Here is a 228024-nt window from a genome sequence, read left to right on the forward strand (position 1 = left end):
GCCGGACCTGGCACCCTGGGTGCTGGGGGCGGCGGTGTTGTGGTGGGCGTTGGCGACCTATCTGGTGCTGACGTATCCGGGCACCAGCGGGCACTGGTCCAGTGTTGCCTGCAAGCTGGTGATCGGTCTGTTGATTTTGCTGCCCGCCTGGCAGGGGCTGGTCTACATCAAGCAGATGCAGTTGGGTAACTGGTTGATCATGGCGGTGATGGTACTGGTGTGGGGTGCTGATATTGGTGCCTACTTCTCTGGTCGTGCCTTCGGCAAGCGCAAGCTGGCGCCGGCTGTCAGCCCGGGTAAAAGCTGGGAAGGCGTGTATGGCGGCCTGGCGTTGACCCTGGTGATTACCCTGGTGGTCGGTGTGGTGCGTGGCTGGACCGTCAAGGAAATGCTGCTGTCCCTGGTGGGTGCGGCCGTGGTCGTATTTATCTCGGTGGTCGGTGACCTGACTGAAAGCATGTTCAAGCGTCAGGCCGGGATCAAGGACAGCAGTAACCTGCTGCCGGGTCACGGTGGCGTTCTGGACCGCATCGACAGTCTGACGGCCGCGATCCCGATTTTTGCCGTACTGCTGTGGATGGCTGCCTCGTGAGCCGCCTGCAGCAGGTAACCGTGCTGGGCGCCACCGGCTCGGTGGGGCTAAGCACCCTGGATGTGATTGCCCGCCATCCCGATCGATACCAAGTCTTTGCATTGACCGGCTTCAGTCGCCTAAGCGAACTGCTGGCGCTGTGTGTGCGCCACGCGCCGCAATACGCCGTCGTACCTGAAGCGGCAGCCGCACAGGGTTTGCAGGATGACCTGCGCGCTGCGGGCCTGGCGACTCAGGTATTGGTGGGGGAGGAGGGGTTGTGCCAGGTTTCGGCTGACCCTGATGTCGACACCGTCGTCGCGGCCATTGTCGGTGCTGCCGGCTTGCGTCCGACCCTGGCAGCCGTTGATGCAGGCAAGAAGATTCTGCTGGCCAATAAAGAAGCCCTGGTGATGTCCGGTGCGCTCTTTATGCAGGCGGTGCGCAAGAGCGGCGCCGTGCTGTTGCCGCTGGACAGCGAGCACAACGCGATTTTCCAGTGCATGCCCGGTGATTTTGCCCGTGGGTTGAGCCAGGTGGGTGTGCGCCGGATTCTGCTGACAGCTTCCGGCGGTCCGTTCCGACAGACGCCGCTGGCCGATCTGGAGCATGTTTCTCCTGATCAGGCGTGTGCGCATCCGAACTGGTCCATGGGGCGCAAGATCTCGGTGGATTCAGCGAGCATGATGAACAAAGGCCTGGAGCTGATCGAGGCCTGCTGGCTGTTCGATGCCCGGCCGGATCAGGTCGAGGTGGTGATCCACTCGCAAAGTGTGATTCATTCCCTGGTGGACTACGTGGATGGCTCGGTATTGGCTCAGTTGGGCAATCCGGACATGCGTACGCCGATCGCCAATGCGCTGGCGTGGCCGGAACGGATTGATTCGGGTGTTGCGCCGTTGGATCTGTTTGCCATTGCCCGTCTGGATTTCGAAGCGCCCGACGAGCAACGCTTCCCTTGCCTGCGTCTTGCGCGGCAAGCTGCCGAGGCGGGTAACAGCGCCCCGGCGATGTTGAATGCGGCCAATGAAGTGGCGGTGGCGGCGTTTCTGGACCGGCGCATCCGCTTTCCGCAGATCGCGAGTATGATCGAAGACGTTTTAAACCTTGAACCCGTCGTCCCTGTGAATGATCTGGGTGCGGTGTTCGAAGCGGATGTAAAGGCCCGGGCCTTGACCGAGCAGTGGTTGAACCGCAATGCGCGCTAGTCTTTAGGCGTGTTTGAGTCTTCAGGCACTGGATTGAAATGCGGAGAAATTAGATGAGTGCGCTCTACATGATTGTCGGCACCCTGGTTGCTCTGGGTGTGCTGGTCACCTTCCACGAATTTGGCCATTTTTGGGTCGCGCGTCGTTGCGGCGTCAAGGTGCTGCGCTTCTCCGTTGGCTTCGGCATGCCGTTGTTGCGCTGGCACGACCGTCGTGGCACCGAGTTTGTGATTGCGGCGATCCCGTTGGGCGGCTACGTCAAGATGCTGGATGAGCGCGAAGGTGAAGTACCGGCTGATCAGTTGGACCAATCCTTCAATCGCAAGACCGTTCGTCAGCGCATTGCCATCGTTGCAGCAGGGCCGATTGCCAACTTCCTGTTGGCGATGGTGTTTTTCTGGGTCCTGGCGATGCTGGGCAGCCAGCAGGTGCGGCCGGTCATTGGTGCGGTTGAAGCGGACAGCATGGCGGCCAAGGCGGGCCTGATCGCCGGGCAGGAAATTGTTTCAGTTGATGGCGAGCCAACCACCGGTTGGGGCGCGGTCAATCTGCAGTTGGTGCGTCGCCTGGGTGAAAGCGGCATCGTGAAGCTGGTGGTGCGCGATCAGGATTCCACTGCCGAAACCCCGCGCGAACTGGCCCTGGACCACTGGCTGAAGGGCTCCGATGAGCCTGATCCGATCAAGTCCCTGGGCATCCGTCCGTGGCGTCCGGCCCTGCCGCCGGTGCTGGCAGAGCTGGATCCGAAAGGGCCGGCCCAGGCCGCAGGTCTGAAAACCGGCGATCGCCTGTTGGCCCTTGATGGCCAGGTGCTGGGTGACTGGCAGCAAGTGGTGGATCTGGTGCGTGTTCGGCCTGATACCAAAATTGTGCTGAAAGTTGAGCGCGATGGTGCTCAAATCGACGTCCCTGTAACCCTGGCGGTTCGCGGGGAAGCCAAGGCGGCCGGGGGTTACCTGGGTGCCGGTGTGAAAGGTGTCGAGTGGCCACCGTCGATGGTGCGAGAGGTCAGTTTCGGGCCGTTGGCGGCAATTGGCGAGGGTGCGAGACGCACCTGGACCATGAGTGTGCTGACCCTCGATTCCCTCAAGAAAATGTTGTTCGGCGAGCTCTCGGTAAAAAACTTGAGTGGACCGATAACCATTGCTAAAGTGGCGGGCGCTTCTGCCCAGTCGGGCGTTGTAGATTTCCTGAATTTCCTGGCTTATCTGAGTATTAGCCTTGGGGTTCTGAATTTGTTGCCCATTCCAGTGTTGGATGGGGGGCATCTGTTGTTTTATCTGGTCGAGTGGGCGCGTGGTCGCCCCTTGTCGGATCGGGTGCAGGGTTGGGGGATACAGATCGGTATCAGTTTGGTGGTCGGGGTGATGTTGTTAGCTCTGGTCAACGATCTGGGACGACTGTAACGCTTCGCTGAATTGCGAATCTGCCGCATTTTGCGGCAGTTTGTTTATTGCCAGTTGGAATAAGAAAGGACTTCATGAAACGTCTGCTGCTAACTGCGGTTCTCACCGTATTGATGATCGCCGAAGTTCACGCCGAGTCCTTCACCATCTCCGATATTCGCGTCAACGGCCTCCAGCGGGTTTCCGCGGGTAGCGTCTTTGGTGCCTTGCCGTTGAACGTCGGGGAACAGGCTGATGATCGTCGCCTGGTGGAATCCACTCGTGCGCTGTTCAAAACCGGGTTCTTTCAAGATATCCAACTGGGTCGCGAAGGTAACGTCCTCGTCATCACCGTCGTCGAGCGGCCTTCTGTCGCCAGTATCGAGATCGAAGGCAACAAGGCGATCTCCACTGAAGACTTGATGAAAGGCCTCAAACAATCGGGCCTTGCCGAAGGCGAGATCTTCCAGCGTGCCACCCTCGAAGGTGTGCGTAACGAACTGCAACGCCAGTACGTTGCCCAGGGCCGTTACTCGGCAACCGTCGAGACCGAAGTGGTACCGCAGCCGCGTAACCGCGTCGGCCTGAAGGTCAACATCAACGAAGGCACCGTGGCGGCGATCCAGCACATCAACGTGGTGGGTAACACCAAGTTCTCCGATGACGACCTGGTCGACCTGTTCGAACTCAAGACCACCAACTGGCTGTCGTTCTTCAAGAACGATGACAAGTATGCTCGCGAAAAACTGTCCGGTGACCTGGAACGCCTGCGTTCCTACTACCTGGACCGTGGCTATATCAACATGGATATCGCTTCGACCCAGGTGTCCATCACCCCGGACAAGAAGCACGTCTATATCACTGTCAACGTCAACGAAGGCGAGAAGTACAAGGTTCGTGACGTCAAGCTCAGCGGTGACTTGAAAGTGCCTGAAGACCAGGTCAAGTCCCTGTTGCTGGTGCAGAAAGACCAGGTGTTCTCGCGCAAGCTGATGACCACCACGTCCGAACTGATCACCCGTCGTCTGGGTAACGAAGGCTATACCTTCGCCAACGTCAACGGCGTACCGACCCCGCACGACGAAGACCATACCGTAGACATCACCTTCGTCGTAGATCCGGGCAAGCGTGCCTACGTGAACCGCATCAACTTCCGTGGCAACACCAAGTCGGCCGACGAAGTGCTGCGTCGCGAAATGCGTCAGATGGAAGGTGGCTGGGCGTCGACTTACCTGATCGACCAGTCCAAGGTTCGCCTTGAGCGCCTGGGCTTCTTTAAGGAAGTCAACGTTGAAACCCCGGCTGTACCGGGTGTGGATGACCAGGTTGACGTGAACTACGCCGTAGAAGAACAAGCCTCCGGTTCGATTACCGCCAGCGTCGGTTTCGCCCAGAGTGCCGGTCTGATCCTGGGTGGTTCGATCACCCAGAACAACTTCCTCGGTACCGGTAACAAGGTTTCCATCGGCCTGACCCGCAGCGAATACCAGAGCCGCTATAACTTCGGTTATGTCGACCCCTACTGGACTGCTGACGGTGTGAGCCTGGGCTACAACGCCTTCTACCGCACAACCGACTACAAAGACCTCGACGTTGACGTTGCAAGCTATGCAATCGACAGCCTGGGTGTTGGCGCCAACATTGGTTACCCGATCAGTGAGACCTCGCGTCTGACCTTCGGCCTGACCGCGCAACAGGACAAGATCAAGACCGGTGTGTACACCGTGGACGAAATCTTCAACTTCGTGCGTAAAGAAGGCGACCAGTTCCTGAACTTCAAGGCTTCGGCCGGCTGGTCGGAATCGACCCTGAACAAAGGTGTACTGGCGACTCGTGGCCATTCCCAGAGCCTGACTCTGGAAGCAACCACGCCGGGCAGCGATCTGTCGTTCTTCAAACTCGACTACCGTGGCCAGTTGTTCCAGCCATTGAGCGAAAACTACACCATGCGCCTGCACACCGAATTGGGTTATGGCGATGGTTATGGTTCGACCAGCGGCTTGCCGTTCTATGAGAACTACTACGCGGGTGGTTTCAACTCGGTACGTGGTTTCAAGGACAGCACATTGGGGCCTCGTGGTACGCCAAGCCGTGGCCAGTTAGTGACCGGTAACCAGGGTACCCAGCCTGACTCGGACAACGACCCGCTGCCGTTCGGTGGTAACGTGCTGATCCAGGGTGGTGCGGAAATCCTGTTCCCGCTGCCATTCGTTAAAGATCAACGTTCCCTGCGTACTTCGGTCTTCTGGGATGTGGGTAACGTGTTCGACTCCAAGTGCGAACAGGTCACCAACCCGAATGGCTCGAAGTCCAACACGCAGTGCAACGACGTAAGTCTGAGCAACCTGGCAAGCTCTGTCGGTGTGGGCGTGACCTGGGTGACGGCGCTGGGCCCATTGAGCTTTGCTCTGGCCATGCCGATCAAGAAACCGGATAACGCTGAAACCCAGATTTTCCAATTCTCCCTCGGCCAGACGTTCTAAGCGTCTGACCCAAGATAACGACAACGGATTTGTAGGAGTGCATCGTGCGTAAGTTGACTCAATTGGTTCTCCTGGCGACTGTCCTGGTAGCGACCCCGGCCTTTGCCGAAATGAAGATTGCTGTTCTGAACTATCAGATGGCTCTGCTGGAATCCGATGCGGCCAAGAAGTACGCCGTGGATGCCGAGAAGAAATTCGGTCCTCAACTGACCAAGCTCAAGACGCTGGAAAGCAGCGCCAAGGGCATCCAGGATCGTCTGGTGGCCGGTGGCGACAAGATGCAGCAAGGCGAGCGCGAGCGTCTGGAGCTTGAATTCAAGCAAAAGGCCCGTGACTACCAGTTCCAGTCCAAGGAGCTGAACGAGGCCAAGGCTGTTGCCGACCGCGAAATGCTCAAGCAACTCAAGCCGAAACTCGACAGCGCTGTGGAAGAAGTCATCAAGAAAGGTGCCTTTGACCTGGTATTCGAACGCGGTGCAGTCATCGACGTTAAACCTCAGTACGACATCACCCGCCAGGTGATCGAGCGCATGAATCAGCTGAAGTAAGCCATGACTGCGACTATCAAGCTCGGGCAATTGGCCGAGTTCCTGGGGGCCACCTTACGTGGCTCTCCGGAGAAGGACATTACTGGGCTAGCCACCTTGCAGGAGGCTGGCCCAGCTCAGTTGAGCTTCCTGGCAAACCCCCAATACCGTAAATACCTGGGCGAAAGCCGAGCCGCAGCCGTGCTGCTGAAGGCCGCTGACGCCGAAGGGTTTACCGGGGATGCGCTGGTTGTTGCCGACCCGTACCTTGCGTATGCCCAGGCATCGCACCTGTTCGATCCGAAACCCAAGGCTGCCGCAGGTATCCATCCTTCTGCGGTTATCGCGGATGACGCGCAGGTTGACCCTGCTGCGAGCATCGGTGCTTTTGTGGTGATCGAAAGCGGCGCCCGTATCGGCGCGGGTGTAACGATAGGCGCCCAGTGCTTTATCGGCGCCCGCAGCGAGATTGGTGCCGGTGGCTGGCTGGCTCCGCGTGTGACCCTGTACCACGACGTGCGTATTGGTGAGCGTGTGGTGATTCAGTCAGGTGCCGTGATCGGTGGCGAGGGCTTCGGCTTCGCTAACTCGAAGGGTATTTGGCACAAGATTGCCCAAGTGGGCGGTGTGTTGATCGGCAATGACGTTGAAATTGGCGTCAACACCGCTGTTGACCGTGGGGCCTTGGCCGATACCGTCATTGGTAACGGCGTGAAGCTGGATAACCAGATTCAGATCGCCCATAACGTACAGATTGGCGATCACACCGCCATGGCGGCGTGCGTGGGGATTTCCGGCAGCACCAAGATTGGCAAGCATTGCATGCTCGCCGGCGGTGTTGGCCTGGTGGGCCATATTGAAGTGTGCGACAACGTATTCATCACCGGCATGACCATGGTGACCCATTCGATTACCGAACCTGGGTCCTATTCGTCCGGTACGGCCATGCAGCCTGCGGCCGAATGGCGCAAGAGCGCGGCACGTCTGAGGCAGCTCGACGATATCGCTCGGCGCCTGAAACATCTGGAAAAGCGTGTTGGGGACGTGACCCCTGGCGGTAATGCTTCATCAGATGGCTGATACCATTTCCATATCAAGTGTGCACAGCCGCTAGACTGCCTCCTTGATTTGCTAGAGGGGCGTGCCTTAGTCCGCACGCTCCCAATCTTTATTACAGGCTTCCCCCCGAAATGATGGACATCAACGAGATTCGCGAATACCTGCCTCACCGTTACCCGTTCCTGCTGGTGGACCGTGTAGTGGACCTCAATGTTGAGGAAAAGCGCATTCGTGCCTACAAGAATGTCAGCATCAACGAACCGTTCTTCAACGGTCACTTCCCTGCGCATCCCATCATGCCAGGCGTTTTGATCATCGAAGCGATGGCCCAGGCTGCCGGTATCCTTGGTTTCAAAATGCTCGACCTGAAGCCTGCCGATGGCACGCTCTACTATTTCGTGGGCTCCGACAAACTGCGCTTCCGCAACCCGGTGACCCCGGGTGACCAGTTGATCCTGGAAGCCAAGTTCATCAGTTGCAAGCGCCAGATCTGGAAGTTCGAATGCCAGGCGTCGGTCGACGGCAAGCCGGTGTGCTCGGCTGAAATCATCTGTGCGGAACGCAAACTATGAGTTTGATTGACCCTCGCGCAATCATCGATCCGACGGCCGTACTGGCCGCCGACGTTGAGGTCGGCCCTTGGTCGATCGTCGGCGCAGGTGTGGAAATCGGCGAGGGGACAGTCATCGGGCCGCATGTGATCCTCAAGGGCCCGACGCGGATTGGCAAACACAATCGCATCTATCAGTTTTCATCGATAGGCGAAGACACTCCGGACATGAAGTACAAGGGTGAAGAAACGCGTCTGGTAATCGGTGATCACAACATCATCCGTGAAGGCGTGACCATTCACCGCGGTACCGTTCAGGACCGCGCAGAGACCACCCTGGGTGATCACAACCTGGTGATGGCCTATGCGCACATCGGCCATGACAGCGTCATCGGCAACCACTGCATCCTAGTTAATAACACCGCGTTGGCTGGCCACGTGCACGTTGACGATTGGGCGATCCTGTCCGGCTTCACCCTGGTGCATCAGTACTGCCATATCGGCGCCCACAGTTTTTCCGGCATGGGTACCGCCATCGGCAAGGATGTTCCAGCATTCGTCACGGTGTTCGGCAACCCGGCCGAAGCTCGCAGCATGAACTTCGAAGGCATGCGCCGGCGGGGTTTCAGCGAAGACGCCATCCACGCCCTGCGCCGCGCCTACAAGGTGGTTTACCGCCAGGGGTTGACGGTTGACCAGGCGTTGATCGAACTGACGGAGCCAGCCGCATTGTTTCCGGAAGTCGCGATATTCCGTGACTCGATCCAGTCGTCGACTCGCGGCATCACCCGCTGATCATGGCCAAGCTGCGTATAGCGTTGGTGGCCGGAGAAGCTTCCGGCGATATTCTCGGTGCAGGCCTGATGCGGGCCCTCAAGCTCCAGCATCCTGCGGTTGAATTCATCGGTGTCGGCGGTCCGCTGATGCAGGCTGAAGGCCTCACGTCCTACTTTCCCATGGAGCGCTTGTCGGTCATGGGGCTGGTGGAAGTGTTGGGTCGGTTACGTGAGCTGCTGGCTCGCCGCAAAAAGCTGATCCAGACCCTGATCGAAGAAAAGCCCGACGTCTTTATCGGAATCGACGCTCCGGACTTCACCCTCAATATCGAACTCAAGTTGCGTCAGGCCGGGATCAAGACCGTGCATTACGTCAGCCCGTCCGTGTGGGCGTGGCGGCAAAAGCGCGTGCTGAAGATTCGCGAAGGCTGCGACCTGATGCTGACCCTGCTGCCCTTCGAGGCCCGGTTCTACGAAGAGAAGGGCGTGCCGGTGCGGTTTGTCGGGCACACCCTGGCCGACACCATTCCGCTTCAGGCCGACCGTGCTGCGGCGCGTGCCGAACTGGGCTTGCCCGACGGGCCGTTGGTCGCCTTGATGCCGGGTAGCCGTGGTGGCGAAGTCGGTCGTCTCGGCGCGCTGTTTTTTGATGCTGCCGAACGTCTGCAGGCGCTGAAGCCGGGTGTGCGCTTCGTATTGCCATGTGCCAGTCCTCAGCGCCGTGCACAAATTGAAGAATTGCTGGTCGGGCGCACCTTGCCGTTGACCCTGCTCGACGGGGGCTCGCACCTGGCACTGGCTGCGTGCGATGCGGTGCTGATCGCCTCCGGCACTGCGACCTTGGAAGCCTTGCTCTACAAACGGCCGATGGTCGTGGCCTATCGCTTGGCGCCGCTGACCTACTGGATTCTCAAGCGTATGGTCAAAAGCCCCTACATCTCCCTGCCCAATTTGCTGGCCCAGCGTCTGTTGGTGCCCGAGTTGTTGCAGGACGATGCGATGCCTGAGGCTTTGGCGCAAACCATGCTTCCGTTGATCGATGGCGGCGAAGAGCAGACCCGTGGTTTCGACGAAATCCACCGCACCTTGCGTCGTGATGCGTCGAACCAGGCGGCGGACGCTGTGCTGACCTTGATCGGCCATAAACAGGAAACCCTATGAAGACGCAAATGGGCCTGGATTTCAGCCTGGTCGCCGATGCCCTTGATCTGGTTGCCGGTGTTGACGAAGTCGGTCGCGGCCCGCTGTGCGGCGCAGTCGTCACCGCCGCAGTGATTCTCGATCCGAACCGCCCGATCCTCGGCCTGAACGATTCGAAGAAGCTCACCGAAGCCCGTCGAGAAAAACTCTACGACGAGATCTGTGAGAAAGCCCTGAGCTGGCACATCGCCCGGGCTGAGGTCGAAGAAATCGACGAACTGAACATCCTGCACGCCACCATGCTGGCCATGCAGCGCGCTATTGAAGGCCTGCACATCACGCCCAAAATGGCGATGATCGACGGCAACCGCTGCCCGAAGCTGACGATGCCGGCTGAAGCGGTGGTCAAGGGTGATAGCAAGGTGCCGGCGATTGCCGCTGCATCGATCCTGGCCAAGGTCAGCCGTGACCGTGAAATGGCGGCTTTCGAATTGATCTATCCCGGCTACGGGATTGGTGGCCATAAGGGTTACCCGACGCCCGTTCATCTGGAAGCTTTGGCTCGCCTGGGGCCGACCCCGATCCACCGCCGCTCGTTTGCCCCGGTTCGCCAGGCTTTCGAGGCTCGGGAAAGCCTGATCGAGGTTTAGCAGCAAGGCTGATGTTTTTGCCAAGGCCCGGTACAATCCGGGCCTTGTTGTCTCCACGTTTTGTACAGGATCACTATGCCGGCTTCATTCGTTCACCTGCGCCTGCACACTGAATACTCCCTGGTCGACGGCCTGGTACGGATCAAACCCCTGGTCAAAACCCTGGTGGGCATGAACATGCCTGCCGTGGCGGTGACCGACCAGAACAACATGTGCTCCCTGGTCAAGTTCTACAAGGCCGCCATGGGCGCCGGCATCAAGCCGATCTGCGGCGCCGACCTCTGGCTGTCGAACAAAGACCCGGATAACCCACTGAGCCGCATCAGCCTGTTGGCGATGAACGGCGTGGGTTATCGCAATCTCACCGAACTGATTTCCCGTGGTTTTATCGATGGCCAGCGCAACGGCTCGATCATCATCGAGCGCGAATGGGTGGCCGAGGCCAGCGAAGGGCTGATCATGCTCTCGGCGGCCAAAGAGGGTGAGATCGGCATCGCGCTGTTGGGCGGCAATCCCCACGAGGCAGAAGTGCTGGCCCGTGAGTGGATGGAGGTGTTCCCCAACCGTTTCTACCTGGAAATCCAGCGCACCAACCGCCCCAACGATGAAGAGCAGTTGCACGCCGCCGTGGCCCTGGCTGAAAAGCTTGGCGCGCCGCTGGTGGCGACCAACGATGTGCGCTTTATCAAGAAGGAAGACTTCGAGGCCCACGAAACCCGCGTATGCATCGGTGAAGGCCGGGCGCTGGACGATCCGCGCCGCTCGAAAAACTACAGCGAAGAGCAGTACCTCAAAAGCGCCGATGAAATGGCCGAGCTGTTCAGTGACCTGCCCGAGGCCCTGGAAAACTCCGTCGAAATTGCCAAGCGCTGCAATATTGAAGTGAAGCTGGGCAAGCACTTCCTGCCCAACTTCCCGATCCCCGATGGCATGACCATCGACGAGTATTTCCGCAAGGTGTCGTTCGACGGTTTGGAGGAACGCCTGAGCGTCCTGCTGCCCAAGGACACCACTGAAGATTATGAAGCCAAGCGCCAGGTCTACGTCGATCGGCTGAATTTCGAGCTGGATATCATTATCCAGATGGGGTTCCCCGGTTACTTCCTGATCGTAATGGACTTTATCCAGTGGGCCAAAAGCAACGGCGTGCCGGTGGGCCCAGGCCGTGGATCGGGTGCCGGGTCGCTGGTGGCCTATGTGCAGAAGATCACCGACCTCGACCCGCTGGAATATGACCTGCTGTTCGAACGTTTCCTTAACCCGGAACGGGTATCGATGCCCGACTTCGACGTCGACTTCTGCATGGATGGTCGCGACCGGGTTATCGAATACGTGGCCGAGAAATACGGCCGTAACGCTGTAAGCCAGATCATCACCTTCGGTTCCATGGCGGCGAAAGCGGTAATCCGCGACGTGGCCCGGGTGCAGGGCAAGTCCTACGGCCTGGCAGACCGTCTGTCGAAGATGATCCCGTTCGAAGTCGGCATGACCCTGGAAAAAGCCTACGAGCAGGAAGAAATCCTGCGGGACTTCATCAAGGTCGATGAAGAAGCGGCTGAAATCTGGGACATGGCGCGCAAGCTCGAAGGCGTGGTGCGTAACGTCGGTAAACACGCCGGTGGTGTGGTTATCGCGCCCACCAAACTGACTGACTTTTCGCCGATCTATTGCGATGAAGAAGGCGACGGCCTGGTAACCCAGTTCGACAAGGATGACGTGGAGGCGGCCGGCCTGGTGAAGTTCGACTTCCTCGGCCTGCGGACCCTGACGATCATCGACTGGGCGCTCAAGACCATCAATCGCGACCGCGCCAAGGTCAACGAGCCACCGCTGGATATCGCGTTTATCCCGCTGGACGACAAACCGACCTACAGCCTGCTGCAAAAGGCTGAAACCACAGCCGTGTTCCAGCTTGAATCCCGCGGCATGAAAGAGCTGATCAAAAAGCTCAAGCCCGACTGCCTGGAAGACTTGATCGCACTGGTGGCCCTGTTCCGTCCGGGCCCGCTGCAATCGGGCATGGTGGATGACTTCATCAACCGTAAGCACGGGCGTGCCGAACTGGCTTACCCGCACTCCGACTACCAGTACGAAGGCCTCAAGCCGGTACTGGCACCGACCTACGGCATCATTCTGTATCAAGAACAGGTGATGCAGATTGCCCAGGTCATGGCCGGCTATACCCTGGGCGGCGCGGACATGCTGCGTCGAGCCATGGGTAAGAAAAAGCCCGAGGAGATGGCCAAGCAGCGCGGTGGCTTCATTGAGGGTTGCGCCACCAACAATATCGACGCCGACCTGGCCGGTAACATCTTCGACCTGGTAGAGAAATTCGCCGGTTACGGCTTCAACAAATCCCACTCCGCCGCCTACGGCCTGGTGTCGTACCAGACGGCCTGGCTGAAGGCTCACTACCCGGCGCCGTTCATGGCCGCGGTACTGTCTGCGGATATGCACAACACCGACAAGGTCGTGACCTTGATCGAAGAAGTGCGGACCATGAAGCTGCGCCTCGACGCGCCGGACGTGAACACCTCCGAGTTCAAGTTCACGGTAAACGACGAAGGCCGCATCATTTATGGCCTCGGTGCGATCAAGGGCGTGGGCGAAGGTCCGGTGGAGGCGATTACCGAAGCGCGTCAGGACGGGCCGTTCAAGGACCTGTTCGACTTCTGCGCCCGGGTTGACCTCAAGCGCATCAACAAACGTACCCTGGATGGCTTGATCCGCAGCGGCGCCCTGGATCGTCTGGGCCCGTATTTCCATGATGAGCCGAAGGCGTACCAGGCCAATATCGACCGCAACCGCGCGGTATTGCTGACCGCCATGGAAGAAGCGATCAAGGCCGCCGAGCAGACCGCGCGCACCCACGACAGCGGCCACGCCGACCTGTTTGGCGGGCTGTTCGTCGAAGAAGACGCCGACGTCTACGCCAACCATCGCAAGGCCAAGGACCTGACCCTCAAGGAGCGCCTCAAGGGCGAGAAGGACACCCTGGGCCTGTACCTCACCGGTCACCCGATTGACGAATACGAAGGTGAAATCCGGCGTTTCGCCCGCCAGCGCATCATCGACCTGAAGCCGGCGCGGGACACCCAGACCGTCGCGGGCATGATCATCGCGCTGCGGGTGATGAAGAATAAAAAGGGCGACAAGATGGGCTTCATCACCCTCGACGACCGCTCGGGCCGGATCGAAGCGTCGCTGTTTGCCGATGCATTCCACTCCGCCCAGTCGCTGTTGCAGACCGACGCGATGGTGGTGGTGGAAGGGGAGGTCAGCAACGACGACTTCTCCGGCGGCCTGCGCCTGCGGATCAAGCGCGTGATGAGCATGGAAGATGCTCGCACCAACCTGGCCGAAAGCCTGCGCTTGAAGGTCAAGACCGATGCGCTCAAAGGTGATCAGCTACGCTGGTTGGGTGACTTGCTTAAACGCCACCGTGGCGCCTGCCCGGTGACCATGGAGTACACCCGCGACGATGCCAAGGCGATGTTGCAGTTTGGTGAGACGTGGCGAATTGACCCCGCGGATGGCTTGATTCAAGCATTGCGTGACCAGTTCGGGCGTGACAACGTCTTCCTCCAATACCGTTGACGGTCAGGCCGTACAAAGAACGCCTGATCTCGACCGAACATTTAATCTCGACCTAACCGCGCCTCTCCCTTAAGGTAGGGCGCGAATAGACAACCGGCTGGCCAGGCACCCCTTGGCCGTCGACCCAAGACGGACGCTTATGAACCCGAATTTTCTTGATTTCGAACAGCCGATCGCTGACCTGCAAGCCAAGATCGAAGAGCTGCGCCTGGTCGGCAATGACAATTCGCTGAATATCGGCGATGAAATCGCTCGCCTGCAAGACAAGAGCAGCACGCTTACCGAAGACATCTTCGGCAAGCTGACCAGCTGGCAGATCGCGCGCCTGGCCCGCCACCCGCGCCGTCCGTACACCCTGGACTACATCGAGCACATCTTCACCGAGTTCGATGAACTGCACGGCGACCGTCACTTCTCCGACGACGCTGCCATCGTGGGCGGTATCGCTCGCCTGGACGACCAGCCAGTGATGGTGATCGGTCACCAGAAAGGCCGTGAAGTGCGCGAGAAAGTCCGTCGCAACTTCGGCATGCCGCGCCCGGAAGGCTACCGTAAGGCTTGCCGCCTGATGGAAATGGCCGAGCGTTTCAAGATGCCGATCCTGACCTTCATCGACACCCCGGGCGCGTACCCGGGTATCGACGCTGAAGAGCGCAACCAGAGCGAAGCGATTGCCTGGAACCTGCGGGTGATGGCTCGCCTGAAGACTCCGATCATCGCTACCGTGATCGGCGAAGGCGGTTCCGGCGGTGCATTGGCCATTGGCGTCTGCGACCAACTGAACATGCTGCAATATTCGACCTACGCGGTGATCTCGCCGGAAGGTTGCGCCTCGATCCTGTGGAAAACCGCCGAGAAAGCGCCGGATGCCGCTGAAGCCATGGGCATCACTGCTGATCGCCTGAAAGGCCTGGGTATCGTGGACAAAGTGATCGCCGAGCCATTGGGCGGCGCCCACCGTGACCCGGCTGCCGCTGCCGCGACCATTCGTGCTGAACTCAGCTCGCAACTGGCGATGCTCAAGAAGTTCGACAACGAGGCGCTGCTGGCCCGTCGTTACGAGCGCCTGATGAGCTACGGTCTCTAAGCCGACGCGTTACCAAATGCGGGAGCGGGCTTGTGTGGGAGCGGGCTTGCTCGCGAAGGCGGTGATTCAGTCAATATAGTTGGCGACTGACACACTGCATTCGCGAGCAAGCCCGCTCCCACATTTGCTTTGTGTATGCTGGGTTATCGCATTCCAGATTGATGGCGTACTTTGCTATGAAGCCCACCTTAACCGCCAAGCTCCTGCAAGCCGTCGCCCCCTGGCGCAACGCCCCGGCCTGGCATATCGCCTTCTCCGGCGGCCTCGACTCCACCGTCCTGCTGCACCTCCTGGCCACGCTGGCCAAAACCGAAAAGCTTCCGCCACTCAGTGCGCTTCATGTTCATCATGGGCTGCAGGCTGCGGCTGACGCGTGGCCGGCCCATTGCCAGGCCGTGTGTGACGCCCTGGGCGTTCCCCTGCAAGTGATCCGCGTGCAGGTGCAACCTGGCGCAAGCCTGGAGCGCGCGGCACGTGAAGCGCGGTATCAGGCGTTTGCCGAGGTCATCGAGGCAGGGGAGTTGCTGATCACGGGCCAGCACCGCGACGACCAGGCCGAAACCTTGCTGTTTCGCTTGTTGCGTGGCGCTGGCGTGCGTGGGCTGGCGGCGATGCCTGCACAGCGCCCACTGGCGACCGGCTACGTGGTGCGGCCCTTGCTGGATGTATCCCGCGCCGACCTGGAAGCCTACGCCCGCGAGCATCAATTGGACTGGATCGAAGACCCGTCCAACGCCGATCCGCGTTTCTCCCGCAATTACCTGCGCCACCATGTTTTCCCGCGCCTGACCGAACGTTGGCCCCAAGCCGTCAGCACCATGGCTCGCAGCGCCGAACATTTGAGCGAAGCCCTGGGCTTGCTCGACGAACTGGCGCAGATGGACCTGCTGGCCGCCAGCCAGCACCCGGTGTTCCCCTGGCTGGCATTGCCTTCGCTGACCCTTGAACCGCTTGCCGCGCTCTCCGAGGCCCGCCAGCGCAACGCACTCAGGCACTGGCTGACACCGCTGACGCGCTTGCCCGACAGCGAGCACTGGGCCGGCTGGGCGACCTTGCGCGACGCCAGACACGATGCACAGCCGCTGTGGCGCCTGGCCGACGGTGAATTGCACCGTTGCGGTGGGCATATCTGGTGGTTACCCGCCAGTTGGTCGGAATTTTCTGACGCATCGGTGAGCTGGCCACAGCCGCAAAACCCACTACAGTTACCCGGTAACGGCCACCTTCGCTTCAGTGGCAGCGCACCGGAAGGCCCCCTGAGCATCCGTTATCGCCAAGGCGGTGAAATCATGGAATTGCCAGGCCGGGGCCGGCGTGACCTGAAGCGGTTGCTTAATGAAAGTGCGGTGCCAGGCTTCATCCGTGGCAGATTGCCGCTGCTGTATCAGGGCCAACAATTGCTGGCTGTGGCCAACCTGCCGGGGCTTGCGGCGGGTGGCGGTACCGGCTGGCAATTACATTGGGCGCCACCAACCTGCGATCAAGGTTTGAGCTGATAGAGCCTTTCCGGTAGACTACGCTCCCTTCTTGATACAACTTCTGTGGATTCGCCTGAATCGCAGCAGTTGCCGATTACCAAGCAGTCTTTGCTGGGCGATTCCAAAAAATGTGTAGCGATCAACGTACCGGTATTTCATTGCTGGTCTGTCACAACGCGGCGGTTTTTTTGAAAGGTGCACTGTGATTAATGCAGGTGATCGGGGGCTTCGGCCTTCCTTCGCTTTCCCCGGCGGCTCGGACCGCTTTAACGCAGACTTCTAGGGTTTTTCATGACGCGCTACATATTCGTCACGGGCGGTGTTGTTTCTTCATTGGGGAAAGGCATTGCCTCCGCTTCATTGGCGGCCATCCTGGAGGCGCGGGGACTTAAGGTCACCATGCTCAAGCTGGACCCGTACATCAACGTTGACCCGGGCACCATGAGCCCGTTCCAGCACGGTGAAGTGTTCGTCACTCACGACGGCGCCGAGACCGACCTGGACCTGGGCCACTACGAGCGGTTCATCCGCACGACCATGACCCAGAACAACAACTTCACCACCGGCCGTGTCTACGAGCACGTGCTGCGCAAGGAGCGCCGTGGTGACTACCTGGGTGCAACCATCCAGGTGATCCCGCACATCACCGACGAAATCAAGCGCCGCATCATCAAGGGTGCAGGCGATGCCGACGTGGCGATGGTCGAGATCGGTGGCACCGTAGGTGACATCGAGTCCCAACCGTTCCTCGAAGCCATCCGCCAGTTGCGTTTCGAAGTCGGCGCCAAGCGCGCGATGCTGATGCACCTGACACTGGTGCCCTACATCGCCACCGCCGGCGAAACCAAAACCAAGCCTACCCAGCACTCGGTCAAGGAACTGCGTTCCATCGGCCTGCAGCCGGACGTGCTGGTGTGCCGCTCCGACCACGCGATCGACATCGCGTCCCGTCGCAAGATCGCCCAGTTCACCAACGTTGAAGAACGTGCGGTGATCGCCCTGGAAGACGCCGACACCATCTACAAGATCCCGGGCATCCTGCATTCCCAGGGGCTGGATGATTTTGTCGTCGAGCGTTTCGGCCTGCAGTGTGGCGGCGCCGATCTGTCCGAGTGGGAAGCCGTGGTCGACGCCAAGCTCAACCCTGAGCATGAAGTCACCATCGCCATGGTCGGCAAGTACATGGAGCTGCTGGACGCCTACAAGTCGCTGATCGAAGCGATGAGCCACGCGGGCATCAGCAACCGTACCAAGGTCAACCTGCGCTACATCGACTCCGAAGACATCGAGAACCAGGGCACTGCGCTGCTGGAAGGCGTTGACGCCATCCTGGTTCCTGGCGGCTTCGGTCTGCGTGGCGTGGAAGGCAAGATCACTGCCGTCCAGTACGCTCGTGAGAACAAGGTGCCATACCTGGGTATCTGCCTGGGCATGCAAGTGGCGGTCATCGAGTTCGCCCGTAACGTCATGGGCTGGAAAGACGCCAACTCCACCGAGTTCGATCGCACCAGCGGCCACCCGGTCGTGGGCCTGATCACCGAGTGGGAAGATGCCACCGGCGCCGTCGAAACCCGTACCGAAGCGTCCGACCTGGGCGGCACCATGCGCCTCGGCGCGCAGGATTGCCTGCTGGAGCCGGGTTCGCTGGTTCACGATTGCTACGGCAAGGACGTGATCGTCGAGCGTCACCGTCACCGCTACGAAGTGAACAACAACCTGCTGCCGAAAATCATGGAAGCCGGCCTGAAGATCTCCGGTCGTTCCGGTGATGGCGCACTGGTTGAAGTGGTTGAAGCACCGGATCATCCTTGGTTCGTGGCTTGCCAGTTCCACCCGGAGTTCACATCGACCCCGCGCGATGGTCACCCGTTGTTCAGCGGCTTCGTTAAAGCAGCACTGACGCAACATCAGAAGAAGGCGTAAACCTGATGGCCCAGAAGATCATTCGCGTAGGCGACATCGAGATTGCCAACGACAAACCCATGGTGCTGTTCGGCGGCATGAACGTGCTGGAAAGCCGCGACATGGCGATGCAGGTCTGTGAAGAGTACGTGAAGGTGACCGAGAAACTCGGTATCCCTTACGTGTTCAAGGCCAGCTTCGACAAGGCCAACCGTTCGTCCGTGACCTCCTATCGCGGCCCGGGCCTTGAAGAAGGCATGCGGATCTTCCAGGACATCAAGCAAGCCTTCGGCGTGCCGATCATCACCGACGTCCACGAGCCTGAGCAGGCTGCCGTGGTCGCCGAGGTGTGCGACATCATCCAGTTGCCGGCCTTCCTGTCGCGCCAGACCGACCTCGTGGTCGCCATGGCCAAGACCGGCGCTGTGATCAATATCAAGAAAGCCCAGTTCCTCGCACCCCAGGAGATGAAACACATCCTGAACAAGTGCGTGGAAGCGGGTAACGACCAGTTGATCCTCTGCGAGCGCGGTTCGAGCTTCGGCTACAACAACCTTGTGGTGGACATGCTCGGTTTCGGCATCATGAAACAGTTCGAATACCCAGTGTTCTTCGACGTGACCCACGCGCTGCAAATGCCCGGTGGTCGCGCCGATTCCGCTGGCGGGCGCCGTGCCCAGGTACTGGACCTGGCCAAGGCCGGCATCAGCCAGTCCCTGGCAGGCCTGTTCCTGGAAGCCCACCCGGACCCGGACAACGCCAAGTGCGACGGCCCATGCGCCCTGCGCCTGGACAAGCTGGAGCCATTCCTGGCCCAGTTGAAGCAGTTGGACGACCTGGTCAAGAGTTTTCCGACGGTAGAGACCGCGTAAGCGCCAATTCTCCGGTAGACTTTCCCTCGCTTTACGCTCAGGCCCGCAGGCCTGAGCCTTGTCGCCTGCAAGCCTGCCCGTTGTTCCACCCTTGCGGTCGGTCAAAAGATTTCCTTCAGCTGCGTCGTTTTCGTCAACTTTGGAGTGTTTACAACAATGGCAAAAATCGTCGACATCAAAGGTCGTGAAGTTCTCGACTCCCGTGGCAACCCTACCGTCGAAGCCGACGTGCTTCTCGATAACGGCATCATCGGCAGCGCCTGCGCGCCGTCCGGTGCTTCCACAGGTTCCCGCGAAGCACTGGAACTGCGTGATGGCGACAAGAGCCGTTACCTGGGCAAGGGCGTACTCAAGGCAGTCGCCAACATCAATGGCCCGATCCGCGACCTGCTGCTGGGCAAGGATCCGCTGGACCAGAAAGCCCTCGATCACGCGATGATCAAGCTCGACGGTACTGAAAACAAAGGCAGCCTCGGCGCTAACGCCATCCTCGCCGTGTCCCTGGCTGCCGCCAAGGCTGCTGCGCAGGACCAGGACCTGCCGCTGTACGCCCACATCGCCAACCTGAACGGTACCCCGGGTGTTTACTCGATGCCGGTTCCGATGATGAACATCATCAACGGTGGCGAGCACGCTGATAACAACGTCGACATCCAGGAATTCATGGTGCAGCCGGTTGGCGCCAAGACCTTCTCCGAAGGCCTGCGCATGGGCACCGAGATTTTTCACCACCTCAAGGCTGTACTGAAGGCCCGTGGCCTGAGCACTGCCGTGGGTGATGAAGGTGGCTTCGCGCCGAACCTGGCGTCCAACGAAGATGCACTGAAAGTGATCTCCGAAGCTGTGGCCAACGCTGGCTACAAGCTGGGCACTGACGTGACCCTGGCCCTGGACTGCGCGGCCAGCGAATTCTACGAAGACGGCAAGTACAACCTGTCCGGTGAAGGCCACGTATTCACCTCGGAAGGTTTTGCTGATTACCTCAAGGGCCTGACCGAGCGCTACCCGATCATCTCGATCGAAGACGGCCTGGACGAGTCCGACTGGGCTGGCTGGAAAGTGCTGACCGACAAGATCGGCGAGAAGATCCAGCTGGTGGGCGACGACCTGTTCGTGACCAACACCAAGATCCTGAAAGAAGGCATCGACAAGAAGATCGCCAACTCGATCCTGATCAAGTTCAACCAGATCGGCACCCTGACCGAAACCCTGGAAGCCATCCAGATGGCCAAGGCTGCGGGCTACACTGCCGTGATCTCCCACCGCTCCGGCGAAACCGAAGATTCGACCATTGCCGACCTGGCCGTGGGCACTTCGGCTGGGCAGATCAAGACCGGTTCCCTGTGCCGTTCCGATCGCGTTTCCAAGTACAACCAATTGCTGCGTATCGAAGAGCAACTGGGCGGCAAAGCCAAGTACAACGGTCGCAGCGAGTTTCGCGGCTGATTGTTAAATGGTAAAAGGTCAGCGGATTACGTCGGAAAAATCACGACAGCGTGAATTTCGGCGCTAATCTCTTGGCTATCAAGCACAAGCCTGGTTATTCCAGGCTTCGTGCTATCAGTTGCTTCAAAAGTTTTGCATGGCTGTCTTTTTTCACTGGATACCCGATATTCGATGCGCAGTCCCAATTGGTTGTTCCTCGTCTTGCTCTTGCTGCTGGCTGGCCTGCAGTACCGCCTATGGGTGGGGAATGGCAGCTTGGCGCAGGTCACCGAACTGACCCAGCAAATTGCCGCACAGCACGCCGAAAACGAGGTGTTGCTGGAGCGCAATCGCGTGCTCGATGCCGAAGTGCTTGAACTGAAAAAAGGCATGGAGACCGTTGAAGAGCGGGCTCGCCATGAGTTGGGCATGGTCAAGGAGGGCGAGACCCTCTACCAGTTGGCCCAATGAGCCTTTCGTCACCGGCCTTCTGGGCCGTGATTCCTGCCGCGGGCGTGGGCGCCCGTATGGCCGCGGACCGTCCCAAGCAATACTTGCAACTGGGCGGGCGCACTATTCTCGAACACAGCCTTGGCTGTTTCCTCGATCATCCGGGCCTCAAGGGGCTGGTGGTCAGTCTTGCTGTCGACGACCCTTACTGGCCGAACCTGGCTTGCGCCACCGACCCACGCATTGCGCGGGTGGACGGCGGCGAAGAACGCTCGGGCTCGGTGCTCAATGCCTTGCTGTACCTGCACAGCCAGGGCGCCAGCGATGACGATTGGGTCCTGGTGCACGATGCCGCCCGGCCAAACCTCAGCCGCGATGACCTCGACAAGTTGCTCTTTGAACTGGCCGACGACATCGTGGGCGGGCTGCTGGCCGTGCCGGCACGGGACACCCTCAAGCGTGCCGACAAGCATGGGCGCGTACTGGAAACCGTCGATCGCACGCCGATCTGGCAGGCCTACACGCCGCAGATGTTCCGCCTTGGCGCGTTGCACCGGGCGTTGGCCGACAGCCTGGTCTCGGACGTGGTCATCACCGACGAAGCCTCGGCCATGGAATGGGCCGGGCACGCGCCACGCCTGATTGAAGGCCGCAGCGACAACCTCAAGGTCACCCGCCCGGAAGACCTTGAATGGCTGCGCCAGCGCCGGGCTTTCCAGTCTTCCTGACGGTCACCCCGTCACTTGTTCAAGCCCGGCCGGGGCCTTGAACTCATCCACCAGCGCCTGAATGCTGTCGAACGGTTTACCGTCCACGGCCCAACCGGGTGCGCTGATGGCATACCGGCTGCCCTGCTGATCGATCCTGAAATGGCGTACGTCGCCTCGGCGTGAACGGTAGTGAACGCGCGCGGGGGTCGTAGCGGTGGCTGAGGTCAACATGAATTGGCCGGGTTTGGTCAACTGCGTCTGTGGCGTTTTGGCCGGGGGCTGGGACGGGCCAGGCACCGGTTGCGCCAGGCGCTGCAAAGTGGCGTTGTCCACCCGCAGGACCAGATGGGCCTTGACCGTTCCCTCACCCTTGCCAATGCCAAGGCTGGCGGTGCGCCCGGTGTCCACTTCGATGCCCAGGTGTCCGCCAGCCGCTGCATCTTCGATCCGCAGGCCAATGCTACCGGTGAGTTCGGCGATTCCAGGAATGCCGTTGTAGGTATTGGTATGGCTGTCACCCACCAGTGCAACCCATTTGCCGGGGCGCGCCTTGGTGGTCTGTATCCATTGAATCACTTCGGTGGCGTAGTAGTTCATCATGCGTTGGCGCACGTTGTCGGCGGTGTCCGGCAGGTCGCGGAGCATATAGCTGACGGTGCAGTCGATGGGCTGGATTTTTATCCCGGCGTCACGAGCTTTGGTGACGATGTTGACGAACGAGTAGTGCCGGTCGCGCAAAGGCGGGTAGATGTTGTTGAGGAAGCCCTTGAGTTCCTCGGGCATCACCGCGCTTCGGGTACGGTAGAACGCCTTGAGCAAGGGCATGTGTACGTCCGTCAGCAGGTGCTCGAAATAGATGCGTTTGACGCCTTGGCTGGCCAGCAGCTGCATGTTGTCGATCAGAAACGCCTTGCTCGACAGCGCTCCGTGGCTTTCGCCGATCACCAGGCCGTCGCTGGCGTGCAGCAGTTTTTGGATGATGCTCGGCTGCGATTCATTCAGGCTGAACCGTGGAAGCACGGGCCGCATCGGTGAAAACGGCAGGTTGGCAAAGAACACCGTGGCGTCTTCAGACAGTTTGGTTCTTTTCTCGAAAAACAACTTGCGGGTATCTTTGATTGGCTGGGCGCCACTACCCGTAGGTTCAAGGTTTTCCGAAAACGAACTGGTATCGGTGAGCATCTCTGAAACGGTCTCGCGAGCAAGTGGTGGCATCTCGTAGGCACTGTAGAACGTCGCGTGTTCCGGGCCGCCGAACAGTGTGTAGACCCGTTGCCAGGCATTGCGAAATGCGCCTCCGCCAGCCAGCCCGGCCGTGCGCCATTTCAGATCGGCGCTCTGGATGGCATACAGGCCGGTGGATTGCAGGGTATTCGGCGCGTTTGGGGCCATCACGAACAGTTCGAAGAAGCCGGATTCATTGGGAGTCTTGAAAGTCAGGTACAGGTCGCCGTGAATCCGGAGGGTCTGCATCCCGTTGGGGCTTATCCGTGGGCTCAGGGTGCGGGTCTCAGTGCTGCCCGCAACGGAGGTTTCGTTGATGGCGGTGACGCTGATCCGGCCCGCATCCTGGCGGACTGCCGGGCCCAGGGTGGGGCGCAGGTTTTCGAGGCCCTTGAGGCCCTTGGCAACACCATGGGCGACCACCGGCAGCGCGTTAAGCGCGCCAAATACAATGCGCTCCTTCCCCTGGGGTTTGCCGCGCAGCAGGTCGTCGGTACCTACCACCATTTCGGTCGCGCCGGAGGTCAAGAAGCAAAATTCCGCCAGTAACGCATTGCCCATGGCCAGTGCCACGGGAATCGCCAGGATGCAGGCTTTTTCCAGGGCATCCAGGGTGTCGGCCTTCAGCGTATCCAGGGGTGAAATAAAGCTTCGTGCCGCCATTTTTGCGAGGCGAACCCTGATCTGCCGGGCGATGAACTCAAACGGATTACTGCCCAGTGCCGGGTACATCGGGTTATTAATGTATTGCTCAGGATCCCAGTAGTTATCGGCCCGCAGGCTGTTGAACAAGCCCGGGGAGGTTGCCGGCTTCGGAAACACTGCCATCCCCACCAGAGCCTCTTCCACGCCGCTGTAGATCAGGCCGGAATCGATGGCGTCCTCATCGAAGTGTTGGGTCAGTACCTTGCGTTGAGTGGCGTCTCTTGCCGTTTCCACCAGCCACTTGCGCATGTCTGCTGGGGTGTTGAAGCCATGGAAGGGCGAGGAGTTGCCCGGGATATAAAGCAGGGTCACCTGGCTTTGGTTATCGGTGATGGTCAGGATGTCGGTGGATTCGCTGTTGTGGACGCGCAATAGCCGTAGGGACAGGTTTGGATCAAGACGATAGGGCGCCTGGAAGTCCTCCAGGGTGAGGTTGTCGTGGTTCTTGTCGATGCCGATCCCCGCCGCCCGTGCCGCCAGGTGCCTCTCTGCCACGGTCAGGGTGAACTCATGGAACTGCTCCAGGTAGGCTTTGGTGAACGTGATGCGCATCAGGGTGTTGTAGTTTTTCCGGTGGTTGCTCCAGAACTTCCCGATCGCCTCGTCGTAGGCTTGTTCGAAATGGCTTGAGTGAACGATCTGCCTGAAGGCTTTCGGTGAAATCTCCAGCTGCGTGCTCGGGTCGTAAACCTGGGGCTGGCTTTGCAGATACAGCGCCTCATAACGCCTGGGCGGGATCCAGCCCGAGACGATGAACTCTTCGTTGAACATTGCCGGAATCCGGTTATCCATCAGGCGCGGCAGCTCGCTGACAATATTGAAATAAGGTGCAGTGGTGGAAAATCCGGTGGTATTGAGCATGCCGCCAGCGGGTTGGGGCGCATTGCAGACCATGGCCTCGGTCAGCGACATCGACTGGACCACCACGGCGGTGAAGGCCGCGTTGGGGTTATCGGTGTTGTATTCGAGGGTGGTCAGGAGGGTGGTGTCCGGGTCGAGCTCCACTTGGCTGAGGGGTTGTACGTGCTCGCGGATCAATTGCGCGGCGATCTGCGAAGGTACGGGAAAGTCCGCCAGGACCTTGCGAACGAAGTGACTGATGCGCTGGAGTTGCGGGCCGTTGGTTGTCATGGGAGTGCCTGGTTACGCAGTGAAAACGGCTATTTACTGGCATCCAGGCGACGCGTGGGCGGTAGCTGTCTATCGCAGGTAGACGGGATGGTTACCCAGACCCTCCTTGAGAAAGTCCACCAGCTTTCGCACTTTGGGCGAAAGGTGGCGTTGTTGCGGGTACATCGCCCAGACTGCGGTGTTGGGCGGTTGATGGGTTTCGAGTAACGATACCAGTGCGCCGCTGTGCAAATGCTCCAGCACGTAATAGTCCGGCAGTTGGCAAAGGCCGACGCCTTGCAGCGCGGCATCCAGCACTGCTTGCCCACTGTTGCAGCGCCAGTTTCCCTGAACTCGCTGGGAAAATTCGCGCCCGTCCTGGGCCAGTTGCCAAATATCCGAGCTGCCGATCAGGCAGTTATGCCGACTTAATTCCGACAAGCTATGTGGCCGGCCGTACCTGGCCAGATAGGACGGTGACGCGCACAAATACATACGCCGTGGCGCGAGGCGGCTGGCAACCATCCGCGAATCCGCCAGGCGACCGAGGCGAATCGCCAGGTCCAGGCCTTCGTGCACCAGGTCCAGTTGGCGATTGGTCAATTCCACGTCCACCCGCAATTGCGGGTAAAGCGCCATGAACCGCGTCACCAGTGGCACGATAAAGCGCTCGCCGTAAGCCACTGCGCAGGTCATGCGCAACATCCCTTTAGGCTCGCTGGCCAGGTCGCCTACGGCGCGCAAGGCCTCTTCGCGACCGTCCTGCAAGCGCTGGCAATGTTGCAGGAAGGTCTGGCCGGCTTCGGTCAGCGTCACCTTGCGCGTGCTGCGATACAGCAAGCGTGTTTGCAGCCGCTCTTCCAGCCGCGCTACCTGGCGGCTGATGTGGGACGACGACACACCCAGGCGCTCTGCGGCGGCGGTGAATTGGCTGCATTCGGCCACCGCGACGAACTCGTCGATGCCTTCCCAGCGGTTTTCCAGCATGCTGATTATCCCTGTATGGCAATAATGTTTTGCTTTTGTCTGGATTATTAATCAGATGGTCATGTTTTACACTGCCGGCCTTACGTTTTTAACCCGATGGAGAAACCGGATGATCAAGTCCCGCGCGGCCGTAGCCTTCGAAGCCAAGAAACCCCTCGAGATCGTTGAAGTGGATGTGGCCATGCCCAAGGCGGGCGAGGTGCTGCTGCGGGTGGTGGCGTCCGGTGTGTGCCATACCGATGCCTACACCCTGTCGGGCGCGGACCCGGAAGGTATCTTTCCGTCGATCCTCGGCCACGAAGGCGGCGCCGTGGTGGAAGCCATTGGCGAAGGCGTGACCTCGGTGGCGGTAGGCGACCACGTGATCCCGCTGTACACCCCGGAATGCGGCAAGTGCAAATTCTGCCTCTCGGGCAAGACCAACCTGTGCCAGGCGATTCGCGCCACCCAGGGTAAAGGCCTGATGCCGGATGGCACCTCGCGCTTTTCCTACAAGGGCCAGCCGATTTTCCACTACATGGGTACTTCGACTTTCTCCGAATACACCGTGCTGCCGGAAATCTCCGTAGCGAAGATTCCTAAAGAAGCGCCGCTGGAAAAAGTCTGCCTGCTGGGCTGTGGCGTCACCACCGGTATCGGTGCAGTGATCAACACCGGCAAGGTCAAGCCGGGCGACACCGTGGCCATCTTCGGCCTGGGCGGTATTGGCCTGTCGGCGGTGATCGGTGCGGTGAAAGCCAAGGCCGGTCGCATCATTGCCGTCGACATCAACCCGGCCAAGTTTGAAATCGCCAAGCAACTGGGCGCGACCGACTGCATCAACCCGAAAGACTACGACCGCCCGATCCAGGACGTGATCGTCGATTTGACCGATGGCGGCGTCGACTTTTCCTTCGAGTGCATCGGCAATGTCCAACTGATGCGTGCGGCCCTTGAGTGCTGCCACAAAGGTTGGGGCGAGTCGGTGATCATCGGCGTGGCCGGTGCAGGCCAGGAAATTGCTACCCGTCCGTTCCAGCTGGTGACCGGCCGCGTCTGGCGCGGTTCGGCGTTTGGTGGGGTGCGGGGTCGCAGCGAATTGCCAAGCTACGTGGAAATGGCTCAGACCGGCGAAATCCCGCTGGATACCTTCATCACCCACACCATGGGCCTGGAAGATATCAACAAGGCGTTTGACCTGATGCATGAAGGCAAGAGCATCCGCACCGTCATTCACTTCTGAGGTCGGCCATGAGTCTGGAAAACCTGTCGTGCCAGAAAAGCTTCGGCGGCTGGCATAAACGCTACAAGCATCATTCCGACGTGCTGGGTTGCGACATGACTTTCGCCGTGTACCTGCCGCCGCAAGCGGAGCAGGGCGGCAAATTGCCGGTGTTGTACTGGCTGTCGGGGCTGACCTGCACCGATGAGAACTTTATGCAGAAGGCCGGCGCCCCGCGCATGGCGGCCGAGCTGGGGTTGATCATCGTTGCGCCGGACACAAGCCCGCGCGGCCCCGGTGTGCCGGGTGACCCGGACAACGCCTGGGACTTCGGCCTGGGCGCCGGCTTCTACCTGAACGCTACGCAGGAGCCCTGGGCCCAGCACTATCGGATGCATGACTACGTGGTGCAGGAATTGCCGGCATTGGTCGAAGCGCATTTCCCGGCGTCGGCCAAGCGCGGCATCAGCGGCCACTCCATGGGCGGTCACGGCGCACTGGTGTGTGCCTTGCGCAACCCGGGGCGTTATCAGTCGGTGTCGGCGTTCTCGCCGATCAACAATCCGATGGATTGCCCGTGGGGCCAGAAGGCGTTCTCCCGCTACCTTGGGGAAGAGCGTTCGAAGTGGCGCGAATGGGATGCCTGCGTGTTGATCAGCGAAGCCTCGGAAAAGCTGCCGCTGCTGGTGGACCAGGGCGATCGCGATGACTTTCTTGCGGTGCAGCTCAAGCCTGAAGCCTTGCAGCAGGCGGCCAGGGCGGCCAGCCATCCATTGGAGCTGCGCCTGCAACCGGGCTATGACCACAGCTACTTCTTTATCGCCAGCTTCATCGAAGACCATTTACGCCATCACGCGAGTGCTTTGCTCGGTTAATGTGAGGCAAAAGTAGGTAGAATCACGCCCTGAATTAAATCGGGGCGTTTTTTTATGCGTATTGGCCACGGCTATGATGTGCACCGTTTCGCCGAAGGCGATTTCATCACCCTGGGCGGCGTGCGAATCGCACACCACCATGGGTTGCTGGCTCATTCCGACGGCGACGTTGTGCTGCATGCCTTGAGCGATGCCTTGCTTGGCGCCGCCGCGTTGGGCGACATCGGCAAGCACTTTCCGGACACCGACCCTACCTTCAAGGGCGCGGACAGCCGCGTGCTGTTGCGTCATGTGGTCGGCTTGATCCATGCCAAGGGCTGGAAGGTCGGCAACGTCGACAACACCATCGTCGCCCAGGCGCCCAAGATGGCCCCGCATATCGAATCGATGCGCGCGCTGATTGCCGCGGATCTTCAAGTTGAGTTGGATCAAGTGAACGTAAAAGCCACCACCACCGAAAAGCTCGGGTTTACCGGTCGCGAAGAGGGCATTGCCGTGCACTCCGTTGCCTTGTTGCTGCGCGCATGAATGATCTGCAACTGCTGGGCCCGCGTGCCTATGGCGAGGCCCTGGGCAGCGCTGTTCTGAAGGCCACCGCTGAAGATTTCCAGGTGGATGAAGTGCTGGATATCCCGCTGACCGGCGAGGGTGAACACCTGTGGTTGTGGGTGGAAAAGCGTGGCCTGAATACCGAAGAAGCGGCGCGGCGGATTGCCAAGGCGGCGGGCGTGCCGTTACGCACCGTCAGCTACGCCGGGCTCAAGGATCGCCAGGCGCTGACCCGGCAGTGGTTCAGCGTGCAATTGCCGGGCAAGGCTGATCCGGACCTGAGCGGGGCGGAAAACGAGACCCTGAAGATCCTCAAGATCGCCCGTCACAAGCGCAAGCTGCAGCGCGGTGCGCATTCGGCCAACGGCTTTACCTTGCGCCTGACCCAGTTTGCCGGAGATGCCGCGGCTATCGACGCGCGCCTGCAACTGATCGCCAAGCAAGGCATTCCCAACTATTTCGGCGCCCAGCGGTTCGGTCATAACGGCGGCAACGTCGTCGATGCCCGCGACTGGGCCGCGCGCAAGGCCTTGCCGGAGCAACGCAACGTGCGCTCGCGCCTGCTCTCCACGGCCCGCAGCTTCCTGTTCAATAAAGTGCTGGCGGCGCGGGTCGCCGACGGTTCCTGGCAGCGCGCCCAGGTCGGCGACTTGCTGGCGTTTACCGACAGTCGCAGTTTTTTTCCGGCGGGGGAGGCTGAATGCAGCGACCCGCGTTTGGCGATCCTTGACCTGCATCCCACCGGCCCACAGTGGGGCGAAGGTGATTCGCCGGCGTCGGGGGCGACCTTCGCGCTGGAACAGGCGATCGCCGAGGGTGAGCCCGACCTGCGGGATTGGCTGGTGAATGCCGGCATGAGCCAGGAACGTCGCATTCTTCGGCTGCCCATTGGCGGGTTGACGTGGCATTATCCCGAACCTGACATTCTGCAATTGGAATTCGTCCTGCCGGCCGGATGCTTCGCCACTGTCTTGGTGCGCGAGCTTGTAGATCTGGTGCCGGTGGGGCAGACGGACAGCCCATGCGTATTCTGATATCTAACGACGACGGGGTCACCGCACCCGGCCTTGCCGCGCTTCATGCTGCGCTGGCGGATTACGCCGAGTGCGTGGTGGTTGCCCCGGACCAGGACAAAAGCGGCGCCAGCAGCTCGCTGACGCTCGACCGTCCGTTGCACATACAGACGTTGCCCAACGGCTTTATCAGCGTGAATGGCACGCCGACCGATTGCGTGCACCTGGCGATCAACAGCCTGCTGGACCGCGAGCCGGACCTGGTGGTTTCCGGGATTAACCTGGGCGCCAACCTCGGTGACGACGTGCTGTATTCCGGTACGGTGGCGGCGGCCCTCGAAGGGCGTTTCCTGGGCCGGACCTCGTTCGCGTTTTCGCTGGCGTCGCGTCAGTTGGACAACCTGGAGACGGCGGCCTACTTTGCTCGCAAGCTGGTGGAAGCCCATCACCGCCTGGATTTGCCGCCGCGTACAGTGCTTAACGTCAACTTCCCGAACCTGCCTCTTGAGCATATTCGTGGCTTCAAGCTGACCCGCCTGGGCCATCGCTCCCGCGCTGCGGCACCGCTGAAGGTGGTGGACCCGCGTGGCAAGGAAGGTTACTGGATTGCCGCTGCGGGCGATGCCGAAGACGGCGGCGAAGGCACGGACTTTCATGCAGTGATGCAAGGTTATATTTCGATTACTCCGTTGCAACTTGATCGCACCTTCAGTGATGCCTTCAGTAGTCTCGATGGCTGGCTGGAGGGAGTGCTCTGATGGCGCGCGAACAAGACGACCTGCTGCGACGGGGCATCGGGATGACTTCCCAGCGCACCCGCGAGCGATTGATCCAGCGTCTGTATGAAGAGGGGCTGTCCAACGCCCAGGTGCTGGAAGTCATCCGGCGTACCCCGCGGCATCTGTTTGTCGATGAAGCCCTGGCGCACCGCGCCTATGAAGACACCGCGCTGCCCATCGGCCACAACCAGACCATCTCCCAGCCTTATATGGTGGCGCGGATGAGTGAGCTGCTGCTGGCGGCGGGCCCGCTGGACAAGGTTCTGGAGATCGGTACCGGCTCCGGCTACCAGACGGCTGTGTTGTCGCAGCTGGTTGAGCGGGTGTTTTCGGTCGAGCGCATCAAGGTGTTGCAGGACCGGGCCAAGGAACGTCTGGTGGAGTTGAACCTGCGCAACGTGGTGTTTCGTTGGGGCGACGGTTGGGAAGGCTGGCCGGCGCTGGCGCCGTACAACGGCATTATCGTCACCGCCGTGGCGACCGACGTGCCCCAGGCGTTGCTCGATCAACTGGCTCCCGGCGGGCGCCTGGTCATCCCGGTGGGCTCCGGCGAAGTGCAACAATTGATGTTGATCATTCGCGAGGAAGAAGGCTTTTCCCGGCATGTGCTCGGGGCGGTACGTTTTGTCCCGCTGCTTAACGGTCCGCTGGCCTGATCAATTATTCCTGCGTACTGAATTCTATTGCCGGGTATGTGTCTTACAGCGGGGTCTATTGAGTCAACGTGATCCGCCGTGGGAATTAAACATGATGAAAATTTCTTTAGAATCGTGTTTCCAGTAAAAAACCAACGGCCAGTTATACTTGCGTCATATTTCAAGCCTGATACAGGCGTTCATAGTCAGCCACCACAAAGGGAGCGGCGGGTGAGTCTCACGGTCATTGCACAGCGTATGAGTCAAACAAGCTTTCAGCGACTGGTGATTGGCCTTGTCTTGAGTTCCTTGCTGGCGGCTTGCTCAAGCTCGCCATCCGGCGGTGCCCGGGTGGTCGACCGCAATAATGCGGTGCCGCAAAAGCCTACGGTTACCACCGGGCAATATGTCGTTCGCAAGGGCGATACGATGTTCTCGATTGCCTTCCGTTATGGTTGGGATTACAAGGCGCTGGCCGCCCGTAACAACATTCCTGTGCCCTATACGATACATCCAGGTCAGACCATTCGTTTCGATGGCCGTACCGGTTCAACGCCGACCGCCGTCGTCACAAACACGGCTTCTTCGCCGTCGTCGTCGAGCAAAACCACAATCATCACCCGGCCTGCAGGCACCGCCGCGCCTGGCGTTGCGAGCAAACCCGCACCTGCGCCGATGCCGCCAGCAGGGCCCGCACCGACCGGCTGGGGATGGCCCTCAAATGGCATCCTTATTGGAAAATTCTCTTCAAACGGTAGTTTGAATAAAGGCATTGATATCGCCGGAGATTTGGGACAGCCTGTTTTAGCTGCGTCTGATGGGACAGTGGTGTACGCCGGGAGTGGTTTACGGGGCTACGGCGAGCTGGTCATCATCAAACACAGCGATACCTACGTCAGTGCCTACGGTCATAACCGCAGGCTGTTGGTTCGGGAGGGGCAGCAGGTCAAGGTCGGACAGACAATTGCCGAGATGGGGTCAACTGGTACAGACCGGGTGAAACTGCACTTTGAGATTCGCCGCCAAGGGAAACCTGTTGATCCGCTGCAATTCCTTCCCCGTCGTTGATGTGTTGCACAGCCTGTTCCCTCACGTAGAAGGAACAGGCTCCAGCGTTGCCAAGGATAAAGGCGTCGCTTGAGCTTGAGGTCGAACTCACCAAAGGACTATAACAATGGCTCTCAGTAAAGAAGCGCCGGAGTTTGACATCGACGATGAGGTTCTCCTTATGGAGACCGGCATTGCTACGGAATCGATGTCGAATGAGGGACCTGCTGTACCTTCAGTTCGCACCAAATCCAAGAACTCCACCGCGTTAAAGCAACACAAGTACATTGACTACACACGGGCGCTCGACGCGACCCAGTTGTACCTCAATGAAATCGGCTTTTCCCCTCTGCTCACTCCCGAAGAAGAAGTCTTTTTTGCGCGCTTGTCGCAAAAAGGCGATCCGGCTGGGCGCAAGCGCATGATTGAAAGCAACCTGCGGCTGGTGGTGAAAATCGCCCGACGCTATGTCAATCGTGGGCTGTCCCTGTTGGACTTGATCGAGGAAGGCAATCTCGGCTTGATCCGGGCGGTGGAAAAGTTTGACCCTGAGCGGGGTTTTCGCTTTTCAACCTACGCCACCTGGTGGATTCGTCAGACCATCGAACGGGCGATCATGAATCAGACCCGCACGATCCGGTTGCCGATCCATGTGGTCAAAGAACTCAACGTCTACCTGCGGGCGGCGCGTGAGCTGACACAAAAACTCGATCATGAACCTTCGCCTGAAGAAATCGCCAACCTGCTGGAAAAACCGGTGGGAGAGGTCAAGCGCATGCTCGGTCTCAATGAGCGGGTGTCTTCAGTCGATGTCTCGCTGGGTCCGGATTCGGATAAAACCTTGCTGGACACCCTGACTGATGATCGTCCTACGGACCCTTGTGAGTTGCTGCAGGACGACGATCTGTCGCAAAGCATCGACCAGTGGCTTTCGGAGCTGACGGACAAACAGCGTGAAGTGGTGATTCGCCGCTTCGGGCTGCGCGGCCACGAAAGCAGCACCCTGGAGGATGTTGGCCTGGAGATCGGCTTGACCCGTGAGCGGGTGCGGCAGATCCAGGTAGAGGGTCTCAAGCGCTTGCGCGAGATCCTCGAAAAGAATGGCTTGTCGAGTGAGTCGTTGTTTCAATAAACGACGCAGGACGAAATGTGGGAGCGGGCTTGCTCGCGAATACGGTGTTTCAGTCAGCCTATCTGGCGCCTGATTCACCGCTTTCGCGAGCAAGCCCGCTCCCACATTTTTTTGTGCATGGAATTACATCGTGTGATTGCTCGTTACCACGCTCTGCGTGGGAACGCAGCCCAGGACGCTCCGCGTCCCAAGGCGTGACGCAGAGCGTCACAGGAGGCATTCCCACGCAGAGCGCAGGAACGAGCGGGCACAAAAAAGCCCCGCTTTTAAGGGCGGGGCTTTTCGACTAAATCAGTACAAGTTAGATAACTTGAACTTCTTCAGCTTGCATGCCTTTCTGACCGCGGGTAGCGATGAAAGAAACCTGTTGGCCTTCTTTCAGGCTTTTGAAGCCGTCGGATTGGATAGCTTTGAAGTGAACGAACAGGTCGTCACCGGATTGTGGAGTGATGAAGCCGAAGCCTTTTTCATCGTTGAACCACTTAACGGTACCAGTTTGGCGATTAGACATGGTGTATCTCCTTGGACAAAGTTAACTGCGACTCAGGAAAAGCCCTGGCCGAGACTGAGTGCAAAGAGCAGGAAAAATTCTTGGAGATGGTTGGATCGAAATTCAACATATCGTGTAGAGATTCTCAGTGACACAAGCAGCACAGTGGCGCCACCTTAACCCTTTTTCCGGAACGTGCCAATGGTATTTCCGAAGGTTTCTCTATTTTCGTGACTGGCGGCAGCCGGATACCGCACCAATCCCCCGCAATTGAAGGTGCGTCCCGCCCAGCAGGGGCGGCGCGGCACCAAGAAAAGTAGCCGCCCCTTTGAACCCCGGGGCCAGCCCCGGTAAGATGCCCAACAGAATTTTTTCACCTCGCTATTCAGGACACCCGCCATGAGCATCAAATCGGACAAGTGGATTCGCCGCATGGCGCAAGAGCACGGCATGATCGAGCCCTTCGTGGAGCGCCAGATGCGCGGCGAAGGCGCTGAGCGGCTGATTTCGTTCGGGGTTTCCAGCTACGGCTACGATGTACGCTGCGCCGATGAGTTCAAGGTGTTCACCAACATCAACTCGGCAACCGTCGATCCGAAAAACTTCGACGAAAAAAGCTTCGTCGACGTCAAGAGCGACGTTTGCATCATCCCGCCAAACTCCTTCGCCCTGGCGCGCACCGTCGAATTCTTCCGTATCCCTCGCAACGTATTGACTATCTGCCTGGGCAAAAGCACTTACGCGCGCTGCGGCATCATCGTCAACGTGACGCCACTGGAGCCGGAATGGGAAGGGCACGTCACCCTGGAGTTCTCCAACACCACCACGTTGCCGGCAAAAATCTACGCTAACGAAGGTGTCGCACAGATGCTGTTCTTCGAGTCCGATGAAGAGTGCGAAGTGTCCTACAAGGACCGTGGCGGCAAGTATCAGGGCCAGCGCGGCGTTACTCTCCCACGCACTTGATCGAATCGTCTTACAGGCTAAGGGAATTTGTCAGCGGGCATGCACTCTATTGAGTGTACTGCCCCGACGCGTGCACAACGCGCCGGGCCACGCTTGAGGAGTCCCTATGAAGCTCGATCCGCGAATCAGCGCCGAACTCGCCCGGCTTGAACCCAATCAGATTGGTGTGATGGCCTGGTCCTTGATGGCCGATCCCGCCGCAGGCGGCATTCCGGGCCAGCCCGGCCCCGATGATCCTTGGCCCAATCAGCCTGAAGAGCCTGGTGAACCCACGCTCCCTGACGAACCGCCTCCCGCCCCCGTGGCTTGATTTCCTGCACGTGTCGCCAATGGTCAGTTGCTCAACGCACTGGCCATACTTCATGGTCTCCGATCACGAAGATCCGGCTGCCTTCTTCCTGGGTCACTGAATAACCTCCGGTAAATGCGCCAAACGCCGGCAACAGGCTGACTTGGTTGCCGAGCAGGAAGCAAGGCAGGCGCAAGCTTTGCCGGCCCTTGCCCCGCAGGCGATACACCGGGTGCACGTGCCCGGCCAGCACATGATGGCTGGCATGGGCGTCGGGCTCGTGCTGCAACGCAAACGGCCCCATCAGCAGGGGTTCGGTCACCACTTCAATGTTCAGATCACCTGGCGGGTCGCCAGCGCGTTTGTCGTGGTTGCCGCGAATCAGCGTGAGCGCCACGCCTGTATGACGCTCACGCCACGCTCTAAGGGCGTTCAGGGTGCCGCTGGCGTGAGAGCCGGGCCCGTGGAGAAAGTCGCCGAGAAAAATCACCTGCGCGCCGGGGAAAGCCGCCAACAGTCGGTCCAGGCGCTGCAGGTTGTCTGTCGTCGTGCCCTGGGGCACTGGCTGGCCCAGGCTGCGATAGGCCGATGCCTTGCCAAAATGCGCGTCGGCGATCAACAGGCTGCGCGTGGCCGGCCAGTACACGGCCTTGTCGGCCAGCAACCACAGCTCTTCCTCTGCCAGATGTATCGGGTAATGAGCGGGCATCAGGGCTTCCCGTTATCGGCGACTTTTTCCAGATCCTTGACCATCCGCGCAATCCGCTCCGAGAGTTTTTCCGAGCTCAGGCTTTCCCGAAAGCGTTCCACCAGCAGCGGAAAGGCCAGTGGTGTAGGCCGTTTGATTCGATGCAGGTCCAGTTTCAACGCCGACAAGTGCCGCAATGTCTCTTCCAGCCGACGAATATCCAACTCTTCCCGCAGGACTTCTTCCCCGGCCTGGGTCAGCAGCAGGTTCTGCGGGTCATATTGCTTGAACACTTCAAAAAACAAGCCGCTGGAAGCCTGAACCTGACGCGTACTTTTCGGCGCACCGGGATAGCCGGCAAACACCAGCCCGGCGATCCGCGCGATCTCGCGAAAGCGCCGCAGGGCCAGCTCACCGGCGTTCAGGCTCGCTACCACGTCATCCAGCAGATGACCCGCACTCAGCAACTCCCCGCTTAATAACTCAGGCCAATCCACCTCGGTCGCGCTCAGCAACTCCAGGCCGTAGTCATTCACCGCAATCGAGAATGTCACCGCCTGCTGCCGACTGACCCGCCAGGCCAGCAGGCTCGCCAGCCCCAGGTGCACCTGGCGCCCGGCGAACGGATACAGGAACAGATGCCAGCCTTCCCGGGACTTGAGGGCCTCGGCCAGCAAATGCTCGCGGGTTGGCAGCCCGGACCAGCGCAACTGGGTGTCCAGCAACGGTTGCACCGCCTGCATCTCCGGGCCGAGGAATTGACCGTGGGCGGCGGCATCAAAGCGCTCGACCACCGCTTGGGCCAGCTCGTTGGAAAGCGGCATGCGCCCGCCGTTCCAGCGCGGTACGGCAGCCTTTTTCGCGGTGCTGCGCCGTACGTAGGCAGTCATGTTTTCTACTCGTACCAACTCCAGCAAGCGCCCGGCGAACAGGAAACCATCTCCCGGCTTCAGCCGTGCAATAAAACCTTCCTCGACACTGCCCAGGGTCTTGCCACCGCCGCCTTTGCTCCAGAATTTCAGCTGGATGCTGGCGTCGCTGACGATGGTGCCCACGCTCATGCGATGGCGCCGCGCCAGTCGTGCGTCGGGGACGCGCCAGATGCCGTGTTCGTCCGGCTCGACCCGCCGGTAATCCGGGTAGGCCGTCAGGGACAGCCCACCATGACGCACGAAACCCAGGGCCCAGGCCCAATCTGCGTCGCTCAGGTCACGATAGGCCCAGGCAGTACGAACTTCCTCCAGTAGCTCATCGGGCACAAAGCCGCCGCCCAGCGCCATGCTTACCAGATGCTGCACGAGCACATCCAAAGGCTTGTGAGGCGACTGCCGGGCTTCGATACGCCGTTCAGCGATAGCGTCCTGCGCGGCGGCGGCTTCCACCAGCTCCAGGCTGTGGGTCGGCACCAGCGTGACCCGCGACGGCCTGCCTGGCGCATGGCCGGAACGTCCGGCGCGCTGCATCAGGCGCGCCACGCCCTTGGCCGAGCCAATCTGCAGTACCCGTTCCACCGGCAGGAAATCCACCCCCAGGTCGAGGCTCGACGTACACACCACGGCCTTCAGTTGCCCATCCTTCAAGGCCCGTTCCACCCAATCCCGGGTTTCCCGGGACAGCGAGCCGTGGTGCAGGGCAATCACTCCGGCCCAATCGGGGCGAGCGTCGAGCAGGGCCTGGTACCAGATTTCCGATTGTGCTCGTGTGTTGGTGAACACCAGGCAACTGCTGCTGGCATCGACCTCGGCTACCACCTGCGGGAGCATTTTCAGGCCGATATGGCCGGCCCATGGGAAACGCTCGATAACCGGTGGCAACAGGGTGTCCACCCGCAATTTCTTGGTCGTCTGACCCTGCACGTTGATCCCGCCGCCTTGTGGGATCAACACCTCCAGTGCGTGGGCCTGATTACCCAGGGTTGCGGAAATGCCCCACACGATCAGCTCCGGGTGCCATTGCCGCAGGCGGGCGAGGGCCAGTTGCAGTTGCACGCCGCGTTTGTTGCCGATCAGTTCGTGCCATTCGTCCACGACTACCATGCGCAGGTGCGACAGGCTGGTCTGGCTGTCGGCACGGGCCAGCATCAGCGTGAGGCTTTCCGGGGTGGTGATCAGGGTGGTGGGCAGGCGGCGGCTTTGGCGGGCGCGTTCGCTGCTGCTGGTGTCGCCGGTGCGCAGGCCGACGGTCCAGGGGATGTTCAGGGATTCCAGCGGGGCTTCAAGGGCTCGGGCGGTGTCTGCGGCCAGGGCGCGCATTGGGGTGATCCACAGGACTGTCAGCGGTTCGGCTGGGGCTTTGCGTTTGCGGGGGGTGGTTTCGGTGATGGCGAAGCGGTTGAGGGCGGCGAACCACAAGGCGTAGGTTTTGCCGGCGCCGGTGCTGGCGTGGAGCAGTCCCGACTGGGCTTCCTTGACGGCGTTCCATACGTCTTTTTGGAAGGCGAACGGTTTCCAGTTTTTGGCGGTGAACCAGTCTTTGGCGAAATTGCGGGATTTGGCCATGCTTGGGGCTCTGGGGGTGTAATTCAGAGACCTGTGGGGTGGGGGAAAGGTTTAACTGCGATTTTTTTGGGGGGGTGTATATCCGTTATTTAGGTAACGGCTGCTTATGGTTCCGCTCTTACAGCGGGTCACTTTTGGCAAACGCCCGGAATGCCGGCCCAGCCAAAAGTAACCAAAAGGTCTTTGCCCCACCACTCGGTGCCTCGCCTAGGCTCGGCATGCCCGCACTCCGGCCCGATTCCGCGGGCCGCCGCGACGGGCCATCCATGGCCCGGCGCGGCTAAATCGGCTTCCCTGCCGATTTACCCGCTCCACCGTGCCTGCTTGCGGCCATCGTGGTTAATGGGGCCCGCAGATCAAGATCAAAAGCACGCAGCCTCGCTGGCGCTCGACAGCTGCTACGGGCGGGGTGGCTCTGCTTTTCTGTGGGAGCGGGCTTGCTCGCGAAAAACCTGAGAGCGCCGCGTTCATTCAGGATGCCCACGTCATCGTTAACGACCTTCGCGAGCAAGCCCGCTCCCACATTTGGACCGTGCCCGCTTTAGCTTTTGATTTTGCTTTTAACACTCAAGCCGGCCGGGAGGCCGCTGTGCTTTTGATCTGCTTTTGATCTTGATCTTAGGCGCCCCGTTAAACCACGCTGGCCGAACGCAGGCTTTGGAGCGTGGGTAACCCGGCAGGACGCCGGGTTAGCCGTCCTGGGCCAGGGATGGCCCATGACGGCGGCCCACGGTCCAAAGCCGGAGTGAGGGCACACCGAGCCCAGGCGAGGTGCCGAGTGGTGGGGCAAGAGCGTTTTGCTTACTTTTGCGCTCTTCAAAAGTGAGCCGCTGTAAGAGCGGAACCGTCAGCGGCCATCACCCAAATAACGGATATACACCCCACCCCGACCGGCTACTTCAAATTCCCACTCAAAAACTGCTGCAACCGTTCGCTCTTCGGATTACCCAGCACCTCCTCCGGCGCACCCTGTTCCTCCACCAACCCCTTGTGCAAAAACAGCACCTGGCTCGACACCTTGCGGGCAAAGCTCATCTCATGGGTCACCATGATCATCGTCCGGCCTTCCTCAGCCAACCCCTGGATCACCTTCAACACCTCACCCACCAACTCCGGATCCAGCGCCGAAGTCGGCTCGTCAAACAACATCACCTCCGGCTCCATCGCCAACGCCCGGGCAATCGCTACCCGCTGTTGCTGGCCCCCCGACAAAAACGCCGGATACTGATCCGCCACCCGCGCCGGCAACCCAACCTTGTCCAGATACCGGCGAGCCCGGTCCTCGGCGTCTTTCTTGCTGCAACCCAACACCCGGCGCGGCGCCATGGTGATGTTCTCCAGCACACTCATATGGCTCCACAAGTTGAAATGCTGAAACACCATCGCCAACCGCGTACGCAGGCGCTGCAACTCCGCATCATCCGCCACGCGCATCCCATGGCGGTCACTGACCATACGAATCTGCTGCCCATCCAGCGTCATCGCGCCATCATTGGGCTGCTCAAGAAAATTGATGCAACGCAAAAAGGTGCTTTTGCCCGAGCCACTGGCACCGATCAAACTGATCACATCACCGGTCTTGGCCTTGAGCGAGACTCCTTTGAGCACCTCATTGTCGCCATAGCTTTTATGCAGGCCTTCAACGGTCAATTTGTACATGGGGCGTGCATCCTCAAGGCGAAAGTAGATAGCCACTGCGATAGGCTTCAGTGCCGGCGACATGGGCAATGACCATCCCGGCAGTGGCCATGCGCCGCAGCGAACGGGCGTAAAGCAGGCCGGCATTGCGGCAATGCACCGGCGTTACGCGGTCAGAAATAGGGTCGATGATTTCGGCAATCAGTTGCCCGGCTTCCAGGTATTCGCCGGGCAGCACACTGAATACCAGCAAGCCACCCACCGGTGTGGCCACCGGTTCGACGCCCGCCAGCGGTGTGGCGGGGTAGGGCAAGTCCGGCAACGGTGCAGGGTCGCCGCTGATCGCGCCGAAGTGAATCAGGTAATCGATGATCGCCTGGCAGTCGAGGCTGGCCAGGCCGTGGTTGACGTCGCCCTGGCCGCGCAATTCGACGGTGACGGAAAAGCTGCCCATCGGAATCGGGAAGCGCTCGCCAAAGCGTTGCTGCAATTGCCACCACACCAGCGTGAAACACTCATCGAACGACTGCCCACCGGAATCGGTCGCCAACAGGCTGGCTTCCGAACCGATATAGCGCGCCAACGGCTCCACCCGGGGCCACGCTTCGGGGGTGGTGTACAGGTGCGCCACGGCTTCGAAGTCGCAGTGCAGGTCCAGCACCATGTCGGCATCGCACGCCAGGCGTTGCAGCACCAGGCGCTGGGATTCCAGTTGCGTGGCGGGTGTCTGCGCCGCAAGGGCCAGGGTCAGGGCGTCGCGAATCAGTTCGACGTTGTGCTGTGGATCATCCCCCAGCAGTTCTTCGACCTGATTGCCGACGTCGTCGCTCAGGTCGACAAACAGGCGATTGAAATTCTGTCCGCTTTCCAGCTCATAGCGGCCCAGGGGGATGTCCATCAACACCTGTTCCAGGCCGGTGGGGTTGGCGATGGGCACCAGCACGATCTCGCTGCGCAGGCGGCCGGCCGCGTCCAGTTGTGCCAGGCGCGCCTTGAGGTGCCAGGCCACCAGCATGCCCGGCAATTCGTCAGCGTGCAGCGACGACTGGATGTAGACCTTGCCTTCAGCCTGCTCCGGCCCGAAGTGGAAGCTGTGGATCTGCCGCGCCGTGCCCGGCACCGGCGCCACGAGTGGATGAATCTGATGACGCATGAAGGCTCCTTAGTGGCTGGGGCCGAGAAAGGCCAGCCAGCGACGCTCCGCCAGACGAAACAGACCGACCAGGGCAAAGGTCACGGTCAGGTAGATCAGCGCAGCGATACCGAATGATTGAAAGGTCATGTAGGTGGCCGAGTTGGCGTCCCGGGCGACTTTCAGGATATCCGGGATGGTCGCGGTGAAGGCCACCGTCGTCGAGTGCAGCATCAGGATCACTTCATTACTGTAGTACGGCAGCGAGCGGCGCAGGGCCGACGGCATGATCACGTAGGCATACAGCTTCCAGCCGCTGAGGCCGTAGGCTTTCGCCGCTTCGACTTCGCCGTGGGCCATGCTGCGGATCGCCCCGGCAAAAATCTCCGTGGTGTAGGCGCAGGTGTTGAGGGCGAAGGCGAGAATCGTGCAGTTCATCGCATCACGAAAGAACGCGTCCAGCACCGGCTGCGCGCGAACCGCCGCGATGCTGTAGATCCCGGTGTAGCAAATCAGCAACTGGATATACAGCGGCGTGCCGCGAAACAGGTAGGTGTAGAACTGCACCGGCCAGCGTACCCAGCGGTTGCGCGATACCCGGGCGATGGACAGCGGGATCGACACCAGGAAGCCGATGAAGATCGAAGCACTGAGCAGCCACATGGTCATGGCCAGGCCGGTGATGTGCTGGCCGTCGCTATAAAGGAAGGGGCGCCAGTATTGTTGAATAAGTTCGATCATCGCACTGCCTCCCGGGAGCCTGCGGAGTAGCGCCGTTCCAGGTAGCGCAGGACGAAGTTGGACGCGCTGGTGATCAACAGGTAGATAAACGCAGCGATCACCAGGAAGTAGAACAGTTGATAGGTGCTCTTGCCGGCATCCTGAGCGGCCTTGACCAGGTCCGCCAGGCCGATGATCGACACCAGGGCCGTGGCCTTGAGCATCACCATCCAGTTATTGCCGATGCCCGGCAGGGCGAAGCGCATCATCTGCGGGAAGGTCACGAAGCGAAACCGCTGGCCACGCGTGAGCCCGTACGCCGTGGCGGCTTCCAGTTGGCCACGGGGCACGGCGAGGATCGCGCCGCGAAAGGTCTCGGTGAAATACGCACCGTAGATAAAGCCCAGGGTGATGACCCCGGCGCTGAATGGGTCGATCTCGATGTAGTCCCATTCCATAAAGTCGGTAAAGCCGGTCAGCCAGATTTGCAGGCTGTAGAAAATCAGCAGCATCAGCACCAGGTCGGGCACGCCGCGGATCAAGGTGGTGTAGATCTGTGCGGGAATCCGCAGGAACGGCAGGCTGGAGAGTTTGGCTGTGGCGCCGAGCAAGCCCAGCAACACGCTGACGGCCAGGGAAAACACCGACAACTTGACGGTCATCCAGGTGCCTTGCAGCAACAGCGGGCCGAAACCCTTCAAGCTAAAGGCACTGAGCCCCAGGGTTTGCAAAAGATCTTCGAACATAAATCAGGACCTATGGCGATAAAAAAGCGCCCCTCCAGAGGAAGGGCGCCCCAGGCATTATTTGCCGCTGTACAGGTTCAGATCGCCAAAGTGTTTCTTCTGGATGGTGGCGTAGGTGCCATCATCGTGTAACGCTTTGATACCTTTATCCAACAAGGCCTTGAGGTCTTTGTTACCTTTTTTGATACCGACCGCAGTTTTGGACGGCAGCAGTGGATCGTCGATGGCCTTGCTGACTTCATAACCAGCGCCGGCTGGCGACTTCAAAAAGCCCAGTTCGGCTTGCAACATGTCCTGTACGGAAGCGTCCAGGCGGCCGGATGTCAGGTCGGCGTACACCTGGTCCTGGTTGGCATAGGCCTTGGTGGTGACACCGGCCTTGTCCAGTACGGCCTTGGCGTAGGCTTCCTGGATGGTGCCTTGCTCGTAGCCAACGCTTTTGCCCTTGAGGGACTCAGGCGTGGAGTAGTTCGCGCCCTTTTTGAACACCAGGGAAGTCGGGCCGGAGAACAGCTCGTTGGAGAAGTCGATCGCCTTTTCACGGGCTGTGGTGACCGTCATCGACGAAATTACGCCATCAAACTTGTTGGCGTTGAGGCCTGGAATCATGCCGTCGAAATCACTTTCGACCCACTTGCACTTGACCTTCAGCTCGGCACAGATGGCATTGCCCAGGTCGATATCGAAGCCCACCAGGCTGCCATCAGCGGCTTTTGACTCAAACGGCGCGTAGGACGGATCGACACCAAAACGCAATTCCTTGTATTCCTTGGCCAGCGCGGAACCGGCGGCCATGCACAGAGCCAGTGCAGAAAGGGTCAGCAATGCTTTTTTCATTATGTAATCCCTGGAAACCAAGATAAGCGCTTGTGGCGCGGTTAGGACTGTTACTGAACGGTGTCAGACCGGACTCAAGTAGCAATTTCTGCACCATAGTCCCGAATGGTCGTTTTAAAAGGTGAGATTAAGGAGTTGTGTGGGTAGGAAATGCCCGAAAACGGGCATCGATAAATCTATGCATTATTTTGAGGCGTGTGAAGTTTTCAAATGTGGGAGCGGGCTTGCTCGCGAATGCGGTGGATCAGTCACCAGATGTATTGACCGACACACCGCATTCGCGAGCAAGCCCGCTCCCACATTGATCTGTGGTGTTCGTGTCAGGTGAGTAAATCCTGCAGGGTCGCCAGGTTGTCGGCTTCATCGACGGACTTGTCCTGGCGCCAGCGCAACATCCTCGGGAAACGCACGGCAATTCCGCTCTTGTGGCGCTTGGACAGGGCAATCCCTTCAAACCCCAGTTCAAACACCATGCTCGGCGTCACGCTGCTCACCGGGCCGAATTTCTCCACGGTGGTCTTGCGCACGATGGCGTCGACCTTGCGCATTTCTTCATCGGTCAGCCCCGAATACGCCTTGGCGAAGGGCACCAGCGTGCGTTCGCTGCCGGGCGGGCCGTCCCACACGGCGAAGGTGTAGTCGCTGTACAGGCTGGCGCGCCGGCCATGGCCGCGCTGGGCATAGATCAGCACGGCATCGACACTGAACGGGTCGACTTTCCACTTCCACCACACGCCCATGTCCTTGGTGCGGCCCACGCCGTAGAGCCCATCCCGGCCCTTGAGCATCATGCCTTCCACGCCCAGGCTGCGGGAGGCTTCACGTTGTTCCGCCAAGGCCTGCCAGCTGTTGCCGGTCAGCAACGGCGACGCCCGCAACGTGGGCTGGTCGCAGTCGCTGATCACCTGTTCCAGTTGTGCCCGGCGCTCGGCCTGGGTGTGGTTGCGCCAGTCGTCGCCCTGGTGCTCCAGCAGGTCATACGCCAGCACTGCGACGGGAGCGTCTTCGAGGATTTTCTTGCTCAGGGTTTTACGGCCGATGCGCTGTTGCAGCAGGGCGAAGGGTTGCACCGCGCCCTTCCACACCACGATTTCGCCGTCGATCACCGTGCCATCCGGCAGGCTGTTTTCCAGTTCATGAAGTTCCGGAAAACGGTCGGTGACCAGTTCCTCGCCCCGGGACCAGATCCACAAGCGGCCTTCGCGCTTGACCAGCTGCGCACGAATACCGTCCCACTTCCATTCCACTTGCCAGTCAGCGGGAGAGCCGAGCAGGGCCTCGAATTGCTCCACCGGTTGGGCCAGGCCATGGGCGAGAAAAAACGGATAAGGCTGCCCGCCGCGTTGCGCATGCTCGTCGGACGATTCGGCAGCGATCAGTTTCAAATAGCCTTCGGCGGTCGGACGGTTGGACAGGTCGGTGTAGCCCACCAGGCGCTGGGCCACGCGTTTGCTGTCGAGCCCGGCCATGGCGGCGAGGGCGCGGGTGACGAGCAACTTCGACACGCCCACCCGGAAACTGCCGGTGATCAGCTTGATGCACAGCATCAGGCTGGGTTGATCGAGTTGTGCCCACAGGGCGGGCAGGCGCTCGGCCAATTCTTCTGGTGGCAGGCCACGCAGGGGCAGGAGTTTTTCTTCCAGCCACACCGCCAAGCCGTCGTCCGAGGTGTGGGGCGACTCCGGTAACAGCAGGGAAATAGTTTCCGCCAGGTCGCCTACCGACTGATAACTCTCTTCGAACAACCACGGCTCAATGCCGGCGGCTTCTGTGGCCATGTCCCGCAGCAACCGGGTGGGCACCAGTTGTCGCGGGCGGCCACCAGATAAAAAGTACACCGCCCATGCAGCATCTTCTGCGGGCGCCTGTAGGAAGTAAGCCTGCAAGGCCGCGAGTTTGGCATTGCTGGAAGTGGTTGCGTCGAGATTGGCGTACAGCTCCGCGAAGGCTTTCATGACGCGGCTTCCTCTTCGTCATCGCCGTATTCGGTGGTGAACCCTTGCGCGTCAAGGCCCTTTTCCCGCAGGTGCCGGACCAAGACGCCCACAGAACCGTGGGTGACCATCACTCGTTCAGCACCGGTTTGCTCGATGGCCCACAACAGCCCGGGCCAATCGGCGTGGTCCGAGAGCACAAAGCCGCGATCCACCCCGCGCCGCCGGCGGGTGCCGCGCAGGCGCATCCAGCCGCTGGCGAACGCGTCGCTGTAGTCGCCGAAGCGGCGTATCCAGGTGCTGCCGCCGGCCGAGGGCGGGGCGATGATCAGGGCTTGGCGCAGCAACGGGTCGGTCTTTTTGAAGTCACCGGCGTAGAGGGTTTCGGGGATATAGATGCCAGCTTCGCGGTATACCCGGTTCAGGGGTTCGACCGCGCCATGGCTGAGGATCGGGCCGATGCTGGCGTCAATGCCGTGGAGAATCCGCTGGGCCTTGCCGAAGGAATAACAGAACAACACGCTGGCCTTGCCTGCCGCGATATTGGCCTGCCACCAGTCGTTGATCCCGGCAAAAATCTGCGCCTGGGGCTGCCAGCGGTAGATCGGCAGGCCGAAGGTCGATTCGGTAATAAAGGTATGGCAGCGCACCGGTTCAAACGGCGCGCAGGTGCCGTCGGGCTCGACTTTATAGTCGCCGGAGGCGACCCAGACTTCACCCTGGTATTCCAGGCGTACTTGGGCCGAACCGAGGACATGGCCGGCGGGATGGAAACTCAAGTTGACGCCGTGGTGGCGCAGGGTTTCGCCGTAGGCCAGGGTTTGCAGGTTGATGTCCTGGCCCAGGCGCGAGCGTAGGATGCCTTCGCCGGGAGCGGCGGCCAGATAGTGTTGGTTACCGGTGCGGGCGTGGTCGCCGTGGGCATGGGTAATGACGGAGCGTTCCACCGGGCGCCAGGGGTCGATGTAGAAATCCCCGGCGGGGCAGTAGAGGCCTTCGGGCCGGGCGATAACAAGGTCCATGGGCGTGCCGTGGAAGTGGGCTTGTTAATTATGAGGCGGGGGCGGGTGGAGAAGTTCTATCGGAAATGGATGCGATCAACTGTGGGAGCTGGCTTGCTGTGGTGAGGGGGCTTGTCCCCCGTCGGGTTCACCACAGATTGATGGGGCTGCTTCGCAGCCCAACGCGGGGCAAGCCCGCTCACCACAGCAAGCCAGCTCCCACATTTTGATCCGGTTGAGTCAGAGAAGCCGGGTTATTTACCCGGCACCAACGTCAACCGCGTCTTCCCATACACCCCGTCAAAGTTCTGCGGCTGCATCGGGAAGCTCAGGTATTGCGCCTTCAGCCACGGATCGATGCCATTGGCATAGTTCGGGCTGGCCGGGTTGCCGGATTGGCCGATGCCGCTTTGGCCCATCATGGGTTCCACCTGGCCGAAGTCGACAATCATCCGCAGTGCCGGCACCTGGGTCGTGTCGAAACTCTGGCCCCAGCTATACGGTGCGCTGTTCAGCGTGTTGTGATCGCCGCCCGCTGCCAGTGGGCCGCGAATGCTCTGGCCGCTGGCGTTCTTCCAGGTGTAGCTGTGCAGTTTGCCCCACTGCCAGGCCTTGTGATCGGCGCCCAGTGCGCTATCGCCGGCGGTGATCGCGGCGGCCAGGCTGCGGGCGAGGATCGCCGGCTTGTCGGTTTTCTGCCCGGTGCGGGCGTCATTCCAGAACGGACTGTCTTCGCGCCCCAGCAGGTGGTCGGCCACCGCTGAGTACGACAGGTTGGCGTTGCCGATAAAGGCTTTCCAGGTGGCGCTGTTTTCCGGACCGAGTTCGTCGAGGAAAATCTGCTTGGCGCTTTCCTGCAGGAACAATTCATAAATCGCCGCGTCGGCGGAGGTGGAGGCCAGCCTGCCATCGAAGGCCATCAGGCGCCCCAGGGCTTCCCGCGCCTTGGCCTGGTCTGCCGCCGGCAATGCGTCGATCGCCTGTTTCAGCGGCTGAGCCATGCCTGGCGCCTGGAACATGCTCTTGAGCTTGGCGGCAAACGTGGTGGTCTGGTCGTACTGCATGGCAATCATGCTGCGGCTGTCATGCTTGCCGCTGCCGGCCAGTTGCGCGATACGTTCGGCACGTTCCGGCGCGGCCCACGAGTTGGACAACTGCATGCCGTAGCCACGGGGAATGGTGCGCTGGTTGGCGGTGCCGATCCAGCCCTGGGCCGGGTCCTGATCGTAAGGGTGCAGCATCGCGTCGGCGTAGCCATCCCAGTCGAAACGCCCGTCCCAGCCCGGCGACGGCACCAGGCCTTCGCCTTCACGGCGGTTCGGGAAGCGCCCGGTCACTTGCCAGCCGATGCTGCTGGCGTCGGCGAAGACCATGTTCAAGGCGATTGCGCGAATTTCCCGGGTGGCATCAGACGCTTTACCGGCGGTTTGCGCACGGGACAGGTCGAAGAACGCGTCCAGGCTCTTGTCGTCCTTGAAATCGGCGGTCTGCAACGCCAGACCGTAGCCGTTGGTCAGCGACTGGGCACTGTTGAGCAGTGGCCCGTGGCGGGTTTCGTACACCGCTTCGCGAATCGGCCGCTGGCCCTTGGCGAAGTAGGTTTCGTTGCGCACGATGGCGGGCAGCCATTTGCCGTTGTTTTCGTAGTACAGCGCATTGCCCTGGCGCTTGACCTTCTCCAGGAACACATCCTGAGTGTCACCCGAGACCTGGCTCATGCTCCACGCCACCTTGCCGTTGAAGCCGGAAAGCAGAGTTGGCAGGCCAGCGATCGAAACCCCGGCGGCCTGGTATTTCGGCGAACGGATCTGCACGTAGTTCCACAGCGACGGCGCCTGCATCGAGGTCGACAGGTCATTGGCCAGCAGGCTCTTGTTGCTGCGGCTGCGCTGTGGGCCGATCGCCCAGTTGCTGGAGCTGGAAGTGCCCAGGGTGTTCAAGGTGCCGAGGTGCTCGCTGAGGCTGGTCAACGCGGCAAGGCCCGGGATCTGGCTCAGGTTGATGCCCTTGAGCTTGTCGGATTCGGCCACGGGCAACGGTTCATCCGGGTAGCTTGGGGTCAACCAGGCGAGTTTGTCGGCGCCGACTTTCTGCGCGAGCACCAACGAGGACAACTCTTCCTGCAGGTTGGTCGACTCGCTGAAATTCAGCAGGCAGAACAGCAGCGCCGAATCTTCCGGCTTCCAGTATTCAGGCTTGTAGCCGGTCTGGGCCAAGTCTGGCGGCAGCTTGTCGCGGTAGCGGAACAGGTAGGCGTTGACCCCGCGCGCATACACTTCAAAGAAGCGCTTGAGGCGCGGCGATGAGGCGTTGTACAGCTCGCCGGCGCTCTTGCGCAGATTGACCGCCCGCATGAGTCGGTCGACATCCAGCACTTCCGGCCCGGACATTTCCGCCAGGCGGCCCTGGGCCAACAGGCGCAGGGTGACCATCTGGGTGATGCGGTCGCTGGCGTGCACATAGCCCAGGGTGAACAGCGCATCGTGGAAGGTGCTGCTTTCAATCAGCGGGATGCCCTGGCTGTTGCGGCGCACGGAAACGTTCTGCGCCAGGCCCTTGATGGGCTGCACGCCGGAAACCGGAGGCAGGGTGTCTTGGGTGCTTTGTAACTGGCAACCGGCCAGGCCCAAGGCACTGGCAATGGCCGCGGCAACGCCGAACCGGGGAAGAAAATGTGAGAGGGCTGGCGAGGCCATGGCAAAGCTCCTGCGGGGGGTAGCGTCAGTAAAGGCGCTACGTTAGTGAGCGCGGCGAAACGACGCAAGCGGGAGGCGATGCTTATTTCAGGATTTGCGTAAGGTTTTTAGTCGGGCACAAATCAGTGTGGGAGCGGGCTTGCTCGCGAATGCGGTGTATCAGCTAAAAGAGTTGTGGCTGATCCACCGCATTCGCGAGCAAGCCCGCTCCCACATTTTTGATCCCATTAACCTTCAGGATTTTGGCGGATTGACCTTCTGCACCAGCTCATAGGCACGCACCGTCGCCGGGCGTTGCTTGATGTGGTTGAACCAGCGTTCTACATGTGGGAAGTCTTCCAGCTTCTGGCTCTGCCACTTGTGGGAAACGATCCACGGGTAGATCGCCATGTCGGCAATGCTGTACGCCTCGCCGGCCACGAACGTGCGGTCGGCCAGGCGCCGGTCCAGCACGCCATACAGGCGGGCGGTCTCATCCACATAGCGTTTGATCGCGTAGGGAATCTTCTCCGGGGCGAACTGGCTGAAGTGGTGATTCTGCCCGGCCATCGGGCCCAGGCCGCCCATCTGCCAGAACAACCACTGCAAGGCTTCCTGACGACCGCGCAGGTCCTGGGGAATGAACTTGCCGGTTTTTTCCGCGAGGTACAGCAGGATTGCGCCGGATTCGAACAGGGAAATCGGCGCGCCGCCGTCGGTCGGGTTCTGATCGACGATGGCCGGGATGCGGTTATTGGGGGCGATTTTCAGGAAGTCAGGCTTGAACTGCTCGCCCTGACCAATGTTGATCGGGTGCACCTCGTAAGGCAGACCGGCTTCTTCCAGGAACAACGACACTTTGTGACCGTTGGGGGTGGTCCAGTAATACAGGTCGATCATGAAGCTCTCCAAGGGTGGTGATGCTTGAGCGAATGCCTGTAGGTAAAGGTGATGTTAGGGTGACGAAAATTCAATGAAACATTTGGGTCTATCGATATGGAAATTCGTGCGGGCGCAGCGTTGGTTTTGATTGATCAGCAAAAAGGCATTCATCATCCCAAGCTGGGGCGGCGTAATAATCCGTACGCCGAGGCGCGCATGCTGGCGTTGCTGGGGCATTGGCGGCACCAAGGTTGGCCGGTGATTCATGTGCAGCATTTGTCCCACTCGCCGGAGTCGGTGTTCTGGCCGGAGCAGTCGGGGGTGGAGTTTCAGGACGCCTTTATTCCGCAGGCGGGTGAGCAGCTGGTTCAGAAGCGGGTGCCGGATGCGTTTTGTGGGACGGGTCTGGAAGCGAGTTTGCATGAGGCGGGGATTCGGCAAGTGGTGCTGGTGGGCGTGGCCACCCATAACTCGGTGGAGGCCACGGCCCGCAGCGCCGGCAACCTGGGGTTTGAGACGTGGGTGATCGAAGATGCCTGCTACACCTTCGACAAGCCGGACTTTTTTGGGCAGATGCACGCGGCGGAGGCGGTGCATGCCATGTCGTTGGGCAACCTCCACGGCGAATATGCCACCGTCATCTCTTCAGAAACCCTCCTCCCGTAGAAGATGTCGAGCTTTAGCGAGGCTGCGTCGGGCGCGACTCGGTGCAGTGCCTGGTCTGATAGCTGCGGTGCGGCCAACGCAGCCTCGCTGAGGCTCGACAGCTGCTACGGGGGGTCAGGCTACGGCGCCGTCCACCAACACCTGCAACGTCTGGTGCGAACACCGTTCGATACGGACCTGCACGCCATAGACTTCGGCAAACAGCGCCGCATCCAGCACTTCGTCCGCTGGGCCACAGGCATGCAACCGGCCTTGTCGCAGCACCGCGATATGGTCGGCATAACGCGCGGCGAGGTTGATGTCGTGCAGCACCACCACGGCGATCAGGTTGTGTTCACGGACCAGGCCGCGCACGCAATCCATGACTTTTAACTGGTAGTTCAAATCCAGCGCACTGGTGGGCTCATCCAGCAGCATCACCTGTGGCCGGCGCGCAATCAGTTGCGCCAGGCTGACCAGTTGCCGCTGGCCGCCGGATAACGTGCTCAATAGCTGATCCGCCAGGTGTGCGATGCCAATCCGCTGCAACGCATCAAAGGCCTCGCGCATACACGCGTCGCTTGAAAGCGGGATGCCATCGACATTCGCCACCCGTAACGCCGCGATTACGCTTTCCATCACGCTCAGGCTCAACCCAGGTGGCAGGTTTTGCGGCATGTAGGTCACGCGCCGGGCACGCTCGCCGACAGACATTTTCGTCAGGTCCAGGTCACCCAGTCTGACAACGCCCTGCATCTTTTCCAGCCCGGCCACCGCCCGCAGCAACGTCGACTTACCCGCACCGTTCGGTCCGATCAACGCGGTCAAACTGCCGTGGGCCAGGGTTGGCAAGCTCAGGTCATGCACAATCTGGCGCCGGCCATAACTGACATGGGCGTTCTGAATCGACAATCCCGTACTCATAACTGCCTCCCGCGCTTGAACACCAGCAACACGAAAATCGGCACGCCTACCAGTGCGGTGACTATGCCCACCGGCACGATCACGCCGGGCATGATCAGCTTGCTGGCGATGGACGACAGCGACAGCAGCAAAGCACCGACAAGCGCGCTGGCCGGCAACAGGAAACGCTGGTCTTCACCCACCAGAATCCGTGCGATATGCGGACCCACCAGGCCGATAAATCCGATGGTTCCCACAAAGGCCACGGCGGTGGCCGACAGCAGGCTGATGCGCAGCAACGAGAAAAACCGCAGGCGTTTCACGTCCACACCAAAGCTCTGCGCGCGGTCTTCGCCCATGCGCAGCAAGGTCAGGCGCGGGGCAGCAGCGAAGGAGAAGGGCATGACCACTGCGACCACCAACGCGAGGATGCCGAGCTTATCCCAGTTGGCCCGTGTCACGCTGCCCAGGGTCCAGAACACCAGTTGTTGCAGCACGTCCTCGGTGGCGACCAGTTGCAACAGGGCGACCACCGCGTTGCAACTGAACACCAGGGCAATCCCGAACAGCACCAGGCTTTCCACCCCGGCGCCCCGCAGGCGTGACATGGCTTGCAGCAAAAAGACCGAGGCGGCGGCAAACACAAACGCCGAAATGGAAATCGCCGTATTGGCCGACACCCACAGCGTCGTCACTGGAAACACAATCACCAGGGACGCGCCCAACGCCGCCGCCGAGGAAACCCCCAGGGTGAACGGACTGGCCAGCGGATTGTTGAGGATCGCCTGCATCTCGGCGCCCGCCAGCGACAGCGCGCAACCGACCAATACCGCCATCAAGGCGTAGGGCAGGCGCACGTTCCAGATAATCACCTGGTCGGTGGCGCTCAGGTGGGCCGGGTGCAGCAAGCCATCGAGCAGGGCGCCTAGGCCCATGCCCGAGGGGCCGCTGGCCAGGTCCACGAGGATCGCGCACATCAGCGCGCCACCCAGCAGGGCTAGCAGCCAGAAGCGGCGGGCCAGCAGGCGGCGGTAGCCGTGGCTGGCGGTGGCGAGGTCGAGGGTTTGAGTGGTCATTGGATTACACAATCTCGAAAACGATGGAGATCAAAATGTGGGAGCGGCGGTGCGACGATTCGACTTGCTCGCGAATGCGGTGTATCAGTCGACATATTCGCTGACGGGTGCACCGCATTCGCGAGCAAGCCCGCTCCCACACTTACCGTGTTCCTACAGAAGAATTACTTGGGCTTGCCATCAATCCAGTAGGCACCCTGCAATGGCATGCCGAGGAACTGCTGGTTCATCGCTTCCATGGTCGCCTTCGGGTCCAGCTTGGCGAACAATTCCGGATGCACCCACTTGGCCAGCGCCTCAATCGCCAGCAGGTTGTACGGTGAGTTGTAGAAGTCATGCCACAGGCCGTGGGAATTGCCCTCACGAATTGCCCGAAGGTTCACAAACTCCGGGCGGGCCAGCACCGCGTCAAACGCGCCACGCGCGTCTTCTTCGCTCACGCCAGCACCCAGAATCAACCCGGGCTTGTGATTGCCGGTGGCCACATACACATCCGGGTCAGCCTTCAGCGCGTACTCGACACTGATGTCCCCCAGCGCCCCCGGCACCACGTCGGCGGCGATGTTACGGCCGCCCACCAGCTTGATCACTTCACCCATGCCGCTCTTGCCGGTGGTGTGGCCCGGTGCCTGCCAGGCGCCGGCCAGCAATTCCAGAAACACGCTCGGGCGCGGGCCAGCCGGCAAGGTGGCGACGGCGTCGGTGATCACTTTGATGTGCTGGTCATAAAAGTCGAGAAACCCCTTGGCCTGGGTTTCCCGGCCGAGGGCCTGGCCCAGGGCGGTCATGCTGGCGTGAGTGCCTTGCAACGGGTTGATACGGAAGTCGACGAACAACACCGGAATGCCCGCCTTGGCCAACACGTCCGCCACCGGGCTGTGTTCGGTCGGGCCGTGGCCGGAAATGCTGAACACGGCGAGGTCCGGTTTCAGCGAGAGGATTTCCTCGGCGCTGACGCTTTGCTCCGACGCCTGACCAATCAGCGGGATGTCTTTTACCGTCGGAAATTTCGCCACATAGGCGTTGTAGGTGTGGGCGTCCAGCAGCTTCAAATCATTCTGCCAGCCCACAATCCGCTGGAACGGTGCGTCCTTGTCCAGCAGAGCAAACGCCGAAATCAGCCGGCCTTCGCCGAGCACCACGCGCTGTACGTGGTCTGGCACCTCGACCTTGCGGCCCAGTACGTCGGTGACTTCATGGGCGGCGGCGGTTTCGGCGTGGCCAAGGATCAGCACGACAAACAGCGCGCCCAGCTTGAGGAAGTTGCGGGGTTTCAGCATGGCGAGAACTCCAGGTGAAGGCGGCGCATCAGACATTGCTCCAGCGCCGCAAAAGGTTGTGATAGGCGCCGCTCAGTTGCAGCAGCGCGTGGTCGTCGGCGTGTTGTGCGGTGAGGCGTTGAATCGCCACGTCCATGTCCAGCAGCAGCTGGCGCTGGCTGTCTTCGCGCACCAGGCTTTCGATCCAGAAGAAACTGGCGATGCGCTCGCCGCGAGTGACCGGGTTGATCTTGTGCAGGCTGCTGCCGGGATAAATCAGCAAGTGCCCGGCGGGCAGCTTCACCGCGTGTTCACCGAAAGCGTCGCGGATCACCAGTTCGCCGCCGTCGTAGCTGGCCGGGTCGGCCAGGAACAAGGTGGCGGAGATATCGGTGCGCACTCGTTCGCGCACGCCCTTGAGGCCGCGAATCGCATTGTCGATATGCCAGTCGAAGGCCTCGCCGCCGCTGTAGCGGTTGAACAGCGGCGGGTAGATTTTCTTCGGCAGGGCGGCGGACATGAACAGCGCGTTGTCCGACAGCCGCGACAGAATCTGCTCACCCAGGCGAATGGCTGCCGGGTCGTCTTCCGACAGCTGCCGGTTGTTTTTCGCCTGGGCCGAGCGCTGCCCGGCGGTGACCTTGCCATCGACCCACGGTTGATCGAGCAGGGTGGCGACGGCCACCTCGACTTCTTCGGCATTCAGCAGGGTCGGAATTTCGATCAGCACGGCTTAAAACTCATAGTCGACACTGGCGGTGAGCGTGCGCCCGGCGCCCGGGATGCCGTAGAGCTGGAAGCCGTCCAGGGACGCGCCAATCTGGCTGTAGTAGAACTTGTTGAACATGTTGTTGAGGTTGAGGTTGACCGTGGTCTGCTTGCTCACCTTGTACTGCGCGGCCACGTTGTTGAGCCAGTAGCCGGGGGCCTTTTCGTGGTCGCGGGTGTAGATCGCGTAGACGCCGGACGGGCCGGTGGCGTAGCTGCTGTTGTTGTTCAGGCCGCCGACGTATTTGTTGTCGCTGTAGCGGCGGCGTCCTACGTATTGCGCGCCGTAGCTCAGGCTCAGGTCGTCGGTGACGGCGTAGGTGGTCCACAGGTTGGCGGTCAGGTCGGGAACGTTCTTGGCTTCCTCACCTTTGTTGGCGCCTTTGGTCTGGGTGCTTTTCAGCGCGGAGAACCCGCTGTACACCGTCCAGCGCGGGCTGATACTGCCTTGCAGGCCCAGCTCCACACCGTCTACACGCTTGGCGGGGAGGGCGCGTACCGGTGCGGTTTCGCCGTCCTGGTACTCCCAGGAATTGTCCAATTCGGTGCGGAAGATCGCGGCGGTGACGTTCAGCAGGTCGTGGGCAATGTCCCACTTGGTGCCGATTTCGTAGGTTTTCGACTTGGCCGGGGTGTAGTTGCTGGTGCTGGCTGCGCCGTAGATCTGGTTGTTGGTCGACGCACCCAAGGCCGACGGTTGTGCCGCTTCGCTGTAGGAAACGTAGATGCTGCCATTGGGCAACGGCTTGTACACCGCGCCGACGCGTCCGCTCACTGCGCCGTCGGTGCTGCTGATGGTGGCTTGGCCGCGCTGGCTGGTTTCGGCTTGCCAATGGTCATAGCGCAGCGAACCGAGGACTTGCCACTGGTCGTTCAGGGTGATGGTGTCACCGAGGTAAATACCGGCGTTGTCAATGACCGAGCGCGGGTCGCCCTCGCCCTTGACCGTGGTGGTGCTGGCGAAGCTGTGGTTGGGGTCATTCATGTCGAAGAACAGATCGCCCGCCGGCACTTCAGCATTGCGTTTCAGGCCGCCGTAGGTCTCGTGATAGAACTCAAGCCCACTGACAACTGCGTGCTCCAGGCCGCCGGTATTGAGCTTGAAGCTGAAGTCGGTCTGGTTGTCGAGGATGGTGTAGCGCTTGGACAAACCAAAGTCTCTGCCCCGCAGAATGCCGTAGGCGGTGTTAGCGCTGTTGGCGTATCCCGGGTAGGCATTTACCGTGCTGCCGGGCACCTGGCTGATCGGTCCTGCACCGGTGTAGCCCAAGGTCGCACAGCGCGTGCCGGTGCAGGTTTTCTGGCCATTGGCGTTGGCAGCAAAGAAACGTGCGGGCGAGAGCACGGCGAAGTTGTCGGTGCGCTCCCACTTGGTCTGGTTTTTCAGGGTCGCTTCGTTCCAGTCGAAATCATGCTCGAAGCGGGTGGTCAGCGAAGTGGTTTTGGTCTGCTGGGTGTACAGGTGCGAGTCGCCGTACCAATTGGAGCGCTTGACTCCCGGCATGCGGTCGCCGTCGGTGCCGCGCTGGATCGGCACGCCGCCGTCCGGCGTGTTGTCGTCCTTCTGGTAGAAAGTGTCGATAAACAGGCGGGTGTCGGTGCCCAGGCCGAAACCGAGGGAGGTCGCGATGCCCCAGCGGTCGTAGTCCACGTCGTCACGCTCGGCCACCTGGTTGTAGTGCTTCATCAGGTTGATGCGCAGGGCGGTGGTGTCATTCAGTTGTGTGTTGAAGTCGCCGGTAAGGCGGCGGTAGCTGTCGGTGCCGATGCCGGCCGAGAGTTTGTTGGCATCCCCCAGGTGCGCTTCTTTGCTCACCAGGTTGACGCTGCCGCCTACAGCAGACACGCCGGATTCGATCGAGCCGGTGCCCTTGAACACTTCTGCCTGTTGCAGGTTGAAGGTGTCGGTGCGGGTCGATTGGCCGGCATCGCGCACGCCGTCGACGGTCAGGCTCTGCTCCGAGGAAAACCCGCGAATCGAAAACAGATCGCCCCAGCCCAGGTTGCCTTCGCCGGACATGAACGTGATGCCCGGCACGTTGCGCAACACTTCCTGCAAGGTTTGCGCGTTCTGCTCCTTGAGCACTTGCTGGGGGACGATGGTCACGCTTTGCGGGGCGTCCAGCAGCGGCTGGCTGATTTTTGCCGAGGTCACCCGGTCGACCTTGAAGGCTGAGGTGGCTTCGCCATCGATCTTGATTTCCGGCAGGCTCAGCACCGAATCATTGGACGCCGCCACCGGCGTATCGGCCCAGGCAGTAGGCGTCATGCTGCCGGCGGCAAGCAGGCCGAACATCGGCGCAAGGGTAGAGGGCAGCGACAAGGCGCGAGAAGTAGGCAATGGCATTCGGAGTGACCTGGGCTAAATTACAATTAATCTCATTTAGATTCGGTAGTCTAAAGATCGATACCGGCCGCCATGCCGTGGCTTTGTAATGGGGATGCGCGATTACCGCTTCCCACAACATTCCATTACATTTGCGCGTACTCCTGGCTGAAGTTTCGGCTATCTCCTGCCTTTTGAGTTTCGGACGAATTGCCCCATGGCCAAGCAAGACCATCTGCTGATCGTTGATGACGACCCGCAAATCCGCCAGTTGTTGTGTGATTACCTGAGTGATGCCGGCTTCCAGGTGTCCACCGCCGGCGACGGCAAGGAAATGCGCCGCCGCCTGGCGCTGAATGTCATCGACCTGATCGTCCTCGACCTGATGTTGCCCGGCGAAGACGGCCTGAGTTTGTGCCGCGAATTGCGCGTCAGCTCCAACACGCCGGTGATCATGCTCACCGCCAAGGGCACGCTGATCGACCGGATCGTCGGCCTGGAAATCGGCGCCGACGATTACCTGCCCAAGCCGTTCGACCCTCGGGAGCTGCTGGTGCGGATCAAGGTGGTGCTGCGCCGGGTGCAGAGTTTTCCAGACCGGGCGCGGCTGGATGAAGCACCGAGCATCAGCTTCGCCGGCTGGCAACTGGACACCCGGGCGCGGCAATTGCTCTCGCCGGAAGGCGTGGTGGTCAGCCTTGGCAACTCCGATTACCGCGTGCTGCGCTTGTTGTTGCAGCATCCCAACCGGCCGCTGAGCCGCGACTTTTTGCTCAACCACGTGTTCGACAAAGACAGCACGCCGTTCGACCGCTCGATTGATGTGTGCGTCAGCCGCCTGCGCTCGCAGTTGCCGGCCGGATTGATCAAGACCGTGCGCAACGAGGGCTACATGCTCACCGCCGACGACGTGGCACTGCAATCGTGAAACTGCTGCCGCGTTCGCTGTTTGGCCGGCTGGTGCTGATCCTGGTCAGTGGCATGCTCGCGGCCCAGGCCCTGACCAGCAGCATCTGGTACGACATGCGCCACGGCCAGGTCCTGGAAATCCCCAGCCGGCTGATCGCCACGCGGCTGGCGGACGTGGTACGGCTGGTGCACAGCGATCCGGCGCAGGCTGATGGGCTGATCAAGCTGCTCGATACGCCGGGCTTTCGCCTGACCCTGAGTGACCAGGCCAGTGAGGTGCCAAGCCGCATCAGCGACAGCGACCAGGCCACCGAGCGCTTGCTGAATAAAGTGCTGTCGGAGAAAACCGGCTACACCCAGAACCTGCATCTACTGAGTCTCAAGTTGCTGGATGCCGAAGGCCAGCATGCCGGGTTGTCGACTCTGCTCAGCTCCAAGCCGGTGGTGGGGCAATTCCTGATTGACCTGCGTTTGCCGGACGGGCGGTGGCTGCAGGTGCAGGCCACCGAGGAGCAGGGCTGGACCAGCACCTCGCCGATGGACCTGCTGTTTGACTACGTGATGCGCATTTATCTGCTGCGGGTGTTGGTGCTGGTGATTATTGCCTTGGTGGCGGTGCGCCTGGCCATTCGCCCGCTCAATGCCCTGGCCAAGGCTGCCGAGGCGTTGGGCCGGGACATCCAACAGCCACCGTTGGCCCTCGACGGCCCCACCGAAGTACGCCGCGCCGCCCAGGCGTTCAACGCTATGCAACAGCGGCTGATCGCGAATATCGCCGAACGTACGCGCTTCCTTGCGGCGATTTCCCACGACCTGCGTTCACCCATCACACGCCTGCGGTTACGTACGGAAATGCTCGACGACAACCGCACCAAGGAGCGTTTTCGCAGCGACCTGGAAGAAATGGAGCACATGGTTTCCAGCACCCTGGATTTTGTCAGCAGCGGCGAAATCAACGAAAAGCGCCAGAACATCGACATCAACGCCTTGCTGCAGAGCTTGCAGGCCGATCTGCAGGATGTAGGTGAGACGGTCACGATAGAAGGGCGGGCCAAACAGCCGCTGCCTGGATATGCCCGAAGCCTTAAGCGTTGTGTGCAAAACCTGCTGGAGAACGCAGTGCGTTATGGCCGCGAAGTCGTGGTCCGGGTTGAAGACAAGGCAGATAGCTTGAAGATTGTCATCAGCGACCGTGGGCCGGGGATTCCCCAGGAGCAACTGGAACAGGTGATGGAGCCGTTTTACCGGGTGGAAGGCTCACGTAACGTGGAAACCGGCGGGTACGGGCTGGGGCTGAGCATCGCGCATACGATTGCCAGTGCCCATGACGGGCGGTTGAGCTTGAGCAATCGGAAAGGTGGGGGATTGGAGGTGGTGTTGCAGTTTCAGCGCAAATCCTGGCCTTGAAATGCAGGCTGAATGTGGGAGCGGGCTTGCTCGCGAAAGCGGTGTATCAGTAACAGAGAGGTTGACTGACACTGCGCTTTCGCGAGCAAGCCCGCTCCCACAGTTGGATGTGCAGTGTTTCGAGAATCGGGTTTCTTAACTCAAGCCCCGTGGCACTTCTTGAATTTCTTCTCGCTGCCGCATGGGCAAGGGTCGTTACGACCTACATCCTTCAAGGCGTTGCGCACCGGCTCTTGGTGAGCGTGGCCGCAGTTCGGGCCGTGGACATGGCCGTGGTCGTGATCATGGTGATCGTGATCGTGGTTGCAGTCAGGACCATGGACATGGGGTTGCTGAGTCATCGATGTCGCTCCGGAATAAAATCGCCGGGGATTATCTCGCCATTGCGCAACACCTGCACGTCGTTCCCGATAAATAAACCGGTTTTCAACTCGCCTTCAAGGCGATAGGGCACGGGATCTCGCGGATTTTTCAGCATGTCGACCACATCGCGGATCTGCGGCCACAGGTTGGTGCGCACCGATACCCGGAAAAAAGCGTGGCTGTGGGGGGGCACGGTCAGCCACTCGTTGGACTCGCCTTCGGTCAGCACCATCGTGCCGAGGCTGACCTTGTAAATCAGGCCGCGCACGGTGAGGTCGTTGTCATCGCGGTTATCCACACGGAAATACAGCTTGAACTTCTGCTCCAGCAACTTGACCCGCACGGGGTCGACCTTGACCAGCCGCACCTCGGGGGCGGGCGCGTCGTCGGCGAACCACGATGCGCAGCCGGAAAGCCCTAGCATCAATGCCAGCAGAAGGCTGTAAGTCCTGAATATCCGTGCCTGAGAAACCATGCCGTTACTCCGTGTGAAGAGTCAGCATAGCAAGCAAGAGCCTGCCGGGTATCAATGAATGTCAGAGGTAGCTGGCGCAGCACTTCTTGAATTTCTGCCCGCTGCCGCATAAGCAGGCGTCATTGCGCCCAGGCTTTACGTCCACTGTCGGGTCGATAAAGTACCAGTGCTCATTGTTCTGTACGAAAGAGGAACGCTCCCGGTGGCTGTGTTCGCCAGTGCTGTCATGCCAGCGGGCGGTAAAGGTCACGAAGGCATGTTCCGGCTGGCCGCCGAACACCTCGGAGCTTTCCACTGAAAGGCCCAGCCAGGTGCTTTGGGCGCTCCAGGCGCCGATGGCGGCCGTGTCCAGCCCGGCTTGCTGCGCAGGCACGGTGGTTGCCACCAGGTAGTCCACCAGTCCCAACACGTAGGCGCTGTAGCGCGAACGCATCAGCGCTTCGGCGCAGGGGGCCGGGTGGCCGGCGTGATAATGACCGCAGCAGGCATCCAGCAGGTTGCCACTGCCGCAGGGGCAAATGGATGTACTCATTGGGTTACCACCAATACTTTCCAAAGTTTTGCGGGTTGGCCCAGAAGCGTGCGTTCAGCCAATCCGGCACCTGTTTATAGTCAAGCAGATCATAGGTAAACAGCGTCAAAACCTGACCGTCGCGCTGGAAGCGTTCGCTGGCTTGCAGGGCCAGGGAGAAGAAGTCGGTGTCTTTCCAGTGGCAGGCGGCCAGGTCCACCAGCACCGCAATGCGGCTGGCATTGAGGTTGCGAATGCCCCCCAGCAAGGTCAGGCCCGCAGGTTTTGACAGGTGTTCCAGGCAATCGACCACCAGCGCCAGGTCAAAACGCTGGGCCGCAAGCTCGGCGGGCAAGGGGCCGGGCTCGGCGAGGGACACCACGGTATCCGGGTGTGCTTCCTTAAAGGCGTCCAGCGCCGGGAACTGGCTGGCGCCCAATAACAGCAGGCGTTTGGGCGCGTGAAGATCCAGCAGCGCGGCGAGCGCATGCTGGGGTGTACGGGAAGAAATACCGGCAGTCATCGAAGATCCTCACATCAGGACCGTAGAGACTAGCCTGCCTGAGCGTACGGGCCTAGAGCGGGCGGCGAGAATAAACGGCCCGGCCCAATGAATACTGGGGTGTGACACGCTGGCGCAGATGAAAAGAGCCGTCTTTACTCCACCCGTCGGCCCCCGCCGATCCCCTCAGGAGAAAGTCAGATGAGCATCATGCGGACAGCTCTACCCTTGGTTCTGCTAACCGGAGTATTGACAGGTTGCGCAGGCTTGCAAAAAACCGACTGGCCCACCTGCGCCGCGGTCGGCGGCGTGACCGGCGCTGCTATTGGTGCAACCCAAAGCTCTTCCTATGCAGGCTACGGCGCGTTGTTGATCGGCGGCATGGCCGGCGCCTATTGCTGGGTGCATGGCGATGGTGATGAAGACGGCGACGGCGTGCCGGACAGCCGCGACAAGTGCCCTGGCACGCCAAAAGGCGTGCAGGTCGACGCCAATGGCTGCCCTCCGGTGCCGGTAGCGGTGGTTCAAGAGGAAGTGGTGGTGGTCAAGGAAGAAACCATCGTGATTCGTGACGTGCACTTCGAGTTCGACTCCGCCAGGCTGACGGCGGCCGACAAAACCAAACTCGACGTGATTGCTACCCGCCTGAAAAAAGAGGCCCCGAGTGCACAACTGCGCGTCAGCGGGCATACCGACAGCGTCGGTAAAGACGCCTACAACCAGAAACTCTCTGAACGACGTGCTCATTCGGTAACCGACTATCTGGTCAGTTCCGGAATACCGCGCAGCAGCTTTGTCTCGGTGATCGGCGCCGGCGAAAGCCATCCGGTGGCGGATAACAAAACCGCTGATGGCCGCGCGCTGAACCGCCGCGTGGAAATTCAGATCAACCGCTGACCCCGCCTCAAGGCCCCTGCGGAATCCCCAGGGGCCCCTTCATCAATTTTTTAATCCTTCACTGGCACAACGCCTGTAGAAGTCGTTACTGTGCGCCCAAAGAATAATGTGCAAGGGGGCGTGCGGGATGAAGGTGTTTTGGGGGCTTGGGAAGTTTTTGACGTTGCTGTTCTGGGTCGTGGTGGTGGTCAATCTGTTCACACCGCTGATCAATCCGTTCCACCTGTTAGTCAATCTGGCCGGCAGCTTATTGTTGTTGACCCATATTCTGGAACTGCTGTTATTCAACGGCAGTGTGAAAACCCGTGCCCATCCCTGGCGTGACCGCTTGCAGATCCTGCTGGTGGGTATGTTCCATGTGCAGAGCTTTTCGACGCCGACACCGACTAATGATGTAAACAAGGAGGCCAATCATGCGTAAGGTTTTTCTGTTGGCCCTGCTGGTCAGCCCCATTGCCCTGGCCCAGAGCGTGAGCGTCGAGACCAACTCGTTGATGCGCCTGCCCAACAGCAGCGGCGTTTTGCAGTTGGAGCGACTGGATGTAGCGGATTACGGCACCTTGCTGATTCCCGCCAATATCACCCAGGTGACAGTGGACGAATTGCACCTGGGCCGCGACGCGCGCATCGCCATCGTGCCCGGCAGCACCGCCCTGCAATTGCAGGTGCGCCAGGCGCAGCTGGAACATGGCAGCCAGATCACCTCCCGCGGTGCTCCCGGTACCCACGAACGTCCGGCCAAGGCGGGGCGTGACTTGGTTTTGCGGATTAACTCGCTGACGGCTGATGAACTGTCGGTGGATGCCCGCGGTGGTGCAGGTGCCCAGGGGTATGCCGGGCTGGACGGTGCCAACGGCGAAGACCCGGGCTGCACCTGGGGCTCGGCCGGTCGCGGTGCCAATGGCGATAACGGCGGCGACGGTCTGCCGGGCGCGGCGGGCGCGCAGGTTCGTGTGGAATTGCCGCAGGACTTTCCGGGCGAGAAGATCAAAGTCTGGGTGGACGGCGGTGCCGGCGGTTTGGCGGGCACGGCGGGCAAACCGGGTAAAGGCGGGCAGTCCAAGGGTTGCCTGGTGTACCGCGCGGACGGCGGCGAGAAGGGCCGGGCCGGGTTGGAAGGGCAGCCGGGGCCAGCGGGGCCTGCGGGTGCTGTGACCATCCAGAGGCTCTGAGGCGACTGGCCTGACGCTTTCGCGAGCAAGCCCGCTCCCACATTTGAAATGCATTCCAAATGTGGGAGCGGGCTTGCTCGCGAAAGCGGTCTACTAGGCTCCTCAGAACATCGGCCGTGCCGAAGCAATCGCCACCAGCACCAACCCCACAATCAAGTTAATCCCCACCAATTTACGAATCTGCCCCAACGCCGCCGCCCCGGCCGGCCAATCCTCAGCCGCCACCGCCGTGCGCAGCTCCGGCAACTTCAGTGCCTGAATCCGAATAAAAGGGCCGGGCCGGGTTGGAAGGGCAGCCGGGGCCTGCGGGTGCTGTGACCATCCAGAGGCTATAAAAGCGCTACGCCTATGTGCGTAGCAGCTGTCGAGCCTTGGCGAGGCTGCGTCGGCGGTGTTCCTGACACACCGCGTACGCAGCCTCGCCAAGGCTCGACAGCTGCTACGCAGGTATCTTCAGAACATCGGCCGTGCCGAAGCAATCGCCACCAGCACCAACCCCACAATCAAGTTAATCCCCACCAATTTACGAATCTGCCCCAACGCCGCCGCCCCGGTCGGCCAATCCTCAGCCGCCACCGCCGTGCGCAGCTCCGGCAACTTCAGTGCCTGAATCCGGATAAACAGCGCGGTCATCACCACATACAATCCCATCATGACCTGCACATAACGCGGCGCGGTCTCAAACCCGCTGAAGCGCAGTTGCAGCAGGCCGACACCGCTGATCGGCAAGACCAGCACCGCGATCCACACCCACACGAAAAAACGTTGAAACACATTTACCCAGAGTTTCAGCCGGGCAGGCCCGTCCAGCGCGGCCATGGCGGCGGGGCGCAGGATCATCCAGGCGAAAAACATACCGCCGACCCAAATCAGGGCGGCCAGTACATGCAGGGTGTAAGCGAAGCTAAAGACGGTCATTGGGGTACTCCGTTCTGCGCGGGATTAATTAGCGGGGTATGATAGCGGCCGATCCGAACCACTGAAAATTTATCCAGCGTTTTTTGCGCCCGACTATCCATGATCAGCACTGAACTCAAAACCACGATCCAGGGCGCCTACTCGCGTTTTCTCGAAGCCAAGAGCTTGAAACCGCGGTACGGCCAGCGCCTGATGATCGCCGAAGTCGCCAAGGTCCTCGGGGATATCGACACCGACGACGAAGGCCGGCGCAGTGGCGACCCCGCCGTGGTGGCCGTCGAGGCCGGCACCGGTACCGGTAAAACCGTGGCCTACAGTCTGGCGGCGATCCCCACCGCCAAGGCCGCTGGCAAGCGCCTGGTGATTGCCACCGCTACCGTCGCGCTGCAAGAGCAGATTGTCTACAAAGACCTGCCCGACCTGATGCGCAACAGTGGCCTGAACTTTACCTTCGCCCTGGCCAAGGGCCGTGGGCGCTATATGTGCCTGTCGAAGCTCGACGTGCTGTTGCAGGAAGGCCACGCGCAAACCGCTACTGCCTCGCTGTTCGAAGAAGAAGGCTTCAAGATCGAAGTCGATGAGGTCAGTCAGAAGCTGTTTACCAGCATGATCGAGAAACTCGCCGGCAATAAATGGGACGGCGACCGCGACAGCTGGCCCAATGCCCTGGAAGACGCCGACTGGGCGCGCCTGACCACCGACCACAGCCAGTGCACCAACCGTCATTGCCCCAACTTCGGCCAGTGCGCCTTCTACAAGGCCCGGGAAGGCATGGGCAAGGTCGACGTTATTGTCACCAACCATGACATGGTCCTCGCCGACCTGGCCCTGGGCGGCGGCGCTGTATTGCCCGACCCGCGTGACACGCTCTACGTGTTCGACGAAGGCCATCACCTGCCCGACAAGGCCATCGGCCACTTCGCCCACTACACGCGCCTGCGCTCCACCGCCGACTGGCTGGAAACCACCGCCAAGAACCTCACCAAGTTGCTCGCCCAGCACCCGCTGCCCGGCGACCTGGGCAAATTGATCGAGCAGGTTCCGGAGCTGGCGCGGGAGATCAAGACCCAGCAGCAATTCATGTTCAGCGCCTGTGAGCAGGTGGCAGACTTCAAGCCCGGCGAAGACGTGGAAGGCCGCGAACGGCCGCGCCATCGTTTCGTTGGCGGGCTGATCCCCGAGCACATGCGGGAAATGGGCGTCGAGCTGAAGAAGGGCTTTTCACGCCTGACCGACTTGTTCACCCGCCTCACCGATCTGCTCAAGGAAGGCATGGACGGCGAGGTCAACATCGGCATCGCCAGCAACCAGGCTGAAGAATGGTACCCGCTGTTTGGCAGCCTGCTGTCCCGCTCCCAGGGCAACTGGGAGTTGTGGACCGCGTTTACCGTCGAAGATCCGGAAGACAACCCGCCCATGGCCCGTTGGCTGACCTTGTCGGAAAGCGGCGCGTTGTTTGATATCGAGGTCAACGCCAGCCCGATCCTGGCGGCGGAAATGCTCCGACGCAACCTGTGGAATGTGGCCTACGGCGCACTGGTCACCTCGGCCACGCTGACGGCCCTGGGCACCTTCGACCGCTTCCGCATGCGCGCCGGCTTGCCGAAAAAGGCGGTTACCGCCGTGGTCCCAAGCCCGTTCCATCACGCCGACGCCGGTGTGCTACGGGTGCCGGACCTCAAGGCCGACCCACGGGATGCACCGGCCCACACGGCGGCGATCATTCGTGACCTGCCGTCGTTGGTCGAGGGTTCCCGGGGCACGCTGGTGTTGTTCTCGTCCCGCAAACAGATGCAGGACGTGTTCGACGGCCTCGACCGTGACTGGCGCAAGCAGGTGTTTATCCAGGGCAATCTGTCGAAACAGGAAACCCTGAACAAGCACAAGGCGCGGGTGGATGGCGGCGATTCCAGCGTCCTGTTCGGCCTGGCGAGTTTCGCTGAGGGTGTGGATTTGCCCGGCGCTTACTGCGAACACGTGGTGATCGCCAAGATCCCGTTTTCGGTGCCGGATGATCCGGTGGAGGCCGCGCTGGCCGAATGGATCGAGGCCCGGGGCGGAAATCCGTTCATGGAAATCTCGGTGCCGGACGCCTCCTTGAAGCTGGTCCAGGCCTGCGGGCGTCTGCTGCGTACCGAAGAAGACCGCGGCACCATCACCTTGCTTGACCGGCGTCTGGTTACCCAGCGCTACGGGAAAGCTATCCTGAATGCTTTGCCGCCGTTTCGGCGGGAAATTTCTTAAGACCCCGTGGGCGAATTCGCCCACTTCGTGGTCTATCTCACCATTGCTTCACTTCATCAGGCCAGTCACCGGCCGTTTGGGAGAACCTTGTTCACATGATTCGCACGCTGCCCGCTGTTTTTGCCTTGTTGTTTGCCGCGCCATTGCTGGCTGCGCCTGCCGGGCAACAAACCCTGTTCAACTTTGTACGGCCCGCCGATGTGGTCAAGGTGGCGACCCAGGACGCCAGCCTGCCGCAATACAACGCCGAACAAACCCCTGAAGGCGAAGTGCTGCGCCGTATTACCTTCAACCCGGCGGCCGAACCGAGCCTGGTGCTCAGCCCGCAGACCGGTGCCTGGGACTGGTCGCAATCCGGTGCGATGAGCCTGCGTATCCAAAGCGCGATGGACTGGGCGCTGACCCTGTACGTCAAGGTGCAGAGCAATGACGGCAGGACCCTGTTCAGCCGTATCGACCTGCCAGCCGGCCCGGCGCAAACGCTGTTGATTCCGCTGCAAGCCAACTCGCCGCGGAGTCAGGGCATGAAGGCCGGCCCGCCGATGCCGATTACCGTCGATGGCCAGCGCGTGTTGCTGGCCAGCAGCGAAGGGGAGATCGACCGCAGCCAGATCGTGTCGGTGACCCTGTCGATGATCAAGCCCAATGTCGCCCAAAGCATCCTGCTGGAGCGCTTTGGCGTGCAGGACATCGCGCCGGTGCTCAAGGCCACCTACAGCGATCTGGTGGACGCCTATGGGCAGTCCACCCGCGCCAAGTGGCCGGAGAAAGTCAGCAGTGACGATCAGTTGCGGGCCGCAGCGGTCAAGGAGCAGCAACAGCTCAAGGGCTGGCTGGCCGAGCGCGACAAGGCGTCCCTGGACAAGTACGGCGGCTGGAACAAGGGCCCGGCCTTTGACGCCAGCGGCTTCTTCCGCACCGAGAAGCGCGACGGGCGCTGGTACCTGGTGACACCGGAAGGCCATCCGTTCTACTCCCTGGGCGTCAACACCGTAGCGCCGGACAACAGCCAGACCTACGTCGCAGGCCGCGAATGGATGTTTGCCGCGCTGCCCAAGGCCGGCGAGCCTTTCGACAAATACTATGGAAGCAGCGACAGCCGCAGCGGCATTGGCGCTGATCAGGGGCGCAGCTTTAATGTTGGCCGCTGGTACGACTTCTATGGCGCCAACCTGCAACGTACCTATGGCCAACCTTGTGTGCCGCCTGCACCTTGCCAGCCTGAAGGCTTCGACCAGAAACGCTGGGTCAGCCACACCCTCGACCGTCTTAAAGCCTGGGGTTTCAACACCGTCGGCAACTGGAGCGCGCCGCAATTGGCCACCGCCGACCGCGTGCCTTACACCTTGCCACTGTCGATCGTCGGCGATTACGCGAGCATCAGCACCGGTACCGATTGGTGGGGCGGTATGCCCGACCCGTTCGACCCGCGTTTCGCCATGGCCACCGAGCGCGCGGTGGCGATTGCCGCCCGTGACCACCGCGATGACCCGTGGTTGATCGGCTTCTTCGCCGACAACGAACTGGCCTGGGCCGGTCCCGGTGATGATGCTAAATCCCGCTACGCCCTGGCCTACGGCACGTTGCGCATGACCACCGACGTGCCGGCCAAGCGCGCGTTCCTCAAGCAGTTGCGCGACAAGTACCGCAACCAGGACGGCCTGTCCAAGGCCTGGGGCATCGAATTGCCCGCTTGGGAGTTGATGGAAGACCCGGGCTTCGTGCCGCCCATGCCGAACCCTGAGCACCCGGAAATCGAAGCGGACTTCAAATACTTCCAGAAGACCTTCGCCGATGCCTACTTCAAGACCATCTCCGACGCGCTGAAATGGCACGCGCCGAACCAACTGTTGCTGGGTGGCCGTTATGCGGTCAGCACCCCGGAATCTGTGGCGTCCTGCGCCCAGTATTGCGATGTGTTGAGTTTTAACATGTACACCCTCAAGCCCCAGGACGGTTATGACTTCGCGGCGCTGCGGGCTTTGGACAAGCCGGTGCTGATCACCGAGTTCAACTTCGGCTCGGCGGACCGCGGCCCGTTCTGGGGTGGCGTAACGCAGTTGGCCAGGGAAGAGGATCGCGGGACTGCCTACGCCAACTTCCTCAAGCAGGCCATGGCCGAGCCGTCGATTGTTGGCGTGCACTGGTTCCAGTATCTGGATCAGCCGGTCACCGGCCGACTGCTGGACGGTGAAAACGGCCACTTCGGCCTGGTAGGCATCACCGATGTGCCATTCCAGGGCTTTGTCGACAGTGTGCGGAAAAGTAATCTGGCGGCGGTCGACCAACTGGGCAAAGAGGCCGAGAAGGCCAAGGCGGCTCCCGCGGTTCACACCGGAGAAGGCGGTAAACCGGGGCATGACGGCAATGCCGCAGGGCCGGGAGCAGAACATTCCGGCGGGCATTCGGGCAAAGGCCATTGATGGCTCCAGATCGATGAGTGCGGGTTCACAAATCACTCAATGACTGGAACAATGTCGGCCACTTTTTGTAGTACTTTTCCGAGGGGGCTTAGGTGCAGATTCAGGGTCATTACGAGCTTCAATTCGAAGCGGTGCGTGAAGCCTTCGCCGCGCTGTTCGACGACCCTCAGGCGCGTGGCGCAGCGCTGTGCATCCAGATTGGCGGCGAAACCGTCGTCGACCTGTGGGCCGGTACCGCCGACAAGGACGGTACCGAGGCCTGGCACAGCGACACCATCGCCAACCTGTTCTCCTGCACCAAGACCTTTACGGCCGTTACGGCGCTGCAACTGGTGGCCGAAGGCAAGCTGCAGCTGGATGCGCCGGTCGCCAAATACTGGCCGGAATTCGCCGCAGCCGGCAAAGAAGCCATCACCCTGCGCCATCTGCTCTGCCACCAGGCCGGGCTGCCGGCTTTGCGTGAAACCCTGCCCGCCGAAGCGCTGTACGACTGGCAAATGATGGTCGACGCACTCGCGGCCGAAGCACCATGGTGGAAGCTCGGGGAAGGCCATGGCTACGCGGCGATTACCTACGGCTGGCTGGTGGGCGAACTGCTCCGCCGCGCCGACGGTCGTGGGCCCGGCGAGTCCATCGTGGCCCGGGTTGCACGGCCATTGGGCCTGGACTTTCACGTGGGTCTGGCCGACGAAGAGTTTCATCGGGTTGCCCATATAGCTCGAGGCAAGGGCAATGTAGGCGATGAGGCGGCACAGCGTTTACTTCAAGTAACGATGCGCGAGCCGATGGCGATGACTACCCGTGCATTTACCAATCCGCCGTCTATTCTGACCAGCACTAACAAACCCGAATGGCGGCGTATGCAGCAGCCAGCGGCAAATGGTCACGGTAATGCACGAAGTCTGGCGGGTTTTTATAGTGGGCTGCTCGACGGTAGTTTGCTGGAAGCCGACATGCTTGAAGAGTTGACCCGTGAACACAGTATCGGCCCGGATAAAACCTTATTGACACAAACCCGGTTTGGGCTGGGTTGCATGTTGGATCAACCGCAAGTACCAAACGCTACATTCGGCCTTGGCCCACGGGCCTTTGGGCATCCTGGGGCAGGTGGCTCGGTAGGGTTTGCCGACCCGGAACATGATGTAGCCTTTGGTTTTGTGACCAATACATTGGGGCCTTATGTACTTATGGACCCGCGGGCGCAAAAGTTGGTAAGAATATTGGCCGGTTGTCTGTAAATAGCTTGCTGTCTTGCGTTTTTTTGTTACAAAGGCACATACAAAAAGACGCTAGGCGAAATGTTGTAACTTTAATGTTCCAGAAGCGTCTGTTTAACGGGTCATTCAGGCCCCTGGTTTTTCTCTCATTTTGTGGATATCTCATGTTATCGAACAAGTCCTTGGCACTGGCGCTATGCCTCACTATTACTGGCTGTGCACAAACCCCACAAAATGATGCCGAAGGTGGGCATTGGTGGTCATTTGGTTCTGATAAGGCTGCTACCAAGGACGCAGTGAGCCAAACCGACACCAAGCCGGATGCCAAACCGGCCGTTGCTGCCAAGGCGCCTGCGCCGGTTGCACCTGCTGCTGAAGCGCCTGCACCGGTTGCCAAGGCGGATACCGGCTCCAGCTGGTGGCCGTTCTCGTCGAAAGCCGACGATGCCAAGGCTGACCTGAAAGCCGACCTCAAGGCTGCAACGCCTGCATCCGGCGCACCCACTGCTGCACCGGCTGCCGCACCTGCCGTTGCCAAGACAGATACTGATACCAAATGGTGGTGGCCGTTCGAAAGCAAGCCAAAGCCATTGGCCAAGGTCGACGTTGCCAACATTCCAATGCCTGATCCAAAAATCACCCAGGCCTGGCTGGACGACTACGAGCCGCGCCTGCGCCTCGCGATCAAGGACAGCAACCTGCAACTGGAACGTCGCGACAACGTGTTGGTCGTGATTGCCCCGGTTGACGGCTCCTACAACCCGAAACGCCCTACGATGTTGCTGCCGGTGACCCTGGGTCCATTCACCCGCGTTGCCAAGGCTGTTGAAGGCGATCCGAAGACCGCCGTACTGGTCCTGGGCCACGTCGACACCTCGGGTGCCGAGCCGGTAAGCCAGGCTTTGACCAAAGAGCGCGCGCAGTCCATCGCCTCGATCTTCAGCCTCAGCGGCCTGAAGCAGGACCGCCTGATGCTGCGTGGCATGGGCGACCTGATGCCGCGTGCCGCCAACGACAGCACTCAGGGCCGTGCCTTGAACCGTCGCATGGAAATCATGTTCACCCAGCGCACCACCATGCTGGCCTTGCTGAGCAAGTACAACTCGGCTAACCCGCCGAAGGCTGAAATGGTTGCTGTGCAGGACGTTCCTGCTCCAGCCGCTGCTCCAGTCAAAAAAGCGGCCGCTCCGGCGAAAAAAACCGTCGCCAAGAAAGCCGCCGCCAAGCCAGCGGCCAAAAAGGCCCCAGCCAAGCCAGCTGCTAAAAAGCCAGCACCGGCCAAGGCCGCCGCTCCAGCCGCTACGAACGACCAGGCAAAAAACTGATTATTTGAGCAAGAAGGATAAAGCCGCATGACCCAGGCACTGGCCGATATGCGCCGTGACTACACACGGGACGGTTTGAGCGAGGCCCAGGCCCCGGACGAACCGTTTGGCTTGTTCCACCAGTGGTTTGCGGACGCGGTGAAAACCGAGCAGCCACCGGTGGAGGCCAATGCCATGACCCTGGCAACGGTCGACCAGGACGGTCGCCCGCACTGCCGGATCCTGCTGCTCAAGGGCCTGGACGCACAGGGCTTTACCTTCTTCACCAATTATCAGAGCGCCAAGGGCGAACAGCTCGCGGCGCGGCCGTTTGCTGCGATGACCTTCTTCTGGCCGACCCTGGAGCGCCAGGTGCGCATCGAAGGTCGGGTGGTGAAGGTTACGCCCGAGGAGTCGGACGCTTACTTCCAGGTCCGCCCTCTGGGCAGCCGCCTGGGAGCCTGGGCTTCACCGCAAAGCCGGGTAATCAGGGACCGCGAAGAGTTGCAGGACCTGCTCAAGGCCACCGAACATCGCTTCAGCGATACCCAGCCTGACTGCCCCGAACACTGGGGTGGTTATCGCCTGCTGCCGGAGCGCATCGAGTTCTGGCAAGGCCGCGCGAGTCGTTTGCACGACCGCCTGAACTACCGCTTGCAGGGTGCCGACTGGACCCGTGAGCGGCTGGCGCCCTGAGCCCACCTTTCGTCACCTCGCCTGAATGCTGCGCTGCACGCCGAAGTCTCTAGTCAGAGGCCTTGGATGGGTAGCGCTGCGCCGCGTTATGCCGCCGTTGGCTACAATGATGAAAGCGTCCATCAAGATCCCGAGGGAGGTGGGATTGCTACCGTTCGTCGAGTTTTTCGGTACAGGTTCTCTGTACTAAGGCTGAATGAAAACAATTTTCTGCCCGGCATGCCGTGACAGGCGGCAAGCCACAGCGGTTTAATGGATACCTGTCCTTTGGAGTTGATGCTATGCGTAAGTCCGTTTTACTAGTTGCCTGCTTTACCACCCTGTCGCTGCTGCTGGGTGGCTGCGCCTCGAGTCTGACCGGCGACTCGTACTCCCGTGACGAAGCCCGTCGTGTACAGACTGTTCGCATGGGCACCATCGAATCCCTGCGTCCGGTGAAAATCGAAGGCACCAAGACCCCAATCGGCGGCGCTGCGGGTGCAGTCATCGGCGGCGTGGGCGGCAGCGCCATCGGCGGCGGCCGTGGCAGCATCGTGACCGCCGTTATCGGCGCAGTCGCCGGCGGCCTGCTGGGCTCGGCCACCGAAGAAGGCCTGACCCGCACCCAGGGTGTTGAAATCACCGTCCGCGAAGATGATGGCAGCATGCGCGCCTACGTCCAGGCGGTTGAAGAGAACGAAATCTTCCGCATCGGCGACCGCGTTCGCATCATGACCGTGAACGGAACCAGCCGCGTTACTCGCTAAGGGTAAGGTTGCAGGAAAAGAAAAACCCCAACCGGGTGACCGGTTGGGGTTTTTTTGTTGGGAGAGCGATTGCTCGTAACGGTCAGGTTTGAACGAGTGCCTGCTTGCGACCGGCCATCGCCGTCACTGCATACCCGATCAGCGCTGCCAATATCGATCCGGTCAGGATGCCCATCCGGTCCATTCCAGCGTATTCACTGCTGCCCGGCACAAACGCCAGGGAGCCGACAAACAGGCTCATGGTGAAGCCGATGCCGCACAGGATCGCCACGCCCAACACCTGGCCCCAGTTGGCGCCGGCGGGCAGTGCAGCGAGGCCGGTTTTTACCATGACCCAGGTGAAACCCAGCACGCCAACGGTCTTGCCCAGCAGCAGGCCTGCGGCGATGCCCATCGGCACGTGGTGGGTGAAGCTTTCCAAGTTGACGCCGGTCAGTGAAACCCCTGCGTTGGCAAAGGCAAACAGCGGCAGGATCGCGTAGGCCACCCAGGGATGCAGTGCGTGTTCCAGGGTCAGCAGCGGCGAAGGTTCGGCGTTTTTGGTGCGCAGCGGGATGCAGAACGCCAATGTCACGCCCGCCAGGGTCGCATGCACGCCACTCTTGAGCACGCAAACCCACAGGATCAGCCCGACAATCATGTAGGGGCCCAGCTTCACGACACCGAGCCGGTTCATCGCAATCAAGGCGATCAGGCACGCTGCTGCGCCGGCCAACGAGGCCCCGGACAGGTCGGTGGAGTAGAAGATGGCGATAACGATGATTGCGCCAAGGTCGTCGATGATGGCCAGGGTCATCAGGAACAACTTCAGCGACACCGGCACGCGCTTGCCCAGCAAGGCCAATACGCCCAGGGCGAAGGCAATGTCGGTGGCCATAGGGATAGCCCAGCCACCGAGGGCGGCGGGGTTGTCCTTGTTCAGCGCCCAGTAGATCAGCGCCGGCACGACCATGCCGCCGATGGCTGCTGCGCCGGGCAGTACCACTTGCGAAGGTTTGGACAGTTGCCCGTCGAGCAACTCGCGTTTTACTTCAAGGCCGATCAGCAGGAAGAACAGGGCCATCAGGCCGTCATTGATCCACAGCAGCGCCGGCTTGGCGATTTTCAGCGCGCCAATTTGCGCGACTACCGGGACGTCGAGAAAACTCGCGTAAAGGTGCGACAGCGGTGAGTTGTTGATGATCAGCGCCAAAGCCGCAGCTGCGATCAGGAGCAGACCGCTGGCGGCTTCCAGCTGGAAGAAACGGGTGAAAGTGCTACGCAGAGGCAAGGGATGCTCTCCCATCAAAGTTCAGTAGGTGGGTACCCTAACCCGTACCGTTAGTTGTTAAAACAAAAGTTATATTCTTATTTGTTATAAGAGATCGGTCTCATCACTCGAGCGTCAAACTCCGAAAAGTGTGTGTCCAATTGAGTCATGACTGTATCTGTGTGGAGTGTAGGAAACATCCTAAGATCAAGTCTGAAATCCTTAGAGAAACCGATCATGAGCGACAACCGCCAATGGGCCCGCGAAGCCATTCGTATTATTGAAGCGGACTTCCAACGCAGCGCCGACACCCACCTGATCCCCTTGCCGTTGCCGGGTTTGCCGGGCATCGAGTTGTATTTCAAGGATGAGTCCAGCCATCCCACCGGCAGCCTGAAACACCGGTTGGCGCGTTCGTTGTTTCTCTATGCGTTGTGCAATGGCTGGCTCAAACCTGGCGCTCCGGTGATCGAGGCATCGAGCGGCTCCACGGCGATTTCCGAGGCGTACTTCGCCCGGCTGCTGGGTTTGCGGTTTATTGCGGTGATGCCGGCCACTACCTCCCAGGAAAAGATTGCGCAGATCGCGTTCTACGGTGGCCAAAGCCATCTGGTACAGGATCCGACGCAGATCTACGCCGAGTCCGAGCGACTGGCGCAGGAAAGCGGCGGTCACTTCATGGACCAGTTCACCTACGCCGAACGCGCCACCGACTGGCGGGCGAACAACAACATTACCGAATCGATCTTTCAGCAACTGCGCTTTGAGCGTTACCCGGAGCCGAGCTGGTTGATTTCCAGCCCCGGTACGGGTGGCACCACGGCGACGTTGGGGCGTTATGTGCGTTATCGCCAGCACTGCACCCGGGTGTTGTGCGCGGATGCGGAGCGTTCGGTGTTTTTCGATTACTACCTGAGCGGCGATGCGAGCCTGCGTTTGGAGTGTGGCTCGCGTATCGAGGGCATTGGTCGGCCACGGGTTGAGGCGTCGTTCTTGCCCAAGGTGATTGATGCGATGGTCAAGGTGCCGGACGCGCTGTCCCTGGCGGCCATGCACTACCTGGCGCAGCGCTTGGGGCGGCGAGTGGGCGGATCCAGCGGCACCAACCTGATCGGCGCGTTGATCGCGGCCCAGCAGATGAAAGCAGCGGGAGAGTCGGGCTCGATCGTGGCTATCTTGTGTGACGGTGGTGAGCGCTATGCCACGACCTATTACGATCAGGCCTGGCTGGCAGGGCAGGGGTATGAGCTTGAGGGTTTGATTGCGGCCGTTGCGGCGAGTGTCGAGCGGGGAGAGGCGCTGCCAGAAAGCGTGTTGCGCGCCAATATCTGAAACACCGCATAACCATTGTGGGAGCGGGCTTGCTCGCGAATGCGATGTGTCAGCCAATACATCAATCGACTGATCCACCGCATTCGCGAGCAAGCCCGCTCCCACATTTGATCTGCTGCGTTTTCAGGGCAGTGGTTAAGCCTCGATACCCAACATATCCCGCGCCAACGCCTCGGCAATCCGGATCCCGTCGACACCTGCCGACAAAATACCACCGGCATAACCGGCACCTTCGCCCGCCGGGAACAGGCCTTTCACGTTCAAGCTCTGCATCGACTCGTTACGGGTAATCCGCAGCGGCGATGAAGTGCGGGTCTCGATCCCGGTCAGCACGGCGTCATGCAGCGAATAACCCTTGATCTGCTTCTCGAACGCCGGCAGCGCTTCGCGGATGGCTTCGATGGCAAAGTCCGGCAGCGCCAGGGCCAGGTCACCCCAGGCTACACCGGGTTTGTAGGACGGCTCCACAGTACCGATGGCGGTGGACGGCTTGCCCGCGATGAAATCACCCACCAGTTGCGCCGGCGCCTCGTAGTTGCTGCCGCCGAGGATGAACGCGTGGGATTCAAGACGCTCCTGCAACTCGATCCCGGCCAGCGGGCCGCCCGGGTAATCCACTTCCGGGGTGATGCCCACCACGATCCCGGAGTTGGCGTTGCGCTCGTTGCGCGAGTACTGGCTCATGCCGTTGGTCACTACGCGGTTCGGCTCGGATGTCGCCGCGACCACGGTGCCGCCCGGGCACATGCAGAAGCTGTACACCGAACGACCGTTCTTCGCGTGGTGCACCAGCTTGTAATCGGCAGCGCCAAGTTTCGGGTGCCCGGCGTACTTGCCCAGGCGCGCGGCGTCGATCAGCGATTGTGGGTGTTCGATACGGAAACCCACCGAGAACGGCTTGGCTTCCATGTACACGCCGCGGCCATGCAGCATGCGGAAGGTGTCACGGGCGCTGTGGCCGAGGGCCAGGATCACGTGTTTCGACAGGATCTGCTCGCCGCCATCCACCACCACGCCATTCAACTGGCCGTCTTCGATCAGCACGTCGGTCACCCGTTGCTCGAAGCGCACTTCACCGCCCAGGGCGATGATCTGCTGGCGCATGTTTTCCACCACGCCGGTCAGGCGGAAGGTACCGATGTGCGGCTTGCTGACGTAGAGGATTTCGTCCGGCGCACCGGCTTTGACGAACTCGTGCAGCACCTTGCGACCGTGGAATTTCGGGTCCTTGATCTGGCTGTAGAGCTTGCCGTCGGAGAAGGTCCCGGCGCCGCCTTCACCAAACTGCACGTTGGATTCGGGGTTCAGCACATTTTTGCGCCACAGGCCCCAGGTGTCCTTGGTGCGCTGGCGTACTTCGCGGCCGCGTTCGAGGATGATCGGCTTGAAGCCCATCTGCGCCAGCAACAGCCCGGCGAAGATCCCGCACGGGCCAAAACCGACGACGATCGGCCGCTCGGTCAGGCCTTCCGGCGCATGGCCGACGACCTTGTAGCTGATGTCCGGTGCCGGGTTGACGTTGCGGTCGTCGGCGAACTTGAGCAGCAGGGCCGCCTCACCTTTGACTTCCAGGTCGATGGTGTAGATGAAGCACAGCTCCGACGATTTCTTGCGGGCGTCGTAGCTGCGTTTGAACAGGGTGAAATCGAGCAGGTCATCACTGGCGATGCCCAGGCGCTGCACAATGGCTGGCCGCAGGTCTTCTTCGGGATGGTCGATGGGCAGCTTGAGTTCGGTGATTCGTAACATGACAGGAATCCGGTAGGCGGCGGGCAAAGAGGCCGGCTGTTTTGCAAACCGGCGATTATAAGCCCCAACAGCGGTTTTCCGTCATGTTAAAACAGCGCATGGGGCAATCAGTCGTCCCGCGAGCCGCCGAACGATGCGCAACCGCGCTGCACCTGGCCGTTGACCCGAAGCTCGGCGGACATGTGCTGCAGGCTGCCGCTGACGCTGTCGACACAGCGTTGCGGGGCCACCCAGAGTTCGATGTGCTGGTTGTTGGCTTCGGTCATCAGGTTGAACCGTCCGTCGCCCGATTGTTCTTCCACATACGGCACGGCCAAGGGTGGCTGGCCTTCACGCTCCAGCACCATGCCCTTGGCGGTAACGTTCATCGCCCAGGCCGGTTTGTGGCCGTTGGCCCGCAGGATCATGCGCTTGAAATCCGGGTCATCGCAGGCCGAGGTCGAGCGCTCGACACGGTACACCTGTTGCAGGTCCACGGTGCCCTGGGTGCCGCTGGCAACGCCGGAGAACTTGCCGCGCAAGTCGGCAAACAGCGCGCCTTGCTGGCCGGCCAGGGAGGCGGCCTCCTGCAGGATGCTGGTGCCGCCGGTGTCGTTGACCACGTAGTTGCGTTTGTCGTTGCAGGGCTGGAACAGCAGTTTGTCACCCTGCGCCGTCAGTTCGCCCTGCATGCGGGTCAGCCCGGCGAGAGAGGGTTTGGCCGGCTCGTTCTCGAACATCTGGCAGGCGGCGAACAGGGGCAACAGGGCAAACAGAGCTAGGGTACGGGCGGCACGCATTATCGGGTCTCCTGATAAGTGCCGCCACGTTACGCAGGCTGGCGATGCATCACAAGCCCGGGACACAGGTTGAATTGACTGTGGCGAGGGGGCTTGTCCCCCGTTGGGCTGCGTAGCAGCCCTAAAATCTGCAAACCTTGTTCTTCCTTGAGGAACGCAGTGATTTTACGGGGGCTGCTGCGCAGCCCAACGGGGGACAAGCCCCCTCGCCACAACAAGCTGGTCGGGTACTACCGGGTGGGGTGTTTCAGCCGACGATAAATGTCTGCCCCGTCTGCAAGCCTTCCACGCTTTTCGCGTAGGCCAGCGCCACGTCCGCACCTGGAGCCGGTTTGTAGCCACGGAAGTACGGCGCGTAGCTGCCCATGGCTTCCAGCAGCACGGTCGGGCTGACCGAGTTGATGCGCAGGCCGCGGGGCAGTTCGATCGCCGCAGCTTTCACGAATGCATCCAGCGCGCCGTTGACCAGGGCCGCCGAAGCACCGGTGCGAATCGGATCGCGGTTGAGAATGCCGCTGGTGAAGGTGAACGACGCGCCGTCATTGGCGAACTCGCGGCCAATCAACAGCAGGTTCACCTGGCCCATCAGCTTGTCTTGCAGGCCCAGGTCAAAGTCGGTGGCGCTCATATCGCCCAGGGGCACGAAGTTGACGCTGCCGGCGGCGCAGATCAGTGCGTCGAACTTGCCAGTCTGTTCGAACAATTTGCGGATCGAGGCGCTGTCGCTGATGTCGACCTGGAAGTCGCCACTCTTGCGACCGATGCTGATCACTTCATGCCGTTGGGACAGTTCTGCCTTGACCGCCGAACCCACGGTGCCGCTTGCGCCAATCAACAGGATTTTCATCGTGCCTTCCTCCAGATGTGTAGGTGAGGTTTCAGTCTAGAGTGATTTTTTGCGCGGATAAGCGCACTAATAGGCAACCTTTGGTTTTCAAATGGAAACAATCCATGAGCGAAATGGATGACCTGGCGGCGTTTGCGGTGTTGATCGAAGCCGGCAGCTTTACCTTGGCGGCCCAGCAGTTGGGCTGCAGCAAGGGGCAGCTGTCCAAGCGCATCAGCCAGTTGGAGGCACAGTTTTCGGTGGTGTTGTTGCATCGCACCACGCGCCGTTTGAGCCTGACGGCAGCGGGAGCGGCGCTGTTGCCGCAGGCCCAGGCGTTGGTGGTGCAGGTGGAGCGGGCACGTCAGGCACTGGCCAGGCTCAAGGACGATTTGGTCGGCCCGGTGCGTATGACGGTTCCGGTTTCCCTGGGCGAAACATTCTTCGATGGTTTGCTGTTGGAGTTTTCCCGGGAGTACCCGCAGGTGCAGATCGAACTGGAGCTCAACAACCAGTATCGAGACTTGGCGCGGGACGGTTTTGACCTGGCGGTACGCTCCGAAGTCGCCAACGACGAGCGACTGGTGGCCAAGCCGTTACTGGCCTGGCACGAGATGACCTGCGCCAGCCCGGCTTATCTGAAACAGCACGGCGAGCCGCTGACACCGGCGGAACTGGTGGGCCACAACTGCTTGCTGAACAGCCACTACAGCGGCCGTGAAGAGTGGCTGTATCACCAGCAACATGAGCTGCTGCGGGTTCGCGTATCCGGGACCTTTGCTTCCAACCATTACAACTTGCTGAAGAAGGCGGCGCTGGTGGGCGCAGGCATCGCGCGTTTGCCTTCCTACGTGTTGCACACGGAATTGGCTGACGGGCGGCTGCACTGGCTCCTGCGGGATTATCAGACTCGCAGCATGCCGATGTACCTGGTCCATCCGTATCAGGGCGGCCTGCCGCGCCGCACCCAGGTACTGGCGGATTATCTGGTGGGCTGGTTCAAACGCAGCGGCGAGGCCCTGGATCGCCTTTAGCGCAAGCGCCGGGCAATCAGGTGATCGATGGAAAAGCAGCCCGGCCCCTTGGCCATCAACAGCAACAACAGTGCGATCCAGGTGCCGTGGGTCGGGTAGGCGTCCGGGTAGACGAACAGCTGGATGGTCAGGGTCATGCCCAGCAACGCCAACGCCGAGAACCGCGTGGCAAACCCCACCAGGATCAGCACCGGGAAAAAATGCTCGGCGAACGCGGCCATATGCGCCGCCACTTCCGCTGACAGCAGCGGCACGTGGTATTCGCTGCGAAACAGCGGCAGGGTGGACGGCGCCAAGTGCGGCCAGCCCAGTTGGAACGTGCCGCCGATCAGGTCCACGGCGAAGCCTTCGACCTTGGTCTGTCCGGATTTCCAGAACACCGCCGCGATAGAGAAGCGTGCGACGAAGGCGATCAGGCTGTAGGGGATTTTCTCGAGGAGCTGGATGATCCGTTGGATCAGCCCGGGAGCGGCGGTGTTCATGGCGATACCTTGGGTTCTGTGTGCAAATGGGTGATGGCGCCGTGGCCGACCAGCAGGGCCAGGCAGTGGTGCAGATCAAATTCGGCGGCCGCATCGAGGGCGTAGGCCAAGGCCATTTCCAGCGGCCAACCGTTGTTCAGGCTGTTGATAAACGCCACTGCGCCGCTGTCGATATGAAATACCTGCACGTGCAGGCCGTTGCGCAGCACCAGTGCGCTTTGGGCGTGGAAGGGGTCGAGGGTGGCGAGGGATTCGCCTGTCTGGTGCGCAGCCCATAACGCCACCACGGCGTAGGCCGAGCTCAGGGTGGAAAGTGATGGATGCAGTTGCAGGCGCAGTTCGCCCACGTCCGACTGTTGTTGCAGGACGGCGATGATTTCCTGCTGATCCGGTTGCAGTGCGTCCGCCGCGTGGTAGGCCCTGACCCGCAATCGCTCCAGGCGCGCCACGTCAGCGAGGTAGGGCACGCTGGCGGCGGGGGCGAAGCCCTGGATAAAGTCAGCCAGGTCGCCGCCGTACTCATTGATCAGTGGACTGGTCGGTGGGAAATCCTGGACATACACACCGGCCATCGCCCGAAAAAACTCATCGCCCACCAGTTGCAGAGTGACCGGGTAGCCGGTGGCCAGGGCGTTGATCAGTGAGCTGTGGACATTGTTGCGGTACACCGCAAAACGACTGGCCGGATCGGCGCCGTTACGGCTGAACACACCTTGCGGGCAGCTTTCGTCGGGCGACAGCAGGGCGCTGGCAAATACATCCTGGCGGCTCATGTACGCACCTCCAGCAAAAACCGGTCGGCCTGGCGCGCTTCAGCATGCAGTACGCTGAACGCCGGCACCTGGTTGTCGCGTTCAATCAGCGTGGCGACCGGCCCGGTGCGGGTGAGCACGTGTTGGTAGAGTTGCCACACCGCGTTGTCGATCGGCGCGCCGTGATCATCAATCAGCAAACGATCACCGAGGCTGTCGGTGTCTTCGGCAAACCCTGCCAGATGAATCTCGCCCACGGCGTGTAATGGCAAGGCCTCGATGTACTTCAGCGGGTCTTGCTGATGATTGATGCACGACACATACACATTATTCACGTCCAGCAGCAGCCCGCAGCCGGTGCGGCGGATCGCTTCGCTGATGAAGTCGGTCTCTTCCAGGGTGGAGCACTGGAACTGCAGGTAGGTCGACGGGTTCTCCAGCAGCATTGGCCGTTGCAGGCGGGTTTGCACCTGGTCGATGTGTTCGCACACCCGCTTCAGGGTTTGGTCGTCATACGCCAGCGGCAGCAGATCATTGAGAAACACCGGACCGTGGCTGGACCAGGCCAGGTGTTCGGAAAAGGAGTGGGGTTGATAGCGCTCGATCAGCGTGGCCAAGCGCTCAAGGTGCTCGTCGTTCAGCGGACCTTCGCCGCCAATGGACAGGCCTACACCGTGCAGCGACAGCGGGTACTGTTCGCGGATCAAGCCCAGGTAGTGATGGAAAGGCCCGCCAGCCACCATGTAGTTTTCGGCGTGGACTTCAAAAAAACCGATGTCGGGGGCAGTCTCGAGCACTTCGCTGAAGTGCTCGTTCTTGAGCCCCAGCCCGGCCCGATGGGGGAGGCCGGGCGCCTGAGCCTGGGAGATGGTGGGAGTGAGTGAGAGCGTCATCGTCAGTACTCAGGCTGCACAGGGATTCAGGACTTGGCGGTGAAGGCAGCTTCCTGGCCGAAGCCGGTTGGCGAGGTGGTGCTTGGGGTTTTCAGGCAGGTACCGGCCGGGACCAGTTTCCAGGCGTTGGCCTGATCCTTGACCTTCGAGGTGCCGGCGCAGGAAGTGCCGGCGCCTGCAGCGCAATCGTTCTTGCCGGCTTCGGCCACACCGAAGCATTTCTGCATGTCGTCAGCAGCGTGGGCGGTGGTGGTCAGGGCGGACAGGCTCAGGGCCGAACCCAGGGCCAGGACGAGGGTGGCAGCGGACAGCGAACGGGTTTTGGTAGTCATGGTGTATCTCCAGCAGTGGGTTGGGTTGGCAAGCGTAGTTGCCTGCTTACACCACTAGAGATAAGGGGAAGGGATTCGTTACAAACCAGCGGAAAATAATTTCAGGTTTCGCCAAAGTCTGTGGTTCACACATAACAAATGTGGGAGCGGGCTTGCTCGCGAAGGCAGTGGGTCAGTCACCCAATAAGTTGGCTGATCCACCGCCTTCGCGAGCAAGCCCGCTCCCACAAAAGCCCGCTCATACATTAGCCAACTGGGCATCAACCGCCCAGATAAGCCTCACGCACTTTCGGATCGGTCAGCAGTTGTTCGCCGCTGCCCTGCATCACCACCCGGCCGTTTTCCAGCACATAGGCGCGGTCGGCGATCTTCAGTGCCTGGTTGGCGTTCTGCTCCACCAGGAACACCGTCACACCGTCTTTGCGCAGCTGTTCGATGATGTCGAAGATCTGCTGGATGATGATCGGTGCCAACCCCAGGGACGGTTCATCCAGCAACAACAGCTTGGGCTTGCTCATCAGCGCGCGGCCGATGGCGAGCATTTGCTGTTCGCCGCCGGACATGGTGCCGCCGCGCTGGCTGAAGCGTTCCTTGAGCCGAGGGAACAGGTGCAGCACTTTGTCCATCTGCTCCTGGTAATCGCCCTTGTCGGTGAAGAACCCGCCCATGGCTAGGTTCTCTTCCACGGTCAGGCGGGCAAATACCCGGCGACCTTCCGGAACCACGGCAATGCTCTTGCGCATGATCTCGGAGGAGGCCTGGCCCACCAGTTCCTCACCCATGTAGCGGATGCTGCCGCTGTGGGCCTGGGGCGAACCGCACAAGGTCATCAGCAGCGTGGATTTACCGGCACCGTTGGCCCCGATCAGGGTGACGATCTCGCCCTGGCGCACTTCGACGTTGACGTTGTGCAGTGCCTGGATCTTGCCGTAGAAAGTGGAAACGTTTTCGAATTGCAGCATTTTACGCTTCCCCCAAATAGGCTTTGATCACGGCCGGGTTGTCGCGGATCTGCTCCGGCGTACCGTCGGCCAGTGGCGTGCCCTGGTTGATCACCACGATATGGTCGGAAATGCTCATGACCAGTTTCATGTCGTGTTCAATCAGCAGCACGGTGGCGTTGTTTTCTTCACGCAACACACTGATCAGCGCCTTGAGGTCTTCGGTTTCCTTGGGGTTCAGGCCGGCGGCCGGTTCGTCGAGCATCAGGATCCGCGGACGGGTCATCATGCAGCGGGCGATTTCCAGGCGACGTTGCTGACCGTAGGCCAGGGTACCGGCAGGACGGTTGGCAAACTCGGTGAGGTTGACCTTGTCCAGCCAGTACGCGGCGTATTCCATGGCCTCGCGTTCGCTCTTGCGGAACGAGGGGGTCTTGAACAGGCCCGCAAAGAAGTTGGTGTTCAGGTGACGATGCTGGGCGATCAACAGGTTCTCGACCGCTGTCATGTCCTTGAACAACCGCACGTTCTGGAAGGTCCGCACCACGCCCTTGCGGGCAATCTCGTGACCGGCCAGGCCCTGGATCGGCTGGCCATCCAGCAGGATGCTGCCGCCGCTTGGCTTGTAGAAGCCGGTCAGGCAGTTGAACACCGTAGTCTTGCCGGCACCGTTGGGGCCGATCAGAGCCACGACCTGCTTCTCTTGTACGGTCAGGGCCACGCCGTTGACCGCGAGCAAACCGCCGAAGCGCATGCTCAAATTTTCGACTTTCAGGATCTCGCGGCTCATTTGCGCAGCTCCATGTGTGGACGTTGCATGGGCAGCAGGCCTTGAGGACGCCAGATCATCATCAGCACCATCATGGCGCCGAACATCAACATGCGGTATTCGCTGAATTCACGCATCATTTCCGGCAGCAGGATCATCACGATCGCCGCGAGGATCACGCCCAGCTGCGAGCCCATGCCACCCAGTACCACGATGGCGAGGATGATCGCCGACTCGATGAAGGTGAACGACTCCGGGGTTACCAAACCTTGGCGAGCGGCGAAGAAGCTGCCAGCAAAACCGGCGAAGGTTGCCCCGAGGGTGAATGCCGAAAGTTTGATCACGGTCGGGTTCATGCCTAGTGCACGGCAGGCGATTTCATCTTCGCGCAGCGCTTCCCACGCACGGCCGATCGGCATGCGCAGCAGGCGGTTGATCACGAACAGCGCCGCCAGTGCCAGCAGCAGGGCCACCAGGTACAGGAACACCACTTTGCTCACCGGGTTGTAGTCGATCCCGAAGTACTCGTGGAAAGTCTGCATGCCTTCGGCCGCGGTGCGGTCGAACGTCAGCCCGAAGAACGTTGGCTTGGGAATGCTGCTGATGCCATTGGGCCCGCCGGTGATATCGGTGAGGTTACGCAGGAACAGACGGATGATTTCACCGAAGCCCAGGGTCACGATCGCCAGATAGTCACCGCGCAAGCGCAGTACCGGGAAGCCCAGCAGGAAGCCAAATGTGGCCGCCGCCATGCCGGCCAGTGGCAGGCAGATCCAGAAGCCCCAGCCCAGGTAATGCGAGAGCAGCGCGTAGGTGTAGGCACCCACCGCGTAGAAGCCCACATAGCCCAGGTCGAGCAGGCCGGCCAGACCCACCACAATGTTCAGGCCCAGGCCCAGCAACACGTAGATCAGGATCAGTGTCGCGATGTCCACCGCGCCACGGGAACCGAAGAACGGCCAGATCAACGCGGCCACGATCAGGCCGATGATGATGTAGCGCTGGGTGCGCGGCAGGGTCAGGAACTGGCTGACCTTGGGCGAAACCAACGGCCCACGGTTGGACTTGAGGAGTGCCCCGACCTGCTGGGTGAACAGCACGCGCAGGAACATCAGCACCGAGCACAGGGCAATGATGGTCAATGTCACGGGACCGGTGCCATGCACTTCGAGGTTGATCCCGACAATGCTCAGCTTGAGCCCGAGTACCGGAAAGGCCACGGCCCACACCAGCAAGGCGCTGAAAAACGCCGATTTAAGATATCTGCTCATACTTTCTCAACCTCCGGACGGCCCAGAATGCCGGTCGGCCGGAACAACAGCACCAGAACCAATAGACCGAATGCCACCACGTCCTTGTACTGGTCACCGAACACATCGGCGCCAAAGGCTTCAGCCACCCCCAGCACCAGCCCGCCGAGCATCGCACCCGGAATGCTGCCGATGCCGCCCAATACCGCTGCGGTGAAGGCCTTGAGGCCCACCAGGAAACCGGCGTTGGGGTTGATCACGCCATACTGCATGCTCAGCAATACAGCGGCGATAGCCGCCAGTGCGGCACCGATGACGAAGGTCAGGGCGATGATGTTGTTGGTGTTGATGCCCAACAGGTTGGCCATCTTGATGTCTTCGGCGCAGGCCCGGCAGGCGCGCCCCAGACGGGAGCGAGAAATGAACAGGGTCAGGCCGAGCATTGCCACCAGGGTGACGACGAAGACCAGGACCTGCATGTAGGAAATCAGCACTTCTTGTGCGCCACCTGGGCCGAAGGAGAAGCTCCCCGGGATCAGGTTGGGAATGGATTTGTCCTTGGAATCCTGGGACAGCAATACGGTGTTCTGCAGGAAAATCGACATGCCGATCGCAGAGATCAGCGGGATCAAGCGGTTGCTGCCACGCAAGGGGCGGTACGCAACGCGTTCGATACTGTAGCCATAGGCACTGGTTACGACGATGGACGCCAGGAATGCAGCGGTCATCAACAGCGGCAGGGAGTGGATACCCATCATGGCCAGCCCGGCAAGGGCGATGAAGGCCACGTAGGAACCAATCATGTACACCTCGCCATGGGCGAAGTTAATCATTCCAATGATGCCGTAAACCATTGTGTAGCCAATGGCTATCAAGGCATAGGTGCTGCCAACGGTCATGCCGTTAACCAGCGTTTGGAAAAAATGATAGATCTCAGGCATTACAGCGCTCCTAAAAACCCGATACGCATTTCACTGGTGGAGTCAATTTCCGGCTCGGTACCCTGTTCTGTGATCAGGTTGCACAAAGCGTTTGCCAGCGAACCGCTGGTGACGGTTTTAAGATTTTCAGGTGAGCCCACTCCCGGATCGCGGGTGTCAGGCCCATAAACCTCGTAAAACAAAGCCCACTGCTTGCACAGTGGGCTTGTTGACCAGTAACGCCTGGCTTACTGAGGGGAAACTTCGGTTTTTGGTTTGCCGAAGTGCCATTCGTAGACCACGAACTTGAAGTCCTTCAGGTCGCCCTTGGCGTCGAAGCTCAGGTCGCCGGTCGGGGTCTTGAAGGTACCGGCGTGGATGGCCGCTGCCACCTTGGCGGTGTCTTCGCTCTTCGCGGCAGCGATACCGCCGGCGATCACTTCAACAGCCGAGTAGGCCGGGAACACGAACGGACCGGTTGGGTCCTGCTTGTTCTTGGTGAACTCTTCAACGATTGCCTTGTTGGCAGGATCGGTGTCGAAGGATTTCGGCAGGGTAACCAGCAGGCCTTCGGACGCGTTCTGGGCGATTTGCGAGATGGAGTCGTTGCCGACGCCTTCAGGGCCCATGAACTTGGCGTTCACGCCTTTTTCCTTGGCTTGGCGCAGGATCAGGCCCAGCTCAGGGTGGTAGCCGCCGTAGTAGACGAAGTCGACGTTGGCTTGCTTGAGCTTCTGAATCAGCGAGCCGAAGTCTTTGTCGCCAGCGTTAATGCCTTCGAAGAGGGCAACTTTCACGCCTTTCTTCTCGAGGGTTTGTTTAACGGCGGTGGCGATGCCTTCACCGTATTGCTGTTTGTCGTGGATAACGGCTACGACTTTCGGCTTCACGTGGTCGGCGATGTAGTTACCGGCGGCTGGGCCCTGGGCGCTGTCCAGGCCGATGGTACGGAAGACCAGCTTGTAGCCACGGGACGTGATTTCCGGGCTGGTGGCAGCCGGGGTGATCATGATCACGCCTTCGTCTTCGTAGATGTCGGATGCTGGCTGAGTGGAGCTGGAGCAAAGGTGACCGACCACGAACTTGACGCCGTCGTTGACCACTTTGTTGGCTACGGCCACGGCTTGTTTTGGATCGCAAGCGTCGTCGTATTCTTTGGCTTCGAGCATTTTGCCATCTACGCCGCCCTTGGCGTTGATGTCGGCGATGGCCTGCTTGGCACCCATGAACTGCATGTCGCCGTATTGGGTCACAGGGCCGGTTTTGGGGCCGGCAATACCGATCTTGATGGTGTCAGCTGCGAACGAATGGCTGGCAACCCCGGCCAGGACCATAGCGGCAAACAGTTTGGAAATCTGCTTAGTAGCCTTATTCATAGTGCTCCACTCTTACTGTTGTATTTTTTATAGTTCTAGCGGCCTTGTGAGCTGCAGAACCGGATCAGATATCTCGGATATCCCCCGGCAGCGGCCTGGCAACTGTACCGGTACAGTGTAGAGCGCCGGTTGATCGCTTGAAAAGCTGGCTGCTGGGGGCAAAACCCGGGCATGTCGCTTAAATGAAAGAAAAAGACAGAATTGCGGCGGGGTGATGCCAGAGTTGCGGGCAATCCTTGGCTTTCCTGACACTTTCGTTCGGTGCCTCATTTGCAACTGGGTTTTTCTGCCTGGTGCTCGACGGTATGATTGCGCCGATTTTTTCTTCAGGTGAACTCCCATGACGCAAGAACCTAGCACCCTCTATGCCAAGCTGCTTGGTGAAACCGCGGAAATTTCCTGGAAGGAGCTTGAGCCGTTCTTTGCCAAGGGTGCCCTATTGTGGGTCGATGCCGGGCTGGATTTGATCGAGGCCGCCGAGGGCATGGCCGAGGACAACCGTGAGAAAGTCGCTGCCTGGCTGGCTGCGGGGAGTCTTGGCGAGGTGTCTGCGACGCGGGCATTGGACCTGGTTGAGCGGGACCCGAGTTTGTGGGCGGTGGTGGTTTCGCCGTGGATTCTGATCCAGGAAAGGGCAGTGTAGGAAATGACTGAGCGAAAATGGTGCGTGATTTTTCTGGGTTTAAGTGTGTAGGCGGGTAACTGCATTCGCGGTGATGGCATGTTGCCGTAGAGAAAGGTCACAGGCGGGGGTTACGTGCGCGTCATGGGAACAGTTTTGGTAGCGGCGGAGTGTGGGGGGAATTGTTTCTGGGTGTGAGTGGGAAGGGGGGACATATCCATTCCTGCGGTAACGGCTGCTTATGGTTCCGCTCTTACAGCGGGTCACTTTTGGCAAACGCCCCAAAAGTAACCAAAAGGTCTTTGCCCCACCACTCGGTGCCTCGCCTAGGCTCGTCATGCCCGCACTCCGGCCCGATTCCGCGGGCCGCCGCGACGGGCCATCCATGGCCCGGCGCGGCTAAATCGGCTTCCCTGCCGATTTACCCGCTCCACCGTGCCTGCTTGCGGCCATCGTGGTTAACGGGGCCCGCAGATCAAGATCAAAAGCAGATCAAGATCAAAGGCACGCAGCCTCGCTGGCGCTCGACAGCTGCTACGGTCGGGGTGGCTCTGCTCTTCTGTGGGAGCGGGCTTGCTCGCGAAAAACCTGAGAGCGCCGCGTTCATCCAGAATGCCCGCGTCATCGTTAACGACCTTCGCGAGCAAGCCCGCTCCCACATTTTTGACCGTGCCCGCTTTAGATTTTGATTTGGCTTTTGCTCTTCAACACTCAAGCCGGCCGGTAGGCCGCTGTGCTTTTGCTTTTGATCTTGATCTTAGGCGCCCCGTTAAACCACGCTGGCCGAACGCAGGCTTTGGAGCGTGGGTAACCTGGCAGGACGCCAGGTTAGCCGTCCTGGGCCAGGGATGGCCCATGACGGCGGCCCACGGTCCAAAGCCGGAGTGAGGGCACACCGAGCCTGGGCGAGGTGCCGAGTGGTGGGGCAAGAGCGTTTTGCTTACTTTTGCGCTCTTCAAAAGTGAGCCGCTGTAAGAGCGGAACCAATATCAGCCCCAACCCAAATAACGGATATACACCCCACCTCAGCAACAACAAAGCCTACGCCGTCTTCCCAGTATGGTTATTCAGCGAAATAACCTTGGTCTTCCCAATCCGGTGACGATAAATCTCACGCAGGTACTTGATCGCCTTCTTCACACAATCCCGCGACAGCCGAATATCGTTGATCGACACAAACTTGTCCTTGTCGTTGATCAACTCACGATACTTCTTCTCATACATCGGCTTGATGGCATACCAGTTGGTATCCAGAATCTTCGCCGGGTTCTCAAACTCATTGAGCAGCTCATCAATCCGGTCTTCATCAAAATCCTCATGGATGATGAAATCCAGAATCGAGTTATCCAGCGTGTCATCAAACCGATACGGATTCCTCGCAAAGCAGCGCTTGATAAACGCCACGATCAACGTCAAAAAGTCATCCGACAGGCACGGGCTTTTAGCGATCAAGGTCGTGAGCGACAAGTTGGCCGACGCCCCGATCACCAGCGCATACCGCTTGAGCGTCGTGTTGGGAAACAGACTGTTGAGGTGCGTCTTGAGCCGATTCAGGTCCATGTAGGACAGCTTGTAATCCTTGGGCAATGACACAATCGACACCACCGACGAGCAGTTCTTGAAGAAGTGCAAGTCATGCAGCGCCGCCGCGTCATACCCGGAATTCTTGTACTGCTCCAAGGAGGCTTTGTAGCGCTTGGACTCAATCGGCAACAGGCTGATGCCCTCGATCGCCTGGGTCACCTTGTTGAAGTGCGGCAGGTCAATGGAACGGAAAAACAGGTCATCGATATTCAGCCGCTGCGGCTCTTTTTCGAACACCTTGAACTTGTCGCTCGATGGCGCCGGCGTTTCCGGCACCACCGATTCGGCGTAGGCAATCGCCACCGGGCCGGCCAGGCTCATGAACAGGTCGTTGGCATCCAGGCGAATGGTTTCGCCAATGTCGATCCCGGCCCGACGGAAGTAGTTCTGGTCGTAGTCAGTCGTGACCGCCTGGGCCGTCAGAATGTTGAAGATCTGCTGCGAGATGTACTGGTTGGCGTGCTTTTCCATGGCATTGACATCAATGTTCTGGATATTGCCGTCATCGCTTTCTTCGGCATACCGCATGATGTCGTTGGAGATCAGCATCATCGCGTTCCACGGCCGGATGCGGCCTTTCACGCTGGCCTCGCTGCTGTCTTCGTTGTCGAAGTTGTACGAGAAATCCCATTCTTCCGAGAGGTATTTGCACAACAGCCGTCCGGCGTTGATGTGCAGCGCCTCGGACATTTCGCTGCGGTGATCGGAGATGTTCGGCAGCACACAAATGCCGCTGGTGAAGATCGGCTCGAATACGAAGGCGTGGCCGCTCTTGCTGTCATGCTCGTCGGCCGGCTTGGTGTCGAACGTCTTGTTCATGTACGAGTGCTGCTGGGCCAGGCCGAATTCCGAGGCCATGCCCGAGCCCGTACCGCCGCCGGCGCTGAAGATCGAGAAGTACAGGCGGGACTGGTTGGCCTTGATGCCGCAGGAGTCGATCAGGTACGAGTGGATCATCTTCCAGTCGGGGCTGGAAAAACGCTGGGTGTCTTTGTTGAGGATGATTTTGGCCAGGTACTGGCCAAGGATCGGCGCGTTACCGGCGCCACCGGCATGGACTTCCGAGAGGTCCATGATTTTCATCTTGCTGTAGTCCCGCAGGAAACCGCTTTTCTCTCCCTTGCGCGAGAAACGGATGCGCCCGGCGATGTCCTTGTCCAGGTCGCCCAGCATCACCAGCGGCTCGACCAGGAACACCGGCTTGGTGCCTTTGTTCGACCCCAGGCGCAGGTTGTTGCGAATCCACTGGGCGGGGCGGTAGCCCTTGTCGGTGGATTTGTCTTCGTTGCTGAATTCGTTGAGGTAGAACTTGCGAGCGTTGTACACCAGCTCTGCCACATCCAGGGCAATGTTCGAGCCGCAGCGGCCCAGGCCGATCAGGCACACCGAGGGGAATTCCTGCTCGTTGCGCAGTTCGCCGTCGACTTCCAGGTGCGGAGCGCGGGGGAACACCATGTCGCGCAGGCCGTCGAGGTTGTCGAGGATGCGGTCGGTGTTGGTTTCGGTGAAGTACAGGTACTGCTGGGTGGCCAGTGGGCGGGCGCTGCTCAATGACTTTGAGCCTGAGGGTTTTTCCGCAGGGGCTGTCAGCAACACGTCGGATACCGCAGTGGCAGAGTTATTTTTAGAAGTCATTGTGCGCCATGTGCCTGGACGGATGGCTGAAAGAGTGTCAAATAGCCATCACGGAATGAGAGATCGCGACTTTACAGTGCGTCCTGGTCCTGGCGGGAGGGTTTAACCCTAGGGTTTTAAGGGGGAATCCTGGCCGGACTCTGATGAATCGGCCGTTCGTCGGGATTCTTTAGTGAAGTGATGGCGATTTGCCAAATTTTCGGCGTCAGCGAATTGGCCTGACGATGGAGGCGGGACCCGTACGGCCCGAAGGCGGATCTTTGGGCGCGGGTTCACTGCCTGTAAGCCCCAGCAGGCTAAACATGTTGTGCTGATCGAGGCCTTTGATCACGGCGCTGATGTCACTCATCGGTACCGCAGCGCTAAGCAAGTAACCCTGAACGAAATCACAGCCGTGTTTTTGCACCACTTCCAATTGTTGCAGGGTTTCCACGCCTTCGGTCACCACTTGCAGATGCAGGGTATGGGCCATGCCGATAATGGCCTGGACGATATCGATGTCGGTGGCGGATTTGGGAATATCCTGAATAAACGAGCGGTCGATTTTCAAGGTGTTCAGCGGCAGGCGCTTGAGGTAGGCGAGGGACGAATAGCCGGTGCCGAAGTCGTCGATGGACAGCGACACGCCCAAGGCGCGGATTTGCCGCAGCAGTGCCAGGGTGCTGCTGATATTGCCCATCAGGGCGTTTTCGGTCACTTCCAGTTCCAGGCGATTGGCGGCGATCCCGCCGAAGCGCAGGGCGTTTTCGATTTCATCGGCCAGTTCGTCACGGGTCAGGTTCAAGGCTGAACAATTGACCGCCATGATCAATTCCGTATGACCCTGCTCCGACAGCAGGCTCAGGTCGTGACAGGCCTGGCGCAGCACCCAGTGATCCAGTTCGGCAATCAGCCCGTTGTTTTCCGCAATGCCAATGAACCGGTCCGGGGTCAGCAGGCCGTGCTGGGGATGTTGCCAACGCACCAGGGCTTCGAGGCGTGTGATCCGGCCTTTTTTCAGGTCAAGAATCGGTTGGTAAAACAGCACCAGCTCGTTTTTGCCGCGCAGCGCGGCGCGCAGTTCTTCTTCCAGTTGCAGTTCCAGGAAGGCCCGGGTTTTCAGGTTGGAGCTGAAGAAGTTCAGGCTGTTACGCCCGGCATCCTTGGACTGATACAACGCCAGATCGGCAGTTTTCAGCAGTTCTTCGCTGGTTTTGCCGTCTTCAGGGAACAGGCTGATGCCGATGCTGGTGGTCATCACCATGCGCCGGCCGGCCAACTCGATGGGGTCTTTCATTTTCTGCATGATGCGCTGGGCCATGTGCCGCGCTTCATCGCGATGGTGAATGCTGATCAGGATGCAGAACTCGTCACCGCCAAACCGCGCGACCACGTCGTCATGGCTGCGCACCGAGCTTTTGATATGGCTGGCCAGTACGGTCAGCAGTTCGTCACCGGCGTCATGGCCGAGGCTGTCGTTGATGCGCTTGAAGTGGTCGATATCCAGGAAGATCACTGCCAGCATGCCGTCGGTGGCGGTTTTTTCCGCGAGCTTCTCGGCGAAGATCTGGTTGAAGCCACGACGGTTGAGCAGGCTGGTCAAGGCGTCGTAGTGCGCCACTTGCTGCAGGGAGGCGCGGGCCTGGTCGAGCTCGGTGAGCAGTGCGTTGACCCGGCGCAGGTCGGTTTCCTTGTGTTGCAGTTTTTTGTCTGCCAGGGCAGCGCTGATGCTGCTGCCGATCACCAGCAGGGCGATGACGGCGACCAGCAGGCCCAGTTGGATCGGGTTGTTGTCCACCGGCAACGCCGACGGCACCACGCCCTCGGGCAACAGCAGTTGCATGGCCGCCATGCCGGTGAAGTGCATGCTGATAATCCCGGCGCCGAGCACCAGGCTGGCGGCGTACTTGAGCAATTGATGGAACATGCCGGTGCCGTTGCGCAGGTACAGCGACAGCAGCAACGCCGCCAGGCTGGCGCCGATGGCGATCACCACTGAGGCCAGAAACAATCCGGTCTGAAAGTACACGCCTGCTTCGGATTGCATGGCCGACATGCCGACGTAGTGCATCAGTGCAATGCCCAGCCCCATCCATACCGACGCCAGCACATATTGGTGAAGGCGCAGCTTTGGATGACTGAGGGTTTGCATGGCGAACAGCGAAGCAATCAGGGCGATCAACAGCGAGGCGAACGTCATGACCAATTCGTAGTGAATCGCGATAGGCGCCTGGAAGGCCAGCATGCTGATGAAGTGGGTCGACCAGATTCCGCCAGCCAGGCAGCCCGCGCCTACCCAGCGCCAGTGCCGTTGAGCCTTGGGGTTGTCGACATGGCCGACACGTTCAGCCATGTCCAGGGTACCGAAGCCCGCCGCACAGACCACCACGTAAGCCAGTAGCACCAGAAAGGGGTTATGACTGCAATTGAGTAATAAATGCCCGCTGTCCGGAAGGTCGGTAAAAAAATGCAAACCAAGCCATTCCATAGCATGTCCCGTCACAGAGTCTTTGTCTGACAATGCTTTGAGTATAGAGAGCCTGAGCGGGTTGCAAGGGCTGATGGCAAATTGCTTCTAATTATTTGGCGATCAGTTCATAAACAACTAGAACTAAATGAGTAGGGATGACAGCCCGGGTCGCCCGATGGAGTGACATCAGACTTACGAATCATTACAGACAATCATCACGGGGCTGACTAGATTGCAGGTTCCGGGCTCAGGATGCGTCTGGCATCGCGGCTCACATAACAATAAAAGAGACGGACCCATGCAGAACTCGACCCAAGCGGCGAATGCCTGGCGCATTCTGTTCCTGTTGTTCCTGGCCAACCTGTTCAATTTTTTTGACCGCACCATCCCCGCGATCATCATCGAACCGATCCGCATGGAGTGGCACCTCAGCGACTTCCAGCTCGGCATCATCGGCACTGCGTTCACCATTGTTTATGCGATTGCCGGCTTGCCCCTCGGGCGCATGGCCGATACGGGCTCGCGCAGTAAACTCATGGGCTGGGGCCTGGCGGCGTGGAGCGGCCTGACGGCGGTCAACGGTCTGGTGGGCAGTTTCTGGACGTTTTTGCTGGTGCGCATGGGCGTCGGCATCGGCGAGGCCAGTTACGCACCGGCGGCGAATTCGTTGATTGGCGACTTGTTTCCGGCCCACCGCCGGGCGCGGGCCATGGGTATCTTTATGCTGGGCCTGCCTTTGGGCCTGTTGCTGGCTTTCTTTACCATCGGCGCGATGGTCAAGGCGTTCGACAGCTGGCGCGCGCCGTTCTTTATTGCGGCGGTGCCTGGGCTGATCCTCGCGGTGTTCATGTTCTACATCAAGGAACCCAAACGCGGCGCTGCGGAAACCGTGCAAGTCTCCCAAGAGAAAGTCGACCGCCCGATTCGCCGGGTGCTGGCGGTGCCGACGTTCCTTTGGCTGGTGCTGGCGGGCTTGTGCTTCAACTTCGCGACCTACGCCTGCAACTCGTTCCTGGTGCCGATGCTGCAGCGGTATTTCCTGCTGCCGTTGCAGGATGCGGCAGTCGCCACCGGTGTTATCGTCGGGATTACCGGCCTCGTGGGCCTGACCCTGGGCGGCTGGATTGCCGACAAAATCCATCAACGCATCGCGAATGGCCGGCTGCTGTTCGCGGCGTGCAGCTTGATTATCTCTACCGTCACCACTGCTTGGGCGTTGCACGCCGGGCGGATCGAGATCGGTGTGTTTGTGGCGTTGTTCAGCGTGGGCTGGTTGTTTGCCTACAACTTCTATACCTGTGTTTATACGGCGATCCAGGACGTGGTCGAGCCGCGCCTGCGGGCGACGGCGATGGCGTTGTTCTTCGCCGGCTTGTATTTGCTGGGGGGTGGCATGGGGCCGATTGTGGTGGGCGGGTTGTCGGATCATTTTGCCCATTCGGCGATGTATGCGGCGGGGGCGGAGCAGATGACCGAGGCTTATAAAGCCATAGGCTTGCACGATGCCATGTACCTGATTCCGGTGGCGCTGTTTCTGACCATGCTGTTTCTGTTCCAGGCATCCCGCAGTTTTGTGCGCGATGCCAAGCGGATGAAGGATGGGTTGGGGGTGGTGGAGGTGCCGGCTACGGCGGTTACTGCCTGAGACCGAGGTGACGCGTTCGCGAGCAAGCCCGCTCCCACATTAGACCGCATTCTCAAGATGGAACTCGGTCAAATGTGGGAGCGGGCTTGCTCGCGAAGAGGTCATCAATAACAACGATGTCTACAGTGAATAAAAAAGGCCCGCATTGCGCGGGCCTTTTTGTTCAGCAGGGCAGGGCGGTAATCAACCCGCGACCAACACCCGAATCGCTTCCAGTCGCAGCGCAGCCTTGTCGAGCATGGCCAGGCCTTGCTCGCGCTGTTGGCGCAGGGCAACCAGTTCGCTGTCACGCACGGTCGGGTTGACCGCTTGCAACGCGGTCAGGCGCGCCAGTTCTTCGTCGGTGTCCGCCGCCAGGCGACGTTGAGCCTCGGCCACGCGCTCGGCGTGACGCGGGGCAATCTTCTCTTCGCCGGCGTTGATCCGTGGCGTCAGCTGGTCGCGCTGGGCCTGGACGAACTTGTTGGCGCTGGCCCGGGGCACGCTTTCCAGCTGGTCGTTCAAGGTCAGGAACGAGACACGGCCCGACAGGTCATTGCCGTTGGCATCCAGCAGACAACGCAGTGCAGCCGGCGGCAGGTAACGGCCCAATTGCAGCGAACGCGGGGCAACCACTTCGCTGACGTAGAGCAGTTCCAGCAACACGGTGCCCGGCTTGAGCGCCTTGTTCTTGATCAGCGCCACGGCGGTGTTGCCCATGGAACCGGACAGCACCAGGTCCATGCCGCCCTGCACCATCGGGTGTTCCCAGGTGATGAACTGCATGTCTTCGCGGGACAGCGCCTGGTTGCGGTCGTAGGTGATGGTCACGCCTTCGTCGTCGCCCAGGGGGAAGCTGGCGTCGAGCATTTTTTCGCTGGGCTTGAGGATCAGGGCGTTTTCCGAATGGTCTTCGCTGTCGATGCCGAAGGCGTCGAACAGGGTTTCCATGTAGATCGGCAGGGTGAACTGGTCGTCTTGCTCGAGGATGGCTTCCACCAGCGCATCACCTTCACCGGCACCGCCGGAGTTGAGCTCCAGCAAACGGTCGCGGCCGGTGTGCAGTTCGGCTTCGAGGCGCTCGCGCTCGGCACGGGCTTCGTCGATCAGTGCTTGCCACTCGCCGTCGTCGGCGTTTTCCAGCAGCGGCAGCAGGCGCGGGCCGAACTGGTGCTGCAAGGCGTTGCCGGTCGGGCAGGTGTTGAGGAACGCGTTCAGCGCCTCGTGGTACCACTGGAACAGGCGCTCTTGCGGGCTGGTTTCCAGGTACGGCACATGCAGTTCGATCACATGCTTCTGGCCGATCCGGTCCAGACGGCCGATCCGCTGTTCCAGCAGGTCCGGGTGGGACGGCAGGTCGAACAGCACCAGGTGGTGGGAGAACTGGAAGTTGCGGCCTTCACTGCCGATTTCCGAGCAGATCAGCACTTGGGCGCCGAACTCTTCATCTGCAAAGTAAGCAGCGGCGCGGTCGCGCTCGAGGATGTTCATGCCCTCGTGGAACACCGTGGCCGGGATGCCGGAGCGCACGCGCAGGGCGTCTTCCAGGTCCATGGCGGTTTCGGCGTGGGCGCAGATCACCAGGACTTTGGTGCGCTTGAGCATTTTCAGCTGATCGATCAGCCACTCGACGCGCGGGTCGAAACGCCACCAGCGTTGTTCTTCATCCACATCCGGCTGCGACTGGAAGCTGACTTCCGGGTACAGCTCGGCGTGTTCGCCCAAGGGCAGTTCGAGGTATTCGTCCGGGCACGGCAGCGGGTAAGCGTGCAGCTTGCGCTCCGGGAAGCCTTGCACCGCGGCGCGGGTGTTGCGGAACAGCACGCGGCCGGTGCCGTGGCGGTCCAGCAGTTCGCGTACCAAACGGGCGCTGGCTTCGGCGTCGCCATCGTTGACGGCGGTCAGCAGGGCTTCGCCTTCGTTGCCGAGGAAACCCTGGATGGTCTTGTGAGCGGCGGGCGAGAGGCGGCCCTTGTCCAGCAATTCCTGAACGGCTTCGGCCACCGGGCGATAGTTTTCGCTCTCGGCGCGGAAGGCTTGCAGGTCGTGGAAACGGTTCGGGTCCAGCAGACGCAGGCGCGCGAAGTGGCTGTCCTGGCCCAGCTGTTCAGGGGTTGCGGTGAGCAGCAATACGCCCGGGATTACTTCGGCCAGTTGCTCCACCAGCGAGTACTCGGGGCTGGCTTTTTCTTCGTGCCACACCAGGTGGTGAGCTTCGTCGACCACCAGCAGGTCCCAGCCGGCGGCAAACAGCGCGTCCTGGGCCTTCTCGTCGTCCACCAGCCATTCCAGGGCCACCAGCGCGAGCTGGGTGTCTTCGAACGGGTTGGTGGCATCGCTTTCGATAAAGCGCTCTTCGTCGAACAACGCAACCTGCAGGTTGAAGCGGCGGCGCATTTCCACCAGCCACTGGTGCTGGAGGTTTTCCGGCACCAGGATCAGTACGCGGTTGGCGCGACCCGACAGCAACTGGCGATGGATCACCAGGCCGGCTTCGATGGTCTTGCCCAGGCCCACTTCGTCTGCCAGCAGAACCCGCGGCGCGATACGGTCGGCGACTTCGCGGGCGATGTGCAGTTGGTGCGCGATCGGTTGTGCACGCACACCGCCCAGGCCCCAGAGCGAGGACTGCAACTGGCGGCTGGTGTGTTCCAGCGTGTGGTAGCGCAGGGAGAACCAGGGCAGCGGGTCGATCTGGCCGGCGAACAGACGGTCGCTGGCCAGTCGGAACTGGATGAAGTTCGAGAGTTGGGTTTCCGGCAGGGTAACCTGCTCGTTCTGCCCATTGAGGCCGTGGTAGACCAGCAGGCCGTCGACATCGTCGACTTCTTGCACGGTCATTTTCCAGCCTTCGAAATGGGTGATGGTGTCACCCGGCGAAAACCTCACGCGAGTGAGGGGCGCATTCCGTAGCGCATACTGGCGGGTGTCGCCAGTGGCCGGATAGAGCACGGTTAACAAGCGGCCGTCCTGTGCCAGAACGGTGCCTAACCCCAGCTCTGCTTCGCTGTCACTAATCCAGCGTTGCCCCGGTTGATACTGCTGCGCCATGCTGCCTGACTCCCGCCGTGAAAAAGCCGACTATTCTAACGGAACACGGCTTCCAGACCAAAAGGAATAGGTGCAGCTTCAAGCTTTAAGCTACAAGCGGCAAGAAAAAGGGCTGTATGTTCGTCGGATAGATGACGATTGATTCACAAGTTGGCGCCTTGACGCTCAAGTCGTCACCCACGCAGCCGACAGTCTGCTGAACAGGAGACTATTAATATGCTGCCACCCATGCTGCCCTTGAGTGTTGTGCCGGTCACGTCGCAGCTTGATCCGGTGCGCCAGAAACCGGATATCCCGCCCGTGGTGCCGGTTCAGCCAGGCTCCAACGAAAGCACCATCGACCTGCAAAAGCGCGACCCCGAGGAAGCGGCACTGTTGCTGCGCGAGGAACAGCGCCGTCAGCAGGAACAGCAAAAGCGCCGCCGCGAAGCCGATGAGGATCCGCAGGAGCACCTGGCTGTTCCCGGTGACGAACTCAACGCCGACAACACCGTGCCGGTGGTGCCGCTGATTGAGGATGCGCCACGCCAAGGCTTGTGGGTGGACGTCGAGGTTTAATCCCGCAGCTCGTGCAGGGCGGCGATCAGTTGCCCAATATCGTGCGCCGTGTTGAGGTAGCTCACGGAGATTCGCGCCACGCTGTCCAGCTCCCGGGCTTGCATGTCCAGCGGGGTGTAGGGCACGCCGTTGGCACCGATGTTGATTCGCTTGAGCCCCAGGCGCCGCTTCAGCTCAAAGGCGTCCCAGCCGGCCAGGTTGAAGGCGATCAGGCCTGACTGGTTTCCGGAAATGCCCAAATCATGCAGGGTAATCCCCTCGATCCCGCTAAGTTCTTCGCGGATCGTGTCGCTTAGAAGCTGGACTGTCTGACGGACCCGCTCAACCCCCAATCGATTGACCTCCAGCAGCGCATTGGCCAGGCCTGCCAGTAACGCGAATGACACTTCGCTGGTTTCAAAGCGCCGGGCGTCGTTGCGCAAGTCGAAACCTGCAGGGCTCCAGGGCGCAGAAAATACATCGCGCTGGGCCGGGTTCAAATGCTCGAGAAAATCCGGTCGCACATAAAGCAGGGCGGTCCCGCGCGGGCCCCGCAGATGCTTGCGCCCGGCGCCCTTGAGCACATCGCAGTGCAGCGCTTGCACATCCACCGGCACCTGGCCGATGGCTTGCCCGGCGTCGATGAAGTAGGCGATGCCATAACGCTTGGCCAACGCGCCGATGGCTTCGGCAGGGTTGATCAAGCCGCTGTTGGCGGGGAGCCAGGTCAGGTCGATCAACCGCACCCGGGCGTCGAGCATGGCTTCCAGGCCGGCGACGGACACTGCGCCGGTTTCATCGCAAGGAATCACCTCTACGTGCGCACCCGCTTGCACGGCTGTCTGCATGCTGGCCAGGTTGCCGCCCCATTCGTGGCGGCCCACCAGAATGCGGTCGCCCGGCTTCCACGGCCCCAGCGCCTGGACCGCCATGCTCCAGGCGGTCGAGCCGCTGCTGGCAAAGGCAATCGATGACACGGGGGCGTTGAGCAATTGCGCGGCGGCGCGACGGGCTTTCTCCGCCAGCAGCGAACCGTGCTCGCCAGCTTCCATCGGGCCGTCACGGGCTTCGCGTTGCAACTGGTCAATGATTGCGTCGAGTGTCCCCTGGCTCGGCAAGGAGGCCCCGGCGTGGTTGAAGTGGACGATGCCGGACTGGCAGCCCGGCGTTTCGTTCCGCAGCTCCCGGACCTCGGTCAGGGACAGGGCGGTCACGGCTGCAGCTCGAAAATGGCATCAACCTCCACTGCCACACCGCCCGGCAAACTGGCGACGCCCACGGCAGTACGGACATGGCGGCCTTTGTCGCCAAGGGCGTTGACCAGCAGGTTCGAGGCGCCATTGGCCACTGCGCCCTGGCGCTGGAAGTCGCCGCTGCTGGCGATAAACACGCCCAACCGAATGATGCGCACCAGCCGCGACAGGTCATCGCCCAGGGCATCGCTCAATTGCGCCAGCAAGCCCAGCGCGGCGAGTTCGGCGGCCTTGGCACCTTCCTCTTCACTGATGGACTCGCCGAGCCGACCGATGTAGGACGGTTTGCCGTCCAGCAGCGGGATTTGGCCGGAGATGAATAGCTGGTTCTGGCTGATCACGTAATTGACGTAGTTGGCGATCGGCTGGCTGGGATTGGGCAGGCTCAGGCCGAGGGCTTGCACGCGTTGCGAGATGGAGTGGCTCATGTTGAATCCTCTTGAGAAGAGTCTTCAGCATGGGCGGCGTGGTTTTGGCAGACAAACGGATAGATCTCACTCGACGTATCTAAATAACTTATGCGTCAGCACAGATTTCCCGTAGCCACTCACTGAAACGGGCGGCCGCTTGGCTGGTGTCGCCTTGCGGGGTGATCAGCCAGTAGCCGATCTCGCTGTGGTAGGGCGGCCAGTCGAAGGCTTCCACCAATGTGCCATCCTTCAACCTGCGCTCGATCAGGCGGTGGCGGCCCATGGCGATGCCCTGGCCGGCGACGGCGGCTTCGACCACGATGTTGTAGTCGTGCAACAGTGCCTTGGGGTAATGCTCCACATCCACCTGGTAATGCCGGGACCAGTCGGTCCACTCGAAAGGGCGGTGCGAGGTGGCCATCAACAGCGGGCCGTTCTCCAGTTGGCTGGCCTTGAATGCTGGGCTGCACACCGGTGTCAGGGTTTCGCTCATCAGGCGCGTGGCTTGCACGTCGGCCCAGTCGCCCTTGCCATAGCGAATCGCCAGGTCGACCTCGGCGGCGGCGACATCTGCCAGTTGAATCGCGGGCACCAACTCCACCTGGATGTGCGGGTAGCGGCTGAGAAACCCGGCCAGGCGCGGCGCCAGCCACAAGGTGGCGAACGAGGCGAGCAGGCCGACGCGCAGCACGCTGGTGGCGGGTGGTATTTGTTGCTGGCGGGTAGCGGCGGCGATGACGTCGAGGGCGGGGCGGATTTGGTCGTAGTAGTGTTGGCCGTCTTCGGTCAGATCGATGGCGCGGGTGCGTCGGATAAACAGAGGCTTGCCCAGATGTTGTTCGAGCTTCTGCACTTGATGGCTGAGGGCGCTTTGGGTCACCGACAGTTCGGCGGCAGCCTTGATAAAACTCAGATGCCGGGCCACGGCTTCAAAGGCGCGCAGGGCCAGGAGTGGGGGAAGGTCCTTGTGCAGTGCCACGTCGAGCGCTCTGTGTGAGGGTTGGGGTGGGGGGATTTTGCGGGCAAATGCGCGGGATGACATCGATTTTGTTTACGCGGGATTGGCGCAGGACGCATTATTGGGGCATCCAAGCCATTACGTAAGCCAAGCCATGAGTGACGATGACAAACTGATAGACCTGAATGCCGAGCGGGCCAAACGTGTTCATGACCTGAATGACAAGCGACTGAATGAAGTGCGCCAGGCGTTTGAGCAGGCGATGCCGTTGGGTAAGCCTAAGAAAAAGCCGAAAAACAAACCGAAAAAGCGTTGATATAGCCTGCATCAGTTGATGCAGGTCAGTTATTTCCCTTCTTTACGCCCCGTCGCGGGCGACATTGATCCTCGTCAATTTCTTCTTTCGTCTTCTTGGTTAACTTAGCCCTATCGCAACAGGGCAAGTGCAGGAGGCCGGTCATGTTTTTCGATAATGTGGTATTTGCCGGAGTGCTGACGGTTGGCCTCATGGTGATGTTCTTTGTAGGGTTTGGAATTTTTATCTGGAAAGACGCTAATAAGCGTAAGAGGCCTTAGGTCTTTTCGGGATACATGAGCACGCAAGGCATTTTGGGCGACTTCGGTCGCCTTTTTTTTGTTTTGGATTTGGTGGTGGGGGGGGGTATATCCGTTATTTAGGTAACGGCCGCTTATGGTTTCGCTCTTACAGCGACTCACTTTGGAAAAGCCTGTACGGACCGGACACATGGTTGACGGGTGTGCGGGGACATGGTGGACACTTTTCGGCGAGCTAACTTCGCCGGAAAACCATCATGCCCTGGGACACGAGAGATGCCATGAGCCTGAAAGAAGAGTTTGTCGCCTTGGCGCGGCAACCCGGCAGTAATAAACGAGAACTGTGTCGACGATTCGGTATCAGCCCCCAAACGGCGTACAAGTGGCTCGATCGCTACGAGACGCAAGGCCGGTCGGGGCTGCAAGAGAAGTCCCGCAAACCTCTCACCAGCCCCAAGCTGACCAACACCGCTCTAGAGACGGCGGTCATAGCGCTCAGGCAAGACCATCCAGCCTGGGGTGGGCGCACGATCAGCAGCATTTTGAAAAAACAAATCGCTCCCAGCACCGTTACTAATGTTCTGCACCGACACGGGCTGATTCAGCCTGCTCAGAAGGAACAAGCGGCAAAGTTGAGATTTGAACACGATGCGCCTAACGATCTTTGGCAGATGGACTTCAAAGGGCATTTCCCGACGCAACAAGGCCGATGCCATCCCCTGACCCTGCTGGACGACCACTCGCGATTCAACCTGGCGATTCAGGCTTGTGATAACGAGCGTGGGACCACGGTGAAAGAGAAAATGATTGAAGTGTTCCAGCGCTTCGGATTACCGGCTCGCATCAACGTCGATAACGGCCCGCCCTGGGGCTCGCCGCGCAACCCTGGCGAAATCACCGAGCTGAGTATCTGGTTGATTCGCTTAGGAATTCGGATCAGCTTCAGCCGTCCTTACCACCCCCAAACCAATGGAAAGATTGAGCGTTTCCATCGGTCACTCAAGGCCGAAGTGCTTAATGGGCGTCAGTTTTCCACGATCAAGGAAGCTCAAACAGCGTTTGATCAATGGCGTGAGATTTATAACTTGCAACGGCCTCATCAAGCGTTGGGCTACAAGGTGCCGATGGACCGGTATCGAGCCAGCCCATGGGCTTATCCGCAGCAGTTATCGGAGTTTGAATACGGACCGGACGACGTATTGGCCAAGGCTTATAACAGCCGATTCCGCTTTCAGAAACGCTATTTCAGCATAGCTAAGGGGCTGGCTGGGCATCACCTTGCCATACGTCCTAATCCTGAAAGTGATGGGCTTTTTGACGTCTACTTTTGCCATCACTTCCTACGAACAATCGACGTGAGCAAGCCAGACTATGGTCCATAATGTGTCAACCATGTCCCCGCACATGTGTCCACCATGTGTCCGGTCCGTACAAAAAGCCCCAAAGTAAGCAAAGGGCTCTGCCCCGCCTGTCGGCGCCTCGCTGGGGCTCGGCGTTCCCTCACTCCGGCATTGCTCCGCGGGCCGCCGCGACGGGCCATCCATGGCCCGGCGCGGCTAAACCGGCGTCCTGCCGGTTTACCCGCTCCGCAATACCTGCGTTCGGCCTCGGGCTTATTGGGGCAGTCAGATCAAAATCAAAAGCAAGAGCACAGCGGCCTCCCGGCCGGCTTGAGTGTTAAAAGCCAGATCAAAAGCCAGAGCGAAAGCAAAGCTGCTTTTCTGTGGGAGTGGGCTTGCTCGCGAAAAACCTGAGAGCGCCGCGTTCATCCAGAATGCCCACGTCATCGTTAACGACCTTCGCGAGCAAGCCCGCTCCCACATTTGAACCGTGCCCGCTTTAGATTTTGATTTTGCTCTTCAACACTCAAGCCGGCCGGGAGGCCGCTGTGCTGTTGATCTGCTTTTGATCTTGATCTTAGGCGCCCCGTTAAACCACGCTGGCCGAACGCAGGCTTTGGAGCGTGGGTAACCCGGCAGGACGCCGGGTTAGCCGCGCTGGGCCAAGGATGGCCCATCGCGGCGGCCCACGGTCCAAAGCCGGAGTGAGGGCACACCGAGCCTAAGCGAGGTGCCGAGTGGTGGGGCAAGAGCGTTTTGCTTACTTTTGCGCTCTTCAAAAGTGAGCCGCTGTAAGAGCGGAACCAATCGAAGCCGTTACCTAAATAACGGATATACACCCAAACCCCAGCCATAAAAAAAGGCGCAACCCTCACAGGTCGCACCTTCTTCACACGCCAACGATCTGTCAGCTACCCAAAGCCTTGGAAGCCAACCAGAACAACCCAGCCGAAAGGCCCACCGTCGCCGGCAGCGTCAACACCCAAGCCATCAAAATGGTCTTAACGGTGCCGCCTTGCAGCCCACTCTTGTTAGCCACCATGGTCCCGGCCACACCCGAAGACAACACATGGGTCGTGGAAACCGGCAGGCTAAAGATGTTAGCCAGACCAATCATACTGGCCGTGGTGATCTGCGCCGACATGCCCTGGGCATACGTCATCCCTTGCTTGCCGATCTTCTCACCAATGGTCAACACCACACGCTTCCAGCCCACCATGGTGCCCAGGCCCAGGGCCAGCGCCACGGCCAGGATCACCCAGAACGGTGCATATTCGGTAGTGGCCGTCAGATCCTTGCGCAACTTGTCCAGGTCCGACTTCTCACGCGCTTCCAGGCCAGGCAACTTGCCTACCTTCTTCGCAGTGTCATCCAGGCACAACAGATAACGACGCACTTCAATCCGGTGCTCGGCAGTCAACGAATGGTAGTCAGAGACACCCTTCAATGTATCCAGCAGGGCGTTGATGGTCGGTTCAGTCTGCTGCGGATTGCACTGGAACTTGCCCGGCAAATCATCTTTCACACTCTTGCCCAGAGCGAGGAACTCACCGAGGGTTTCGTGATTACGCTGGTAGAACTGATTCAGGTGCAGTGTGGCGTCGCGGGTACGCTCGATCTGGTAAGTGGTGCTGCCCAGGTCCAGTACGAACTGTGCCGGGACGATACCAATCAACACCAGCATGATCAGGCCAATACCTTTCTGACCATCGTTGGAACCGTGCACGAAGCTCACGGCCATTGCCGAAATCACCAGTACCAGGCGGTTCCAGAACGGCGGGTGCTTCTTGTCGTCGAGCTTGCGGCGCTGGTCCGGTGTCTTGTGCATCTTCGACAGCGGGCGCCACCACTTCAGGCCGAGCAGCACCAGGGCTGCCACCACAAAGCCGGCCATCGGCGAGAACACCAGCGAGGCGCCGATATCGATCGCTTTCTGCCAGTTCACGCCGTCAGCCAGCGGAATGTCGTTGATCAGGGCGTTGGCCAGGCCGACACCGAGGATCGAGCCGATCAGGGTGTGGGAGCTGGACGCCGGAATCCCGAAATACCAGGTGCCGAGGTTCCAGGTGATCGCCGCGGCCAATAATGAGAAGACCATGGCCAGACCGTGGCCGGTGTTCACATTGATCAGCAGCTCCACCGGCAGCAAGTGCACGATGGCATATGCAACACCGACACCACCGAGCAACACGCCGAGGAAGTTGAACACCCCGGAGAAGAACACGGCCAGATGCGGAGGCATGGCTTTGGTATAGATGACTGTGGCAACCGCGTTAGCGGTGTCATGAAAGCCATTGATGAACTCGAAGGCGAGGACAAAGGCCAGGGCGAGCAACAGGCTCACTAGAACCCAAGCATCCAGTCCGCTGAATAAATCGATCATGAAGGTTTTCTGACCCGGTCGTAAGGGGGCGCGATTATGCCAGAAAACATCGGTAATCAATGCACTAGCTGCTCATCGGTAACATTCTTCAACGAAAAAAAATGAGGGGGAGGGGCGCATCCCGGCGTTTTCGGGGCTTTGGCAAGTGTTTGATTTATAACGAAGATAGCGAAAATACGCGGGTTAAACCGCCAGAAGGGAACTTCTGAAACAATTGTATGAAATTTCGGTAAGACGCCATGAGGGAGCTTCTCCCTGCCAGTGCAGTGCTGGCAGAGAGATGGCACCGTGGATGCTCAACCCGACTCGCTTATGGCTCTCCGGCTTTGAGGTCCTGTTCAATCTTTTGGATTTCCTGGGCAAAGGCCTGGTCGAGCAGACTGGCTCGTTTGCGCCATGGCTTGCGTTCAGGTTCTGGTTGGGCGGCGTAGGTGGTGACTTCCCCGCCGTAAACATCCTTGTAACGTTGTTCCTGGCGCTCAAGTTCCGCGCGCAGTTCGTCTTTCGTCACATTGTTACCTAATTGAGTTGAGTTTAATTCCAGTGAAGCGCGATGCAGGGAAGGATCAATCACTTCCTTATTGCATGCGGCCACGGCACCGGAAGAAGAACAGCTGTCGTAGCAACAGTTTCTTTTTACAATCGCAAGTAATTGGCAGCATCTTGCAGGAGTGTCAGGTACTTGCGGCGAGGCCTGCGCAAAGGCGGTGCGTTGCCCGGTCAAGCTCGGATCGGCGATTTGAAACGGGGCCGGCCTCGCACAGGATGCATTATAGCCATGTGTTTGAGTAACACTATCACCATCAAGTTAAAAATCGTCAACTTTGTGTGAGGGTTTTGTTACTCAAGCACGTGAGGTAATTGCTCAACTATTGACGTCATAAATTTTTGCCGTGTTCTACGGGCGGTAAATAAACCTTAAGTTCTCTCGTACATCAGACGATTCTGAAAGTCGATCAGAGGTGGACCAACCTGGGCCGACCGCCGACGTGAGGTGACTAATTGCGATAATCGAATGATCGTCCGATAATCGCCCAATCTTGCCCGCCTTGCCTTGTGTATCGATTACGCGGCGGCTTGTAATAGCGCTCACCCCCGCAGCGGTTAAAAATAAGAGAAAGGACCCCAAATGAACGATCAATTGCGCAACTCCTTCGCATCAGTGGCGCCGCCGATCGTTGCATCACCGGCCAAGCGCATCCAGGCGTTTACCGGTGATCCGGACTTCATGACCTCTCTGGCCCGTGGCCTGGCCGTGGTGCAGGCGTTCCAGGAGCGCAAGCGTCACCTGACCATCGCCCAGATCAGCCACCGCACGGAAATTCCCCGCGCCGCCGTGCGCCGTTGCCTGCATACCCTGATCAAACTCGGCTACGCCACCACCGACGGGCGGACCTATTCGCTGCTGCCCAAGGTGCTGACCCTCGGCCACGCCTATCTGTCGTCCACGCCCCTGGCGGTTTCCGCCCAGCCCTACCTGGACCGCATGAGCGAGCAACTCCACGAAGCCTGCAACATGGCGACCCTGGAAGGCGATGACATCCTCTACATTGCCCGCTCCGCTACCACCCAACGCCTGATTTCCGTCGACCTGTCGGTGGGCGGCCGCTTGCCGGCCTACTGCACCTCCATGGGCCGTATCCTGCTGGCCGCGCTGGATGACGCTTCGCTGCAGGACTACCTCGACCACGCCGACCTGCAAACCAAGACCAGCCGCACCCTCACCACCCCGCAAGCCTTGCTCGAATGCCTGCAGGAAGTGCGGCAACAAGGCTGGTGCATTGTTGACCAGGAACTGGAACAGGGCCTGCGTTCCATCGCCGTGCCGGTATACGACGCCTCGGGCCAGGTACTCGCTGCGCTGAACGTCAGCACCCATGCCGGGCGGGTCAGCCGCAGTGAGCTGGAGCAGCGTTTCCTGCCGAGCATGCTCAGCGCCAGCCAGGAGCTGAGTGCCCAGCTGTTTGCGTAAGCTGTTCGGTGACCGCACAGATCCCGGCTGGATGAATTGACGGTGTTTCCCAAGGCTTATTAATGTGCGGCAGCGCTTCAGGGCGCCGCCCCAATAATAATGACGACTCAAGGTCGTTCGCCCGCCCATCGGTGTGGAAATAAAAATAATGAATCAGCCTTCACCTGCTGTCGGTACTTGCCTGGACGTTCAGTCCTTCATCAACGCCCAGCCGCTGTCGCGGTATCAGTGGCGAGTGGTGATCCTGTGTTTTCTCATCGTCTTCCTCGACGGCCTCGACACGGCCGCCATGGGCTTTATCGCCCCGGCGCTGTCCCAGGACTGGGGCATCGACCGCGCCAGCCTCGGCCCGGTGATGAGCGCCGCGTTGATCGGCATGGTCTTTGGCGCCCTTGGCTCCGGCCCGCTCGCCGACCGCTTCGGACGCAAGGTGGTGCTGGTGGGAGCGGTGTTGGTGTTTGGTGCCTTCAGCCTGGCATCGGCCTACAGCAGTAACGTCGATCAACTGTTGATCCTGCGTTTCCTCACCGGCCTGGGCTTGGGCGCCGGTATGCCGAACGCCACGACGCTGCTCTCCGAATACACCCCGGAGCGCCATAAGTCCTTGCTGGTGACCAGCATGTTCTGCGGCTTCAACCTGGGCATGGCCGGTGGCGGGTTTATCTCGGCCAAGTTAATCCCGGCCTTTGGCTGGCACAGCCTGCTGATGATCGGTGGTATCTTGCCGTTGATCCTCGCGGTGGTGTTGCTGTTCTGGCTGCCGGAGTCGGCGCGTTACCTGGTGGTGCGCAATCGCGGCACCGACAAGGTGCGCAAGACCCTCGCGCCCATCGAGCCCAGCATCGTCGCCCAAGCCTCAAGCTTCAGCGTACCCGAGCAAAAAACCGTCAAGGCGCGCAACGTGTTCGCGGTGATCTTCTCCGGCACCTACAGCGCCGGCACCTTACTGTTGTGGCTGACCTACTTCATGGGCCTGGTGATTGTTTACCTGCTGACCAGTTGGCTGCCGACGCTGATGCGCGACAGCGGCGCCAGCATGGAACAGGCCGCATTTATCGGTGCGTTATTCCAGTTCGGCGGCGTGCTAAGCGCGGTCGGCGTGGGCTGGGCGATGGACCGGTTCAATCCCCACAAGGTCATCGGCACCTTCTATCTGCTGGCCGGGGTGTTTGCCTACGCGGTGGGGCAGAGCCTGGGCAATATCACGCTCCTGGCGACCCTGGTGCTGATCGCCGGTATGTGCGTCAACGGTGCGCAATCGGCGATGCCATCGTTGGCCGCACGCTTCTACCCGACTCAAGGCCGTGCCACCGGTGTGTCGTGGATGCTCGGCATCGGCCGTTTTGGCGCGATCCTCGGCGCATGGATGGGCGCGACCTTGCTGGGCCTGGGCTGGAACTTCGAGCAGGTGCTGACCGCCTTGGTGATCCCGGCGGCATTGGCCACCACCGCGGTGGTGATCAAGGGCATGGTCAGCCACGCGGACGCCACCTGAAGCGATTTTTTGTAGGAGCGAGCTTGCTCGCGAAGGTCTTGAACGATGACGTTGGCAGTCTGAATGAACGCGGTGTCTTCAAGTTTTTCGCGAGCAAGCTCGCTCCTACAGGGAAAGATAGCTTGCAAACAATCCGTTCGATAATCGAACACTCAGTCGATTATCGGATTGTTTGGCCTCAACCCCCGGCTTAATCTTCAAGCACTTCGGCGCTGCCTCCAGCGCCTTTTTCGATCGATACCGGGAGCCCAACCCCATGGCTGAAATCCTTTCGCTGGCTGATGCGGTCAAGCAGTTCGTGAATGACGGCGACACCGTTGCACTCGAAGGCTTTACTCACCTGATCCCTACGGCGGCGGGTCATGAAATCATTCGTCAGGGCAAGAAAGACCTGACGCTGGTGCGCATGACGCCCGACCTGATCTACGACCAGTTGATCGGTGCCGGCTGTGCACGCAAGCTGATTTTCTCCTGGGGCGGCAACCCGGGCGTGGGCTCCCTGCATCGCCTGCGGGACGCGGTTGAAAAGCAATGGCCGCAACCGCTGGAGATCGAGGAACACAGCCATGCCGACCTGGCCAATGCCTACGTCGCCGGTGCCTCCGGCCTGCCATTCGCGGTGCTGCGGGCCTACGCCGGTTCCGACCTGCCCAAGGTCAACCCGCTGATCAAGACCGTGACGTGCCCCTTCACCGGAGAAGTGCTGGCCGCCGTGCCATCGGTACGCCCGGACATCACCGTGATCCACGCACAAAAGGCTGACCGCAAGGGCAACGTGCTGCTCTGGGGCATCCTCGGGGTGCAGAAAGAAGCCGCCCTGGCGGCCAAGCGCTGCATCGTCACCGTCGAAGAAATCGTCGATGACCTCAATGCACCGATGAACGCCTGCGTCCTGCCGACCTGGGCCCTGACCGCCGTGTGCCACGTGCCAGGCGGCGCGCATCCGTCCTACGCACACGGTTACACCGAGCGTGACAACCGCTTCTACCAGGCGTGGGACCCGATCGCCCGGGACCGTGAGACGTTTACTGCGTGGATCAACGAATACATCCACGGCACCGCCAACTTCAGTGAATTCCAGGCCAAGCTGGCCACCGCGCAGGAGGCCAAATAATGGCTTACTCCACCAATGAAATGATGACTGTCGCCGCCGCGCGCCGCCTGAAGAATGGTTCGGTGTGCTTCGTTGGCATCGGCCTGCCTTCCAAGGCCGCCAACCTGGCGCGCCTGACGTCGTCGCCGGATGTGGTGCTGATCTATGAGTCCGGCCCGATTGGCGCCAAGCCATCCGTGCTGCCGCTGTCCATCGGCGACGGCGAGCTGGCGGAAACCGCTGACACCGTGGTGCCTACCGGTGAGATTTTTCGCTACTGGCTGCAGGGCGGGCGCATTGACGTCGGCTTCCTCGGTGCGGCCCAGGTCGACCGTTTCGGCAATATCAACACCACCGTGGTCGGTGACTATCACCAGCCCAAAGTGCGCCTGCCGGGTGCCGGTGGCGCGCCGGAAATCGCCGGTTCCGCCAAGAGCGTGCTGATCATCCTCAAGCAGTCGGCGCGTTCGTTTGTCGACAAGCTGGACTTCATCACCTCGGTCGGCCACGGCGAAGGTGGCGACTCGCGTAAACGCCTGGGTCTGCCAGGCGCCGGTCCGGTAGGCATCATTACCGACCTGTGCATCATGGAGCCGGAGGAGGGCACCCACGAGTTTGTCGTCACCGCCCTGCACCCCGGCGTGACCCGTGAGCAAGTGGTGGCCGCCACTGGTTGGGCGATTCGTTTTGCCGACCAGGTGACCACCAGCGCCGAACCTACCGAGATTGAACTGACCGCCCTGCGCGACCTTGAGGCACGCACCGCTGCCGCCCACGGCCAAGCCCCCGGAGAAGCCTGATGCGCGACGTATTTATCTGTGACGCCATTCGTACCCCCATCGGCCGTTTTGGCGGCGGCTTGTCCACCGTACGCGCCGATGACCTGGCGGCACTGCCGATCAAGGCGCTGATGGAACGCAACCCATCGGTGGACTGGAACGCGGTGGACGAAGTGTTCCTCGGCTGCGCCAACCAGGCCGGCGAAGACAACCGCAACGTGGCCCGCATGGCAGCGCTGCTGGCCGGCCTGCCGGAAAGCATTCCCGGCGTCACCCTGAACCGCCTGTGTGCCTCGGGCATGGACGCGATCGGCACGGCTTTCCGCGCCATCGCCAGCGGCGAAATGGAGCTGGCGATTGCCGGTGGCGTTGAGTCGATGTCCCGCGCACCGTTTGTGATGGGCAAGGCCGATGCGGCGTTCTCGCGCAACATGAAGCTGGAAGACACCACCATCGGCTGGCGTTTTATCAACCCGTTGATGAAGGCCCAATACGGCGTCGATCCGATGCCGCAAACCGCCGACAACGTGGCCGACGACTATAAAGTCTCCCGCGCCGATCAGGACGCCTTCGCCCTGCGCAGCCAGCAACGTACTGCTGTTGCACAGGCTGCCGGCTTTTTTGCTGAAGAAATCGTGCCGGTGCGTGTCGCCCATAAAAAAGGCGAAACCCTGGTCGAGCACGACGAGCATCCACGGGCCGATACCACCCTGGAAGCCCTGACCAAACTCAAGCCGGTCAACGGCCCGGACAAGACCGTCACCGCGGGCAACGCCTCGGGTGTGAACGACGGCGCCGCAGCACTGATCCTGGCCTCCGCTGAAGCCGTCAAAAAACATGGCCTGACCGCTCGCGCTCGGGTGCTGGGCATGGCCAGCGCCGGTGTCGCGCCGCGGGTCATGGGCATCGGCCCGGTGCCGGCGGTGCGCAAACTGGTAGAACGCCTGGGCCTGGCAGTCACCGATTTTGATGTGATCGAGCTCAACGAAGCCTTCGCCAGTCAAGGCTTGGCCGTACTGCGCGAATTGGGGATTGCCGACGACGCACCGCAGGTCAACCCGAACGGTGGCGCCATTGCCCTTGGCCATCCGCTGGGCATGAGCGGCGCGCGTTTGGTACTGACTGCTCTGCATCAGTTGGAAAAAACCGGCGGCAGCAAAGGCCTGGCGACCATGTGTGTCGGTGTTGGCCAAGGCCTGGCCCTGGCGATCGAACGCGTTTGAGACCCACAAGAAGAAAGAGGATTGCTCCATGAGTGACAAGCCCGGATACCGGCGCCCGCAAGCGGGTACTCAGCCTGATTACCTGCACCCGGCCTACCAGTCGACGAACCTGCGTTCGCCGTCCAAGCCGTTGGTGTTCCTGCCCCATTCCCTGTCGGAAATCACCGGCCCGACCATCGGTGCCGAGCGGATCAACGAGAAGGACAACGACCTGACCGCCCAGCATGAAGGCGAGCCTCAGGGCGAACGCATCATCATTCACGGGCGCGTGCTGGATGAAAACGGCTTGCCCGTGCCTGGCATCCTCGTGGAAATCTGGCAGGCCAACGCCGCCGGCCGCTACAACCATAAGCGCGACCTGCACGACGCGCCGCTGGACCCGAACTTCACCGGCACCGGGCGCACCGTCACCGACGCCGACGGCTGGTACCAGTTCCAGACCATCAAGCCCGGCGCCTACCCGTGGGGCAACCACCACAATGCGTGGCGCCCGGCGCACATCCACTTCTCGCTGTTCGGCCCGAGTGTGCTGACGCGGTTGGTGACGCAGATGTATTTCCCCGGCGACCCGCTGCTGGCGTACGACCCGATCTACAACTGCGTCCCGGACACGTCCGCCAAGGAACGCCTGATCGCCAGTTTCGACTTGGAAAAAACCATTCCGCACTATGCCCTCGGCTACCGCTGGGACATCGTCCTGCGCGGCCGCGACGCCACGCCGATGGAGAAATAAGATGAGCCTCAACGCGACTACTTCCCACACCGTCGGGCCGTATTACCACATCGGCCTGACCTGGCTGAACCGTGAAGACCTCACCGTTGCCGCAACCCTCGGCGAGCGCGTGGCGATCACCGGGCAGGTGGTGGATGGCAACGGCGATGTGGTCAACGACGCCATGCTGGAAGTCTGGCAGGCCAATGCGGCCGGCAAGTACGACCATCCTGAGGATGAGCAGGACAAGCCGGTCGACCCGAACTTCGAAGGCTTTGGCCGGGTGCCGGTGGATGCCGAAGGGCGTTTTCGCTTTACCACCATCAAGCCGGGCAGTGTGCCCGGGTTGAAGGGCACGACCCAGGCGCCGCACTTGGTGGTGTTGGTGTTTGCCCGTGGGTTGGTGAAGCACCTGCTGACGCGGATTTATTTTGACGGTGAGGCGGCGAATGGCGATGACGCGCTGCTGGCGTGTGTGCCGCAGGAGCGCCGGCGCACATTGATCGCCAAGGCGGATGCGACGGGTGTGTATCAGTGGAATGTGATTTTGCAGGGCACAGACGAGGAAACGGTGTTCTTCGATTATTGAGCCGACGATCGTTCCCATGCTCCGCGTGGGAACGCCGCCTGGGACGCTCCGCGTCCCGCTATTGCAGGTGACGCAGAGCGTCACAAGATGCGTTCCCACGCAGAGCGTGGGAACGATCATCCAAAAGTCTGCTTGCGGAACATGGTTGTTGCAAAGTATGTCTAGGCTATAACCGTTCCCACTGAGTGAAAAAACATGACAACAAAAACCAGCCACTACACCGGAGAAGAACGCAGCAAAAGGATTTTTGCGATTGTCGGTGCCTCTTCCGGCAACCTCGTCGAATGGTTCGACTTCTACGTCTATGCCTTCTGCGCCATCTATTTCGCCCCGGCGTTTTTCCCGTCGGACGACCCCACCGTGCAACTGCTCAACACCGCTGGCGTGTTCGCCGCCGGCTTCCTGATGCGCCCCATCGGCGGCTGGCTGTTCGGGCGGGTTGCGGATAAACACGGTCGCAAGAATTCGATGATGATCTCGGTGCTGATGATGTGCGCCGGCTCCCTGGTCATCGCCTTTTTGCCCACCTACAAAGACATCGGCGCCTGGGCCCCGGCCTTGCTGCTGGTGGCCCGGTTGTTCCAGGGCCTGTCGGTAGGTGGCGAATACGGCACCACCGCTACCTACATGAGTGAAGTCGCCCTCAAGGGTCAGCGCGGGTTCTTCGCCTCGTTCCAGTACGTGACCCTGATCGGCGGGCAACTGCTGGCGGTGTTGGTGGTGGTGATCCTGCAACAGATCCTCACTGAAGAAGAACTGCGGGCCTGGGGCTGGCGCATTCCGTTCGTGATCGGCGCCATTGCGGCGGTGATCTCGCTGTTGCTGCGTCGTACCTTGAAAGAAACCACCAGCAAGGAAATGCGTGAAGACAAGGACGCCGGCAGCATTGCCGCGCTGTTCCGCGATCACAAGGCTGCGTTTATCACCGTGCTCGGTTACACCGCCGGCGGCTCGCTGATTTTCTACACGTTCACCACCTACATGCAGAAGTACCTGGTGAACACCGCCGGGATGCACGCCAAGACCGCCAGCTACATCATGACCGGCGCGCTGTTCTTCTACATGTGCATGCAGCCGGTGTTCGGCATGCTGGCGGACAAGATTGGCCGCCGTAACTCGATGCTGTGGTTCGGTGCCCTGGGCACGCTGTGCACCGTGCCGATTCTGCTGACTCTGAAAACCGTCAGCAGTCCGTTCCTGGCCTTTGTGTTGATCACCCTGGCCCTGGCCATCGTGAGCTTCTACACCTCCATCAGCGGCCTGGTGAAAGCCGAAATGTTCCCGCCACAAGTACGCGCACTGGGCGTGGGCCTGGCGTATGCGGTGGCGAACGCGATCTTCGGTGGTTCGGCGGAATACGTGGCCTTGGGGCTCAAGTCCATGGGCATGGAGAACACTTTCTACTGGTACGTCACGGCGATGATGGCGGTGGCGTTCCTGTTCAGCTTGCGCCTGCCCAAACAGGCGGCGTACTTGCACCACGATCTGTAACCGTTTGGCGCATGCCCATTGTCGGGTATGCGCCACCTAGGGATGTTTTATGACGATGCGCACGAGCAACCAACTGTTCGACGCCTACTTCACCGCCAACAGCATGGCCGAAGTGTTCTGCGACCAAGGGCGCTTGCAGGGCATGCTGGATTTCGAAGCGGCACTGGCCCGGGCCGAGGCTCAGGTCGGGTTGATCCCGCAAGCGGCCGTCGCGCCCATTGCCCAGGCGTGCCTGGCTTCTCTCTACGACGTGGATGCCCTCGGCGAGGCGATTGCCACGGCGGGCAATTCGGCGATTCCGTTGGTCAAGGCCCTCGGCAAGTTGATCGCCAGCGAAGATGCCGGCGCCGAACGTTATGTGCATCTGGGGGCTACCAGCCAGGATGTGATGGACACCGGCCTGGTGCTGCAACTGCGCAGCGCTGTCGAGTTGATCGAACACGATCTGGCACGGTTGGGTGACATTCTTGCCGCCCAGGCTCAGCGCTATGGGACAACTCCTCTGGCTGGCCGAACCTGGCTGCAGCATGCAACGCCGGTCACCCTGGGCATGAAAATCGCCGGCTGGCTCGGCGCAGTCACCCGCAGTCGGCAGCGCCTGAGTGAGCTCAAGCCGCGTTTGCTGGTGCTGCAATTTGGCGGTGCTTCCGGAACCCTGGCAGCCCTTGGCGAACAGGCGATGCCGGTGGCGCAAGCCTTGGCGGCCGAGTTGCAACTGGGCCTGCCGGAACAACCCTGGCACACCCAGCGCGACCGGCTGGTGGAGTTTGCTTCGGTGCTTGGCTTGATCGCCGGCAGCCTCGGCAAACTGGGCCGCGACATCAGCCTGCTGATGCAGACCGAAGCGGCAGAAGTGTTCGAACCCTCGGCCCCCGGCAAAGGTGGCTCTTCGACCATGCCCCACAAGCGCAACCCGGTGGGCGCCGCCGTGCTGATCAGCGCCGCGACCCGCGTGCCCGGCCTGGTAGCGACGATGTTCAGCGCCATGCCCCAGGAGCACGAACGCAGCCTGGGCCTGTGGCACGCCGAGTGGGAAACCTTGCCGGAAATTTGCCGGCTGGTGTCCGGTGCGTTGCATCAGGCGCTGCTGGTGAGCGAAGGCCTGGAAGTCGACCCCGGGCGCATGTCCCGGAATCTGGACCTGACCCAAGGCCTGGTATTGGCCGAAGCCGTCAGCATCGTCCTTGCCCAGCGCCTGGGCCGCGAAACCGCGCACCATCTACTGGAACAATGCTGCAAGCGCGCCGTCGCCGATGGGCGCCACCTGCGGGCGGTGCTGGGGGATGAACCGCAAGTGACTGCCGAATTGTCGGCGGCCGAACTCGACCGCCTGCTGGACCCGGCGCACTACCTGGGCCAGGCACACACCTGGGTCACCCGGGCCGTGGCCGAACATTTTGCTTTGACTGCCTGAGGAGGCTGCTGTGGGATTTGTACAACTCGCCGATGGCGAACTGAACTACCAACTCGATGGCCCCGAAGACGCACCGGTGTTGGTGCTGTCCAACTCCCTGGGCACCGACCTGCACATGTGGGACATCCAGGTCGAAGCGTTCACGAAGTACTTCCGGGTGCTGCGTTTCGACACCCGAGGCCACGGCAAATCCCTGGTCACCGAAGGCCCCTACAGCATCGAGCAGTTGGGCCGTGACGTGTTGGCGCTGCTGGATGCGCTGGAAATCGAACGCGCGCATTTCTGCGGGTTGTCCATGGGCGGTCTGATCGGCCAGTGGTTGGGCATCAATGCCGGTGAGCGTTTGCGCCGGCTGGTGGTGTGCAACACCGCAGCGAAAATTGGCACGCCCGAGATCTGGAATCCACGGATCGAGATGGTCCTGCGGGACGGTGCGGCTGCGATGGTTGCCCTGCGTGATGCGTCGATTGCCCGCTGGTTCACCGCCGACTTTGCCGAGGCTCATCCTGACCAGGCCAAGCTGATCACCGACATGCTGGCAGCGACCAATCCTCAAGGCTATGCCGCAAACTGCGCGGCCGTGCGCGATGCGGATTTCCGTGAGCAACTGTCTTCCATCAAGGTGCCGACCCTGGTGATTGCCGGCAGCGAAGACGCGGTCACGCCGCCGTCTGGTGGGCACTTTATCCAGGAGCACGTGAAGGGCGCCGAGTACGCCGAGTTCTACGCCGCGCACCTGTCCAACGTACAAGCCGGCGCGGCATTCAGCGACCGTGTGCTGGAATTTCTGTTAGCCCGCTGAGTATCGCTGAACCCTGTGGCGAGGGAGCTTGCTCCCGTTGGGCTGCGTAACGGCCCCTAAGCAGCCGCAACCCAACTATTTGTAAAACCCCGCAACGGCCTCACTGGGGCCGCTGCGCGACCCAACGGGAGCAAGCTCCCTCGCCACAGGTTATGTGCCTGTCGTCAACGTTGCATGAGGAGCTTTTTGTGGACGAGAAACAACGTTATGCCGATGGCTTGCAAGTGCGCCGTGAAGTGCTGGGCGACGCCCATGTCGACCGCAGCCTCAACGCCCTGACCGAATTCAACAGCGAGTTCCAGGAAATGATCACCCGCCACGCCTGGGGTGATATCTGGACCCGCCCGGGCCTGCCGCGGCATACCCGCAGCCTGATCACCATCGCCATGCTCATCGGCATGAACCGCAGCGAAGAGCTGAAGCTGCACCTGCGGGCCGCCGCGAGCAACGGCGTGACCCGCGCCGAGATCAAGGAAGTGCTGATGCAGAGCGCGATCTACTGCGGGATTCCGGCGGCCAATGCGACGTTTCATTTGGCTGAGTCGGTGTGGGATGAGTTGGGCGTGGAGTCCCGCTATCCGGCCTGATCGGTCTTCGGCTTGGTCTTATCGTGGTACCTGGTACGTAATGGAATACGCATTTCTTCCCGGAGCGCATTTTCTGTAAAGGGCTTTGGATTGGTCGCAGTAGGGGGGTTGCCCGATGGTCGTCAAAATCAAAAGGCTGGGCGTTCGTTGGCAGGCCGACGGCTTGGCGCTCGTCGTTGGGTTCGCCATCGGTAAATCCCTGTAGCTCGGTGCCTGTGGCGCCATTATAGGCGTGGGCCATTTCGTGATAGAGGATATTGACAGGGGTCGTTGCTTGTTCAGGTGCGAAGGAGGGGTTGTAAGTTATCTCGGCGCCTGTGGCGACGGCGCCGCGCTGATTATGCGCGATGCTCCCCCGGGCCTCTGGTACAAGCGTGTGTAGCGATTTACCCGCTGCCAGGTGCTCACGCACAGCCGTATTACTAAAAGCATAAGTCGCGCCATCGGCCATGCTTTCAACGACACGTACGGGTGAATCGTTTCGTCGCGCCATGGTGTCGGCAGCGCCTAGCATTCCCCTGCCTTGCGCAGACATTCTCAGCAGTTCCATATCCTCCTCTACGTTCTGTCTGAACTCGGGCGATCCTTCTACGAGATAGCCGCTTTTGCCTGACTCGTCAGGTATGGAGTGCACGAGAGAAGACCCTGACGTGCGATGAATCTCGTCCGTAGGCTTGGCATAAATCACAGTCTCATCGCTATCAGATCGGACAATATTTTTATCTCGTCCGGTATAAATCGTAGCGGGGCCGTGCGCGACTACCAGGTTGTCACCTTTGCCTGCGTGCATGATCGTCGGGTGTTTGCTGTCGTTGCGGGTGGTTATCATGAAGTCGTGACCGTCACCACCGTCCATGAACAGGCGGCGACCAGGCAAGCCAGCGCCAGCTTGCAGGCGATCATTTCCGTTCCCGCCTTTGAGGATGCCATTACCGGAACCTGCTATCAGCGTGTCATCCCCATCACCACCAAATGCGATGCCATTGCCGCTCCCGAGCTTGATCAGGTCATTACCTTTGCCGCCATATAGTCGGCTTGTACCCGAGCCGGCCTGGGCCAGATCGTTGCCGTCACCCAGTTCTATGCGAATGTTATTTTTGACATCCGGGGCGACCAGTACGTGGTCGTCTCCCCCTTTGGTCCTGATGCGCAAAGGCAGAGGTTCATTTTCATATTGGGGAACAAGGTTCAGTTGATAGGGCTTCCCGTTGATGGTGGCTATCAGACTGTGATCCGGACCTTTTTTGATGAGCACCTTGTCGGCGCTATCGCCCGTCTCGATGACGAGTTCATTGCCACCAGCGTTTACAGGGTTCCCGTCCTTACTGGCGTAAGTGATCTCCTGATAAATCTTCACGTTCTGGTCGTGACGCAATATGTCGGTGTTGGTGTACACCTTGTAACTTTTGTCGTCCCTATTCTGCTCCGGGGTGAGCTTGGAGTGTGCAGAGAAATAAAGGAAATCAATGGGCCTGTCGGGCCCGTAATACCACGTTGCTTTGCTCGAGATAACGATGGGAGGTTGAGGTGCTGGTGCGGTGGGCAGGGTATTCGCCGGGGATACAGGGGGTAGATTGGGCGTCGGCGTAATAGACATTGACGACATATCGGTTATCTCACTGCTGATTGATTTCCGTAGGTGGTCGTGCCTGTGTCTGAGTTCCTTATGTCGGGGTGTTTATGTGGTCAAAAATGCTACTGAGCGGGCGGCTAATGCGAGTCAGAATCCCACACCCAATTCCACACTCCCGGCAGATGCACCACTTCGTCGGCGCTCTTCACCGTGCGGGCCATGGCGGCGCGCTGCAAGGTGGCCCGGTCGGTATAGAACGGCTGCTGGGCGACCGGCACGCCGTTGATGCGCGCGCTGTCCATCAGGATTTGCAGGTATTCCTTCAAGTGCCAGGCGGTGTAGCGGTTGATGTCGTGGAAGGTCACCACCACCGGGATCACGCCGTCCACCGTCGGCAACTCACCCCGGGCGATGCGTTCGCGCAGTACTGACAGTTGGCGTATCAGGTTTTCCCGTCGGCGGGGGCTGCCATTGAACACCCAGATCACCCCATCGTTTGCACTCAGGTCTGTCAGCAGTACATGCATGCCGTGCTGCTGATAGGCGGCGAAGGTGCGCTTGTCGTAATTCCAGAACGGAGGGCGTACCAGCGTGGGCGGCTGGCCGGTGATGGATTCGAGGGTCGACGAGCCCAGGCTGAGGTAGTGTTCCAGCTCAGCGGGATTCTGCGAGCGATGGTTGCTATGCCATGGGGTCGCGGTGTGGAAGCCCAGGATATGCCCCGCCGCGTGTTCGCGTTCCATGGTCTTGCGGCCTCGCGGGTTGCCGCCGGAGCGGGGCGCCTCGGTCTGCAAAAAGAACACCGCCTTGATCCCCGGTTGTATCGGGTTGTCCGCCAGGTCCGCCATCACCGAGCGGCTGGGGTTCATGAAGCCCGAGGCGCTGGGGCCGTCATCGAAGGTCAGCAAAAAACGGATCGGCGCTTCGGTTTGCAGGCGTTGTTCGGTTTGGGGTGTCAGCGCCAGGGGCGGACCGATGCAGCCGCTTAGACTCAGGGCCAAGGCTAATGCGGCCGATACGATGGCAAAGTGTTTCATGGAGGACTCGAAAGACGTTGGCTGCTGGGGCGGGTCATCCATGACACGCGCGCACCATACAGCAAGTCTGTCGAGGCTTTACAGCAGGCTTATCGGGTAACTGACGATCAACCGGTTTTCATCAAACTCATTGTTGTTGTAATCCCTGCGCATGCTGGAATTGCGCAGGCGCACATTGAGGTTCTTCAATGTTCCGCTCTGCACAACGTAGGCCACTTCAGTTTCCCGTCCCCATTCCTTACCGTCAGTCACCGTGCCGCTGTGTACGTTACTGCCGCTGATATAGCGGTTCATCAGCGTCAGGCCCGGCACGCCAAGGGCGGCGAAGTTGTAGTCGTGGCGTACTTGCCAGGATTTTTCCTGGGCGTTGTCGTAGCTGGAGTTGTAGCTGTCGTTGGCCAGGGTGCCGCCGCTGGTGCCGTTGACGCGCATCCAGGCGCTGTTGCCGGTGAGCTTTTGCAGGCCGACGTAGAAGGTGTTGCCGCCGTATCGGGCCGAGAACAGTCCGGACCAGGTCTTGTTGTCGAGGTCGCCGGCGCGGGCGCTGCCGTCGTCCTTGCCGTAGAAGAACCCGAGGTTGGCGCCCAGGGTCCAGTCGCCTACGGGCTGGCTGTGGATCAGGTTCAGGTATTGCTGGCTGTAGATGTCCTTGAGCTGGGCGTTCCACACGCCGATCTGGGTGCGCTTGTCATTGAAGGCATATTCGCCGCCCTGGAAGTTGAAGCGGTCGGAGGTAAACGCGGTTTTCCCGAACATCGACATGTCGGTCATGCTGCTGTCGTCGCGCGGGCTGTTGGCGCGGAACTGGCCGCCGTACAGGGTCAGGCCGTCGATCTCCTTGGAGGTGATTTGCCCGCCGCGCAGGGTTTGCGGCAAGGAGCGCCCATCGTCCGAACGCAGGATCGGCAATACCGGCATCCATTCGCCGACCTTCACTTCCGTCTTCGAAATCCGCGCCTTGAACGCCACGCCCAGACGCCCGAATTCATCCGCAGGGCGGCCGTCGTGGTCCAGCGGCAACAGCTGGGTGCCACCGGTGCCGCGCCCGCCATCAAGCTTCAATGAGTACAGCCCCAGTACATCCACACCGAAACCTACGGTGCCCTGGGTAAAGCCCGACTTGGCGTCGAGAATGAAACTTTGCGTCCACTCCTGCGCGCCGCCCTGGGTTTTGGTGGGGTTGGTGTAATTGCGGTTGAAGAAGAAATTACGCAGGTTGAGGTTGGCGCTGGCGTCTTCGAGAAAGCCGTGTTCTTCAGCGACAACGGGGAGGGCAAGGCTGGCGACAGCGGTTGCCAGCAGGAGCCGGCGCGGGGCGAAAGTGCTCATGGTGTTGGACCTGTTGTTATTGGGGTTATGCAGGTGGCGGCCATGGTGCGGGGCGATGCGGGGGCGATGAAAGTGGGGGAAGGCGGGTTGTGGGCGATGATCGAACGTAAAGTGTGGGCGTAAAAAAACCGCTTCCTGTGAGGGAAGCGGTTTTTGTTTACTGCGCCACTATCAGAACAGCTTCAAGGGCGGCGCTTCTTCTTTCAACGGTTCGTTCTTCGCGGTCTGTTCGTTCCAGCCACCACCGAGGGCCTTGTACAGGTTGACCTCGCTGTTGAGCTGCGCCAGGCGGTCGGTGATCAGCGATTGCTGGGCACTGAACAGCTGGCGCTGGGCATCGAGGAACGTCAGGTTGCTGTCGACACCAATGCGGTAGCGACGCTCGGCCAGGCGGTAGTAATCCTGGTTGGCCGCGACGAAGCCACGTTGGGCGTCCAGTTGCTGCTTGTAGGTCTCGCGGGCGGCGAGGCCGTCGGAGACTTCCTGGAAGCCGGTCTGGATCGCTTTCTCGTAGTTGGCGACGTTGATCTCTTTCTGGATTTTCGAGTAATCCAGGCTGGCGCGCAGGCTACCGGCGTTGAAGATCGGGATGTTGATCTGCGGTGCAAACGACCAGGTGCCCGAACCGCCCTTGAACAGGCCGCCCAGGGTCGGGCTCGCGGTGCCGGCGCTGGCGGTCAGGCTGATGCTCGGGAAGAACGCAGCCCGTGCGGCGCCGATGTTGGCGTTGGCCGCCTTGAGGTTGTACTCGGCCTGCAGGATGTCGGGACGACGTTGCAGCAGGTCCGACGGCAGGCCGGCCGGTACTTCGCTCAGCAGGTCATCAGACAATGGCCGGCTGGCGATGTTCGCCGGCAGGCCGGTGCCCAGCAGCAGGGTCAGGCTGTTTTCGTCCTGAGCCACCTGGCGGGTATAGCGCGCCAGTGCAACCCGGGCGTTTTCCACCGAGGTACGGGCCTGGCTCAAGTCCAGGGCCGACGCCACGCCGACTTCGTTGCTGCGCGAGGTGAGCTTGTAGCTCTGTTCGAACGCACCCAGGGTGTCCTGGGTGAGCTTGAGCAGTTCCTTGTCGGCCTGCCAGGTCAGGTAGGCGTTGGCCACGCTGGCCACCAGGCTGATCTGGGTGGTGCGACGCGCTTCTTCAGTGGCGAAGTATTGTTGCAGCGCTTGTTCGCTCAGGCTACGGACGCGGCCGAACAGGTCCAGCTCATAAGAACTGATCCCGAGGCCAGCCGAGTACTGGCTGGAGATGGTCGATTCGCCGGTCTGCGACAGCTTGGCCGGGGTGCGCGAACGGCTGCCGCTGCCCGTGGCCGAGATTGCCGGGAACAGGTCGGCACGCTGGATCTGGTACTGCGCGGCATACGCGTCGATGTTCAGGGCCGCGACACGCAGGTCGCGGTTGTTCACCAGTGCAGTCTGGATCAGCTGCTGCAGGGCAGGGTCATGGAAAAACTGCTTCCAGCCTTGCTCGGCAGCGGCCTGGCCCGGCGCCTGGGCCGACGAATACGCCGGCCCCTGGGGGAACTGCGCGGCTACCGGCGCTTCAGGGCGCTGGTAGTCCGGGATCAGCGAGCAGCCACTGAGCACGAATGCCGTGACGGCTAAGGAAAGTAGCGACTTGCTCATTGGCCAGCCTCTTTAGGAGTTTGCTTGGTTTCAGTCTTTTTACGCTCGCCAGCGGAGGACACGGTTGCATAGAACAGTGGCACCCAGAAGATCGCGAGGACAGTGGCCGTGATCATACCGCCAATTACGCCGGTACCGATCGCATGCTGGCTGCCTGAACCTGCGCCCGTGGAGATCGCCAGTGGCAGTACGCCGAGCATGAACGCCATGGACGTCATGATGATCGGACGTAGACGCATACGGGAGGCCTCGATGGCCGCCTCGACGATGCCTTTACCCTGCTCGTGAAGCTCCTTGGCGAACTCCACGATCAGGATGGCGTTTTTCGCCGCCAGGCCCACCGTCACCAACAGGCCCACCTGGAAGAACACGTCGTTGGACAGTCCCCGCAGGCTGGTGGCGATCAGCGCACCGATCACACCCAGTGGTACAACCAGAATCACCGCAATCGGGATCGACCAGCTTTCGTACAGTGCCGCGAGGCACAAGAACACCACCAGCAGCGACAAAGCGTACAGCGCAGGTGCCTGGGAGCCGGACAGACGTTCTTCGTACGACAGACCGGTCCAGGAGTAACCAACGCCAGTCGGCAGGTCTTTGGCAATGCGCTCGACTTCCGCCATCGCATCACCGGTACTGTAGCCAGGTGCCGGGGTACCGAGGATTTCCATCGCTGCTACACCGTTGTAGCGCGAGAGTTTCGGCGAACCGAAGATCCACTTGCCCGAGGAAATGGCCGACAGTGGCACCATCTTCCCGGAGGTGCTGCGCACGTACCATTTGTCCAGGTCTTCCGGAGACATACGGCTGGCGGCGTCACCTTGTACATACACCTTCTTCACACGACCGCGGTCGATGAAGTCGTTGACGTAGCTGCCACCCAAGGCAATCGCCAGGGTTTGCTGGATGTCCGCCAGGCTGATGCCCTGGGCACTGGCTTTCTCGTCGTCAACGGTCAGCTCGTACTGCGGCTCATCGTTCACGCCGTTGGGGCGCACGCCCGCCAGGACCTTGCTTTGTGCTGCCGCACCGAGGAACTGGTTCCGTGCAGCCATCAGCTTGTCGTGGCCGACACCGCCCTGGTCTTGCAGGAACACGTCGAAGCCGGTGGCGTTACCCAACTCCAGAACCGACGGCGGCACGATGGCAAATACCATGGCGTCCTTGAAGGCCCCGAAGAAGTAACCCTGGGCACGCTTGGCCACTTCGAATACCGACATGGACGCATCACGCTCGTCCCACGGCTTGAGCATCACGAACGCGAGGCCCGAACTCTGGCCGCGGCCGGCGAAGTTGAAACCGTTGACGGTAAACACCGACTTCACGGCCTTGCCTTCGCCTGGCTCGCCTTCCTTGTCATGCAGCAGGAAGGCACGCATGTCGTCGATGACTTTCTGCGTACGTTCCGCCGAAGAACCGACCGGCGTCTGCACCTGGGCAAAGATCACACCCTGGTCTTCCTCGGGCAGGAACGCGCTTGGAATCCGGGTGAACATCCAGATCATGCCGGCGAGGATCAGCGCATAGACCAGGAACGCCGGGATCTTGTGCTTGATCATCGCGCCTACGCCGCGCTCGTACTTCAGTACGCCGCTGTCGAAGGTGCGGTTGAACCAGCCGAAAAAGCCGCGCTTGGGTTGGCCGTGCTTCTCGGGGTCGATCGGCTTGAGCATGGTGGCGCACAGGGCCGGGGTGAAGATCAGGGCTACCAGCACCGACAACGCCATCGCCGAAACAATGGTGATGGAGAACTGCCGGTAGATCACACCGGTGGAACCACCGAAGAACGCCATCGGCAACAGTACTGCCGACAGTACCAGCGCAATACCTACCAGGGCGCCCTGGATCTGACCCATGGATTTGATCGTCGCCTCTTTCGGCGACAGGTGCTCCTCGGCCATTACCCGTTCGACGTTTTCCACGACGACGATGGCGTCATCCACCAGCAAGCCGATGGCCAGGATCATGCCGAACATGGTCAGGGTGTTGATGGTGAAACCGAACGCCGCGAGGATCCCGAAGGTACCCAGCAACACCACCGGTACCGTCATGGTGGTGATGATGGTGGCGCGGAAGTTCTGCAGGAACAGGAACATCACCAGGAACACCAGCACGATCGCTTCGACCAGGGTGTCAACGACACCGGAGATCGATTCGGTCACTACCGGCGTGGTGTCATACGGCACCACAGCCTTCATGCCAGGCGGGAAAAACGGTTCGAGGGACGCCACGGTGGCGCGAATGGCCTTGCCGGTATCCAGTGCGTTTGCACCGGCGGCGAGCTTGATGGCCATACCGGACGCCGGCTTGCCATTGAACTGCGCACTGATGCTGTAGTTCTGGCCGCCCAGTTCGATCCGCGCAACATCGCGCAGGCGAACCTGCGAGCCGTCGGTGTTGACCTTCATCAGAATCTTGCCGAACTCGTCAGCCGATTGCAGACGTGTCTTGCCGATGATGGTGGCGTTCAGCTGGGTGCCGGGCAGGGCAGGCAGACCGCCCAATTGGCCGGTGGCTACCTGGACGTTCTGGGCCGAGATGGCGTTGCTGACATCCACGGGCGTCAGTTGGAAATTGTTCAGCTTGGCCGGGTCGAGCCAGATACGCATGGCGTACTGGGAACCGAACACCTGGAAGTCACCCACACCGGCGGTCCGGGAAATCGGGTCCTGGATGTTGGAAACGATGTAGTTGGAAAGGTCATCCTTGGTCATGCTGCCGTCTTCCGACACCAGACCGATCACCATCAGGAAGTTCTTCACCGACTTGGTAACCCGGATACCTTGCTGCTGTACTTCTTGTGGCAGCAGCGGGGTCGCCAGGTTGAGCTTGTTCTGTACCTGAACCTGGGCGATGTCCGGGTTGGTGCCCTGGTTGAAGGTGGCGGTGATGGTCATGCTGCCGTCGGAGTTACTGTCCGAGGCCACATAGCGCAGGTTGTCGATACCGTTGAGCTGCTGCTCGATGACCTGCACCACGGTGTCCTGCACGGTTTGTGCGGACGCGCCCGGGTAGGTCACCTGGATATCAATGGCGGTTGGCGCAATGGCCGGGTACTGGTTGATGGGCAACTTCAGGATCGACAGTGCCCCGACCAGCATGATCACCAGGGCAATTACCCAGGCGAAAATGGGACGGTCGATAAAAAATTTCGACATGGATTACTCCCCTTTACCAGCATCGGCAGCAGGCGCTGCAGCAGTGCCGGCGGGTTTAGCGTTGTCAGCGTCCTTGACCTTGACTTCGATGCCCGGCTTGATGAATTGCAGGCCTTCGGTGATCACGCGGTCACCAGCGTCCAGGCCTTTTTCCACCAGCCAGTAGGCGCCGGAAGTGCGGTTGGCCACCAGGACACGTTGCTCGACCTTGTTGTCCTTGTTCACGATCAGCGCCGTCGGTATACCCTTGAGGTCACGGGTGACCCCTTGTTGCGGAGCCAGGATGGCTTTGCTGTTTACGCCGGCTTGCAGCTGGGCGTGTACGAACATGCCTGGCAGCAGGGTGTGATCCGGGTTCGGGAATACGGCACGCAGGGTCACGGAACCGGTGGTCTGGTCGACCGAGACTTCGGAGAACTCCAGCTTGCCGTCCAGCTTGTAGTCGCTGCCGTCTTCCAGGGTCAGCTTGACCTTGGCTGCGTTTTCGCCGGCTTTTTCCAGCTGGCCGCTTTCCAGGTCGCGACGCAGTTTCAGCATTTCGGCGGAGGACTGCGTGACGTCGACGTAGATCGGGTCCAGTTGCTGGATCACGGCCATGGCGTCGGCCTGGCCGTTGCTGACCAGTGCGCCTTCAGTGACCGAAGAACGGCCGATACGCCCGGAGATCGGGGCAAAGACCTTGGTGTAGCGCACGTTGATCTGGGCCGTTTGCAGATTGGCTTCAGAAGTCATGCGGTTGGACACCGCAGTGTCGTATTCCTGACGGCTGACGGCTTGCTCGTCGACCAGTTGCTTGTAACGATCGGCAATCGACTTGGTCTGGGCGAGGTTAGCCTGGGCGCTTTTCAGGGAAGCGTCATACACCGACGGATCGATCTGATAGAGCTGCTGGCCTTCCTTGACGTCGGCCCCTTCCTTGAACAGACGCTTGAGAATGATGCCGTTGACCTGAGGGCGAACCTCGGCAATGCGATAGGCCGTGGTGCGGCCTGGCAGCTCGGATGTCAGGGTAAAGGCTTGAGGTTGAATAGTGACCACGCCGACCTGAGGGGTTTGAGCGGGCGGAGCCGCTTCTTCCTTTTTACATCCGCTGAGCAGCGATGCCAGGGCGACGGCAGTAACCAGGGCGGTAACAGCTGGCTTAAGTTGCATGAAGATCCTCGGGTCAGGCGCGCAGGGTGCGCACAAGAAGTGTGGAAGGGTAAAAAACAGGCACTGAGTAGATAAGTAGCTTGCTACGCAATATACTTACGTTCATGGTTGTTTGTAAACTCTTGACAGGCTTCGCGGAATGTTGACAAAGCACTGCCCAAAGCCTCGATTCTAGTACGTTCGGCGCCCATGAAGGCGTCGTCCCACAATTATTCAGATGATGGTTACCGGCTCCTGAATTGCCGTTACCTATCAACCCAGGATTCCTGATTGAGGTTTTACTGCCATGGTTCGTCGTACCAAAGAGGAAGCTCAGGAAACGCGCAGCCAGATTCTTGAAGCGGCCGAGCAAGCCTTTTACGAGCGCGGGGTTGCGCGTACCACACTGGCGGATATCGCCACTCTGGCAGGCGTGACGCGCGGTGCCATCTACTGGCATTTCAGCAACAAGGCCGACCTGGTGCAGGCGATGCTCGACACGCTGCACGAGCCGCTGGATGAATTGGCCAGGGCCAGTGAGAGCGAGGACGAGGTTGATCCGCTGGGTTGCATGCGCAAGCTGCTGATTCATCTGTTCCATCAAGTGGCCCTGGACCCGAAGACCCGGCGCATCAATGAGATTTTGTTTCATAAGTGCGAATTCACCGATGAAATGTGTGATCTGCGCCGTCAGCGGCAGACCGCCAGCCTTGAATGCAACCTGCGCATCGGGCTGACCCTGCGTAACGCGGTCCATCGCGGGCAGCTTCCGGAGAATCTCGACACCGTACGTGCGGCGGTGTGCATGCACGCCTATATCGACGGAATTCTCGGCCAATGGCTGCTGGTACCCGACAGTTTTCAGTTGGCCCAGGACGCAGAGCGGTGGGTTGATATCGCGTTGGACATGCTGCGCTTGAGCCCTGGCCTGCGCAATTAAGACAAAATGCGTAATTGCGACCAGTTGTGTCAACAATAAAGACCAAGGGAGGTCAACCAGACTTTTCCCTGATTTTGTGGGGTGACTTTATATACGGGCTGGCGGGTGGTTGATAGGTAGTTTGCTAAGTATTTTGTAGCAATATTGTTGCAAGGCTGTGAAGGAATGTTACCCGCGCCATCTGTAGGAGCGAGCTGGCTCGCGAAGATTGTCAACGATAACGCAGGCATTCTGGATTAACGCTTCACCTGGGCGTTTTTCGCGAGCCAGCTCGCTCCTACAGGGAATGTTTCCCGCCGCCCATAAAAAAGCCCCGGCTCTCGCAAGCCGGGGCTTTTTCGTTTCAGAAGATCAGAGTGCCAGGGTTGGATAGTCGATGTAGCCGACCGGGCCCTTGGCGTAGAACGTCTCTGGGTGTGCTTCGTTCAGCGGCGCATCGGCCTTCAGGCGAGCGGGCAGGTCCGGGTTGGCGATGAACGGCACGCCGAATGCCACGGCATCCGCCTTGCCCGAGGCGAGCCAGGCGTTGGCGCTGTCCTTGGTGAAGCGTTCGTTGGCGATGTACGGGCCGCCGAAAGCTGCTTTCAGTTGTGGGCCGAGGCTGTCGCCTGCTTCCTTTTCACGGGAGCAGATGAACGCGATGCCACGTTTGCCCAGCTCTTTGGCGACGTAGGTGAAGGTTTCCGACAGGTTGGCATCGCCCATGTCGTGTGCGTCGGCACGCGGTGCCAGGTGCACACCGACACGACCGGCGCCCCAGACTTCAATCACGGCGTCAGTGACTTCGAGCAGCAAGCGTGCACGGTTTTCCAGGGAGCCACCGTAGTTGTCGGTACGCTGGTTGGTGCTGCTTTGCAGGAACTGGTCGAGCAGGTAGCCGTTCGCACCGTGGACTTCCACGCCGTCAAAGCCGGCGGCTTTGGCATTCTCTGCACCTACGCGGTAAGCGTCGACGATGTCGGCAATTTCAGCGATTTCCAGGGCGCGCGGGGTAGGGTAGTCGGCCAGCGGACGCACCAGGCTGACGTGGCCCTTGGCCGCGATGGCGCTTGGGGCAACCGGTGCTTCGCCGTCCAGGTACGACTCGTGGGAGATCCGGCCCACGTGCCACAGTTGCAGGAAGATCTTGCCGCCCGCGCCGTGTACGGCCTTGGTTACATTGGCCCAGCCGCGCACCTGGTCGTTGGACCAGATGCCTGGGGTGTCCGGGTACCCCACGCCCATTGGCGTGACGGAAGTGGCTTCGCTGAGGATCAGACCGGCGGAAGCGCGTTGTACGTAGTATTCAGCCATCAGCGCATTGGGTACGCGACCGGCATCGGCACGGCAGCGGGTCAGCGGCGCCATGATGATACGGTTCGACAGTTCCAGGTCGCCCAGTTTGATCGGATCGAAAATAGTCGTCATGGGATAACACCCTTCTCTTTAGTTGATCAGTTAGTCGCGGGGGCCAGGTCGGCATCGCCGGTCTGACGGAAAGTAATCAGGGTCACCAGCAGCGCGAGCACCGCCAGTGCCGCAGCAGCCAGGGGCACGCTGGTCAGGCCGAAACCATGGGCAATCACGCTGCCGCCCACCCAGGCGCCGAGGGCGTTGCCGATGTTGAAGGCGCCGATGTTCAAGGTGGAGACCAGGTTCGGCGCCGCTTTACCGAAGGTCACCACGTTGATTTGCAGCGCCGGTACGGCGGCAAACGAGGCGGTGGCCCAGAGGAACAGGGTAATTTCAGTCGGGATTACGGCGACGCTGGTCCAGGTCAGTACCGTGGACACCACCGCCATGCTGATGAACACACCGATCAAGGTGGCGGCCAGGCGCTTGTCTGCCAGCTTGCCGCCGATGATGTTGCCGACGGTCAGGCCCAGGCCGATCAGCAGCAGGGTCCAGGTCACGCCTTTGGGCGAGACGCCAGTGACATCCCCCAGCAGCGGCGCGACGTAGGTGAAGAGGGTGAACATCGAGGCGGCGAATAACGCGGTCATGCTCAGCGACAGCCAGATCCCGGCACCTTTGAGCGCTCTCAGTTCGTCGCGCATGTCGAGTTTTTCCTCGTCACGCTTGGCTGGCAGAAAGCGGATCAGGCCGATCAGGGCGATCACCCCAATCACCGTCACGGCCCAGAAGGTCGAGCGCCAGCCGGCTTCCTGACCCAGCGCGGTGCCCAGCGGCACGCCGAGCACGTTGGCCAGGGTCAGGCCGGTGAACATCAGCGCCACGGCCGAAGCACGCTTGTTGGCCGGCACCAGGTTGGCGGCGACCACCGAACCGATACCAAAGAAGGCACCGTGGCACAGCGCGGTGACCACACGGGCAAACATCAGCACGTTGTAGTCGCTGGCCAGGGCGCAGAGCAGGTTGCCGACGATGAAGATGCCCATCAACGCTACCAGGGCGGCCTTGCGCGGCAGCTTGGCGGTGGCCAGTGCCATGAACGGCGCACCGATGGCCACGCCCAGGGCGTAACCGGTCACCAGCCAGCCGGCGCCGGGAATCGATACACCGAGGTCGGCCGCCACATCGGGCAACAGGCCCATGATGACGAACTCGGTGGTACCGATGGCGAAGGCGCTTAAGGCCAGGATGAGTAGCGAGAGAGGCATGGGTGGGTCCTTGTTACAGCGGTGCGCTGAGTTCTTCGGTGAGCGCTTTGAGGAAGGCTTGGATCACGTCCTCATTGCGTTTGAAAAAGTGCCATTGGCCGGCCTTCTGGCTGCTGATCAGCCCCGCCCGTTGCAGGTTCGCCAGGTGCGCCGAAACGGTGGACTGGGACAGTCCGCAGCGTTGGTCGATCTGCCCGGCGCAAATGCCGTATTCGTGGTTGTGCAACTGCTCGGGGAATTGCACTTTCGGGTCTTTCAGCCAGTTGAGGATGTCTCGCCGTACTGGGTGCGCCAGGGCTTTTATTATTTCGTCGAGGTCGATGGACATGGCAGTGATGCTCAAGTTTGTAAAACGTTATATCGCGATGAGGCGAACTTTAAATCGTTATATCCCGATACACCAATATGATTTTGGTCTTAAGCCAGACTGAATCGGTATATCGGGTTATAACGATACGTTGACGGCAGTGCTAAACTGCGCGCCATGAATTATCTCGCACATCTGCACCTTGGCGGCCAACTTCCTGCTCAATTGCTCGGCAGCCTGTATGGCGACTTTGTTAAAGGTCGCCTGCAAGGCCAGTTCAGCCCGCAAATCGAGTCGGCGATTCAGTTGCACCGCTCAATTGATCGCTACACCGACAGCCATCCACTGATAGGGGAGGCGCTGTCGCGCTTCACACTGACCCGACGCCGCTACGCCGGGATCGTCCTCGATGTGTTTTTCGACCACTGCCTGGCGCGGGACTGGGCGTTGTACGCCGATCAGCCACTGGAGCGTTTTACCTCCCGGGTTTACCGGGTGCTCGCCGAAGAGCCGGCGCTGCCGGGGCGGCTTGCGCAGATTGCGCCGTACATGGCGGCGGATGACTGGCTGGGTTCGTATCGGGAATTTGCGGTGATGGAGCAGGTACTGCGGGGAATCGGCCGGCGCCTGACACGGCCCGAAGAACTGGGCCATGCCATGCAGGAATTGCGAGCGCTGTATGAGCCATTGAGCGAGGACTTCCGGGTGTTTTACCCGATCTTGCAGACATTCTGTAGGAGCGAGCTTGCTCGCGAAGATCGTTAACGATAACGCAGTGCTCCCGGTCGCCCGTGTCGCCTATTAGCTTTTCGCGAGCAAGCTCGCTCCTACAGGGTATGCGTTCAGGCCGCGGCCAGGGTTCCGGCTCGGCGCGGTTCTGCCGGCTGCACCACTTCACCAAACAACGCCTTCTGCACCGCCTGCTGCGCCTGGAACGCCAGCGCCGCACGTTCCTGCCCGGCGCAGGCAATCGGCTTGAGCAGATGAATTTCCACATCGCCCTGGTCATTGCCAAACAACCGCATCAGGTGCGAGAGCAAATCATCATCGCCAATGAACGGTGCCAGCGGGTCGATTTTGCCGTCGCGCAGATAACGAATCGCCACCGGTTGCAACGACACGTCGGCATCAATCGCACTGGCCAGTAACCGCCCGTGGAACGTACGCAGAGTGCGGCCATCGGTGGTAGTGCCTTCAGGGAACATCAACAGCGGGTGTTTGTGTTCCAGGTGACGCGTCATCTGTTTGCGGATCAACTGGCTGTCACCTGAACCACGACGGATAAACAGGCTGCCGGCCTTGGCTGCCAACCAGCCCGCCACCGGCCAGGTGCGTACCTCGGCCTTGGACAGGAACGACATCGGCGCCACCATTCCCAGCAGTGGAATGTCGGTCCACGACACATGGTTGCTGACCCACAGCATGGACTGCTGCGGCAACTCACCGTGAACGGTTACGCGAAAGGGCAAGGCGTTGGTCAACCGCGCCATGAAAAACCGCGACCAGCGTTGCCGGCGCACCATCGAGTTGGCCACCCCCAAACGCTCAAATACGCCAAACACACTGGCCATGGTCAAACCCAGGGCCACCACCACCAGCACGCGGGCAATTCGCCCGTACACCCGAAGGCGGCTCATCACATGGCCGCCTTGAAGTGGCGGGCATAACGCGGGCACAGCTCGTCGCGTTTGAGCAGGATGAACACGTCGGCCACCTGGAAGTCTTCGTCCCAGCACGGTTCGCCGCAAATCTTCGCGCCCAGGCGCATGTAGGCCTTGAGCAGGGGCGGCATTTCGGCGATGACGTTGGAAGGCAGGTCCAGCGCTGGCAGTGGCTTTTTCGGCTCGGCCCGCAGGTGTTCGTTGCACAGGTAGCGTTCGCGCAGGCGCTGCATGATCGCGTGGGCCTGGATGCCGCCGTCGTGCATCGGGATGCTCGCGCAGCCCATCAGGTAGCTGTAGCCGCCCTGGTTGAGCACCTCGGCCAACTCGCCCCACAACACCGCGATGGTGCCGCCGTTGCGGTAGGCGGGGTCGACGCAGGTGCGGCCGATTTCCAGGATCGGGCCTTTGAGGTGCAGCAGGCCGTGGAGGCTGAATTCTTCTTCACTGTAGAAGCGGCCCAGGGTGCTGGCGGCCTGGTGGTCGAGCAAACGGGTGGTGGCGACGAGTCGACCGCTGTTCAAATCCCGCACGCCGATGTGGCTGCAGTGAACATCATAGTCATCCATGTCCAGGCCCAGTTCAGCGCCTTTCAGCTTGGCGTGGAATTCGCCGCTGAACACGTTGAAGCGCAGGGCTTGGGCTTCCTGCAAAGCCTGAGCGCCGATCAGGCGTTCGGCTTGCAGGCGGCGTTCATTGCCGGTGTCGCTGATGCGGGCGATCTGAGTCATGGCGAGTCTCCGAGTGCCGGCCATGGTTGCGGCCGGTCGACTTGTTTGTGCCATGTCAGGCTATGTAGGGCCGGTGTCATCTCCATGAAGTTACGGTGACGCTTAGATGACAGGGGGCTTGGGCTGGTTTGGGATTTTTGTGTACATATCCGTTGCTGCGGTAACGGCGGCTTAGGGTTCCGCTCTTACAGCGGGTCACTTTTTTACAAACGCCTAAAAAAGTAACCAAAAAACGCTTTGCCCCACCACTCGGTGCCTCGCCCAGGCTCGGCATGCCCGCACTCCGGCCCGATTCCGCGGGCCGCCGCGACGGGCCATCCATGGCCCGGCGCGGCTAAATCGGCTTCCCTGCCGATTTACCCGCTCCACCGTGCCTACTTGCGGCCATCGTGGTTAACGGGGCCCGCAGATCAAGATCAAAAGCAGATCAAGATCAAAAGCACGCAGCCTCGCTGGCGCTCGACAGCTGCTACGGGCGGGGTGGCTCTGCTTTTCTGTGGGAGCGGGCTTGCTCGCGAAAAACCTGAGAGCGCCGCGTTCATCCAGAATGCCCGCGTCTTCGTTAACGACCTTCGCGAGCAAGCCCGCTCCCACATTTGGACCGTGCCCGCTTTAGCTTTTGATCCGGCTTTTAACACTCAAGCCGGCCGGGAGGCCGCTGTGCTGTTGATCTGCTTTTGATCTTGATCTTAGGCGCCCCGTTAAACCACGCTGGCCGAACGCAGGCTTTGGAGCGTGGGTAACCTGGCAGGACGCCAGGTTAGCCGTCCTGGGCCAGGGATGGCCCATGACGGCGGCCCACGGTCCAAAGCCGGAGTGAGGGCACACCGAGCCTAAGCGAGGTGCCGAGTGGTGGGGCAAGAGCGTTTTGCTTACTTTTGCGCTGTTCAAAAGTGAGCCGCTGTAAGAGCGGAACCCTAAGCCGCCGTTACCTAAATAACGGATATGTACTCCCCCCAAGGGCCCCGTAACAAAACCGTCATCCCCCTGGGCTAGCCTCGCGGGCTCGAATGCCCTGAGTCTCAAAGTCCATGTTCAAAGGCCTGCTCTACGCCGCGCTGCTGTTCACCCTGACAGCCCAAGCCGAAACCTGGCCGGAGAAGGATTGGTCCCAAGGCCTGCCCATAAACGGCCCGGCCGCCAAGGCCCTGGATGACTACGCCTTCCCACCCCGCGACGACACCACCCGCAAAGGCATCCGCACCGACGCCTTGCTGATCATCCGCGACGGCCAGATCATCTACGAACGCTACGCCGCCCCCACCACCGCCAACACTCCGCACCTCACCTGGTCCATCAGCAAAAGCCTGATGGCCACCGTACTCGGCGTGGCATTCGGCGAAAACCGCTTCAAACTCACCGACCCCGCCGCTCGCTTTTACCCACCCATGAAACAACACCCGAGCGTAACCATGGCCGACCTCCTGCACTGGGCCTCAGGCCTCGACTGGCAGGAAGACTACGAATTCGCTCCATTGAAATCCTCGGTGGTCGCAATGCTCTACACCCGCGGCCGCCACGACATGGCCGAATTCACCGCCGACACCACCACCGTCAGCCCCCCCGGCCAGGCCTTCCGCTATTCCAGCGGCGACAGCAATATCTTGTCCGCCACCCTCAAAGGCATGCTCGGCCACAAGGCCTACATCGACTACCCATGGACCGCCCTGTTCCAGCCGCTGGGCATCCGCAACGCCACCTGGGAAAGCGACGCCGACGAAACCTTCGTCGCCTCTTCATATGCCTACCTCACCGCCCGCGACCTGGCACGCGTCGGCCTGCTGATGCAGCGCGATGGCCGCTGGGGCGATCGCCAGTTACTGCCCAAGGAGTGGGTCACGTTCAACCGCCAACCCTTCGACCACTACAAACCCGGCCAGGACGAAGCCGTCCCCGGCGGGCAATGGTGGCTCAACCGCGAAGTGCAAGGCGCCGCCAAACCCTGGCCAGACGCGCCCGCCGACACCTTCGCCGCCCTTGGCCATTGGGGCCAGGCGCTCTACGTGATGCCCGATGAGCACCTGGTGATCGTGCGCTACGGTGATGACCGCGACGGCAGCTATCGCCACAACGAACTCCTCAAACGCGTCCTTGCGGCGGTGCAACCATGATCCGCCGTCATCCCTTCATCAGCCTGTTGATCCTGCTGCTGCTCGTGTTGCTCGGCTGGGTCTGGCACGAGCGGGTCAACCTGCAAGCCTTCCCCGACATCATCGCCGCCTACACCGCCAAGGAGTACTGCTCCTGTCGGTATGTGGAAGGCAATCCCGCTGATTATTGCCTGGGTTATGTGAAGCAATACGTGCCCACCAGCGCCTTCGCCGACAACCCGGAAAAACACCGGGTGACCGCCAGCGGCCTGGGCCGTACCCACAGTGCCCAATGGCTGGGCCAACGCGAGGGCTGCCGACTCACACCCTAATGCAGTCACACCGAACCTGTGGCGAGGGAGCTTGCTCCCTCGCCACAGGTGGGGCTGAGGTTCCACAGGGTGGAACCACCTTTGATTGTCCTCCTGCGCACATCGCGGTTATCTGGCGGTGTGCAACGAAAAAGAACGGGAACACCCGCCTGCGAGGAGAATCACCATGAGCCCACACCAGCACATCCTGGATTGGCTGAGCGATGTCGCCAGCGACCTGCACGCCGTGCGTCAGGACATTCACGCCCACCCCGAACTGGGCTTTGAAGAAAACCGCACTTCCGCCCTCGTGGCGCTATCTCTGCGAAGCTGGGGCTATGAAGTCCACACCGGCATCGGCCAGACCGGCGTGGTCGGTGTGCTGCGCAATGGCAGCGGCGCGCGCAAGCTGGGGATTCGTGCCGACATGGACGCCTTGCCGATCATCGAAAACACCGGTGCCAGCTACAGCAGCCAACACGCCGGTTGCATGCACGCCTGTGGCCACGACGGCCACACCACCATGCTGCTGGGCGCCGCCCGTTACCTGGCCGCGACCCGGCAGTTCGACGGCACCCTGAACCTGATTTTCCAGCCCGCCGAAGAAGGCCAGGGCGGCGCCGAAGCCATGCTCGCCGACGGCTTGCTGGAGCGTTTTCCCTGCGACGCACTCTTCGGCATGCACAACATGCCGGGCTTGCCCGCCGGCCATCTGGGCCTGCGGGTCGGGCCGATGATGGCCTCCCAGGACCTGCTCACCGTGACCCTCGAAGGTGTCGGCGGCCACGGTTCCATGCCGCACCTGACGGTGGACCCGCTGGTGGCCGCCGCGAGTATGGTCATGGCGCTGCAGACCGTGGTGGCGCGCAATATCAATGCCCAGGAAGCCGCCGTGGTGACTGTCGGTGCGTTGCAAGCGGGCCAGGCGGCCAACGTGATTCCCCAACAAGCACTGTTGCGTCTGAGCCTGCGTGCCCTGGATGCGAACGTGCGTGAGCTGATGCTGGAGCGGGTCAAGGCGATCATCCTGACCCAGGCCGCGAGTTTCGGCTGCACCGCGCAGATCGAACATCGGCCGGCCTATCCGGTGCTGGTCAACCATCCCGAAGAAACCGAATTCGCTCGCCAGGTCGGCGTCGCCCTGCTCGGTGAAGATGCCGTCGATGGCAACACCACCAAGCTGATGGGCAGCGAAGACTTCGCCTGGATGCTGCAACGCTGCCCCGGCAGCTACCTGTTTATCGGCAACGGCATCTCGCGGCCGATGGTCCACAACCCCGCCTATGACTTCAACGACGACATCCTGTTGACCGGCGCCGCCTACTGGGGCGCGCTGGCCGAGAGCTGGCTCAAGCCCGCCTGACGACCTCTTTTTTCTGCCGCTGGACCCTTTCCCAACAGGTTGAATGGAGTGTTCCTCATGCAGACTTCAAAGCAGGGCGTTTCGCGCACCCGCCAGGTAGTGGCGGCGGTGATCGGTAATGCGCTGGAATGGTATGACTTCATCGTGTACGGCTTTCTTGCCAGCATCATCGCCCGGCAGTTTTTCCCGTCGGAGGATGAATACGCCTCGCTGCTGATGGCCCTGGCCACATTTGGCGTCGGCTTCTTCATGCGCCCGGTGGGCGGGATTCTGCTGGGCATGTATTCGGACCGCAAAGGCCGCAAGGCTGCGATGCAACTGATCATCCGGCTGATGACCATCTCCATCGCCCTGATCGCTTTCGCCCCGAGCTACGCCGCGATCGGCATGGGCGCGCCGATGTTGATCGTGGTCGCCCGCATGCTTCAGGGCTTTGCCACCGGCGGCGAATACGCCAGTGCCACGGCGTTCCTGGTGGAAAGCGCGCCGGCCCATCGCAAGGGGTTGTACGGTTCGTGGCAGTTGGTGGGGCAGTGCCTGGCGGTGTTCGGCGGCGCGGCCATGGTGGCGTTGGTCACGCACTTCTTCGAGCCGCACACCCTTGAAGTATGGGGCTGGCGTCTGCCGTTCATCTTCGGTTTGCTGATCGGCCCGGTGGGTTTGTGGATCCGTCGGCACATGGAAGACCCCGAGGAATTTATCGAGGCGCGCAAACAGGCCAAGGGCGCGGCACCGAGCTTGATGGACGTCATCCGCGATCACCGCCGCAGCATCCTCGTGTCGATGGGCCTGGCCTGCGGGGCAACGGTGTCGTTCTACGTGGTGCTGGTGAATATGCCGACCTTCGCCCACAAAAACCTCGGCCTGCCGCTGGACCAGGTGCTGATGGTGCAGATGTTCGCGGTGGCGCTGATGACAGTGGTGATTCCGCTGTCCGGCCTGTTGTCGGATCGGCTGGGTCGGCGTCCGGTATTGATGGCGTTCACCCTGGCGTTTTTCTTGATGGTGTACCCGCTGTATGTGTGGGTCGCGGCGGCGCCATCCATCGAGCGCTTGCTGGTGATGCAGGTGATGTTGTGCACGGCCATCGGCGGCTTTTTCGGCCCGGCACCGACGGCCCTGGCCGAGCAGTTTCCCATCGAAGTACGCTCCACGGGTGTGTCGGTGGCCTACAACGTGGCGGTGATGGTATTCGGGGGCTTTGCGCCGTTGATCGTCACCTGGCTGAGCAAGGTGCTGGGCACGCCGGTAGCCCCGGCATTTTATGTGCTGTTTGCTTGCGTCCTGACGCTGCTGGGCACTTACTGCATGCATGAGGCGCCACGGGCGAAACGACCGGCGCCGTTTTCCAGCGAGGTGAAACCTTGAGTATTGTTGAACTGGATGCCATCGAACTGTCACGGGCGATCCACGCGCGGCAGGTGTCTTGCCATGAGGTGATGCAGGCGTATCTGGCCCAGGTCGAGCGCTTCAATCCGACGGTGAATGCGCTGGTCTCGCTGCGCTCCCATGAGGAGGTGCTGGCCGAAGCGGCGCAGCGTGATCGCGAGTTGGACCAAGGCCAATCCCGTGGCTGGATGCACGGCATGCCCCAGGCGATCAAGGACCTGGCGGCCACCCAGGGCCTGCGCACCACCCTCGGTTCGCCGCTGTTTGCCGAGCACATTCCTCAAGAAGATGCGCTCAGCGTGGCGCGGGTGCGGGCCAGTGGCGCGGTCATCATCGGCAAGACCAACGTACCGGAATTCGGCCTGGGCTCGCAGACCTACAACAGCGTGTTCGGCACCACCGGCAATGCCTATGACCCGCGCCTCGTGGCCGGTGGCAGCAGCGGCGGCGCGGCAGTGGCGCTGGCGTTGCGCATGCTTCCGGTGGCCGATGGCAGCGACATGATGGGCTCGCTGCGAAACCCGGCGGCGTTCAATAACGTATTTGGCCTGCGTCCGTCCCAGGGCCGGGTGCCTCACGGGCCGGCGCCGGAGCTGTTCGTCCAGCAATTGGCCACGGAAGGCCCGATGGGTCGCAGCGTGGCGGATGTGGCGCAGTTGCTGAGTGTGCAGGCGGGGTACGACCCTCGGGTGCCGCTGTCGCTCAAGGAGGATCCGGCGGCGTTGGGTGAGCCGTTGCAGCGCGACTTCAAGGGCGCACGCCTGGGCTGGCTCGGGGATTACAACGGTTATCTGCCGATGGAAGATGGCGTGATGAGCCTGTGCGAATCGGCCCTCAAGGACTTCGCCGCGTTGGGTTGCGAAGTCGAGTACTGCCAACCGGATTTCTCCCTGGAGCGCCTGTGGCAGACCTGGCTGGTACACCGCCATTGGCTGATCCAGGGCTCCCTCGGCGCGGCCTACGCTGACCCGCAAAAACGTTCACTGCTAAAGCCCGAGGCGCAATGGGAAGTGCAGGGCGGATTGCAGCTGAGTGCGGCGGACGTTTACCAGGCTTCAGTCAGCCGCAGCGACTGGTACCGCGCCCTCGGCAAGCTGTTCGAACGTTACGATTTCCTGTTGCTGCCCACCGCCCAAGTGTTCCCTTTCGATGCACAACAGCCTTGGCCGCGCCTCGTCGCAGGGCGTGAGATGGACACCTACCACCGCTGGATGGAAGTGGTGATCGGCCCCACGCTGGCCGGTTTGCCGAGCATGAACGTGCCGGTGGGTTTCAACCCCCAGGGTTTGCCCATGGGCCTGCAAATCATCGGCCCGGCCCAGGCGGACAGGGCAGTATTGCAACTGGCATACGCCCACGAACAATTGACCCAGTGGGTGCGGCGGCGGCCGCCTGCTTGCCTCTCGACGACCGGCTGAGTCGCGACGGGCCTGTATCTTGCTGTGAAATCAGATCATCCATCGGCATCAAGGAGATCGACACATGGGCAGCGACGCCGAGACGGGAACCGTACGCTCAGTGGGGCGGGCACTGGCGATCATCGAATTGCTCGGCGAGCATCAGGCGCTGGGGCTGGAAGAGTTGCACTACCTGACTCACTTGCCCAAGGCCACGGTCTCGCGGATGTTGCTGACCTTGCAGGAACAGGGCTGGATCTATCGTGGCCTCAGCGACCGCCGTTACCGCCTGCGGGCCAGACGGTTGTTCGGCGACACCCAGCAACGCTTCAAGCGTCAACTGGTGGAAAGCGCCGCGCCGTGGCTGCTGGACCTCAGCGAGCGCACCGGGCTGGTGGTGGACCTGTCGAGCTTTGATGGCGAACGCCTGGAAGTGATGGAAAGCGCGATCCCCACGGTGCTGCGCAAGCTCTACCCGAACAACTGCCAGATCGTCGGCCAGCACGCCAGCCTGTTTCATTCGGCCATGGGCAAGGCGTGCCTGTCGCAACTGTCGACGGATGAAGTGCAGCGCCTGGCCGGCCGTGAGCGGGTGGGGGAAGACGATCAATACCGTGCGTGTGAACAATCCCAGCACCAGGGCTTTGGCCAGCGCACCGAAGGCTACTGGGAATACCCGGTGCGCCTGCCGTTCCTGATTCGCGCGGTGGCGTTGCCGGTGCGGGCCAATGGGCGGTTGGTGGGCAGCATGGCGCTGCATTGGCCGATGGATCAGGCTCCGGTGGAACGGGTGCTGAGCCTGCACCTGGCCAGCCTGGAGTCGACCATTCGCGATGTGCAGCAGGCGTTGGCCTGACCACCGTTCCCCCGTAGGAGCGAGCTTGCTCGCGAAGAACTCACAGGCACCGCGTTCATTCAGAATGCCCGCGTTATCGTTGGCAACCTTCGCGAGCAAGCTCGCTCCTACAGGAGGTCTTTGTTACTGTTCGCCCAGGTTTTTTGCCCCAAGAGTCTTTATGTCCCTGCTCAAACCCCTGGCCTTCCTGTTGCTGGCCGCTGCCGCCGTGCCTGCCCACGCCGACTGGTACCTGGACAACGAGTCCTCGCGCCTGTCGTTCGTCACCACCAAAAACACCGACATCGCCGAAGTGCAGCGCTTTCTGGTGCTGCATGGCAAGGTCGACAGCAAAGGCGCGGCGCAGTTGGAAGTCGAGCTGGAGTCGATCAACAGCGGCATTCCGCTGCGCGACGAGCGCATGCGCAATGAGCTGTTCGAGATCAAGACCTTCCCGGACGCGGTGATCAACGCGCAAATCAACCTGCAACCGATCAACGACCTGGCCCCCGGTGCGCAATACGAGCTGCGCCTGCCGCTGTCGGTGACGCTCCACGGCAAGACCCAGACCTACAGCGCCGAGCTGCTGGCGACCCGTCTGGATGACCGACGCTTTCAAGTGGTGACGTTGGAACCGTTGGTGGTGCACGCCGAGGATTTCGATTTGCTCCCAGGCGTGGCCGCATTGCGCAAGGCCGCCGGGCTGTCGCAGATCAGCCTGTCGGTACCGGTGGGTGCGGTACTGATTTTCACGGCGCGCTGACATGAGCGGCGCAGTGTTCCCGTGGCGCAGCGCCAACCGTTTCGAGTTGATGATCGACGGCCCGAGTTTCTTTCCGCGCATGTTGGAGGCTATCGCCCAGGCCGAGCAGCAAGTCGCGCTGGAGCTGTATCTGGTGGAGGCGGGGGCGTGTGCCGAGGCGATGGTTCAGGCCTTGGTCGGGGCGGCCGAGCGTGGCGTACGGGTGCGTTGCCTGTTCGATGACTATGGCAGCCTGGCGTTTACCCTGGGCCTGCGTCGACGGTTGATCGACGCCGGGGTGGACCTGCGTTTCTACAACCGCTTGAGCTGGCGCCGCTGGATGCGCAACCTCTACCGCGACCACCGCAAGCTGTTGCTGATCGACCAGACTGTCGCCGTGGTCGGCGGCACCGGCGTGACGGATGAGTTCTGGACGCCCGGGGAAGACACCGCCGACTGGCACGAAGTGATGGTGCAGATTCGTGGCCCGCTGGTGCTGGATTGGCAGGCGTTGTTTGATCGCCAATGGCTGGCGAACGATGATCGTAGAGCCTGGAAACCGGCCACGCATTTTGGCCTGCCACGCTTGCCCAAGGTGCCGGCGACAGGACCGGGGCTGGGGCGTGTGGCCTATGCGGATGCTCGTCAGCATCGGGATATTTTGCAGTCACTGATCCGCGCGCTGAACAGCGGCCACCAGCGTATCTGGCTGGCCACCCCGTATTTCCTGCCGACCTGGAGTGTACGGCGTGCCCTGCGCCGGGCGGCGGGGCGCGGAGTGGATGTGCGCTTGCTGTTGACCGGGCCGCGTACCGATCACCCGTCGGTGCGGTATGCCGGGCACCGTTACTACCCGCGTTTGCTCAAGTCCGGGGTGCAGATCTTTGAATACCAGCCGTGCTTCCTGCACTTGAAAATGGTGCTGGTGGACGATTGGGTGAGTATCGGCTCATGCAACTTCGACCACTGGAATCTGCGCTTCAACCTGGAGGCAAATCTGGAGGCGCTGGACCCGGAACTGACGTTGGCGGTGGCGGGGAGTTTCGAGAGGGATTTTGCCCAGAGCCAGGCGGTGAGCCTTGAGGCGTGGCGGTCGCGGCCATTGTGGCGGCGGGTGAAGCAGCGGGTGTGGGGGTGGATTGATCGGTTGGTGGTTAACCTGCTGGACCGCCGCGGATAAGCCAGAACACCCCAATCAAATGTGGGAGCGGGCTTGCTCGCGAAAGCGGTGGATCAGCCAAACTTCCATTGACTGACACACCGCATTCGCGAGCAAGCCCGCTCCCACATGTTGACCGAGCAAGACGTTAGAGCAGTTCGAAGCTCTGCTGCTTCACATCCTGGGAATCCAACCCGATCTGTACATTGAACTCGCCCGGCTCAGCCGCGAACTTCAGTTGGGTGTTGTAGAACTTCAAGTCTTCCTCGGTGATGGTGAAGTGCACCGCGCGCTCTTCGCCAGCCTTGAGCATGATCTTCTGGAAGTTCTTCAATTCCTTGACCGGGCGGATCATCGAGCCGGCCACGTCCTGGATGTACAGCTGCACCACGGTTTCGCCATCGACCTTGCCGGTGTTTTTCACCACCACGGTGGCGTCGAGCTTGCCGGTCTTGTTCAGGGTGGTGGACGACAGCGCCATGTCTGAAAGGCTGAAGCGGGTGTAGCTCAAGCCATAACCAAACGGAAACAGCGGCCCGGTGGTGTCATCGAAGTACTGGGAGGTGTAGTTGCCCGGCTTGCCCGGGGTGAACGGCCGGCCAATGCTCAGGTGGTTGTAGTAGGTCGGAATCTGCCCCACCGAACGCGGGAAGGTGATCGGCAGCTTGCCCGACGGGTTGTAGTCGCCGAATAGCACGTCAGCGATTGCGTTGCCGCCTTCGGTACCGGCGAACCAGGTTTCGAGGATCGCATCAGCCTGTTCGTTCTCTTCCACAATCGACAGCGGACGGCCGTTCATCAACACCAGCACCAGCGGTTTGCCGGTGGCTTTCAAGGCCTTGATCAGGTCGCGCTGGCTCTGTGGGATGCTCAGGTCGGTGCGGCTCGACGACTCGTGGGACATGCCACGGGATTCGCCCACGGCGGCAACCACTACGTCGGCGTCCTTGGCGGCCTTGACCGCTTCGTCGATCATCGCCTGGGACGAGCGCGGGTCATCCACCACTTCCGGGGCATCGAAGTTCAGGAAGTTGAGGTAGTCGACGACTTTCTTGTCATTGGTGATGTTGGCGCCACGGGCATAGATCACTTTGCCTTTTTCGCCGATCACGGCATCCATGCCGTCCAGCAGGGTCACCGATTGCGCGGGTTTACCGGCAGCGGCCCAGCTGCCCATCATGTCGATCGGCGCCTTGGCCAGCGGGCCGACCAGGGCGATGGTCGCGCTCTTTTTCAGCGGCAGGGCGTTGTTCTGGTTTTTCAGCAGCACCAGGCTGCGGCGTGCCACGTCACGTGCGTCGGCGCGGTGCAGGCGGCTTTCGGCGTAGGTGTCGACCGGGTCATCCTCGGCCTTGCCGATGCGCAGGTACGGGTCGGCGAACAGGCCCATGTCGTACTTGGCGCCAAGCACTTCGCGCACGGCGTTGTCGATATCGCTCTGTTCGATCTCGCCGGATTTCAGCAGGCCGGGCAATTCCTTGCCGTAGAGCGAGTCGTTCATGCTCATGTCGATGCCGGCCTTGATCGCCAGCTTGGCGGCTTCACGCCCGTCCTTGGCCACGCCGTGCTTGATCAGCTCGAAGATCGCGCCATGGTCGCTTACGGCCAGGCCCTTGAAGCCCCAGTCCTTGCGCAACAGGTCGTTCATCAGCCAGGTGTTGGCGGTGGCTGGCACGCCGTTGATCGAGTTCAGCGCAACCATCACCCCGCCGGCACCGGCCTTGATCGCGGCGTGGTAGGGCGGCAGGTAGTCCTGGTACATCTTGACCGGGCTCATGTCGACCACGTTGTAGTCGCGACCGCCTTCCACCGCGCCATACAGGGCGAAGTGCTTGACGCTGGCCATGATGCTGTCGGCCTTGGCGGGGCTGGTGCCCTGGAACGCCTTGACCATCACTTCGGCAATGCGCGAGGTCAGGTAGGTGTCTTCGCCAAAACCTTCGGACGTACGGCCCCAGCGCGGGTCGCGGGAGATGTCGACCATCGGTGCAAAGGTGATGTCGAGGCTGTCGGCGGCGGCTTCCTGAGCGGCGACGCGCCCGGAGCGGCCGATGGCGTCCATGTCCCAGCTGGAGGCCAGGGCCAGGCTGATCGGGAAAATCGTGCGGTGGCCGTGGATCACGTCATAAGCGAAGAACATCGGGATCTTCAACCGGCTGCGCATGGCCGCGTCCTGCATCGGACGGTTTTCCGGACGGGTGATGGAATTGAAGGTACCACCGATGCGACCGGCGGCGATTTCCTTGCGGATCAGCTCGCGGGGCATTTCAGGGCCGATGCTGATCAGGCGCAACTGGCCGATCTTTTCATCGAGGGTCATTTGCTTGAGCAGGTCACTGACGAAGGCGTCTTTGTCCTTGAGTACTGCGGGCTTTGTTTCGGCAAATACGGAATGAGTGGCCAAACTGACAACAAGGCCCAGCAAACACAGCTTCTTCATGAAAATCCTTTCTCGCAGCCTTGGGACCGGAGAGCGTCTATTGTTGTTCGGGTGTTGTTCAGATAAATGCAGCACACTTCTGAACTCTTATTGGCGCTGGGCATCTTTTAGCTGATTGGCTCGATGCAATCCAGTGGGTGGTGGCGGATTATGCCCTAAGCCCGTAGCTAACGCGTCAGTCGGTACATTTCATAGGTTTGGCAGGAGAAACACCATGCAAGCAGCACAAGGTTACCGTTGGGGCTGGAAGGCCGTGGCATTGATACTGGTGAGCACCGTGCTGAGCGGTTGCGGCATCAACAAGATCCCGACCCTGGATGAACAGGCCAAGGCGGCCTGGGCCCAGGTGCAGAACCAGTACCAGCGGCGCGCCGACCTGATCCCCAACCTGGTGGAAGTGGTCAAGGGCTATGCCGCCCATGAACAGGACACCCTGACCGCCGTGATCGAAGCGCGGGCCAAGGCCACCTCGATCCAGGTGGACGCCAGCACCCTCGACAACCCGGAAAAACTCAAGCAGTTCCAGCAAGCCCAGGACGGCTTGAGCGGTGCACTCAGCCGCTTGATGGTGGTGTCCGAGCGTTACCCGGACCTGAAGGCCAACCAGAACTTCCTGGCCCTGCAATCGCAACTTGAAGGCACCGAAAATCGCATCGCCGTGGCCCGTCGCGACTTTATCCAGGCGGTACAGGCCTACAACACCGAGATCCGTACCTTCCCGGGCCGCCTGTGGCACAGCGTGATGTACAGCGACTTGCCGGTCCGCGCCAACTTCGAGGCCACCAGTGCCGATGCCGATAAAGCGCCGCAAGTGAAATTCTGATGGGCAAGCGCGCTTGGTTGCTGGCGGCGGTGCTGCTGGCCTTTAGCCTGACCGCCCAGGCCGCCCTTAACTTTCCGGCCCTGACCGGACGGGTGGTCGACAACGCCCAGATGATCGACCCGGCCGTGCGCGAGCAGCTGACCCAGCAATTGCAGGCGCTGGAGCAAACCAGCGGTGACCAGATCGTGGTGGTCACCGTGCCGGACCTGCAAGGCGTGCCCATTGAAGACTTCGGTTATCAACTGGGCCGCGCGTGGGGCATCGGCCAGAAGGGCAAGGACAACGGCGCACTGCTGATCGTCGCCCGGGATGAGCACAAGATCCGTATCGAAGTGGGTTACGGCCTGGAAGGCGTACTCACGGATGCGCAATCCTGGGTGGTCATCAACCAGGTGATCGCCCCGGCATTCAAGGCGGGCAACTACAGCAAGGGCATCAGCGACGGCGTGGCGGCGATGCTGCAGGTGGTGGGCGGCGATCCGCTGGCGGTGCCGGCGCATGTGTCCGAGGCCAACTTCGCCAAGCAAAACCCGGGCATTTCCATTGGTCTGTTTATCCTGTTGCTGGCGGTGCTGTGGCTGTGCAATCGCATGGGCCTGCCCGTTGGCGCTATCCTGCTGGCGATTCTCAGCAGCAGCGGTCGCGGCGGTGGGGGAGGCGGCGGTGGCGGTGGCTTCAGGGGCGGCGGCGGTGGTTTCGGTGGCGGTGGCGCCTCGGGCGGCTGGTAATGACAATAACGAGAGAGCATCAACAACCATGGCATTACTGAGTCAACACGAGCAACGCCAGGTCGCCGAGGCGATCGCCCGGGTCGAGCAACAGACCGACGCCGAACTGGTGACCGTGCTCGCGGCCCGTGCCGACGACTACGCCTACATCCCGCTGTTGTGGGCCAGCCTGGTGGCGCTGGTGGTGCCGGGGATCATTCACTACCTGTCGGGCTGGCTGACCATGTACACCTTGCTGCTGGCGCAGTGGGGCACGTTCGTCGTGCTGTGCCTGGTGTTCCGGTTGCCCAAGGTGACCACGCGGCTGATCCCGCGCTCTGTACGCCACTGGCGCGCGTCCAACCTGGCACGGCGGCAGTTTCTCGAGCAGCACCTGCACCACACACTGGGCAGTACCGGGGTGCTGATTTTTGTCAGTGAGGCCGAGCGGTATGTGGAAATCCTGGTGGACAAGGGCATTTCCAGTCGCCTGGATGACAGCAGTTGGGATGCGATCGTCAAGCAGTTCACCCAGCAGGTGAAGCAAGGCCAGACGTTGGCCGGGTTTATCAGCTGCATTGAAGCCTGCGGGGTGTTGCTCAAGGAGCATGTGCCGGTGACCCACGCGCGCAATGAGCTGCCGAATCGGTTGGTGGTGTTGGAGTAGTGTAAAATTCCCGGCATTCCCTGCCCGAGGCGTTTTTGTTCATGTCTGCCACCGCTAAACCTGCCAGCTCCGCGCCGGATCACCACGCGCAGTTCCTCGAACTGCTGAGCGCGAGCCTTGAGCAAAACGCCTTTATCAAGCTGGTGCTGGCCAAGTACGTCGGCACCGAGCCTGATCTTCAGAAGCTGATCATCAAACAGCTGACGGTCAAGGATCAGCCTTGCCTGTCCTTCGTCTACCGCTACAAGACCCGCGATATCACCAAGAACTTCTCCCTGCCTGACGGTGTGGCTGCGATTGCCGAGCTGTTGCCGGCCTCGTTCAAGAACGCGCACCTGCTGTCGGTGACCGACGAAGCCCAGCTGGAATACAGCAAGAAGAACAAAAGCTCGCTGTTCAAAAGCAAGCCGCAACAATTGCGCGAAGCACCGTCTGCCGAGCACAACCGCGAGAAGAATCGCTTCCTGGACCTGACCCGGCCCTTCCTCGCTGACCTTGGCGTGACCAACGCCAGGCACGAGCTGATCCCGGCGATGTCGCGCAAGTGGAAGCAGATCAACAAATTCATCGAAGTGTTCAGCCATGCGCTGACCACGTCCCCGCTGAAGCTGGACCAGCCGGTGCGGGTCGCGGACTTTGGTTCGGGCAAGGGCTACCTGACGTTTGCGATCCACGACTACTTGCGCAACACCCTCAACGCCGAGGGTGAAGTGACCGGTGTGGAACTGCGCGAAGACATGGTGACCCTGTGCAACAACGCCGCCGCCCGCCTGGACCACCCGGGGCTGGTGTTCAAGTGCGGGGATGTGCGCAGCGTCGCGCCCAGCGAACTGGACGTAATGATCGCCCTGCATGCCTGCGACATCGCCACCGACTACGCGATTCACACCGGCATCCGCTCCGGGGCGTCGATCATCATGTGCTCGCCGTGCTGCCATAAGCAGATTCGCCTGCAAATCCAGAGCCCGGCGCTGCTCAAGCCGATGCTGCAATACGGCCTGCACCTGGGCCTGCAGGCGGAAATGGTCACCGACAGCCTGCGTGCGCTGTTCCTTGAAGCCTGCGGTTATGAGACCAAGGTGTTTGAGTTCATCTCGTTGGAACACACCAACAAAAACAAAATGATCCTTGCCGTGAAGCGCGCCGAACCGGTGGATAACGCGCAACTCCTGGTGAAAATCCAGGAGCTCAAGGCGTTCTACACCATCACCGAACATTGCCTCGAAACCCTGCTGCGGTCGGACGGTTACCTCGCCTGAGTACGACGCAAATCAAACATGTGGGAGCGGGCTTGCTCGCGAAAGCGGTGTGTCAGTCACCTGATGTATCAACTGATCCACCGCATTCGCGAGCAAGCCCGCTCCCACATTAGACTGCGCTGGGTTTGGGAGCTGGCGCAGGCTTCACGCTGGTCTTGCGCCCCAACATCACCGTCACAATTACCCCGCAGGCAAACAGCCAGGTGATCGGCTCGATGTGTTCACCAAAAAACAGCGCGGAAAACGCGATGGTGAAAAAGATCTGCAACAGCTGAATCTGGCTGACCCGGGCGATGCCACCCATGGCCAATCCGGCGTACCACGCAAAGAACCCCAGGAACTGCGAAAACAGTGACACATAACCAAACGCCCACCAGGTGCGTATGGAAATCGGCCCCTCGTGTTGCAGCGCCAGGTACGCCACCGGTCCGATCAATACCGGCGTCGACAGCACCAGCGCCCAGCAGATTACCTGCCAGCCGCCCATCTCCTTGGCCAACCGGCCGCCTTCTGCGTAACCCAGGCCACCCACGGCAATCGCCCCGAGCATCAACAGGTCGCCCGCCTGGATGCTGCCGGCTCCGGTGATCAACGCATAACTCAGCACCAGCGCACTGCCCAGCGCCGCGCAGGCCCAGAACGCCTTCGATGGCCGCTCATGGGACAACCACGCGGCATACAGCGCCACGCACAGCGGCTGCAAACCATTGACCAGTGCGCCATGGGAAGCGGGCAAGGTTTGCATGGCCCAGGCCGACAGCACCGGGAAGCCCAGGATTACCCCGGCAATCACCAACGTCAGCCCGCGCACCTGGCGCCAGGTGGGCCAGCGCTCACGTCGCCATAGCAACAGCGCCGCCGCCGGCACCGCTGCAAACAACGCCCGGCCCAGGCCATTGAGCAGCGGGTGGATTTCCTGCACCACGATACGGGTGAAGGGCAGGGTGAGGCTGAAGATGACGACGCCCAGCAGGCCGAGGGCCATGCCGGTATTTTCGCGGGAGCTCATGGAAGGAACCAGAATCGAATGGGCCGGAGGTGGACGTTCATCTAGCCACAAAGCCCCGCAAACGCGCGCTTACAGCTGGGTGCAGATTGGACCGTACAGTTTGTGTAGGAGCGAGCTTGCTCGCGAAAAACCTGAGAGCGCCGCAGGCTGTCTGGCTCCCCGCGTTATCGTTAACGTGCTTCGCGAGCAAGCTCGCTCCTACAGAGGGCCGGTCCACAATGATGTAGTAGCGGGCCATTACCCGGCTCATCGGCACAGGTCTATCTTGGCTACTCCTGTCTGCCCAACCGTTCAACCGGAGGAATGTCCCATGGCCGCGAAGAAAATCCTGATGCTGGTCGGCGATTACGTCGAAGACTATGAAGTGATGGTGCCGTTCCAGGCGCTGCTGATGGTGGGGCATACCGTGCACGCCGTGTGCCCGGACAAGTCCGCCGGCCAGACCGTACGCACGGCGATCCACGACTTCGAAGGCGACCAGACCTACAGCGAAAAGCCCGGGCACCTGTTTACCCTGAACGCGGATTTTGCCAAGGTCGACGCTGCCGACTACGACGCGTTGCTGGTGCCCGGCGGCCGTGCGCCCGAGTACCTGCGCCTGAACGAGAAAGTCCTGCAACTGGTCAAGGCGTTCGACCTGGCCGGCAAGCCCATCGCTGCTGTGTGCCACGGTGCGCAACTGCTGGCCGCTGCCGGCATTCTGGAAGGCCGTGAGTGCAGCGCCTACCCGGCGTGCGGGCCGGAAGTGCGATTGGCGGACGGTACGTTCATCGATATCCCGGTGACCGACAGCCACGTTCAAGGCAATCTGGTGACTGCCCCGGCGTGGCCGGCGCACCCAAGCTGGCTCGCGGGCTTCCTCGGGCTGCTGGGCACCAAAATCACCCTGTAAAGCGGAGGTCATCGCCATGTGCGAGCTGTACGTCAAGGCTGACCCGATTCTCTACGAGTCCCGCTCGCGCTCCCTGCGCATCTGCGGCGTGGTGACCACCGTGCGCCTGGAAAACCAGTTCTGGGACATCCTCAGCGAAATCGCCGAAGTGGATGGCATGACCACCAATCAACTGATCGCCAAGCTGTATGAAGAGGTGATGGACTACCGCGGCGAAGTGGTGAATTTTGCTTCGTTTTTGCGGGTGAGTTGCACGCGGTATCTGAGCAAGCAGCGGGTTCACGCCCCAGAGCTCAGCCTTGTGAATACAAGGAATGGCGCGCAGAAGATCTGAATGTGGGAGCGGGCTTGCTCGCGAAGGCGGTGTGTCAGGTAACTCATGTACCGACTGATCCAGCGCTTTCGCGAGCAAGCCCGCTCCCACATTGATTAGGTGGGGTCAGAAGAACCGCGTCACGCTGATCTTGGCATCCCGGCCTTTGGTGTAGGCGCGGTCGCCGCTCAGGGCCGGGCGGAAGTTGTTGTTGAACAGGTTGTCCACGGTGAAGTTGACTTCGGTGCCCTTGAGGTAAGCCTGCTGCGGCTTCCAGCTGGCGAACAGGCCCTGGGTGTTATAGCGCTTGTTGCCGTACTGGTCGTAGAACAGGTCGCCGATGCTGGTGCCCGGGCCGCCGGAATACTTGTCGCTTGGCAAACGGCTGGTGGCGCCGATGAACTGCCCTTGCCAGCCCACCTGCGCATCCAGGCTCGGGATCTTGGTGCCGAGCACGATTACCCATTTGGTCGGCGGAATGTCCCGTGCCCAGACGTCCGGACCCCACGGGTTGGTGTAGGCGCCTTCGTGTTTGCCGGTGGTGTAGGCGAAGGACACCGAGCCGAACACGTAGGTGGAGTCGTAGAAACTCTCGGCCTCAAAGCCCTTGATGGTCATGCCGCCGATGTTGCGGTAGTTGGACATCGCCCCCGGCGGGCAGGCGCTGGAAATCGTCCCGCCATTGACCGCCTGGTTCTGGCAGCCCACGCCCGTGGCCTTGAAGATCTCGTCTTCGACCTTGTTGTGGAACAGCGTGGTACGCAGTTGCAGGTTGTCGCCGTGGGTGAACACGTCACCGAAGCTGGTGACGTTGCCGAGGGTTATGGAGGTGATGCGCTCGGGGTCCAGGTCCAGGCTGGTGGCGGTGCGGCTGCCCAGGCCCTGGACTTCATACTGCTCGTCGATCACCGGGGCGCGCCAGGTACGGCTCCAGTTGGCAAACAGCGCCACGTTCGGGGTGATGGTCCAGTAGGCGGCGAGGCGCGGCGACCAGCCGGTGTAGGTGCGGTCGCTGTAGTCGTGGCCGATGGCCGGGTCCGGGTTGCTGTAGTACGGCGCATCGTTGGCTTCGCCGCGGTTGCGCACATGGTCGTAGCGCATCGACGGGGTAATGGTCACATCGCCCAGCGTCACCGCGTCCTGGATAAAGAAGCTGTTGGTGTCGACCTTGCCGTGGGGCATGAAGCCCGGCTGGAAGTGCCCGTAGTTGTATTTCGGGGTGTTGTAGGTGGTGCCGGGCATCCACATTTCGGTTTCCCGGGTGTGCTTGCGGATCTGTACGCCGGTGGTCACCGCGTGTTGCAACGCACCGGTGGAAAACAGGCTGACGTTGCGTACGTCGAGGTTCTTGTCGTTGTAGGAGGTGTCCATCTTGCGCCCGCCAGTGGCCAACTGGAAAAACGCCGTAGCGTCTCGCTCGTCGGTCTGATCGGTATTGGATTCGGAATACTTGATGGTCAAGTCCACCAGCGGGTTATTCATCGGCTGGTATTCGTACTTGCCGGACCAGGTGGTGTCGACGGTATTGCGGTTGGCCAGGAAGCGTTTCAGCGCGGCTTCGTAGCCATAGCGGTCGATGTTGGCCTGGGTTGGCGGTGTCGGGTAGCTGGCGGCAGAGAAGGGCGTCCAGCGCTGGCTGTTGGAGCGCGAATACGACAGGCCAAGGCTTTGCTCATCGGTGAAGTGAGCATTGAACTTGAACAGTTTGCCGTCCACATTCTGGGCGCTGTTGGGCAGGCGCTTGGGGTTGATCGGGTACTGGTTGTTGTCGTTGGGCAGGGTGGCGGCCAGCTTCATGTCGCCGCCGTCGCGTTGGGTCAGGTAGGCCAGGGCGTCGAAGCGGCCATCATCGGTACGCCCGTAGACTGCACTGCTGTAGACCTGTTCATGGTCGTTGCTGGAGTAGCCGTATTTGAGCATGGCGCCGCTGTTGCGGCCGTCCTTGAGCAGGTCCGGGGCATCCTTGGTGGTCATGTTGACGGTACCGCCAAAGCCGCCGTTGCCGCTGAAGGGCGAGTTGGGGCCTTTCTCCACTTCGATGCTTTTGATCAGCTCGGGCTCGATAAACACAGTGCCCTGCTGGTAGCGCTCAAAGCCGCTTTTGGTGGCGCCATCGACGGTCAGCGGCACGTCTTCGGCGTCGCCGAAACCTCGGATGTTGATGGTCTGGCCGCCGGGCTTCAGGGAGCCGCCCTGGCTGATACCGGGCAAGGTTTGCAGCAGGCTGGGGATGTTGTTGGACTGATAGCGGTCGATGTCGGCCTGGCTCAGGGTGGAACGGCCGACGGTGGTGGAGTCCACCTCGTTACCGGTGCCGATCACGCTCAGGGCCTCCAGCTGGATCGCGCTGCTGTTGGTGGTCTTGCCTTCTTCGGGGCGTACCACGTAGGTGCTGCCGACCTTGAGCAACACGAACTCGCCGTTGTTGAGCAAGGTGCGAATCGCCACCTCTGGTGTGAAGTCGCCATCGAGGGCCGGCGCCTGGACGTTTTTCAGCAGCGCTTCATCGAACAGCAGCTGGATTTTCGCCTGCTGCGCCACCTGGCTCAGGGACGTGGCCAGGGACTGGGACGGCAATTGCAGCTTGAACGACTCAGCCTGGGCACTCAGGCTGAAGGCCAGGCAGGCGGCAATGGCGGTGGGTCGAAGAAACAGGTGCTGAACGTGGCAAGGCGCGCGAAACATGTAATCCCCCGGAGTAGCCAAATGGCCAGAAAGGTGTGCGTATCAAACGCAGACCCGAGGAAGACGCGGCAGGAAAAATAATCCTCACATGCGAATGCAAAATATTCTCAAATGAGCGTGTCGAGGGATTATTTTCGAGGCTCAATCCTGATGTTGCCGTCGGCCAGGGCCACGGTTTTTACCGGCAGCAGGGCAGGCAGGGCGTTGAGCAGGGCGTCCGGATCATTCACGTCCAGATTGCCCGAGACCTTCAACTGCGCCACCGCGCTGTCCACCAGCAACGGCGCCTGTGGCCGGTACAGGCTTAACTCGTCCATCAGGCTGGCCAGCTCGCGATTACGAAACGACACGTGCCCGCCGCGCCAATCAGCGACCTCGCCGGCAGTGAGGGTTTGCTGCTGCAGCGTGCCCTTGGCATAACTGAACGTAGCGCGCTGATCGGCGCCGAGCAGGGTGGCCGGCAGCCTGGCATCCGGATCGAACGCCACTTGCCCGTGGGCCACGCTGACCACCAGTTGCTGCTTGCTGCGCCGCACATCAAAGCCGGTGCCGACCACTCGCACATTGGCTTCGCCGGCCTGCACGTACAGTGGCCGTTCCTTATCGGGTGCCACCTCGATATACAGCTGGCCCTGATCCAGATGCACGATGCGCTGGTGGCTGTTGAAGTCCACCCGCAGGCGCGTGTTGGCGTTGACGTACAAGGTGCTGCCATCGGGCAGATGCAAGGTGCGCATCCCTTTGGCATGGGCCGCGACCTGGGAGTGGAACAGCTCGCGCGGGGCGCCGAGGTTGCTCGTCAGCAGGGCACACACCAGGGCGGCAGCTACCGCCAGGGCCGGGCGCCAGGCGGGTGTCTTGCGCACGGGCAGCGGTGTGGGTTTGTTCAGTTGCTGCAACTGGGCCAGGTCGGCCCACAGCTGTTCGAATTCGGCGTAGGCACGGGCATGGGCCGGCTCGGATTGCCAGGCGGCAAACGCCTTGCGGTCGGCGCGACCCGTGTCGTTGCGGTTGCGCGCAAACCAGCTGGCGGCCTGGGCATCGATGGAGTCGCTGGCCTCGATGTCACAGGTGTCGATATCGCTCAGGCGGGTCATTCTGGCTGCTCCTTGCCCTGGTCTTGTTGAAGTCGCTGCTTGCAATGCAGCAGGGCAAAAGCGATGTGCTTTTCCACCATGCTGACCGAGACGCCCATGCGCTCGGCGATCTGTGCCTGGCTCAGGCCTTCGAAGCGATGCAGCATAAGGGCTTCTCGTCTTCTGGGCGAGAGTTCAGAGAGGACTTCTTTCAACTGTTCCAGGCGTTGCAGGCGTTGCGCGGCGGCCATGGGATCGTCTCGCGAGTCGCTGACAGGCTCGGCATCCAGTTCGGCCTGTTGCTGGTGGACGGTGTGCCGCACCTTTTGTTTGCGCCAGTGATCGCGCAGCAGATTGCGCGCCATCTGGAACAGAAACGCCCGTGGCTGCTCGACCTGAGCCCGGTCGCGGTAGTCCAGCCATTGGGTGAAGACATCCTGGGTCATGTCTGCCGCGTCGCTGGCGTTGTCCGTGCGCTTGCGCAGGAAATGCAGGATATCTGCATAAAACCCGCGAAAGGCATCGGCCGACAGCGGGTCGGGCTTGAGACGAGACATGGATATCCTTCTTGGCGAAGCACGACGTGGAAAAGTCGCGAATGATATCGAGAATTATTGTCATTTGTCTCTATTGAAATTCTACGCAGGGATGCGGACTAAATGTGGGAGCGGGCTTGCTCGCGAAAGCGGTGAATCAGTCGACATATTAATTGACTGACCCACCGCTTTCGCGAGCAAGCCCGCTCCCACATTTGGATCGCGTTTCAGCGCAACAGGGTCAGTAGCGCTTGCAACTGAACACGGCCAGCCTCACCCAACGGGAACACCGGCAACCGTGGGTCACCCGACTCCAGCCCCGTCAGCCGCAAACCGGCCTTGATCGTCGCCGGCAAGCCGCCTTTTAGGATGAAGTCCAGCAGCGGCAACTGGCGATAGAACAGTTCCCGCGCTTTCTCCAAATCATTGGCCAACACGGCTTCATACAAATCCAGGTTGAGCTGCGCAATCAGGTTCGGCGCCGCCGTGCACCATCCCTTCGCCCCTGCGGCAAACGCCTCCAGTGCCAGCGGATTGCAGCCGTTGTAGAACGGCACTTGGCCCTCGCTGCGCCGATGCAACTGGTGCATGCGCTGAATATCCCCGGTGCTTTCCTTGACCATGGTCACGTTGTCGACGCTGTTAACGATGCGCAGGATCAAGTCCACCGACATGTCGGTGCCGCTGGTGGCCGGGTTGTTGTAGAGCATGATCGGCACACCGATGCTGTCACCAATGGCCGCGTAGTGAGCGAGGATTTCCGCCTCGCTGAGTTTCCAATACGAGGCCGGCAACACCATCACCACATCGGCACCGTGAGCTTCGGCAAACTGCGCGCGACGCACGGCCTTGGCGGTGGTCAGGTCGGAGACGCTGACGATGGTCGGCACGCGTTTGCCCACTTTCTGGAGGCTGTAGGCGGCGACTTCATCCCACTCTGCATCGCTGAGGTAGGCGCCTTCGCCGGTGCTGCCCAACGGTGCGATAGCGTGCACGCCGCTGTCGATCAGGCGGTCGATTGAAAGCCCCAGGGCGTCCAGGTCAATGCGCTGGCCGTCCGCGCTGAACGGGGTAATGGTGTAGCCGATAATGCCGTGAATAGAAGGGCTGGACATGGAAAGGTCTCCGGTCGAAAAAGGGTTTCAGTTCAGGCAATCGGCGTGTTGACGCAGGTTCTGCCGAGCGTAGTAGTTGAACGCGGCGCCATGGCGCTTGGGCTTGGAAATCCAGTCATGGGCTTCGCGGCCCAGCTCCGGCAGGATCGGTTTGATCGTGCCAGCGGCCATCGCCAGCAGCTGCAACTTGGCGGCACGTTCGATCAACTGTGCGATCACACAGGCTTCCTCGATGCTCGCTCCGGTGGACAATTGGCCGTGGTGAGAAAGCAGAATCGCGCGCTTATCCCCCAGGGCGGCGGTGATGATTTCGCCCTCTTCGTTGCCCACCGGCACGCCGGGCCAGGCTTCTAGAAACGCGCAGTCTTCGTACAAAGGGCAGAGGTCCATGTGCGATACCTGCAGCGGCACTTCCAGCATCGACAACGCAGCGATATGAGTCGGATGAGTGTGGATGATGCAGTTCACATCCGGACGACCACGGTACACCCAGCTGTGGAAACGGTTGGCCGGGTTGGGCATGCCATGGCCTTCCAGCACCTCCAGATCTTCGTTGACCAGCAGCAGGTTGCTGGCGGTGATTTCATCGAAACCCAGGCCGAGTTGTTGGGTGTAATAAGTGCCAGGTGCCGGGCCACGGGCGGTGATCTGCCCGGCGAGGCCGGAGTCGTGGCCGTTTTCGAACAGGATCCGGCAGGTGAGGGCCAGCTTTTGCCGGTCGGTCCACGTATTATCCGCCAGGGTGTTTTGCATCTGGCTCAGCGCTTGCTTGACCAGTTGGTCTTTCGGGAGTGCTAATGTCTTGGCCATATCAGTGTCCTTGTTCGTCGCAAATGACACTAAAGAGACTATATGACACAAAGTGTCATTGGCAAGCATTCATCATCGCCTCTTTAATGGATTAACCGCTGCACATGTCTATCCGTTTGAAAATACTGAGAAAAAAACTTGGCGTGACCTTGGAATTGCTCGCGGAAAAATCCGGGATGACCAAGAGTTACCTGTCGAAAGTCGAGCGCGGGTTGAATACGCCGTCGATTGCTGCGGCGCTGAAGTTGGCCAAGGCGTTGAACGTGAAGGTTGAAGAGCTGTTCAGTGAAGACAACGTCAGTCTCGACAGTTACAGCCTGGTGCGTAGTCACGAACGGCAGGCGTTGTCGGGCACCGATGCGTCACCAGGGTATGCGGTGCTGGCGCATCAGGTCAGTGAGCGCAGTTTATTGCCGTTTATCATTTACCCGCCGGCGGAGTTCACCGACAAGACCTTCAAGGAGCATTTGGGGGAGGAGTTTTTGTTTGTGCATGAGGGCCAGGTTGAGGTGGACTTCATGAGTGAGCGGGTGGTGTTGAATCGGGGGGATGCGTTGCATTTCAATGCGCAGAAGCCGCATCGGATTCGGTCGGTGGGGGAGGTTCAGGCGCAGCTTTTGGTGGTGGTGCATAGCGGGGACGAGTGATGCTGGGGGTGGGGGCATATCCGTTTTTTGGGTGAATTTTGATATTGGTTCCGCTCTTACAGCGGCTCACTTTTGAAGAGCGCAAAAGTAAGCAAAACGCTCTTGCCCCACCACTCGGCACCTCGCCTAGGCTCGGTGTGCCCTCACTCCGGCTTTGGACCGTGGGCCGCCGCGATGGGCCATCCTTGGCCCAGCGCGGCTAACCCGGCGTCCTGCCGGGTTACCCACGCTCCAAAGCCTGCGTTCGGCCAGCGTGGTTTAACGGGGCGCCTAAGATCAAGATCAAAAGCAGATCAAGGGCACAGCGGCCTCCCGGCCGGCTTGAGTGTTGAAGAGCAAAAGCCAAATCACAATCTAAAGCGGGCACGGTCCAAATGTGGGAGCGGGCTTGCTCGCGAAGGTCGTTAACGATGACGCGGGCATTCTGGATGAACGCGGCGCTCTCAGGTTTTTCGCGAGCAAGCCCGCTCCCACAGAAAAGCAGATCTGTTTTCGCTCTAGCTTTTGATTTGGCTTTTAACACTCAAGCCGGCCTGTAGGCCGCTGTGCTTTTGCTTTTGATTTTGATCTGACTGCCCCATTCAGCCCGAGGCCGAACGCAGGTATTGCGGAGCGGGTAAACCGGCAGGACGCCGGTTTAGCCGCGCCGGGCCATGGATGGCCCGTCGCGGCGGCCCGCTTCGCGGTGCCGGAGTGAGGGAACACCGAGCCTAAGCGAGGCGCCGACAGGCGGGGCAGAGCCCTTTGCTTACTTTGGGGCTTTTCCAAAGTGAGCCGCTGTAAGAGCGGAACCATAGGCGGCCGTTACCGCAGCAACGGATATGTACACCCCACCAATTCACCCCACCCCCATCACCGCTCCACCGGCACCGAAAACCCCGAATCCCCCAGCGCATGACTACGCGCATCAAAAAACCGCAACTCCACATCCACCCCCTCAAACAACTCCGCAAAACGCCGCTTCTGCTGCTGAATAAACCCCGCACTGCGCCCAAACACCGAAATCGCCAACATCGTGATCTTCGCCTGCCGAATCGCCTGCACCAGATGCACATCCTGCGCGCCGAGGTGATGCCCGAAAATGCAAAGCGCGCCCTCATGACTCAACAACTGCTCATAGCAAAACGACAAATAGTCAGAACTGCGAATGGTCTTCAACTTCTCCTCAACCTTCCCCTCGCTGACAAACAACGGCACATCATCCAGTGTCTTGATCGTATTGTTGATCGCAAAACTGCTCAGCAACGTGCTGTCAGTGGTCGGCAATTTACGCGCCGTACCGTCAAGGTTACGCACCAGGTGCAAACCACCATGCAAATACAAAATGCGCGTGCTGTCGGTGGCGGTATTACGCAGGTCAAAGCTCGCATCCGCACTGCGAAACAGGTCGTCGATACCCGGCGCCTGCAGGATCGCCCAGTAGTTGAGCAGGTCGTAATTGCTGGTGAACACCGTCGGATAACTCGCCAACTCCTGATGAATCGTCGCCAGCGTCGAAGGCTTCACCAGGCGCCACGGAATATGCACGCTGTGGATCGTGTTGATCAGCGCTTCTTTGATCGCGTAGTAGCGATTACGCGGCGCCGCCGAGCTGACCGCCAAGGCCTTGTTGACCCGGCTGGTGGTTTTCAGCGCACCCAGCACCTGTTCGAAACTGCGGGTCTGCATCGCGTCAAACACACTGAGTTCCGACGGGCTCAGGGGTTTTTCTTCCACGGTGCGGGCGTTTTCGAACAGTGAGTCGTAGGCAAAGTCTTCCCACACTGCGCGGCTGGCGCCGTTGCCGATCAGGATCCCGCTGAAGGCGGTACTGCTGCGCAAGGCGTTCCAGTCTTCAAGGTGGGCGTCAAAATCCTGGGAATCCTTCATTGCGGCGGGTCTACTCAAAATCGGCTGGGCGGTGACTTTATCACGAGCGGGCGTTGATCCTGGTCAAGATGCGGCAGGCAATCGAGGTCGATGCTGTAGGCATAACGACTTTCGAGGATTCGCCACCATGAGCAGCACCTTCTTCATTCCATCCGTCAACATCATGGGCATCGACTGCCTCGACGAAGCCATGAATGCGATTCGCAACTACGGTTTTCGCAAGGCGCTGATCGTCACTGACGCCGGGATGGCCAAGGCAGGTGTCGCCAGCATGATCGCCGAGAAACTCGCGATGCAGGACATCGACTCGGTGATCTACGACGGCGCCAAGCCCAACCCGAACGTCGAGAACGTCGAAAAAGGCCTGGCGCTGCTGCAACAGAGTGCCTGTGATTTCGTGGTGTCCCTCGGCGGCGGCTCACCCCATGACTGTGCCAAGGGCATTGCCCTGTGTGCGACCAACGGCGGGCACATCGGCGATTATGAAGGCGTCGATCAGTCGGCCAAACCGCAACTGCCGCTGGTGGCCATCAACACCACCGCCGGCACTGCCAGCGAAATGACCCGCTTCTGCATCATCACCGACGAAACCCGCCACGTGAAAATGGCCATCGTCGACCGCAACGTTACGCCGCTGCTGTCGGTCAACGACCCGGCGCTGATGGTCGGCATGCCCAAGGGCCTGACTGCCGCCACCGGCATGGACGCACTCACCCACGCAATCGAAGCCTACGTGTCCACGGCTGCCAACCCGATCACCGACGCCTGCGCGATCAAGGCCATCGAACTGATCAGCGCCAACCTGCGGATTGCGGTGCGCGACGGCCAAGACATGGCCGCCCGGGAAAACATGGCGTATGCGCAGTTCCTTGCCGGCATGGCCTTCAACAACGCGTCCCTGGGGTTTGTGCACGCCATGGCGCACCAGTTGGGCGGGCTCTATGACTTGCCCCACGGCGTGTGCAATGCGGTGCTGTTGCCCCACGTGCAAAGCTTCAACGCCAGCGTCAGCGCCGAGCGCCTGAGCCATGTGGCACGGGCCCTTGGCGCAGAAATCAAAGGGACGTCGGTGGAAGAGGGCGCCCAGGCGGCCATCGCGGCGATTCGCAGCCTGTCCCAGGACGTGGAAATTCCTGCCGGGTTGCGGGAGCTGGGCGCCAAGTTGCAGGACATCCCGCTGCTGGCGTCCAACGCCCTGAAGGACGCTTGCGGCCTGACCAACCCACGACGCGCGGATCAGCGTCAGATTGAAGAGATCTTCCGCAGCGCGTTCTGATCAGCCCTGGACAGGGCGACGCACAGCAGTGCGCCGCCCGCCAGCACCACGCACAACACCGCCAACGGCCAGGCCTGCTGACTCGCCAACAGGCTGGCCACGCCGCCGATCGCCGCCGCCATCAACTGATGCATGAAACCGCTCAAGGCCATGGCGTAGGACCCGCTCACCGGTGATTCATCATTGGCCAGCGACAGGCTGATGGGATAACTCATCGACTGCCCGAACACCGCCAGGCAATACGGCAGCCACAGCAGGATCGCCAGCCCGTTGGCAAACAGGCTGCCCAGCAACATCGTCGCGCTGCCGCACATCACCAACGCCACGCCCCAACTCATCATCGACAGGCGCCCGGTGCGGGCGACCAGGCGATTGACCATCAGCGCCCCTGCCAGATACGCCCCGCTGATCGGCCAGCCGAGCCAGCCATATTGCGCGGCGCTCCACTGAAAATGGCCCTGCAAAATCAACGGTGCGCAGGTGTTGAAGGCGATGATCACCCCGTAACCCAAACCGCCCGCCAGCGCAGGTCGCAGGAACGCCGGATGGCGCAGGATCGTGCCGTAGATGCGCCAGGCCGAGACGTGTCCAGAGGCTTTTTCCAATCTCGGAAATACCACCCGTTGCAGCGCTATCATCAAGCCGACAGCCGCCATCGACAGCCCATAAAAGATCGCCTCCCAGCCAAACGCCACCTGCAACAGCGAGCCCACAAACTGCCCGATGCCCAAGGCGATCACGAACGTCATGCCCAGCCACGACAACCCTTTAGCCAACAGCGCACCGCTGAAACTGTCGCGAACCAGCACCCGCGCCATCACCGACACACCGCCCGCGCCGAGGCCTTGAACCAGCCGCAGGCCGAGGAACGATTCGAGGCTGTAGGCGGACGGAATCACCGCACTGGCCAGCGCATACAACGCCAACGCTGCCAGCAACACCGGCTTTCTGCCCAGGCGCTCACCGAGGCTGCCCCAGAGCAGCATCGGCAACGCCATGCCGATCAAATACACCGCCAGGGCCAGTGCCACCTGATCCTCGGCGGCTGGCAACGCGTGGGCAATCGCGGGTACGGCAGGTAAATAGCTGCTGATGCCAACCTGGGACAGAAAGGCCGCGCTGCAGGCGATGGCGAGGGTCGTGGTGCTTTTCAAGGGGCAAAACATCCTATTGAGCAGTAAGCTGCAAGCCGCAAGCTACAAGCTGCTAGTGTGTTTGTCTCTACCTGGCAGCTTGAAGCTAACCGCTTGTCGCTTAGGAACCAACCTTATGAGAGTTCTATTATTCGGCGCCACCGGCATGGTCGGCCAGGGCGTGTTGCGCGAGTGCCTGCTGGCCGGTGACGTGCAGGAAGTGGTCGCTGTCGGCCGTACCGCACTGGCCCAGGAACACGGCAAGCTGCATCAGGTGCTGCATGCCGATATGTTCGATTTCCAGCCCCTGGAGCATCTGCTGCAAGGCTTCGATGCCTGCTTCTTTTGCCTGGGCGTTTCCTCGGTGGGCATGGACGAAGTCAAGTACACCCATTTGACCTACGACCTGACCCTGGTGGCCGCCAGCACCCTGGCTCGGCTCAATCCGCAGATGACCTTCATCTACGTGTCCGGCGCCGGTACCGACAGCAGCGAAACCGGCAAAACCATGTGGGCGCGGATCAAGGGCAAGACCGAGAATGCCCTGCTGCGCCTGCCGTTCAAGGCCGTGTACCTGTTCCGTCCCGGGGTGATCCAGCCGTTGCACGGTGTGCGTTCGAAAACCCCGCTCTACCAATCCCTCTACACCGTCACCGGCCCGCTGTTGTCATTGCTGCGCCATGTGCGGCCGGCCTGGGTGGTGAGCACTGAAACCGTTGGCCGCGCGATGCTCTCGGCCGTCCGGCACGGCGCACCTCTGCCGGTGGTGGAGCAGGCCGATATCAATCGCCTGGCCACCGAGCGCGCCTAGATGCTGCACAAAAGCCTGGTTCGTCGCCTTGATCTGATCACGCTGCAGTTGTTTGTGGCGGTGCATGAAGAAGGCACGCTGACCCGCGCCGCCGCCCGTGAAGCCATCGCGGTCTCGGCGGCCAGCAAGCGTTTGATGGAATTGGAACAGGTGCTGGGCGTGAGCCTGTTTGTGCGCCAGGCCAAGGGCATGCAGCTCACGGCCGCCGGCGAGACCTTGCTGCACCATGCGCGGCAGATGCTGTTCAACGTCGAGAAGATGGGCCTGGAACTGGGCGAACACAGCCACGGCGTGCGCGGTTATGTGCGGATGCTGGCGAACCTTTCGGCGATCATTCAGTTCCTGCCGGAAGATTTGCGCGACTTTTCCGCGCTGCACCCGCAGGTCAAAGCTGACCTGGAAGAGCGGCCCAGCAATGGCGTGGTCCAGGGCGTGATCGATGGGGTGGCGGACCTGGGCATCTGTTCCAGCGACACCGATACCAAAGGCCTGCCCGGCGTGACCTATCGCCGGGACAAGCTGGTGGTGCTGATGCCGGCGGATCACCCGTTGGCGTCGCGCAAGACCCTGGCGTTCGCCGAAACGCTGGACAGCGACTACGTGGGGCTGCATTCCGCCAGTTCGATCAACATGCGCACCCACGCGGCGGCGCGGGAGGCGGGCAAGGTGCTGCGCCTGCGGATCCATGTGCCGGGCTTTGATGCCATGTGCCGGATGGTCCAGGCCAACATGGGCATCGGCATCCTGCCGCAAAAGGCCTATGAATTGTTTGGCCGGGCACTGGGCTTGCACGCGGTGCCGCTGACGGATGCCTGGTCGGATCGCAGCCTGATCCTGGTGGTGCGTGATGAAGCGCAGCTGTCACCGGTGAGTCGGTTGTTGTTCGATTACCTGCGGCGGGAGCAGGCGTAAGCAAACCCTGTGGCGAGGGAGCTTGCTGTGGCGAGGGAGCTTGCTCCCGCTGGGCTGCGTAGCAGCCCTAAAAAAAGCCGGGAGCGCTACGCACTCCAGCGGGAGCAAGCTCCCTCGCCACAACCAGCCCTTACTCAAGCGTTCGCATTTCGCGAACGCTCGTTGCCAACTGACGGTTGGATTTCTACTGCCCGTGTCCTCTAGCCTTGGCCCACATTCCAAGAACAAGAGGTACACCCCATGACGGCTCCCCTGAGCGGTATCAAGGTGATCGAGATCGGCACCCTGATTGCCGCGCCCTTCGCCGCCCGGCTGATGGCCGAGTTTGGCGCCGAGGTGATCAAGATCGAAGCCATGGGGCAGGGCGATCCGCTTCGCAAATGGCGAAAGCTGCACGAAGGCACCTCGCTGTGGTGGTACCTGCAATCGCGTAACAAGAAGTCCCTGGCCCTGGACCTCAAGTCGGCAGAAGGCCTGGACCTGGTCAAACAATTGCTGGGCGACGCCGACGTGCTGATCGAAAACCTGCGTCCCGGCGGCCTGGAAAAACTCGGCCTGGGCTGGGACGTGCTGCACGCCCTCAATCCCAAGCTGACCTTGGTGCGTATCTCGGGCTACGGCCAGACCGGCCCCTACCGCGACCGCCCGGGCTTTGGTGCCATCGGCGAGGCCATGGGCGGGATTCGCTACACCACCGGCAACCCGGACTCGCCACCGGCGCGGGTCGGCGTCAGCCTCGGTGATTCCCTGGCCTCGCTGCACGGCGTGATCGGCGCGCTGATGTCGCTGCTGCGGGTCAAGACCGGCCAGGGCGACGGCCAGATTGTCGACGTGTCCCTGGCCGAAAGTGTGTTCAACCTGATGGAAAGCCTGGTACCGGAATACGACATGCTCGGCCATGTGCGCGAACGCAGCGGCGGCGCCTTGCCCGGCATCGCACCCTCCAACACTTACCTGACCGCCGACGGCGCCTATGTGGTGATCGCCGGCAACAGCGACCCGATCTACAAACGCCTGATGCTCGCCATCGGCCGTGCCGACCTGGCCGAAGCGCCGGAGTTTGCCCACAACGATGGCCGCGCCGCCAAGAGCGGCCTGCTCGACGCCGCCATTACCCACTGGACCAGCAGCCTGCCCATCGACCAGGTGCTCAGCGCCCTGGAAGCCGCCGAAGTACCGGCAGGGCGCATCTATTCAGTGGCCGATATCGTCGCCGACCCGCACTACCAGGCCCGCGATATGTTGCTCAGCGCCGACCTGCCCGGCGGCCTCACGGTGAAGATGCCCGGCATCGTGCCCAAACTCTCGGAAACCCCCGGCGCCGTGAACTGGCAGGGCCCAAGCCTTGGCCAGCACACCGATGCAATCCTCGGCGACCTGGGCTTGAGCGGGGCCGATATTCAACGCCTGAAAACCTCGGGAGTGGTGCAATGAAAAGCTATTCCGATGCCTTGATCGTGCAGGAAGTCTCGCCTCGGGACGGCCTGCAAATCGAGCCGACCTGGGTCGAGACGGTCGACAAGATCGCGTTGATCGACCAACTGTCCCTGGCGGGATTTTCCCGGATCGAAGCCGGTTCGTTTGTTTCTCCCAAGGCCATTCCCGCCTTGCGCGATGGTGAGCAGGTGTTCCAAGGCATCACCCGCCGCCCCGGGATTATCTATGTGGCGTTGATCCCCAACCTCAAGGGCGCCCAGCGCGCCGTCGAGTCCCGGGCCGATGAGTTGAACCTGGTGATGTCCGCCAGCCAGACCCACAACCTGGCGAATATGCGCATGCGCTGCGAAGCCTCGTTGGCGGCGTTCGGCGACATCGTGAGTTTTGCTGCCGACTATCCGGTGCGCCTCAACGGCAGCATCGCCACCACCTTCGGCTGCCCGTTCGAGGGCAAGATTGATGAAGACCGTGTGCTGCAATGGGTCGATGCCTACCGCGAGCTGGGCATCCAGGGCATCAGCCTGGCGGACACCACCGGCATGGCCAATCCGCGTCAGGTCGAGCGCCTGGTCTCGCGTGTGCTGGAGCGTATTCCGGCGAGCGACCTGACCCTGCATTTTCACAACACCCGCGGTCTGGGTTTGTGCAATGTGCTGGCCGCCTACGAGGCCGGAGCGCGACGGTTTGATGCGGCGTTGGGCGGCCTCGGCGGCTGCCCGTTTGCTCCGGGCGCGTCGGGCAATATCTGCACCGAAGACCTGGTCAACCTGTGCGACGAAGTCGGGATTCACACCGGCATCGACCTGCCGCACTTGCTGAAAGTGTCGCGGCAATTGCCGGCCTTGCTCGGCCATGAATTGCCGGGCCAGGTGGCCAAGGCCGGGCGCAATTGCGACCTGCATCCGCCACCGGCCTACATCGCCACCTTGTAAACCGCCACCAGACAACAAAAACAATCGGACGCCTGCGAGCAGTCCGCTGGAGAGAAACAATGAGCCTTAATACGTTGGAGGCCGGCGTGCGCCCGGCCGCTGAGCACGATGCCGAAAAAGCCCTGGTCAGCAAGGTCGCCTGGCGCCTGATGCCGCTGATCATGGTCTGCTACCTGTTCGCATTTTTTGACCGTATCAACATCAGCTTCGCCAAGTTCCAACTGCAGACTGACCTGAGTTTGAGCGACACCGCCTACGGCCTCGGCGCCGGGCTGTTTGTGGTCGGCTATGTGATCTTCGAAGTGCCGAGCAACATGATGCTGTACAAGGTCGGCGCCCGCCGCTGGATCGCGCGCATCATGATGTCGTGGGGGCTGGCGACGGCCGCCATGGTGTTCGTCACGGCCGAATGGCAGTTCTACGTGCTGCGTTTCATCATCGGTGCGATGGAGGCCGGGTTTGCCCCGGGCGTGTTGTATTACCTGACGTTGTGGTTCCCGCAGCATTACCGTGGGCGCATCACGTCGATGCTGTTCCTGGCGTCGGCGTTTGCCGGGCTGGTGGGCGCGCCGTTCTCCGGGCTGGTGCTGGAACACCTCGATGGCGTGCTGCAAATGCGCGGCTGGCATTGGTTGTTCTTGCTCGGTGGTTTGCCTTGCGTTGGCCTGGGTTTCCTGGTGCTCAAGTTGCTCAAGGACCGCATCGAGGATGCCCACTGGTTGACCTCGGCGGAGAAGACGTTACTGGCCAGCCGCATTGCCGTGCATGAACCCCACAAGAGCGGTGGCTCGCTGCTCGCGGCACTGCGTATTCCCGGTTTCCTGATGCTGGGCTTTATCTACTTCCTGATCCAGGTAGCGTCCTACGGCCTCAACTTCTGGGCGCCGCAACTGATCCGCAGCGCCGGCACCCAGAGCCCGGTGATGATCGGCCTGCTGACGGCGATTCCCTATGTCTGCGGTGCCATCAGCATGGTGGTGATCGGGCGTTTGTCCGACGCTACCGGCGAGCGCCGCAAGTTTGTCAGCGGCCTGGTGGCGCTGGGCGCGGTGGGGTTCTTTTGTGCGGGGATCTTTGCCGATCACACCACGTTCCTGATCGTCGCTTTGAGCTTGCTTGGCGCGGGCATCATCGCTTCGATCCCGGCCTTCTGGACCTTGCCGCCGAAGCTGTTGGCCGGTGCCGGGGCGGGCGCGGCGGGCGGGATTGCGGTGATCAACACCCTGGGCCAGTTTGGCGGCATCGTCAGCCCGGTGATGGTCGGCCGGATCAAGGACCTGACCGGCAGCACCACGCCGGCGCTGTATGTCATCGGCGTGTGTGCGCTGCTGGCGGCGGCGCTGTTGCTGTGGGGCTTGCCGCAGAAACTGCGCACCCTCGACAAGCGCTGATCAGCCGGCGGTCACCAGCGATCGGGTGGGCGTGGCGCTGAACTGAATCAGTGCTACGCCACCGATCAACATCAACGCCCCGATCAACCGGGGCGCGGTGAGTTGGCGTTCCACCAGCCCGAACAGGCCGAAGTGATCCAGCATCAGCGAAGCGATGATCTGCCCGGCCATCGCCAGGGCGATAAACCCCGAAGCGCCGAGCTTGGGCATCAGGATCAGTGCCAGCGAGATAAAGCACACGCCGAACGCACCGCCGCTCCACATCCACAGCGGCGCCTTGGTGATAAAGCCAAGGTTGGGCAGCGGCAGGCGCAGGGCCAGGATCACCGGCAGCAGCACGATAATGCTCACCAGCAGCGAGGCGAGGGTGGCCCACAACGGATGGCCCAGGCCGCGTCCCAGGTTGGCATTGATCGCGCTTTGAAACGGCACCACTGCCCCGGCGAACGCAGCCAACAGCAACAAACCTACCCAATGCAACGTTGTCATGATCAATCTCCCAGAGGTTTTGCTGGACTCTAGGCTATTCGTCGCGCAAATTTAAATTCCAGGTTCTTATGCAGAACATGCAGCTGATGAATGATCTACGACGCATCGACCTTAACCTGCTGGTGATCCTCGACGCCTTGCTGAGCGAGCAGCACGTCACCCGTGCCGCCGAGCGCCTGCACTTGAGCCAGCCGGCGGTAAGCCACGCCCTGGCGCGGTTGCGGGATTTGCTCGGTGATCCGTTGCTGGTACGCCAGGGCAGTTCGTTGGTGCCCACTGCGCGCGCCCTGGAGTTGGCAATGCCGCTGGCGGAGGCGTTGGCCCAGGTGCAGGCGTTGCTGGCCCCCAATCGCTTCGATCCAGCCTCGGCCAAACGCACCTTCCGGGTGGCGATGTCGGACTACAGTGCAGCGATATTCTTGCCGGGGCTGGTGCGCACCTTGCGCCGGGAAGCGCCGGGGATTGATTTGCAGATTATCCAGGCCAGTCGCGAAGGGATGCTGGATGGCGTGCTGAATGGCGATATCGACCTGGCTGCCGGGGTGTTTCCCGACATGCCTGCCGAACTGCGCAGCACGCCGTTATTTGAAGAGCATTACGTGTGCCTGGTGGACCGTGACAGCCTGCCTGACAACGGCGTGCTTGACCTGCCCACTTACCTGGCGCGCCCCCACGTGTTACTGGAAATGTGTGGCAGCGGAACACCGGAAATCGAACGGGCGCTGACGGCGATTCGCGAGCGCCGACACGTGGCTATCAGCTTGCCTCATTGGGGTGTCGCGCCGCAGTTGATCCAGGGCACGGACCTGGTGCTTACCGTGTCGTCTCGCGGGCTGCTCAATATTGATCACGAACGGCTATTGGCCGTGCCGCCGCCGTTTCATATCCCGTCGTTTGCGTTTGTGCTGGCATGGCATTCGCGGCGGGGGGGAGACCCGGCGTTGCAATGGTTGAATGGGCAGGTGCAGGGCGTATTGTCTGAGCGCGGTTGATAAATACCGTGTTTGTTACCGGGCCTGTTTGGCAGCAGGGCATGACGACCGTTCGTCGCACTAACAAGTTTTTTCTAAACCTTTACCGCCCTGAAAATTCAGATTCAGGGCGGGGGTCGTTTCCCTGCACCTGTTTATTACCTGGAGGAACCCATCATGAGCCGCATGGCTATCCGGTTACGCACCGCCAGTTTCGCGATGCTGCTGGGCCTCGGCGCCAGCAGTGCTTTCGCCCAGTCGCCTGCCGATTTCATCGAGCAGGCTTCGGCCAAGGGCATGGCCGATATCGAGACCAGCCGCATGGCACACGCCAAGACTTCGTCCCAAGAGATCAAGGACTACACCATCGAAGTCATCAATGAACGTACCCTGGCCAATCAGCACCTGGCGGCCATCGCCAAGAAGCTCGATTTGCCGGTGGCCCCACGGGACAAGATCGTCGACAAGGCTGAATCGCTGATGCCCGAGCTCAAGGACGGCGATTCGTTTGACGCCGCCTACACCGCCCAGCAGATCAAGGCCAATGAAGACGCGATCGCATTGTTCAAGCAGGAAGGCGCCGAGTCGGACATTCCGGAAATAAAGGCCCTGGTGGATGAGACCCTGCCCAAGTTGGAGGAACGCCTGGAGAAAGCCCGGGCGCTGGCCTCGACTTACGGTAAAGGGCACCAGGGCGACGGTTGATTGCCTTGAGTCGTTCATAAAAAACGGCGATTGGATAAGCTCCAACCGCCGTTTTTTTACGCCTGATTCAGGTCGGTCTTGGGCTGTGCACGTTCAGTCGTCAGCGTGGTGACGGTGATGGTTTCTTCGCTGTCGCCCATGGTCTTGTATTCCTTGCGCAACTTCTCAAGCTGCTTGCGATCAAGGCCATCAAGGCTTAGCACCGCGTTTTGCGCGTCTTTGGTGGCGCGCAGCAGTTCGTCGATCTTGATATGCAAAATGTCGTTGTCGCGGTTTTGCGTGTTCTGGATCAGGAACACCATCAGGAAGGTGATGATGGTGGTGGAGGTGTTGATGATCAGCTGCCACGTGTCGTTGTAGTGGAAATAAGGCCCGCTCAAACTCCACAGGAGGATCAACGCTACCGCCGCGTAGAACGTGCGGGCGCTGCCTGCCCAGCGGGACAGGGATTGTGAGATGGCGGAGAATTTCATGACCGTTTTCCTTAAAGGGTGGGTGATGAAAATACTGACCGCAGGCGTGCGCTGAAATTTCTTTTTACAATTGAGCGATTGAACAAGGTTATACAATTTTTGCCGGGCTTCAGGCGTGTTCCTCCAGCTCCAGCAGATACTGTTTGGCCTCAAGTCCGCCGGCGAACCCGGTCAGCCCGCCCGAGGCACCAATCACCCGATGGCACGGTGCGACAATCGAAATCGGATTGCGCCCGTTGGCTGCGCCGACGGCACGCACGGCCTTGGGGCTACCAATCTGCGCGGCTATCTGGCTGTAGCTGCGGGTTTCCCCGAACGGGATGGTCAGCAGCGCTTGCCAGACTTTCTTCTGGAAGTCGGTGCCGGCAAAGTCCAGTTCCAGCTCGAAACGGTTGCGGGTACCTGCGAAATACTCCTTCAACTGCCGCTCGGTTTCCTCCAACACCGGGCTGTTGTTGGCCTCTTGCAGGGCACCCAAGCGAACACGGTTGGGGCGTTCTTTTTCCCAGAGGATGGCGGTGAGTTTTCCGTCACGGGCCACGAGGGTCAGTTGGCCGACGGGGGAGGGCATGTATTTGTATTCATAGGACATGGTCGGACTCCTTGAGGGTGTATGGCTCCACTGTAGATAGGGCGGCCTAGGGTGGAACTACGTTTCTTGCGGTCGAATTCGCGACCGACTTAGAAGTTCCAGTAAACCCAATCGGCGTAATACGGGTACCAATAAAACCACGAGAACCCGTACAGCGCCTTGAGTACCGATGCCGTGCCGATGACAAAAAATGAAGCGATGTTGAGCAGCGTGATGATCACGGCAAATACGGTTACACGTCGGCTGGCATGCAGTTGGGCAAACCGGGCGCCATAAACGGAGGCCGTGATGGACGCCAGCACCCAAACGAGTCCCAGCGGAAAGGGCAGCCTGAGGAACGAGAGCAGCAGAGGCGCGATCAGCACCCAGCCCAACACCTTGCGCAGTACGGGTTTTGGAGTGCGTTGTGCGGGAGGGAGCATTGAACGGTTCCTTGAAGTGCCGTCACCGGTCTTGTTGCAACACTTTGAGCGCAGCAGACGCAAGAAAGCCCGAGCGGCTTTTTTCTTCCGGATGATGCAGGACGTATTCGTCAATGCGGTTCAGCAGGTAGCCGGGCAACGTGATGTTGAGTTTCTGTGCCTTGCCCAGGTACTTGGTGACATCAATATCCACCACAGCCCAAGTGCAGCCGGCATATTGCGGGTTGGCAGCATGGAGGGTGACTTTCTGCGCTGTAGGAATGGGCGCACCGTCTTCTGCGAGGATCTCGAAGTGGCCTTCGATCGCTTCGCGGGCCATGGCCATGGCGTCGTCCAGATCATCTCCAGCTGAGAAGCAACCGGGAATGTCCGGGACTTCCACACCCCAGGCATGGTCCTCGTCACCGGTTGAAATTGCGATTGGGTACAGCATGTTTGTTGTCCTCAAAAAGGTGTTCACTATAACCACCAATTTTGAGTTCTCAACGCCGTACCTATCATTTGAGACGGCCGACTTTTCCCGCTGAGGGGTAGGAAATGTACTGGGTACTTACTGGTTGGAGCTATTAGGCATCTTTACGAGCTTGTAACAATTCATCAATCACGGTCAGAAATGCCGTGACCATTAAACTCCGCCCATCAGCACGCGTAAGAACAAGCAGTTGCGCGTACGCATCTGAATCCACCAACGGCCGATACGTCACGCCCTTATTCATCAAACTCTGAGTACATTCCGGCACCAGTGCCACACCTTGTCCCGCCGCCACCAGTGCAATGATCGAGGTAATTTGCCGCCCCGACGGCCCGGCCCGCAGTGGCAAACCCTTATGCCGATATAGCTGTTCAATGGACTGGTTAAGCCCCGAGCCATAATCGGCTGGAAACAGAATTAACGGATACCCACTCAACTGCGCCAGGCTGACCTCGGCCTGGTTGGCCAACGGGCTGTCGCTGGACACCGCAGCGACCAGCCGCTCCTCACCCAACGACAAGGCTTGTACCTCAGTCTGACCTTCCTGGGGCAGTAACCGGCTCAGGCCGATATCCAGGCGCCCATCAGCCACCTGCGCGCCCAGGCTCCCGGAGGCGCATTCCACCAGCGTCAATTGCACATCGGGAAAGCGTTGGGCGAAGGCTTGAATCGCCTGGCTGAACAAGTCCGAGAGGGCTATGGAACTCACGTAACCGAGCGCCAGTTGCCCGGCGGCGCCTGCGGCCAGTTTGCTGGCGATGACTTCGGCGAGGTCGACCTGCTCCAGCACCGCCCGTGCGTAGGGCAGGAACGAGCGGCCCTGAGGCGTGAGCGAAACCGTGCGACTGGTGCGGTCGAACAGGCGAAACCCCAGTTCAGCCTCCAGCGCGGAAATCTGCCGGGTCAACGGTGGCTGGGCCAGGTGCAGGCGAATGGCGGCGCGACCGAAGTGCAATTCTTCGGCGACGGTCAGAAAGTAACGCAGCTTGCGTAGGTCGAGCATCCTGGCCCCAGGGTATTGATCGGTCCGAAATCGGTATTGGTCTCGGGTGTGCGGGTCATTCTATAAAGGCCTCAGATAATAAAACGAGAGGTTTCATGAAACCGCGCCTGCATTGTGCCCGTCTTGCCCTGTTCCTGTGTGGCTGCGCGGCGTTTCTCAACCTCTACGCCACCCAGAGCATTTTGCAGACGCTTGCCGCCAACTTTGAGGTGAGCGCCAAGGCGGCTGGTTGGAGCATTACCGTCACCACCTTGGCGGTGGCGCTGACCGCGCCGTTTGTCAGCCGCCTGACCGGGCGGTTTGAGCAACGCACCGTGATCTCGGCTGCTGCGCTGTTGCTGGCGTTGCCGGCGCTGATGACTGCCTATGCCAGCAGTTTCGCCGAACTGCTGGTGTGGCGTTTTATCGAAGGGATGCTGATTCCGGTAGTGTTTGCCACCAGCGTGGCCTACATCGGCGATCGCTGGCGCGGCGGCACCGTGACCGAAGTCACCAGCCTCTACGTGGCCGGCACCGTGCTCGGCGGGTTTGCCGGGCGCTTCGTCACCGGGGTGATGACCGAGTACGTCGGCTGGCGTGAAGCCTTTGAGTTGTTGGCGGTGTTGAGCCTGATGGTGGGCGGGTTTATCCAGTTCCTGCTGCCGGACAATCCTCCCCGTGTTGCCCGACCTGCAACCACCTGGAGCGATGTACTCGGCACTCCGCTGTTGGCAGCCTACGCCGTAGGATTTTGCGTGCTGTTCTCCCAAGTGGCGACGTTTACCTACGCGGGCCTTTACCTCAGCCAAGCCCCCTTCGACCTCGGGCCGGCGGCGCTGGGCACGATCTACATGGTGTTCCTGCTGGCCCTGGTGGTGATCCCCATTGCCGGGCGCCTGAGCAGATCCCGCCCGCAATCCGAACTGCTGACCGCCGCTGCGGTGCTTGGCGTTTGTGGCTCGGGCCTGACCTTGCTGCCGTCCCTGTGGTGCATCGTTCTGGGCCTGGCCCTCAGCTCCACCGGCGTATTCCTCGCCCAGGCCGCCGCCAGCGCCTTCACCACCGCCACCGCCCGCCACAACAAGGCCGGCGCCGTGGGCCTGTACCTCACCTGCTATTACCTGGGCGGCAGCTTCGGCGCCATCGTCCCGGCGCTGATCTGGGGGCGCTGGGGCTGGACGGGATGCGTAGCGCTGATCATCGGTTTCCAGTTGCTGTCACTGCTGATCGCCCTGACGGGCTGGAAGCCCCTCCAACCTGAACTGAGCAAGACCTCATGAACGACGCCGTTGCCTTGCCCGTGCCCGAGACTTCCGCCCGCCGCCGCTCGTTGATCGCAGGGTGCAGCGCCCACGCCATTCATGATGGCCTGACCGATGTGATCTACGTGCTGCTGCCGATCTGGCAAGCGCAGTTCGGCCTGACCTACGCCCAGATCGGCCTGCTGCGTGGGGCGTACTCCGGGATGATGGCGGTGTTTCAACTTATGGCCAGCCGCGCCGCCAAACGCTGGGGACGCACGCCGATGCTGGTGGGCGGCACAGCGCTTGCCGGTGTTGCTTATCTGTTGGTGGGGCAGGCGACTGGGTTGGGCATGTTGTTGCTGGCGCTGCTGTTGGGCGGGCTGGGGGCGAGTACTCAGCATCCGCTGGCTTCTTCAATGATCACCGACACCTACGAGAACGGTGGTGGGGTCAAGGAAGCGCTGTCTCAATACAACTTCTCCGGAGACATTGGCAAAACCCTGGTTCCCGGGCTGGTCGGTCTGTTGCTGACCGTCATCAGCTGGCGCGCGAGCGTTTCGCTGCTTGGATTGCTGGGGGTGGCGGCGGCGGGGTTGCTGTGGTGGTTGATACCCGTGCAGGCAGCGGCGTCTGCTTCCGGGAAAACCGCCAAGACACTGGTAGGAAGTGGCTCGGTCAGCGGCCTGCGTGCGCTGATCGTCACGGGCACACTCGACAGTGCCGTGCGCATGGGTTTTCTCACGTTTTTGCCCTTTCTTCTGCAAGCTAAAGGCGCCGGCACTGCGGGCATTGGCCTGGCGTTGACCATGCTGTTCATCGGCGGTGCCTTCGGCAAACTGCTCTGCGGCTACCTCGGCGCACGTATCGGCATGATGAAAACCGTATGGCTGACGGAGACCAGCACAGCGCTGTTAATCGTTGCGGCGGTGTACCTGCCGTTGAGCGGGTTGATGGTGATGTTGCCGGTGTTGGGGCTGGCGCTGAATGGCACGTCGTCGGTGCTTTACGGCGCGGTGCCGGACCTGGCCGGCGCGGGTAAACGCGAGCAGGCGTTTGCGGTGTTCTACACCGGCACCATCGGCGGCGGCGCACTGGCGCCGGTGCTGTTTGGCGGGCTGGGGGACTCGATGGGCGTGCCGGTGGCGGTGATGGTGCTGGCGTGGATGTTGTTGCTGACGTTGCCGTTGGCGTGGGTGGTGCAGCGGGGAGTGGTGCTGGAGAGATAGCCGTCTTTTCGGATGGTGAATTCAGTTCCTTGTGGGAGCTGTCGAGCCTTGGCGAGGCTGCGATGGGATCGCTGCGGTGTACCTGGCAGACCGCGCCGCCTGCATTGCGGGCAAGCCCGGCTCCCACAGGGAGTGCATTCAAAATTGGGGAGTGCGCCGCTCTAATGTGGGAGTTGTCGAGCTTTAGCGAGGCTGCGATGGCCTTGCCTGAGTGCCACGAAAAATCATTGCCCATCCAGAGGAATAAGCGGTTCATGATCAATCTTGTTGCCAGAGATTGCCGGCTTATTTGGGCGAGCAAGCAGTTATGAATCTTGCGGCTTTGCCTACACAACCATCAGAATCGTCCCGGTTGTGCGCCTTGGGCGATCTCTTTAAGGTTCGTCAGCCGCTGCCCATCAGCGGTCGGGTTTAGTAGCCCGGTGAAGTTTTGGCGTATGGCTGTTCTATCGGTCAGGCATCTTATTGCCTGTGCCTAATGGTAGCTGTGCGCAGGGCGTCTTCGGGCGCGCCGGTTCTGAAACTTCCCGGTCTACTAACCTGAGTACAGCTGCCACCCTAATTTCCGTAAGACTGGGTGGTGGTCCTTCTTGAGGATCAACAGATGTGTACTGACTCGTATAACTCACCCGTAAGAATATTCAGCGTACGTCCCGAAATCGGCACCGGTTCAGAGACTCCCCGGCCCAGCAACCTGCGTACAGTTTCAGCCTATCTGCGTAGTACTGCGTCAGTAATGCCGAGTAAAAAGATTCGTTCCCCCTCTCCCCATTAGCGTCCGACGTCGTTGTAAGACACTTCTCGTTGTTCGCGCCTCCATTGAAGTTCTCCACGGTGATTGCCTATGTTTGATGGCATCAAACCAAGGAGGAATGACCATGCCTCGAAGTGCCTTAGCAGAAGATGGATATCTGCATTACATGCCTCGTGTGAGCCAGACTCATTGCGTCGATGAACTCGCAGAATTACGTCGAGAGTTTGAACAGTTGGAACCGGATGAGTACGCCCCGCCTGGAGTAAACAGGTTTCGACGGTATGGCAACGGAGTCATTCTTCCCTGGCAAGACACGCATGAAGGCCACTGGTTGCCAATCGTCAAAGATGGGGCAGGCCACGGACGCGCAGGTTACGACCAAGGCGGTAACAATCCGGATCACGCAAATATTCGCTACTTTCACGCGTTGAGTGATGCGGTAAAAAACAATCGCGTACTACTCGACCTGATCGATGAAGATTTTTCCCTGACGTTCTGGGAGCATCCTGGCCAGCCCCTTCCTATCTATTTTGGGGTGCATTTTGTAAAACTCACGTCCGCGAGTTCAGATCAGCCAGGTATAAGCTCACCAAACTTTTTTCACCAGGATGGAGAGCCCTTCACGTTTGCGCACTTGATCTACCGTTCTTCGAACATGACGGGTGGGATCAATTTTATTGGGCATCCGGAAATCCGAAACATGCTGTTCGAGGACGCGCGGGCAAGTCAGATTTTGGCGGAGTTCACCCTTTCAGAGCCTCTCGATAGTTTTGTCGTTCATGATCCGAAGGTTTCGCATTACATAAGCCCGATCAAGAAACTTGACGACGCCTCTCCCGGAGTCTGTGAGCGTTGTATTGTTTTGGTTGATTTCTCGCCAACCATTCAGAGGATATGACGGTGCAGGCGTTGAGCTCGATATTGCCCATCTTGATTGCGTTGGGAATAGGCCTTCTATCGAGCAAACTCTTGTTCTCGGATAAAGCTGTTGCGCGATTGGTCAGTCTGATCAGCCCTTTGGTATGGGGGCTACTTTTTCTGATAGGCACTGAGTTCGGCGAAGTGGTTTCTTCGCTGGATGCGGTTGGGTATGTGCTCAAGATATCTTCGCTTGTCGCCGTCGCAACAACAGTGGTGCCTTGCATGCTGCTGCTGGGCTTGGTGGCTTTGAGGGGGGCTGGACGAGAACCAGGCAGGGCTGCCAGTTTCGATATGCATGGCGCTGCTGCTCCTCTGAAAGAGTGCTGTATTGCGCTGCTGATGGTGGCCTTGGGCGTGTTGTTCACATATGCAGAATCCACCGTTGGAAGCTTGTGGCTTCCGCCCAGCAACGTGATGTTAATGGTACTGATCTTCTTGGTGGGACTCGACTTGTCGAGCATCAAGTTAGGTCGTGACTGGATCTCATGGGGCGTTCTAAGCGTTCCGATTGCCGTGGTCATTGGCTCAATATTGGGAGCCTACGCGGTTCATTTCATCACTGGCGAAGATATCCGTTTGCTCCTGGCACTCTCGACGGGATTTGGATGGTTCACGCTATCCAGCGTCCTGGTCGGAGGGCTGTCCGGAGAAATTCATGGCGCTACGGCATTGCTAGCAGACCTGGGCCGTGAACTGATCGCGATCGCTTTACTGTATCTGGTCGGTGGTTTCCACCCAAAGGTCGGTATTGCCGCCGCTGGGGCAACCGCTCTGGACTCGACGTTACCGATCGTGCGCCAAACCTGCCACTGCGACACGCTGCCTACTGCTCTCATGAGTGGTTTGATTCTGACGGTGTTAGCGCCCTTTTTTATAACCTTCTTTCTGACCGCATGACGTGACCTCTTACAGGAGGAAATCATGACTACACGATTTTCAGGAGAAAAACCGAGTCTGCCCTCATCAGCATTTACAAGCCTCACGCTCGGCTCGATGCTTGCCGCGTTTGAACAGCTGCTGATGTGTATCAAAACTCAGCCCAAGGCGTTGATCCCGGTGGCTATGTTCCTGTCGCTGGCGGGGCACGTCCGGGCGGAGCCAACGATTATGGAAAATGTGCGTGGTTATACCGTGAGTGGAGACGGTCTGATGCGCTTTGATGCCTTGGCCTTTGATGCATCGGGCAAAGTGATTTCCGTCGGTATGGCGGCCGATCTTGCTGGTAAGCATGCATTGGCGACGCGCATTGATGGTAAGGGTGCGTCCCTCTTGCCTGGGTTGACCGATGCGCACGGCCATATCAAATGGCTTGGAGAGTCCCTTCGAAGCATCGCTTTACGGGGCTCTCCAACACTGGTTGATACGCAGGAGAGGCTTAGGGTATTCGCTGCAGCGCACCCCGGCGCCCGTTGGCTGACTGGCTCAGGCTGGAACCAGGTCACCTGGAAGTTGGAGCGTTTTCCGACGGCTGCCGAAATAGATAAGGTCGTTGTCGATCGCCCAGTGTGGCTAATTCGGGTGGATGCCCATGCCGGGTGGGCTAATACCAAGGCGATGCAACTGGCGGGTATTACTAAGGACACGCCTGATCCGAAAGGCGGACGTATCGAACGGGATGCAGAAGGTAACCCGACAGGTGTATTTATCGACGCCGCTATGGGGCTGATCGCAGATATTATTCCGCAGCCTGACGAGCAGGAGCGAGAGCTCGCGCTGCAGGCTGCGTTGGAGCATCTCAATGCACAAGGCCTGACATCTGTGCACGATGCAGGTGCTGATAGGCAGATGATCAAGACGATGCGCGGCTTTGCCGATCACGGCCGGCTTCCGTTACGGGTCTACTCGATGATCAACGGTGCGGGGGATGATTTCGCGGTGTTGTCCCAGGACGGCCCTCTGATCGGCTACGGCGATGATCGTCTTACCATTCGTAGCGTCAAGCTTTATGCCGATGGCGCTTTGGGAAGCCGTGGTGCGGCGCTGTTTGAGCCATACGCCGACGACCCAACCAACAAGGGGTTGCTTTTTGAAAGCCGGCAGGAGATGAGGCACAAGATTGAGTCGGTACTGAAAGCCGGCTTTCAAGCTAATGTGCATGGCATCGGTGATGCTGCCATCAAGCAGGTCATGGATAGCTTTGAGCAGACCTACGCCACAGTCGGTGGGCGCGCCTTGCGTAACAGGATCGAGCATGCGCAGGTTGTCGATGTGGCGCAGATACCTCGCTTTATCGATCTAGGGCTGATCGCATCGATGCAGCCTACACATGCTACCAGCGACATGAATATGGCTGAGGACAGGGTGGGTGTCGAACGGATCAAGGGGGCTTATGCCTGGCGCACTCTGCTTAACCAGGGGACAAAAATTGCGGCAGGATCAGACTTTCCTGTCGAATCCGCCAATCCGTTCTACGGCATACATGCTGCCGTAACTCGCTCGGATCATGAGGGCAATCCCTTAGCTGGATGGCACCCTGAGCAAGCCATGACCCTCTTCGAGGCTTTCCGTGCATTTACGCTGGATGCAGCTTATGCAGCCCATCAAGAAGCTACCCAAGGCAGTATTGAGCCCGGAAAATGGGCCGATTTTATCCTGGTTGATCAGGATATTTTTGCCGTCAGCCCGGCGGACATCTGGAGGACACGCGTCCTGCAGACTTGGGTTGGCGGGAAGAAGGTCTATCAGGCGATTGAATGAGCCTGATTCGACCGCTTAATGTCCAAATTCGGCCCATAAAAAAACCGGCCACCAAGGACCGGTTTTTTTACACATCCCCCGTCAAAACCATCCTGACGCGGGACCAAAATCTGAGTGGAGCGGGTAGAGGGAATCGAACCCTCATCTAAAGCTTGGGAAGCTTTCGTTCTACCACTAAACTATACCCGCTCAGAGCGGCTGACTTTGTACCAGATGTGCTCAAGGATTTGAAGTTTTTCTTCGAAAATTCTGTGTTTTACGTGCCAACGGTCGGTCGTGGGCAGGCGGATCCCCTGGAAAATCCAGCCCACCCACAACCCCACCGCTCATACGGCAAACGCATGCTGTGGCTGTGGCGCGTGATACCGCAACCGGCTCGGCTGCTGCTCCGGCCTCAGAAACCCCATCAACGCCTCTCGGCTATCCCGGCACGCGGCCTTGTGCTCCATATCCAGAAAGTGCCCGGTCGCTTGAATCGTGCCGAAGCTGCTTTTCGCAATATGTTGCCCAAACAGCTTGGCATCCTGGGCGCTGGTGTACTCGTCCCATTCACCGTTCAAAAACAACACCGGAATATCAATTTGCTTCGCCGCCTTGAGGTAGCACAGCCGGTCGCTGTTGAGCACGTGGCTGATGTGAAAGTGCATCTGCCCATACTCATGCTCGGCCAGGCTGCTCACGTGTTTGTAGTTGAAGCGTTTGAACAGCGACGGCAGGTGTTTGCCGATGGTGCTGTTGACCAGGTGGCCCACGCGGTCGCGGTCGAGGTTGCCGAGGTAGTCGACGCCGCGCTCCAGGTAGTCGCGCATCGGGGCGTTGATTACCGGGGAGAACGAGCTGATCACGGCCTTTTCCACACGCCGCGGGCGGTGGGCGAGGGCGACGAGGGTCGCGGCGCCGCCCCAGGAAAAGGACAGCACGTGTTCGGCGGTGAAGTGGTCGATGAGCTCCAGAAGGATCTGGCCCTCGACTTCTTTCGTCAGCATATGCTCGTGGCGGTTGTGGATTTTTGAGCGACCGGCGTAGGGCTGGTCGTACAAAACCACGTTGAACGTCGGGTACAGGCTTTTCACGGTCTGGGCGAAAGACGCAGTGGTGGCCATTGAGCCGTTGACCAGAATGATGGTCTTGGCAGCTGCGTCCGCGCGATAGAACTCCGTGTAAACCCGATACTGACCCTGTATATCCAGCACAGCGATTTCTGGCCTCATGTCGTAAGACTCCTGGCAAGCGGGTAATGCGCGCAGATCACTCTGCACGAGCTTTGTGACAGGTAGGCATACGCCTGGAAGTGAGGGCCCATGTCGATCCGGTACTGGCTGGCCGACGGGTGTTGTTATGGCGGGCAATTTGCCGTGAGGTGCCCGCAGATCAAGCGTGCGGACGGGCAAAGTGTTTCTTGTAGGTAGGGGTGACTCGCCAGTCAGATTGCGGCTGGCTCGGTTGATTCAAGCATCAGGGATGCCAGTTCGCCAGTCGATGGCGTGGTTTTTTGCCATCATCGGCTGAACGGTCATCAGACCTGTTGGATTTCAGCGTCCGTAAGCGCCCGGTACCGGCCTGGGGCAAGGGTTGAGTCCAATGCCAGTGGCCCCATGCGCTCGCGGTGCAGGCGGGTCACTTTGTTGTCGAAGTGCCCGAACATGCGCTTCACCTGGTGATAACGCCCTTCAATGATGCTCAGGCGCGCCGTTCTGGGGCCCAATAGCTCCAATTCGGCCGGCTGCGTGGTGAGGTCTTCAAACGCGAAGTACAGGCCGGCGGCGAAGGTGGCGGCGTATTCCGGGCCAATGTCCTGCTCGGTCTCGACGTAGTAGACCTTGGGCAATTTGGTTTGCGGCTGGGTCAGGCGGCGCGACCATTGGCCGTCGTTGGTGATCAGCAGCAGGCCGGTGGTGTTGAAATCCAGGCGGCCGGCGATGTGCAACTCGTGATTGTCCGGTTCATCCAGCAGGTCGAGCACGGTGGGGTGTTGCGGGTCGGAGGTGGCGCTGACGCAGCCCTGGGGTTTGTGCAGCATGAAGTAGCGCGCGGGTTTGCCGGCTTGCAGCACTTCGTCATCCAGTAGCACTCGACTGAACTCGCTGACCGGGTGATGCGGATCGCTGACGAATTGGCCATCGACGGTAATCCGCCGTTCCACCAGCAACAGGCGTACTTGCTTGCGGTTGAATCGAGGCAGGTTGCTGAGGAAACGGTCTATGCGCATTACGACCGCTCGTTCCCGCGCAGTTGCTCGTCCACCTGGGCGCAGCGCGGGCACAGGCAGGCTTTGTTGCGCAGTTCCGGCGGCAAGGCTTCAAGCACCGCAGGGTCGATGCTGACGCTGTAGCACCAGCACGCTTGGTCGGCAGTGCGCGGGTCGGCCAGGGCGCAGTCGTTGCGGGCGCCGCAGGCGGGGCAGAGGGTTGGCGTGGTCATCGGTCGGTTCAGGCTGTATCGGACAAGGTCCCGGTGAAACCCGGTGTGCCTTGCACGATACAGCCCCGAGGCGTTATTGCAAATCACGCTCCAGCACGACCACCCGCTGCCCGGCGCCAATGCCGCTGCCTGGCTGCACGGGAATTTCCCGCACGGTGCCGGCGAACGGCGCGAGCACCGGGATTTCCATTTTCATCGACTCCAGAATCACCAGCACATCACCCGCTGCCACGCGTTCACCCGCGCTCACCTGCACTTGCCAGAGATTGCCAGCGATGTGGCTGTCGATGCTGTATTCGTTGGCCTGCAACGGCGTGTCTTCGCCCAATGGCGCCGCGAGTTCCTCACTGTCGAAATGCGCCTGGCCGCTGGCGATCCAGCGTTCGCGTTCGGCGTTGAACGCGCGCTGTTGTTGCCCGCGAAACGCGCCAATGCTCTCAGCTTCCTGCGCGAGAAAGGCCTGGTAGTCCGTCAGGTTCAACTGGCTGTGTTCGATACTCAGTTCAAACCGCCCAAGGGGAAAATCCCGGCGTATCTGCACCAACTCATCGGCGCTCACCGGGTAAAAGCGGATCTGGTCGAAGAAGCGCAGCAACCACGGTTTGCCATCGAACGCGGCGACTTCCCGGTAGCGGTTCCACATCTGCAAGGTGCGCCCGACGAACTGATAACCGCCGGGGCCTTCCATGCCGTACACGCACAGGTAGGCGCCACCGATGCCCACGGAGTTTTCTGCAGTCCAGGTGCGTGCCGGGTTGTACTTGGTGGTGACCAGGCGGTGGCGCGGGTCCAGCGGCGTGGCTACAGGCGCGCCGAGGTAGACGTCGCCCAGGCCCATCACCAGGTAGCTCGCGTCGAACACGGTGTGGCGCACTTCGTCGAGGTCGGTCAGGTCGTTGATGCGGCGGATGAACTCCAGGTTGCTCGGGCACCACGGGGCGTCCTTGCGCACGGTGGTCATGTATTTTTCGATGGCCAGTTGGCAGGCGGGGTCGTCCCAGGAGAGTGGCAGGTGGACGATGCGCGACGGCACTTGCAGGTTTTGGCTGGCGCAGACGGCGTGCCATTCGGTGGTGATCAACGCCAGGAGGTCGGCGAGGGGCAGTTGTTCGGGCTGGTAGTGGATTTGCAGGGAACGGATGCCGGGTGTCAGGTCGATGACGCCGTGCAGGGCTCGGGTTTCGAAGGCTTGCATCAGGGCGTGGGCGCGAAAGCGCAGGACCAGGTCGAGTTCCGGGGCGCCGATTTCCAGGAGCAGGTGGGTGTCGCCGGCGAGGCGGGCGACCAGGCGGGTGTCGTCACTGCCAACCTCCAACACCACAGGCGACTCAATCAAATGTGGGAGCGGGCTTGCTCGCGAAAGCATCGCCTCGGTTTGCCTGTCGGACCGAGTTGCCTGCATCGCGAGCAAGCCCGGCTCCCACACTTGATTCCAGTTCAGGGCCAGGTTTCGGGCGGTCTTGATGTCGACGGGAGTGAAGCGGATCTTGTCACCCGCCTTGAGCTGGCCCAGCTGCCACAAGTCCGCCTCGATCACCGTCACCGGGCACACAAACCCACCCAGGCTCGGGCCGTCGGGGCCGAGGATCACCGGCATGTCTCCGGTAAAATCCACCGCACCGATTGCATAAGGATTGTCGTGAATGTTGGACGGGTGCAATCCCGCCTCACCCCCATCCGTACGCGCCCATAATGGCTTCGGCCCGATCAACCTCACACCGGTGCGGCTGGAGTTGAAATGCACTTCCCATTGGGTGGCAAAGAACGTCTCGATGTACTCAGGCTTGAAGTATTCCGGCGCGCCGTGAGGGCCGTAGATCACCCGCAATGTTCGCACTTCGGCAAGCGGTTCAGGCACTAAGGTGTTGCCGCAACTGACGTCTTCCAACGGCAGCAAGTGCAACACATCACCCGCCCGCAGAGCCCGTCCGCCATGCCCACCGAACTGTCCTAACGTGAAGGTACTTTTGCTGCCCAGATAATCCGGAACCTGCAGCCCGCCGCGCAGGCAAAGGTAGCTGCGCGCACCGGCCGCGGCGATGGTGCCCAGGCTCAAGGTCGCACCCGCCGGCACCAGCAGCGCAGTGTTCATTGGCACCACTTCATCATTCAACCGCAGCGCAATGTCCGCCCCGGTCACCGCCACCACTGCCGCGCAATTGAAGCGCAACATTGGCCCGCTCATGGTGATTTCCAGCGCGGCAGTCCCCTCGGCATTGCCCAGCAGGCGGTTACCCAGACGCAGTGCGCGACTGTCCATCGGCCCCGACGGCGGCACGCCTACGGCCCAGTAACCGAGGCGCCCCGGATAGTCCTGAACACTGGTTTGCGTACCGGCGCTGAGTACCTCAAACGTATCTGCGCGGTAGACCAAATCCTCAAGGCAGCGCGTCCACGGCCGGCCACTGGCGAACGGTGCGGCGAGCAGGATCTGGCGCAGGTAGTCGCGATTGGTTTCCACGCCGTACAGCTGGCTGTTGCTCAACGCCTGATGCAGATCCAGGCGCGCCTGTTCGCGGGTCGGCGCCCAGGTGATGAGCTTGGCGATCATCGGGTCGAAATAGGGCGGGATCTCGCAACCGGCCTCCACCCAGGTGTCGACGCGCAGGCCTTCAGCAACCGGGAAATCCACACAGGTCAGAAGCCCCGGGCTCGGCTGAAAATCCCGGCCCGGGTCTTCAGCGTACAGGCGCGCCTGAATCGCGTGGCCGTGGGGCTTCAAGTCCAGCTCCCTCAGCGGCGGCATTTCTCCGGCGGCCAATTGCACCATCCAGCGCACCAGGTCCACGCCCCACACTTGCTCGGTGACGCCATGTTCCACCTGCAACCGGGTGTTCACTTCCAGAAAATAGAAGCGGCCATCGGCGCTATCAAAGATAAATTCCACGGTACCGGCGCTGCGATAATTCACGGCCTTGGCCAGGGTGATTGCGGCGTGGCACAGCTCATCCGCCATCCCGTCGGGCAAGTTCGGCGCAGGAGTTTCCTCGAGCACTTTCTGGTTGCGCCGCTGCACCGAACAATCGCGCACACCGAGAGCAATCACCTCGCCACGGCCATCACCAAACACCTGCACTTCCAGGTGCCGGGCGTGCTGGATGTACTTTTCGATAAACACGCCGGCGTCGCTGAAGTTGTTCTGGCCGAGGCGTTTGACTGCCTCGAAACAGTCGCGCAATTCATCGGCGCTGTTGCACACGCGCATGCCGATACCGCCGCCGCCCGCCGTGCTTTTGAGCATGATCGGATAGCCCACGCTTTCGCCGGCCAGCAGTGCAGCGTCAAGGCTGTTGAGCAGCTCGGTGCCTTCCAGCAGCGGGATGTTGTGCTGCTTGGCCAACGCGCGCGCGGTGTGCTTGAGGCCGAACACTCGCAGCTGCTCCGGCGTCGGGCCGACGAAGGCGATGCCCGCTGTTTCGCAGGCTTCGGCGAAGGCGGCGTTTTCCGAAAGAAAGCCATAGCCGGGATGGATCGCGGTGGCACCACAGGCCTTGGCCGTGGCGAGGATTTTCTCCACCGACAGATAGGTGCCGGGCGCCGCGCCTTCGCCCAGGCTGTAGGCCTCGTCGGCTTGCTGGATGTGCAGGCTGGCGGCATCGGCTTCGGAATACACCGCCACGCCCTTGACCGAAAGCTCGCGCAAGGTGCGCAGGATGCGGCAGGCGATGGCGCCACGGTTGGCGATCAACAGTTTTTCGAACATGGCAAAACCCCGCAGGCCGATGCATGCTCGGCCTTGTCCTGGGATGCGGGCCGTCCCGCAAATGTGGATGGCGCTGCGGTCGTCCGGAGCGCATGCAGTCAGTGTGGGAGGTGGAGTGTGGGAGCGGGCTTGCTCGCGAATGCGGTGGTTCAGTCAATACATCAGTCGCCTGATACGCCGCTTTCGCGAGCAAGCCCGCTCCCACACAATCCCGCTCCCACAGGTGATCATCAGCGTTTTCGGAGGCACTGCCCGGCGCGAGCCTGGCACAGGGCGAATAACCACTGACGCAACCGCTTCATTTTCAGTTCCATACCAGTAACTCCGCCGGGGTGGGGTTGTAGCCGTTGCACGGGTTGTTCAGTTGCGGGCAGTTGGAGATCAGTACGATCACGTCCATCTCGGCCCGCAGGTCGACGTATTTGCCGGGGGCGGAAATCCCGTCTTCAAACGTCAGCCCGCCCTCGGCGGTCACCGGCACGTTCATGAAGAAATTGATGTTCGGCCCGATGTCGCTTTTACCCAGCCGGCCATCGTGGGCGCAGGCCCGCAGGTAGTTGTCGCGGCAGCTGTGCATGTAGCGTTTTTCCAGGGCGTAGCGCACGGTGTTGCTCTCTTGGGCGCAGGCGCCGCCGAGGGTGTCATGGCGCCCGCAGGTGTCGTCGACGATGGTCAGCATCGGCTGGCCGAGGTTGGAATACAGCACGCTGCCGGTGCTCAGGTACACGCTGTTTTGCCGGCGCAAGGTGCGCTGCACGTCGTAGCGTTCCCTGGGGTTTTTCAGGCTGTAGAACAGCGTGTCGACGGCCTGGTTGCCTTCAAGGTCAAGGATGCGCAAGGTCTGGCCGGCCTTGACTTCCATCAGCCAGGGTTCGCCGGCGGGGATGGTCGCGCGGTACACGGCTGCGTCCGGTTGGTTGGCGAGTGCGATAGACATGGCAGGTCCTCAGGCGAACAGACGGTCAGTGTTGATAAAGCCGCGCTCGTTTTCCGGGCGCGAGGTGCGGCAGTGTTCGGCGACGCTTGGGTCGGCGTTCATCCAGCTGAGTTTCAGCGGCTGCGGCGCGTACTCGGGGTTCGGGTCCATGGGGTGTTGCAGGGCGGTGAGCACCACCAGTGTGTCCATCGGTGCGTAGAGTTCGATGTAGTCGCCGGCCTTGGAATTACCTTCGGCAAAGTGCAGCGTGCCGGCGTCATCCACGGTGATTTTGCTGAACAGGTTGAGGGTCATCAGCAGGTCGGACAGCCCCAGGCCCCACTTGCCCAACTCCACCAGCAGGTTGTCGGTGCCGTTGCGGTAGAAGCCGTTGCGCAGCTCTTGATAGCGGCCTTTGCCGTATTTTTCCGCGACCTCGGAGGCGCATAACACGCCGCCGATGCTGTCACTCCAGCCGCAGGTGTCGGCGGTGATGGCGGCCAATACGCGGCCCATGTCCGAGTACAGGCAATGGCCACTGGTGAGCTTGGCGGTGTGTTGGCATTTGAGGCTGTCGGGCAGGTTAAGGCGCTCGGTTTTTTCATTGGCATTGAGCAGGGTCAGACTGACGTTGGCGCCGCCGCGAATGTCGGTGAGGCGCAGCAGTTGGCCGCGCTTGAGCACGAAGGAGCGGTGGCCGCCGCCGGGGAGCATTTCCTCGGCGAAGGATGGGAACAATTGAGTCGAGTCGGTCATTTGGAAGTGGCTCAAGTTCGGCGGCGATCGCCTTGCGGCGCTCGCTGTTCAAAGGGATGTCGTAGGTGATGCGGGCGCCGTAAGCGCCGGGGGCGTGCGGGTCGAGGCGCACCTTGTCGAATACCAGCAAGCGGGTGCCGAGGCTGAAGCCTTCGCTCAGGTCGTGGGTGACCATGAACACCGTCAGCCTGGTTTCGCGCCACAGCTCCAGCAACAGCAGGTGCATGTCTTTGCGAATGCCCGGGTCGAGAGCGCCGAAGGGTTCGTCCAGCAGCAGCACGCGGGGCTTCATGATCAGTGCCTGGGCGATGGCCAGCCGCTGTTGCATGCCGCCGGAAAGCTGTGCCGGGTACTTGTCCAGGGCATGGCCCAAACCGACTTTATGCAGCAGGGCTGCTGCCTGTTCCCGTGCCTGTTTTTTCGCGTTGCCGAACAGGCGCCCGAGCAACGGCGAGCGCGGCAATTCAAGGCCCAGCGCAACGTTGTTCAGCACCGTCAGGTGCGGGAACACCGAGTAGCGCTGGAACACCACGCCACGGCTGGCGTCGGGTTCGGCGGCCAGAGGTTTACCGTCCAGCAGGATCTCGCCATGGCTGGCGCTTTCCTGCCCCAGCAACAGGCGAAGGAAGGTCGATTTGCCGCAACCCGAGGTGCCGACCAACGTGCAGAATTCGCCTTCGGCCACGTGCAGGTTAAGGCGCTCCAACACCACCTGATCGCCATAGCGCTGCCACACATTGTTGACGCTGATAAAGCTCATGCCCGCGCTCCTTCGTACCAGGGGAACGCGCGCCGGGTCAGGGCCTTGAGGCCCCAGTCCATCAGCCAGGCGAGGAGGGTGATCCACACCACGTAGGGCAGGATCACGTCCATCGCCAGGTAGCGGCGCACCAGGAAGATCCGGTAGCCCAGACCGTCGGTGGAGGCGATGGCCTCGGCCGCGATCAGGAACAGCCACGCCGAGCCCAGCATCAAACGCAGGGAGATCAGCAAGCGCGGCAGCAATTGCGGCAGCACCACCCGCAGCATCAGGGTCCATGTGGAGGCGCCGAGGGTTTGCGCCTTCACCAGCAACTCGACGGGAATTTCCCGCGCCCGCTGTTCCAGGTCCCGCGCCAGGGCCGGGGTGATGCCGATCACGATCAGCATCACTTTCGACAATTCCCCCAGCCCGAACACGATGAACAGGATTGGCAGGATCGCCAGCGGCGGCACCATCGACAGCACCGTCAGTAACGGCGACAACGGTGCGCCAAACAACGGCAAGGTCCCGGCAGCGATGCCCAGGCACAGGCCGGCGAGGGCGCTGATACCAAGCCCTATCGCCAGGCGGCGCAGGCTTGAGGCGCTGTCTTGCCACAGCACGTATTCACCGGTGCGGGCGTCGGCGCTGAAGGCCAGACGTTTCACCGCGTCGCCCATTTGTGCGGCGCTGGGCAGCAGCTTGTCGTTGGGGTTGTCTGCCAGGCGCTCGGCCGAGCCCACGAAGTAGGCGAACAGCAACAAAGCGAAGGGCAGCAGCACCAACAGCAGGCGACTGGAGCGTTCCGGGTGGCGGTTGATCAGGCGCATGGCCGGGTCCTCTTACAGCGTGCCGTCGGCGGCCATCTGTACGTAGCTGGGGTCGAAATGCAGCTTGAGGTTGGCGGTGTCGCCGCGGGTCACGCCGTTGGCGAAGCTCATGCCCACGGCGTTGGTGTCTTTGGCACCTTCACCCAGCAGGCCGTGTTTAAACGAGAACTCGGCGACCTTGCCCATGGTGGCGGGCAACTGCGCGCTGGTGGCGAAGGCCAGGGCTTCCTTGGGCGTGGCGAACAGCTTGGTGGTGTCCAGTTGCGACTGGAAGCCCTTGAGGTCGGTGCCGGAAGCCTTGGCCATGTGTTCCAGGGCGTCGGTGCTGGCGGCGTTTTTCGCGTTCATCAAGGCGACCACTTCAAACCAGGCACCGGTCAGCGCCTTGCCCAGCTTGGGGTTGTCTTTGAGGGTCTGGGTGTTGACCACCATCATGTCCATGATTTCGCCGGGCACTTTGCTGGAATCGAACACTTCAGTGACGCCGGGCTTGGCCTTGATCTCCGAGAGCATCGGGTTCCAGGTGGTGACGGCCTTGACCTGGTCGGTGTTGAAGGCGGCGGCGATGTCGGCGTCGGAGGTGTTGACCACTTTCAGGTCTTTTTCGGTGAGGTTGGCCGACTCCAGGGCACGGGCCAGCAGGTAGTGGGACACCGAGAGTTCCACCAGGTTGACGTTCATGCCCTTGAGGTCGGCGACGGTCTTACCGATGCCCTTGATGACCACACCATCGTTGCCGTTGGAGAAGTCGCTGACCACCAGCGCGGTGCTGTCCACGCCACCGGCGGCGGGGATGGTCAGGGCGTCCATGTTGGTCATGGTGCAGCCGTCGAACTGGCCGGCGGTGTACTGGTTGATGGATTCGACGTAGTCGTTGAGCTGCACCATGTCGATCTTGATGCCGTACTTCCTGGCCCACTTGTCGAGGATGCCTTGGCTGCCGGCGTACTCCCACGGCATCCAGCCGGCATAAATCGTCCAGCACACGCTGAAATGGTCTCTGGGGGCGGCTTGGGCGGAAAAGCTCACCACGGCGGCAAAGGCGGCGGCGAGCAGGGCGGGTAAACGTATCGAGGGCATGGATGCTTCTCCAGTTGATCAAGGGCGAGCAGGAGCAACGCGGCACCGTAAACGGTGGCTTGTCTCCCGGGCTTTTATCCCGCCGTGTAACCTCAACTGGAGGTCGCCAACTCTCGGACCAGCCACTCGCCTTAGCGAGCCGGAACCCTAGTCAGCCATTGCAAATTGTGGTGCCGCGAACCTGTGATGACTCTTGCACGGGAGAGGTAAAGCGAGAGTCGTGCCAAGTGAGAGATGGCGCGGATTTACAGGCCTGCCGACAGGCATGGAGGCGTGGCGCCGGGTGTTCATGCATTGCGCTGGTGCGTGGTTGCACTGCAATGAAGCGAACCCCCGGGCCCGATGGATCACCCGGTTTTTCTAGAGCTGGAACTTGGCCACCAGGGTATTGAACGATGTGGCCAATCGCGACAGCTCTTGACTCGAGGCGTTGGTCTGGTGGGCGCCGGCAGCGGTCTGCGTCGACAGGTCTTGGATATTGAGCAGGTTGCGATCCACTTCCCGCGCCACCTGGGCTTGCTCTTCGGACGCCGAGGCAATCACCAGGTTGCGTTCGTTGATCTTCGCCACGCTGTGGGTGATGCGCTGCAATGCTTCGCCCGCATTCTGCGCCATTGTCTGGGTGTTGTTGGCCCAGGTAAGGCTCTTGTTCATGGCCGCAACGGCGCCATCCGCCCCTAGCTGCACGGTGCCGATCATGTTTTCGATGTCGACGGTGGAAGTTTGCGTGCGATGGGCCAACGCCCGGACTTCATCCGCCACGACGGCAAAGCCTCGGCCTTGCTCGCCGGCACGCGCCGCTTCAATCGCCGCATTGAGGGCCAGCAGATTGGTTTGGTCCGCAATGCCACGAATCACATCCACCACCTTGGCAATTTCCCGAACCTGGGCGGCCAGATCAACCACGGCCTGGGTGGAATCATTGATCTCACTGACCATCGAACTCATCCCGGACACGGCCTGGTCCACTTGCAGGCGGCCATCATCCGCTTCAGCAGTCGCCTGGCCAGAGGCCTCGGACGTCGACACCGCATTACGCGCTACCTCGTCCACCGCTGCGGTCATCTGGTTCACGGCGGTGGCGGCTTGCTGGATTTCGTCGTTCTGGCGGGTCAGGCTGCGAGTACTTTCGTCGGTCACCGCGCTCAGTTCTTCCGCTGCGGAGGCCAGTTGGTCAGAGGCGTTAGAAATTTCCAGCAAGGTACTTTTCAAGCCCCCCTGCATGTCGGATAACGCCATCAGCAACTGCCCGGCTTCATCCTTGCGATCAGTGATGATGGCCTGCGTCAGGTTGCCCTGTGCGACACGTTGTGCGCTTTGCACCGCCTGGGCGAGGGGCTGGGTGATGAGACGGGTGATCAATAGGCCGATGGTGATCGCGACAATAAATGCCAGGACGATACCGCCGATCATCCATTGCAAGGCATCGCTACGCAAAACATCCGCCGCTTCTGCGCCTTCCTTGATCTGGCGATTATTGGAATCGACCATGATTTTGAGCAGGTCGCGGGACTGCCTGAATAGCGCATTGTTGTTGGTGTTGAGCAGTGTGCGCGCTTGATCGGCGTGACCGGCATCAATCATTGAAATAATTTGCCCGGAGCTGGCAACGTAGTTTGGCCAGACCTGGTCCAGGGTGTCTCCCGCCGCCCGCTCGTCGTCCTCGAGAGGCGTTGCGCGGTAAGTCGCATAGGCCGTTTGGCTACGCTTTAACTCATTGGCGATGTCCTGGCGAACCCGGTCGAGGTCTTGTGAGGAAACACCGCCATTGCTGGCATCCAGCAAGCGATACAGACCCCGGTTGTGGGCAACAAGGCCGTTCAGGGTGGCATTGGTATTACTGACGGATACCAGATTGTTGGAGAAAGCTAAATCAAGGGCGGTTGCCAGCCGGCTGACCCCCTTGATACCCAATGTCCCCACTGCCAGCGTGATGAAGGCGCACAGTACGAACGAAAGCAGCAGTTTGGTTGAGAGTTTCATGGCTGAGATCCGGTTTGATGACGATAGGATGACCGCACTAGAGCGTCCGTGCCATTGCGTGGAATCATAATGACATCATTCGGATTATTGAAGTTTCAATGCCGATTAAAATCCATCCAGGGAGTTGGTTTTCACGGCAGGGCTGTCGTCGAGGCGAGGTAAGGGACGGGATTTACATGTATCAAGCTATTACCAAATAGCACCAGATTCGCTTTTTGATGTCAGATATTTCGTCAGGCAGTGAAAGCTGTTTGCCGCCCCCCAGCGTCGCTGGGTGTGCTCTTCCGCGGTCCAGGAGGCCGCCATGTATCGTCGACTGCTTCTTATCGCTTTGCTCGGTTTGACCCTTTCTGCGTGCGCGCCTTATTACGGTGGCGGCCAGGCCTACTACGGTTCCGAGGTCTACACGGCGCCCGCGCCGGCGTATTACTACGGCGGCGGTCCTTATTATCATTACCGCCAGGGTTACTACCCGCCACCGCAGCGTTATTACCCGTCGCCGCGTTATTACCAGCCGGCGCCTCGCTATTACCCTGCGGGGCCGCGAGCCGGTTACCGGCCTTACCCCAATCAGGGTTGGGGCAACGGCCACTGGGGTAATGGTGGCGGGCGTGGCCAGGGTGGAGGCCGTGGCGGGCATCGCTGATCGTATTAATTGGAAAAACGGCGCTCAGGCGCCGTTTTTGCTGACCGTTGGTCGGTACTGTCATATTTGACAGCTATTCTATGGGCTACGACTGTAGTTAATTGGGGGCGGACGCTATCTGGCGTGTTGTTTCCTGCATCGACTGGCGGAGCCCATACCATGCGAGTCAGCTCGCTTTACTTGTTCGTTTTTATTCTTTCAGGCTTCAGCACGTTGGCGGCGGCGCAGGGCTGTCCTTACCCGAGTACCGTGCGCTACGTTGATGGCCACTTTCAGGGAGCTGATAAAGAGTCCACCTGGGTAAGCCAGGCAATGAGCGGCCAAGACCTTGTGGAAACTTTTGTGGGCGCGATTTTTATCCCTCGGGAGTCGGGTGAGCGCAAACGTGGCTACCTGGAAAAGTGCATCTATAAAACCGTCCGCGGTAACACGGTTGCCTTGAGGTTCGGCCCGGCCCGGGGCGAGGGCACGATGTCGCTGGCTGAGACCACGCACTGGCAACCGGGTACTGATGTTTTCGGGCAACCCACATTCCAGTGCGAAGACCGTCAACCCGATAATTGTGCCTTCACGTTCGAGGCGGCAAAACGCTGACGGGCGTTCAATAGTCCGACAAGTCCGCCAGCGGATGCCGCCCTTCCCACACCTTGTGGAAGTGCGCCTGCACCACGGCCTCGGGGATCAAGTTGATGTCCGGCCAATGCCAGTGGGGCCGTTGGTCCTTGTCGATCAACCGCGCCCGCACGCCTTCGCTGAATTCCGGGTGACGGCAGCAGTTCAGGCTCAAGGTGTATTCCATCTGGAACACCTGGGCCAGGGACAGGTGCCGCGCCCGCTGGATCTGCTCCCATACCAGGTGTGCGGTCAGCGGGCAGCCTTCGCTCAGGGTCTTGCCGGCGCGGCTGAACAGCGGGTCGGTGTGGTCGCGCAACGGGCTCAAGGCGCGCCACGCGCAGCGCACATCGCCTACATCCAACCACTCGTCGATCTGCCCACGGCGCGGCAGCCATTGGGCTTCGGGCAACTGACCGATGGCTTCCTGGGCCAGAGCCTTGAGCAGGCTGTTGAGTTGCATGTCGGTCTGTTCCTGCCAGTTCAGTTGCAGCAGGCCTTCGAGCAGCTCGTCTTGTTGTTCATCCAGCAGGAAGCGGTCGGCCAGGCCCAGGTCCAGGGCGTCGCGGCCATTCATGTGGGCGCCGGTCAGGCCGAGGAACAAACCCAACTTGCCGGGCAGGCGGGACAGAAACCAACTGGCGCCCACGTCCGGGTACAGGCCGATGCTTATTTCCGGCATGGCCAGGCGGCTGCTCGGGGTGACGATGCGCACCGCGGCACTTTGCAGCAAGCCCATGCCGCCGCCCAGCACATAGCCGTGACCCCAGCAGATCAGCGGTTTCGGGTAGGTGTGCAGGCGGTAGTCGAGACGGTATTCAGCGGCGAAAAATTGCGCGGCCAGCGCCGGGACTTCTCCGGGATGCTCGAGGCAGGCCTGGGCCAGGCTACGTACTTCGCCACCGGCGCAAAAGGCCTTGGGGCCATTGCCGCGCAGCAGCACGCAGACGATTTGCGGGTCTTTGGCCCAGGCGTCCAGGCGTTCGCTCAGGGCCTGGATCATCGGCAAGGACAGGGCGTTGAGGGATTTTTCCGCGTCCAGGCTGGCGATGCCAATGCGGGCGCCGCCGGTGCCAATCAGCTCTTCGAAGTGCAGGTTCATCATGACCTCAATCGAGAAAGTGAAGGTTCAGTATGATCGCTTCGCGGGAAAGTGCTGGTTCTGCGTCAGATCAATTGACAAGCAGGGTGGGCTTTCCTAGGGTTCGCACCATTGTTTTTTCTGGATGCAACCATGACCTCCGACGACCGTATCAAACTCGAACCCAGCTGGAAACACGCCCTGCGTGACGAGTTCGACCAGCCGTACATGGCCCAGCTGCGGGAATTCCTGCGCCAGGAGCACGCGGCCGGCAAGGAAATCTACCCGCCGGGCCCGATGATCTTCAACGCGCTCAACTCAACGCCGCTGGATAAGGTCAAGGTGGTGATCCTCGGCCAGGACCCCTACCACGGCCCGGGCCAGGCCCACGGCTTGTGCTTCTCGGTGCAGCCGGGCGTGCCGGCGCCGCCGTCGTTGGTCAATATCTACAAAGAACTCAAGCGCGACCTGAACATCGACATCCCCAACCACGGCTACCTGCAAAGCTGGGCTGACCAGGGCGTGTTGATGATCAACACCACCATGACCGTGGAGCGCGCGAATGCCAACGCCCATGCGGGCAAGGGTTGGCAGTTCTTTACCGATCGGATTATTGAAGTGGTGAGCGAGCATCAGCCGCACCTGGTGTTCTTGCTCTGGGGCGCCCACGCGCAGGGCAAGCAGAAGTTGATCGACGCCACCAAGCACCTGGTGCTGACGTCGGTGCATCCGTCGCCGCTGTCGGCGTATAGAGGGTTTATTGGCTGCGGGCATTTCAGCCGCGCTAACAAGTTTCTTGAGCAGAATGGCGAGACGCCAATCGAGTGGCGATTGCCGCCGGTTTGACATAGATCCAATGTAGGAGCTGTCGAGCTTTAGCGAGGCTGCGAAGACGGCCGCACAGTCAGCATCAATGCTGCCTGACCCACCGCTATCGCAGCCCCGCTGGGGCTGGACAGCTCCCACAATTGAACGTCGCCAAGGCGTTAGATTTTGTCTGGTTGCCGGTTCCAATGCCGAAACAACGGCTCCGCCAGAAACAACACAAACAACAGGCGCATCACCTGCATCGCCGTTACCAATGGCACCGACAGTTGCAGGGTTTCTGCCGTCAGGCTCATCTCGGCGATCCCCCCGGGCATCATGCCCAGTGTCAGTGAGCGCAGATCCAGATGCGTCAGGGCACTCAAGCCCACCGCCGCCAGCGTCGCGATCAACATGGTCAATGCGGTACCGATCAAGGTACGCCCCATGAACAATGGCGCGCGCCGGAAGAACTGCCGATTGAAGTGGCAGCCCAGGCCGCTGCCGATCAGCCACTGACCGATCTGGCTGCCACCGTCTGGCAGGCCGATGTGCAAGTCCCAGGTGATACTGACGGCGGCACTGACCAGCAGCGGCCCGAACAACCATGGGTTTGGCTGACGCAAACGCTGCCACCCCCAGGCTACCAAAGCACCGACGGGGAACAGCACCGCCAGCCAGGCCCAATCGACGGTCGCCGGATGAAACTGCGGAACACCTTCCCCCAGCAAATACTTGAACGCCGCCGGTACACACAGCACCACCACCAACACCCGCAAACTCTGGCCTGCGGCAACGCGGCTGAGCACCGCGCCATTGCGTGCACCGAGGTTGACCATCTCCCCCGACCCGCCCGGCATGCTCGAGAAAAACGCCGTGGCGCGGTCTTCACCGCTACGGCGCATCAACCACACGCCCACAATGCTCGAGAGGCTGGTGACCAGTGCGCCGAAAAAGATCAGGCCGAAGTGGCTCATCACCTGTTCCATCACCACCGGGGTGAAGTGCAGGCCGATGCCGATGCCCACCACCCATTGGCCGCATTTGCGGCCGCCGGGAATTTCTGCCAGCTGCCAGGGTGTGAGGCAGCGCACGAGGATGATCGCCAGCAACGAGCCGACCATGTACGGCAGTGGCCAGCCGATCTGGCTGGCGAGGTACCCGCCCAGCAGACCGACCAGCGGTGTTGCCCACCAGTTTTTAAACGTGGCCTCAGACATCGGCCACGGCACGGCGCTGCAGGGAACGCTTGCGCCAGATGCGCACCAGCGGGAACAACAACATCAAGGCCGTCAGTACCCATACGCCAAAGGTGATCGGGCTCGACCAGAGGATCTGCAGTTCACCGTTGGAAATCGACAGCGCACGACGCAGGTTCTGTTCCATCAACCCACCGAGGATAAAGCCCAGCAGCACCGGCGACAGCGGGAAATCCAGCTTGCGCAGGATGTAGCCGAAGATGCCGATGCCGACCATCAGGAACAGGTCGAAAGTGGTGGCGTGAACCGCGTACACGCCAATCGCGGTGATGATGGCGATCACCGGCACCAGCGCCCAGTTCGGCACGGCGAGGATGCGGGTGAAGATGCGGATCATCGGGATGTTGAGGATCACCAGCATGATGTTGGCGATAAACAACGAGGCGATCAGGCCCCAGACGATGTCCGGTTGCTGTTGGAACAGCAGTGGGCCGGGGGTGATGTTGTACAGCGACAGCGCGCCGATCATCACCGCCGTGGTGCCCGAACCGGGTACGCCGAGGGTGAGCATCGGCACCAGGGCGCCGCAGGCGGAAGCACCGATTGCGGTTTCCGGCGCTGCCAGGCCACGCATGTCGCCCTGGCCGAATTTACCGCTGGCACCGGCCAGGCGTTTTTCGGTCATGTAGGCCACGGCGGACGCCAGTGTTGCGCCCGCGCCCGGCAATACGCCCATGATGAAGCCCAACAGGCCGCAGCGAATATTTACGACGAATACTGCGGAAGCTTCCTTCAGGTTAAACATCATCCGTCCGGTAGCTTTCACCGCTTCCTGGCCGCGGTGGGTTTTTTCCAGCAGCAACAGGATTTCGCTGATGGAGAACAGGCCCAGCACCAGCACCACGAATTGGATGCCGTCGGTCAGGTGGATGTTATCGCCGGTGAAGCGGTACACACCGCTGTTGGCATCGATACCCACCGCAGACAGAAACAGGCCGATCAACGCTGCGACAAAGGTCTTCAGCGGTTTGTCACCGGCCATGCCACCCAGGCAGACGATGGCAAACACCATCAGGACGAAATATTCCGCCGGACCGAAGGCAATCGCCCATTTGGCCAGCAGCGGGGCGAACAGCACCATGCCGCAGGTGGCGATAAACGCACCGATGAACGAACTCCACGCCGACAGCGACAACGCAACACCTGCCAGGCCCTTACGGGCCATCGGGTAGCCGTCGAGGGTGGTCATCACGGTGGAGGCTTCACCCGGGATGTTCAGCAGAATCGAGCTGATGCGCCCGCCGTATTCGCAGCCCAGGTACACGGCCGCCAACAGGATCAAGGCCGACTCAGGCGGCAGCCCGAGGGCAAATGCGATGGGGATCAACAGCGCCACGCCGTTGATCGGCCCGAGGCCCGGCAACAGGCCGACGACGGTGCCGATCAAGGTGCCGCACAGCGCGGTGATGAGGTTGTAAGGGGTCAGTGCAACGCCGAAGCCCTGGCCCAAATAGCTGAACGTATCCATATCAGTTCTCCAGAACTTCAAGCAGGCCGAGCGGCAGCGGTACATCCATGGCTTTGTCGAACAACAGGTAAAGACCGATGCTCATCAAGGTCACGATCACCACGCTGGGCTTCCAGCGGCCGCCATACAAGCGGGCCATCGGAATCCCGATCAGCATGCTGCTGAGGATGAAACCCAGGGATTCGAAGGTGCCGGCAAACACCAGCAGCAACGCGACACAGATGCCGATCTTGATCAGGGTCTGGCGGTCCAGCGCGGGCTCTTCTTCAGTGTGCTGGGTGGGCTGTGGGCGAAACAGCATGTAGATCAGCCCCAGGCCCATCAGCCCGAGCATCAACAGCGGGTAGGCCCGAGGCCCTACCGGCTCGTAGGAAAACGACGCCTGATAAGGCCAGGCCATCAGTGCGAGGCCGGCGCAGACCAACAACATCACTGAGGCGAAAATGCGTTGTAAGAGCATGGCAAACTCCTTGGAGACTCTTGTAGGCGCGAGCTTGCTCACGAAGAACGCCAGGACGTCGCGTTTATACAGGCAGCACGCGTCATCGTTGAAGTTTTTCGCGAGCAAGCCCGCTCCCACAGAGGGGCGATTACTGGATCAGGCCGAACTCTTTGGCCAGTACTTTGTAGTCAGCCACCTGTTTCTTTACGTAGGTGTCCAGCTCCGGGCCGGTCATGGCGAACGGGAACAGCTCGCGCTGGTCACGCAGCTTGGCGAACTCGTCGGAAGCCAGCAGTTTGTCGAAGGCGTCTTTCCACCAGGCGTAGTCTTCGTCGCTGACTTTTGGCCCGAGGTAGAAGCCACGTACCACCGGCCAGACGATGTCGTAGCCTTGTTCCTTGGCGGTCGGAATGTTCTTCATTTCCGGCTCGTCCAGGCGCTCGTCGGAGAACACCGCCAGCAGGCGCATGTCGCCGCTGAGGATGTGCGGCATGGAGTCGGAGATGTCGGTGCTGCCCACCTGGATGTGGCCGCCGAGCAATGCGGTGGCGATTTCACCGCCGCCTTCCAGTGCCACATAACGCAGGTCACGCGGGTTGATCCCGGCGGCCTTGGCGATCAGTGCGGTTTGCATCCAGTCCTGGCTGCCGACGGTGCCGCCGGAACCGATGACCACGCTGCCCGGGTCTTTCTTCAGGGCCTTGACCAGGTCGTCGAGGTTTTTGTAGGGCGAATCGTTTTTTACCGCGATGGCACCGTAGCTGGTACCGACGGCTGCAAGCCAGCGCACGGCGCTTTCATCGAAGCGGCCAAACTTGCCCTGGGCCAGGTTCAGCAGCGAGCCGCTGGACCACGCCACCAGCGTGCCGGCGTCGGCCGGGCGCTGGGCGACGACGGCGTTATAGGCCACCGCGCCCACGCCGCCAGGCATGTAGGTCACGCGCATCGGCTTGCTCAGCAGCTTCTGGTTGACCAGCGCGCTTTGCGCCAGTTTGCAGGTCAGGTCAAAACCACCGCCCGGGGACGCCGGGGCGATGCATTCAGGGCGCTTGGGTTCGGCGGCCATCAATTGGCTGGCGAACAGCATGCAGCTGGCTGTCAGGGCAAATTTACGCAGCGAAAGGGTCATGTTCATCTCCATCGTTGTTGTTATGAGGTTGCTGTTACCAGAGTGCGACGCTGTAGCTCACCAGCAGGCGCACTTCATCCGCATCACGGGCCGAATAGTTGGAACGGTAAGTGGCATTACGCAGGCGCACGGCCACGTCCTTGAAGGTGCCGCTTTGCACCACGTACTTGATCTCGCTGTTGCGTTCCCACTCCTTGCCGGTCTCGCCGTTCTTGAGCTTGATGTTGTCACCCGACAGGTAACGGCTCATGAAACTCAGGCCGGGAATCCCCAGCTTGGCGAAGTCGTAGTCGTAGCGTGCTTGCCAGGAGCGTTCTTCGGCGCCGGCAAAGTCGTTGATCTGCACGAAGTTGACAAGGTAAGGATCGCTACCGTCCACGTAGGGAAAGGCGCTATCGCCGGACATGTGCTGATAGCCGGCGCTGAGCTTATGGCCATTGAGGGCATAGCTGAACAGGCCGTTGAGGGAGGTGTTGTCGATCTTGCCGCCGCGGGCTGCGCCGGTGTCATCACTGACGGCCAGGCGCAGGTCGGCGCCAAAAGTGCCGGGGCCCATTGGGCGCGAGGCGACCAGGCCGAGGAAATGCTGGCGGTACACGTCGTCGAGTTGGGCAAAGTGGTAGCTGCCGGTGATCTTGTCGGCGAACTTGTAGTCCACGCCGCCGAAGTCGAAATGCTTGCCGGTGGCGCCGCTGAGGAAGCGGCTGTTCTTGTTATTGAGGCCGATGTCTTCGTAGTTGGTGTCGTCGCGGTCCTTGGCCTTGTTCAGGCGGCCGCCGGTGAACACCAGGTTCTTGAACTCCTTGGAACTCAACAGGCCGCCTTCAAACGTTTGGGGCAGGATGCGCCCGTCGTTGGGTTTGAGGATCGGCAACTCGGGGATCAGTGCGCCTATCTTCAGCTCGGTGGCGGAGATCTTCACTTTGCCGGTCAGGCCGAGTTTGGAATATTCGTTGGCGGCGCGGCCATCATCGTGGGTGGGCAGCAGGCCGGTGCCGGTGCGGTCGGGACTGGAGTCGAGCTTGACCCCGAGCATGCCCAGGGCATCCACACCAAAGCCGACGGTGCCGTCGGTGTAGCCCGACTGCAGGTTGAGCATGAAGCCCTGGGCCCACTCGTCGCGCTTGGATTGTTGTGCGCTGGTGCCATCGCGAAAGTCGCGATTGAAGTACATGTTGCGGGTTTCGAGGGTGGCGGTGCTGTCCTCGAAAAAGGCGGCTTGGCCTACGGGCGAAAAGCCGGCAAAGGCGGCAGCACTGGCAAGGGCGGTCTGGGTGAAACGAGAAGAACGAGCGGGCGGCTGAGTGCGCAGCATCGTGGGTGTACTCCGTTTTATTGTTCTTATTTTGGCGAAAACGCTTCGAGGCGTTTTTCGGGCGCTACAGGTGAAATAGCTCGGCAGGCGAAACCCACCGTGGCTGGATGCTAAAGGGCGAAGCTTTCACTAACCTTTCAGTCGCCTTTCAATGTTTTCGGGCTTCACAGCGCAGGTGGCGCCTGTAAACTCCCCGGCAAAGCGTGGCGCCGACCACCCCCTAACGAGGTAAAACCCCATGCGTGTCCTTCTGGTTGAAGACCATTTGCAGCTCGCCGAAAGTGTCGCCCAAGCGCTCAAGAGCACGGGTTTGACCGTCGACGTGTTGCACGATGGGGTGGCCGCGGACCTGGCCTTGAGCAGCGAGGAGTACGCGGTGGCGATCCTCGATGTGGGCCTGCCGCGCATGGACGGTTTCGAGGTGTTGGCGCGGTTGCGAGCTCGTGGGAAAAACCTGCCGGTGCTGATGTTGACCGCTCGCAGTGATGTGAAAGACCGGGTGCACGGCCTTAACCTGGGCGCGGATGACTACCTGGCCAAGCCATTCGAACTGACGGAGCTGGAAGCCCGAGTCAAAGCCCTGCTGCGCCGTAGCGTGCTGGGCGGTGAGCGCCAGCAGGCGTGTGGCGTGCTGATTTACGACCTGGATACGCGGCGCTTCACCCTGGGTGGCGAACTGCTGACCCTGACCTCCCGCGAGCAGGCGGTGCTTGAGGCGCTGATTGCACGTCCGGGCCGGGTGATGAGCAAGGAGCAACTGGCCTCCCAGGTGTTCGGCCTGGATGAAGAGGCCAGCCCCGACGCCATCGAAATCTACGTGCATCGCCTGCGCAAGAAACTCGATGGCCAGCCTGTGGCCATCGTCACCTTCCGTGGTTTGGGGTACTTGCTGGAAGCCCGCGATGCATAAGCCCAGCAGCCTGCGCTGGCGCCTGCTGTGGAACCTCGCGCTGTTGCTGGTGGTGTTGATGCTCGCCAGCGGCTTGAGCGCTTACTGGAATGGGCGCGAGGCGGCGGACACGGCTTATGACCGCACGCTGTTGGCCTCGGCGCGAACCATTGCGGCCGGCGTGTCTCATCGTGATGGGTCCTTGAGTGCCGATGTGCCGTACGTGGCCCTGGATACGTTCGCCTATGACAGCGCCGGGCGGATTTACTACCAGGTCAACGATATTCACCAGAAGCTGATTTCCGGCTATGAGAACCTGCCGGGCCCACCGCCGGGCACGCCGCGCACCGATGACTATCCGGCGCTGGCGCGCTTTTATAACGCCAAGTATCAGGGCCAGAACGTGCGAGTGGTCAGCCTGCTCAAGGCCGTCTCCGAACCGAACATGAACGGCATGGCGGAGATCCGTGTGGCCGAAACCGACGAGGCGCGGGTCGCCATGGCTCGCAGCCTGATGGCCGATACCTTGCTGCGCTTAGGGATGCTGGCCATCGGTGCATTGTTTTTGGTGTTCTTTGCGGTGAGTGCGGCGTTGCGGCCGCTGGAGCGTTTGCGCACGGCGGTAGAGGAGCGTCAGCCGGATGATCTGCGGCCGTTGCCCTTGGTAGAGGTGCAGCATGAACTGGGCCCGCTGGTGCGGGCGCTCAACCACTTCACCGAACGCTTGCGCGGGCAGTTCGAGCGCCAGGCGCAGTTTATTGCCGACGCCGCCCATGAGCTGCGTACGCCGCTGGCGGCCCTCAAAGCCCGGCTGGAACTCGGCCTGCGCGCCGAAGACCCGGCCACCTGGCGCACCACCCTGGAAACCGCGGCCCAGGGCACTGATCGCCTGACTCACCTGGCCAACCAATTACTGTCGCTGGCTCGCATTGAAAACGGTGCCCGGGCGATTGCCGAAGGCGGGGCCCAGTTGCTGGACTTGAGCCAATTGGCCCGCGAACTGGGCATGGCCATGGCGCCGCTGGCCCATGCACGTGGCGTGGCCTTGGCGCTGGAAGCGGATGAGCCGGTATGGCTGCGAGGCGAGCCGACCTTGTTGAACGAGTTGTTGAGCAACCTGGTGGACAACGCCTTGGCCCATACGCCGCCGGGCGGCAATGTGATCCTGCGGGTGACGGCGCCGGCGGTGCTTGAGGTGGAAGACGACGGCCCGGGTATCCCGCTGGATGAGCGGGACCGGGTATTCGAGCGGTTCTATCGGCGCAGTCAGCAGGGCTTGGGTTCGGGCTTGGGGCTGGCGATTGTCGGTGAGATCTGCCGGGCACATCTGGCGCAGATCAGCTTGCATGACGGTGAGTTGGCGGGGTTGAAAGTGCGGGTCAGTTTTATTGCGGGGTAATCAGTAAAACATCGACCGCGCTTCATCCAGCTCGGTGCGCAGGGCTTCGCTGTAGGGGTCGAGGCGCAGTTTCTTGATAGCAGGCACCGTCGATACCGGTACGCTGGCGAGCGGATGGTCGGTATTGCGGTGGCAATACAGCACGGCGACCTGCACCAGGTCGATATAGTCCAGGCGCTCGGAGTCGCGCTCCAGGTCGAGGTATTGCCCTGGCAGGTTCACCAGCATTTCCGGGAAGTCCCACCTTCGCAGCAGTTTGTCCCCCAGCAGCGGGTGGATGCTTTCAATCACGTGGTTGAGGCTGACGGGGTCAGCCAGCAGTTCATAGTGATCTTCGGCGTAGGTCAGGATCGGCAGCACGCCAATCTGGTGCACCAAACCGCCGAGGGCCGCCTGGTCAGGCTTCAACTGGCTGTGGTTGCGGCACAGCGCGTAGCTCACGCCGGCCACTTCCAGGCTGCGTCGCCACACGTCGCGCATCTTCTGTTCGACCACATCGGAACGGGCGTGAAAGATCTGTTCCATTACCAGACCGATCGACAGGTTACTGCTGTAGTTGGTGCCCAACCGGGTGATGGCGGTGTGCAGGTCGGTGACTTCCTGGGTCGCGCGCAACAGCGGGCTGTTGACCACTTTGATCAGCCGCGCCGACAAGGCGGTATCGCGGCTGATCACTTTGCTTAGATGGCTGATACTGATGTCCGGGTCTTCGGCGGCCTGACGAATCTTCAGGGCCACTTCCGGCAGCGTTGGCAGAACCAGGTCATCGTTATCGATGGCCACAACCAACGCCTGTTGGACTTTTTCCGCCAGCATGTTCATTCATGATCTCTAGGGTGTTGCAAAAAGGTACGACGATCAGCGCTGGATCTCGCGATCACGGTCCAGTTGGTAGGGCAGGTCGAGCAACTGAAGGCCCGGGCCTTCCAGCGTGCCTACATGCACATCGCCACTCTCTGCTGCTTCGGCTTGCAGCACCGCTAGAAGTTCAATCCCTTGGTCGGCACGGGCGGCAATGACCACCTCGCCGATGGCACTGTTGTGAGTCGGGGAAAACAGTGGGGTGCCAGGCTCCGGCAGCTCACTGGCATTCAGGCTCAGGCGGTACAGGCGGCGCTTGAGTTTGCCCAGGTACTGCATGCGCGCGACGATTTCCTGGCCGGTGTAGCAGCCTTTCTTGAAGCTGACGCCGCCGATGGCTTGCAGGTTGAGCATTTGCGGGATGAACAGTTCGCGGGTCTGAGGCATGACCTGGCCGATGCCGGCACGGATCTGGCCCAACAGCCATTGGTTCAGTTCACCTTCGTTCAATTGCGCGGCGAGTTGGCCGTGCAGGGTTTCGGCTTGAGCGGCAGGGGCCCAGAGTTCGGCGCGGCCTGGCGATACGCGGATGGCGATCAGATCGTCGCTGCGCACCACGCTGTCGGTCTCGGCGGGTAGTTCGAGGCCGAGGCTGGCCAGTACCTGATCCGCATCCGACACCCCGAAGCGCACCCAGTCGGCGCTTTCGTCGGTGAGTTTGGATTTGGAGAACACGGCGTACTTTTTCAAGTCTGCCAGTTGCGGCTCCAGCAGTTCGGTGGCCATGGCCAGAAGCACGCCATCGCCTTGCAGCAGGATGCGGAAGCTCGACTGCATGCGCCCCTTTTGGGTGCAGCGCGCGCCGAGGCTGGCCTGGGTGTCACTCAGGTAGTTGAGGTTGCAGGTCAGTTGTCCCTGGAGGAACTTGGCAGCGTCGGAACCGCGGACGGCGAGTACGCCTTCGTGGGACAGGGAGCAGAAGAAAGCAGAGTCAGCCATGGGTCATCGCAGGTTAAAAAGTCATGAGTGCATCATAGAGGGGCGCCCGGCAAATGGATAGTTTCGGTATGGCCGACCAAAGCCGACTGTTCCAGGCAGCGTCGGCCTGTATACTTGCGCTCTATTTGAGGAGCGCTCCATGGTCGAAGATGTAGAACTCAATCGCCTCTACTGGCACAGCCGCCGCGGCATGCTTGAGCTGGACGTGTTGCTGGTACCGTTCGTCAGGGAGGTCTATCCGCACCTCAACGACGTCGACCGCGACTGCTACCGCAAGCTGCTGGAATGCGAAGATCAGGACATGTTCGGCTGGTTTATGGAACGCGCCGAATCGGAAGACCCGGAGCTGCAGCGCATGGTTCGGATGATTCTGGATCGTGTCCAGCCCAAGTAATACGTTCGAATGCCGCTGGCATGCCTCCGGGCAGTTGCTGGCGGTTTATCTTTTCGCCCAGGCGTTCGCATTGGGTGCGTTGTGGTTTCTCGATGTGTCCCCGTGGATTGCAGCCGTTGGCGCCTTGGTGTGCCTGGCCCATGCCGGTTGGGTGCTGCCGCGTCATCTCCTGTTGACTCACCGTTCGTCGATTCGTGGCCTGCGTCGTGATGAGGATGGCTGGCAGCTATGGAGCGCCGCCCGCGGCTGGCACAGCGTGCAACTGCGCCCCGACAGCCTGGCGTTGCCGTTGATCGTGGTGCTGCGCTTTCGGGTGCAGGGTGACTGGCGGGTGCGTTCGATATGCGTGCCGCGGGATTCGCAGGCCGCCGATGTGCATCGGCGCCTGCGGGTGCGCTTGAAGTTCAGCCGCCGTAGGTGGTTGGCACCAGAATAGTGTCGCGAGCCTCGGGCAGCATTTGCGGGTAATCGAGGGTGTAATGCAGGCCCCGGCTCTCTTTGCGTTCCATGGCCGAGCGGATCATCAATTCCGCCACCTGGGCCAGGTTGCGCAGCTCGATCAGGTCGCGGCTGACTTTATAGTTGCTGTAGAACTCGTCGATCTCATCCAGCAGCAGCCGAACCCGGTGCTGCGCCCGCGCCAGGCGTTTGTTGGTGCGCACGATCCCCACGTAGTCCCACATGAAGCGCCGCAGTTCGTCCCAGTTGTGGGCGATGATCACGTCTTCATCCGAATCGGTGACCTGGCTGGCGTCCCAGCGGGGCAGGGCAGCCGGCACCGGGATGCGCGGCAGTTGTTCAAGGATGTCGGCGGCGGCGGAGCGGGCGTATACGAAACATTCCAGCAGCGAGTTGCTGGCCATGCGGTTGGCACCGTGCAGGCCGGTGAAGCTGGTTTCGCCGATGGCGTACAGGCCGGGTACGTCGGTGCGCCCGTGTTGGTCGACCATCACGCCGCCGCAGGTGTAGTGCGCCGCCGGCACGACCGGGATAGGGCCTTTGGTGATGTCGATGTTGAACGCCAGGCAGCGCTCGTACACTGTTGGGAAGTGGGTTTTGATAAAGGCTTCGGGCTTGTGGCTGATGTCCAGGTAGACGCAGTCGATGCCCAGGCGCTTCATTTCATGGTCGATGGCCCGGGCGACGATGTCTCGTGGGGCCAGCTCGGCTCGTGGGTCGAAGCGCTGCATGAAGCGTTCGCCGTTGGGCAGTTTCAGGTGCGCGCCTTCGCCCCGCAGGGCTTCGGTGATCAGGAAACTCTTGGCTTGCGGGTGATACAGGCAGGTGGGGTGGAACTGGTTGAATTCCAGGTTCGCCACCCGGCAGCCGGAACGCCAGGCCATGGCGATGCCATCACCGCAGGCGCCGTCGGGGTTGCTGGTGTAGAGGTAAACCTTTGCTGCGCCGCCCGAGGCGAGAATCGTGAAGCGTGCGCCGTAGGTGTCGACTTCACCACTGGCGCGGTTGAGCACGTAGGCGCCGAGGCAGCGTTCGCCCGACAGGCCCAGGCGTTTTTCGGTAATCAGGTCGACGGCGACTCGCTGCTCCAGCAATTCGATGTTGGGGCGTTGGCGCGCTTGGTCGAGCAGGGTTTTGAAGATTGCGGCGCCGGTGGCGTCGGCGGCATGGATGATGCGCCGATGGCTGTGGCCGCCCTCGCGGGTCAGGTGGAACTCGAAGCCGCCGTCGTCGGTGCCTGAATGTTCATCGCGGGTGAAGGGCACGCCCTGGTCGATCAACCATTGGATGGCTTCGCGGCTGTGCTCGACGGTGAAGCGCACCGCTTCTTCATTGCACAGGCCGCCGCCGGCATTCAGGGTGTCTTCGACGTGGGATTGCACGGTGTCGGTGTCATCCAGCACCGCAGCGACACCGCCCTGGGCCCAGAATGTCGAACCGTTGGCCAGGTCACCCTTGCTCAGAACGGCTATGCGCAGGTGGCCCGGCAGGGTCAATGCGAGGCTCAAGCCCGCGGCGCCGCTGCCAATCACCAGGACATCGTGTTGAAACTGTTGGCTCATTTGAAGGATTCCGCAAAAAGCGATCCGAAGGGGGCGCAAACAGGACGCCTGGATCGGCGAATCAAAGGGTCACACGGCCCACTAGTATATAGAGGGGGGGAGCGGCACAATAGCCGGGCATTCGTGGCATTGTGAGACTACGGTCGACGAACTGCACGGCTTTCGTGAAACTGAAGGCGATTGGGATGGGAACTTTTTGCATAAGCCCCGACTCAATAGCAGGATGCCCGAAAGCTGGGAACACGCCGGATTTGCTGATCGGCGCCTGTGTCAGGCGCGTCAGGAAGCTGGCGACAGATTATTCGCGCAGCCGGCATAGCCCGCGCTGCGTTTTTCGTGTGTGCCAAATCAGTGCGTACCGGAAACTTGCTTGGAGGGGGAGAACTTTTGCGAAAAGCCCGAGTCTATGTTTGCAAGCCTGATCGATTAGTTATGCAAGCCTCCTCTAAGTACAACGAGGAGTGTTCATGCTAACCCAGGAAGAGGATCAGCAGCTGGTTGAGCGCGTTCAGCGCGGCGACAAGCGGGCATTTGATCTGCTAGTGCTGAAATACCAGCACAAAATTCTCGGGTTGATCGTGCGGTTTGTGCACGACACCCATGAAGCGCAGGACGTTGCACAGGAAGCCTTTATCAAGGCGTACCGTGCACTCGGTAATTTTCGCGGTGATAGTGCGTTTTACACGTGGCTCTACCGCATCGCCATTAACACGGCGAAGAACTATCTGGTTTCTCGCGGTCGCCGCCCACCGGATAGTGATGTTAGTTCGGAAGATGCTGAATTTTATGATGGTGATCACGGCCTCAAAGATCTCGAGTCGCCGGAGCGTGCATTGCTGCGCGACGAGATTGAAGGAACCGTCCATCGCACTATTCAACAACTGCCAGAAGATTTGCGTACCGCGTTAACTTTACGTGAATTCGATGGTCTGAGTTACGAAGACATTGCGAGCGTCATGCAATGTCCGGTGGGTACCGTACGTTCCCGGATTTTCCGGGCTCGGGAAGCCATCGATAAAGCCCTGCAGCCGTTGTTGCAGGAAAACTGAGACAGCGGCGACAGCCAAGAGAGGAACCGCCATGAGTCGTGATGCCCTGCAGGAATCGCTGTCCGCAGTGATGGATAACGAAGCGGATGAACTGGAACTTCGTCGAGTGCTTAATGCATTTGATGATGCCGAAACCCGTGAAACCTGGTCTCGTTACCAAGTCGCTCGGGCGGTGATGCACAAGGATCTTCTAATCCCTCGTCTGGATATTGCTGCGGCCGTTTCTGCTGCGCTGGCTGATGAAGCCGTTCCGGCAAAAGCTGCTCGCGGTCCTTGGCGTAGCCTGGGTCGTCTGGCAGTCGCTGCTTCGGTGACCGTCGCTGTACTGGCAGGTGTTCGCCTGTACAACCAGGACGAAATCGCCGGTGCCGAATTGGCCCAACAGACCCAGCAACCGGTCATGGCCGGTCCGCAGGTCAAGGGTCCAGCTGTACTGGCAGGCTACAAGGAAAGCTCCGATACCACCGGGCCTATGGCCAACGGTGTACTTCAGGGGCAATCCGGCTGGCAAGATCAGCGTCTTCCAGGCTACCTGCGCCAACACGCACAGGAATCGGCCTTGAAAGGCACTGAAAGCGCCCTGCCATACGCTCGTGCTGCAAGCCTGGAAAACCGCTAGTCCGCCAAGGAGCTTTATGCGCGCCATACCGCTCCTTGCGCTTTTGCTCAGTGGCTGGTTTGTAGTCCCCGCCCATGCCGACGAAGCCCAAGACTGGCTGACGCGTCTTGGGCGGGCGGAGCAGCAACAAAGCTTTCAAGGCACCTTCATCTACGAGCGTAACGGTAGTTTTTCTACCCATGACATCTGGCATCGTGTCCAGAATGGTCAGATCCGTGAGCGGCTTTTGCAGCTCGATGGTTCTGCCCAGGAAGTCCTGCGCGTTGATGGCCGTACGCAATGCGTGAGTGGCACGCTGGTTGCCGGGCTGGGGGGCTCTCCGAACGCCGCAGCGCGCGCCCTTGATCCGCAAAAACTCAAAGCATTCTACGACCTTGCCGTCATCGGCAAATCGCGCGTGGCTGGTCGAAATGCGGTGATCGTCTCAGTGACCCCTCGTGATCAATACCGCTATGGTTTTGAGCTGCATCTGGATCGCGAAACCGCGCTGCCACTGAAGTCATTGTTGCTTAATGACCAGGGCCAGTTGCTGGAGCGATTCCAGTTCACACGGCTCAACACATCGGTGCCTGACGATCGTGATTTGCTGCCCAGCGGCGAATGTACGCCGGTTGCAGTGACCAGCGCCAAGGCCCCGGAGGTCGAGATCCCTCAGGATTGGCGCCTCGATTGGTTACCGCCAGGCTTCCAGTTGGTCAACCGCAGCGCGCATAAAGACTCCCATACCAAGGTAACTGTCAGCAGTTTGATGTATGACGATGGTCTGGCGCGTTTTTCGGTATTCCTGGAGCCGCTCAACGGCGCGGCCGTGACCCGTACCCAACTTGGCCCGACAGTCGCAGTATCACGGCGTTTGAATACCCCGGAGGGTGAGGTGATGGTGACTGTCGTCGGTGAAATTCCGATTGGCACCGCCGAGCGAATTGCGCTGTCTTTACGCAGTGGCACCACGCCCGCCAAGCCGTGAGTTGTTAATCCTATGTTCATCCTGATATTTCAATGTTGCGCAGGAGAGCGTCGTTGCCTGCCTCTACCGAGAGACATGAAATGTCTGGATCATTTTTTTCACTTGCTAAAATCCCCTATGTTTTTTATAGGTCAGGGCTTCTCGGCCCTGGCCTTGTTTTGTTCGCGGAACAAAAATGTCGGTCGCAGTTTTTTCGGCGTTTATTGAACCCTGTCGCTCAACCCTGCTCGTCGTAACGGGAGCTGTATGTCGATACCACGTTTGAAGTCTTACCTATCCATAGTCGCCACGGTGCTGGTGCTGGGTCAGGCCGTTACCGCGCAAGCGGCCGAGCTGCCTGATTTCACCCAACTGGTGGAGCAGGCGTCGCCTGCCGTGGTGAACATCAGCACTACGCAAAAGCTGCCGGATCGCAAAGTCTCCAACCAGCAGATGCCTGACCTTGAAGGCCTGCCGCCGATGCTGCGGGAGTTCTTTGAACGTGGCATGCCCCAGCCGCGCACGCCGCGTGGCGGTGGTGGTGGCCAGCGTGAGGCACAGTCCCTGGGCTCGGGTTTCATCATCTCGCCTGACGGCTACATCCTTACCAATAACCACGTGATTGCTGACGCCGACGAGATTCTGGTGCGCCTGGCGGATCGCAGTGAGTTGAAAGCCAAGCTGGTGGGCACGGATCCACGCTCCGACGTGGCCCTGCTGAAAATCGAAGGCAAGGACCTGCCGGTGCTGAAACTGGGCAAATCCCAGGACCTGAAAGCCGGGCAATGGGTTGTCGCCATAGGTTCGCCGTTTGGTTTTGACCACACCGTGACCCAAGGTATCGTCAGCGCCATCGGTCGCAGCCTGCCGAACGAAAACTACGTGCCGTTCATCCAGACCGACGTGCCGATCAACCCGGGCAACTCCGGCGGCCCGCTGTTCAACCTGGCGGGCGAAGTGGTCGGCATCAACTCGCAGATCTACACCCGCTCCGGTGGTTTCATGGGCGTGTCGTTCGCGATTCCGATCGACGTGGCCATGGATGTTTCCAACCAGCTGAAAACCGGTGGCAAAGTCAGCCGCGGCTGGCTGGGCGTAGTGATCCAGGAAGTGAACAAGGACCTGGCTGAATCCTTCGGCCTCGACAAGCCGGCCGGCGCCTTGGTCGCGCAGATCCAGGACGATGGCCCCGCAGCTAAAGGTGGCCTGCAAGTCGGTGACGTGATCCTGAGCATGAACGGCCAGCCGATCGTCATGTCTGCGGACTTGCCACACCTGGTGGGCGCTCTCAAGGCCGGCAGCAAGGCCAAGCTGGAAGTGATCCGTGACGGCAAGCGCCAGAACGTTGAGCTGACCGTCGGCGCGATTCCGGAAGAAGGCGCGGCGCTGGATGCACTGGGCAACAGCAAGCCGGGTGCCGAACGCAGCAGCAACCGCCTGGGCATTGCCGTGGTCGAGTTGACCGACGAGCAGAAGAAGAGCTTCGACCTCAAGAGCGGTGTAGTCATCAAGGAAGTCCAGGACGGCCCTGCCTCCCTGATTGGTCTGCAACCAGGTGATGTGATTACCCACCTGAACAACCAGGCCATCAACTCCACCAAAGAGTTCACCGACATCGCCAAGGCGCTGCCGAAGAACCGCTCGGTGTCGATGCGCGTCCTGCGTCAGGGGCGTGCCAGCTTCATTACCTTCAAACTGGCCGAGTAATCCGCTAGTCCAATAAAAAAGCCCCGCTCTCGATGTACGAGAGCGGGGCTTTTTTGTGGCTGTAAGGTTTAGCCCATCATGTCTTTGATCATGCGTTCCTGGTCGATCAGTTCACGCTGGCGTGCATCGATACGTGATGAGAGCGGGAAGTTGCTGCCGGCGCGGCGCTTGGCGAAGTCCAATTGCTGGATGGCCTGCTTGAAATCCCCCACCAGGGCGAAGTACTCGGCGCGGGCCTGGTGCAGGCCGATGATATTGCCCGACAAGCCACGGGTTTCCGCGACCTGATACCAGACATCCGGATCGTCTGTGCGTGATTTGAGCAGGCCTTCCAGGGCTTTTTCCGCATCAGCGGTACGGTTCTGCTTGAGCAGCAGGTCCACCCGCACCTGATTCAGTGGGTAGTTGCCCGGATATTGCGTCAACATCCGGTCCGTGCGCTGCTGGGCATCCGGCAGGCGGTTGTTGGTAATGTCCAACTCGATCTGCGCCAGGTTGTAGGTGATGTCGTTGGGTGCCTTGGCCAGCAGCGGCTTGAGGTTTTCCCGGGCCAGGTTGAACTGCGCGCCTTTGATCTGGGCGATGGCCAAGCCATAACGCGCCACATCATTTTTCGGGTTTTCATCCAGCTGAGCCTGGAAGCGCTTGGCTGCCAGGCCTGGAGTGTCTTCGTAATACAGCTGCACGCGAGCGCGGATCAGTTGGTAGCGCAGGCTGTCTTCAATGCCGCCCGGCTTGGCTTGCTCCGCGCGGTTGCGGGTGTCGGCGATCCGCGATTCGGTGACCGGGTGAGTCAGCAGGAATTCTGGTGGCTTGGCGTCAAAGCGGTACTGGCGCATCAAGCGCTCGAACATGGTCGGCATGGAGCGCGGGTCGTAACCAGCCTTCTCCAGGTTGAGAATGCCGATACGATCAGCCTCTTGCTCGTTTTGCCGGGAAAAGCGGCGTTGCTCCTGGATGGCGGCGGCCTGGCTGCCGGCAATCGCGGCAATACCGGCATCACCTGCACCGGCGGCGGCGGCAATGATGCCGCCGAGCAGCGCTGCCATCATCGGGATTTGCATGCGCTGCTGCGCTTCTACACCTCGGGCAAAGTGGCGTTGGGACAAGTGAGCCAATTCGTGGGCCAGTACCGAGGCATATTCGCCTTCGGTCTGGGCATTGAGGAACAGGCCGCCGTTGACCCCGACGATGCCGCCCGGTGCGGCAAAGGCGTTCAACTGCGGGCTGTTGATCAGAATGAATTCCAGGCGCCGGTCATTGACCTGGCTGGTCTCCACCAGTTTGTACACGCTGGTTTCGACGTAGTCCTTGAGCTGCGGGTCGTTGAGTTGCGAGACCTGGCCACGCAAGTAGGACAGCCATGCCCGGCCTAAATCGTATTCCTGTTTCGGCGAGACAATGGCAGAACTGGCGTCGCCAAGTGACGGCAGGTCGTCAGCGAAGCCTGGAGAGGCCAGCAGGCAAGCCAGCGTCAGCAGGGTAGGGCGCAAAAAAGTCATGCACAAAGCCTTTCGACAAAGACCTTACTGTAGCCGGACACTGAGCTTCGGACCAGATATTCTAAGCGCCCTCGATGCCCACCCGGAGCAAAACCATGACCGACGCTGTAGCCTTCGATGCCGAACTGGATGCCAGTGGCCTTAACTGCCCGCTGCCATTGCTCAAGGCCAAGCTGGAACTCAATCGGCTGGCCAGCGGCGCGGTGCTCAAGGTGATCGCCACGGACGCGGGCTCCCAGCGGGATTTCCGCACGTTTGCCAAGCTGGCCGGCCACACCTTGCTGCATGAAGAAGACGAAGCAGGCGTCTATCGTTACTGGTTGCGCAAGGCCTGAATCGCTTGAATGTGCTGTCCTTATCGCCTGAGGTTTATTGATGTTCAAAGTGTTACGTGACTGGATTCAGCGCTACTTCTCCGACGAAGAAGCCGTGGTGCTGGCCGTCCTGCTGTTTCTTGCCTTTACGGCCGTGCTCACCTTGGGCGGCATGCTGGCGCCAGTATTGGCGGGGATGGTGCTGGCGTACCTGATGCAAGGCCTGGTCTCCATTCTGGAGCGTTTGCGCTTGCCGGGTGGGGCGGCGGTGGGCCTGGTGTTTGCCTTGTTCATGGGGCTGTTGCTGGTGTTTATCGTGATCGTGGTGCCTTTGCTGTGGCATCAGTTGATTACCTTGTTCAACGAACTACCGGGCATGCTCGCCAAGTGGCAGTCATTGCTGCTGCTGTTACCCGAGCGTTATCCGCATCTGGTATCGGACGAGCAGGTATTGCAGGCCATTGAAGTAGCCCGCGGTGAAATCGGAAAGTTCGGACAATGGGCGCTGACCTTTTCCCTTTCGAGCTTGCCGTTGCTGGTCAACATCATGATTTACCTGGTACTGGTGCCGATCCTGGTGTTCTTCTTCCTCAAGGACCGCGAGATGATCGGTCGTTGGGTGCGTGGCTACCTGCCCCGTGAGCGGGCGCTGATTACCCGGGTCGCCGAAGAAATGAACCGGCAGATTGCCAACTACATCCGTGGCAAGGTCATCGAGATCTTTATCTGCGGTGGCGTCACCTACATTGGCTTTGTCGCGCTGGGACTGAACTACGCAGCCCTGCTGGCGCTGCTGGTGGGGGTTTCAGTGGTGGTGCCATACGTCGGCGCGGTGGTGGTGACAGTGCCGGTGATGTTGATCGCGCTGTTCCAATGGGGCTGGAGCGATCAGTTCATCTACCTGATGGCGGTATACGGCATCATCCAGGTGCTGGACGGTAACGTGCTGGTGCCGCTGCTGTTCTCCGAGGCGGTGAACCTGCATCCGGTGGCGATCATCTGTGCGGTGTTGTTGTTTGGCGGGTTATGGGGCTTCTGGGGGGTGTTCTTTGCGATTCCCCTGGCGACGCTGTTCAAGGCGGTGCTGGATGCCTGGCCCCGGCAGGAGCCGGTGGTGGCACCATTGTTGTAACTGTAGGAGCGAGCTTGCTCGCGTAGCGTTCACAGGCAACGCGTCCATTCAGGTAGGGCGCGTTTTCGTTAACGACCTTCGCGAGCAAGCTCGCTCCTACAGGTTCGGTGTCAGGCTTTATTCAGCGCCTGCGCCGCTGCCAGCACGGCATCCACATGGCCTGGTACTTTCACACCACGCCATTCCTGACGCAGCACACCATCCTTGTCGATCAGGAAGGTGCTGCGATCAACGCCTAAATATTCCTTGCCATACAGCTTCTTCAGCTTGATCACATCAAACAGCTGGCAAACAGCCTCGTCCTTGTCGCTGATCAGCTCAAAGGGGAATTCCTGCTTGGCCTTGAAGTTCTCGTGGGATTTCACGCTGTCCCGTGACACGCCGAACACTTCGGTGTTGGCCGCTTTGAAGGCTGCGTGCTGGTCACGAAAGCCCTGGCCTTCAGTGGTGCAGCCCGGTGTGCTGTCTTTCGGGTAGAAGTAGATCACCACTTGCTTGCCCTTGAGCCCGGCAAGGCTGAAGGTCTGCCCGCTGGTGGCCTGGGCTTCGAAGTCGGCTACCGGTTTGTCGATGACTACAGCCATGAAAACTTCCTTACATTGGGTTCTGTGGGCGCCAAGGCTCGATCAGTGCGTCGAGGTTCAGGGCATCGGCGAAATCCAGGAACTGGTCGCGCAGCCAGCTGATCTGCACGCCGGCCGGCAAGGTCACGGTAAAGGTGGCGTTGAGCATGGTGCCGCCGGTCTGCGGGGCCTGATAGGTGTCGCAGGTCAGGTTTTCCAGCTCGACGTTATGGTCGATAAAGAACTGGCACAGCTCGTTGACGATGTCCGAGCGGTAGGCCGAGCTGACATAGGCGACATAAGGCAGAGCCTGGGGGCGGTTTTCCAGGGCTGCGCTGCGCACCACGTTGACGGTGAAGTCATGCTTCTTGGCCAGGCCCGGCAAGCCGGTTTCAAGGCGGGCCAGGGCATCCCAGGTCCCGGAAATCTGCAGGACCAGCGCGCTGCACTCGCCATGGCGGGTCAGGCGGGAGGTCACGACGGCGCAGCGGTTTTCATGGCTGGCGCGGCACAGGACGTTAGTCAGCTCCATGGGGTTGGCGCCGAGGGCACTGATGACAAGGAATTGTTCGCGGACTGTGGGGGTGGACATGCAGCCTTCCTAAAGCGATGAGCGGTCGATACGATGAAAGCGGTATCAATCAAAGGATGAAGGGTAGCGAAAACCATCGCCAAGGGCTAGGAGGTGGCGTTTTCATTACGTAATCAGCTTCATCAAACCCTGCTTTGGCCGAATGATGGCGTTGCTGCGAACTAAGTTGATCCAGAACGCATCCTCAGGCGGTACTTCGCTTGTACAAGCATCTTGGCGCCAGTACCATTACCGCTCTCTTTTTCCGGCAGGAGCGGTTGCATGATTGCGGGCAGTATGGTGGCACTGGTCACACCCATGGATGCACAAGGTAATCTCGACTGGGACAGCCTGGGCAAACTGGTGGACTTCCACCTGCAAGAGGGCACCAACGCCATCGTGGCGGTCGGCACCACAGGTGAATCGGCCACACTTGATGTGGAAGAACACATCGAAGTGATCGAGTTCGTGGTCAAGCGCGTTGCAGGGCGTATTGCTGTCATCGCCGGCACGGGCGCCAATTCGACCCGCGAAGCGATCGAATTGACCAGGAACGCCAAGAAAGCCGGCGCCGATGCCTGCCTGCTGGTGACTCCGTACTACAACAAGCCGACCCAGGAAGGCCTGTACCTGCACTTCCGCGCTATTGCCGAAGCGGTCGACATCCCGCAGATCCTCTACAACGTGCCCGGCCGTACCGCCTGCGACATGAAGGCCGAGACCGTGATCCGCCTGTCCACCGTACCGAACATCATTGGTATCAAGGAAGCCACCGGTGACCTGCAACGCGCCAAGGACATCCTGGCCGGCGTCAGCAGCGACTTCCTGGTGTATTCCGGTGACGACGCGACTGCCGTCGAACTGATCCTGCTGGGCGGCAAAGGCAACATCTCGGTGACTGCCAACGTCGCACCGCGCGCCATGAGCGAGCTGTGTGCCGCGGCCATTGCCGGTGATGCGGTCAAGGCCCGGGCGATCCACGAACAACTGGCACCGCTCAACAAAAACCTGTTTATCGAATCCAACCCTATCCCCGTGAAATGGGCGCTGCATGAGATGGGCTTGATGCCGGACGGTATCCGTCTGCCGCTCACCTGGCTCAGCGAAGCCTGTCACGAACCGCTGCGACAGGCCCTGCGCCAGTCCGGCGTCCTGGTTTAATTGAGGAAGCACTACGCATGAAGCGATTGGCCGGACTTTCCGCACTTGCCTTGATTATCTCCAGCACCAGTGGCTGCGGTTGGATCTGGGGCCCGGAAGGCTACTTCCGCGACCGCGGTAGCGATTACCTGGAAGCCCAACAAACCGCCCCGATGAAATTGCCGTCGGACGTCAACGTCGCCAAGCGCCTTGACCCGTTGCTGCCGATTCCGCGCAACGTGGCCGACGACACCTTCAAGGGCGAGTACGAAGTGCCGCGTCCACAGCCGTTGTCGGCCGTTGCCGATGCCAGCGACTACAGCCTGCAGAAGAGCGGCGACACCCGTTGGGTCATGGCCCAGCGCCCACCTGCCGAAGTCTGGCCGGTGGCCGTGCAGTTCTTCCAGGACAACGGTTTCCGTATCGATGAGCAACGCCCGCAGACCGGTGAATTCACCACCGCGTGGCAGCACACCAGCGAACTGTCGGCGTCCATGGCCAAGCGCCTGCAAGCCGGCGGCGTAGCCAATGACAGCGAAGCCCGCATCCGCGTGCGCATCGAGCCAGGCGTGCAGCGCAATACCAGTGAAGTCTATGTGGTAAGCGCCGAGCGTCCTGCCGGCAGCACTGCCAACGTCGACTTCACCCCACGTTCGGTCAACACCGGCGTGGACGCTGCCCTGGTCGACGAAATGCTCGCCAGCATGAGCCGAATCTCCGAGAAGGGCGGTTCCGTCTCCCTGCTCGCCGCCGGTAGCTTCGACACGCCTAGCCGCGTCAGCCTCAGCGAAGACGGCAGCGGTAACGTTGTGCTCAACCTGGGTGAAGACCTGGATCGCGCCTGGTCGAGTGTCGGCCGCGCGCTGGAGCATGGCGAATGGCGCGTTGAAGACATCAACCGCAGCCTAGGCCTGTACTACATCAACTTGGCTGAAAAAGCCGAGAAGAAAGACGAAGAGCCAGGTTTCTTCAGCAAGCTGTTCGGCAGCAAGCCGACCAAGGAAGAAGTCGAGACCCGCGCCGAGCGTTACCAGGTTCGTTTGAGCAAGGTAGGCGAAACCGTGCAAGTCACCGTCGAGAAAAACATCAACACCGTGGCGCCGGCAGAAGTGGCGCGCAAAGTGTTGGGCGTGATTCAGGACAACCTGGGCTGATCCGATGCGTTTTGCCGTTCTCGGCAGCGGTAGCCAAGGGAACGGCACGCTTGTAGCCCACGACGACACGTACGTCCTGGTGGATTGTGGTTTCTCCCTGCGGGAAACCGAGCGGCGCCTGCTGCGCCTCGGGGTTCACCCCGCGCAGCTGAGCGCGATTCTGGTGACCCACGAACATGCCGACCACGTGCATGGCGTGGGTTTGCTGTCTCGGCGCTACAATCTTCCGGTGTACCTGAGTCGCGGTACCTTGCGCGGGATGCGCAAACCGATTGAACCCGCAGGTTTGCTGGCCGGTGGCGACCAATTGCAGATCGGTGCCTTGAGCATCGCTGTGATTGAAGTGGCCCACGATGCCCAGGAACCGACGCAATACGTATTCAGTGATGGTGAACGGCGCTTCGGCCTGCTCACCGACCTGGGTTCCTACTGCGCCAAGGTGCTGGACGGTTATCGCGACCTCGACGCATTGATGATCGAGTCGAACCACTGCCGTGACCTGCTTGCGCGGGGTCACTACCCGGCCTTTCTCAAGCGGCGGGTTGGCGGGCAGTTTGGACATTTGAACAACCACCAGGCGGCGTACCTGGTGTATGAGTTGGGCTGGCAAGACCTGCAACACCTGGTCCTGGCCCACCTGAGCAGCAAGAACAACCTGCCGCAGCTGGCCCGGCAATGTTTTGTCGACACCCTTGGGTGCGACCCGGACTGGCTGCAACTGGCCGATCAAGATTCAGGGCTCGACTGGCGGCACATCGCCTAGCCCACCTACTTAGCAAGCGGAGCCCATCATGGAAAAACGTGAAGAACTCTACCGCGGCAAAGCCAAATCGGTTTACAAGACCGACGACGCCAACCGCTTGATCCTGCTGTTTCGCAACGACACCTCGGCGTTCGACGGCAAGCGCATCGAACAGCTCGACCGCAAAGGCATGGTGAACAACAAGTTCAACGCCTTCATCATGCAGAAGCTCGAAGCGGCCGGCATTCCGACCCAATTCGACAAACTGCTGGGCGACAACGAATGCCTGGTGAAAAAACTCGACATGATCCCGGTCGAGTGCGTCGTGCGTAACTACGCGGCCGGCAGCCTGGTGAAGCGTTTGGGCGTGGAAGAGGGGCTCAAGCTCAACCCTTACACCTTCGAACTGTTCCTGAAAGACGACGCCAAGGGTGACCCGTTCATCAACGAATCCCACGTAGTGGCATTCGGTTGGGGCACCGCTGAACAACTGGCGCGCATGAAAGAACTGTCGCTGAAGGTCAACGACGTCCTGAGCAAACTGTTCGACGACGCCGGCCTGCTGCTGGTGGACTTCAAACTGGAATTCGGTGTGTTCCACGACGGCTCCATCGTCCTGGGCGACGAATTCAGCCCGGACGGCTGCCGCCTGTGGGACAAAGACACCCGCAAGAAGATGGACAAAGACCGCTTCCGCCAGGGCCTCGGTGATGTCATCGAAGCCTACGAAGAAGTCGCCAACCGTCTAGGCGTACCGCTGTAATCGACGCAAGCATCTGATAGCACGGAAAAAAATCGCTTTGGCGCTTTGCTTCCAGGAAACAGGCTGTTATGATGCGCGCCGTTGGAGAGATGCCAGAGTGGCCGAATGGGACGGATTCGAAATCCGTTGTACCTTCACCGGTACCTAGGGTTCGAATCCCTATCTCTCCGCCATTATTGAAAAATGAAAAACCCCCGATGACTTCAATGTTGTCGGGGGTTTTTTGCTTTCAGTCAGAAACTGCATAATGAATTCTGCTACGGTCTTCGTTAATTGGCGCTTCGGACATCAGTCATGAATTTTAAAAAAGTACTGGCGCGTTTGCAGGCTGAAGTTCCCGAGCTATTGGCTGTGTATGTGTTCGGTAGCCAAGTGACGGGTGAGGCAGGTAGTGAGAGTGATCTGGATGTTGCGGTCCTTTCTGCGGGAGTGGTCGAGCCTTTATTGCTATGGCAGCTTTCCGGGGAGTTGGCCGATATCGTTGGAGTTCCCGTCGACTTGCTTGATTTGCGCGCAGCCTCAACGGTAATGCAATACCAAGTATTGACCACTGGGCGTCGGCTCTGGTCCGGGGACGTCCAGGCGGGTCTATTCGAGAGCTACGTCCTGAGCGAAAAAACCGCGCTGGACACGGCAAGGGCTGAGTTGTTGGCGGATATCCAGAAGGAAGGGAAAGTTTATGGTCGATGATGTTCTCATCAATAAAGCAGCCAGCATTGAGCGGTGCGTTGCTCGCGCCCGTCAGGAATACGATAAAGATCCCACCAGCTTCGCCACAGATTTTACGCGCCAGGATGCGGCGATTTTGAATATTCAGCGGGCCTGTGAGGCAGCGCTGGACATGGGCCAACACTTGATTCGTCGTGAGCGCCTGGGCGTTCCACAAGGAGCCCGTGACGTGTTTGAATTGTTATGTCAGGGCGGTTGGGTCAATCCTGCGTTGCTGACCAACCTGAAGAACATGGTCGGGTTTCGTAACATTGCTGTTCACGAGTACCTGACGCTTCAATTGCCGATTACCGTAGCGATCATCACAAAACATCTGGGGGAGTTTCTAGCATTTAGTTCGCATATTTTGACCAAGGATGCGGGGTTGGAAAATAAACAGGTCTAATCTGTGAATTTTACCCTCCCTCCGAATAAGTTTTCCTGCTGCGGTGTTCACCACACAGACCACCCAGGAAACGCCCATGAACAACCCCGCCGACCGCTACGACCGCCTGACCCGCACCTTCCACTGGCTGACCGCCGCGTTGGTGATCTTCATGTTCGCCAGCGCCCATATCTGGGAAAACCTGGAAAAAGGCACGCCGCTGCGCAAGGGCCTGCAATCCGTCCATATCTCCCTCGGCATCGCCATGGCAGTGCTGATCGCTGCACGTATCCTCTGGCGTCTGTTCGGCGGTAATTACCCAAAGGGCGATAACCACCCTGCGCTTAACCTGGCCGCCAAAATCGCCCACGGCTGTCTATACCTGTTACTACTGACGCAGGTGATCCTGGGCTTCCTGTTCCGCTGGGCCCAAGGCGAGCCGTTCAACTTTTTCGGCCTGTTCCCCGTCCCTGCGCCGTTTGTGATTGATCACGAGTTGCGTGGCACCCTCGGTGGGCTGCACAACAACGTCGCCTGGGCGATCATCGTGCTCGCGGGGCTGCATGCCTGCGCCGCGCTGTGGCATCACTACATCCAGCGCGACGGCACGCTGCGCCGCATGCTGCCTGGCCCTCGGGGTGATCTTCAACACTGAGTTTGCTGCGGTACTTTCCCTATCGTTACGGAGCATGAACGCCATGAAGAATCGTCCCGAACACGCCGTTGGTTACCGCACCACTTTGTTCTTCGGTGCCTGTATGGCCGCCGCACTACTGGCCGGCCAGGCCCATGCTTCCGGTGACGAATCGGCGCCGCCCAAGCCCAACTGCCCCAAAGGCCAGGTCTGGGACACCAAGACCGGTAAGTGCGTGCTGCAAACCAGCAAAGCCACGTCGGACGCTGACCGCACTGACTACGCCTATCGCCTGGCCAAGGACGGGCGTTACGAAGAAGCCTTGTCACTGCTCGACACCCTGCAAAACCCGAACACCGCCAAGGCCCTGAACTACCGCGGCTACGCCACGCGCAAACTGGGGCGCACCGATGAAGGCATCAGCTACTACCTGCAATCCGTGGCCCTGGACCCCAACTACGCACAAGTCCGTGAGTACCTGGGTGAGGCCTACGTCATCAAGGGCCGCGTGGACCTGGCCCAGGAGCAACTGGTGAAAATCAAAGCCTTGTGCAGCACCACCTGCGAAGAATACGAAGACCTGGCCGAAGCCATCGCCGCCGCGCCTCAGGCTTGAACCCGTGAGCGCACAGTCGGGAGATTGCCATAAGCAAAGACGCTGAGTTGCGTCGTGAGTTGAGCCAGTTGTTGCCACGTTTATGGCGATACGGGTTGGTGCTGTCGCGACAAAAGCATGTGGCGGATGACCTGGTGCAAGCCACTTGTGTGCGGGCACTGGAGCGTACAGGCCAGTTCATGGCCGGCACGCGACTGGACCGTTGGTTGCTGACGATCATGCATTCGATCTGGCTCAACGAATTGCGCTCGCAACGGGTGCGGCAAGGCCAGGGGTTCGTCGATGCTGAGCAGGAGTTGTCGTTCGACGGCGAAACACTGGCTCAGGATCACGTGCTGGCTGCGCAGGTGATCAAGCGCGTCAATGCGTTGCCTGAAGCCCAGCGGGAAACGGTGTTTCTGGCCTACGTCGAAGGGCTTTCATACAAGGAAATTGCCGAAGTCCTGCATATCCCGGTGGGAACGGTGATGAGCCGGCTGGCCGCTGCGCGCTTGAAACTGGCTGAAACGGCGCAGTCAAGCGGCCTGTTGGATAAATCGAGCGGAGAACGACGATGACTCAACATACACCACCGTCGGATGAACTGCTGGTGGCTTATCTGGACGGCGAGTTAGACCCTCAGCAGCGTCAGGTTATCGATAACCTGCTGGGGATTGATCCTACCGTGACTGCCCGTGTAGAGCAGCTCAAGCGCGGGCACCTGTCGTTCAAATCAGCTTTCGATTCGGTACTCGATCAAGCTCCCACCGAACGTTTGCAAGCGATGCTCGATGCCTTGCCGCCAGCACAAACACCCACCCTGAGTCGGCGCAGGTTTCTCGCGGTTGCGGCTAGCTTTGCGGTGGCCGGCGTGGTCGCTGATCGACTGTTCATGACCTGGCCCCGACCAGAGCCCGGTTCGGGCTGGCGTGCCTCGGTCGCCGAATACATGGCGCTGTATACGCCCCAGACCTTGGAAAACCTCAGCGCTGATCCCGACTCGCTTATTGCCCAACTGAGTTCGGTAGGGCGCCAGCTCGGCCTGCCGCTGAGCCCAGAGGCGATAAGCCTGCCGGGCGCCGAGTTCAGACGCGCACAAATCCTCGATTACGATGGCGTATTAATCGGCCAATTAACGTACCTCGACCCACGTCACGGCCCGTTGGCGCTCTGTATTACGTCTGCGAAGAAAGGCCTGATGCCCATGGCCACCGAACAGCGTCGTGGACTGAACGTGGTGTTTTGGTCCAATCCAACCCATGCCTTCATGTTGATTGGCAGAAACCCGTTTGAAGATTTGCAGATCATGGCGCGTAGTGCCGAGAAGGCGTTGTCCGCCTAGAAATACGACACTCAATCATCAATATCGGGATAGACGACTCGCCCGAGTATCCAAGGCGCCACCACATCGCTATGAACGGTGCGCAGAAATGAGCCCCACTCGGCCCGACTGTGGGCATCAGGTCCGATAGCGGTTAGTAACAGATAGTCATCGCAGTAGGAGGCAATAGGGCGCAAGGTGCCTTGCTAGTTACACCCTTTCAATGATGTCTGTAGCCTGATTCTTTAGCTGCCAGTGCAGGGTTGCGCTGCCAGAGGCACGGCGGTAACCTTCGCCCCGTCGCCCCCATGGCGACCGGTTTTGACAGACCGAATAACGTGCGATCTTTGTACTTCCCCGTATATGGTTCCAGGCGCTTGTCTGTGCCTATGTGTTATGGCGGTTGTACGTGGGGCATCTTCGGGTGCGCCGGGTTTCCACGTTTCCGGTCTGTCAACCTGCGTACAGCTGCCACCCAATCCTGTTTGACAGCAGGGGAATGGCGGCTCCTTTTGACAACGTGGAGCTACACCATGAAAAAGATCACCCCCAATCCCCCTGATTCTTTCGGCGCTCGCGCGCACAACAAACTCACTGACGGAACAATGTCCGACGCGGCGCAAATAGCGCTTGATTATTACCTGAGTGAACCTGCACCCGAATCGGCTGAAATCGACGAGCGCCCACCACGCAAAATCTTCCTCGTAGGTGCGGATGTAGGCACCGAAGAAGCACTGGCCAACGCCACTGAAATCCTGTCGTCAGCATTGGAAACGGCCTATCGTTGCGCCGATGGCCAAGACAGCATTCACTATCGATTAACCATGGGGCTGGCCCAGTTGATCGAGAATGCTCAGGCGTTGGTAGACTCGGTACTCGACCGTCAATTTGCAGCTGATAAACCCGCCAACCCGTGAACGCCAACGACGCCCCGCAAAGCCCGCTGTAGCTAAAAGCCAGCGGGCTTTTTTCGTGGGAAATTTTATATCTGGCAACTTGCGCGAATTGCGCTCAAGTCCCGCCCTGGCTGGCCGAAACTCTGTCATACGATGTCGTATGCCAATAATGAGAACAATCGCCATGTCGCTTCGCAGCCTGTCCATTGCCCGCCGTGCGGGTCTCGGTTTTGCCTTGATTGCCTTGCTCGTGGCGCTGCTCGGGTTCTTTGCGCTCTCGAACATGGCGAACATCCGCGAAAGTGCCGTGCAAGTTGAAAGTGGCCTGGTGCCGAAGATGCGCCTGGTCTCGGACATTCGCGAAATCATGCTGCGCATCCGCACCATTTCCCTGCGCATGGCCCTTGATCCCAACCCGGCGAGCCTCTCGCAATACCGTAGCCAGATGGACACCCGCAGCCAGGATCTGACGAAGAAACTGGCCGACCTGAATGCGGTGATTGATACCCCCGAGGTACGCAATCTTTATGATCAGTTCCAGGTCTCCCTGCGTCAGTATCAGCAAGGTCTCACTCAGTCATTCATCCTCGCCGACAAGCAGCAGACCACCGAGCTGAACAAGTTGCTGCTGGTGGACATGAAAACCGTGGTCGACGGTTCCGGCAATCAGCTCAATGCCCTGGCCGACTACTACAGCGCCCAGATAAACCTGCAGGGCCAGACGGCGCAGGCGCAGTACAGCCGCTCACGCACGATGGTCTTCGGCTTCGTGCTGCTGGCGGCGTTGAGCACGGTGGCCTTGGCGTGGTTGCTGACGCGTAGCATTGTGGGGCCCCTGAGCCACGCGGTGCGTGCCGCGGAAAACGTCGCTCGGGGCGACCTGACCCAGACCGTTGAAGTCACCGGCGACGACGAAGTGACGCGCCTGCTCGTGGCACTGCAGAGTATGCAAGGCAACCTGCGCGGTACCTTGCAGTTGATTCGCCAGTCGGCCGGGCAGATGGCGGCCTCGGCCACCGACCTCAACGGTATCACCGACCAGAGCAGCCGCAGCCTGCAAAAGCAGACCGCTGAAATCGAGCAAGCCGCCACCGCCGTCAATGAGATGACTTCGGCCGCCGATGAGGTGGCGCGTAATGCCGTTTCCACCTCCGAGTCCACCCGCCTCTCAAATGAAACGGCCCGCGACGGCCAGCAGCGCGTCGGTGAAACGGTCAGCGCGATTCAGGCGCTGAGCACCAACATCGGCGAAACCTCGAGCCTGGTGCAAAACCTCGCCGATCAATCGCGGGACATCGGCAAGGTGCTGGACGTGATTCGCTCCATCGCCGAGCAGACCAATTTGCTGGCGCTGAACGCCGCCATCGAGGCGGCGCGTGCCGGTGAGTCCGGGCGTGGTTTTGCCGTGGTGGCGGATGAAGTGCGTGCACTGGCCCATCGCACCCAGCAATCGACCCTGGAAATCGACCAGATGGTCACTGCGATGCGCAGCGGCTCCAGCGAGGCACTGACCTCAATGCAATCGAGCACCCAGCGGGCCAGTGAAACCTTGATCCTGGCCGAAGGCGCCGGTGGCGCACTGAGCCAGATCACCGACTCCATCGATCAGATTCACCAGCGCAACCTGGTCATCGCCAGCGCCGCCGAGGAGCAGGCCCAGGTGGCCAAGGAAGTGGATCGCAACATCGTCAATATTCGTGACCTGTCCGCGCAGTCGTCCTCGGGGGCGGGGCAGATCAACGGGTCGAGCCATGAGCTGACGCGGTTGGCGGTGTCGCTTAATGAGGCGGTGGCGCGGTTTCAGCTGTAACGGGGTCTACTCGTGCCACGGATGGCACCAGTTCCAGGATACGGTCACGACCACCTTCGGCCACGAGGTACGTTCCCTTCGTCGTACGCACAATCGACTGTGGCGCCTTCAGGAAAGACAGGATTGTCTGCTGGCGCCCGTGCTTGTCGATCAGCAACAAACGCGCACGGTGGGTTGAATCCTCGTTGATCCATAACCCGCGTTCATCGCACATCAGGAAGGTGGGTTTGTTCAAATGGCTCAGTACCACCGGGTCGCTACCGTCGATGGTCAGCTCTCGCACCACGCCCTTCTTCTTTTCTGTGTAGAGCATGCGCCCATCCGTGCAGCGAACAATCGACTCGCCTTCGCTGAGTTGGTCACGCACGACGCTCAAGGTCCTGTCGCTCCAGTGATAGCGCAGAATCCGCGCCCCGACCTTGCGGTCTTCGATGGCATACAGGTACTCGCCGTCGTCCCATAGCCCTTGCACGCTTTCTCCCCTGAATAGCTCGGTGACGACGCCGTCCTTGAGGAAGCTGACCGGCGCGCCGTCCACTTCCTGGCTGAACACCCAACCGCCCCGAGTGGCGACCATGCCATCGGGCTTGGATAGTTTTCCTACAACCAGCTCGCGTTTTCCGTCGTGCAAGATGCGTACGATACTGCCAAGCCCATCGCTCAATTCCTGGCTCACCATCAGCGAACCGTCGGGCATCGGCATCAGTGATGCGGCCTTTGCTACGTCTCGGTGGACGACATGAACACTCCAGTCATCGGCGGCACTGACCGGGTAGAAGCTTTGCCAGGCGAAGAAGCCCAAAGCTGCAAGGCAGAGCAAGCCCAGGAGCCACAACCCCGCTCGAAGCGCTCGATAGAGAGGCGCAGGGCTGGAAGTCCTTTTTATTGTTTCATCCATTGATTGCGTTACCGGTAGCTATTCGTGAATAGAACGATTGGAGCCGAAGTTAACCGTTGTCCTCGTCCTGCAAGAGGGCTGCGTAATCTTGCCCTCCGTAGAACACCCCTAGAATCGATACCGTTTCAGTGTCGGCATCTACTGTAAAAGCGATGATGGTGGTGTGCCGATAGTGAGTGGTACGTAGAATGGGTAACACGTCTTCACGGCTGATGCCGCGCAGAGGAAACAGAGACAGGTTTTCGCAGTAAGTGATGATGGCATCTACATAGCGCGCAGCGATGACGGGTGAGCCGGCCTGGGTGATGTAGTCTTCAAGTTCTTCGAGTTGCGTTACTGCCTTGGGTGAAAAAGCTACCGTGTAGGTCACGACTTACGGTTGCCTTTCTGTTGGCGTTTGGCTGCCATGTGTTCGCGGACCTGGGCGGCAGACAGCGCGCTGTCTGGATCGGCCTTGAGGGCGACGGCTGCTGGAATCACTTGATCCTGAAGCCAGTTTTCCATTGCTCGGTCACGTGCCAGCAAGATTCGCAGCCCGTCGCGTATGACTTCACTTTCACTGGCATATTCGCCAGTGCTCACTTTGGCTTTGACGAGTGCGGCCATCTCAATCGGCAAGGTGATGCTCATTTGCTGGGTTGAGCGCATGGTAGCGTCCGCTTTTGCTGGGTAGGATTTAATCCTACTTAACGCTGGGCGTGTTGCAAGCGGTAACTGACCAGTGTGAGTCGCTGGAGTCTCCTGAACTGACCAGCGTGCTGTCTGTTTCGTGCAGATACTGATGGGGTAATCCATCGTCAAAGACTTTTCCATAGTGGGCCTGAAAGTGAGAGCTGGATTTGAGGCTGTCAGTATTGACGCTTTTCAGAAGTCTCGTTTCCAACCCACGCAAATTCCCTGCTGATATGTATGACCGCATATTTTCCGTAGGGTTATTGGCTGATCCCGAGTCTGTGGCCCGCGCCAATAGCATCCCGCCAGCCCCCATACGATAATGCCCGCCACATCTGCTCAACCAATGGCTGCCCCCGTGATCATCAACTTCGACCTGAACGACCTCCAAGCCTTCCGTGCCGTCGTAGACAAGGGCAGTTTCCGTGCGGCGGCCGAAGCCATCCGTATCTCCCAGCCGGCCCTCAGCCGGCGCATCGAAAAGCTCGAGTCTGCCCTCGACGTCAAACTCTTCGAA

At 60.6% G+C, this 228024-nt stretch carries 211 protein-coding genes, 2 tRNA genes, 3 pseudogenes and 1 riboswitch (2 of these 217 only partly in view); of the genes and pseudogenes, 117 read left to right on the forward strand and 99 right to left on the reverse strand.

Annotated features, from left to right (window positions below; translation table 11 throughout):
• The 18 genes from NVB75_RS26270 to ispD form a co-directional block, all read left to right on the forward strand.
• Nucleotides 1-592: the 3' portion of a phosphatidate cytidylyltransferase gene (locus NVB75_RS26270; RefSeq protein ID WP_258343994.1), read on the forward strand. Its footprint begins 215 nt before the window's first position; the window shows 592 of its 807 coding nt (coding positions 216-807); its start codon lies off the left edge, out of view; it ends in the stop codon at nt 590-592.
• Complete coding sequence (gene ispC, locus NVB75_RS26275) at nt 589-1779, forward strand: 1-deoxy-D-xylulose-5-phosphate reductoisomerase (protein ID WP_258343995.1); 1191 nt, start codon at nt 589-591, stop codon at nt 1777-1779. Before NVB75_RS26270 ends, ispC begins: the two co-directional genes overlap by 4 nt.
• A gap of 53 nt (nt 1780-1832) precedes the next feature.
• On the forward strand, nt 1833-3185 hold the full coding sequence (gene rseP, locus NVB75_RS26280; RefSeq protein ID WP_258343996.1) for a sigma E protease regulator RseP: 1353 nt from the start codon (nt 1833-1835) through the stop codon (nt 3183-3185).
• 74 nt (nt 3186-3259) lie between these two features.
• Entirely contained in the window at nt 3260-5647 is a 2388-nt protein-coding gene (gene bamA, locus NVB75_RS26285) for an outer membrane protein assembly factor BamA (protein WP_258343997.1), read from the forward strand.
• 44 nt (nt 5648-5691) lie between these two features.
• On the forward strand, nt 5692-6195 hold the full coding sequence (locus tag NVB75_RS26290; RefSeq protein WP_003219314.1) for an OmpH family outer membrane protein: 504 nt from the start codon (nt 5692-5694) through the stop codon (nt 6193-6195).
• Between the two features lie 3 nt (nt 6196-6198).
• Nucleotides 6199-7254, forward strand: coding sequence for a UDP-3-O-(3-hydroxymyristoyl)glucosamine N-acyltransferase (gene lpxD / locus NVB75_RS26295; protein ID WP_258343998.1), 1056 nt, complete (start codon nt 6199-6201; stop codon nt 7252-7254).
• Between the two features lie 110 nt (nt 7255-7364).
• Nucleotides 7365-7805: a 3-hydroxyacyl-ACP dehydratase FabZ gene (gene fabZ, locus NVB75_RS26300; protein WP_003172281.1), complete on the forward strand. Its 441-nt coding sequence runs from the start codon at nt 7365-7367 to the stop codon at nt 7803-7805.
• Nucleotides 7802-8578 carry an acyl-ACP--UDP-N-acetylglucosamine O-acyltransferase gene (lpxA, locus tag NVB75_RS26305; RefSeq protein ID WP_003219308.1) on the forward strand — a complete coding sequence of 259 codons (777 nt, stop codon included), beginning with the start codon at nt 7802-7804 and terminating at the stop codon, nt 8576-8578. Before fabZ ends, lpxA begins: the two co-directional genes overlap by 4 nt.
• Nucleotides 8579-8580: 2 nt before the next feature.
• On the forward strand, nt 8581-9720 hold the full coding sequence (gene lpxB / locus NVB75_RS26310) for a lipid-A-disaccharide synthase (RefSeq protein ID WP_258344000.1): 1140 nt from the start codon (nt 8581-8583) through the stop codon (nt 9718-9720).
• Nucleotides 9717-10349: a ribonuclease HII gene (gene rnhB / locus NVB75_RS26315; RefSeq protein ID WP_177008895.1), complete on the forward strand. Its 633-nt coding sequence runs from the start codon at nt 9717-9719 to the stop codon at nt 10347-10349. Before lpxB ends, rnhB begins: the two co-directional genes overlap by 4 nt.
• A 75-nt stretch (nt 10350-10424) precedes the next feature.
• Nucleotides 10425-13946: a DNA polymerase III subunit alpha gene (gene dnaE / locus NVB75_RS26320; protein ID WP_063032894.1), complete on the forward strand. Its 3522-nt coding sequence runs from the start codon at nt 10425-10427 to the stop codon at nt 13944-13946.
• Nucleotides 13947-14085: 139 nt separating this feature from the next.
• On the forward strand, nt 14086-15033 hold the full coding sequence (locus NVB75_RS26325) for an acetyl-CoA carboxylase carboxyltransferase subunit alpha (protein WP_010176746.1): 948 nt from the start codon (nt 14086-14088) through the stop codon (nt 15031-15033).
• A gap of 176 nt (nt 15034-15209) precedes the next feature.
• Nucleotides 15210-16529 carry a tRNA lysidine(34) synthetase TilS gene (tilS, locus tag NVB75_RS26330; protein WP_258344001.1) on the forward strand — a complete coding sequence of 440 codons (1320 nt, stop codon included), beginning with the start codon at nt 15210-15212 and terminating at the stop codon, nt 16527-16529.
• A 273-nt stretch (nt 16530-16802) separates the two neighbouring features.
• Entirely contained in the window at nt 16803-18434 is a 1632-nt protein-coding gene (locus NVB75_RS26335; RefSeq protein ID WP_003219298.1) for a CTP synthase, read from the forward strand.
• Nucleotides 18435-18439: 5 nt separating this feature from the next.
• Nucleotides 18440-19285, forward strand: coding sequence for a 3-deoxy-8-phosphooctulonate synthase (kdsA, locus tag NVB75_RS26340; RefSeq protein ID WP_003219295.1), 846 nt, complete (start codon nt 18440-18442; stop codon nt 19283-19285).
• Between the two features lie 156 nt (nt 19286-19441).
• Complete coding sequence (eno, locus tag NVB75_RS26345) at nt 19442-20731, forward strand: phosphopyruvate hydratase (protein WP_003219294.1); 1290 nt, start codon at nt 19442-19444, stop codon at nt 20729-20731.
• A 171-nt stretch (nt 20732-20902) separates the two neighbouring features.
• Nucleotides 20903-21181 (forward strand): cell division protein FtsB, encoded by a 279-nt coding sequence (gene ftsB, locus NVB75_RS26350; RefSeq protein ID WP_003219292.1) that lies wholly within the window; start codon nt 20903-20905, stop codon nt 21179-21181.
• Nucleotides 21178-21888: a 2-C-methyl-D-erythritol 4-phosphate cytidylyltransferase gene (gene ispD / locus NVB75_RS26355; protein ID WP_258344002.1), complete on the forward strand. Its 711-nt coding sequence runs from the start codon at nt 21178-21180 to the stop codon at nt 21886-21888. Before ftsB ends, ispD begins: the two co-directional genes overlap by 4 nt.
• A gap of 3 nt (nt 21889-21891) precedes the next feature.
• Here ispD and NVB75_RS26360 read toward each other — a convergent pair whose 3' ends face one another.
• Nucleotides 21892-24930: a dermonecrotic toxin domain-containing protein gene (locus tag NVB75_RS26360; RefSeq protein ID WP_258344003.1), complete on the reverse strand. Its 3039-nt coding sequence runs from the start codon at nt 24928-24930 to the stop codon at nt 21892-21894.
• A 69-nt stretch (nt 24931-24999) separates the two neighbouring features.
• A complete protein-coding gene (locus NVB75_RS26365) occupies nt 25000-25896 on the reverse strand; it encodes a LysR substrate-binding domain-containing protein (protein WP_258344005.1) in 897 nt (298 codons plus the stop codon).
• A gap of 109 nt (nt 25897-26005) precedes the next feature.
• Between NVB75_RS26365 and NVB75_RS26370 the strand changes: the two genes are divergently transcribed.
• From NVB75_RS26370 to rpoS, 8 genes are all read left to right on the forward strand, one after another.
• Entirely contained in the window at nt 26006-27118 is a 1113-nt protein-coding gene (locus tag NVB75_RS26370) for an S-(hydroxymethyl)glutathione dehydrogenase/class III alcohol dehydrogenase (protein WP_258344007.1), read from the forward strand.
• 8 nt (nt 27119-27126) lie between these two features.
• Nucleotides 27127-27972 (forward strand): S-formylglutathione hydrolase, encoded by an 846-nt coding sequence (fghA, locus tag NVB75_RS26375; RefSeq protein ID WP_258344009.1) that lies wholly within the window; start codon nt 27127-27129, stop codon nt 27970-27972.
• Nucleotides 27973-28026: 54 nt separating this feature from the next.
• Entirely contained in the window at nt 28027-28500 is a 474-nt protein-coding gene (ispF, locus tag NVB75_RS26380; protein WP_010176739.1) for a 2-C-methyl-D-erythritol 2,4-cyclodiphosphate synthase, read from the forward strand.
• Nucleotides 28497-29555 carry a tRNA pseudouridine(13) synthase TruD gene (gene truD, locus NVB75_RS26385; protein WP_258344012.1) on the forward strand — a complete coding sequence of 353 codons (1059 nt, stop codon included), beginning with the start codon at nt 28497-28499 and terminating at the stop codon, nt 29553-29555. Before ispF ends, truD begins: the two co-directional genes overlap by 4 nt.
• Nucleotides 29543-30292, forward strand: coding sequence for a 5'/3'-nucleotidase SurE (gene surE, locus NVB75_RS26390; RefSeq protein WP_258344014.1), 750 nt, complete (start codon nt 29543-29545; stop codon nt 30290-30292). The genes truD and surE overlap by 13 nt, the downstream gene beginning before the upstream one ends.
• A gap of 41 nt (nt 30293-30333) precedes the next feature.
• Nucleotides 30334-30969: a protein-L-isoaspartate(D-aspartate) O-methyltransferase gene (locus NVB75_RS26395; RefSeq protein WP_010176736.1), complete on the forward strand. Its 636-nt coding sequence runs from the start codon at nt 30334-30336 to the stop codon at nt 30967-30969.
• 210 nt (nt 30970-31179) lie between these two features.
• A complete protein-coding gene (locus tag NVB75_RS26400) occupies nt 31180-32016 on the forward strand; it encodes a peptidoglycan DD-metalloendopeptidase family protein (RefSeq protein WP_258348745.1) in 837 nt (278 codons plus the stop codon).
• A 106-nt stretch (nt 32017-32122) separates the two neighbouring features.
• The gene (rpoS, locus tag NVB75_RS26405) at nt 32123-33127 is read left to right on the forward strand and encodes an RNA polymerase sigma factor RpoS (RefSeq protein ID WP_063032880.1); all 1005 of its coding nucleotides are present in this window, start codon (nt 32123-32125) and stop codon (nt 33125-33127) included.
• A 301-nt stretch (nt 33128-33428) separates the two neighbouring features.
• Here the strand turns inward: rpoS and NVB75_RS26410 are convergent, their stop codons facing one another.
• Nucleotides 33429-33638: a cold-shock protein gene (locus NVB75_RS26410; RefSeq protein ID WP_002554837.1), complete on the reverse strand. Its 210-nt coding sequence runs from the start codon at nt 33636-33638 to the stop codon at nt 33429-33431.
• A 378-nt stretch (nt 33639-34016) separates the two neighbouring features.
• On the opposite strand from NVB75_RS26410, the gene dcd reads away from it, so the two are divergent.
• Nucleotides 34017-34583, forward strand: coding sequence for a dCTP deaminase (gene dcd / locus NVB75_RS26415; protein ID WP_003219273.1), 567 nt, complete (start codon nt 34017-34019; stop codon nt 34581-34583).
• 106 nt (nt 34584-34689) lie between these two features.
• Nucleotides 34690-34893 carry a hypothetical protein gene (locus NVB75_RS26420; protein WP_003219272.1) on the forward strand — a complete coding sequence of 68 codons (204 nt, stop codon included), beginning with the start codon at nt 34690-34692 and terminating at the stop codon, nt 34891-34893.
• Nucleotides 34894-34924: 31 nt separating this feature from the next.
• Here NVB75_RS26420 and pdeM read toward each other — a convergent pair whose 3' ends face one another.
• The 11 genes from pdeM to NVB75_RS26475 form a co-directional block, all read right to left on the reverse strand.
• Entirely contained in the window at nt 34925-35581 is a 657-nt protein-coding gene (pdeM, locus tag NVB75_RS26425; RefSeq protein WP_258344015.1) for a ligase-associated DNA damage response endonuclease PdeM, read from the reverse strand.
• Nucleotides 35581-38058, reverse strand: coding sequence for a ligase-associated DNA damage response DEXH box helicase (locus NVB75_RS26430; RefSeq protein ID WP_258344016.1), 2478 nt, complete (start codon nt 38056-38058; stop codon nt 35581-35583). Before NVB75_RS26430 ends, pdeM begins: the two co-directional genes overlap by 1 nt.
• 894 nt (nt 38059-38952) lie before the next feature.
• A complete protein-coding gene (locus NVB75_RS26435) occupies nt 38953-39717 on the reverse strand; it encodes an ABC transporter ATP-binding protein (RefSeq protein WP_258344017.1) in 765 nt (254 codons plus the stop codon).
• Nucleotides 39718-39730: 13 nt separating this feature from the next.
• Nucleotides 39731-40849 (reverse strand): succinylglutamate desuccinylase/aspartoacylase family protein, encoded by a 1119-nt coding sequence (locus NVB75_RS26440; protein ID WP_258344018.1) that lies wholly within the window; start codon nt 40847-40849, stop codon nt 39731-39733.
• Nucleotides 40850-40858: 9 nt separating this feature from the next.
• Nucleotides 40859-41569, reverse strand: coding sequence for an ABC transporter permease (locus tag NVB75_RS26445; RefSeq protein ID WP_003209532.1), 711 nt, complete (start codon nt 41567-41569; stop codon nt 40859-40861).
• Nucleotides 41566-42294, reverse strand: coding sequence for an ABC transporter permease (locus tag NVB75_RS26450; protein WP_258344019.1), 729 nt, complete (start codon nt 42292-42294; stop codon nt 41566-41568). The genes NVB75_RS26445 and NVB75_RS26450 overlap by 4 nt, the downstream gene beginning before the upstream one ends.
• A gap of 57 nt (nt 42295-42351) precedes the next feature.
• On the reverse strand, nt 42352-43131 hold the full coding sequence (locus NVB75_RS26455; protein ID WP_258344020.1) for a transporter substrate-binding domain-containing protein: 780 nt from the start codon (nt 43129-43131) through the stop codon (nt 42352-42354).
• Nucleotides 43132-43451: 320 nt separating this feature from the next.
• Entirely contained in the window at nt 43452-45086 is a 1635-nt protein-coding gene (locus tag NVB75_RS26460; protein ID WP_258344021.1) for an ATP-dependent DNA ligase, read from the reverse strand.
• Nucleotides 45083-46087 (reverse strand): ligase-associated DNA damage response exonuclease, encoded by a 1005-nt coding sequence (locus NVB75_RS26465; protein WP_258344022.1) that lies wholly within the window; start codon nt 46085-46087, stop codon nt 45083-45085. Before NVB75_RS26465 ends, NVB75_RS26460 begins: the two co-directional genes overlap by 4 nt.
• A 233-nt stretch (nt 46088-46320) precedes the next feature.
• Nucleotides 46321-48762, reverse strand: a complete 2442-nt coding sequence (locus NVB75_RS26470; RefSeq protein WP_258344023.1) for a penicillin acylase family protein — start codon at nt 48760-48762, stop codon at nt 46321-46323.
• 234 nt (nt 48763-48996) lie between these two features.
• On the reverse strand, nt 48997-49641 hold the full coding sequence (locus NVB75_RS26475) for a glutathione binding-like protein (protein ID WP_258344024.1): 645 nt from the start codon (nt 49639-49641) through the stop codon (nt 48997-48999).
• A gap of 96 nt (nt 49642-49737) precedes the next feature.
• Here NVB75_RS26475 and NVB75_RS26480 point away from each other — a divergent pair, with 96 nt between their 5' ends.
• The gene (locus NVB75_RS26480) at nt 49738-50289 is read left to right on the forward strand and encodes a cysteine hydrolase family protein (protein WP_258344025.1); all 552 of its coding nucleotides are present in this window, start codon (nt 49738-49740) and stop codon (nt 50287-50289) included.
• 114 nt (nt 50290-50403) lie between these two features.
• Here NVB75_RS26480 and NVB75_RS26485 read toward each other — a convergent pair whose 3' ends face one another.
• From NVB75_RS26485 to NVB75_RS26505, 5 genes are all read right to left on the reverse strand, one after another.
• Nucleotides 50404-51192, reverse strand: coding sequence for an ABC transporter ATP-binding protein (locus NVB75_RS26485; protein ID WP_258344026.1), 789 nt, complete (start codon nt 51190-51192; stop codon nt 50404-50406).
• The gene (locus tag NVB75_RS26490; RefSeq protein ID WP_258344027.1) at nt 51189-52247 is read right to left on the reverse strand and encodes an iron ABC transporter permease; all 1059 of its coding nucleotides are present in this window, start codon (nt 52245-52247) and stop codon (nt 51189-51191) included. Before NVB75_RS26490 ends, NVB75_RS26485 begins: the two co-directional genes overlap by 4 nt.
• A gap of 164 nt (nt 52248-52411) precedes the next feature.
• Nucleotides 52412-53527, reverse strand: a complete 1116-nt coding sequence (locus NVB75_RS26495; protein ID WP_258344028.1) for an ABC transporter substrate-binding protein — start codon at nt 53525-53527, stop codon at nt 52412-52414.
• 28 nt (nt 53528-53555) lie between these two features.
• Nucleotides 53556-54236, reverse strand: coding sequence for a Fe2+-dependent dioxygenase (locus NVB75_RS26500; protein ID WP_258344029.1), 681 nt, complete (start codon nt 54234-54236; stop codon nt 53556-53558).
• A 3-nt stretch (nt 54237-54239) separates the two neighbouring features.
• On the reverse strand, nt 54240-56621 hold the full coding sequence (locus tag NVB75_RS26505; RefSeq protein WP_258344031.1) for a TonB-dependent siderophore receptor: 2382 nt from the start codon (nt 56619-56621) through the stop codon (nt 54240-54242).
• Between the two features lie 196 nt (nt 56622-56817).
• On the opposite strand from NVB75_RS26505, the gene NVB75_RS26510 reads away from it, so the two are divergent.
• On the forward strand, nt 56818-57528 hold the full coding sequence (locus NVB75_RS26510) for a response regulator (protein ID WP_003213692.1): 711 nt from the start codon (nt 56818-56820) through the stop codon (nt 57526-57528).
• The gene (locus NVB75_RS26515) at nt 57525-58916 is read left to right on the forward strand and encodes an ATP-binding protein (protein WP_258344033.1); all 1392 of its coding nucleotides are present in this window, start codon (nt 57525-57527) and stop codon (nt 58914-58916) included. Before NVB75_RS26510 ends, NVB75_RS26515 begins: the two co-directional genes overlap by 4 nt.
• A gap of 140 nt (nt 58917-59056) precedes the next feature.
• On the opposite strand, the gene NVB75_RS26520 is transcribed toward NVB75_RS26515, so the two are convergent.
• From NVB75_RS26520 to NVB75_RS26535, 4 genes are all read right to left on the reverse strand, one after another.
• On the reverse strand, nt 59057-59257 hold the full coding sequence (locus NVB75_RS26520) for an SEC-C metal-binding domain-containing protein (protein WP_003189235.1): 201 nt from the start codon (nt 59255-59257) through the stop codon (nt 59057-59059).
• On the reverse strand, nt 59254-59754 hold the full coding sequence (locus NVB75_RS26525; protein ID WP_258344034.1) for an LEA type 2 family protein: 501 nt from the start codon (nt 59752-59754) through the stop codon (nt 59254-59256). The genes NVB75_RS26520 and NVB75_RS26525 overlap by 4 nt, the downstream gene beginning before the upstream one ends.
• A 61-nt stretch (nt 59755-59815) precedes the next feature.
• On the reverse strand, nt 59816-60286 hold the full coding sequence (locus NVB75_RS26530) for a YchJ family protein (protein WP_258344035.1): 471 nt from the start codon (nt 60284-60286) through the stop codon (nt 59816-59818).
• Between the two features lie 4 nt (nt 60287-60290).
• Entirely contained in the window at nt 60291-60788 is a 498-nt protein-coding gene (locus tag NVB75_RS26535) for a DUF6231 family protein (RefSeq protein ID WP_258344036.1), read from the reverse strand.
• Nucleotides 60789-60968: 180 nt separating this feature from the next.
• Between NVB75_RS26535 and NVB75_RS26540 the strand changes: the two genes are divergently transcribed.
• The 3 genes from NVB75_RS26540 (at nt 60969) to NVB75_RS26550 (ending at nt 62836) form a co-directional block, all read left to right on the forward strand.
• On the forward strand, nt 60969-61664 hold the full coding sequence (locus NVB75_RS26540; protein WP_258344037.1) for an OmpA family protein: 696 nt from the start codon (nt 60969-60971) through the stop codon (nt 61662-61664).
• A 127-nt stretch (nt 61665-61791) separates the two neighbouring features.
• Nucleotides 61792-62085 carry a DUF1145 domain-containing protein gene (locus NVB75_RS26545; RefSeq protein ID WP_258344038.1) on the forward strand — a complete coding sequence of 98 codons (294 nt, stop codon included), beginning with the start codon at nt 61792-61794 and terminating at the stop codon, nt 62083-62085.
• Nucleotides 62078-62836, forward strand: a complete 759-nt coding sequence (locus tag NVB75_RS26550) for a collagen-like protein (RefSeq protein WP_258344039.1) — start codon at nt 62078-62080, stop codon at nt 62834-62836. The genes NVB75_RS26545 and NVB75_RS26550 overlap by 8 nt, the downstream gene beginning before the upstream one ends.
• A gap of 102 nt (nt 62837-62938) precedes the next feature.
• On the opposite strand, the gene NVB75_RS26555 is transcribed toward NVB75_RS26550, so the two are convergent.
• Both NVB75_RS26555 and NVB75_RS26560 read right to left on the reverse strand, forming a co-directional pair.
• Nucleotides 62939-63082, reverse strand: coding sequence for a hypothetical protein (locus tag NVB75_RS26555; protein WP_258348833.1), 144 nt, complete (start codon nt 63080-63082; stop codon nt 62939-62941).
• Nucleotides 63083-63289: 207 nt separating this feature from the next.
• Complete coding sequence (locus NVB75_RS26560; RefSeq protein ID WP_258344040.1) at nt 63290-63754, reverse strand: CopD family protein; 465 nt, start codon at nt 63752-63754, stop codon at nt 63290-63292.
• 99 nt (nt 63755-63853) lie between these two features.
• Here NVB75_RS26560 and dinG point away from each other — a divergent pair, with 99 nt between their 5' ends.
• The 6 genes from dinG (at nt 63854) to NVB75_RS26590 (ending at nt 72384) form a co-directional block, all read left to right on the forward strand.
• Nucleotides 63854-65998: an ATP-dependent DNA helicase DinG gene (gene dinG / locus NVB75_RS26565; protein ID WP_008432096.1), complete on the forward strand. Its 2145-nt coding sequence runs from the start codon at nt 63854-63856 to the stop codon at nt 65996-65998.
• 95 nt (nt 65999-66093) lie between these two features.
• Nucleotides 66094-68421, forward strand: a complete 2328-nt coding sequence (locus tag NVB75_RS26570; RefSeq protein WP_258344041.1) for a beta-galactosidase — start codon at nt 66094-66096, stop codon at nt 68419-68421.
• Between the two features lie 92 nt (nt 68422-68513).
• Nucleotides 68514-69659: a serine hydrolase domain-containing protein gene (locus NVB75_RS26575; RefSeq protein ID WP_258344042.1), complete on the forward strand. Its 1146-nt coding sequence runs from the start codon at nt 68514-68516 to the stop codon at nt 69657-69659.
• Between the two features lie 143 nt (nt 69660-69802).
• Entirely contained in the window at nt 69803-70963 is a 1161-nt protein-coding gene (locus NVB75_RS26580) for an OmpA family protein (RefSeq protein WP_258344043.1), read from the forward strand.
• Between the two features lie 27 nt (nt 70964-70990).
• Nucleotides 70991-71638, forward strand: coding sequence for a pyridoxamine 5'-phosphate oxidase (pdxH, locus tag NVB75_RS26585; RefSeq protein WP_258344044.1), 648 nt, complete (start codon nt 70991-70993; stop codon nt 71636-71638).
• 281 nt (nt 71639-71919) lie between these two features.
• Entirely contained in the window at nt 71920-72384 is a 465-nt protein-coding gene (locus NVB75_RS26590; protein ID WP_056857494.1) for a glycine zipper 2TM domain-containing protein, read from the forward strand.
• A gap of 82 nt (nt 72385-72466) precedes the next feature.
• On the opposite strand, the gene nhaA is transcribed toward NVB75_RS26590, so the two are convergent.
• Nucleotides 72467-73654, reverse strand: coding sequence for a Na+/H+ antiporter NhaA (nhaA, locus tag NVB75_RS26595; protein ID WP_258344045.1), 1188 nt, complete (start codon nt 73652-73654; stop codon nt 72467-72469).
• A gap of 213 nt (nt 73655-73867) precedes the next feature.
• Here nhaA and NVB75_RS26600 point away from each other — a divergent pair, with 213 nt between their 5' ends.
• The gene (locus tag NVB75_RS26600) at nt 73868-74965 is read left to right on the forward strand and encodes a PLP-dependent cysteine synthase family protein (protein WP_258348750.1); all 1098 of its coding nucleotides are present in this window, start codon (nt 73868-73870) and stop codon (nt 74963-74965) included.
• 135 nt (nt 74966-75100) lie between these two features.
• On the opposite strand, the gene NVB75_RS26605 is transcribed toward NVB75_RS26600, so the two are convergent.
• The 3 genes from NVB75_RS26605 to NVB75_RS26615 all read right to left on the reverse strand — a co-directional run bounded on the left by NVB75_RS26605 (nt 75101) and on the right by NVB75_RS26615 (nt 78340).
• Complete coding sequence (locus NVB75_RS26605; protein WP_017479369.1) at nt 75101-76714, reverse strand: NAD(P)/FAD-dependent oxidoreductase; 1614 nt, start codon at nt 76712-76714, stop codon at nt 75101-75103.
• Nucleotides 76715-76821: 107 nt separating this feature from the next.
• A complete protein-coding gene (locus tag NVB75_RS26610; protein ID WP_177027532.1) occupies nt 76822-77493 on the reverse strand; it encodes a COG3650 family protein in 672 nt (223 codons plus the stop codon).
• 247 nt (nt 77494-77740) lie between these two features.
• Entirely contained in the window at nt 77741-78340 is a 600-nt protein-coding gene (locus tag NVB75_RS26615; RefSeq protein WP_258344046.1) for a short chain dehydrogenase, read from the reverse strand.
• Nucleotides 78341-78444: 104 nt separating this feature from the next.
• On the opposite strand from NVB75_RS26615, the gene NVB75_RS26620 reads away from it, so the two are divergent.
• A complete protein-coding gene (locus NVB75_RS26620) occupies nt 78445-79353 on the forward strand; it encodes a LysR family transcriptional regulator (RefSeq protein WP_258344047.1) in 909 nt (302 codons plus the stop codon).
• Here NVB75_RS26620 and NVB75_RS26625 read toward each other — a convergent pair.
• From NVB75_RS26625 to NVB75_RS26670, 10 genes are all read right to left on the reverse strand, one after another.
• Entirely contained in the window at nt 79350-79835 is a 486-nt protein-coding gene (locus tag NVB75_RS26625) for a DoxX family protein (protein WP_258344048.1), read from the reverse strand. The genes NVB75_RS26620 and NVB75_RS26625 overlap by 4 nt on opposite strands.
• Complete coding sequence (locus NVB75_RS26630; protein WP_258344049.1) at nt 79832-80608, reverse strand: DUF2063 domain-containing protein; 777 nt, start codon at nt 80606-80608, stop codon at nt 79832-79834. Before NVB75_RS26630 ends, NVB75_RS26625 begins: the two co-directional genes overlap by 4 nt.
• Entirely contained in the window at nt 80605-81480 is an 876-nt protein-coding gene (locus tag NVB75_RS26635) for a DUF692 domain-containing protein (RefSeq protein WP_258344050.1), read from the reverse strand. Before NVB75_RS26635 ends, NVB75_RS26630 begins: the two co-directional genes overlap by 4 nt.
• Nucleotides 81481-81506: 26 nt before the next feature.
• The gene (locus NVB75_RS26640) at nt 81507-81812 is read right to left on the reverse strand and encodes a DUF2282 domain-containing protein (protein ID WP_003211666.1); all 306 of its coding nucleotides are present in this window, start codon (nt 81810-81812) and stop codon (nt 81507-81509) included.
• A gap of 260 nt (nt 81813-82072) precedes the next feature.
• Complete coding sequence (locus tag NVB75_RS26645; RefSeq protein WP_017479361.1) at nt 82073-82774, reverse strand: ABC transporter ATP-binding protein; 702 nt, start codon at nt 82772-82774, stop codon at nt 82073-82075.
• Nucleotide 82775: 1 nt separating this feature from the next.
• Nucleotides 82776-83543 (reverse strand): high-affinity branched-chain amino acid ABC transporter ATP-binding protein LivG, encoded by a 768-nt coding sequence (gene livG / locus NVB75_RS26650; RefSeq protein ID WP_076016604.1) that lies wholly within the window; start codon nt 83541-83543, stop codon nt 82776-82778.
• Nucleotides 83540-84793, reverse strand: coding sequence for a high-affinity branched-chain amino acid ABC transporter permease LivM (locus NVB75_RS26655; protein WP_003211661.1), 1254 nt, complete (start codon nt 84791-84793; stop codon nt 83540-83542). Before NVB75_RS26655 ends, livG begins: the two co-directional genes overlap by 4 nt.
• Complete coding sequence (gene livH, locus NVB75_RS26660) at nt 84790-85713, reverse strand: high-affinity branched-chain amino acid ABC transporter permease LivH (RefSeq protein ID WP_056857476.1); 924 nt, start codon at nt 85711-85713, stop codon at nt 84790-84792. Before livH ends, NVB75_RS26655 begins: the two co-directional genes overlap by 4 nt.
• On the reverse strand, nt 85713-85895 hold the full coding sequence (locus tag NVB75_RS26665) for a hypothetical protein (protein WP_143503643.1): 183 nt from the start codon (nt 85893-85895) through the stop codon (nt 85713-85715). Before NVB75_RS26665 ends, livH begins: the two co-directional genes overlap by 1 nt.
• 45 nt (nt 85896-85940) lie before the next feature.
• Nucleotides 85941-87068, reverse strand: coding sequence for a branched-chain amino acid ABC transporter substrate-binding protein (locus NVB75_RS26670; RefSeq protein WP_087693197.1), 1128 nt, complete (start codon nt 87066-87068; stop codon nt 85941-85943).
• A 340-nt stretch (nt 87069-87408) separates the two neighbouring features.
• Between NVB75_RS26670 and NVB75_RS26675 the strand changes: the two genes are divergently transcribed.
• Entirely contained in the window at nt 87409-87711 is a 303-nt protein-coding gene (locus NVB75_RS26675) for a DUF2288 domain-containing protein (RefSeq protein ID WP_003211652.1), read from the forward strand.
• 1020 nt (nt 87712-88731) lie between these two features.
• On the opposite strand, the gene NVB75_RS26680 is transcribed toward NVB75_RS26675, so the two are convergent.
• A complete protein-coding gene (locus NVB75_RS26680; RefSeq protein ID WP_076016545.1) occupies nt 88732-90909 on the reverse strand; it encodes a hypothetical protein in 2178 nt (725 codons plus the stop codon).
• A 205-nt stretch (nt 90910-91114) separates the two neighbouring features.
• Nucleotides 91115-93376, reverse strand: a complete 2262-nt coding sequence (locus NVB75_RS26685) for a bifunctional diguanylate cyclase/phosphodiesterase (protein ID WP_258344052.1) — start codon at nt 93374-93376, stop codon at nt 91115-91117.
• A 280-nt stretch (nt 93377-93656) separates the two neighbouring features.
• Here NVB75_RS26685 and NVB75_RS26690 point away from each other — a divergent pair, with 280 nt between their 5' ends.
• Nucleotides 93657-95003: an MFS transporter gene (locus tag NVB75_RS26690; protein ID WP_258344054.1), complete on the forward strand. Its 1347-nt coding sequence runs from the start codon at nt 93657-93659 to the stop codon at nt 95001-95003.
• Nucleotides 95004-95186: 183 nt separating this feature from the next.
• Here the strand turns inward: NVB75_RS26690 and rapA are convergent, their stop codons facing one another.
• Entirely contained in the window at nt 95187-98033 is a 2847-nt protein-coding gene (gene rapA / locus NVB75_RS26695) for an RNA polymerase-associated protein RapA (RefSeq protein WP_258344055.1), read from the reverse strand.
• A gap of 216 nt (nt 98034-98249) precedes the next feature.
• Between rapA and NVB75_RS26700 the strand changes: the two genes are divergently transcribed.
• Entirely contained in the window at nt 98250-98591 is a 342-nt protein-coding gene (locus NVB75_RS26700) for an aspartate-semialdehyde dehydrogenase (protein WP_076016549.1), read from the forward strand.
• Here the strand turns inward: NVB75_RS26700 and NVB75_RS26705 are convergent.
• From NVB75_RS26705 to NVB75_RS26715, 3 genes are all read right to left on the reverse strand, one after another.
• A complete protein-coding gene (locus NVB75_RS26705; protein WP_375378889.1) occupies nt 98588-99784 on the reverse strand; it encodes an aminotransferase class V-fold PLP-dependent enzyme in 1197 nt (398 codons plus the stop codon). The genes NVB75_RS26700 and NVB75_RS26705 overlap by 4 nt on opposite strands.
• The gene (locus tag NVB75_RS26710; protein ID WP_258344057.1) at nt 99781-100251 is read right to left on the reverse strand and encodes a RidA family protein; all 471 of its coding nucleotides are present in this window, start codon (nt 100249-100251) and stop codon (nt 99781-99783) included. Before NVB75_RS26710 ends, NVB75_RS26705 begins: the two co-directional genes overlap by 4 nt.
• An 88-nt stretch (nt 100252-100339) precedes the next feature.
• The gene (locus tag NVB75_RS26715; protein WP_258344059.1) at nt 100340-101212 is read right to left on the reverse strand and encodes a LysR substrate-binding domain-containing protein; all 873 of its coding nucleotides are present in this window, start codon (nt 101210-101212) and stop codon (nt 100340-100342) included.
• Nucleotides 101213-101345: 133 nt separating this feature from the next.
• Here NVB75_RS26715 and NVB75_RS26720 point away from each other — a divergent pair, with 133 nt between their 5' ends.
• From NVB75_RS26720 to NVB75_RS26725, 3 genes are all read left to right on the forward strand, one after another.
• Nucleotides 101346-101507, forward strand: coding sequence for a hypothetical protein (locus NVB75_RS26720; protein WP_003193515.1), 162 nt, complete (start codon nt 101346-101348; stop codon nt 101505-101507).
• Nucleotides 101508-101650: 143 nt separating this feature from the next.
• Nucleotides 101651-101767: a cytochrome c oxidase subunit CcoM gene (gene ccoM, locus NVB75_RS33165; RefSeq protein WP_003210916.1), complete on the forward strand. Its 117-nt coding sequence runs from the start codon at nt 101651-101653 to the stop codon at nt 101765-101767.
• A 236-nt stretch (nt 101768-102003) separates the two neighbouring features.
• Nucleotides 102004-103128: an IS481 family transposase gene (locus NVB75_RS26725; protein ID WP_258344060.1), complete on the forward strand. Its 1125-nt coding sequence runs from the start codon at nt 102004-102006 to the stop codon at nt 103126-103128.
• Between the two features lie 865 nt (nt 103129-103993).
• On the opposite strand, the gene NVB75_RS26730 is transcribed toward NVB75_RS26725, so the two are convergent.
• Nucleotides 103994-105469: an inorganic phosphate transporter gene (locus NVB75_RS26730; protein ID WP_063032797.1), complete on the reverse strand. Its 1476-nt coding sequence runs from the start codon at nt 105467-105469 to the stop codon at nt 103994-103996.
• Nucleotides 105470-105779: 310 nt separating this feature from the next.
• The gene (locus NVB75_RS26735) at nt 105780-105980 is read right to left on the reverse strand and encodes a hypothetical protein (protein ID WP_201121955.1); all 201 of its coding nucleotides are present in this window, start codon (nt 105978-105980) and stop codon (nt 105780-105782) included.
• A 618-nt stretch (nt 105981-106598) separates the two neighbouring features.
• Between NVB75_RS26735 and pcaR the strand changes: the two genes are divergently transcribed.
• The 11 genes from pcaR (at nt 106599) to pcaC (ending at nt 117626) form a co-directional block, all read left to right on the forward strand.
• Nucleotides 106599-107441 carry a pca regulon transcriptional regulator PcaR gene (gene pcaR / locus NVB75_RS26740; RefSeq protein WP_003219833.1) on the forward strand — a complete coding sequence of 281 codons (843 nt, stop codon included), beginning with the start codon at nt 106599-106601 and terminating at the stop codon, nt 107439-107441.
• 148 nt (nt 107442-107589) lie between these two features.
• A complete protein-coding gene (locus NVB75_RS26745) occupies nt 107590-108936 on the forward strand; it encodes an MFS transporter (protein ID WP_017479343.1) in 1347 nt (448 codons plus the stop codon).
• Nucleotides 108937-109192: 256 nt separating this feature from the next.
• Complete coding sequence (locus NVB75_RS26750) at nt 109193-110050, forward strand: CoA transferase subunit A (protein ID WP_003219830.1); 858 nt, start codon at nt 109193-109195, stop codon at nt 110048-110050.
• The gene (locus tag NVB75_RS26755) at nt 110047-110829 is read left to right on the forward strand and encodes a CoA-transferase subunit beta (RefSeq protein WP_258348754.1); all 783 of its coding nucleotides are present in this window, start codon (nt 110047-110049) and stop codon (nt 110827-110829) included. Before NVB75_RS26750 ends, NVB75_RS26755 begins: the two co-directional genes overlap by 4 nt.
• Nucleotides 110826-112031, forward strand: a complete 1206-nt coding sequence (pcaF, locus tag NVB75_RS26760) for a 3-oxoadipyl-CoA thiolase (protein ID WP_258348755.1) — start codon at nt 110826-110828, stop codon at nt 112029-112031. The genes NVB75_RS26755 and pcaF overlap by 4 nt, the downstream gene beginning before the upstream one ends.
• 28 nt (nt 112032-112059) lie before the next feature.
• Complete coding sequence (pcaH, locus tag NVB75_RS26765) at nt 112060-112764, forward strand: protocatechuate 3,4-dioxygenase subunit beta (RefSeq protein ID WP_017479340.1); 705 nt, start codon at nt 112060-112062, stop codon at nt 112762-112764.
• Nucleotide 112765: 1 nt separating this feature from the next.
• Nucleotides 112766-113332 (forward strand): protocatechuate 3,4-dioxygenase subunit alpha, encoded by a 567-nt coding sequence (gene pcaG, locus NVB75_RS26770; protein WP_017479339.1) that lies wholly within the window; start codon nt 112766-112768, stop codon nt 113330-113332.
• A gap of 195 nt (nt 113333-113527) precedes the next feature.
• Entirely contained in the window at nt 113528-114823 is a 1296-nt protein-coding gene (locus NVB75_RS26775) for an MFS family transporter (RefSeq protein ID WP_258344061.1), read from the forward strand.
• Between the two features lie 49 nt (nt 114824-114872).
• Complete coding sequence (locus tag NVB75_RS26780; protein WP_258344062.1) at nt 114873-116237, forward strand: 3-carboxy-cis,cis-muconate cycloisomerase; 1365 nt, start codon at nt 114873-114875, stop codon at nt 116235-116237.
• A 10-nt stretch (nt 116238-116247) separates the two neighbouring features.
• Entirely contained in the window at nt 116248-117039 is a 792-nt protein-coding gene (pcaD, locus tag NVB75_RS26785) for a 3-oxoadipate enol-lactonase (RefSeq protein ID WP_258344063.1), read from the forward strand.
• Between the two features lie 188 nt (nt 117040-117227).
• Complete coding sequence (gene pcaC, locus NVB75_RS26790; protein WP_258344065.1) at nt 117228-117626, forward strand: 4-carboxymuconolactone decarboxylase; 399 nt, start codon at nt 117228-117230, stop codon at nt 117624-117626.
• Here pcaC and NVB75_RS26795 read toward each other — a convergent pair.
• The 6 genes from NVB75_RS26795 to NVB75_RS26820 all read right to left on the reverse strand — a co-directional run bounded on the left by NVB75_RS26795 (nt 117508) and on the right by NVB75_RS26820 (nt 127504).
• Nucleotides 117508-119223: a M91 family zinc metallopeptidase gene (locus NVB75_RS26795; protein WP_258344067.1), complete on the reverse strand. Its 1716-nt coding sequence runs from the start codon at nt 119221-119223 to the stop codon at nt 117508-117510. The two genes, pcaC and NVB75_RS26795, sit on opposite strands and share 119 nt — an antisense overlap.
• Nucleotides 119224-119336: 113 nt before the next feature.
• Complete coding sequence (locus tag NVB75_RS26800; RefSeq protein ID WP_258344068.1) at nt 119337-120236, reverse strand: polysaccharide deacetylase family protein; 900 nt, start codon at nt 120234-120236, stop codon at nt 119337-119339.
• Nucleotides 120237-120314: 78 nt separating this feature from the next.
• Nucleotides 120315-121565 carry an OprD family porin gene (locus tag NVB75_RS26805; protein WP_258344069.1) on the reverse strand — a complete coding sequence of 417 codons (1251 nt, stop codon included), beginning with the start codon at nt 121563-121565 and terminating at the stop codon, nt 120315-120317.
• Between the two features lie 171 nt (nt 121566-121736).
• A complete protein-coding gene (gene adeC, locus NVB75_RS26810; RefSeq protein ID WP_258344071.1) occupies nt 121737-123194 on the reverse strand; it encodes an AdeC/AdeK/OprM family multidrug efflux complex outer membrane factor in 1458 nt (485 codons plus the stop codon).
• Nucleotides 123191-126352 carry an efflux RND transporter permease subunit gene (locus NVB75_RS26815; RefSeq protein ID WP_258344073.1) on the reverse strand — a complete coding sequence of 1054 codons (3162 nt, stop codon included), beginning with the start codon at nt 126350-126352 and terminating at the stop codon, nt 123191-123193. The genes adeC and NVB75_RS26815 overlap by 4 nt, the downstream gene beginning before the upstream one ends.
• Nucleotides 126353-126355: 3 nt before the next feature.
• Nucleotides 126356-127504, reverse strand: a complete 1149-nt coding sequence (locus NVB75_RS26820; RefSeq protein WP_258344074.1) for an efflux RND transporter periplasmic adaptor subunit — start codon at nt 127502-127504, stop codon at nt 126356-126358.
• A gap of 286 nt (nt 127505-127790) precedes the next feature.
• Between NVB75_RS26820 and NVB75_RS26825 the strand changes: the two genes are divergently transcribed.
• The gene (locus NVB75_RS26825) at nt 127791-128423 is read left to right on the forward strand and encodes a TetR family transcriptional regulator (RefSeq protein WP_063032772.1); all 633 of its coding nucleotides are present in this window, start codon (nt 127791-127793) and stop codon (nt 128421-128423) included.
• A gap of 351 nt (nt 128424-128774) precedes the next feature.
• Here the strand turns inward: NVB75_RS26825 and NVB75_RS26830 are convergent, their stop codons facing one another.
• Genes NVB75_RS26830 through NVB75_RS26840 form a run of 3 tightly spaced genes read right to left on the reverse strand, consistent with a single transcriptional unit; the run spans nt 128775 to nt 131351 of the window.
• On the reverse strand, nt 128775-129830 hold the full coding sequence (locus tag NVB75_RS26830) for an alkene reductase (protein ID WP_017479327.1): 1056 nt from the start codon (nt 129828-129830) through the stop codon (nt 128775-128777).
• Nucleotides 129831-129856: 26 nt separating this feature from the next.
• The gene (locus NVB75_RS26835) at nt 129857-131023 is read right to left on the reverse strand and encodes an MFS transporter (RefSeq protein WP_258344077.1); all 1167 of its coding nucleotides are present in this window, start codon (nt 131021-131023) and stop codon (nt 129857-129859) included.
• A gap of 13 nt (nt 131024-131036) precedes the next feature.
• The gene (locus tag NVB75_RS26840; RefSeq protein ID WP_003219793.1) at nt 131037-131351 is read right to left on the reverse strand and encodes a helix-turn-helix transcriptional regulator; all 315 of its coding nucleotides are present in this window, start codon (nt 131349-131351) and stop codon (nt 131037-131039) included.
• 156 nt (nt 131352-131507) lie between these two features.
• On the opposite strand from NVB75_RS26840, the gene NVB75_RS26845 reads away from it, so the two are divergent.
• On the forward strand, nt 131508-132095 hold the full coding sequence (locus NVB75_RS26845) for an ACP phosphodiesterase (protein ID WP_258344078.1): 588 nt from the start codon (nt 131508-131510) through the stop codon (nt 132093-132095).
• A 77-nt stretch (nt 132096-132172) separates the two neighbouring features.
• Here the strand turns inward: NVB75_RS26845 and NVB75_RS26850 are convergent, their stop codons facing one another.
• Complete coding sequence (locus NVB75_RS26850) at nt 132173-132967, reverse strand: 1-acyl-sn-glycerol-3-phosphate acyltransferase (RefSeq protein WP_258344079.1); 795 nt, start codon at nt 132965-132967, stop codon at nt 132173-132175.
• The gene (olsB, locus tag NVB75_RS26855; protein ID WP_093200919.1) at nt 132967-133722 is read right to left on the reverse strand and encodes an L-ornithine N(alpha)-acyltransferase; all 756 of its coding nucleotides are present in this window, start codon (nt 133720-133722) and stop codon (nt 132967-132969) included. Before olsB ends, NVB75_RS26850 begins: the two co-directional genes overlap by 1 nt.
• 1031 nt (nt 133723-134753) lie before the next feature.
• On the opposite strand from olsB, the gene NVB75_RS26860 reads away from it, so the two are divergent.
• The 8 genes from NVB75_RS26860 (at nt 134754) to NVB75_RS26895 (ending at nt 143029) form a co-directional block, all read left to right on the forward strand.
• Nucleotides 134754-135833, forward strand: coding sequence for a serine hydrolase (locus tag NVB75_RS26860; RefSeq protein WP_258344080.1), 1080 nt, complete (start codon nt 134754-134756; stop codon nt 135831-135833).
• Nucleotides 135830-136144 (forward strand): amidase, encoded by a 315-nt coding sequence (locus tag NVB75_RS26865; RefSeq protein ID WP_258344081.1) that lies wholly within the window; start codon nt 135830-135832, stop codon nt 136142-136144. The genes NVB75_RS26860 and NVB75_RS26865 overlap by 4 nt, the downstream gene beginning before the upstream one ends.
• Nucleotides 136145-136310: 166 nt before the next feature.
• On the forward strand, nt 136311-137486 hold the full coding sequence (locus NVB75_RS26870) for a M20 aminoacylase family protein (RefSeq protein ID WP_258344082.1): 1176 nt from the start codon (nt 136311-136313) through the stop codon (nt 137484-137486).
• A 57-nt stretch (nt 137487-137543) separates the two neighbouring features.
• The gene (locus NVB75_RS26875) at nt 137544-138854 is read left to right on the forward strand and encodes a citrate-proton symporter (RefSeq protein ID WP_258344083.1); all 1311 of its coding nucleotides are present in this window, start codon (nt 137544-137546) and stop codon (nt 138852-138854) included.
• Entirely contained in the window at nt 138851-140293 is a 1443-nt protein-coding gene (locus NVB75_RS26880; protein WP_258344084.1) for an amidase, read from the forward strand. Before NVB75_RS26875 ends, NVB75_RS26880 begins: the two co-directional genes overlap by 4 nt.
• 64 nt (nt 140294-140357) lie before the next feature.
• Complete coding sequence (locus NVB75_RS26885) at nt 140358-141128, forward strand: helix-turn-helix domain-containing protein (protein WP_258344085.1); 771 nt, start codon at nt 140358-140360, stop codon at nt 141126-141128.
• Between the two features lie 160 nt (nt 141129-141288).
• Nucleotides 141289-141870: a YceI family protein gene (locus NVB75_RS26890; protein WP_258344086.1), complete on the forward strand. Its 582-nt coding sequence runs from the start codon at nt 141289-141291 to the stop codon at nt 141868-141870.
• A 1-nt stretch (nt 141871) separates the two neighbouring features.
• On the forward strand, nt 141872-143029 hold the full coding sequence (locus tag NVB75_RS26895) for a phosphatidylserine/phosphatidylglycerophosphate/cardiolipin synthase family protein (RefSeq protein ID WP_063032734.1): 1158 nt from the start codon (nt 141872-141874) through the stop codon (nt 143027-143029).
• Nucleotides 143030-143156: 127 nt separating this feature from the next.
• Here the strand turns inward: NVB75_RS26895 and bglX are convergent, their stop codons facing one another.
• Nucleotides 143157-145448, reverse strand: a complete 2292-nt coding sequence (bglX, locus tag NVB75_RS26900) for a beta-glucosidase BglX (protein ID WP_258344088.1) — start codon at nt 145446-145448, stop codon at nt 143157-143159.
• Nucleotides 145449-145662: 214 nt separating this feature from the next.
• Between bglX and NVB75_RS26905 the strand changes: the two genes are divergently transcribed.
• From NVB75_RS26905 to NVB75_RS26920, 4 genes are read left to right on the forward strand one after another with little or no spacing between them, the layout of a single operon-like run.
• Nucleotides 145663-146271, forward strand: coding sequence for a LemA family protein (locus NVB75_RS26905; protein WP_003209150.1), 609 nt, complete (start codon nt 145663-145665; stop codon nt 146269-146271).
• On the forward strand, nt 146271-146999 hold the full coding sequence (locus NVB75_RS26910; RefSeq protein WP_258344090.1) for a YgcG family protein: 729 nt from the start codon (nt 146271-146273) through the stop codon (nt 146997-146999). Before NVB75_RS26905 ends, NVB75_RS26910 begins: the two co-directional genes overlap by 1 nt.
• A gap of 28 nt (nt 147000-147027) precedes the next feature.
• Nucleotides 147028-147645, forward strand: a complete 618-nt coding sequence (locus NVB75_RS26915) for a TPM domain-containing protein (protein ID WP_177027273.1) — start codon at nt 147028-147030, stop codon at nt 147643-147645.
• 41 nt (nt 147646-147686) lie between these two features.
• The gene (locus NVB75_RS26920; protein WP_258344092.1) at nt 147687-148904 is read left to right on the forward strand and encodes an SAM-dependent methyltransferase; all 1218 of its coding nucleotides are present in this window, start codon (nt 147687-147689) and stop codon (nt 148902-148904) included.
• Between the two features lie 12 nt (nt 148905-148916).
• Here the strand turns inward: NVB75_RS26920 and NVB75_RS26925 are convergent.
• Nucleotides 148917-149913 (reverse strand): annotated as a pseudogene (locus NVB75_RS26925) (DMT family transporter).
• Nucleotides 149914-150223: 310 nt separating this feature from the next.
• Between NVB75_RS26925 and NVB75_RS26930 the strand changes: the two are divergent.
• Both NVB75_RS26930 and NVB75_RS26935 read left to right on the forward strand, forming a co-directional pair.
• Entirely contained in the window at nt 150224-150805 is a 582-nt protein-coding gene (locus tag NVB75_RS26930; protein WP_258344094.1) for a DJ-1/PfpI family protein, read from the forward strand.
• Nucleotides 150806-150821: 16 nt separating this feature from the next.
• On the forward strand, nt 150822-151139 hold the full coding sequence (locus NVB75_RS26935) for a ribbon-helix-helix domain-containing protein (protein ID WP_003209138.1): 318 nt from the start codon (nt 150822-150824) through the stop codon (nt 151137-151139).
• A 105-nt stretch (nt 151140-151244) separates the two neighbouring features.
• Here NVB75_RS26935 and NVB75_RS26940 read toward each other — a convergent pair whose 3' ends face one another.
• The 5 genes from NVB75_RS26940 to NVB75_RS26960 all read right to left on the reverse strand — a co-directional run bounded on the left by NVB75_RS26940 (nt 151245) and on the right by NVB75_RS26960 (nt 157340).
• Nucleotides 151245-153803, reverse strand: a complete 2559-nt coding sequence (locus NVB75_RS26940; protein ID WP_258344095.1) for a TonB-dependent receptor — start codon at nt 153801-153803, stop codon at nt 151245-151247.
• Nucleotides 153804-153931: 128 nt separating this feature from the next.
• The gene (locus NVB75_RS26945) at nt 153932-154900 is read right to left on the reverse strand and encodes a FecR domain-containing protein (RefSeq protein WP_258344096.1); all 969 of its coding nucleotides are present in this window, start codon (nt 154898-154900) and stop codon (nt 153932-153934) included.
• Complete coding sequence (locus tag NVB75_RS26950; protein WP_258344097.1) at nt 154897-155436, reverse strand: RNA polymerase sigma factor; 540 nt, start codon at nt 155434-155436, stop codon at nt 154897-154899. The genes NVB75_RS26945 and NVB75_RS26950 overlap by 4 nt, the downstream gene beginning before the upstream one ends.
• Nucleotides 155437-155642: 206 nt before the next feature.
• A complete protein-coding gene (locus NVB75_RS26955; protein ID WP_258344098.1) occupies nt 155643-156530 on the reverse strand; it encodes a dihydrodipicolinate synthase family protein in 888 nt (295 codons plus the stop codon).
• A 27-nt stretch (nt 156531-156557) separates the two neighbouring features.
• On the reverse strand, nt 156558-157340 hold the full coding sequence (locus tag NVB75_RS26960) for an aldolase (protein WP_258344099.1): 783 nt from the start codon (nt 157338-157340) through the stop codon (nt 156558-156560).
• Between the two features lie 104 nt (nt 157341-157444).
• Here NVB75_RS26960 and NVB75_RS26965 point away from each other — a divergent pair, with 104 nt between their 5' ends.
• A complete protein-coding gene (locus NVB75_RS26965) occupies nt 157445-157987 on the forward strand; it encodes a helix-turn-helix domain-containing protein (protein ID WP_258344100.1) in 543 nt (180 codons plus the stop codon).
• Between the two features lie 852 nt (nt 157988-158839).
• On the opposite strand, the gene NVB75_RS26970 is transcribed toward NVB75_RS26965, so the two are convergent.
• Nucleotides 158840-159856, reverse strand: a complete 1017-nt coding sequence (locus NVB75_RS26970; protein ID WP_258344102.1) for a DUF4917 family protein — start codon at nt 159854-159856, stop codon at nt 158840-158842.
• 127 nt (nt 159857-159983) lie between these two features.
• Between NVB75_RS26970 and yiaY the strand changes: the two genes are divergently transcribed.
• Entirely contained in the window at nt 159984-161132 is a 1149-nt protein-coding gene (gene yiaY / locus NVB75_RS26975) for an L-threonine dehydrogenase (protein WP_258344103.1), read from the forward strand.
• Here yiaY and NVB75_RS26980 read toward each other — a convergent pair.
• Nucleotides 161099-162286: an MFS transporter gene (locus NVB75_RS26980; RefSeq protein ID WP_258344105.1), complete on the reverse strand. Its 1188-nt coding sequence runs from the start codon at nt 162284-162286 to the stop codon at nt 161099-161101. The two genes, yiaY and NVB75_RS26980, sit on opposite strands and share 34 nt — an antisense overlap.
• 115 nt (nt 162287-162401) lie before the next feature.
• Here NVB75_RS26980 and NVB75_RS26985 point away from each other — a divergent pair, with 115 nt between their 5' ends.
• The 5 genes from NVB75_RS26985 (at nt 162402) to NVB75_RS27005 (ending at nt 167748) form a co-directional block, all read left to right on the forward strand.
• Nucleotides 162402-163076: an NAD(P)H-binding protein gene (locus NVB75_RS26985; protein ID WP_258344106.1), complete on the forward strand. Its 675-nt coding sequence runs from the start codon at nt 162402-162404 to the stop codon at nt 163074-163076.
• The gene (locus tag NVB75_RS26990) at nt 163077-163988 is read left to right on the forward strand and encodes a LysR substrate-binding domain-containing protein (RefSeq protein ID WP_102604146.1); all 912 of its coding nucleotides are present in this window, start codon (nt 163077-163079) and stop codon (nt 163986-163988) included.
• A gap of 240 nt (nt 163989-164228) precedes the next feature.
• On the forward strand, nt 164229-165422 hold the full coding sequence (locus tag NVB75_RS26995) for a CaiB/BaiF CoA-transferase family protein (RefSeq protein WP_201141194.1): 1194 nt from the start codon (nt 164229-164231) through the stop codon (nt 165420-165422).
• On the forward strand, nt 165419-166357 hold the full coding sequence (locus tag NVB75_RS27000; RefSeq protein WP_258344107.1) for a hydroxymethylglutaryl-CoA lyase: 939 nt from the start codon (nt 165419-165421) through the stop codon (nt 166355-166357). The genes NVB75_RS26995 and NVB75_RS27000 overlap by 4 nt, the downstream gene beginning before the upstream one ends.
• 59 nt (nt 166358-166416) lie before the next feature.
• Nucleotides 166417-167748, forward strand: a complete 1332-nt coding sequence (locus NVB75_RS27005; RefSeq protein ID WP_258344113.1) for an MFS transporter — start codon at nt 166417-166419, stop codon at nt 167746-167748.
• Here NVB75_RS27005 and NVB75_RS27010 read toward each other — a convergent pair whose 3' ends face one another.
• Nucleotides 167749-168237: a DMT family transporter gene (locus tag NVB75_RS27010; RefSeq protein ID WP_177121709.1), complete on the reverse strand. Its 489-nt coding sequence runs from the start codon at nt 168235-168237 to the stop codon at nt 167749-167751.
• 77 nt (nt 168238-168314) lie between these two features.
• On the opposite strand from NVB75_RS27010, the gene NVB75_RS27015 reads away from it, so the two are divergent.
• Both NVB75_RS27015 and NVB75_RS27020 read left to right on the forward strand, forming a co-directional pair.
• On the forward strand, nt 168315-169229 hold the full coding sequence (locus NVB75_RS27015; RefSeq protein WP_375378890.1) for a LysR family transcriptional regulator: 915 nt from the start codon (nt 168315-168317) through the stop codon (nt 169227-169229).
• A 156-nt stretch (nt 169230-169385) separates the two neighbouring features.
• Nucleotides 169386-169913 carry a DUF4142 domain-containing protein gene (locus NVB75_RS27020; protein ID WP_258344115.1) on the forward strand — a complete coding sequence of 176 codons (528 nt, stop codon included), beginning with the start codon at nt 169386-169388 and terminating at the stop codon, nt 169911-169913.
• A gap of 56 nt (nt 169914-169969) precedes the next feature.
• Here NVB75_RS27020 and NVB75_RS27025 read toward each other — a convergent pair whose 3' ends face one another.
• The 5 genes from NVB75_RS27025 to NVB75_RS27045 form a co-directional block, all read right to left on the reverse strand.
• Nucleotides 169970-170386: a low affinity iron permease family protein gene (locus NVB75_RS27025; RefSeq protein ID WP_258344116.1), complete on the reverse strand. Its 417-nt coding sequence runs from the start codon at nt 170384-170386 to the stop codon at nt 169970-169972.
• Nucleotides 170387-170495: 109 nt separating this feature from the next.
• On the reverse strand, nt 170496-170978 hold the full coding sequence (locus NVB75_RS27030; protein WP_258344117.1) for a methylated-DNA--[protein]-cysteine S-methyltransferase: 483 nt from the start codon (nt 170976-170978) through the stop codon (nt 170496-170498).
• A gap of 89 nt (nt 170979-171067) precedes the next feature.
• Entirely contained in the window at nt 171068-171400 is a 333-nt protein-coding gene (locus NVB75_RS27035) for a hypothetical protein (protein WP_258344118.1), read from the reverse strand.
• Nucleotides 171401-171422: 22 nt separating this feature from the next.
• The gene (locus tag NVB75_RS27040; protein ID WP_003212074.1) at nt 171423-171833 is read right to left on the reverse strand and encodes a type II toxin-antitoxin system HicB family antitoxin; all 411 of its coding nucleotides are present in this window, start codon (nt 171831-171833) and stop codon (nt 171423-171425) included.
• A gap of 133 nt (nt 171834-171966) precedes the next feature.
• Nucleotides 171967-172875: a LysR family transcriptional regulator gene (locus NVB75_RS27045; RefSeq protein ID WP_258344119.1), complete on the reverse strand. Its 909-nt coding sequence runs from the start codon at nt 172873-172875 to the stop codon at nt 171967-171969.
• Nucleotides 172876-172970: 95 nt separating this feature from the next.
• Between NVB75_RS27045 and NVB75_RS27050 the strand changes: the two genes are divergently transcribed.
• The 5 genes from NVB75_RS27050 (at nt 172971) to NVB75_RS27070 (ending at nt 179696) form a co-directional block, all read left to right on the forward strand.
• A complete protein-coding gene (locus NVB75_RS27050) occupies nt 172971-174134 on the forward strand; it encodes an MFS transporter (RefSeq protein ID WP_258344120.1) in 1164 nt (387 codons plus the stop codon).
• The gene (locus NVB75_RS27055) at nt 174131-175324 is read left to right on the forward strand and encodes an MFS transporter (protein ID WP_258344121.1); all 1194 of its coding nucleotides are present in this window, start codon (nt 174131-174133) and stop codon (nt 175322-175324) included. Before NVB75_RS27050 ends, NVB75_RS27055 begins: the two co-directional genes overlap by 4 nt.
• An 878-nt stretch (nt 175325-176202) precedes the next feature.
• Nucleotides 176203-176976 carry a 2OG-Fe dioxygenase family protein gene (locus NVB75_RS27060; RefSeq protein WP_258344123.1) on the forward strand — a complete coding sequence of 258 codons (774 nt, stop codon included), beginning with the start codon at nt 176203-176205 and terminating at the stop codon, nt 176974-176976.
• Nucleotides 176973-177896, forward strand: a complete 924-nt coding sequence (locus NVB75_RS27065) for a lysine exporter LysO family protein (protein ID WP_258344124.1) — start codon at nt 176973-176975, stop codon at nt 177894-177896. Before NVB75_RS27060 ends, NVB75_RS27065 begins: the two co-directional genes overlap by 4 nt.
• Nucleotides 177897-177920: 24 nt before the next feature.
• Nucleotides 177921-179696, forward strand: coding sequence for an amidohydrolase (locus NVB75_RS27070; protein WP_258344125.1), 1776 nt, complete (start codon nt 177921-177923; stop codon nt 179694-179696).
• Between the two features lie 115 nt (nt 179697-179811).
• Here NVB75_RS27070 and NVB75_RS27075 read toward each other — a convergent pair.
• From NVB75_RS27075 to NVB75_RS27125, 11 genes and pseudogenes are all read right to left on the reverse strand, one after another.
• Nucleotides 179812-179885, reverse strand: a tRNA-Gly gene (locus tag NVB75_RS27075).
• Between the two features lie 137 nt (nt 179886-180022).
• Nucleotides 180023-180907: an alpha/beta fold hydrolase gene (locus NVB75_RS27080; protein ID WP_258344126.1), complete on the reverse strand. Its 885-nt coding sequence runs from the start codon at nt 180905-180907 to the stop codon at nt 180023-180025.
• 305 nt (nt 180908-181212) lie between these two features.
• Nucleotides 181213-181905 carry a pseudouridine synthase gene (locus NVB75_RS27085; protein WP_258344127.1) on the reverse strand — a complete coding sequence of 231 codons (693 nt, stop codon included), beginning with the start codon at nt 181903-181905 and terminating at the stop codon, nt 181213-181215.
• Nucleotides 181905-182117, reverse strand: a complete 213-nt coding sequence (locus NVB75_RS27090) for a cysteine-rich CWC family protein (protein WP_063032670.1) — start codon at nt 182115-182117, stop codon at nt 181905-181907. The genes NVB75_RS27085 and NVB75_RS27090 overlap by 1 nt, the downstream gene beginning before the upstream one ends.
• Before the next feature lie 73 nt (nt 182118-182190).
• Complete coding sequence (gene uca, locus NVB75_RS27095) at nt 182191-185820, reverse strand: urea carboxylase (protein WP_258344128.1); 3630 nt, start codon at nt 185818-185820, stop codon at nt 182191-182193.
• Between the two features lie 304 nt (nt 185821-186124).
• Complete coding sequence (locus tag NVB75_RS27100) at nt 186125-186757, reverse strand: urea amidolyase associated protein UAAP2 (protein WP_258344129.1); 633 nt, start codon at nt 186755-186757, stop codon at nt 186125-186127.
• Between the two features lie 9 nt (nt 186758-186766).
• On the reverse strand, nt 186767-187492 hold the full coding sequence (locus NVB75_RS27105; protein ID WP_258344130.1) for an urea amidolyase associated protein UAAP1: 726 nt from the start codon (nt 187490-187492) through the stop codon (nt 186767-186769).
• Between the two features lies 1 nt (nt 187493).
• Nucleotides 187494-188252 (reverse strand): annotated as a pseudogene (locus NVB75_RS27110) (ABC transporter ATP-binding protein); the annotation flags it as partial.
• Nucleotides 188249-189064, reverse strand: coding sequence for an ABC transporter permease (locus NVB75_RS27115; protein WP_017479272.1), 816 nt, complete (start codon nt 189062-189064; stop codon nt 188249-188251). The pseudogene NVB75_RS27110 and the gene NVB75_RS27115, both read right to left, overlap by 4 nt.
• A gap of 12 nt (nt 189065-189076) precedes the next feature.
• Entirely contained in the window at nt 189077-190144 is a 1068-nt protein-coding gene (locus NVB75_RS27120) for a putative urea ABC transporter substrate-binding protein (RefSeq protein ID WP_258344131.1), read from the reverse strand.
• Between the two features lie 61 nt (nt 190145-190205).
• Nucleotides 190206-190306: riboswitch (guanidine-I (ykkC/yxkD leader) on the reverse strand.
• 198 nt (nt 190307-190504) lie between these two features.
• Nucleotides 190505-192127 (reverse strand): methyl-accepting chemotaxis protein, encoded by a 1623-nt coding sequence (locus NVB75_RS27125; protein WP_258344133.1) that lies wholly within the window; start codon nt 192125-192127, stop codon nt 190505-190507.
• A 304-nt stretch (nt 192128-192431) separates the two neighbouring features.
• On the opposite strand from NVB75_RS27125, the gene NVB75_RS27130 reads away from it, so the two are divergent.
• Both NVB75_RS27130 and NVB75_RS27135 read left to right on the forward strand, forming a co-directional pair.
• Entirely contained in the window at nt 192432-192773 is a 342-nt protein-coding gene (locus NVB75_RS27130) for a hypothetical protein (protein ID WP_258344134.1), read from the forward strand.
• Between the two features lie 159 nt (nt 192774-192932).
• Nucleotides 192933-193367 (forward strand): DUF3757 domain-containing protein, encoded by a 435-nt coding sequence (locus tag NVB75_RS27135; RefSeq protein ID WP_258344135.1) that lies wholly within the window; start codon nt 192933-192935, stop codon nt 193365-193367.
• A 7-nt stretch (nt 193368-193374) separates the two neighbouring features.
• On the opposite strand, the gene NVB75_RS27140 is transcribed toward NVB75_RS27135, so the two are convergent.
• Nucleotides 193375-194487: an enoyl-CoA hydratase/isomerase family protein gene (locus tag NVB75_RS27140; RefSeq protein WP_258344136.1), complete on the reverse strand. Its 1113-nt coding sequence runs from the start codon at nt 194485-194487 to the stop codon at nt 193375-193377.
• A 132-nt stretch (nt 194488-194619) separates the two neighbouring features.
• Here NVB75_RS27140 and ung point away from each other — a divergent pair, with 132 nt between their 5' ends.
• Complete coding sequence (ung, locus tag NVB75_RS27145; protein WP_017479266.1) at nt 194620-195312, forward strand: uracil-DNA glycosylase; 693 nt, start codon at nt 194620-194622, stop codon at nt 195310-195312.
• Between the two features lie 140 nt (nt 195313-195452).
• Here ung and NVB75_RS27150 read toward each other — a convergent pair whose 3' ends face one another.
• From NVB75_RS27150 to NVB75_RS27170, 5 genes are all read right to left on the reverse strand, one after another.
• Nucleotides 195453-196490, reverse strand: a complete 1038-nt coding sequence (locus tag NVB75_RS27150; protein WP_258344137.1) for an AbrB family transcriptional regulator — start codon at nt 196488-196490, stop codon at nt 195453-195455.
• Nucleotides 196483-197997, reverse strand: a complete 1515-nt coding sequence (locus tag NVB75_RS27155) for a tripartite tricarboxylate transporter permease (protein ID WP_063032650.1) — start codon at nt 197995-197997, stop codon at nt 196483-196485. The genes NVB75_RS27150 and NVB75_RS27155 overlap by 8 nt, the downstream gene beginning before the upstream one ends.
• 1 nt (nt 197998) lies before the next feature.
• A complete protein-coding gene (locus tag NVB75_RS27160) occupies nt 197999-198457 on the reverse strand; it encodes a tripartite tricarboxylate transporter TctB family protein (RefSeq protein WP_258344138.1) in 459 nt (152 codons plus the stop codon).
• Nucleotides 198458-198587: 130 nt separating this feature from the next.
• Complete coding sequence (locus NVB75_RS27165; protein WP_258344139.1) at nt 198588-199574, reverse strand: tripartite tricarboxylate transporter substrate binding protein; 987 nt, start codon at nt 199572-199574, stop codon at nt 198588-198590.
• Between the two features lie 28 nt (nt 199575-199602).
• Entirely contained in the window at nt 199603-200883 is a 1281-nt protein-coding gene (locus NVB75_RS27170) for an OprD family porin (RefSeq protein ID WP_093200760.1), read from the reverse strand.
• Between the two features lie 238 nt (nt 200884-201121).
• Here NVB75_RS27170 and NVB75_RS27175 point away from each other — a divergent pair, with 238 nt between their 5' ends.
• The gene (locus NVB75_RS27175; RefSeq protein ID WP_003212008.1) at nt 201122-201793 is read left to right on the forward strand and encodes a response regulator; all 672 of its coding nucleotides are present in this window, start codon (nt 201122-201124) and stop codon (nt 201791-201793) included.
• Nucleotides 201786-203171, forward strand: a complete 1386-nt coding sequence (locus NVB75_RS27180) for a sensor histidine kinase (RefSeq protein ID WP_258344140.1) — start codon at nt 201786-201788, stop codon at nt 203169-203171. Before NVB75_RS27175 ends, NVB75_RS27180 begins: the two co-directional genes overlap by 8 nt.
• Here the strand turns inward: NVB75_RS27180 and NVB75_RS27185 are convergent, their stop codons facing one another.
• Both NVB75_RS27185 and NVB75_RS27190 read right to left on the reverse strand, forming a co-directional pair.
• A complete protein-coding gene (locus NVB75_RS27185; RefSeq protein ID WP_258344141.1) occupies nt 203172-203993 on the reverse strand; it encodes an HDOD domain-containing protein in 822 nt (273 codons plus the stop codon). It lies immediately after the preceding gene.
• 36 nt (nt 203994-204029) lie between these two features.
• Nucleotides 204030-204971 (reverse strand): folate-binding protein YgfZ, encoded by a 942-nt coding sequence (locus tag NVB75_RS27190; RefSeq protein WP_258344142.1) that lies wholly within the window; start codon nt 204969-204971, stop codon nt 204030-204032.
• A 139-nt stretch (nt 204972-205110) separates the two neighbouring features.
• Between NVB75_RS27190 and NVB75_RS27195 the strand changes: the two genes are divergently transcribed.
• Together NVB75_RS27195 and NVB75_RS27200 are read left to right on the forward strand one after the other, a co-directional pair.
• On the forward strand, nt 205111-205365 hold the full coding sequence (locus NVB75_RS27195; protein WP_003212000.1) for a succinate dehydrogenase assembly factor 2: 255 nt from the start codon (nt 205111-205113) through the stop codon (nt 205363-205365).
• Nucleotides 205349-205801 carry a protein YgfX gene (locus NVB75_RS27200; RefSeq protein ID WP_258344144.1) on the forward strand — a complete coding sequence of 151 codons (453 nt, stop codon included), beginning with the start codon at nt 205349-205351 and terminating at the stop codon, nt 205799-205801. The genes NVB75_RS27195 and NVB75_RS27200 overlap by 17 nt, the downstream gene beginning before the upstream one ends.
• Here NVB75_RS27200 and nadB read toward each other — a convergent pair.
• A complete protein-coding gene (nadB, locus tag NVB75_RS27205) occupies nt 205770-207386 on the reverse strand; it encodes an L-aspartate oxidase (RefSeq protein WP_177070731.1) in 1617 nt (538 codons plus the stop codon). The genes NVB75_RS27200 and nadB overlap by 32 nt on opposite strands.
• A gap of 467 nt (nt 207387-207853) precedes the next feature.
• On the opposite strand from nadB, the gene rpoE reads away from it, so the two are divergent.
• The 4 genes from rpoE to NVB75_RS27225 all read left to right on the forward strand — a co-directional run bounded on the left by rpoE (nt 207854) and on the right by NVB75_RS27225 (nt 211707).
• On the forward strand, nt 207854-208435 hold the full coding sequence (gene rpoE / locus NVB75_RS27210; RefSeq protein ID WP_003172477.1) for an RNA polymerase sigma factor RpoE: 582 nt from the start codon (nt 207854-207856) through the stop codon (nt 208433-208435).
• Nucleotides 208436-208466: 31 nt separating this feature from the next.
• The gene (locus tag NVB75_RS27215; RefSeq protein WP_258344146.1) at nt 208467-209054 is read left to right on the forward strand and encodes a sigma-E factor negative regulatory protein; all 588 of its coding nucleotides are present in this window, start codon (nt 208467-208469) and stop codon (nt 209052-209054) included.
• Nucleotides 209055-209070: 16 nt separating this feature from the next.
• Nucleotides 209071-210021 (forward strand): MucB/RseB C-terminal domain-containing protein, encoded by a 951-nt coding sequence (locus tag NVB75_RS27220; protein WP_258344147.1) that lies wholly within the window; start codon nt 209071-209073, stop codon nt 210019-210021.
• 246 nt (nt 210022-210267) lie between these two features.
• Nucleotides 210268-211707, forward strand: a complete 1440-nt coding sequence (locus NVB75_RS27225; protein WP_003211993.1) for a DegQ family serine endoprotease — start codon at nt 210268-210270, stop codon at nt 211705-211707.
• A 68-nt stretch (nt 211708-211775) separates the two neighbouring features.
• Here the strand turns inward: NVB75_RS27225 and NVB75_RS27230 are convergent, their stop codons facing one another.
• On the reverse strand, nt 211776-213209 hold the full coding sequence (locus NVB75_RS27230; protein ID WP_258344149.1) for a M48 family metalloprotease: 1434 nt from the start codon (nt 213207-213209) through the stop codon (nt 211776-211778).
• Nucleotides 213210-213304: 95 nt separating this feature from the next.
• Between NVB75_RS27230 and NVB75_RS27235 the strand changes: the two genes are divergently transcribed.
• Nucleotides 213305-213544, forward strand: a complete 240-nt coding sequence (locus NVB75_RS27235) for a sulfurtransferase TusA family protein (RefSeq protein ID WP_003211989.1) — start codon at nt 213305-213307, stop codon at nt 213542-213544.
• A 40-nt stretch (nt 213545-213584) separates the two neighbouring features.
• Nucleotides 213585-214655, forward strand: a complete 1071-nt coding sequence (locus NVB75_RS27240; RefSeq protein ID WP_003211986.1) for an AI-2E family transporter — start codon at nt 213585-213587, stop codon at nt 214653-214655.
• A 110-nt stretch (nt 214656-214765) separates the two neighbouring features.
• On the opposite strand, the gene NVB75_RS27245 is transcribed toward NVB75_RS27240, so the two are convergent.
• Complete coding sequence (locus NVB75_RS27245) at nt 214766-215239, reverse strand: peroxiredoxin (RefSeq protein ID WP_017479251.1); 474 nt, start codon at nt 215237-215239, stop codon at nt 214766-214768.
• A gap of 10 nt (nt 215240-215249) precedes the next feature.
• Nucleotides 215250-215810 (reverse strand): glycine cleavage system protein R, encoded by a 561-nt coding sequence (locus NVB75_RS27250; protein ID WP_003172487.1) that lies wholly within the window; start codon nt 215808-215810, stop codon nt 215250-215252.
• 261 nt (nt 215811-216071) lie between these two features.
• On the opposite strand from NVB75_RS27250, the gene dapA reads away from it, so the two are divergent.
• The 14 genes and pseudogenes from dapA to NVB75_RS33505 all read left to right on the forward strand — a co-directional run bounded on the left by dapA (nt 216072) and on the right by NVB75_RS33505 (nt 225937).
• The gene (dapA, locus tag NVB75_RS27255; protein ID WP_258344152.1) at nt 216072-216950 is read left to right on the forward strand and encodes a 4-hydroxy-tetrahydrodipicolinate synthase; all 879 of its coding nucleotides are present in this window, start codon (nt 216072-216074) and stop codon (nt 216948-216950) included.
• A gap of 17 nt (nt 216951-216967) precedes the next feature.
• On the forward strand, nt 216968-218083 hold the full coding sequence (gene bamC / locus NVB75_RS27260) for an outer membrane protein assembly factor BamC (RefSeq protein WP_258344153.1): 1116 nt from the start codon (nt 216968-216970) through the stop codon (nt 218081-218083).
• Nucleotides 218084-218087: 4 nt separating this feature from the next.
• Complete coding sequence (locus NVB75_RS27265; protein WP_258344154.1) at nt 218088-218846, forward strand: MBL fold metallo-hydrolase; 759 nt, start codon at nt 218088-218090, stop codon at nt 218844-218846.
• Nucleotides 218847-218874: 28 nt separating this feature from the next.
• Nucleotides 218875-219588, forward strand: coding sequence for a phosphoribosylaminoimidazolesuccinocarboxamide synthase (gene purC, locus NVB75_RS27270; RefSeq protein ID WP_003211975.1), 714 nt, complete (start codon nt 218875-218877; stop codon nt 219586-219588).
• An 83-nt stretch (nt 219589-219671) separates the two neighbouring features.
• A tRNA-Ser gene (locus NVB75_RS27275) sits at nt 219672-219761 on the forward strand.
• 121 nt (nt 219762-219882) lie between these two features.
• Entirely contained in the window at nt 219883-220278 is a 396-nt protein-coding gene (locus NVB75_RS27280) for a nucleotidyltransferase domain-containing protein (protein WP_258344155.1), read from the forward strand.
• Nucleotides 220268-220702, forward strand: coding sequence for a DUF86 domain-containing protein (locus tag NVB75_RS27285; protein ID WP_258344156.1), 435 nt, complete (start codon nt 220268-220270; stop codon nt 220700-220702). Before NVB75_RS27280 ends, NVB75_RS27285 begins: the two co-directional genes overlap by 11 nt.
• A gap of 76 nt (nt 220703-220778) precedes the next feature.
• Complete coding sequence (locus tag NVB75_RS27290) at nt 220779-221336, forward strand: cytochrome b (RefSeq protein ID WP_258344157.1); 558 nt, start codon at nt 220779-220781, stop codon at nt 221334-221336.
• A 103-nt stretch (nt 221337-221439) separates the two neighbouring features.
• Nucleotides 221440-221931, forward strand: coding sequence for a tetratricopeptide repeat protein (locus NVB75_RS27295; RefSeq protein WP_375378952.1), 492 nt, complete (start codon nt 221440-221442; stop codon nt 221929-221931).
• A gap of 59 nt (nt 221932-221990) precedes the next feature.
• Nucleotides 221991-222488: an RNA polymerase sigma factor gene (locus tag NVB75_RS27300; RefSeq protein WP_258348756.1), complete on the forward strand. Its 498-nt coding sequence runs from the start codon at nt 221991-221993 to the stop codon at nt 222486-222488.
• Nucleotides 222485-223252 (forward strand): anti-sigma factor, encoded by a 768-nt coding sequence (locus NVB75_RS27305; RefSeq protein WP_258344159.1) that lies wholly within the window; start codon nt 222485-222487, stop codon nt 223250-223252. Before NVB75_RS27300 ends, NVB75_RS27305 begins: the two co-directional genes overlap by 4 nt.
• A gap of 512 nt (nt 223253-223764) precedes the next feature.
• A complete protein-coding gene (locus NVB75_RS27310; RefSeq protein WP_258344160.1) occupies nt 223765-224148 on the forward strand; it encodes a DUF6124 family protein in 384 nt (127 codons plus the stop codon).
• Nucleotides 224149-224311: 163 nt separating this feature from the next.
• Nucleotides 224312-225079: pseudogene (locus tag NVB75_RS33500) on the forward strand (MCP four helix bundle domain-containing protein); the annotation flags it as partial.
• A 48-nt stretch (nt 225080-225127) separates the two neighbouring features.
• Nucleotides 225128-225937 (forward strand): methyl-accepting chemotaxis protein, encoded by an 810-nt coding sequence (locus tag NVB75_RS33505; protein ID WP_375378953.1) that lies wholly within the window; start codon nt 225128-225130, stop codon nt 225935-225937.
• Here NVB75_RS33505 and NVB75_RS27320 read toward each other — a convergent pair.
• The 3 genes from NVB75_RS27320 to NVB75_RS27330 form a co-directional block, all read right to left on the reverse strand.
• Complete coding sequence (locus NVB75_RS27320) at nt 225906-226757, reverse strand: hypothetical protein (RefSeq protein ID WP_258344163.1); 852 nt, start codon at nt 226755-226757, stop codon at nt 225906-225908. The two genes, NVB75_RS33505 and NVB75_RS27320, sit on opposite strands and share 32 nt — an antisense overlap.
• Nucleotides 226758-226884: 127 nt before the next feature.
• Nucleotides 226885-227205, reverse strand: a complete 321-nt coding sequence (locus NVB75_RS27325) for a type II toxin-antitoxin system RelE/ParE family toxin (RefSeq protein ID WP_258344165.1) — start codon at nt 227203-227205, stop codon at nt 226885-226887.
• Complete coding sequence (locus NVB75_RS27330) at nt 227202-227483, reverse strand: type II toxin-antitoxin system ParD family antitoxin (protein WP_063032594.1); 282 nt, start codon at nt 227481-227483, stop codon at nt 227202-227204. Before NVB75_RS27330 ends, NVB75_RS27325 begins: the two co-directional genes overlap by 4 nt.
• Before the next feature lie 382 nt (nt 227484-227865).
• Here NVB75_RS27330 and NVB75_RS27335 point away from each other — a divergent pair, with 382 nt between their 5' ends.
• Nucleotides 227866-228024, forward strand: the 5' end (the start) of a protein-coding gene (locus NVB75_RS27335; RefSeq protein ID WP_258344168.1) for a LysR family transcriptional regulator. It continues 744 nt past the right edge of the window; the window shows 159 of its 903 coding nt (coding positions 1-159); it begins with the start codon at nt 227866-227868; its stop codon lies off the right edge, out of view.

This window comes from Pseudomonas sp. CBS (genome assembly GCF_024734645.1).
GTDB lineage: Bacteria > Pseudomonadota > Gammaproteobacteria > Pseudomonadales > Pseudomonadaceae > Aquipseudomonas.

Excerpts from the sequence above, each read along its gene's own strand:
- NVB75_RS26960 (WP_258344099.1), bottom strand. The coding sequence starts at position 157,340 with ATGGCCAAGACATTAGCACTCCCGAAAGACCAACTGGTCAAGCAAGCG.
- NVB75_RS26395 (WP_010176736.1), top strand. The coding sequence starts at position 30,334 with ATGACTTCCCAGCGCACCCGCGAGCGATTGATCCAGCGTCTGTATGAA.
- NVB75_RS26580 (WP_258344043.1), top strand. The coding sequence starts at position 69,803 with ATGTTATCGAACAAGTCCTTGGCACTGGCGCTATGCCTCACTATTACT.
- dcd (WP_003219273.1), top strand. The coding sequence starts at position 34,017 with ATGAGCATCAAATCGGACAAGTGGATTCGCCGCATGGCGCAAGAGCAC.
- NVB75_RS27105 (WP_258344130.1), bottom strand. The coding sequence starts at position 187,492 with ATGACCGACTCGACTCAATTGTTCCCATCCTTCGCCGAGGAAATGCTC.
- rnhB (WP_177008895.1), top strand. The coding sequence starts at position 9,717 with ATGAAGACGCAAATGGGCCTGGATTTCAGCCTGGTCGCCGATGCCCTT.
- NVB75_RS26950 (WP_258344097.1), bottom strand. The coding sequence starts at position 155,436 with ATGTCTCGTCTCAAGCCCGACCCGCTGTCGGCCGATGCCTTTCGCGGG.
- NVB75_RS27185 (WP_258344141.1), bottom strand. The coding sequence starts at position 203,993 with ATGAACATGCTGGCGGAAAAAGTCCAACAGGCGTTGGTTGTGGCCATC.
- NVB75_RS26710 (WP_258344057.1), bottom strand. The coding sequence starts at position 100,251 with ATGAGCCACTCCATCTCGCAACGCGTGCAAGCCCTCGGCCTGAGCCTG.
- NVB75_RS26655 (WP_003211661.1), bottom strand. The coding sequence starts at position 84,793 with ATGAGCAGATATCTTAAATCGGCGTTTTTCAGCGCCTTGCTGGTGTGG.
- pcaR (WP_003219833.1), top strand. The coding sequence starts at position 106,599 with ATGAACGATCAATTGCGCAACTCCTTCGCATCAGTGGCGCCGCCGATC.
- NVB75_RS26745 (WP_017479343.1), top strand. The coding sequence starts at position 107,590 with ATGAATCAGCCTTCACCTGCTGTCGGTACTTGCCTGGACGTTCAGTCC.
- NVB75_RS27135 (WP_258344135.1), top strand. The coding sequence starts at position 192,933 with ATGCGAGTCAGCTCGCTTTACTTGTTCGTTTTTATTCTTTCAGGCTTC.
- pdxH (WP_258344044.1), top strand. The coding sequence starts at position 70,991 with ATGACCCAGGCACTGGCCGATATGCGCCGTGACTACACACGGGACGGT.
- NVB75_RS27265 (WP_258344154.1), top strand. The coding sequence starts at position 218,088 with ATGCGTTTTGCCGTTCTCGGCAGCGGTAGCCAAGGGAACGGCACGCTT.
- NVB75_RS26795 (WP_258344067.1), bottom strand. The coding sequence starts at position 119,223 with ATGTCTATTACGCCGACGCCCAATCTACCCCCTGTATCCCCGGCGAAT.
- NVB75_RS26460 (WP_258344021.1), bottom strand. The coding sequence starts at position 45,086 with ATGAAAGCCTTCGCGGAGCTGTACGCCAATCTCGACGCAACCACTTCC.
- NVB75_RS26970 (WP_258344102.1), bottom strand. The coding sequence starts at position 159,856 with ATGAAGGATTCCCAGGATTTTGACGCCCACCTTGAAGACTGGAACGCC.
- NVB75_RS26675 (WP_003211652.1), top strand. The coding sequence starts at position 87,409 with ATGACGCAAGAACCTAGCACCCTCTATGCCAAGCTGCTTGGTGAAACC.
- NVB75_RS26360 (WP_258344003.1), bottom strand. The coding sequence starts at position 24,930 with ATGACAACCAACGGCCCGCAACTCCAGCGCATCAGTCACTTCGTTCGC.
- NVB75_RS27230 (WP_258344149.1), bottom strand. The coding sequence starts at position 213,209 with ATGACTTTTTTGCGCCCTACCCTGCTGACGCTGGCTTGCCTGCTGGCC.
- NVB75_RS26780 (WP_258344062.1), top strand. The coding sequence starts at position 114,873 with ATGACGATGCGCACGAGCAACCAACTGTTCGACGCCTACTTCACCGCC.
- NVB75_RS26625 (WP_258344048.1), bottom strand. The coding sequence starts at position 79,835 with ATGAACACCGCCGCTCCCGGGCTGATCCAACGGATCATCCAGCTCCTC.
- purC (WP_003211975.1), top strand. The coding sequence starts at position 218,875 with ATGGAAAAACGTGAAGAACTCTACCGCGGCAAAGCCAAATCGGTTTAC.
- NVB75_RS26445 (WP_003209532.1), bottom strand. The coding sequence starts at position 41,569 with ATGATCGAACTTATTCAACAATACTGGCGCCCCTTCCTTTATAGCGAC.
- NVB75_RS27175 (WP_003212008.1), top strand. The coding sequence starts at position 201,122 with ATGCGTGTCCTTCTGGTTGAAGACCATTTGCAGCTCGCCGAAAGTGTC.
- NVB75_RS27130 (WP_258344134.1), top strand. The coding sequence starts at position 192,432 with ATGTATCGTCGACTGCTTCTTATCGCTTTGCTCGGTTTGACCCTTTCT.
- NVB75_RS26370 (WP_258344007.1), top strand. The coding sequence starts at position 26,006 with ATGATCAAGTCCCGCGCGGCCGTAGCCTTCGAAGCCAAGAAACCCCTC.
- NVB75_RS26615 (WP_258344046.1), bottom strand. The coding sequence starts at position 78,340 with ATGAAAATCCTGTTGATTGGCGCAAGCGGCACCGTGGGTTCGGCGGTC.
- ccoM (WP_003210916.1), top strand. The coding sequence starts at position 101,651 with ATGTTTTTCGATAATGTGGTATTTGCCGGAGTGCTGACGGTTGGCCTC.
- adeC (WP_258344071.1), bottom strand. The coding sequence starts at position 123,194 with ATGAGCAAGTCGCTACTTTCCTTAGCCGTCACGGCATTCGTGCTCAGT.
- kdsA (WP_003219295.1), top strand. The coding sequence starts at position 18,440 with ATGGCCCAGAAGATCATTCGCGTAGGCGACATCGAGATTGCCAACGAC.
- NVB75_RS26465 (WP_258344022.1), bottom strand. The coding sequence starts at position 46,087 with ATGGACCTTGTTATCGCCCGGCCCGAAGGCCTCTACTGCCCCGCCGGG.
- NVB75_RS26450 (WP_258344019.1), bottom strand. The coding sequence starts at position 42,294 with ATGTTCGAAGATCTTTTGCAAACCCTGGGGCTCAGTGCCTTTAGCTTG.
- fghA (WP_258344009.1), top strand. The coding sequence starts at position 27,127 with ATGAGTCTGGAAAACCTGTCGTGCCAGAAAAGCTTCGGCGGCTGGCAT.
- NVB75_RS26630 (WP_258344049.1), bottom strand. The coding sequence starts at position 80,608 with ATGAGCCGCCAGGATGTATTTGCCAGCGCCCTGCTGTCGCCCGACGAA.
- NVB75_RS26505 (WP_258344031.1), bottom strand. The coding sequence starts at position 56,621 with ATGCCATTGCCTACTTCTCGCGCCTTGTCGCTGCCCTCTACCCTTGCG.
- NVB75_RS26775 (WP_258344061.1), top strand. The coding sequence starts at position 113,528 with ATGACAACAAAAACCAGCCACTACACCGGAGAAGAACGCAGCAAAAGG.
- olsB (WP_093200919.1), bottom strand. The coding sequence starts at position 133,722 with ATGACTCAGATCGCCCGCATCAGCGACACCGGCAATGAACGCCGCCTG.
- rapA (WP_258344055.1), bottom strand. The coding sequence starts at position 98,033 with ATGGCGCAGCAGTATCAACCGGGGCAACGCTGGATTAGTGACAGCGAA.
- NVB75_RS26965 (WP_258344100.1), top strand. The coding sequence starts at position 157,445 with ATGTCTATCCGTTTGAAAATACTGAGAAAAAAACTTGGCGTGACCTTG.
- NVB75_RS26610 (WP_177027532.1), bottom strand. The coding sequence starts at position 77,493 with ATGCGTGCCGCCCGTACCCTAGCTCTGTTTGCCCTGTTGCCCCTGTTC.
- NVB75_RS27195 (WP_003212000.1), top strand. The coding sequence starts at position 205,111 with ATGGTCGAAGATGTAGAACTCAATCGCCTCTACTGGCACAGCCGCCGC.
- eno (WP_003219294.1), top strand. The coding sequence starts at position 19,442 with ATGGCAAAAATCGTCGACATCAAAGGTCGTGAAGTTCTCGACTCCCGT.
- NVB75_RS26935 (WP_003209138.1), top strand. The coding sequence starts at position 150,822 with ATGTGCGAGCTGTACGTCAAGGCTGACCCGATTCTCTACGAGTCCCGC.
- NVB75_RS26605 (WP_017479369.1), bottom strand. The coding sequence starts at position 76,714 with ATGTTACGAATCACCGAACTCAAGCTGCCCATCGACCATCCCGAAGAA.
- NVB75_RS27295 (WP_375378952.1), top strand. The coding sequence starts at position 221,440 with ATGGCCGCCGCACTACTGGCCGGCCAGGCCCATGCTTCCGGTGACGAA.
- NVB75_RS27310 (WP_258344160.1), top strand. The coding sequence starts at position 223,765 with ATGAAAAAGATCACCCCCAATCCCCCTGATTCTTTCGGCGCTCGCGCG.
- NVB75_RS26470 (WP_258344023.1), bottom strand. The coding sequence starts at position 48,762 with ATGGCCTCGCCAGCCCTCTCACATTTTCTTCCCCGGTTCGGCGTTGCC.
- NVB75_RS26990 (WP_102604146.1), top strand. The coding sequence starts at position 163,077 with ATGCTGCACAAAAGCCTGGTTCGTCGCCTTGATCTGATCACGCTGCAG.
- NVB75_RS27330 (WP_063032594.1), bottom strand. The coding sequence starts at position 227,483 with ATGCGCTCAACCCAGCAAATGAGCATCACCTTGCCGATTGAGATGGCC.
- NVB75_RS27125 (WP_258344133.1), bottom strand. The coding sequence starts at position 192,127 with ATGAAACTCTCAACCAAACTGCTGCTTTCGTTCGTACTGTGCGCCTTC.
- NVB75_RS26920 (WP_258344092.1), top strand. The coding sequence starts at position 147,687 with ATGTCTGCCACCGCTAAACCTGCCAGCTCCGCGCCGGATCACCACGCG.
- NVB75_RS26995 (WP_201141194.1), top strand. The coding sequence starts at position 164,229 with ATGACGGCTCCCCTGAGCGGTATCAAGGTGATCGAGATCGGCACCCTG.
- ispD (WP_258344002.1), top strand. The coding sequence starts at position 21,178 with ATGAGCCTTTCGTCACCGGCCTTCTGGGCCGTGATTCCTGCCGCGGGC.
- NVB75_RS26635 (WP_258344050.1), bottom strand. The coding sequence starts at position 81,480 with ATGACGCTCTCACTCACTCCCACCATCTCCCAGGCTCAGGCGCCCGGC.
- NVB75_RS27055 (WP_258344121.1), top strand. The coding sequence starts at position 174,131 with ATGAACGACGCCGTTGCCTTGCCCGTGCCCGAGACTTCCGCCCGCCGC.
- NVB75_RS26700 (WP_076016549.1), top strand. The coding sequence starts at position 98,250 with ATGCTGCCACCCATGCTGCCCTTGAGTGTTGTGCCGGTCACGTCGCAG.
- NVB75_RS27245 (WP_017479251.1), bottom strand. The coding sequence starts at position 215,239 with ATGGCTGTAGTCATCGACAAACCGGTAGCCGACTTCGAAGCCCAGGCC.
- livG (WP_076016604.1), bottom strand. The coding sequence starts at position 83,543 with ATGAGCCGCGAGATCCTGAAAGTCGAAAATTTGAGCATGCGCTTCGGC.
- NVB75_RS26890 (WP_258344086.1), top strand. The coding sequence starts at position 141,289 with ATGTCCCTGCTCAAACCCCTGGCCTTCCTGTTGCTGGCCGCTGCCGCC.
- NVB75_RS26495 (WP_258344028.1), bottom strand. The coding sequence starts at position 53,527 with ATGCTGAAACCCCGCAACTTCCTCAAGCTGGGCGCGCTGTTTGTCGTG.
- NVB75_RS26550 (WP_258344039.1), top strand. The coding sequence starts at position 62,078 with ATGCGTAAGGTTTTTCTGTTGGCCCTGCTGGTCAGCCCCATTGCCCTG.
- uca (WP_258344128.1), bottom strand. The coding sequence starts at position 185,820 with ATGTTCGAAAAACTGTTGATCGCCAACCGTGGCGCCATCGCCTGCCGC.
- NVB75_RS26840 (WP_003219793.1), bottom strand. The coding sequence starts at position 131,351 with ATGTCCATCGACCTCGACGAAATAATAAAAGCCCTGGCGCACCCAGTA.
- NVB75_RS27065 (WP_258344124.1), top strand. The coding sequence starts at position 176,973 with ATGACGGTGCAGGCGTTGAGCTCGATATTGCCCATCTTGATTGCGTTG.
- NVB75_RS26620 (WP_258344047.1), top strand. The coding sequence starts at position 78,445 with ATGAGCGAAATGGATGACCTGGCGGCGTTTGCGGTGTTGATCGAAGCC.
- lpxB (WP_258344000.1), top strand. The coding sequence starts at position 8,581 with ATGGCCAAGCTGCGTATAGCGTTGGTGGCCGGAGAAGCTTCCGGCGAT.
- NVB75_RS27085 (WP_258344127.1), bottom strand. The coding sequence starts at position 181,905 with ATGCGCATAGACCGTTTCCTCAGCAACCTGCCTCGATTCAACCGCAAG.
- NVB75_RS26800 (WP_258344068.1), bottom strand. The coding sequence starts at position 120,236 with ATGAAACACTTTGCCATCGTATCGGCCGCATTAGCCTTGGCCCTGAGT.
- NVB75_RS26870 (WP_258344082.1), top strand. The coding sequence starts at position 136,311 with ATGAGCCCACACCAGCACATCCTGGATTGGCTGAGCGATGTCGCCAGC.
- NVB75_RS26645 (WP_017479361.1), bottom strand. The coding sequence starts at position 82,774 with ATGCTGCAATTCGAAAACGTTTCCACTTTCTACGGCAAGATCCAGGCA.
- NVB75_RS26430 (WP_258344016.1), bottom strand. The coding sequence starts at position 38,058 with ATGGCCAAATCCCGCAATTTCGCCAAAGACTGGTTCACCGCCAAAAAC.
- NVB75_RS26720 (WP_003193515.1), top strand. The coding sequence starts at position 101,346 with ATGAGTGACGATGACAAACTGATAGACCTGAATGCCGAGCGGGCCAAA.
- NVB75_RS26815 (WP_258344073.1), bottom strand. The coding sequence starts at position 126,352 with ATGTCGAAATTTTTTATCGACCGTCCCATTTTCGCCTGGGTAATTGCC.
- NVB75_RS27090 (WP_063032670.1), bottom strand. The coding sequence starts at position 182,117 with ATGACCACGCCAACCCTCTGCCCCGCCTGCGGCGCCCGCAACGACTGC.
- NVB75_RS26530 (WP_258344035.1), bottom strand. The coding sequence starts at position 60,286 with ATGAGTACATCCATTTGCCCCTGCGGCAGTGGCAACCTGCTGGATGCC.
- NVB75_RS27005 (WP_258344113.1), top strand. The coding sequence starts at position 166,417 with ATGAGCCTTAATACGTTGGAGGCCGGCGTGCGCCCGGCCGCTGAGCAC.
- NVB75_RS27180 (WP_258344140.1), top strand. The coding sequence starts at position 201,786 with ATGCATAAGCCCAGCAGCCTGCGCTGGCGCCTGCTGTGGAACCTCGCG.
- NVB75_RS27040 (WP_003212074.1), bottom strand. The coding sequence starts at position 171,833 with ATGCTGTACCCAATCGCAATTTCAACCGGTGACGAGGACCATGCCTGG.
- bamA (WP_258343997.1), top strand. The coding sequence starts at position 3,260 with ATGAAACGTCTGCTGCTAACTGCGGTTCTCACCGTATTGATGATCGCC.
- pcaG (WP_017479339.1), top strand. The coding sequence starts at position 112,766 with ATGAGCCTCAACGCGACTACTTCCCACACCGTCGGGCCGTATTACCAC.
- ispF (WP_010176739.1), top strand. The coding sequence starts at position 28,027 with ATGCGTATTGGCCACGGCTATGATGTGCACCGTTTCGCCGAAGGCGAT.
- livH (WP_056857476.1), bottom strand. The coding sequence starts at position 85,713 with ATGCCTGAGATCTATCATTTTTTCCAAACGCTGGTTAACGGCATGACC.
- NVB75_RS27170 (WP_093200760.1), bottom strand. The coding sequence starts at position 200,883 with ATGCTGCGCACTCAGCCGCCCGCTCGTTCTTCTCGTTTCACCCAGACC.
- NVB75_RS27115 (WP_017479272.1), bottom strand. The coding sequence starts at position 189,064 with ATGCGCCTGATCAACCGCCACCCGGAACGCTCCAGTCGCCTGCTGTTG.
- NVB75_RS26365 (WP_258344005.1), bottom strand. The coding sequence starts at position 25,896 with ATGCTGGAAAACCGCTGGGAAGGCATCGACGAGTTCGTCGCGGTGGCC.
- bglX (WP_258344088.1), bottom strand. The coding sequence starts at position 145,448 with ATGAAGAAGCTGTGTTTGCTGGGCCTTGTTGTCAGTTTGGCCACTCAT.
- NVB75_RS27285 (WP_258344156.1), top strand. The coding sequence starts at position 220,268 with ATGGTCGATGATGTTCTCATCAATAAAGCAGCCAGCATTGAGCGGTGC.
- NVB75_RS26435 (WP_258344017.1), bottom strand. The coding sequence starts at position 39,717 with ATGTACAAATTGACCGTTGAAGGCCTGCATAAAAGCTATGGCGACAAT.
- lpxD (WP_258343998.1), top strand. The coding sequence starts at position 6,199 with ATGACTGCGACTATCAAGCTCGGGCAATTGGCCGAGTTCCTGGGGGCC.
- NVB75_RS26510 (WP_003213692.1), top strand. The coding sequence starts at position 56,818 with ATGGCCAAGCAAGACCATCTGCTGATCGTTGATGACGACCCGCAAATC.
- NVB75_RS26825 (WP_063032772.1), top strand. The coding sequence starts at position 127,791 with ATGGTTCGTCGTACCAAAGAGGAAGCTCAGGAAACGCGCAGCCAGATT.
- NVB75_RS26560 (WP_258344040.1), bottom strand. The coding sequence starts at position 63,754 with ATGACCGTCTTTAGCTTCGCTTACACCCTGCATGTACTGGCCGCCCTG.
- NVB75_RS26985 (WP_258344106.1), top strand. The coding sequence starts at position 162,402 with ATGAGAGTTCTATTATTCGGCGCCACCGGCATGGTCGGCCAGGGCGTG.
- NVB75_RS26410 (WP_002554837.1), bottom strand. The coding sequence starts at position 33,638 with ATGTCTAATCGCCAAACTGGTACCGTTAAGTGGTTCAACGATGAAAAA.
- NVB75_RS26570 (WP_258344041.1), top strand. The coding sequence starts at position 66,094 with ATGATTCGCACGCTGCCCGCTGTTTTTGCCTTGTTGTTTGCCGCGCCA.
- rpoE (WP_003172477.1), top strand. The coding sequence starts at position 207,854 with ATGCTAACCCAGGAAGAGGATCAGCAGCTGGTTGAGCGCGTTCAGCGC.
- NVB75_RS26670 (WP_087693197.1), bottom strand. The coding sequence starts at position 87,068 with ATGAATAAGGCTACTAAGCAGATTTCCAAACTGTTTGCCGCTATGGTC.
- NVB75_RS27120 (WP_258344131.1), bottom strand. The coding sequence starts at position 190,144 with ATGCCCTCGATACGTTTACCCGCCCTGCTCGCCGCCGCCTTTGCCGCC.
- NVB75_RS27060 (WP_258344123.1), top strand. The coding sequence starts at position 176,203 with ATGCCTCGAAGTGCCTTAGCAGAAGATGGATATCTGCATTACATGCCT.
- NVB75_RS27000 (WP_258344107.1), top strand. The coding sequence starts at position 165,419 with ATGAAAAGCTATTCCGATGCCTTGATCGTGCAGGAAGTCTCGCCTCGG.
- NVB75_RS26725 (WP_258344060.1), top strand. The coding sequence starts at position 102,004 with ATGCCCTGGGACACGAGAGATGCCATGAGCCTGAAAGAAGAGTTTGTC.
- NVB75_RS27070 (WP_258344125.1), top strand. The coding sequence starts at position 177,921 with ATGACTACACGATTTTCAGGAGAAAAACCGAGTCTGCCCTCATCAGCA.
- NVB75_RS27050 (WP_258344120.1), top strand. The coding sequence starts at position 172,971 with ATGAAACCGCGCCTGCATTGTGCCCGTCTTGCCCTGTTCCTGTGTGGC.
- bamC (WP_258344153.1), top strand. The coding sequence starts at position 216,968 with ATGAAGCGATTGGCCGGACTTTCCGCACTTGCCTTGATTATCTCCAGC.
- rpoS (WP_063032880.1), top strand. The coding sequence starts at position 32,123 with ATGGCTCTCAGTAAAGAAGCGCCGGAGTTTGACATCGACGATGAGGTT.
- NVB75_RS27290 (WP_258344157.1), top strand. The coding sequence starts at position 220,779 with ATGAACAACCCCGCCGACCGCTACGACCGCCTGACCCGCACCTTCCAC.
- NVB75_RS26860 (WP_258344080.1), top strand. The coding sequence starts at position 134,754 with ATGTTCAAAGGCCTGCTCTACGCCGCGCTGCTGTTCACCCTGACAGCC.
- NVB75_RS27025 (WP_258344116.1), bottom strand. The coding sequence starts at position 170,386 with ATGAAATTCTCCGCCATCTCACAATCCCTGTCCCGCTGGGCAGGCAGC.
- NVB75_RS33505 (WP_375378953.1), top strand. The coding sequence starts at position 225,128 with ATGGCGGCCTCGGCCACCGACCTCAACGGTATCACCGACCAGAGCAGC.
- NVB75_RS26730 (WP_063032797.1), bottom strand. The coding sequence starts at position 105,469 with ATGATCGATTTATTCAGCGGACTGGATGCTTGGGTTCTAGTGAGCCTG.
- NVB75_RS26335 (WP_003219298.1), top strand. The coding sequence starts at position 16,803 with ATGACGCGCTACATATTCGTCACGGGCGGTGTTGTTTCTTCATTGGGG.
- lpxA (WP_003219308.1), top strand. The coding sequence starts at position 7,802 with ATGAGTTTGATTGACCCTCGCGCAATCATCGATCCGACGGCCGTACTG.
- NVB75_RS26480 (WP_258344025.1), top strand. The coding sequence starts at position 49,738 with ATGGAAATTCGTGCGGGCGCAGCGTTGGTTTTGATTGATCAGCAAAAA.
- fabZ (WP_003172281.1), top strand. The coding sequence starts at position 7,365 with ATGATGGACATCAACGAGATTCGCGAATACCTGCCTCACCGTTACCCG.
- NVB75_RS27035 (WP_258344118.1), bottom strand. The coding sequence starts at position 171,400 with ATGCTCCCTCCCGCACAACGCACTCCAAAACCCGTACTGCGCAAGGTG.
- NVB75_RS26520 (WP_003189235.1), bottom strand. The coding sequence starts at position 59,257 with ATGACTCAGCAACCCCATGTCCATGGTCCTGACTGCAACCACGATCAC.
- truD (WP_258344012.1), top strand. The coding sequence starts at position 28,497 with ATGAATGATCTGCAACTGCTGGGCCCGCGTGCCTATGGCGAGGCCCTG.
- NVB75_RS26535 (WP_258344036.1), bottom strand. The coding sequence starts at position 60,788 with ATGACTGCCGGTATTTCTTCCCGTACACCCCAGCATGCGCTCGCCGCG.
- NVB75_RS27150 (WP_258344137.1), bottom strand. The coding sequence starts at position 196,490 with ATGTCTGAGGCCACGTTTAAAAACTGGTGGGCAACACCGCTGGTCGGT.
- NVB75_RS27100 (WP_258344129.1), bottom strand. The coding sequence starts at position 186,757 with ATGTCTATCGCACTCGCCAACCAACCGGACGCAGCCGTGTACCGCGCG.
- NVB75_RS27020 (WP_258344115.1), top strand. The coding sequence starts at position 169,386 with ATGAGCCGCATGGCTATCCGGTTACGCACCGCCAGTTTCGCGATGCTG.
- NVB75_RS27165 (WP_258344139.1), bottom strand. The coding sequence starts at position 199,574 with ATGAACATGACCCTTTCGCTGCGTAAATTTGCCCTGACAGCCAGCTGC.
- NVB75_RS26420 (WP_003219272.1), top strand. The coding sequence starts at position 34,690 with ATGAAGCTCGATCCGCGAATCAGCGCCGAACTCGCCCGGCTTGAACCC.
- NVB75_RS26945 (WP_258344096.1), bottom strand. The coding sequence starts at position 154,900 with ATGACCCGCCTGAGCGATATCGACACCTGTGACATCGAGGCCAGCGAC.
- NVB75_RS27220 (WP_258344147.1), top strand. The coding sequence starts at position 209,071 with ATGCGCGCCATACCGCTCCTTGCGCTTTTGCTCAGTGGCTGGTTTGTA.
- NVB75_RS26325 (WP_010176746.1), top strand. The coding sequence starts at position 14,086 with ATGAACCCGAATTTTCTTGATTTCGAACAGCCGATCGCTGACCTGCAA.
- NVB75_RS27280 (WP_258344155.1), top strand. The coding sequence starts at position 219,883 with ATGAATTTTAAAAAAGTACTGGCGCGTTTGCAGGCTGAAGTTCCCGAG.
- NVB75_RS26475 (WP_258344024.1), bottom strand. The coding sequence starts at position 49,641 with ATGATCGACCTGTATTACTGGACCACCCCCAACGGTCACAAAGTGTCG.
- NVB75_RS27080 (WP_258344126.1), bottom strand. The coding sequence starts at position 180,907 with ATGAGGCCAGAAATCGCTGTGCTGGATATACAGGGTCAGTATCGGGTT.
- NVB75_RS26680 (WP_076016545.1), bottom strand. The coding sequence starts at position 90,909 with ATGACTTCTAAAAATAACTCTGCCACTGCGGTATCCGACGTGTTGCTG.
- NVB75_RS26955 (WP_258344098.1), bottom strand. The coding sequence starts at position 156,530 with ATGTCCAGCCCTTCTATTCACGGCATTATCGGCTACACCATTACCCCG.
- NVB75_RS27235 (WP_003211989.1), top strand. The coding sequence starts at position 213,305 with ATGACCGACGCTGTAGCCTTCGATGCCGAACTGGATGCCAGTGGCCTT.
- NVB75_RS26830 (WP_017479327.1), bottom strand. The coding sequence starts at position 129,830 with ATGACGACTATTTTCGATCCGATCAAACTGGGCGACCTGGAACTGTCG.
- NVB75_RS27160 (WP_258344138.1), bottom strand. The coding sequence starts at position 198,457 with ATGCTCTTACAACGCATTTTCGCCTCAGTGATGTTGTTGGTCTGCGCC.
- pcaH (WP_017479340.1), top strand. The coding sequence starts at position 112,060 with ATGAGTGACAAGCCCGGATACCGGCGCCCGCAAGCGGGTACTCAGCCT.
- NVB75_RS27305 (WP_258344159.1), top strand. The coding sequence starts at position 222,485 with ATGACTCAACATACACCACCGTCGGATGAACTGCTGGTGGCTTATCTG.
- NVB75_RS27010 (WP_177121709.1), bottom strand. The coding sequence starts at position 168,237 with ATGACAACGTTGCATTGGGTAGGTTTGTTGCTGTTGGCTGCGTTCGCC.
- NVB75_RS26895 (WP_063032734.1), top strand. The coding sequence starts at position 141,872 with ATGAGCGGCGCAGTGTTCCCGTGGCGCAGCGCCAACCGTTTCGAGTTG.
- NVB75_RS26455 (WP_258344020.1), bottom strand. The coding sequence starts at position 43,131 with ATGAAAAAAGCATTGCTGACCCTTTCTGCACTGGCTCTGTGCATGGCC.
- NVB75_RS26750 (WP_003219830.1), top strand. The coding sequence starts at position 109,193 with ATGGCTGAAATCCTTTCGCTGGCTGATGCGGTCAAGCAGTTCGTGAAT.
- NVB75_RS27215 (WP_258344146.1), top strand. The coding sequence starts at position 208,467 with ATGAGTCGTGATGCCCTGCAGGAATCGCTGTCCGCAGTGATGGATAAC.
- NVB75_RS26875 (WP_258344083.1), top strand. The coding sequence starts at position 137,544 with ATGCAGACTTCAAAGCAGGGCGTTTCGCGCACCCGCCAGGTAGTGGCG.
- NVB75_RS26685 (WP_258344052.1), bottom strand. The coding sequence starts at position 93,376 with ATGGAATGGCTTGGTTTGCATTTTTTTACCGACCTTCCGGACAGCGGG.
- NVB75_RS26525 (WP_258344034.1), bottom strand. The coding sequence starts at position 59,754 with ATGGTTTCTCAGGCACGGATATTCAGGACTTACAGCCTTCTGCTGGCA.
- NVB75_RS27190 (WP_258344142.1), bottom strand. The coding sequence starts at position 204,971 with ATGGCTGACTCTGCTTTCTTCTGCTCCCTGTCCCACGAAGGCGTACTC.
- NVB75_RS26930 (WP_258344094.1), top strand. The coding sequence starts at position 150,224 with ATGGCCGCGAAGAAAATCCTGATGCTGGTCGGCGATTACGTCGAAGAC.
- NVB75_RS26845 (WP_258344078.1), top strand. The coding sequence starts at position 131,508 with ATGAATTATCTCGCACATCTGCACCTTGGCGGCCAACTTCCTGCTCAA.
- NVB75_RS26905 (WP_003209150.1), top strand. The coding sequence starts at position 145,663 with ATGCAAGCAGCACAAGGTTACCGTTGGGGCTGGAAGGCCGTGGCATTG.
- NVB75_RS26440 (WP_258344018.1), bottom strand. The coding sequence starts at position 40,849 with ATGCGTCATCAGATTCATCCACTCGTGGCGCCGGTGCCGGGCACGGCG.
- NVB75_RS26640 (WP_003211666.1), bottom strand. The coding sequence starts at position 81,812 with ATGACTACCAAAACCCGTTCGCTGTCCGCTGCCACCCTCGTCCTGGCC.
- dinG (WP_008432096.1), top strand. The coding sequence starts at position 63,854 with ATGATCAGCACTGAACTCAAAACCACGATCCAGGGCGCCTACTCGCGT.
- dnaE (WP_063032894.1), top strand. The coding sequence starts at position 10,425 with ATGCCGGCTTCATTCGTTCACCTGCGCCTGCACACTGAATACTCCCTG.
- NVB75_RS26820 (WP_258344074.1), bottom strand. The coding sequence starts at position 127,504 with ATGCAACTTAAGCCAGCTGTTACCGCCCTGGTTACTGCCGTCGCCCTG.
- NVB75_RS27225 (WP_003211993.1), top strand. The coding sequence starts at position 210,268 with ATGTCGATACCACGTTTGAAGTCTTACCTATCCATAGTCGCCACGGTG.
- rseP (WP_258343996.1), top strand. The coding sequence starts at position 1,833 with ATGAGTGCGCTCTACATGATTGTCGGCACCCTGGTTGCTCTGGGTGTG.
- yiaY (WP_258344103.1), top strand. The coding sequence starts at position 159,984 with ATGAGCAGCACCTTCTTCATTCCATCCGTCAACATCATGGGCATCGAC.
- pdeM (WP_258344015.1), bottom strand. The coding sequence starts at position 35,581 with ATGCCCGCTCATTACCCGATACATCTGGCAGAGGAAGAGCTGTGGTTG.
- NVB75_RS27030 (WP_258344117.1), bottom strand. The coding sequence starts at position 170,978 with ATGTCCTATGAATACAAATACATGCCCTCCCCCGTCGGCCAACTGACC.
- NVB75_RS26545 (WP_258344038.1), top strand. The coding sequence starts at position 61,792 with ATGAAGGTGTTTTGGGGGCTTGGGAAGTTTTTGACGTTGCTGTTCTGG.
- tilS (WP_258344001.1), top strand. The coding sequence starts at position 15,210 with ATGAAGCCCACCTTAACCGCCAAGCTCCTGCAAGCCGTCGCCCCCTGG.
- NVB75_RS27240 (WP_003211986.1), top strand. The coding sequence starts at position 213,585 with ATGTTCAAAGTGTTACGTGACTGGATTCAGCGCTACTTCTCCGACGAA.
- NVB75_RS26590 (WP_056857494.1), top strand. The coding sequence starts at position 71,920 with ATGCGTAAGTCCGTTTTACTAGTTGCCTGCTTTACCACCCTGTCGCTG.
- NVB75_RS26490 (WP_258344027.1), bottom strand. The coding sequence starts at position 52,247 with ATGACCACTCAAACCCTCGACCTCGCCACCGCCAGCCACGGCTACCGC.
- NVB75_RS27155 (WP_063032650.1), bottom strand. The coding sequence starts at position 197,997 with ATGGATACGTTCAGCTATTTGGGCCAGGGCTTCGGCGTTGCACTGACC.
- NVB75_RS26485 (WP_258344026.1), bottom strand. The coding sequence starts at position 51,192 with ATGAGTACGGGATTGTCGATTCAGAACGCCCATGTCAGTTATGGCCGG.
- NVB75_RS27045 (WP_258344119.1), bottom strand. The coding sequence starts at position 172,875 with ATGCTCGACCTACGCAAGCTGCGTTACTTTCTGACCGTCGCCGAAGAA.
- surE (WP_258344014.1), top strand. The coding sequence starts at position 29,543 with ATGCGTATTCTGATATCTAACGACGACGGGGTCACCGCACCCGGCCTT.
- NVB75_RS26910 (WP_258344090.1), top strand. The coding sequence starts at position 146,271 with ATGGGCAAGCGCGCTTGGTTGCTGGCGGCGGTGCTGCTGGCCTTTAGC.
- NVB75_RS26805 (WP_258344069.1), bottom strand. The coding sequence starts at position 121,565 with ATGAGCACTTTCGCCCCGCGCCGGCTCCTGCTGGCAACCGCTGTCGCC.
- ung (WP_017479266.1), top strand. The coding sequence starts at position 194,620 with ATGACCTCCGACGACCGTATCAAACTCGAACCCAGCTGGAAACACGCC.
- NVB75_RS26865 (WP_258344081.1), top strand. The coding sequence starts at position 135,830 with ATGATCCGCCGTCATCCCTTCATCAGCCTGTTGATCCTGCTGCTGCTC.
- NVB75_RS27015 (WP_375378890.1), top strand. The coding sequence starts at position 168,315 with ATGCAGCTGATGAATGATCTACGACGCATCGACCTTAACCTGCTGGTG.
- NVB75_RS26850 (WP_258344079.1), bottom strand. The coding sequence starts at position 132,967 with ATGAGCCGCCTTCGGGTGTACGGGCGAATTGCCCGCGTGCTGGTGGTG.
- NVB75_RS26940 (WP_258344095.1), bottom strand. The coding sequence starts at position 153,803 with ATGTTTCGCGCGCCTTGCCACGTTCAGCACCTGTTTCTTCGACCCACC.
- NVB75_RS27250 (WP_003172487.1), bottom strand. The coding sequence starts at position 215,810 with ATGTCCACCCCCACAGTCCGCGAACAATTCCTTGTCATCAGTGCCCTC.
- NVB75_RS26540 (WP_258344037.1), top strand. The coding sequence starts at position 60,969 with ATGAGCATCATGCGGACAGCTCTACCCTTGGTTCTGCTAACCGGAGTA.
- dapA (WP_258344152.1), top strand. The coding sequence starts at position 216,072 with ATGATTGCGGGCAGTATGGTGGCACTGGTCACACCCATGGATGCACAA.
- NVB75_RS26690 (WP_258344054.1), top strand. The coding sequence starts at position 93,657 with ATGCAGAACTCGACCCAAGCGGCGAATGCCTGGCGCATTCTGTTCCTG.
- NVB75_RS27140 (WP_258344136.1), bottom strand. The coding sequence starts at position 194,487 with ATGAACCTGCACTTCGAAGAGCTGATTGGCACCGGCGGCGCCCGCATT.
- NVB75_RS26885 (WP_258344085.1), top strand. The coding sequence starts at position 140,358 with ATGGGCAGCGACGCCGAGACGGGAACCGTACGCTCAGTGGGGCGGGCA.
- ftsB (WP_003219292.1), top strand. The coding sequence starts at position 20,903 with ATGCGCAGTCCCAATTGGTTGTTCCTCGTCTTGCTCTTGCTGCTGGCT.
- NVB75_RS26915 (WP_177027273.1), top strand. The coding sequence starts at position 147,028 with ATGGCATTACTGAGTCAACACGAGCAACGCCAGGTCGCCGAGGCGATC.
- NVB75_RS26835 (WP_258344077.1), bottom strand. The coding sequence starts at position 131,023 with ATGCCTCTCTCGCTACTCATCCTGGCCTTAAGCGCCTTCGCCATCGGT.
- nadB (WP_177070731.1), bottom strand. The coding sequence starts at position 207,386 with ATGAGCCAACAGTTTCAACACGATGTCCTGGTGATTGGCAGCGGCGCC.